This is a genomic window from Actinomyces mediterranea (genome assembly GCF_900155595.1).
Classification (GTDB): Bacteria; Actinomycetota; Actinomycetes; order Actinomycetales; family Actinomycetaceae; genus Pauljensenia; species Pauljensenia mediterranea.
On sequence record NZ_FTPB01000004.1, the window covers coordinates 402,545 to 633,230 of the forward strand.

The window sequence follows — 230,686 nt, forward strand, 5'->3', positions numbered from 1 at the left end:
CTGCTTGCCGGGGGTCGGCCAGCCGATGATGGTGCGCAGTGCGATGATCGACGGCTTGTCGGTCTCAGCCTTCGCAGCTTCGATCGCCGCGTCGAGAGCGGAAACGTCTTCGATGTAGGAGCCGTCGGACTTGAGCCAGTCGACGCGCTGAGTGTGCCAGCCGTAGGCCTCGTAGCGGGCGAGGACGTCCTCGGTGAAGGCGATATTCGTGTCGTCTTCGATGGAGATGTGGTTGTCATCCCAGATCAAGATGAGATTGCCGAGCTTCTGGGTGCCCGCCAGCGAGGACGCTTCCGCAGCGACGCCCTCCTGAAGGCAGCCGTCGCCTGCGATCGCGTAGACGAAATGATCGAAGACGGATTCGCCCAGCGGCGTGTTCGCGTCGAACATGCCATGGGTGCGACGTGCCGACATGGCGAAGCCGACTGCGGCGGCGACGCCGGTGCCCAAAGGTCCGGTGGTGATCTCAATGCCGGGGGTGTGCCCGAACTCGGGGTGCGCGGGGGTGAGGGAGTGCTGCGTGCGCAGCGCCTCAAGATCGGACTTCTCCAAGCCCATTCCGGCCAGGTACATCTGGCAGTACTGGGTAAGGGAGGAGTGTCCCGCGGAGAGTATGAAACGGTCGCGTCCGAGCCACCGGAGATCCTTCGGATCGATGTTCAGGTGGCGCTGGAACAGCAGATAGGCGGCCGGGGCGAGCGAGATCGCCGTTCCTGGGTGTCCCGAGCCCACGTTCTCCACTGCATCCGCGGCGAGGACCTTCGCAGTCGCCACTGCACGATCATCTAAGGAATCCCACTTCAATGTCACATCGGCCTCCAGCCGGTCAGGGCCCCGTCATCGGGGCGCATGGATTACTTTTCCAGTCTAACGAATTCGAGCTGCTACGCCCTGCGCACCCACTGCTCGATTGTGCAACAGCGGATGGGCATTGGCGCTGATCACCGGGACATACGGGGGGAGCAGGTACCTTCGGCCCACGTTCCGGCGACGCCTGGACCGTCGGTGGCGCTCGAGCCGATAGGCTGAGCCCATGAAGGAGAGTGACGAATACGCCGAGGAGTGGCTCAGCCACTTGCGCATCGAGCAGGGCGCCTCGGCTCATACGATCTCGAACTACCGTCGGGACATCAGGCGCTACCTCGACGACCTCGACGCCCACGAAATCCACTCCGTCAACGACGTCCACAGCTCCGATATCGAACGCCATCTCACTGATTTCGCCTCGGGGACGCTCACGGGTTCTGCAGCCGCCGCCTCGTCCGTCGCCCGCGCCTGTGCGGCCATCCGCGGCTTCCACCGATTCCTCCTCACCGACTCGATCACCACCGATGATCCTGCCGCTCGCGTGCGCGCCCCCAAACAGGGTCGCCACCTCCCCAAAGCGCTGAGCGTCGAACAGGTGACGAGTCTCCTCGACGCCGCGCACGCACTGTCCGATCCCGTATCCATGCGCGACGCCGCCCTCCTCGAACTCCTCTATGCGACGGGCGCCCGAGTCTCCGAAGCGGTGGGACTGTCCATTGATGATCTCGACCTGGACGAGGAGCTACCCGTCGTCCGCCTCTTCGGCAAGGGCCGCAAGGAGAGACTCGTCCCCCTCGGCCGCTACGCGAAAGAGGCCCTCGAGGCCTATATCGTCAGGGCCCGCCCCGGTTTTGCTGTCCAAGGGCGCGGGGCCTCCGCCGTCTTCCTCAATCAGCGCGGGCGCCCCCTGTCGCGCCAGAGTGCATGGGAGGCAATCCAACGCTGCGCCGACCGGGCCGACCTCGGCGTGGACGTGTCGCCCCACACTCTCCGCCACTCCTTCGCCACGCACCTGCTCGAAGGCGGTGCCTCGATCAGGGATGTCCAAGAACTCCTCGGGCACGCATCCGTCCAAACGACGCAGATCTACACGCGGGTCACGGCGACGACACTGCAGGAGGTCTACCGTTCCTCGCACCCACGGGCCGGGGTGGGGCAGTTGACGGAGAACATGTCCTAGACTTGCACTGTGACGAAAGACGTACAGCCCACATTGACCGGTGACATTGGATCCGAACTGGAAGACTTCCCGGTTCCCGCACCTTTGACGGGCCACGGGCCTGCACGCGTCATCGCCATGTGCAATCAGAAGGGCGGCGTCGGCAAAACGACGACGACCATCAACCTCGGCGCGTCACTGGCCGAATACGGCCGCAAGGTGCTCATCGTCGACTTCGACCCGCAGGGCGCCGCATCCGTCGGCCTCGGCATCAACACCCTCGACATGGAGCAGACGGTCTACACGCTGCTGATGAATCCGAAGGCGAATATCGCTTCCGCCATCTGCTCGACCCCGGTCGACGGCCTCGACATTATCCCTGCGAATATCGACTTGTCCGCAGCTGAAGTCCAACTCGTCAACGAGGTCGCCCGCGAATCCGCTTTGGCGAGGGTCCTGCGCCGCGTCGAAGAGGACTACGACGTCATTCTCATCGACTGTCAGCCCTCCCTCGGCCTTCTCGCCGTCAATGCGCTCACCGCCGCCCACGGTGTCATCGTGCCCGTCGAAGCGGAGTTCTTCGCGCTGCGCGGCGTCGCCCTGCTCGTCGAGACCATTGAAACAGTGCGTGACCGCATCAATCCGCGCCTGAAGATCGACGGCATTGTCGCGACGATGGTCGACCAGCGGACCCTGCATTCGCGCGAGGTGCTCGAGCGCCTCGACGAGGCATTCGGCGACCTCGTGTTCACGACCCGGATCTCCAGGACCGTGAAGTTCCCCGATGCGTCGGTCGCCACCGAGCCGATCACGACCTACGCGCCGAATCACCCGGGTGCGCGCCAGTACCGTCGCCTCGCCCGTGAGGTCATCGCCCGTGGTGACGCAGCCTGACGGGGGAGTCTCCCAGAGCGCGATCGACGACTTCCATGTTGCCCTCGAGGTCTTCGAGGGCCCGTTCGATTTGCTGTTGCAACTCATCACCCGCAAGAAGCTCGACATCACCGAGGTCTCGCTATCCGAAGTCACCGACGAGTTCATCGCGCATATGCGCCTCTTCCCGGACCTGTCGCAGACGACGGAGTTCCTCGTCGTCGCAGCGACCCTCCTCGACATCAAAGCGGCCAGGCTCCTGCCCGCACCGGAGTCGGACGCGGAGGCATCGACGCAGGATCTGGAGGCGCGCGATCTGCTCTTCTCCCGACTCTTACAGTACCGAGCCTTCAAAACGGTGTCCGCCGAATTCTCCCGACGATTGGACGCCACCTCCGGACTCTTCGCCAGGGATGTCCCGCTGGAGCCTCATTTCGCGGCCCTGTTGCCCGAACTCATGTGGTCGGCGAGCCCCGATGACCTGCTGCGCGCCGCAGTCCGCGCATTCAGCGACGCGGTGGAACACATTCAGGTCACCCACCTGCACGACCCGGTGGTGCCCGTCGCCGGACAGGCGGAAATCATTATTGAGAGGCTGCGGGCGTCTGGAACCCTCACATTCCACGATGTCGTCGCCGACGCCGCGTCGACTGCGGTCGTCGTGTCGAGGTTCCTCGCGATCCTCGAACTCTACCGGCGCCGCGTCCTCGAGTTCGCCCAGTCCGAGCCCCTCGCGCCGTTGACGCTGACGTGGGTCGGCGAGGACGAGTCCGACACTGCGATCGACGAGGGCGAATACGAGGCCGTCACACCCGACGAGGAGGAATAGCCAGTGGAAGATTCTGCACTGGAGGAGTTGTGGGCGCCCCTCGAGGCGATCCTCATGGTCGTGTCCGAACCGGTCAGCGCAGTTGAACTCGCAGACGCGATCGGCGCCGACGAGGAGACGACGGAGGCCGCCCTCGCCGCCCTCGCCGCTCATTACCGCGGAGAAAAGCGGGGACGAGTCCACGGCTACGAACTGCGCAACGTCGCTGGTGGCTGGCGCATTTATTCGGCGCGCACATGGGCCGGCGTCGTCGGGCGCTTCATCATCGGCTCTGCGTCGTCGCGCCTGTCGCAGGCGGCGTTGGAGACTCTCGCGGTCGTCGCCTACCGCCAGCCCGTCTCAAGGTCGCGAATCTCGCACATCCGCGGCGTGAACGTCGACGCCGTCATGCGTACTCTGGTATCCAGAGGACTGATTGAAGAGGTCGGAGAGTCGGAATCGGGCGCCCACCTGTATGGAACGACCCGTTTGTTCCTGGAGAAGATGGGATTCGGATCCCTCGACGACCTGGTGCCGCTTGCACCGTATCTGCCGACCAGCGACGAGTTGGATGAACTGGAGGAACAGCTGTGAGGAACGATCCCTACGTCGAGGGCGGCATCCGTCTGCAAAAGGCCCTGTCGCAGGCGGGCGTGGCGTCTCGTCGCGCGGCCGAGGAAATGATCGAGGACGGGCGAGTCCAGGTCGATGGGAAGGTGATCCGCTCGCAGGGGATGCGCATCGACCCGACGACCCAGGTCGTCCACGTCGACGGCGAACGCATCTTCTTCGACGAGGCGAAGCACATCGTCCTCGCCGTCAACAAGCCCGTGGGCGTCGTCTCCACCATGAGTGACCCCGAGGGCAGGCCCACCCTCTCCGACCTCATCGTCGACTACCCCGAACGCCTCTACCACGTGGGCAGGCTCGATATCGACACTTCCGGCCTGCTGCTTCTCACCAATGACGGCGAGCTGGCGAACCGTCTGACCCACCCCTCCTACGAGGTGTCAAAGGTCTATGTGGCCCGCCTGCACGGGGAGGTCAAGCCCTATGTGCGCCGTCGCCTCCTCGAGGGCATCACCCTCGACGACGGGCCGATCAAAGCGGACTCCTTCCGAGTCGTCGACACCTACGGCGATATCACGACGGTAGAGATCGTTGTGCACGAGGGCCGCAACCGCCTCGTGCGGCGCATGATGGACGCCGTCGGATACCCCGTGCGCGAACTGGTGCGCACCGGTTTCGGTCCGATCCGCCTCGACCATCTCCAACCGGGGACGACGCGCCGTGTCAAGGGCAATGCCCTCAAGGCCCTCTACACCAGCGTGGGGCTCTAACATGGCCTCGCCCCGCCCCATCGTCGCCACTCGGGGACCGGTCCTCATCATCGGATCCGGCCTCCTCGGCGCATCCTTGGGCCTGTGTCTGCGCGCAGCGGGAGTCGACGTTTACCTCGAGGACACGTCGCCGACGGCGCTGCGACTGGCCCAAGACATCGGCGCGGGCATCCCATTCGTCGACGTCCCCGACGTCGAACCGAATCTCGTCATTGTCGCAGCGCCCCCGGATGTCGCCGACGCCTGCGTCGTCGACGCGCTCACGCACTTCGAAAAGGCGATCGTCACTGATGTCGCCTCGGTGAAAGTCGCCGTCGGCAATGATGTTCTTCGGGCCGCTGAGAGTGCGCATGACCCGGCTCTCGCTTCACGATACGTCGGATCTCACCCCATGGCAGGCAGGGAGCGCAGCGGCGCTGGTGCGGCAGATGCCGACCTGTTCTACGGTCGCCCCTGGGTGGTCGTGCCCCATGGGTCCTCCGATCCGCGGGCCGTCCTTGCGGTGCGCACGCTGGCAACGGATGTCGGGGCCGTTCCCCTCGAACTCGATGCTCGCACGCACGACGCATCGGTCGCCCTCGTTTCTCATGTCCCCCAACTCGTCGCGTCCCTGCTCGCCGCCCGCCTCGCCGACGCCACGCCCGAGGTCTTGGGATTGGCCGGGCAAGGTCTGCGCGACACGACCCGCATCGCCGCATCCGACCCGCGCCTGTGGACTGCGATCCTTGCCGGCAATGCCGGGCCCGTCGTCGACATCCTCAAGGCGCTGAGCCTCGACCTGTCCGCCCTCATCGTTCATCTCGATGCAGCGGCGAAGAGGGGACCATTACGCGGGGGAAGCGTCGGAGCCGTCAATCGTGTCATGGAGGCCGGCAACCGCGGCGTCGCCCGCATCCCCGGCAAACACGGCGGAGCCCCCAGTCGCTACGCGGAGCTCGAAGTGCTCATCCCCGACACTCCCGGCGAACTCGGCAGGCTGTTCACAGAGTTCGGTGAAATCGGCATCAATATCGAGGATCTCGTCCTCGAACACTCCGCTGGGCAGGCGGTCGGCCTTGGCCGGATCTTCATCGACCCGGCGCGCCTCCTTGAGGCCGAGAAGGAACTTGAGAAGCGCGGATGGCGCCTCATTACCCACGCGATCACAGGAGACACGTACTGATGAACACGACCGACAGGCGCAGCGCCATCGAATCCGTCGGGATCACCATCGCCATTGACGGGCCCGCAGGTTCGGGCAAATCGACGGTCTCGAAGCTCTTGGCGACGCGTCTGGGCATCGGCTACCTCGACACGGGAGCCATGTATCGGGCGCTCACCTGGTACGTCCTCGAGAACGGCATCAACGTCGAGGACGAGGACGCGGTGGTCGCGGCTGCAGATTCGATGCGACTGGTCATGAGCTCCGACCCAACCAGCCCCACGTTTGTCATCGCGGATACGGATGTGAACGAAGCGATCAGGCATCCGCGCATCGCCCTCGCCATCCGGCATATTTCCACGAACCTCAAGGTTCGCGCATGGATGGCTGCCGAGCAACGCCGACGCATGATGGAGGCGCGTGCTGCAGGTTCGGGCATGATCGCCGAGGGGAGGGACATCACCACCGTCGTCTGTCCCGATGCGGACGTGAGGGTGCTGCTCCTCGCCGATCAGGAGGCCCGTCTGCGCAGGCGGACCCTCGAACTCTACGGCGATACGACGAAGGAACACCTCGACGAGGTGCGCGAACAGGTCATCGGGCGCGACGCCGCGGATGCGACGGTTTCGGAGTTCATGACTCCGGCGCCCGGAGTCGATGTCGTCGATTCCTCCGGTCTCGACATCGAGGGAGTGACGGAGGCGATTCTCGTCCTTGTCGACCGCAATCTCCAGTCGCGCATCTGAACCCCAGCCGGATTCCCCCCGGGCGCGGCGTCGTCTGCGCTAGCCGCGGGATACGGACGGGACGAGGGGGGCGAGGCGCTCGATCCCCTCACGGATCGCCTCGCTCGGCGCCGAGCAGGACAAACGCACATGAGTCGACGCTGTGAGCGGCCCGAAGTCCCTCCCCGGTGTCAATGCGACGCCGCACTCGTGAAGGGCACGGCGGCAAAACTCGTCGGCGCTCATGCCGGTCGAGGACACATCGAAGTACACGTAGAACGCGCCGTCGGGCACCACGGGCACGGGCAGGCCGAGGGCCGCGAGTCTATTGGTAGCGACCCTGCGGCGCTCGGCGAAGAGCAGTCGGCGCTGCTCGCACCAGGCGATGGATTCGGGTGTGAAACACTCGAGGGCAGCGATCTGCGCGGGGGTTGGCGCGCAGATGAGGAGGTTCTGCGAGAGGCGGTCCATGGACTCGACCATGTCCTCTGGAACAATGGTCCATCCCAGGCGCCATCCTGTCATCCCGAAGTACTTCGAGAAACTCGACACGATGACCGCATCGGGGGCGAAGCTCAGAGCCGTCGGGGGCATTGATCCGTCGGGCGACTCATCGGCCAAATCGAGGTAGATCTCATCAATGACGGACCAGCCACCGTGCGCCTTCACGAAGTCGCAGATGCGTGCGAGTTCGTCAGCGGGGATGCTCGTACCCGTCGGATTCGACGGCGAGGCGATGAGAACGCCGCGCGTATCCGGGGTCCAGTTGTCGACGACGAGCGCTTCGTCAAGCTGGTAGCGGGTAGCGGGGGTTGTCGGAATGAGAGCGACATCGGCTCCGAAAGTTGCGAGGAATTGCCGGTTACACGGGTAGGACGGATCGGAGAGCAGGACCCGGTCTCCCGGGTCGACGAGGGCTGCGGAAAGGAGAAGGAGCGCAGCCGAGGCTCCCGCGGTGACGCACACCCTGTGTGGAGCCACGCTCACGCCGTGAATCTCCTCGTACCTGCGGGCGATCGCCTCGCGCAGCGCGGGCAGCCCGAGCGCATCCGTGTAGGGAAGCGGACGCCCGTCGCCCGCCTCGCGCAGCGCGTCAAGGACTCGGGGAGGGGCGCCGGAATCCGGTTCTCCCAAGGAGAGACGGATGACATGGCGGCCCTCGCGAGCGAGACGCGCTGCATCCGCTGCGACCGCCATCGCGTAGAAGGGCTGGAACCGTTGTGCCCGGGTGGACAGTCGTGTCATGAGCGTGAGGTCCCTTCCTCGTGGTGGTGCGCGAAAGCGGTGAGGAGTTCTTCGTTGAGCGCCCGGACCGCGTCCGGTTTCATTTTTATTACGCGCCGATCGTAGGTCATCAAGCCGTTCGTCTCTGTTTCGACATCGCTTACCTGCGTGTACGTGGCCGCTGTGAGCCCGTAGTCGACGAGGCCGATCAACTGTGTGCGGTACAGGTCGGTGAATGCGGCCGCCAATTCGGATTCGGTGGAGTAGAAGGAGTAGCCGTAGTCCTCCGAGTGGGTGTTGATATGGCCTGTCACCGCCAGGTTGAGGCCGCCGAACTCAGACAGGTAGAAGGGACGCGGATCATGGGCGGGCGGTGGGATGAGGGAAAGGACGTAGCGGTGTCGGGAGCGCACATCGGAGCAGCGGACGCCCTGGTCGAACCAGCCGGAGGCGGCATCGACGAGTCGCGTCGGGTCGGTGCGGCGTGTGAGCTCGTCGACTCGTCGGGCGTCGAACTGGCCCCAGCCTTCGTTGAAGGGGACCCACATGACGATGGACGGGTGGATTTCGAGGTGGTGGATGGTATCCACCCAGTGGTTGAGGAATGCAGTGCACTCCGTCTGCCGGGTGCGACCGGTGAGGCGGCGGATGAGGGGCAGGCGGTCGGATGCGGTGAAGTCCGTCGCCTGGATGAGACCAGATACGCGGATGTTCGCGGGCGGTCTGCCGCCCGACACAGCATCTTGAACGATCACCATTCCGAGCCGGTCGGCAAGGTGGTAGAACCTGCGCGATGCGATGGTGATGTGGACTCTGACTCCGTTGAAGCCCATCGCCTTCATCGTTGACAGATCGTGGACGAGGGCGGCTTCGCTCGGCGCGGTAAGGCCGGATTCTGGCCAATAACCCTGGCTGAGCGGCGCATTGACGAAGAATGGGCGACCATTGAGTTCGATGTACCGCCGAGAGCCCCGCTTCGTCGCCTCCCAGTGCGCAGAATGCTCGGCGATGGCGATGGTGCGCATCCCGAACCAGGATTCGGCCTCGTCCTCGTCGACGCGGACGTGGAGCGGATAGAGGTGGGGGTCGTCGGGGCTCCACAGTCGAGGCCGGGGGATTGCGATGACGCAGGGCTCGCCCGTCGTGCATTCGTGTGTCAGCGTTCCCCCGTCAGGCAGGCCGATCATGACCTGTGCCGCCAGCCCAGCTTTTTCGGCGCTCACCATGAGGGTAATGCTCTCCAGGTCCTCGCGGGTGCGCACTCCGATCCGCGTGATGGCACAGCGGGGGAGGGGCTCCATCCAGACCGACTGCCAGATCCCCGATGTCGCCGTGTACCAGATGGTGGCGGGCGTCAGTGATTGCTTCCCATGGGGCTGCATCCCAGAGTCAGTCGGATCTGTGACACGCAGGCGGAGCCTCACCGACTGGGCGTGAGTGTTGGGAAGTTCGACGCTGAAGGGGAGGTAGCCGCCCTCGTGGTGCGCGAGGCGGACGGAGTCAGCCCAAATGTCGCAGGCGTGATCGACGGCCTCGAAGTGGATCTGGATGCGCGAGCCGCGCCACTGCTCGGGAATGACGACGTCGGCCTCGTAGTGGAGGGCCTCATGAGGCAGGAGCGGGCGACGGATGCCGGAGGCATCCGTCTCTACGGCGAAGGGCACCAGTATTCGACCGTCCCAGTGGTCGATGCGGGGCTCGGCGGGATCGTCGGTCGACGCTCCGGTGATGGCGTAGCGCCACCAGCCGTTGAGGCTGAGCCATTGGCTGCGCGCCAGCATGGGCCGGGGGTACTCGGGCAGGGGAGCGTCCCCGATTGAGTCGGCCCACGGCGTCGTGAGTGTGAGCGCATCGAACATGACATCGATCATATGCCGGGTGAGGTGTGGCGATTCGGCGCTCCTGCGGGTGGAATGCGATTGGCCAGATGGCCCAAGCGTGGGCTATCATCAACAGGTCGTCAACGACGGCGAAGTGAATACGGGCTGTGGCGCAGTTTGGTAGCGCACTTGACTGGGGGTCAAGGGGTCGTGGGTTCAAATCCCGCCAGCCCGACCATGTGATATCCCAGAACATTGTTCCGCAATGTTCTGGGATATCTTTGTATGGTTGGGGTGTTGATGTCCGGGTCATCGTTCCAGTTGTGTGGGTGTCTCACGGGGAGAGTGTGTGCATGTACTGTGAGTGAGACAGTAGATGAGGACGGGCGCTCGCGCCGCAGTATCACTCCACGGCCCGCTTCTCCAGGTCGAGGAGGAGGCGCTTCGCGGTGAGGCCGCCGAGGTAGCCTCCAAGGCCGCCGTCGCTGCGCACGACCCTGTGGCAGGGGGCGAGGAGGGGGAGGGGGTTACGAGCGCATGCGCTGGCGGCCGCACGATGAGCACGGGGCCGCCCGGCTCTGGCCGCCAGCTCGGAATAGGAAAGGGTCTGTCCGTAGGGGATCATGTCGAGCAGTTGCTCGACCGTCCGATAGAAGCCCGATGCGAGCGACCAGTCGAGGGGAACATCGAAGCGGCGCCTGTACCCCTGGAAATACTCCTCGAGTTCTTCGACGACGGGCATCAGCGCATGAGTATCCTCCACCGGGGTGTCGCCGAGCTGCGCGGCAACTCCATCGCGAACAGCCTCCATCCCCTCGGCGTCGAAAGCAACGCGAACGACTCCGATGTCGGTCGCCATGAGGACGAGCCGTCCGATCGGCGTTGGCATCTTCGTCCATACGAGCATGAGCATCCCCTCACCGCTGGCCCTTCCCCATCACAATAACCCGCCCGCGATGAGGGTGCATCATAGGCGACTTATAGGATCGTCATCGTTCATTGCGCAGTGGCCGCGCGTTCTCGCCGAGCCTATTCGAAACTGCGGGTGCGGCGGTACGTCTACCAGCTGATGGAGAGCATCGGCCCGAGGTAGAGGCCGACGGCGAGGATCTGGAACGCATGGTCGCTCACTGATCTATTTCCTTCTTCGTTCGCGGACTCGGACGGAGAGCTGGATCGGTGTGCCTTCGAAGCCGAACTCCTCACGGAGGCGTCGTTCAATGAAGCGCCTGTATCCGGGGTCGAGGAATCCGGTGGTGAAGAGGACGAACCTGGGCGGCTTGGCCGATGCCTGTGTGCCGAAGAGGATCCTCGGCTGTTTGCCGCCGCGAAGCGGATGCGGGTGGGCGGCGACCAGTTGGCCGAGGAAGGCGTTGAGGCGCCCCGTGGGGATGCGGGTCTCCCATCCTGCCAGAGCGGTGTCGAGTGCACGGGTGATGCGGTTCGTGTGCCACGTCGTCTTCGCTGACAGATTAATACGCGGAGCCCATTGGATTTGAACGAGTTCACGTTCGAGCTCGCTCTTGAGCGCCGCTTGGCGCTCCTCGTCGATCAGATCCCACTTGTTGTTGACGATGACGAGGGCGCGTCCCGAGTCGACCGCCTGTTGGACCACTCGAACATCCTGCTCCGTCAGGGGCTGTGAACCGTCGAAGAGGACGAGGGCGACCTCCGCCTTGTCAAGGGCGGCCCGCGTACGGATCGACGCGTAGTAGTCTGCGCCCGTCGTGCGGTGCATCTTACGGCGGATTCCTGCGGTATCGACGAACCACCACTGGCGCCCGTCGAGTTCGATGAGTTCGTCAACCGGGTCGCGGGTCGTTCCCGCGAGTTCGTTGACGACGACACGCTCAGCCCCGGCGAGGGCGTTGAGCAGTGAGGACTTTCCGACATTGGGGCGGCCAATGAGAGCGACCCTGCGCGGCTTTCCCGCGGGCAGTGCGGATGCGACAGCGGATTCATCCGGCAAAACCTCGATGATCGCGTCGAGAAGATCCCCGGTACCGCGCCCGTGCAGCGCTGAAATCGGGTAGGGCTCGCCCATACCGAGACTCCACAAGTAGGAGGCGTCTGACTCTTGCATCGGAGAATCGACTTTATTCGCGGCGAGAATCACCGGCTTGCCCTTAGAACGGAGCATGTGAACGATCCGCTCGTCCGAGGAGGTGACGCCCACGGTCACATCGAGGACGAGGACGACGACATCGGCGAAATCGACGGCGATCTCAGCCTGTTCGGCCACCGAATGATCGAGGCCCTTGACGTCGACCTCCCAACCGCCGGTGTCGACGACGGTGAAGTCGCGGCCCGCCCATTCTGCGGGGTAGGACACCCGATCGCGGGTGACGCCCGGCGTGTCTTGGACGACCGCTTCGCGACTGCCGATGATGCGGTTGACGAGCGTGGATTTGCCGACATTGGGGCGCCCGAGGATCGCGACGACCGGAAGTCCCGCGTCGATCTCCTCATCCTCGAAAAGGTCAGTCTTGCCGGAGAGGATCGCAAGATCCTCCTCGTCGAGTTCGAACTGATCGAGGCTCGCCCGCATGGAGCGGGCGCGGGCGTCGACGTCTGCCGACGCGGGGACGGGCATCATCTCGTCGTCATTCACCCCGCCATTCTACGCGGGACGGCGCCCCACTCATCTCCAGGAAGTCGTCCACGGCGGACTTCACACGTGCGAGCGCAGATCGTAGGCGAGGACCTCCCGGGCGACGGGCACATCGTTGTACTCGTGCTTGATGCCGTCGATGTCCTGATACCACTCGGCTCCCTTGCCTGTAATAATAACGGTGTCGCCCGGCTGGGCGGCAAGGATCGCCTTGCGAACGGCGTCGCGCCGGCAGGTCGTCACCTCGGTGACATCCTCCATCCGGGGGCGCACCGACGCGATGCCGCGCAGGAGGCAGTCGCGGATCGACTGGGGGTCCTCAGTCCGGGGATTCTCGTCGGTGACCCACAGGACGTCTGCCTCGCGGGCGGCGATCGCAGCAAGCTCCTCCCTCTTCGAGGCGTCCCTATCCCCGTCGGTGCCGAAAACGATGACTAGCCTGCCAGGAGTGAGGACACGGGTGGAGCGCAGCGTCCACTCGAGGGCCTCCGGAGTGTGCGCATAGTCGACGATGACGAGCGGCTGATTACCGGGCTCGGGGTTGATCTTCTCCATACGCGCGGGTACCTGATCGGCGCGCCTCACCGCCGCGATGACGTCGTCGACGTCGTATCCGAGTTGGACAGCACACACGATCGCGACAGCGGTATTTTGAACATTCACCTCGCCCAAGATCGGCATCTCCACACGATGCCCCTGCCTATCGGGATCGACGAGGGTGAAGACGAGCCGACCGATATGCAGATCGGGATGAGTGTCGCGCACCGTCCACTGTGCAGGAGCATCGGTGAGAGCGGAAACCGTCGTGACCGGGACCCCAGCCTCGCGCGACAGCCTCACACCCCATTCGTCGTCGACGCAGACGACGCCGCGCTTAGCGTGCTCAGGACTGAAGAGCTGCTTCTTCGCCTCGAAGTAGTGCTCCATATCGCCGTAGTAGTCGAGGTGGTCGTGCTGAAGGTTCGTGAATCCAACGACGTCGAATATGACGCCGTCGACGCGCCCGAAGCTCAGGGCGTGAGATGAGGTCTCCACGACTGCGGCGCCCAATCCCTTCTGTCTTGTCTGGGCGAGGAAGCGGTGGACGACGGGCGCCTCAGCGGTCGTCTGGTCGGATCGGTAGCGAAGGTCTGCGACGCGGGTCTCCACGGTTCCGCAGATCGATGGGTCGGGGAATGCGACTGCGAGGGCGGCGCGCATGAGGAATGACGTCGTCGTCTTCCCATTCGTCCCCGTGATCGCCATGGTGACGAGCCCCGACTCATCCGTGCGGTAGACGGTGCGAGCAATGGTGGCGGCATCCGAACGCGGGTCTTGGACCTCGATCATGGGGACGGCAATGCCCTCGCCCCTCGCATGAGCGATACCCGCTGCGTCGGTGACGAGGACGCTCGCCCCCGCATCGATGGCGGCGCCCGCGAAGTCCACACCGTGGCGGGTCAATCCGGGAATGGCGACGAAGATCCAGTTCGCGTCGCAGTCCGTCGACGCGACGGTGACTCCCGAGACCCTCACATCTGATAGTTCGGCGAGGGGCACTGGTGTCCCATCCTTGCGATAGCAGGCGAGAACGTTGACGCCCCCAAGGGCATCGGGCAGTGCGATGGGCGCGATCGCGGGGCGAAGATCAGTCACTGAGGTCATGGCGTCGAGTCTAGTCGCTCGGCATCGTCGACTTGCTGCGCACAACGGGATCTATGAGCAGATGTGGACCGTAGACTGCCGATGTGGATACTCTCGCCCCTGACTCATCCTCCTGCGGTGCTCGCGCCCTGCAGTCGGGTGACGTCCCGAGGCGGGTGCGCTCGGCACTGCGGCGGGAGGGCCTATGACGACGACGCCCGCACCCGATACCGACGACAAAGCACCACGCGATCCCGCTGCGTCGATGTCGCTGCTCACGCAGATCCTCTTCAACCCCCTTGATGCGGGCTACTCGTACTATTCGAAAGAGGACGACGCCCACCAGCCGTGGTGGCGGCGCCTCATCGTCTTCGTCATCGCCGTCGGCTTCGGGCTCGCCTCATTCGCAGCCGTTTCCTCGCTGAGGACGCCGGCCTCCGCGTCGATCACTGCGGAACTCCTCGAACAGGTCCAATCCCGACAAACAGTCGTCAACGCCCTCGACGCGGATATTCAGTCGCTCTCCGCCTACCTCACGTCGAGGGCGGAGTCGGGACAATCCAGTGCCCGCTTGTCGCCAGAGATCGCCCTCGTCAATTCCCTCACCCCCGTCACCGGTTCGGGACTGACCGTCACCCTCTCTGACTCCGACAATGCGAGGGCGCTGTCCCGGAGCGGCGGGGGAGTGGTGCGCGACCTCGACCTCAATGTCGTCGTCAATGCACTGTGGTCGGCTGGCGCGGAAGCGATCACGATCAATGGGATCCGCGTCGGCCCGTCGACGTTCATCCGCACCGCCGGATCGGTAATCCTCGTCAATATCACCCCCGTTCAGTCGCCCTACACGGTGTCAGCGATCGGCGATGCCAACGAATTGTCCGTCGCCCTCGTCCGCGGGGCGACCGGGGACTATCTGTCAAGTGCGAAGTCCCTCAATGGGATTTCCATATCGACGGCAGCACAGCGAGATATTGACATGCCGGGATTGGACTTGAGAACAACTCGTAGCATCGAGATACTCGACGTGAACGAAGGAGAATGACGTGCTCGCCATTATCGGACTCGCCATCGGGATCATTCTCGGGATCTTCTTCGACCCGACTGTCCCCCCGGCGCTACAACCATTTCTGCCGGTCGCCGTCGTCGCGGGACTCGACGCTCTTTTCGGCGCCGCGCGCGCCTGGTTGGAGGGCTCGTTCAGGGACCGCGTGTTCATAATGTCCTTCTTTTGGAATGTCGTCGTCGCCTGTCTCCTCGTGTTCCTCGGATCTCAGTTGGGGGTCGGCTCCGCTATGACGACCGCCGTCGTCGTCGTCCTTGGAATCCGCATCTTCTCGAATACGGCGTCGATCCGCCGCAATATCTTCAAGGCCTGATATGGGTAGGCACTCCTCGTCGCGCAAGCTTTCCCATCTGCCGACCGACCTGTGGTCTCGCGCGAAGTTGGCGATTTTCGCGGTCCCCCGCGGCATGCACCTGCTCCTGCTCATCATCTGTCTCGCGTTGGGATTCGCCCTCGCCACGCAGGTCCGCTCCCAGCGCTCCGACCCGCTCGACTCGCTGTCGCAACAAGACCTCGTCGTGCTTTTGAGCGAATTGGATTCGCAGGAGAATGCGCTGCGCCAAGAGCGCGCCGCCCTGCAGAACCAGGTGAGCGCCCTTAAATCCGCTGAGACGGAACAGGAGGCGGCTGCCGAAGCTGCGCGCAAAGCCGATGAGCAGGCTCAGATCAATGCGGGAACCGTCGCCGTTCATGGGCCGGGGATCCTCATGCGTGTCACTGATCCCAATGGGGGGCTCAATGCGACTGAGTTCGTCATGACGCTCGGCGAGTTGCGCAATGCTGGTGCCGAGTCGATCGATCTCAATGGGAATCGCCTGTCGACGCGCTCTGCCTTCGTTTCCACCCCCGAGGGCATCAGTGTCGATGGTTCGCCGATCGCGTCACCCTATGAGTGGCGAGTCATCGGGGCGCCGCAGACCATCGCCTCCGCTCTCGAGATACAGGCGGGCTCCGCGGCGCAGATGCGGGCCAGGGGTGCGGAGGTCACGATCAGTGAGAGGGACGACATCGTCATTCGGTCGTTGGCGATGCCGCTGATGCCGCAGTACGCGAGCGTTGAATGAGCATTTGTGTTCTCGAGTGCCCTTGACGGACCTCCACCGTTTACACTTGGCCTAGACATTCGCTGCACGTGAGACGAGGGGATACGTATGGAATCATCGAATGATTTCGATCCGACGACAACATCGGTGTTCGGCATGACCGCATCCGATGAGGCCTTCGAAGCCCCGGCGATGCTGTCTGCGCGTGATCGCGACGCAGTCGACGCCCTTCCCGCGGGTTCGGCGCTTCTCATCGTTCAGCGCGGCCCCAATACGGGTGCGCGTTTCCTTCTCGACCCCGAGGTCACCAATGCTGGCCGTTCGCCCAAATCGGATATTTTCCTCGACGATGTGACGGTGTCTCGCAAGCACTGCCAGTTCATCGCCCAGGATGGCGGGCATATCGTGCGTGACTCGGGTTCCCTCAATGGAACGTATGTGAATCGCGAGAGGGTCGATCAGGTTCGGTTGCAGGCGGGCGATGAGGTCCAAATCGGGAAGTATCGTCTGACATACCAACCTTCACCGCATACGGCATGAGTACCGCAGCACGGCGCGTCGCTCCGCTCGACTCCGAAGCGAAATCGGGCCCTTGGCCGCGCGGTATTTCGAGGACGCCCGAATTGTCCATCGGTCAGGTCGTCGGCGAGCTCAAGGCCGAGTTCCCCGCGATCACCCTGTCGAAGGTGCGCTTCCTTGAAGAGCAGCAGCTCGTGTGCCCGGCGCGCACAGGGGCGGGCTATCGGAAGTATTCGAGGGCGGATATCGAGCGGCTGCGCTACATTCTGACAGCGCAGAGGGACTCGTTCACGCCGCTCAAGGTCATCGGAGATCAGCTCCGCTCTCTCGATGCCGGTCACGAGGTCGAGCCCGTTCGGCGTGCGCGCGTCATCGCCTCCGAGGGCAGGGTGGTCGTCTCGTCCTCGCAGTCGATTCCGGCGCGCGAACTCATGGATCTGACGGGCCTTGACGCCGAAGCCCTCGACGCCTATGTCCGCATGGGGATCCTCACCCCTGACATGTCGGGCTATTTTCCCTCGCGCGGCGTTCAGATCGTGCAGCTGCTCCTTCAGCTCGAGGCTCTGGGCATCGACTCACGGATGTTGAGATCGGTCCGCATGGGTGCCGAGCGCAGTGCCGATATTGTCGATCAGACGATTTCGTCACAACATTCCCGCCAGCGCGCCGGTGATCAGGAGAGGGCGCGCGCCCGGTCGAGTGAGTGCGGGGAGTTGCTCGCCGATTTGCACCGTGAGATGCTGCGCGTGTCGATCTTTCAGTTGAATGGCGACAGCGCCTAGAAACCTTCATCCTATACTTGAGGGTGAGGCTCGCCGGTGCGGTCGTTGACCCGCCGGCTTCTACCGCCTAGCGTGAAGTCATCGTCATCTTTCATCTGCAGTATCAAGGAGCACGACGTGAGCGCCGAACCACACGAAGCCGCATCGCGGCAGGCCATGCTCTTCGGCGACCCCCTTGAGGGCATTGAGGGAGATGACCTCGGATATCGCGGCCCCGTCGCGTGCACCGCTGCCGGCATCACGTACCGCCAACTCGACTATTGGGCCCGCACCGGCTTGCTGCAGCCCTCGGTTCGCGCGGCCAGGGGATCGGGTTCTCAGCGCCTCTACTCCTTCAAGGATATCCTGGTTCTTAAAATTGTGAAAAAACTTTTGGATGCGGGCGTCTCGCTTCAGCAGGTCCGATCCGCCGTCGTCCAACTCCAGGACAGGGGAGTGGATGATCTCGCCTCCATCACCCTCATGAGCGACGGAGCCTCCGTATACGAATGCACATCGACCGATGAGGTCATCGACCTTCTTCAGGGCGGGCAGGGCGTCTTCGGCATCGCTGTGGGGCGAGTATGGCGCGAAGTCGAAGGATCTCTCGCAGACCTGCCAATCGAGAGAATCGACGAACACGTCGATGAACTCGCAGAGCGGCGCAGGCGCAAACGCTCCGCTTCCTGAGCGGCTGAGAGAATCGGCGGATCGCGTAGAGGCGATCCGCCGATTCTCTCAGCGTCGTCCGAGCCGGATCCTCGTGGAATAACCGGAGTCGAGATCGGCAATCTCCACATCCACGATGCCGTTCTCGTCGACGAAGTAGCGCTCCTCGATGAGGGGACCGCTCTCGGTGCGGACGATCTCCACCTGTGCGAGATTCTCATCATGGATCTGCAGGAGGCGATCGAAGGGCATGAGGACCTCTCCGCAGGGGGAGACTTCACCGCGGGGCACGCCCTCAGCGTCCGTCGACAGATATTCGACGAAGCGATAGTAGCCGACATTGTGGGCCGCGCGGTAGCGCCTCGTGACGACCGTGGACTGTCCGGGCGTCCACCTCGCATCCGGGTCAAGCAGGGGATCGAAGGACAGGGTTCGGCCCGACTCTTTCTCCCTGAAGACTCCAACGCCTCTGGACAGTCGCTCTGTGAGGGAGTAACCGGCGGTCTCGTCGGCCGCGAGTGCCAGGCCGATCGCCGTTGATCCGCCCGTGTGGGGGGAACGGTGGACCCTGCGCCCGAAGCGGGCGCGAAGGATTCGGGAGACGAGGGGCAGCCGCGAGGCGCCGCCGACGACGTAGAGGCCGGCGACATGGTCGGGCAGGACCCTTGTGCCGTCCTCATCGGTGTCGAGCAGCGGGTCGAGTATGACGAGAGTGTGGTCGACGAGGTCTTGAGCGTCATCGTAGAAGTCGGTGACGGGCGCTGAAGTTGCGACTCCACCAACAGGGGCGGAGATGTAGCGGCTCTGAGGAGTCAGAGTTTCCTTCGCAATGCGGGCATCGTCGATGAGTCGCGCCCACTCGGCCTCGCCAAGCTCGGCGGGGGTGATATTCGCGGCTTTCGCGAGGATCGTGGCGAGGACCATGTCGAAGTCGTCACCGCCGAGCAGGTTATCGCCGCGCGAGTCGAGGACTACGTGCGAGGTCCCCGTTGCGGCGACCAGTGACGCATCGAAGGTGCCGCCGCCCAAGTCGTAGACGAGGACGGAGGTGCGCCGGGAATTGAGGGTGCCGCCGTGACGGTGTGTGTATTCGAAACCGGCAGCAGAGGGTTCGTTGAGCATCTCAATGACGGACCATCCGGCGTTCTTGAAGGCCTCGAGTGTGAGGAAGCGCTGTGCCGACCATGCGCGGGCGGGAATGCCGATAACTGCTTCGAGGGGCTCGCCGGGGGCGACCTCGGAGACGGAGGAGTTGGAGCGCACCTGGTCTGCGACATAGGCGAGGAAGCGGGTGAGCAGTTCGATAACTTCGATATCGCGATTACCCAGGCGCAGTGTGGACGTCGGGGTGATAGTCGCATCCGCCAGCGCTCGTTTGAAGGAGCGAATGAAGGGGCGGCCCTGAGAGGCGGCCCTTTCGGCCTCGAATCCGAAGACGCAGTGCGCATCCTCATCGAGGGCGACGATCGATGGGATGAAGTCCCGATCGTCTCCAGCGGCGTCTATGAATGACACGAGCGGATAGTTGCCTCGATCGACGACTGCGACGGTCGTGCGGGTGGTACCGAAATCTACGCCAAACTTCATGGGGTCAGCGTATCGCCGACTTGTCGACAATCCGTGGATACCCCTGTCCGTTCGGGGTGTCGGGAGTGAGAATGGTGTTCTGAACCACAACGGCGAGGACGAAGCCGACCGCGCAGTACGAGGCTCCGGCGATCGCGTCGAGGACATAGTGGTTCGCCGTCGCAATGATCACCCAGATGGTGAATAGCGGATGAATCGCGAGGAGGAGGCGCTGCCAGGTGGCCTTCCATACGAAGAGCCCGAGGAAGAGCGCGCACCACACGGCCCATCCCGTGTGCATCGAGGGCATGGCTGCGTACTGATTCGCCAGGGAGCCCGCTGCTTCGGAGTATCCCGAACCGACCGTCGACTGGGTGGCGACCGAGTCCACGAAGCCGTATGTCGCCAAGAATCTGGGGGGTGCGAGGGGGAATGCCCAATAGGTGATCATCGCGCCCGCCGTCATGATGAACAGCGAGTTGCGCGAGAGAATGTACCGGTCGGGCCGACGGGTCCATATGAGCACGAGCGCGCCGACGGTGAATGCGAAGAACGACACGGAGTAGAAGGTCGACGAAACCGATGCGATGACCGGGTGGTCGGCGAGCCACTGGTTGAGCCCCAATTCGATGTCGACGCCCAGAGCGCGTTCGACTGCGAGGATCTCGCGCGCGTGACGGTACGCGACGGAGGGGACAACGGGTGCGAGAAAGCACAGGACCGAGTAGAGGACGACGGAACTGGCGACGAGGCCGACTTCAGCGACGGCGGAGCGTCGGCGAACCTCGGGGCGCACGAGGGCGACCGACTCAACTACTGGACTCACGCAGATTCCTGTTCTTGATAGCCTATCCGCGTTTTATCCTAAGCGCCCGTGTTCGTGAGCGGCAGAGCGGGGAGTGTGATTTCAGGGGACGAAGAGGGTGATTCTGGATACCTTCCCCTAGAAATGACATAATGCGCATTATCGGATCGGGTATGAGGGGAGAGATTCCGATAAGATCGTCACCGTTCCTAAAAATTCGTCAAGGAGGCTGCTATGGCGGATCGTGCGCTTCGAGGCATGCAGATCGGCGCGAAGTCGATGGAATCCGAAGATGGCGTGGTCTTCGCCGACAGGTTCACCGTCCGCTACATGTGTCCGAACGGTCATGAATTCGGCGTTCCTCTGTCCACCGAGGCGACGCCCCCTGCGACGTGGGAGTGCCGCTGCGGAGCACAGGCGGAACTGATCGGCGATCCTGTCGAGGATGAAGAGGCCAAGCCCGCCAAGCCGGTCCGCACTCACTGGGATATGCTCCGCGAGCGGCGTTCCCTCGAAGAACTCGATGTCGTCCTCCAAGAACAGCTGACGCTGTTGCGCGAAGGGCGTCTACGCCCCGAGGGCCACTACCGCAAAGGCTGATTTCCTGCCTATGCGACGCAGGGCGCGACACCGACGGCACTGACATAATCATTTGTGCGACGAGGAGCGCACACGACCCCTCACCATTGCCGCAAGACATGCGAACACCCACAGACCAGTCATTACCATGATCGTCTGAGCGGGAATGTCTCCCATTGTCGCCGCTGGCGTCATCGATGTTCGCAGCGGCACCGATTCCACCAGAAGGTCTGCCGTTTGTGGTTCAGTCGATGCTTGAATCGTTCCATCGTGTCGGATCACCACCGACGACCCTGTCGTCGACGCCTGGATCGCTGAACGGGAGAATTCCATCGCCCTGAATCGCAGGAGTTGCGCCTGCTGGGCGGATTCGGCGCTGGTGCGGAAGTGGTAGTTGTTCGACGGCGCAATGATGACCTGCCCGCCCAGTCTCACCCCTTCTCCGATGACCGACGAATACGCCGACTCGAAGCAAATGCCGACCGCTGTGGGAATCGTACGACCGTCTAACAGGACGATGCTCATAATAGCGGGTTCGCTGCCCGCCCCCATATCCTTGTTGACCTGGGCCGATTGCGTCGCCAGGCGGGAAATGAGGGATCTGAGCGGGATGAATTCGCCGAAGGGCACGGGCTTTTGCTTCGCATAGAGGGTCGACTCGTCCAGCCCCACTCCCCCATTCCATATTCCCAGCCAATTCCACCGCAGCTCATCAGCCACATTGGCGAACCCGAAAAGGATCGGCGCGTTGACGCTGCGCGCAGCAGAATCGAGAATGGTTGTCACTAAACGGGATTCTCGCGGATCGCGGTCCGCCCCGGTCTCCCCCCAGATGACGAGGTCGACTTCCTCACCGGATTCGGCGAGTTCACGAGTCACTCTGGCATTGTTCGCCGTTACCTTGCCCTCTTCGGAAAAGGTGAGTGCACCGGGCAATTCGACATCGCCCTGGATGACTCCGACTCTCAAGGCCCCCGATTCCCCACCGGAATCGAGGGGTATAAGGGCGGTAGCGCCGACAACGGATACGGCCGCAATGGCAAGTGCAGCCCGTAGCCTCACTGGCACGGACCTGCTCGTGCCGCGGCGTCCGCGAGACGCCACGAGGCGGCATGCGACAGCGAGGGCGACAGTAACGACGGAGACGAGGACCTCTCCCCCCCACGGGGCGAGGCGCCCGAGAGGGGAATCGACCTGCGGCATTGCGACATTGCCCCACGGGAACCCCGTCCACGGGTAATGGCTGCGTAGCTGCTCAACGCCCGCCCAGGTCAGCGAATAGACGAGGATTTGAGCGAGGGCGCGCGACGTCCACACCCATGCGCGGCTCAAACGCACAATGACCACCCACACCACCAAAGCGATGATCTGCGTGGCCGCCAGAGCGATCCACGGCAGGACTCCCCCAGTCGCCAGGGGCACCCATGAGACGAGGGGGATCCACCAGCACCCGGCGAAGACGATCGTATTGAGGACCATCCGCCCGAGTCCGCGGCCCTCCAAACGGGAGAAGTACACGGCCAGAGCGGGAATCGTCATCCACCACCACGACAGGGAGGGGAAGGCGGACCACAGTGCGACGCCCGCGCATCCGCTCACTGCCAAATCGACGAACAGTACGAGCATCGCACGGGTTGTCACAGCGCGGACCATGCCACCACCCCGTGCGCGAGCGCGTTCTTCGCATCCCTCGCCGTCTTCTCAAGATCACGATGGTCGACATGGCGCAACTGATCAAGAAGATCCATCACTTGTCGGATCCACCTCACAAAGTCGCCGCCCTGCATTTCGTCCTGCGACAGGGCCGTCGACAGTGCAGCGCCATGCGCCCACGCCAGGCACGGTCCCATGAGGCCCGGATCGGGCAGGGCCGACTGGGCGACGCCCGCGCGCTTCTCCGCACCCGTGACCCGCGCTGCCGCATCGAGCGTCGCATCCCACGCGCGGGCCAGGGAAAGGGACATTCCGGCGGGGGGCAGCGTCTGGCCGTCCTCGTCACGGCGCGACTCATAGACGCAGGTCGAGGCGATGGCCGCGAGTTCCGGGGCTGGGAGGCCATCCCACGCCCCCGAGGAGATCGCCTCCATGACGATGAGGTCCCGCTCCCCGTAGACTCTGCGCAGCTGCTGTCCCCTGTGAGTCACTTCGTCACCGCTGAGGAACCCCAGTCGTTCAAGGACGGCGCAGACCCGGTCGAATTCTTTGGCAACTGAGTTCGTCCGCGTCTCGATAGACCTCATCACCTGGGCGTGCTCGCGGTTGAGTCGCGCCCAGTGGTGGCCCGCACCGGCGTGTTCCTCGCGCCTGGGGCACTGATGGACCGGATGGCGCCTGAGGCGCCGCTCGAGCTCGTCAATGTCCCCGTCCTCGTAGACGACGCGGGAGGAGGCGGGGCGCAGAGCACCGGAACGAACGAGGCGGCGCAGTTCGTCGCCGATGCGGACTCGCTCCTTGTTCCTGCGCAATGCGGATCCGCCTGCGATGGGGATCCGCCCGACCTTCGCAATGCCCGTGCGCGCCTCATCAGTCGGCAGGGCATGCCACTTCGCGTCGGTCCCGATGAGCGTCGTCACGACGCGCCCGGTGGCGTTGTGTTCCTGGAATGCGACGACCCCGAAGAGGATCCGCCGCCCCCTCCCATAGGACACGACATCCCCGGGGAGCAGGTCGACGACGGACTCCCGGTTCGCCTGACGCTGCATATCGGCCCTCTGCTTCGCCCGGGTTTTCTGTCGCTGAGCGATCTCGTCGCGCAGTGTGAAGTACTCCGAGGCGTCGCCCCTCGAACACGACATCGCCTCTGACAGATGCGACAGGCGCGCCGTCAGTTCGCGCGAGCGAGTCGCCAGGTGCACCACCGACTGGTCGGCTTGGAACTGGGCGAAGGAGGTTTCGAGGACGGAGCGCGTCGCCGCCCGGGTCGAATGGTCAAGCAGATTGACAACCATGTTGTATCTCGGCGTAAAAGCGCTGATCAGCGGATACGTCCTTTTCGACGCAAGTGCGGCCACCTCTTCGGGTGCGACACTCCCCCGGTGGAGGACAACGGCGTGCCCCTCGGTGTCGATACCCCGTCGGCCTGCGCGTCCCGACAATTGGGTGAACTCCCCGGGGGTCAGTCGCACGTGTTCGGCGCCATTCCACTTGCGAAGAGACTCGATGACGACGCACCGGGCGGGCATATTGATGCCGAGTGCGAGAGTCTCCGTCGCGTACACCATCTTGATGAGGCCGCGCGTGAATAGGTGTTCCACCGCTTCCTTCATAAGGGGCAGCATCCCCGCGTGGTGGGCCGCCACTCCCCTCTCGAGTGCGCTCGCCCACTGCGATACCCCAAGGACCGCGTAATCCTCGGGCGCGATCATCTGGCACACTTCGTCGACATAGCGGCGGATCTCTTCGGCCTCGTCGCGCGTCGTCAGAACGATCCTCGTCGTGAGGATCTGCGCGACCGCGTCCTGGCAACCCGCGCGCGAGAAAATGAAGGTGATTGCGGGCAACAGCCCTGCATGATCCAATGTGAGGAGCGTCGATGGCCTCGACTCCCGTGTGCGCGGAACCTCCGGGAGATTCCAATTGCGCGAGCCTCGACCATCGCGCGCCCGAGGTCTCGGCACCACCGCATTGAGGAGTTCCGGATTGATGCGGCCCGACACCCCCCGCCCGTCCTTCGAGGGGGCATACAGGTCGTAGAGGGTGGAGCCCACCATCATGTGCTGGTACAGGGGGACCGGCCTCGTCTCGGAGACGATGACGCGACAGCCGGAGCGCACTTCGGACACCCATTGGCCGAATTCCTCGGCATTCGAGACGGTCGCAGATAGTGCGACGATCTGTTTGCCTGCGGGCAGGTGGATGATCACTTCTTCCCAGACGGGGCCTCGGAAACGATCGGCGAGATAATGGACTTCGTCGAGGACCACGGACTCCAAGTCGCTCAGATCGGCGCCCGCGTAGATCATATTGCGCAGCACCTCCGTCGTCATGACGACGACCGGCGCATGAGGATTGATCGACACGTCCCCGGTGAGCAGACCGACTGTGTCCTCACCGAAGCGGCGCCGAAGGTCGACGAACTTCTGATTAGACAGCGCCTTGATGGGTGTCGTGTAGAAGGAGCGGCGTGACTTCGACAGCGCCAGGTGTGTCGCGAATTCTCCGATGACGGTCTTTCCTGCGCCGGTGGGCGCGGCGACCAGCACGGATTCGCCCCGCTCTACGGCGTCCATCGCATCGATTTGGAAGGCGTCAGGGGTGAAGCCGAGGGAATCGGTCCACACGGCGCGCTGGGTGGCTCGAACGCGCATCTCCTCCTTGAATGCGGCCATCTTCTCGGCCGCCGACATCTCTTCGGATTCGGGCGGCTCGTCGGCGGCCGCTGACGCTCGCCTGCGTCGCCTCGGACTCATGAATGCTCCTCGAAATAGGTGTTCCATGCGCTGAGGATCCGCCGAGCCTGCTCCCCCGCGCGTGCCCGGGCTCCCTCATCAACGTCGATGAGGGTGGGCGCGACGTCAATGAGGAGGCACGCGAGCCACTCCTCATTCCACACGGGCAGTATCGCGGAGACGGTACCGTCATCATGGTGGACCGCCTCTCGTGCATCGTACTCGTCGATCGCCCACTGCCCTCCGGGGCCGAGGACGATCCGCGTCCATGTCTTCTCTTCATCTGCTTGCGCAGGGCGAGGAGTCGTTGTCGGCTTATCCTCAATGGCCAGCGAGTTCATGCGATCAACCCTGAAGGTCCTTTGCTGTGATGCCGTTCGGCACCAGCCGGTGAGGATCCACCCCGAGGAGGCCAGTGCGACGTTCCACGGCTCGACGACTCTGGCGGATGACGTGCCGCTTGGCGACGTGTAGGTGAATGAGACGCAGCGCTTCGAACCGATGGCGGTGCGAAGCGCGTCGAGCCGTTCGTCGGGGTGCACCGCACCGGAGTGGACCACGACGGGGGCATCGGGAGTCCTCGAAGCCAGGGAGCGCACCGCCATGGCGGTGTGAGGCAGGTGCGCCCGCAGATCGTCGTCGAGGACGTCGGAAAGTGCCTGTAGGCCCACGAGGATGGCAGTCGCCTCTGAGGCGCTGAAACTCGGGGGAAAGTCAGCTCCAAGTGTCGAGCGGATCGACAGGCGCTTCTGCATCTCATACAGCTCCCAGTCGATCTCGAAGGAACTGCCGGGAAGGGAGTCTCCGACCGTCCCCAGCGCTTCAATATCGCGCATGATCTGTCGCTTTGATCGACCAAAGTGCTCGGCCACATCGTCGACAGTGACTCCGGGATGTTCGCCGATCCAAGAGACGAGGGACAGGTATCGGGCGATCGCGATGGGCACGAGTTCAGGCACGATCATCCCCCCACGTCGCAGCCGTTTCAACCTTCTCCATGATGATGCTCCTGAGACCCTCCGGCTCGAGCACCACCACGTCTTCGGCTTCTTGGAGGATCCTCGTCACCCACTCCCCCTCGAGTCCGCTCTCCCCCACGGCCTCTTCCCAATCGCCCTCCTCCGAGTCGAGGACAGTCACCCAGGAGCGGATCATAGGGGCGCGGCCGCGCCGCAGGGCGAGCACGGGCGACACGATAAGCTCGTCGAAGGGGTCGCGTTCATCCGGGCAGGCGGAGGCATCGCCGTCTTCGCCGAGGAGGCTCACCTCTCCCCTCATCCGGGAGAGACGGAAGAGGCGGTCGTCCTCCCGGTCGAGGTCATACCCCCACAGGTACAGGGCCCTCCCCCTCACGATGAGTTTCCAGGGCTCCACGGCACGGGAGAAGGCGGCAGATGCCGAGGAATAGTCGAAGGAGACGACCCTCCTGTGGGCGATCGCCTCGGCGATCGCAGTGACGCGCTCGGCGCCCTCGAGGCCGATTCCGAGCGGTGCCGACTCGTCGGAGCCGCCCACAGCCGATGCCCTCACTTTCGAATCGACGATTCCGCCGTTGACGTCGGGACGCTTCCACGCTTGCACTGCGAGGTGGATAAGTGCGGCATCCGATTCGTCCAGTTCAACCCTGCTCGGTGCGAAGGATGCGGACGATATGCGATACGCCTCAGGGTCTCCCTCCACGAGTTCGATGATGATCCCGGCCTCTTTGAGTGCCGTCTTGTCGCGCTGGAATTGCGACTCGAAGGTCACATCGACGAGGTCGGCGTAGCCGGGCAGGCGTCTCAACTGGTGTTTGGTACGCGGACGCTCCGCGTTGAGCAGTTCGAAGAACAGTCCCAGAACGCGCGTACTCGTCGTCACCCGGCTTTTCACGGGATAAGCCTACTTCGGGGCGGGGCGCTCAGCAGGTGTCACAGACGGGACGCCGTCAACTCCGTGACGATGATGCCACGCGCCCCCGCTTCATGGAGGCGATCCATGACGAGGTTGACTCCGTCTGCGCGGGTCATGACTCTCACGGCCCGCCATTCGGAGTTGAGCAGTGAACTGATCGTCGGTGAATCGAAGCCAGGGGCGAGTGCGATCGTCGCCTCCAGATCCTCTTCGCGGACGTTGTAGTCGACGAGGACGTAGGAGCGGGCTACCTGGACACCTTCAAGACGACGGTTGAGGGTGGCGAGACCGGGATGATCCTCGACATCGCGGCGTGTGATGAGGACCGCCTCGGATGTGAGAATCGGATCTCCGAATACTTCCAGGCCTGCGGCCTTGAGGGTCGAGCCCGTTTCAACGACATCTGCGATAAGGTCGGCGACGCCGAGCCTGACGGAGGATTCGACTGCGCCGTCGAGGTGAACGACCTCTGCCTCGATTCCATGATCGGCGAGGTAGTTGCGAACGAGGCGATCGTATGAGGCGCCGACACGCTTGCCGCGAATGTCCTCAACGGTGGAGACCGTGCCGATCGGGGCGGCGAAGCGGAAGGTTGATCGAGCGAATCCGAGGGGACGGTACTCGATGGCGTCCGTACCCGAATCGAGGAGGAGATCGCGACCGGTGATGCCCGCCTCGATGGATCCGCGGCCCACATACACCGCGATGTCACGGGGGCGCAGGAAGAACAACTCGACGTCATTGTCCTTGTCTGTGAGCACGAGCTCGCGCCCCCTGCGCCGCGTCTTATAGCCGGCCTCGGACAGGAGGGAGATTGCGGGTTCGGACAGTGAGCCCTTATTGGGAACAGCGATGCGCAGCATTATTGCCTCACAGGTGACGGTAGACGTCGTCGAGAGTCAGGCCCTTGGCGATCATCATGACCTGGGCGTGGTAGAGGAGCTGTGAGATCTCCAGGGCGCAGTCGTCGAGGGACTCGTACTCGGCCGCCATCCACACTTCGGCGGCCTCTTCCACGATCTTCTTCCCGATCATATGGATGCCCTTGTCCAGTTCGACAACAGTGCCGGACCCCTCGGGGCGGGTCTTGGCCTTGTCAGACAGTTCGGCAAAGAGATTGTCAAAAGTAGTCACCCGTGCACTGTAGCCCTGACATGAGGGGCCCGGGTAGTGCGCTCACCACCCGGACCCTCTCATTGACCTGCGATCAGGATCGACGCATGGTCATCATCCCTCGGTGTAGTCGTTCGTCATTGCATGAGCGCCATCGGGCGCTTGTGCGACAAGGCCGGGGATGGTCGCGAGGAAATCACCCATGCGAGTCCACTTGTCAATGTCCTGGACGGCGCTCACCCCTCCCTCGGAATTGAGGAAGAGCGTCGAAGTCGCGGCGAGGACCTTACGGGCCCGATCGAGTTGAGCTTCGTCGGTCAAAGTGTCGTCCCATGTCTTGGCGATCGCCAGGGCGTGCTCATTGTCGTCAACGACCGACTGGATGCCCGCGGTGGTCGCGGCGACTACTGCCCGTGCCTGTTCGGGATTGGCCTGGGCCCACTGGCGCGTCGTGATGATGGATCCTGCGACGAGAGGCGTCGACGCGTCGAGTGAAATCGCGCGGACGGGGACACCCGCGAGTTGCATCTGGACGAGATCGTTGTTCGTAAACCCGACGACCGCGTCAACGTGGCCCTGAGCGAGCGCCGCCTGCTGCGTGTACCCGATAGATGAGATGGTCACATCCTCTGCGTTGAGCCCGCCCTGGTCGAGGGCGGCAAGTATCGTGTACCAAGTGGAGCCGTATTCCCCGGGAATCCCGATATTCGCGCCCTTGAGGTCCTCGAGGGAGTTGATCTGTGAATCGGCGGGAACGATGACGACGCCGGGAAATGACTGGTAGTAGGCGCCGATCGAAATGAGGTCATGCCCGGAATCGCGGGCGATGAGGGCCTCGTCTCCTGAGGCGATGACGACATTCTCCTCACCGGAGATGAGGGCGGTGAAGAGTCCCTCATCTGAGCCGTGATGCCGCACCGTTACGTCGAGGCCTTCAGAGGAATAAAGGCCGTCGTCGTGTGCGACGTAGACGGGTGAGAATTGGACATTGGGGATGTAGGTCAATCCGATGGTGATCGACGAGTCGGTTGCTGACGCGGGAGCGTCTGAGGAAACCGTGGTGGATGGGGCGTCACTCGAGCAGCCTGTGAGGCCTGCGAGGGCGAGGCTCGCGCCGATCGCGGTGAATGCGCGTGCGAGGGAGTTCATGAGGAGCCTTTCAGTGTGAGATGGCATACCGATGGGAGCGCTCGATGCGATAAATGAGGATGTAGATGACAGTCGCCATCGTGCACAGCACGATGATCGTCACGAACATTCCCGACGTATCGACATTCGTCCGCGCCTGAGTAAGCAGCTGTCCGAGTCCTGTTCCTCCCATGACCATCTCGCCGACGACAGCTCCGGTGACTGAGAGGGTGAACCCATTGCGTACTCCGCCGAGGATGGAGGGCGCAGCAAGGGGGAGTTCGATACTCGTCGCCATTGTCAGACCCGATGCCCCGTCGAGTTCCGCCGCTTCGAGGACTTCTGAGTCGAGATGACGAAGCCCTACCACGGAGGAGACGAGGATCGGGAAGAAGACGAGGAGTGCACACAAGGCGGTGATCGACCACAGTCCGTAGCCGATCCACAGGACGAGCAGAGGTGCCAATGCGATCGCCGGGATCGCCTGCGTCGCTCCGAGGAATGGTTCCACCGCCGCTTGAATGAGGGGCGAACGGTAGATGAGGTACGCCAATGGCAGGGCAATGATCGCGCCGAGCACCGAGCCGAAAATCGCTTCGGATGCCGTCGTGAAGACTCTGACCCAGAATGATGATTGCGATGCCAATGCCTGAGCGCGTTCCCAGGTGTCCGCCGGTGAGGGCAGACGCCATGATTCGATGCCGGTGAATGCGCTCGTTGTCCACCATCCGGCGCAGCAGATGATGAAGAACGCAATCGGCGCAATGATGCTCATGCGCCTAGTGGGTCGTAGCCGACGTGCCACGTCCGCTCCTTCTGGCATCCGGGTACGCGCGGCGATTCGCACAGGAATACCCCTGCGCGTCACGCTCCTCCCATCCGGACTTTCACCGTCGGTATCGGAATCCCACCGATTCAGCCGCCCGACGACGGGCGGGTCGCGGACTTTCACCGCCGGCTCGGACTTTCACCGACCCCGGAGCATGCCCTCATCATGCCATTGACTCGGCCTTAATGCGAAGCCGAGTCGTGCATGGCGCTTCGGCGAGGGACTCAGTGGCAATGATCGGCCGCCAATTCGCGCAGGACCTCGACCTCCGCGTATGCGTCCTCTGCGCGGAATACCGCCGATCCTGCGACGAAGTTATCCGCCCCGGCCTCAGCCGCGAGTTCGATTGTGTCGCGTGACACGCCGCCATCGACTTGGATCGAGACCTCCAGACCCGCGGCATTGATCGCCTGGCGGGTACGCCGGATCTTGGGCAGCATCGAGTCGATGAACTTCTGTCCCCCGAATCCGGGTTCGACCGTCATGATGAGGATCATGTCGAATTCGGAGAGGATATCGACGAAGGGCGCGATATCGGTTGTGGGCCTCAGGCCCAATCCGACCCTCGAGCCGATGCGGTGCAATTCTCGGGCCAGACGCAGTGGCGCGGCAGCCGCCTCGGCGTGGAAGGTCACAGAATGGCAGCCCGCTTCGGCATAGGACGGCGCCCAGCGGTCGGGGTCCTCGATCATGAGATGCGCGTCGACTGGCAGAACATCCTGTTTGATAACGGCTTCGACAACCGGCAGCCCCCACGACAGGTTCGGCACGAAGTGATTGTCCATGACGTCGACATGCGCGACATCGGCACCGGAGATCTTCGCGAGTTCTCCGCGCAGATCGGCAATATCACAGTTGAGGATGGATGGGGAGATGATTGCGCTCATGGCCACCATCCTAGTCGCATCACCCGAGGTGGTGACGCGGGGATCACAGGCGACGCATCGCGGCGATGAACATGAGGTCCGTGCCGTTCCTATGCTCCCACAGCTGCAGAGTGCGCCCACCATGTCCACCGATTCGTCCCGCCCCGGCGGGGACGTCGAGCGGATCGGGGGTAAGTGTGTCCGCGATGCCGACGGTGTCGAAGAGTTCGACTCCCCCGCCGTCGAGGAGGCGGCGCACTTGGTCGATGGTCTCGGCCACATGCGGCGAGCAGGTGATGTAGGTGAGGATGCCGCCAGGGCGCACGAGGTCGAGCGCCCGATCGAGCAGGCCGCGCTGGAGACCGGTCAGTTCGTCAAGATCTTCGGTGCTGCGCCGCCACCGGGACTCCGGGCGTCGTCTCAGTGATCCCATACCAGAGCAGGGCGCGTCGACGATGATCCTGTCGAAGGAGCCCAGCGGCCACGGGGTGTTCGATCCTCCGAAGGAGCGACCATCGGCTGATACGACGTCGACATTGTCGAGTGCGGAACATGCCTTCTCGACGAGCCGGGCGCGGTGTGGGTGCAGCTCATTGGCGATAAGCCTTGCCCCCCGCTGTATACCTGAAGCGGCCAGGAGAGACGCCTTGCCGCCGGGGCCGGCGCACAGGTCGAGCCATAGTCCGTCTGGGCCGTCAATGGGCGCGTGGGCGGCGATGAGTGCCGCAAGTTGGGAGCCCTCGTCTTGGACTCCTGCTCTCGTTTCGCGGATGGACACCAACTTCGACGGATCACCCGATTCGATGAGTACAGCGTATTCGCTGACAATGCCCGGTGCGACACGGGTGCGGAGAATGTCTTCCGCCTCGTCGGCGAGCTCTGCGGGGTCGACGAGGCCGGGACGCGCTACGAGAGTCACCACGGGCGGTTCATTGTCCCCCCTGAGCAGATCGTCGATCTCAGATGTCGGGTAGCCGTGGGCTGCGAGGGCGTCCATGAAGGCATCGACCATCCATTCGGGATGCGATGTCTCCACCGCGCGTCGGAGTGACTCCGGCTCCAGCTGGGCGATCGCCATGTTGATCGCTCCGGCTCCTTCGCGGATGATCGCGCGCAGCACAGCGTTCACCATGCGGGTCGGGCCGTCGGTGAGGTGGTGGTGGGCGAGGTCGACGCTGGTCGCCACGGCCGCATGGTCGGGCACCCGCATGTCGAGAAGCTGATGCGCGCCCATTCTCAGCAGAACCTTCACAAGGGGATCGACCTCTGCCAGCGGGCGCGTGAGGTGGCGGGCGATCACCCAGTCGAGGCGCCCTTGGCTGCGCAGAGTCCCATTGACGAGTTCGGACACGAATGCAGCGTCGCGCGCATCGACATGGGAGGAGGTACGGGCGGCGCGCAGTGCCTTCGCCAGAGCAATATTCGCGAACGCGCCGTCGACCTCCACCTGGGAGAGCACGTCGAAGGCGATGACGCGGGCGGTGTCGACATCGGTGCGAGCCCGATACCCGTCCGAATACCGATGAGTCGCCATTACTCCCCCGCCTTCCCGAATCGCGCCGCGTCATCGAGTCGGGCGCCGCGCGCCCACGCGGCGGCGTCCATCCACCCGCGCCCCGCGGGGGCCACCCTGCCCAAGGTGACGGCCCCCTGGGAGCATCCAACATCGACACTGCGCTTCGAGATGCGCAGGCTCCCCGCTTCAAGGGTTTGCGAATCGTCGCACACCTCGACGGTGCTGAGTCTCATCCGCTTACCATCGGGCAGCATCGTCCACGCCCCGGGGTTGGGGGTGACGGCGCGGATACGCCGATCGACCTCGTCTGCGCTGAGCGTGAAATCGATGAATCCGTCCTCGTGGGAGAGCCTGCGCGCGTGAGATGCACGAGGATCGGCCTCGTCTTGCGCGATTGCGCGGGCTGTGCCCGCCTCGATCTCATCCACCACGCCGATGACCTGACCCGCCCCGAGCTCAGCCATCTTCTCAAGTAGTTCGCCGGCTGTTTCGTGACCGATGGTGACGGGGATTCTTGAGAAGACGGGACCGGTGTCAAGCCCCGCTTCGAGTTGGAAGACCGATGAGGCGGTCTGTTCATCGCCCGACAGGATGGACCATTGGACGGGAGCCGCGCCCCTCCAGCGCGGCAGATCCGAGAAGTGGAGGTTCACCCACCCATGAGGCGGAGCATCGAGAAGCGCCTGCGGGATGAGGGCACCATATGCGACGACGACTCCCAGATCCGCGTTCAGCTCCGTGACCCTCCTGATCGTGTCCTCCCCCTTCAGACTCGATGCTTCAATGAGGGGAATCTCAGCGTCTCGGGCGGCGATCGCCACCGGCGATGACACGAGGGAGCGTCCCCGTCCGCCCCTCGCCGGGGGTCTCGTGATCACGGCGACGACATCGTGAGACGATTCGATGAGCCTCATGAGGGTCGGGACGGCGGGGGCGGGGGTTCCAGCGAAGACGATGCGCACCCAGCCAGTCTAAGTGAGAGCGGCAGCGTTCAGAAAAGCTCGGGAGGATTAACTGTGATCTTCACCGGGCGCATCTTGCGCGAGGATCTGATCGCCTGCGCCCGGGCGAGGTTCTTGAGCACGTCGCCCGATTGCTCCCTCGGCGCGCGGATGAGGGTACGCACGCCGAGCTCCCCCTCTGCGGCCTCGCGCTCCACGGTGCCGATTTCTTCCGCCTTCGCGGCCTCGGCGACGGCGCGAACATCCTCGCGGCACCCATCGAGGGCGATGATCATCGCCGCAGGGAAGAAGCCGAGGGCTGCGCGTTCGTCGTACAGCCGCTGCGCCATATCCGCAGGATCCCAACGGATGAGGCACTGCGCCATCACCGCCTCAACGCCGCCAGCGAATAGTGCCCGTCCCTCGGGTCTGACGAGGGCTAGCGCGTTGAACCAGCGCCGCATCGCCTCTTCGGGCGCCCACAATTCGGGTCGGCCGCCGATCGCACGGGTATCGAGGATGATGGCAGCGACATATCCTCCCGTGGCGATGGGCTCCGCTCCGGCCGTCGACACGACGATCTGCGGGCGCGCATCAATGAATCGCGTGATCCTATGCGTCGATGAGGAGACGAGTACGGAGTTCGATTTCAATGTGCGGGCGATCTCCTCGCCCGTGCGGTCGCTGCCGATTCGCGTCCGATGGATCCGCGTCGCCGAACAGGTGCGGCATCGCCATTGGCTGACTTCACGCCCGCACCACTCACAGGACACAACCGAATCCGGTCCCACCGACAGGGTTCCCGAACAGGTGGAGCAGCGTGCGATGGAATGGCACCTGTCGCAGGAGATGACGGGAATGTATCCGGCGGAGGCAACCTGGATGAGGACGGGGCCGTCGGCCATGGAGCCGCGTGCGAATTCGACGACCTGGGGAGGGATCCTCATACGTCCGCTGGGACCCGCGGCCTCGGCGTCGGATTCGTCGAGGACGCGGATGGAGGGGGTGAGGCTGCGGCGTATGGGATGGTCGTCCGTGAGGGAAACCGCCCACCCGGTGGCGACGAGCGACTGGGCTTTGACCGAGCGCGAATAGCCTGCGGCAACGAGGCCGCATCCTTCCAGGTGAGCGCGGGTGACCGCCACGTCGAGGGCGTCGCAGCGCGGGGCACGCAATTCGTGGAGGTGATCGTCTCCGTCATCCCACACGATGATGAGGCCGAGGTCCTTAGCGGGCGTCCACACCGCGGACCTCGTGCCGACGATGATGCGGACCGAGCCAGCTAATGCGTCGAGGTGGAGGCGGTAGCGCTCTGACGCGGGGGTGTCGGACGAGGACAGTCCCACGGGTTCGCTCATGGTCTTTTCGATGAGGGAATGCATGAGTTGCGCGTGGTGGGATGTGGGGACGACGACGATGACGCTGCGCCCGGATGCCCTGGTGGCGAGGACGAGCTCCATGAGGCGGGCGTCGCGGGTGGGGCCGAGCGCGCTCCACACGCTGCGGGGACCGTCCCCGTGTGCGAGGTGAGACAACAGCAGCGCCCCATTGCGGTGATCCGCCCAGGCGGTGCCCTCGGGCGGCGCGGGGGGGGCCTGCGTGGCGGGCGGGGATCGCCAGGGACAGGGTCTGGGGAAGGGTGGCGACATGCCGATCCGCGATGGACCTCGCGATGGTGAGCAGCATCGGTGTCGTCACGGGGACACGGGACACGACGGATGCGATCGGTTGGAGCCTGTGCTCGGGAACCATCTGGCTCACTGACTCGATCCACCCGTTGTGGATCTTGCCCGCCAGGGGTACCCGGACGATGACTCCGACGAGGGCGCGCTCGACGAGGGATTCGGGGATGAGGTAGTCGAGTGGGCGGTCGAGGTGGGCGAAGTCGACGTCGACGATGACGCGAGCGACGGGGACGGGCTGGAGTCCAGGGGGTTCCAACCCGTCTAAGGCCGTCTGTTCATCCATGCCTCTATTGGACCACGGCGCGCGGTCGTTTGCGCGGATGGACTCAGGTGAACAGCTCGACGCCGTAGCGCGCCGCGATCATCGCAAGGATGATGAAGACCGCCAAACCGGTGATTGACCAGTCGAAGCCCTTCGACACGAAGTGGCGCACCGACTGCGACACGGGGAACACGTCTTCACGGATATTGATGCGTGTGATTCCCGCGAAGAGGATGAGGGTCGTGATGAGTACGAGCAGGCACCATGGGCACAGCACGTGGATCACGAAGTAGGACTGCGAGAACAGCCACAGTGCAAAACCCAGCGCGATCGTATACAGCGCATTCGCCCCGATCATGTACCAGCGGGGGAATCGCACGCCTGTGATCAGCGCGAAGGAGATGGTGAGGACGACGGCCCCGAAGAAGATCCCAAGGAATGCATTGGGGAAGCCGAGCACGTGAGCCTGGGGGGTGAGCGCCACCGCTGAACATGACAACAGCGACGACACGTCGCAGCCGAAGCTCATGGAAGAGTCTTTTGCGAGTTGCCATGCTTCAATGGACAAGATGAGTGATGCAACGAGGCCTGCGAAGCCTGAGAGGATCATCGCCGATGCCGTCCTTGCCCGCCAGGGCTGATCGACGGGCTCTAACGGGGTGTCGGTGAGGAAACTCATGACACCGCTCCGATCAGCTGATCAACCCGGTTGAGCTGCTCCCACGGAAGCCCCCCGCGTCCGAAGTGTCCATAGGCCGCCGTCTGGCGGTAAATCGGGCGCAGCAGGTCGAGTTCTTCAATCATGCCCGCGGGTCGGAGGTCGAAGACCTCGCGAATCGCGTCGGCGATCGTCGTGTCGGGGACGGTGCCCGTGCCGAAGGTGTCGACGTAGAGGCCCACGGGGCGCGCACGACCGATTGCGTAGGCCAGCTGCAGTTCGCATATGCGAGCGAGTCCGGCGGCGACGACGTTCTTGGCGGCCCAGCGTGCGGCATATGCCGCAGAGCGGTCCACTTTCGAGGGATCCTTGCCGGAGAAAGCTCCTCCTCCGTGTCTGGCCATGCCGCCGTATGTGTCGACGATGATCTTACGCCCCGTGACTCCTGCATCCGCTGCGGGGCCGCCCAGGACGAAGCGCCCGGAGGGGTTGACGAGGACCGTCATGTCCGCCGTGGACAGTTCCAATCCGCACGAGTCGAGGACCGGCGCGATGACGTGATCCCTCACGAGTGAGGCGAGCGCCCTCTGTGAAAGGTCTTCGTCGTGCTGGGTCGACACGAGGACAGTGTCGATTGCGACGGGGCGTCCGTCCTCGTAGGCGAGGGTCACCTGAGTCTTGCCGTCGGGCCTGAGGCCTTCGACCTCGCCTCGGTGGCGGACGGAGGCGAGTTTGCGGGCAAGGCGATGCGCAAGCCAGATCGGCGCAGGCATGAGATCGGGGGTGTCGTCGCAGGCGAAACCGAACATGATGCCCTGGTCGCCGGCCCCTTGAGAGTCCCTCGCATCGTGGGCGGTTCCCTCGCGCGCCTCAAGGGCACGATCCACACCTCCGGCGATATCGGGGCTCTGCTGATCGATCGACAGGGATACCCCGCATGATGCGCCGTCGAAGCCGATGCGAGACGAGTTGTATCCGATGTCGAGGATCTCCTGGCGGACGATCGTCGGGATCTCCACATAGGCGTCGGTCGTCACCTCGCCGGCGACGTGGACGAGGCCCGTTGTCACCATTGTCTCAACGGCGACCCTGGCACGGGGGTCGACCGCGAGGAGGGCGTCGAGGATCGCATCGGAGATCCGATCGCATACCTTGTCCGGATGGCCTTCGGTTACTGATTCAGAGGTGAAGAGCTGTCGAGAAGAAGTCACTCAGCAATACTACTCAGTCGCGCTGCAATTGCATCCAGCAGAGCGCGCGCGACCTCCCGCTTCGAGCCCGATGCGTGTGCGACCTGAGCGCCAGTGGCATCGAGGAGGTGAATCTCATTGGCGACATCCCCGAATCCGAGTCCGCCGCCGACACGGTTCACGGCGAGAAGATCCGCTCCCTTTCGGCGCGCCTTGTCCGCCCCGAGTTCGAGGACGCGCGCGTCCTCCCCCGTTTCGGCCGCGAAGCCGACGACCACTGGGGGTCGATACGGATGTCGACACGCCTCGAAGAGGACGTCAGCCGTCCTCTCTAGAGCGATGACGGGGGCGTCGTTCGTTTCAGGATCTTTCTTGATCTTCTCCCCCGCTACGACCGCGGGACGGAAGTCCGCGATTGCGGCCGCCATGACGAGGGCGTCGGCGGATGCGAGGCGGCTCATCACTTCGCGCTCCACATCCGAGGCGCTCGGCGCATCGACGACTGTGACGGTATCGCCCAGCCCCGCTAGGAGCGAGGATTCAACATTCGAGGCGAGGAGGGTGACCTCGGCTCCCCGCTCCGCAGCCGCTCGCGCAATCTCAATCCCCTGGCGTCCAGACGACACGTTGCCGATGAAGCGCACCGGGTCGAGGGGCTCATGGGTACCCCCCGCGCTGACGAGAATGCGTCGTCCCATAAGATCGCGCGGGGCATTGAGAATGGACAGTACCCGTGCGGCGATCTCCTCGGGCTCAATGAGTCGTCCGATTCCGAAATCCCCGGACCCCAGGGCGCCGCTCGCGGGTCCGACGATCGTCGCGCCCCGGGAGGAAAGAACTGAAATATTGTCCTGCGTCGCGGCACTGAGCCACATCTGCGAATGCATCGCGGGCGCGATGACGAGCGGGCAGCGGGAGGCGAGAACAGTCGCCGTCAGGAGATCATCGGCCAGTCCGGCGCGCACGCGGGCAATGACATCAGCTGTGGCGGGCACGATCACGATGAGATCTGCGATGCGCGCGAGTTCCACGTGGTCGCCTCCGGGTTGGTCCGCGGGCGTCGCATGGACGGGACGACCGGTTAGGCCCTCCCATGTTGCGGCGCCGACGAAGTCGAGGGACCTGGGGGTGGGGACTACACGCACATCGTGACCGGCGCGGATGAGTTCGCGTACAAGAATCGCCGCCTTATAGGCGGCGATTCCGGCGCTGACCCCGACGATGATCGTCCGGGACATATTACTCAGGCCTTCTCATCTGCTTCGAGGGTGAGCATCCCCTCATTGATCTCGCGCAGGGCAATGGCCAAAGGCTTCTCGTCGGGCTGGGTGTCCACCACCGGTCCGACGAACTGGATCATGTTCTGTTCGAGTTGGAGGTTGTAGGAGTTGATCTGGCGGGCGCGACGCGCAGCGAAGATCACCAGAGCGTATTTCGAGTCGACGTGCTCAAGCAGGTCATCGATCGGTGGTGATGTGATGCCCTCAGGCTGTGCGACGATTCCGGACATGCGGTTCCTCCTGAACTATCTCGACCGAACGGCCACCGGAGGCAGTCTACTCCAGGCCGATGATGCGAGCCAGCTGCGCCACCGCGACATCGAGGTCGTCATTGATCACAGTGACGTCGAACTCGTCTTCCGCGGCCATCTCGATCCGCGCTGTCGCCAATCTGCGCGAACGCTCTTCCTCATCCTCCGTTCCCCGCGTCGCGAGCCTCTCGACGAGGGCGTCCCACGAAGGCGGCGCGAGGAAGATGAAGCGGGCGTCGGGGAATGTCCGCTTCACCTGTCGGGCGCCGACCAGATCGATCTCGAGGAGCACATGGCGCCCCTGCGCGAGAGCACGATCCACGGGACCCCGGGGGGTGCCATAACGGTGCGTCCCGTGAACAGTCGCCCATTCGAGCATCTGATCCGTGGCGATAAGCCGGTCGAACTCCTCATCGGAGAGGAAGAGGTAGTGGGTGCCGTCGACCTCCCCGGGGCGTGGCGCCCGCGTCGTCGCCGACACGGACACCACCAGTTCAGGGTGACGGGTGCGCAGCGCATGAACGACGGTGCCCTTCCCCACTGCCGTGGGGCCGACTAGAACTGTCAGTCGAGGAGTCTCCATGGAGACATCCTGCCACTACGGCACGATTCAACCGAATCTGGCGACGAGGGCCTCACATTGGACGTGGCCCAATCCGCGGATCCGGCGCGTCGACGCGATATTGTACTCCTCCATGAGAGCGGCGGCGGTGGTCACGCCGACGCGGGGCAAAGACTCGAGAAGCGACTGCACTCGCATTTTTGCAATCGCTTCATCGGATTCGGCGAGGTCGAGGACCTCGGAGAGCCTCAACTCGCGGTTCTTCACCTGCGTCTTGACCTCGGCGCGGCGCCTGCGCGCACGCGTCGCCTTCTCAAGGGCCTCTGCTCGTTGTTCAGGCGTCAGATGGGGTAGCGCCATAGCTGTACTCTCCTTCACATCGGATGTGTTCCCGCTCGCAGTGTATCGTCGAGATCGCACGCGTGAAGGGAAAACGGGCACTCGTCTCGCCTAGTCGATCAGCCCCTTGACGGCCTCGTCATAGGCCATTAGAAGGCCCTTCTTCTCAGGCCCTGCAGCGAGGATCGCCCTCGACGAGGAGGCGAGCACGCTAGAGCGCGCACCTGCGAAAACAGTGGCGATATCCGCAGGTCCCGCGCCCTGAGCGCCGACTCCCGGAGCGAGGATCGGCCCGTGGAGCGACCCCACATCCACTCCGAGATCGCGCACCGCGCCCCCAACGGTCGCCCCGATGACGACACCGGCGGGGCCGAGGCGATCGAAAGGGCACGAGGCGTTGAAGGCCCCGAGGCTGCGGACCACTCCGGCGGCGACGGACTCTCCCCCAGCGTCACGCGAATGCTGGACCTCCGCCCCCTCGGGATTCGACGTGAGTGCGAGGACGAAGACTCCCCTGCCCGTCGCAGCCGCCATGTCGAGCGCGGGACGCAACGAACCGACCCCCAGGTAAGGCGACAGGGTAACGGCGTCTCCGGCCAGAGGCGAGTCATCGGCGAGGAAGGCCTGCGCGTAGCCGGTCATCGTCGACCCGATATCGCCGCGCTTGGCGTCGACGATGCACAGGCTCCCCGCCTCGCGGCATGCGACGATCACCTCTTCGAGGATCGCTATTCCGGCGGACCCGAAGCGCTCGAAGAATGCCACCTGCGGCTTGAAAGCGCCGACCCGCCCGCCGAGTGCGTCGACCACGGTGAGGCTGAACGACCTCAAGCCGTCCACCGAATCGTGGAGGCCCCAGGCGTCGAGGAGCCCCGGATGCGGGTCGATACCCACGCAGATCGCCCCGTGGTCGTCCATAGATGCGGCGAGGCGGTCGCCGAAGCCCCGTGTCGTCATCTGGCCACCGCCCGCTTCGCATCCCACTCTTGGAGGGGGCGAACCCTGTACGGGCCGCGCAGGAGGACGTCGATCGCCTGGACCGCCGCGTTGAAGGCCTGCAGGGTCGTGATGATAGTCTTGTCCTGCGAGGTCGCCGCCGTGCGGATCTGATACCCGTCGTGGCGATTCGACGACTTCTGCGGAGTATTGACAATGATGTCGATGAGCCCGTCGTTGATGAGGTCCACGACGGTGGGCTCCCCATCAGGGCCCCGACCCTCGGAGGACTTGCGCACGACCTGCGCCTCGATACCGTTGCGGCGCAGCACCGACGCGGTACCCGCAGTCGCCATGATGTGGAAGCCGAGTTCCGCCATGCGCGCCGCCGGGAAGACGATCGCCCTCTTATCGGAGTCCGCAATGGAGATGAAAACATTCCCCTCGGTCGGCAGATCGCCGAAAGCGGCGGACTGGGACTTGGCGAAGGCGGTCGGGAAATCACGATCGATGCCCATGACCTCGCCAGTCGAGCGCATCTCGGGTCCCAGAATCGTATCGATAATGGAGCCGTCGGCACGCCTGAACCTGCGGAAGGGCAGGACCGCCTCCTTCACGGAGATCGCTCCACCGTCGGAGATGACGCGCGCGTCGTGCGCGGGCAGCACGTGGGCGGCGCGCAGGGACTCGATACTCTCCCCCACCTGGATGAGCGCCGCGGCCTTCGCAAGCGCCACCCCTGTCGCCTTCGAGGCGAAGGGCACGGTGCGCGATGCCCTCGGATTCGCCTCGATGACGTAGAGGGTGTCGGACAGGAGCGCGAATTGGATATTGATGAGGCCCCGGACCCCGATGCCCTTGGCAATCGCCTCGGTCGAAGCGGTAATCCGCTCGACTTCGCGGACCGACAGCGTCATCGGGGGCAGCACACACGCCGAATCCCCGGAGTGGATGCCCGCCTCTTCAATGTGCTCCATGATGGCGCCCATGAACAGTTCGGTGCCGTCGTAGAGGGCGTCGACGTCGATTTCAATGGCGGCGTCAAGGAAGCGATCGATGAGGAGCGGGCCTCGCTCGAAGAGCGCGTCGAGATCGTCCCTATCGAGGTAGGAGGCGAGACCCTCGGAATCGTTGATAATCTCCATTCCGCGGCCGCCGAGCACGAAGCTCGGGCGGACGAGGACGGGGAAGCCGACGGCGGCCGCCACCTCGTGGACCTGTGTCGGTGAATGCGCGACATCATGAGCCGGTGAGGGACAATCCGCGTCGGCGAGTACCTTCCCGAATTCTTCGCGGTCCTCCGCCAACTCGATTGACTTCGGGCCGGTGCCCAGGATCGGGACGCCCGCGGCTTGGAGCTCATCCGCGAGTGACAGCGGCGTCTGGCCTCCGAGTTGGACGATGACGCCCTTGACGGGGCCCGCAGCGCATTCGGCGCGGTAGATCTCGAGTGCGTCCTCCAGTGTCAGCGGCTCGAAGTACAGTCGATCCGAGATGTCGTAGTCGGTGGACACTGTCTCGGGGTTGCAGTTGATCATGATCGTTTCGAAATGATCGCGCAGCGCCATCGTCGCATGGACGCACGAGTAGTCGAATTCGATTCCCTGACCGATGCGGTTGGGACCGGCGCCCAGGATGATGACCGCTTCGCGTTCGCGCGGGGCGACCTCGTTCTCGACGTCGTAGGTTGAGTAAAGGTAGGGCGTCTTCGCAGCGAATTCCGCCGAACAGGTGTCGACGGTCTTGAAGACCGGATGGATTTCGAAAGCACCGCGCACCTCGCGCACCGTCGTCTCCGACAGGTAGCGGATGTCGGCGATCTGCCGGTCGGAGAAGCCGTGACGCTTGGCCTCCATGAGGACATCGCGCCCCAGTGCCGGAGCCTCGGCGATACGGGTCGCGACCTCGTCGAGGAGGAGCATCTGGTCGAGGAACCACGGGTCGATACTCGTCGCCTCAAAGAGTTCCTCGAGTGATGCGCCGCCGCGGATCGCCTGCTGCACTTGGACGAATCGTCCCTCGGAGGGCGTCTTCGCGGCCTCGATGAGGTCGCGCGTCTCCTCGGGAGTGGGAACGGGACCGGTCCAGTGGAATTGCACTCCGCCCTTGTCGATGGAGCGCAGCGCCTTTTGGAGGGCCTCCGTGTAGTTGCGTCCGATCGCCATTGCCTCGCCGACGGCCTTCATCGAAGTCGTCAGTGTCGGGTCCGCCTGCGGGAACTTCTCGAAGGTGAAGCGCGGAACTTTCACCACGACATAGTCGAGGGTTGGCTCGAAGGATGCGGGTGTCGAACCCGTGATGTCGTTGGGGATCTCGTCGAGGGTGTATCCGGTGGCGAGGCGCGCCGCGATCTTCGCGATCGGGAAGCCCGTCGCCTTCGACGCGAGGGCCGAGGAGCGTGAGACGCGGGGATTCATCTCAATGACGATGACCCGTCCGGTCTCGGGGTGGACGGCGAATTGGATATTGCAGCCGCCCGTGTCCACGCCAACTTCGCGGATGACGGCGATGCCGATGTCGCGCAGGCGTTGAAGCTCCCGATCGGTCAGGGTGAGCGCCGGGGCGACGGTCACCGAGTCGCCGGTGTGGACACCCACCGGGTCGACATTCTCGATCGAGCACACGACGACGACGTTATCGGCCTTGTCGCGCATGAGTTCGAGCTCGTATTCCTTCCATCCGAGGATCGACTCCTCGAGGAGGACCTCATTCGTGATGGAAGCGGCCAGGCCCTGACTCGCGATCCTCTCGAGGTCTTCGGGGGTGTAGGCAAAACCGGAGCCCAGCCCGCCCATGGTGAAGGAGGGGCGTACGACGAGGGGGTAGCCGAGCTCGGCGGCCGCAGTGTGGCACTCCTCAATGCTGTGGGCGATGAAGGAGCGCGCGACCTGCGCGCCACAGCGCTCAACGACCTCTTTGAATTCGTCGCGGTCCTCACCCGCACGAATCGCATCGATCGATGCTCCGATGAGTTCGACGCCGTATTCGTCGAGGATGCCGCGCTCAGCCAGGGCGACCGCCGTATTGAGCGCGGTCTGGCCGCCCAGCGTCGGCAGGATCGCGTCGGGGCGCTCCTTGGCGATGATGGAGGCAACGACATCGGGGGTAATCGGCTCGACGTATGTGGCGTCGGCGAACTCCGGGTCGGTCATGATCGTCGCGGGGTTCGAGTTGACGAGGATGACCCTCAGACCCTCCTCTTTGAGGACGCGGCAGGCCTGGGTGCCGGAATAGTCGAATTCGCATGCCTGTCCGATGACAATCGGACCGGATCCAATGACGAGGACCGATGACAGGTCGTTCCGTCTCGGCATCAGTTCTCCTTCTTCACAGCGAGCATCATGGCGAGGAAACGGTCGAAGATGTGTTCGCCGTCATGAGGGCCCGCTGCTGCTTCGGGGTGGTATTGGACGGAGAATGCGGGGATGTCGAGAGCCTGCAGCCCTTCGACAACGCCGTCATTGAGTCCGATATGACTGACGGCGATCCGCCCGTAACGACCAGAGTCGTAGGGGGCGATCGACGGCTCCCCGATGGGGGCGTCGACCGCAAAGCCATGATTATGCGAGGTGATCTCGACGTGTCCCGTCGCCAGGTCCTTAACCGGTTGGTTGACGCCGCGATGACCGAAATCGAGTTTGTAGGTGCCGTATCCCAGCGCCCGCCCGAAGAGCTGATGCCCGAAGCAGATCCCGAAATAGGGGATGCCCGCATCGAGGACTGCGCGCAGCACAGCGATCTCGTGCTCAGCGGCGGCAGGATCGCCGGGTCCGTTGGAGAAGAACACCCCATCGGGTTCAAGTGCCTGGATATCGGCGAAGGTTACGTTTTGCGGCACCACGTGGACGTCAATTCCCCGGGCGGCGAGCTGTTCGGGCGTGCGGGATTTAATGCCCAAGTCGACTGCGACAATGCGTGCGATTGGCTCTGCGCCCTCATCGAGCCCCTCGGCGGGAATCACATAGGAGTGCGGGGTGGACACCTCCCGGGCGAGGGCGGCTCCACTCATCGACGGTTGATCGACGACTATCCGAATGAGGGCGTCGCGGACTTGCTCGCCGAGGTGCTCCGCACCTGCCGGAAGAGCATCTCCGGAGAAGATACCGGCGCGCATCGCCCCGAAGGAACGGATGTGGCGAGTGATGGCGCGGGTATCAACATCGCAGATACCGATAATGCCCTGGTCGATGAGTTCGTCCTCGAGTTCACGCCGGGCTCTCCAATTGGAGGCCCGCCTGGCGGGGTCTCGGACCGCGAAGCCCGCGACCCAGATCTTCGAGGACTCGGTATCCTCGTCGTTGACGCCGGTGTTGCCGACGTGGGGCGCCGTCATGACGACGATCTGGCGGTGGTACGACGGGTCGGTGAGGGTCTCCTGATAGCCCGTCATGGCGGTCGAGAAGACGATCTCGCCGAGGGTGCGCCCCCTTGTGCCCCAGGCGCGCCCTTGGAATACTGTGCCGTCCTCGAGAACGAGTAGAGCAACATCTGACATGTCAGCGGTCTTCCTTCGCAATCGGCAGGCCATCGCGGACGGTCGTCTCGCCCCGGTAGAAGGTGAAGAGGACCTGCCCGGGCAGTTCCATGCCCTTATAAGGTGAATTCGTTGAGCGGGTCCATTGGACGGCTGGGTCGATGACGCGGCGCACGCTCGGGTCGACGAGTGCGATGTTGGCGGGCGCCCCGACCGTCAGCCCCTGCCCCTGTGCGGCGACGCGCCCGATCCTCGCGGGTGTGGTGGACAATACGCGCGCAATATCCGCCCACGTCATCCTGCCGGTGTTGACCATCGTCTCAATGAGGATGGGAAGTGATGTCTCCAGCCCCGTCATACCGAATGCGCCGGCCTGCCATTCGCAGTCCTTGTCCTCGAGGGGGTGCGGGGCGTGGTCCGTGCCGACGGCGTCGATCGTTCCATCGGCGAGTCCCTCACGGACGGCATCCACATCCTCGCGGGTCCTCAGCGGAGGGTTGACTTTGAACAGCGGATCATAGGAGGAGGCGAGGTCCTCCGTGAGGAAAAGGTGGTGCGGTGTTGCCTCCGCGGTCACGTCCACGCCCATGCGCTTGCCCCAGCGGATGAGCTCTACGGAGCCCGCAGTGGACAGGTGGCAGACGTGCAGGCGCGATCCGACATGCTTGGCCAGGAGGATGTCGCGCGCGATGATTGCCTCTTCGGCCACTGCCGGCCACCCCGCCAGGCCGAGTTCGCCCGACAGTGGGGACTCGTTCATCTGGGCGCCCTCGGTGAGCAGCGGGTCCTGGGAGTGCTGTGCGACCACTCCCCCGAAGGTCTTGACGTATTCGAGGGCGCGGCGCATGAGGACCGGGTCGGAGACGCACATGCCGTCGTCGGAGAAGACCCGCACTTGGGAGCGGGCATTCGCCATCGCGCTCATGGCGGATAGGTGTGTGCCCTTGAGCCCATCGGTGACGGCGCCGACGGGGCGGACCTCCACCCATCCGCATTCGCGTCCGATCTCCCACACCTGGTCGACGACCGATGCGGTGTCGGCGACTGGGGTGGTGTTCGCCATCGCGTGGACTGCGGTGTATCCGCCGACGGCGGCCGCGCGCGTACCCGTTTCAATGGTCTCCGCGTCCTCGCGTCCCGGTTCGCGCAGGTGAGTGTGGATATCGACGAGGCCGGGCAGTGCGATAAGCCCGTCGGCATCGATGACATCGGCGCCTGTTGCGCCTGATCGCGCCTCGTCGCCGATGGCGACGATCGTGGACCCTTTGATGAGGATATCGGCGCGGCCCTCACCGAGGATGTCTGCGGATGCGATGAGCGTGGTGCGCTCGGTTGTTTCAGTCACGGGGGCTTCCTTCCGGTGCGAGCAGGAGGTAGAGGGCTGCCATTCGAACGCAGACGCCGTTGGACACCTGTTCAACGACGACGGAGTGCGGCGAGTCTGCGGCTTCGGCACTGATCTCGAGGCCGCGGTTCATCGGCCCGGGATGCATGACGAGGCAGTCGTCAGGCAGGGATTCAAAGCGCTGGCGGTGCAATCCGTATGCCGTGTGGTACTCGCCGGGCGAGGGGAAGAATCCGCCTCCGGCGGCGCTCATGCGCTCGCGCTGGACGCGCAGCATCATCACCGCGTCGGGCTCTTGGGCGATCGCGCGGTCGAGGTCGTAGTCGATGTCGCACGTCCAGTTCTCGATCCCCACCGGTAAGAGGGTCGGCGGTGCGACGAGGGTGACCTTCGCGCCCAAAAGGGTAAGCAGATCAACATTGGAGCGCGCGACCCGCGAATGCAGGACGTCTCCGACGATGACGACCCTCGCGCCGCTCAGGTCGGTTCCCGGTGCGAGCGGTTCGACGCCCGGGTCGGCAGGGTTGCGCTTGAAGTGTCGCCGAAGGGTCATCGCATCGAGGAGGGCCTGGGTGGGGTGCTGGTGGGTGCCGTCGCCCGCATTGAGGACGGGCAGGTTCATCCATCCGGCGTGAGCGAGCCTGTGGGCGGCGCCCGATGAGGAGTGGCGCACGACGACGGCGTCCGCCCCCATCGCCTGCAGGGTGAGGGCGGTGTCCTTGAGGGACTCCCCCTTGGAAACGGATGAGCCCCTCGCGGAGAAGTTGATGACATCGGCGCTCAGGCGCTTGGCCGCTGCCTCGAAGGAGAGCCTGGTGCGCGTTGAATCCTCGAAGAAGAGGTTGACGACGGTCCGCCCGTGCAATGTGGGAAGCTTCTTCACCCTGCGGGATTGGGTGGCCGCCATCTGCTCGGCGGTGTCGAGTAGTTGAATCGCCTCGCGGTATTCGAGGTCGCGGATGGAGATGAGGTGGTCGAGGCTCATGTCAGTCATTCCTTCCCAGCAGGACGCCGTCGCGGCCGTCGGTCTCTTCGAGCAAGATCGTCACAGTCTCGCTGCGCGACGTCGGAAGGTTCTTGCCGACGTAGTCGGGGCGGATCGGCAATTCCCGGTGGCCGCGGTCGACGAGGACGGCGAGCTGGACGGCCTGCGGGCGCCCGATTCTGGATAAGGCGTCGAGAGCGGCTTTAATGGTGCGCCCGGTGTAGAGGACATCGTCGACGAGGACGATCGTGCGCGAGTCGACTCCAGCCGGGGGAATCACCGTCTCGTGCGGGGTTCGCAGAGGATGTCTGCCCAGATCATCGCGGAACATCGTCGTGTCGATGATGGCGAGGTCCGAGTCGGGGCCGCCCACTTGCCTGATCTTGTCGACGAGTCTGCGCGCCAGGATCGCGCCGCGCGTCGGGATGCCCGCAATGACGAGGTCTTCTCCACCCGAATTGCGTTCGATGATCTCGAAGGCTATTCGCGTGAGGGAGCGGGCGATATCGTCGCCACCTAGGACCTCTCTGCCCCGTCGGGCCCGTTCGATGGCTGAATGCACTGATCCCATGAGGATCTCCTTCCCCGCCTCTCCGGACGGTCATTAAAGGAATGCTTCCGCGCTCAAGGGTACACGTGCCCGAGACCCCGTCCGACCATTCATCCACACGACGGAATAGTGCGCCTCATCACCCCGATGCGGCGCGTTGACGCGAACCGGCCCGGCTCCGCTCTCGCCTCCCGCCGGGCTGGAGAAACAGCTGGAGGGAAGGAGCGGAACCGGGCTGGAGGCTCGATTTCTTGTCAGGCGAACAGTTCGCGCGAGGCAGCGACGATGCCGTCGACGGTGATGCCGTTCATCTCGAGGAGATCCTGGTAGGGGGCGGACTGGCCGAACTGGTCCCGGATGCCGATCTGGCGCACGAGGGCGCCGCCCTTGGCGGCCACCTCCTGCGACACCGCGGCGCCCAGGCCGGTCAGGATGGTGTGATCCTCGACAGTGACGATGCGGCCGATCGTAATGCAGGTGTCGACCTCGTCGACGTCGAGCGGCTTGATCGTGTGCATGTCGACGACGCGCACCGACATGCCTTCGTTTTCGAGGATCTGAGCGGCTTCGAGCGCGAGGCGCACGGTGTCGCCGTTGGCGATGATCGCGACGTCGCCGCCCTCGTTGAGGACCTTCGCCTTGCCGATCTCGAACTCCTCGTCGGGACCGTAGATCGCGGGCATCGCATCGCGGGTAAAGCGCAGGAACATCGGTCCGACCCAGTCGGCTGCGGCGCGGACGAGCTTCTTCGTCGCATTCGCGTCCGCGGGCATGACGACGGTCATTCCCGGCAGGCCGCGCATCGTGCCCATGTCCTCGATGGCCTGGTGGGATCCGCCGTCGTTGCCGGGGGTGAGTCCGCCGTGGGAGCAGGCGATCTTCACATTGAGTTTGGGGTAGCAGATCGATTGGCGGATCTGCTCGCCCATACGCAGGGATCCGAAGACCGCGTAGGTGACGACGAAGGGGATCTTGCCGGTGGTGGCGAGGCCCGCTGCGACGCCCGCACCGTTCTGCTCGGCGATGCCGACGTTGACGTGCTGGTCGGGAAGCTCCTTGGAGAACCTCGTGGTACCGCACGACTTCGCGATATCGCAGTCGACGACGAAGATCTCGGGGCGTTCCTTGCCCAGCTCGACCATCTCTTCGCCGAAGGCCGCGCGGGTGGGGGTCTTGTCGTCGTAGTTGGGGAAGTACTTCATCGGTCGAGTCCCTTCTCGAGTTCTTCCATCGCCTGCTCGTACTGTTCGGTATTGGGAGCAGCCCCGTGCCATCCGGCGACGTCCTCCATGTAGGAGACGCCCTTGCCCTTGATGGTTTTGAGAACGAGGCCCTTGGGCTTGCCGTTCTTCATCTCGCGGAAGCGATCGAAGGCGTCGGAGATCGCCTGCATGTCGTGGCCGTCGATCTCGACCGCGTCGTAGCCGAATGCTTCGAGCTTCTCAACGAAGTCGAGGTTCGGGCTCACCTCGTCGCAGTGGCCGTCGATCTGGAGGTTGTTGTCATCAATGATGACGGTGAAGTTGTCGAGCTTGTAGGTGTGGGCGCACTGGATGGCCTCCCAGACCTGACCCTCTTGGGTCTCGCCATCGCCGACGAGGGTGTAGACCCGCGAATCGCGTCCGTCGCGCTTGACGCCGATGGCCATGCCGACGGCGGTCGAAATGCCCTGTCCGAGGGATCCGGTGGAGATCTCAATGCCCGGGCACTTCTTCGAATCGGGGTGCCCCTGGAAGGGCGACCCCTTCTTGCGCAGCGTGTGGATCGTGTCCATCGGGACGAAACCGGTGATGGCGAGGGCGGCATAAACGATCGGGGCGACGTGTCCCTTCGACAGGACGAAGCGATCGCGATCCTCCCACTTGGGGTTCGACGGGTCGAATCGCATTTCGCGGAAGTAGAGGTTGGCCACGACGTCCGCCGCGGAGAGTGAACCGCCGGGGTGGCCGGACTGTGCCTCGTAGATCATTTGGACCGCTGTCTTGCGGAGCTGCTTGGCGCGCTCCTTGAGTTCTTCAGTGGTAACGCTTTGCACCATGGTGGGTTTCGCTTCTTCCGTATAGTGTGTGAGTCGGGATAGTGAGGTGGGTCGGGGTGCGAGTCAGCCCCCGGACGGGATCATGAGAAGAGAGGGAAGATAGGCGACGGTAAGGACGAATGCGATGATGAGGGCGTAGAACAAGAGCAGTTCCCTCGTTACCTTGTTGATTCCCACGCGTCCGATACCGGCTGAGATGTAGAGCGTTGTCCCGACCGGCGGGGTGTATAGGCCCATGGCGAGGGTGCAGACCATGAGGATGCCAAGGTGGATGGTATTCATGCCGATCGCCGATGCCAGGGGCATGAGAACCGGAGTGAGCAGCAGGATGGCGGGCGCCATATCGAGGAACATGCCTGTGATGATCAGGATGAACACGATGAACAACACGATGAGGTAGTAGTTCTCCGTCGTGGACAGCAGTGCAGTGGCGAGTTTCTGCGGGGCCTCTTGGATGGTGAGCAGCCAGGACAGTGCTGCGGAGAACATGATGAGCACCATGACGACTGCAGTCGATGCTGCCGACTCCGCCATCGACCTCTTAAAGGACTTCCACGTCAAATCGCGGTACATGGTGACGCGAATGAGGATCGCGTACACCGCGGCGAGCACCGACACCTCGGTAACCGTCGCCGTTCCCGTGAAGAGGAAGACTCGGATGAGGACGACGGGAATGAGGATAGCTGGTGTTGCGATGAGCAAGTCGATGAGGAGCTTCTTAAGGGTCAGTTTGGCGCGGACCCGGGGATAGTTGTGTTTCCAGGCGATGAACCAGCAAGCGAACATGAGACAGACCGCCATGACGATGCCGGGAACGAGGCCCGCGTTGAAGACTGCGGCGACTGATGCACCAGAGGCCGCCGAGAAGAGGATCATCGGAATCGACGGCGGGATAATGACGCCGAGCACCGAGGATGATGCGTTAACCGCTGCCGCGTACTGCGCGGGGTAGCCGAGCTTCTTCGTCCACGGGATCATGACCTTGCCCAGGCCGGTTGCGTCGGCGACGGCTGAACCGGAGACGCCTGCGAACACCGCGTTGGTGAGGACCGACGTCATGCCGACGCCTCCGCGGAAGCGCCCGACGAGTCGTGTCGCCAGACCGATCACCTGTGCGCCGAGTTTGCCCGAGAAGAGCAGGTCGGCGGTCAGAATGAAGAAGGGGATGGCGAGCATCGAGTAGTCGGTTGCGCCTGCGAAAGACTGCTGGGCGAGGGCTTCCATCGGCAGCGAGCCGATGGCGAAGAGACCGACGATGGTACCTGCAATGACCGAGAAGGCGACCGGGACTCCGAGGAGGAGGAGTCCGACGAAGACAATGATGGCGAGTGCGACCTCAAACACCGTGAACCTCCTGAACTGCCTGCTCCGGAGTCATATCGGAGCCTGCATCAATGCTGTGGATGGCGCCGTTCTTGTAGAAGAACCATGCGCGTGCAGCAGCCTGAATGGACAGGCATGCCGTCATGACGACGAAAGCGGCGAAACTCCCGAGTTGAGGCCATTCCATGATCGGCGTGATCTGCTGCGACATGGGGCCGATCATGTAGGCGGCCAGGTAGGTCATGTAGGCCATGAGGATCGTGATGAAGATCCAAATGCCGACGGACATCCGTTGGAATGCCTTCCCCGAGAGTTTTTCGAGGAAGAAGTTCACGCCGACATGCGCCATCTGGGCCTGAGCGACGACTGCCCCGGCACAGATGAGCCACGGGAGGAAGTAGCTCGGCCCTTCGGAGGCCAGGTCGAGGCTCGCGTTGAAGACGTAACGCATGATGACCGAGAGGGTCACGAGGACGACCATGACGATCGTCAGCGCGGACGCCGCCCACGCGGCGACTTTCAAGAAGACGGCGTTGACAGGGTCGGTCGCCTCAAGGGGTTCGTCGAGAACTGATTGGGTATCAAGGGCGGCAATGTCCTCTTCGGTGATGATGGCGCCCTGTGCGGGCGCATCCGGGTTGCGAGGGTCAGTCATTGCTCACTCCTTCTGAGCGTAGTCGACGCGCTCGGCGTCGGCGGCTTGGGTGATGAGTGCGAAGAACTCAGGGAACTTCGCCTCCCACTGGTCGTAGACGGGGGCGGTCGCTTCGCGGAACGCTTCCTTGGCAGGGTGGGTCACGGTGAGTGCGTCCTCGAACTCCGCGTAGATCTCAGCGGTCTGGTCACTCATGAGTTGACGCTGGTAATCACGCGCTTCATCTGCTGCCTCTTGGATGATCGACTGCTGCTCATCGGTGAGTCTGGCCCAGCGCTGGGTGGAGATCACGAAGGGGTTCGACTCGTACTTGTGTCCGGTGACCGCAAGATAGGGCTGAACCTCGTTGAGTTTGGAGCTCTTGATGTTGACAACCGGGTTCTCCTGCCCGTCAACGGCACCGGTCTTGAGCGCGAGGTAGAGTTCGCCGAAGGCCAGCGGTGTCGGATTCGCATTGAGCTGGTTGAAGATCGAAATCGTCATCGTGTCGTCGGGGGTGCGGATCTTGAGACCCGACAGGTCCTCCGGCGAGTTGATCTCGCGCTTCGAGTTCGATAGGTCTCGCATGCCGTTGTCCCAAAGCCCCAGGACATGGAACCCGCTCTTCTCCGCCTCTGTCGCGAGGAAGCCCTCGATCTCGTCGGAGTCGACGACGGAGTAGGCGTGCTGGGAGTTCTCGAAGAGGAAGGGCAATCCGATGAGCGCCGCTTCGGGGACGTAAGTCGCGAAGGGGCCTTGGGAGTTGATCGTCATATCGAGGGTACCGGCGGCGACAGAGACCATCATCTCGGTGTCGGAGCCGACAGTCTCCTGGCCAAGGATCTGGATGTCAATCGTGTTATTAGACTTCTCCTCGACGAGTTCTTCGAACTTCAATGCTGCTTCTGAGCGCGGGTTGCCGGGGGCGGCGCCGTGCCCCAAAATGATGCGGATGCTGTCGGTGTGCCGAGGGCCAGAGCCCCCCGCACATCCGGTGAGCAGCGCAATGACGGCGATGCTTGCGGTCATGCCGCGGACGATGTTTCTACGGTGAAACATGCATCGTCTCCTTTTGCTGTGTGTCGGGGTTGTGGGGAATCGATCAGCAGATGTAGGCGCCACCGTTGATGGAGTGGGTGATGCCGGTGATGTAAGCCGAGTCTTCAGAGCTCAGCCAGCAGATCAGTGCGGCGATCTCCCAGGGTTCAGCCTGGCGCTTGAGCGGGACGGCCTCGGCGAGGGCCTTCTCCGTCTCTTCGGTCGTACCGGTGCGGATATCCGTATTGACGACGCCCGGTGCGACTGCGTTGACGGTAATGCCGTATTCGGCGAGTTCGCGCGCCATACCGCGCGTGAGGCCGAGGACGCCGGCCTTGGCGGCCGCGTAGGACGTCTTCGAGAAGACGCCCCCGCCGTGCTGGGCGGTGACGGAGGATGTGTTGACGACACGCCCGTAGCCGCCCTCGATCATGAGGGGAACGAGCGCCTGTGCGAGCAAAAAGGACCCAGTGAGATTGATGGCGAGGACGCGGTTCCACTCTTCGAGTGAGATTTCGAGGAAGCCCTTCGGCGAGGGGATGCCTGCGATATTGGCAAGAGCGCCCACCGTCGGCAGGTCGGATGCCGTGATCGCTTCCACGACCGCCGCAACCGACTCGGGGTCGGCGACATTGACGGTGAATGCTTCGGCGGGAGCATCGGGCACCTCGGCCTTTACCGTGGCGGCAGCCTCTTTCGCCCCCTCTTCATTAATGTCGAGCATCGCGACTGCCCAACCTTCGCGAGCGAATCGCAGGGCGGTCTGATACCCGATCCCCTTCAGTGATGATGTCCCTGTAACAACAGCCGTGCGCTGTCCAACACCAGTGCCGTAGCTCATGGTAATTCTCCACCTTGTTGTGAAATCAGGCGCCGTCGCCTGTAATTGTTAACAGTAGGTAGTCATCACCTGACTGTCAATACAATAGTATCTACACAACAGCACAGTTCTCACGCCTCTTCACAGCGAAAGCCGAAAAAGGTCCAAGGTCCCGGTGCGCTCAACCTCGCTCACAGGGGATGCGGGGTGCGAGGCATGGCCCCGCACCCCGCATCACACAATTCGAATCACTCCTGACGAGTCTGAGCATCCGGGCTCTTCGCCGCCCAGATCTCCCCCGCATGACGCATATGCTCAACGAGAGTCGCTTTCACTTCGTCGGGGTCGCCTTTGCGCAGTCCCTCAACGATCGGCATGTGATAACTCGAGTCCATGAGCCCAGTGTCAGTGCCCGCCGACCGCGACAGCACTGCGACGCGCATGCGGTCCTGCAACTCGCGCCAGATGGCGAGCAGCATCGCATTACCCGAGGCCTCGCACATCGCCTCATGGAAGCCGAGGTCGACATCGAGGCGCTCCCTCACGGACACGCCCTCGGGGAACGCGGGGAGCCTCTTCTCCAGCATGTCGGCAGCCTCGCCCCCACGGCCGGAGCGCACGATCGTCTCGGCGGCGAGCGCCTCCAATGCGGCGCGGACATCGAAGAGTTCTCGTAGCTGAGCGGAGGAGAATTCCGCAACGCGCAATCCGACGCGATCCTCGCCCTCGACGAGTCCGCTCTGTTGGAGACGGCGCAGCGCCTCGCGCACCGTCCCCCTGGAGACATTGAGTTGCTCGGCGAGGTCGACCTCGCCGAGGCGAGTCCCGGCGGCGAGGCGCCCCCCGAGGATCTCGGAGCGCAGGGTCATGTACACCTGTTCGCGCAGAGTCAATCGGTTCACTCCCGGCAACGGCATGATCGTTCAACACCTCGTTCTTCGCAGCGCGCAGCACACCTGTTTGCGCTAGTCAACACCCAACATCTAATGTCAACGACATTAGTCGTCGTGTGCCCGTCGGTTCAAGACACAGTGAGGGATATCAAGAGGCGGTCCACGGGGACTCCCGTGGACCGCCTCTGCGCACCTCAGTACTCGTCGAGGAGTTCGTCGAGCTCCTCCATCTCCTCAGTCGTCATCTCATCCGCATCGGATTCGTCGTCGGCCTCCTCAAGAGGCTCCTCATCGAGGGGCTCTCCTCCCGGATCGTCCACCTCGTCGGCCTCGTCAGAGGTTCTGCGCGACCACGCAGGCGATTCGAGATCACGACGGATCGCATCAAGAACGGCATTGACGAAGTTCGGCGACGCGTCGGTCGAAATCGACTTGACGATCGAAATGGCCTCATCGATCGCGATGATCGGCGCGACCTCATCGGAATTGACAAGCATCTCCCATACGGCGACCCGCATGACGGCGAAGTCCACTGCGGCAATCCGATCAAGGCCCGACACCTTCGCATGCGCGGCGATGAGGTCGTCGATCCGACGCAGATGATCCGCAACGCCCTCGATGATCTGAACCGAGTAATCCGGCAGGGGCGTTTGCGCGGCGGTGACGACCTTGCGCTGACGAAGCAGATCGCGCAGAACATCAGGGTTGCGGCCCATTCCACGCTGATCCGCCTCGAAGACGACATCTGCCGCCCGTTTGCGCGCCTTGGTGCGCGACGTAAAGCGGTATTTGCGTGACATCAGTCAGTGACGCGACCGGAGTAGGAGCCATCACGAGTGTCGACCTTGACGCGGGTGCCCTGCTCCATGAACAGCGGTACCTGGATCTCGTAACCGGTCTCGAGAGTCGCCGGCTTGGTACCCGCAGAAGAGCGGTCACCCTGAAGGCCGGGCTCGGTATGAGTGATCTCGAGGACGACCGTCGCGGGCAGTTCGATGAACAGCACAGAACCATCGTGTTGGGAGACGATGACGTCCTGGTTCTCAACCATGAAGTTCTTGGCATCGCCGACTATCTCCGAAGGGACATTGATCTGCTCGTAGGTCGACTGATCCATGAAGACGTAGTCGGTGCCGTCCTGGTAGAGGTAGGTCATGTCCCGGCGGTCGACGGTCGCGGTCTCGATCTTCAGACCCGCGTTGAACGTACGATCGACGATCTTGCCGGACAGGATGTTCTTGATCTTGGTGCGCACGAATGCCGGACCCTTGCCGGGCTTGACGTGCTGGAACTCGACGACCTGCCAGAGTTGGCCGTCGATGACCATGACAAGGCCGTTCTTCAGATCATTCGTCGTTGCCACAGATATACCTCACTCTTGTTGTATAGAATCGCCCGCCAGTCTACACTCACGCGCCAGCTCAATGGCGACGTCAACGGGGGTCCTCCCCCGCGTATCGGCTGATGAATCCGCCACAGCCCCATAGAGCTCGTGAAGCTGGGCGATCATATGCGACAGCATCGCGCGTGGCGCCCCCAGTCCGACAGAGCGGGGACGGTTGAGTCCCTCGCGCCTGGCGACCTCAGCCGTATCGGCATACAGCTCGACGACTCGCGCGCCGAGGAGTCTCGCCCGTTCCAGCGCATCGCGGGTGTCCTCATCGCTCGGCTGCGATGCCCCGAGTGTCACAATCGCACCCGGAGTTGCAAGCGCAGTGCGCGCGGCCCGGCGCCGCAGATCCTCCAGCCGCGGATCAGCCCCGATGATGAGCTCCCCGATCGGTACGCCTGCGGTCTCGCCGACGAGGTCATCCGCCTCGATGAGCTGCAGGCCGTAGCGGTCGGCGAGAATCCGCCCCACCGTCGTCTTGCCCGCGCCCGCCACTCCGATGAGGATGAGGAGCGGGGCCTCATTCACCACTTACTCCGATCCGGCGCGCCGGATCGGACAACTCCGCCGGATCCACGGGCACAACGATCGGATGCTGGAGCCCGTCAAGCAGTACAAAGCGCAATATTCCTGCCCGCACCTTCTTATCGGAGAGCATGATGGAGACGAGGTCGTCGAGTCGGGCCCTCGAATAGGAGATCGGCAGTCCGACTTTGGCGAAGAGCTCCCGATGCAGCGCACACTCGTCATCGCCAAGAAGACCGCGATCACGAGCAAGCTCCGAGGCGAAGACACAGCCCACTGCGACAGCCTCCCCGTGGCGCAGCGTATAGTCCTCATGCCGTTCGATGGCGTGGGCGAAGGTGTGGCCGTAGTTGAGGATCTCGCGCAACCCCGATTCCGTGAGATCTTCCCCCACGACCTTCGCCTTCACTGCGATCGCACGGGTAATGATGTCGAGGAGGGCATCGGACGACGGGTCTGCGAGTTCGTCCCGCGATGCGCCCGACACTCGCGTGAGGATCTCCCCGTCCTCGATGAAACCGCATTTGACGACTTCCGCGAGGCCTGCCGACAGGTCCTTCGGGTCGAGGGTCGCAAGCAGATTGAGATCGCACAGCACCCGTACAGGCGGGTGGAAGGAGCCGATGAGGTTCTTGCCCGACCGGGAGTTGATGCCCGTCTTCCCCCCGACGGCGGCATCGACCATTGCGAGCAGCGTCGTCGGGATGTTGACGAGGTCGACCCCGCGCAGCCATGTCGCGGCGACGAATCCGGCCATATCGGTCGTGGCGCCGCCGCCGATGGCGATCACCGCATCGGCGCGCCCAAGGCGCATCTCGCCCGCAGCATCCCAGAGGCGCTCAACGACATTGAGGCTCTTCGCCGCCTCAGCATCCGGATGGGATTCGACGCGGACCTCAAGGCCTGACGCGCTCAGCTGTTCGGCGAGGCGGCGGGCGTACTCCGTCACGGGGCGGGCGTGGATGATGAGCGCCTTGGTCGTATCGGCGCGCAGGGCCGGGAGCACGGACGCGGCGCCGAAACCACGCCCCACGAGGACCTCATAGGGCCGATCACCGGAAACGGTGATGGAGTGGCGTTCGGGTGCAACCATCTGAGAGATCCTTTCTGCAACGTCCTGCGCCGGACCGTCATCGGAGGACACGATGACGCTCGCGACCCGCCTGTACAGGGGATCGCGTTCGCGGCGCAGTCGGGCGAGCACATCCGCGGGATCGTCCTTCAGCAGCGGACGGTGGTTCTTGCGAGAGACCCGGCGCACGAGTTCATCGTGGTCGACGTCGATATAGACGACGCAGGCGTCCTTGAGAATGTCCCTGACCCCCTCAGAGACGACCGCTCCCCCGCCGAGGGAAACGACTGCGCGCCTGCGGGCCGCCTCCGCGGCCGCGCGAGCCTCCCTGGCGCGGAAGGAGACTTCGCCCTCGTCGGCGAAGATCTGCGTGATCGGCATCCCCGTGTCGGCCTCGATGAGGCTATCCGTATCGACGTGAGGGACCCCCAGGAGCTGAGCGAGGATTCTACCGACCTTCGTTTTGCCCGCACCTGGAAGACCGATGAGGAACACCGGGAGGGCAAGATCGGCGCTCATATGCGCTCTCCCACGCGCTCGAGGTATCCGAGCAGGTTGCGACGCATCTCCCCCACAGAGTTGCCGCCTGCATGCGCGAAGAGTGCATCGGCGAGGACGAGGGCGCACTCCGCCTGCGCGATGAGCGCACCGGGCACGACCTGGCAGGTGTCGGATCGCTGGTGAAGTCCCACCGATTCCTCGCCCGTCGCCAGATCAATCGAACGCAGCGCCTTGGGGACGGTGGAGATCGGTTTGAAAGCTGCACGCACAACGATCGGCTGACCATTGGAGGTACCGCCCTCGATGCCGCCCGCACGATTCGATGAGCGAGTCAGATGACCATCGTCGCCGCGGATGATCTCATCGTGGGCGCGAGAACCTGGCAGGGCTGCCTGTGCGAAACCGTCGCCGATTTCGACGCCCTTAACGGATTGGATCGACATGATCGCCTGCGCGAGACGCGCATCGAGGCGACGATCGGCCTGCACATGGCTCCCCAGCCCGATGGGGACATTCCATGCAACGACCTCTCCGACGCCGCCGATCGTGTCCCCGGCCTTCTTCGTCTCATCGACGAGTTCGACGAAACGGTTGGAGAGTTCGGCGTCGAGTGTGCGCATGGGTGAAGCATCGAGGGCATCCTCGTCGTCGGGGACGGGAAGAAGTGCAGTGTCAGCGCGGAGGGCGCCCACCTGGACGACGTGGCTGACGAGCCGGATGCCGGCGACCTGGTCGACGATGGCCTCTGCGATTGCTCCGAGTGCTACCCTGGCGGCGCTTTCACGGGCACTCGCCCTCTCGAGGACTGGCCGCGCCTCCGCAAGGTCGTAGGACATCATCCCCGCAAGGTCGGCGTGACCGGGCCGCGGACGCGTCAAAGGCTTGTTCCGGGCGATTTCCCTCTCGTCACCGGTGCCCGCATCGATGAGAAGATCGGCGGGGTCCACGGGGTCCGCCGACATGACGGTCTGCCATTGGGGCCATTCGGAGTTCGCGATTTCAACGGCGATGGGCGCGCCGGTGGAGAATCCATGCCTGATACCGCCGAGCATGCGTACGCGGTCCTTCTCGAAGGACTGGCGACCCCCTCTGCCGTGGCCGAGTCGGCGGCGGGCCAGTGCCTTCTCGATCGTCGCCGTTTGAATCGCCACTCCCGCGGGAACGCCGTCAATCGTCGCGATGAGGGACGGGCCGTGGGATTCACCTGCAGTAAGCCATCTCAGCATGTTTCCCAGTGTCCCACAGGGTCAGGCGTCGGCGCGGGATCGTTCAGATGCGGACCTGGTATCCGGCGGCGTCGAGGGCGGATTTCACTTCTGCGATCGTGACCTCGCCGAAGTGGAAGACCGAGGCCGCGAGGATCGCATCCGCGCCGGCCGCGGCGGCGGCGGCGAAGTGGGCGGCGGCGCCCGCCCCGCCCGAGGCGATGAGCGGTACGGAGACCGCTGCTCGGACCATGGTGAGCATGTCGATGTCGAAACCGGTTCGCACGCCGTCGGCGTCCATGGAGTTCAACAGGATCTCGCCGATGCCGAGGCTCTCGGCGCGAGTCGCCCATTCGAGGGCATCGATCCCGGTGAAGCGCTTTCCACCGTGGGTGGTCACCTCGAAGCCCGATTCGGTGTGCCTATCCCCCGTGCAGCGGCGCGCATCGACGGAGAGGACGAGGACCTGGTCGCCGAATCGGTCGGCGACCCGCGAGATGAGGGAGGGATCCGCGATCGCAGCGGTATTGATGCCGACCTTATCAGCACCGCGTGCGAGCAGGCGCGCCACGTCGTCGACGCTGCGCACGCCCCCGCCCACTGTCAGGGGAACGAACACCTGTTCCGCGGTCGCTGACACCACGTCGAGCATCGTCGCCCTGCCCTGAGCGGAAGCCGACACGTCGAGGAAGGTGATCTCATCGGCTCCCTCGGCGCCGTAGCGGCGCGCCAATTCCACGGGGTCCCCAGCATCGCGGAGATTCTCAAAATTGACGCCTTTGACGACGCGCCCCGCATCGACGTCGAGGCAGGGGATGATGCGCAGTGCGACAGCCATAGCGGAATCCTACTGCGAGTGCGGACACGGGGTCATTTGACGCCGGATTGCGGCAATGCGCCTCAGGACGACTGCTCGGCCGCAGAGCCCCCGGATGCTCCCTGGCGCGAACCCGGTTCGGTTCCGAGCAGGTCGATGACGACGCACAGCGTGTCGTCCCCCGTTGCCAGATCAGGGGGGATGGAGATCGCCAGGCGAGATCCCACCCGCTGGTCGACCAGTGCCTCTTGCAGGCCCACCATTGCATCAGACAAGACGATGAGTTCGGGCATACCGGTCTGCCACGTCGATGACCTGACGACGCCGTCGGTCCATCCGACGACGGTGAATTGGGCGACGATCTGATCGCCGTCGCGCAATTGCACGCCATCTCCCTTGATGAGGGTCTGAGTCGTCAAACCTCCGGGGACTTCCTGCGCGTGAGTGATGACCGGACCCTCGTCTCGCATCGCCACATGGAGTGCGCCCGAATCGGCATCGGCTTCCTCGGCTCCGTAGGCGATCGTCCCGAGGATGTCGACCACATTGACTTCGATCCGTGTCTTCGCCGACGCCGTGTCGACAGGATGGAGGGCCAGCAGCCGGGTCCCCTCGGTGTGTCCGATGACGATCTGGGCGAGGCCAGAGCCGAGGCGCTCCTCAGTCGCAGTCCCCACAACCAGGTCGGGCCTTCCATCGGGCGACAGATTCTCCCCCGTCGTCCCATCGAAGGTCGTGATGGACAACAGCACCGGGGAGCCCTCGGTGATCGTGCGGCCCTCGCCGACCTCGACGGCCCTGGCCTTGAGGGAGTTGACCTCCAAGTCGCGCTCAATATCAACGACGGGGGTCGCCCCGACGCGCCCGGAAACCGCGACCGAATCGAGGGCCCCCGTGACCTGCCCGGGGGTGGCGTCTGGAGTGTCGGCGGACCACGGGGACCAGATGAGGATCCCCGCGATGAGGGCGATCAGCACCACGGCCGCGCCGATCCAGGCGGCAATCCGCTGACCGCCGATCCTCCGCACCGTGCGGGCGCGCGCGTGGTGGCTCATGCGGGAAGGACCGGGGACTGGCGCTGGATTCTCTCAATGAGCTCATCGACCCGGGGGTCCTCGAAGGCGAGGGGGTCGTTGAGGGACAAGGGCGCGGTGGATTGGTCGTCGAGGCGGACGTGGACCCAGTCGACAGTGAGATCCGCGCGGGCGTCCTCGGCGGCCGCAATGATGCGGCCCCTCAGATGCGCGCGCGTTGACGCGGGAGCGCGGGTGAGTGCACGCTCCACATCCCCGAGTGAGGTCAGGCGCTTCATGATGCCCGCCTCCTCCAGGCGCGGAGCCAATCCGGCGGCAGTGATGTCGTGATAGGACAATTCGAGCCTGGCGGTCCTGGGGTCCGCCAATGAAGCGCCGGTCTTCGCCATATAGCGTTCGAACAGCGTTTTCTTGATGGCGATGTCGAGTTCGGTCTCGATCGACGACCAGTCACCCGATTCGATCGCATCAAGCCCGCGCTCCCACAAGTCTGCGACGTAGCGGTGGATGTCGTCGAGTTCGGACTCGTCGATGGCGGCGAGTACGCGGGATCTGATCTCCCTTTGGATCGCCACCGGGGTCATCGTCCTCCCATCGGCCAAATCGACCTCCACCGTCCCCGTCAGGTCCTTGTTGATCTCGCGGATAGCGCTCATCGGGTCGACGAGAGTGAGATCACCGATATGGATGCCGTCCTCGAGGGCCTGCAGGAGCATCTGCGTCATGCCGATTTTCAACGCGGTAGTCGGCTCTGCGACATTCGTATCGCCGACGATGACGTGCATGCGCCGGTAGGAAGCCGAATCCGCGAGGGGTTCGTCACGGGTATTGATAATGGGGCGCGTCCTCGTGGTCGCAGATGAGATCCCGTCCCACATTTGTTCGGCGCGCTGAGAGAAGCACAGCGCCGCTCCCCCCGCTCCCTTGCGGATCCACCCATTGCCGACGAGGATCTGCCGCGTGATGAAGAAGGACAGCAGAGCGTCGGCAACTTGCCTAAAGTCGCGGCGCCGGTGGAGCAGGTAATTCTCGTGGCACCCACAGGAGTTGCCCCGCGAGTCGAGGTTATTGCGGAAGAGGTGGAGGCGGTCGGGAGCACCGATCTGGGCGAAGGAACGATCCGCTTCGACCGCCAACTCGGCGAGGATCACCGATCCGGCGCGGTCCTGCGCGAGGAGGTCTTCGAGGCGGTCGCATTCAGCGGTCGCGTATTCGGGGTGCGCGCCGACATCGAGATAGAGGCGACCGCCGTTTCTCAGGAACAGGTTCGAGGATCTGCCCCGCCGCACGAGGGGGTCGAAGAGTTGACGCGCGGCGTGTTCGGCATCCATCGAGGAGGCGGAACCCGAATCGGTCGCCGCCATCAGCCCGTATTCGGTTTCAATTCCGACGACGCGGCGCCTCACCTCACTGGCCGCCCTTCTGGACGAAGCCCCGGACGAAGGACTCGGCGTTCGTTTCGAGGACCGTGTCGATCTCGTCGAGCAGATCGTCGAGGGACTGCGCCCTGGCCTGTACCTGTCCCGCCTCGTCGCGCGATTCGACGTCGTCATCGTCGCCCGACGGGGCGAAGAGCTGTGTGATATCCATGAGTTCCTCCTGATGCGTCGGCCCGTAGGCTTTCACGAAACGGGGCGCGTGTCGAGTGCGTCGGCAATGGGATAGCGGATGAGATCGCCGTGACCGGGGTCGATGACGATCGACGTCCACGAGGCTTTGACGAGGTCCGGGCGCTGGGCGACGGCCATGCCTCTCGCGTGGGCGCGCGTATTCGTCGGCGCTTTATCCGCTGCCTCCTCCACCTGCTCGTCGGTGAAGAGCCGTCTGATCCTCCCAGCCCCACCCAATGCGAGGGCGAGTGAATGATCGGGGCGCAGATCCGCCCACTGCAGGTCCATCGCAACCAGACGCGGATCGGACCATTCAAGGCCCGCGCGTTCTTTTTGGCGCGACAGCAGCTGGTACTTCGCGACCCATTCGACCTCGGCTGCGACGGAGAAGAGGTCGGCGCGCATGCGGTCGAGGACGTCTTGCCACATGTCGAGAACGAGCCGGTCGACCTCATCGGGCTCTAGTCCCGAACGCTCGTAGGCGGCGAGCACGAGATCGAGGTAGACCTGTTGGAATTCCGCGGCCGTGTAGGAGCCTCCCCCGTCGGTCTGGATCTTGTGGTCGAGGTCGGGGTGGTGGCTGACATTCCAGGTCTCCTGCACGGGGTCGTCCATGCGCAGCGCATCCCACTCGAGCCCGATCCCCTGTTCGATCGCCCACAGCACCAGCGAGGTCGCGCCGATCTTGAGCAGGATCGAGCAGTCGAACATATTGCCGTCACCGCCGATGACGTGGAGGCGGCGGAACCTGGCGGGGTTCGCGTGGGGCTCGTCGCGGGTATTAATAATGGGACGGTTGAAGGTCGTTTCCAAACCGACCTCGTTCTCGACGAAGTCGGCGCGCTGGGACATCTGGAAGCCGGGGATCTGCGATTTCTGCCCGATGCCGACGCGTCCGGCGCCACAGATGACGGGACGGGTCACGAGGAAGGGCGTGAGTCCGCGGATGATGTCGTCGAGGTCGACGTCGCGGCGCATCTGGTAGTTCTCGTGCGTGCCATAGGCCGCGCCCTTACCGTCGGTGTTGTTCTTGACGAGGACGATGCCGCCCTCCCCGCTGCTCGCCGCAGCCTCCATGATCCGCCGGGCGATGACTTCGCCCGCCCTGTCCCACAGCGTCGCGTCGAGGGCGCCGAGGGTCTCCGGGGCCGAATACTCCGGGTGCGCGTGGTCGACGTAGAGGCGCGCCCCATTCGTCAGCACCGCGGCCGTCGCCGCCGGGAGGGCGAGTTCTTCAGGGGTGGGTCGCGATATGCGCTCCGATCCTCCCGATGGGGCAAGGTGGTAGGGATCATCGGTGAGGAGGGAGGGGTCGGCGGCGGCACGCGCCATGCGCATGCCCCGCAGATCATTGAGCGGATCCTCCGCCGTGTAGTCCCACCTGACAGGCAGCTGGTCGCGGGTCGGGGTCGCAGCCCTCGACATGTCGGCGTAGTGGCGCACCGCCTGCGTCGACAGGGCGACCGGATTCGCCCAGGGGTCGCCCGGGCGGTAGATACCGTATTCGGTTTCGGTTCCGATGACTCTCATGCGCTATGCCTCCAGCGGCTTGATCGCCACGATTTCTTCGCGCAATCCGATGGTGCGCGCCCAGTCGTCGGGCGAGGAGGTCGCCGCCAATTCGATCGACTCACGCATCTCCTCGTCGACTCCTTCAAGGACATGGTCGAGAGTGAGGCCGTATTCGCCGGTCGTCAAAGAGGCTTTGATCGCCTGCTTCTTCGCCCTCTCGACAATGCCCGCAATCATCGCGCCCGACACGATATCGGCGAGGTGGATGCGGCGGGTCTTGCCCGATGCGAAGGTCGCGTCGAAGAGGGCCGTTGACTCGTTCTCGGTGAAGAGCCGGTCCACGGCGGCATCGATCATGGCATCGATCGCTCCTGCAGAGCCCACCGATTCGCGTTCCGTCTGCTCATGGACGGGCACATCCACCGTCAGGTACTTCGTGAAAATGTCACGGGCCCCCTCACGATCGGGGCGCTCGACGCGGATGCGCACGTCGAGGCGCCCGGGACGCAGAACGGCGGGATCGATCATGTCGGCGCGGTTGGATGCGCCGATGATGACCACATTGTCGAGGGTTTCCACGCCGTCCATTTCGGCGAGGAGTTGGGGGACGATCATCGTCTCGACATCGCTGGACACGCCGGTACCGCGGGTGCGAAACAGGGCTTCCATCTCGTCGAAGAAGATGACGACCGGGACATCCCCCGCGGCCAGCGAGCGAGCGCGGGCGAAGATCGCGCGGATCTGGCGCTCGGTCTCGCCGACGAACTTGTTAAGCAGCTCGGGGCCCTTGATCGACAGGAAGTACGTTTTCGTGCCACTCCCCTTGCGAGACAGGGAGTTCGCAACCGCCTTGGCGATGAGTGTCTTGCCCGATCCGGGAGGACCGTACAAGAGGATCCCCTTGGGCGGGCGCAGCCCGTAGGCGCGGTAGAGCTCGGGATGCTTGAAGGGCAACTCGATGGTGTCGCGGACCTGCTGGATCTGCGAGTCGAGGCCGCCGATATCGGCGTAGGTCGTGTCGGGCGTCTGGGGGGTCAAGAGCTGTTCGACATCGGAGCGGACGATCCTCTCGATGGCGACTCCGGAACGCAGGTCCACCATGAGTGAGTCCCCGGGGCGCAGGTTCCCGTGACGCAGGGGGCCCGCAAGCGTGAGGAGGTGCTCTTGTCCAGCCTCGCCCGTGATGAGGACCCGGTCGTCTCCAACAAGTTCAAGAATCGATGCGATGGAGCCCGTTCTGGGGAACCTGTCGGGGGCGACGGCCACGAATGAGTCGTCGATGCGGACCCACTGCCCATAGGACAGGGCATTGAGGTTGAGGTCGGGTGAGACGGCGAGGCGCATGCGCCGACCGTTGACGACGGCTTCGATCTGGCGCATGGAGACGTCGGCGCGGATGAACATGGCGAGCGTCTGCGGAGGACGAGTGACCTCGTGCAACTGCGCCTGCATCTTCACAACCTGGCCGCGCACCTGCGTCAACGCCTTCGACAGCCTCTCATTCTTCTCCTCGAGTGAGATGACGAGGCGCTGCATCTCTTCAAGGCGCGGCTGTTGCGTCTCATCATTCATCGCCGTCTCCTCTGCCTTCTACCCAAGTGTCGGCTGTCGTCGTCGCATCGCGGCGAACCTTGCGAAGCTTCTTTTCGGAGGCCGTGCGCACCCCGACGGCGCGCTCGTTCCAGTCGTCCTCGTCATCCCACTGTCCGCCGAGCCCCTCCGATGACTTCGCGGGTCTCGTCGATCGTTCTTGGGAGGCGATGCCGGGGGCGAGTCTGCGCGCCATCACGAGGAAACCCGTGTGGGCGACCATGCGGTGCTCGGGCCTGACGGCGAGCCCATCAACGTGCCACTCGCGGCGCATGTCCTCCCAGGCGATGGGGTCGGTAAAGCAGTCGGCTCCGCGCAGGTCCTCGATGAGGCGGGACAGCTGGGTGACTGTTGCGACATAGCAGACGAGGACTCCGCCGGGGACGAGGGAGTGGCACACCCCATCAATGTTCTCCCAGGGGGCGAGCATATCGAGGATGATGCGGTCAACGCTGCCCTCTTCGAGGGAGGCGAGCACGTCGTCGAGGTCTCCGACGCGCAGATCCCAGGCGGGATGGGGGGCGCCGAACCACAGCTCGACATTCGCGCGCGCGATATCGGCGAATTCTTCGCGCCTTTCAACGGAGATGAGGCGCCCATTGGGTCCGACCGCATTGAGCAGCGCCATCGACAGCGCACCGGATCCGGCACCCGCTTCGACGACGGTCGCTCCGGGGAAGACATCGCCCATATGTGTGATGACGCCCGCATCCTTGGGATAGACGACGGCGGCGCCGCGCGGCATCGACATGACGTAGTCGACCATGAGGGGGCGCAGGATCTGGAACTGGCGCCCCTCGTCGGTCGTAATGATCTGACCATCGGGCTTGCCGATGATGTCGTCGTGTTCGAACTGGCCCCGATTCGACTGGAAGCGGCCTCCACGGACCAGAATGATCTGGTGGAAGCGGCCCTTCGGATCCCGGACCTGGACTCGATCGCCCTCGGCGAATGGCCCCCGCCTATTCTGTTGGCCGATCGGGGCGGGAGGAGACGCGGAGTTATCACTAGTGCTCATCGTCTCCGCATTCTATCGCGCCCGGCTCGCCGGCCTATGGATGATCCGCAGACGACACAGGTGCGCGCTAGCGTTGACCCATGAACCCCCAACCGACCGATGCCCCAATCTCGGCCAGCAGCGCCCGCGGGCGCAAGGCGCCCGCCCTATCCGCCTCGCGTGCAAAGGAATACGAGCGCTGCCCCCTGCAATACCGGCTTCACGTCGTCGATCGCATTCGAGAACCGCCCACGCGGGCGACCGCGCTGGGCACCCTCGTCCACTCCGTCCTCGAGCACCTCTTCGACCTCGACGCTGCCCAACGCACACCGCAGGCCGCATTCGCCCTCCTCGACGACCATTGGACGCGCACCCTCCGGGACAATCCACAGGTTCTCGACCTGTTCTCCGATCGCGCTGACACTGACTCGTGGCTGTCCTCCGCGCGAAACGTCGTCACCTCGTACTTCGCCATTGAGGACCCCCAATGGCTCTCCCCCGCCGCACGCGAGGAACTCATCGACGCCATCACCCCCGACGGCATCCGGCTGCGCGGTTTCATCGACCGCATCGATGCAGCCCCTTCAGGAGCGTTGCGGGTCGTCGACTATAAGACGGGCAAGGCCCCGTCGCCGCGATTCCAGGACGAGGCGCTTTTCCAGATGCGCTTCTACGCCCTTTTGCTGTCCTTGACATCAAGGCTGCCCGCGCGCACGCAGCTGCTCTACCTCAAAGCGGGACGGGTCCTCACCTTCGATCCTACCCCCGATGACATCGACCGTTTCTCCGATCAAATCACTGGGCTGTGGGAGCGCATCGAGGCCGACGCCCGTCGCGGTTCATTCGAACCCCGGCGCAACCCCCTGTGCAATTGGTGCGGCGTCCAATCGATGTGCCCGCTCTTCGACGGGCAGACCCCCGCCCCGCCCGAAGGCGGCTTCGAGTGGCTGTTATCGACGCGGGTCGGCTGAGCGGGCTGATCAGACTGAGACGGTGGAGGTCGCGGTGAGGACGCCTGTTGCGAGAAGAGCGGCAACGACCACGGCCAAGGCGATCCGGTACCACACGAAGGGCCTGTAGGACTTCGTGGACACGAGCTTGAGGAACCAGATGATGACCGCCCAGCCGACGAGGAATGCGATGATGGTCGCCGCAATCGTCGGGCCGACGTAGATGTGGTCGCCGCCCGAGAACACCTTGTACACCTTGTAGAAGCCGGACGCGAACACTGCGGGCATCGCGAGGAGGAAGGAATAGCGGGCGGCCGCCTCGCGCGTATAGCCGAGCGCGCGCCCCATGGTGATGGTCCCGCCAGAGCGCGACACCCCGGGGATCAGCGCGGCGGCCTGAGCGAAACCGTAGAGGATCGCATCCTTCCACGTCATCCGGTCAAGGGTGCGTTCTTGGCGCGCATAGTGATCTGCAATTCCAAGGAGGATGGCGAACACTGCGAGCATCACGACAGTCACCCACAGGTTCCTGAATGTCGTATCGATCCAGTCTTCAAGCGCGAGTCCGAGGATTGCGATCGGCAGTGAGCCGACGATGATCATCCACCCCATGCGCGCATCAGGATCCGAGGACTCTACCCGTGCGGGGCCCGTGATGAAAGGAAGGGATCTCGCCCAGCGGCTGATGATCCTCACAATATCCCGCCAGAACACGATGACAACTGCGGACTCGGTGCCGATCTGGGTGATAGCGGTGAAAGCCGCACCCGGGTCGGATGTTCCGAAGAGTTCGCCGAAGATCCTCAGGTGTGCGGAGGAAGAGATCGGGAGGAACTCCGTGAGCCCCTGGAGCAGACCGAGAAGAATCGCATCAAACCACGTCATGCCTGCCACTGTACGGGCAAGCACGCCCGAGTCACCATCGGAGTGCCATATGTCATGCGCGACGGCACGGGGCTAGGCTGTGGGCATGCAGCAGCGCCAATGCGGTTCCAGTGGATTGCGGGTCTCCGATCTGGGCCTGGGAACCCTGACATGGGGCAGGGACACAGATCCAGTTGAAGCGAGCGACATGCTCACCGCATTCGTCGATGTCGGCGGCACACTCGTCGAGGGCTCTCCGCTTCACGGCGACGGCAGGGCCCCCGATGTCATCGGCTCCGCCCTCGAACGCATCGGACGCCATCGGGTCGTCCTCGCCTGGCGGGGCGCCTCCCGCCGAGAGCCGACCGGATCGTGGACTTCGACGGGCGCGCGCGGAGACATGCTCCGCTCTCTCGATGACTCCCTCGCCCGCCTCGGCACCGACTACGTCGACCTGTGGCTCGCCGAATACGACCCCTCGGTGCCCCTTGAAGAGACCCTCAATACCCTTGAAGCGGCTCACCGGTCCGGCCGGGCCCTGTACATCGGACTATCACATTGGCCGATGTGGGAGAGTGCCGTCGCCCTGACGCGAGAGTTCCTCACAGGCGGGCCGACGCCTGCAGCCGCCGAAATCGAGATGTCACTCTTATCTGCGGCCCAGTCCGCCACTTACCGGGAGAAGTTGCATGAACGGGGCGTCGGGATCCTCGCTCATTCACCGCTGGCGGGTGGGGTTCTCACGGGGAAGTACAGGCATTCGACTCCCCCGGATTCACGTGCCGCATCGCCGCACATGGTGGCGACGGTGTTGCCCTTTTTCACCGACGACTACGCGGGGATTCTCGAAGCAGTCGTCCGAGCGGCGCAGGGCCTCGACCGCACGCCGATGGATATCGCCCTGTCCTGGGTGCGCGACCACGCGGACGTCTCCGCGACGATCATCGGTCCGCGCTCGCTGCGTCAGTTGGAGCAGCTCCTCGACACGGGTGCGCCGCTGCCCGATCCGATCCGCCAGGTGCTCGACGAGGTCGCAGTCCGTTGATCGGGGCGCCCGATCGGCTTTCGCATCGTTGACACAGTGCGGGGGCCGACTGAGTCGGCCCCCGCACACGGTCTCACAGTCGACGATCAATCATCAACGTCAATGAAATCGTCATCATCGCCGTCGTCGTCATCCTCATCAAACTCGTCCTCGTCGTCGTCCATGTCATCGACAAACATGTCGAAAGGGAGCTCGACGCCGAACTGGGTGAACAGCTCGTCGTCGTAGGTGAAGAAGGCGTCTCGCAGACGCTCTTCAGCGTGCTCCAGCGACTCCTCATCGGCGTCCTCCCCCTGCCGGGCGATGACATAGTGCTCTTCGAAGGCTGAGATGAGACGCTCAAGGGCGTGACGCGGGTCGTGTGTCATGACAGTGATCTTAGCGTGATGCGAGCGACACCATCACGGCAGATTGAGTTGCGACCGGATAACAGAGACCATCAGGTCGGCGCCCTTGATCTCCCGGGTCTGGTCCGCGCCGACGATGCGGGTGACACCCTCAGAGTCGACGAGTTGTGAGGCTCCCATATTCGGCCCCAGCGGGAGGACCACCCATTCCTTGGTCGGCTCGTACACAGCACTCGGGGCCTGTCCCGCGATCTGGGCGGAGATATTCGCAATGACGACGCGCGCCTGCTGGCGGGCGGCGTCGGCGCGCTTCGATTCGCGCACATCCGTTACATCGCCGACCGCGTAGGTCGTTTCGAAGCCCGTCACCTGTTGGGTGGAGTCGACTCGGATCGTCCCATCCGGATGCAGCATCGGCTCATATTCGGTACCGGCGAGATAGCCCGAATTGGCGCGGGTGCCGTAGCACTGGAACCAGATGTCGCCTTCGATCTCCTCGCCGTTCATCGTCGTGACCTGGAAGTGGCCGAGTTCGCCGACGTTCTGCGGCGGCAGGAAGGCGAGCTCCGAACCGGTGACGACGCGAATGCCGAGTTCGTCGAGCTGCGAAGCGATCTCCTCGCGCAATTCCTCCGCATAGGACGGCGACGCCAACAGCGTGTCGCCCTTCTCAACGATCGTGATATCGAGGTCGGGGAAGGCATGAGCGAGCTCGCCTGTCAATTCGAGACCAACTGTCCCGCCTCCGACGATCATCGCCGAGCGGGCGCCGCGCAGATTCTCGTGGAGCTGTTCGAGGCGCGCCTTGGAGACGAGGGACTTCGAGGAGGAGTATTTGGCCGGGAAGGGGTACGTCGATCCGGTCGCCAGGACCACGTAATCCGCGTCAATGGGGTCGCGCCCGTACACGTGGACGGTGGTCCCATCGACTCGTGCGACGGTACCTTGAACGTGTTGCCCCCGGGTGAGGAGGTTGGAGTAGGGCATGAAGATTGCCTGCTCCCACACTTCGTCAACGGCCGCGCGAAGCGCCGCAGCATGGTGGACGAATTGGTCCTTCTGCTCCACGAGAACAACATCGGCAATGGGGTCGAGCCCCTTGGCGACAGTCACACCGCCGTAACCGCCGCCAATGACAACAACACGAGTCACATTCTTCTCCTTCGAGGTGATGCGCCTATTGTGTCAAAGACGCGCCCGTCGCGCGCGGCACACTCGTCAAGCTTCAGGTGTCGGATCCCATACCGAGTGCGCGCCGGACATTCGGCGCGAAGAAGTCCGGTCCCTTGAGCACCTTGCCGTCCTCGCGGAGCCTGACGGTGCCGTCAGGCATGAGCTTGGACAGATTCGACGCCTGAACCTCCGCCAGGACCCGATCCAGGTCGATCCCGGACTCGATCGCCATGCCGTAGATCACATAGACGAGATCGGCGAGAGCGTCGGCGGTCTCCACGATGTCGCGCGTCCGATCGTCCTGAGCGACCGCCTGCACAATCGCGCTTTCAATGATGTGGCGGGCGTGAGCACCGTAGACGGCACCCATCAGCTCGGAGAACTCTTCGCCGATGAGCGACATCCTCATATCGAGCCGCTCATAGTCGATCGTCGGAGCGGCGGCCCCACCCAGGCGGATCGGCATCGAGTAGGTCCGGTGGAATTGCTCGACAAGGGCCTGCGGCTTCGAGGGGTCGAGGGCGGGGCCGTGTCCGGCACACGGCCCGTCCCACGGGGTCGCGGGTTCCATGGGGTCGCTCTTGACGAGTCCCGCCTTCCACATATCGCCCTCGTCGAAACGCCTTTCGATGCCCTCGCGCCTGAATCCGCAACGCCACACAGGCTTCCACGACCCCCAATTGCCCACGTGGGCGTACCATTCGATCCGCGTTGCGCCGAGACGCTCGAAGGCGGTTGAGGCGGCGAGGCGGACGGCCTCGCTCATCAGCCCCTCACCCCAGCGCTTCGTAGCCGTCCAATAGCCGATCTCGAAGCACCCGGCCTTGCGATTGAGCGCAGTGAGGCTGATCGCAGCGACCATTCTCCCGTCCTGTCGGTCGATGATGGCCCAGTCGGGGCTCCCCGAGCGCCAATTACCCTCAGAGGCTCCGGTCCACTGTTGCGCCATCTCCATCGAGTAGGGGAAGGGGATGGTCGTCGTCTTCGAAATCGCAGGATCTTGAAGGATCTCATAAACGTCGACGGCGTGCTCGGGGCCGACGGGAATGAGGGCGATGCGCTCGCCCTCGACTGTGAAGGGTTCGGTGCTCATGAGGGCTCCTTCGCGGTGGCGCTCCAGGCTCCTGCGAGGATGTTCCCCATCGCAGTGAGGCTCTGATGGTTCTGGACGACGAGTCGGCGGTCGAAGAGATAGGTGGGGACGAGGTCGATGCCCATCTGGATGCCGATCTGATAATCGGAGAAGACCTGGGCCGCCCATCGCTCATCGGCAAGAGCGGCGACTGCCTGTTCGACAGGCATCCCGATGTTCTGCGCACAGCCGATGCACACATCCGGGTCTGACACGTCGAACCCCGTTTCGAAGTAGGCGCGCCCGAGGGCCTCGGCGACCCTGAGCTGAGTCGTATCGGCTCCGGTGACCGTGTCGCATTCGAGGTCGAATTCGTGGGCGGCGGCGATGACGCGGTGGGCGTTCGATGTTGGCGCGACGATTGCGTGATCGAAGTCGAAGGCGACTCCTTCTTGGCTCCCCAGAGCAATGAGCCTTTCATCGGCGGTCACCGCCTCGTCGAGGGTCATCCCCGCTTCTTCGATGAGGTAGACGCGCCGTGGCGCGTCGTCGAGCACCTCGTCGAGTTCGGGGTCAAGGAAGTAAGCGTGCAGGCTCACCTCGATTTCGTCGCGGTGGTCGAAGGCTGCGAGGGCGGAGCGCAGATGCCGCAGGCCGAGGTAGCACCACGGGCAGGCGACATCGCTCCACACGTCGATATGCATGACCCGGCCCTTCCTCTATGACAAAACCCCGGAGCCGACAAGCTCCGGGGTTTCCCTTGTGCGCGGAGGGGGACTTGAACCCCCACCCTCTGAAGCGAGGACTAGCACCTCAAGCTAGCGCGTCTGCCTATTCCGCCACCCGCGCAGGTGACTCGTTCCCGTCGAACGATTCCGCTCGCGTCGAACGAGGAAGACTGTAGCACGAGTGCACTGGTGCGCACCAAATCGAATGCCCTCGACCAGATGCGCCCACGGACTCGGCGTTTGAGGGCGCGCGAATCCGCGTGTGGGTCACAAGAAGGAGGAGTCGACGAGGGCCTCAGTATTCACCCGCGTGCGGGACTCGAGGGTGGCGAAGACGGAGACGAGCTGGTCGATCTCCTCATCTGACATGTCGTCGAGGAGGTACTGGCGGATGATCGTCTGATGGAGTTGCGTCGCCGCCTGGATCGCCTTCTCCCCCTGTGGTGTCAGGCATGCTTCGAAGCCTCTGCGGTCGAATTGAGAGGGGACTTTTTCAACGAGTCCATCCCGCACGAGATTCGTGATGAGGTATGTCACCCGCGATGGCGAGAATACGACGCGCTCAGCGATCTCCCCCATGCGCTGGGTATGACTGGGAGCCTCCCACAGCGACAGGAGGATGTTGTAGTCGGACAAGGACAGCCCGAAGTTGTGCTTGAGCTGTTTTTCGAGGATTCCGTTGACTCTTCCCGAGGTATCGAAGAACCCTTTCCAGGCGCGCGCAATCATCTGTTCACGATTGACGGGAGCCACAGTTTCTGCCTGGTTCGCATTATCGGACGCCATTATGTCTCACAGCCGTCGTCGGTTGATTCTTAAAAAGGAAGAATACACAGTAATCATCATACGATAGTTATCGAATCATCTATCAGACAGTTTTGTACGAATGTCGAATGGAAGGTGGAGGATGTGCACCTCATCTCCATTGCCTGCCCGGCTTCGACCGCTGACAGGGGGATGAGATCATGACATCAATTCCAGATATATGCGAGAGGCGGCATGACACGTGTCTTCCACCGGTGAATGGACCTGCATTCTTTTCGATGTCGACGGGACGCTGGTCGATTCTGCACCCCAGGTGACGAGGGCGTTCAAAGAGGCCCTCGTCTCCATCGGCGAACCCTGCCCGACAGATGATCGCCTGCGCCGCTACGTCGGCCCGCCGCTGTGGTGGTCCTTTTCAGACCTGGGGTACGAGGGCGATCTCCTGACCGAACTCGTCGAGACCTACCGGCGGATCTACCACCGCTCTTTCCTCGAGCCCCTCCCCTTTCCCGGTATCGGCGAGCTTCTCCACGGCCTGCACGCCAACTCGGTGCCCTTGGCGACTGCAACATCGAAACAGCTGTACATGGCGCGCGAGCAGCTCGACCATCTGGGGCTCCTCCCCTGCTTCGATGTCGTCGCCGGGGCGACCCCCGGTCCGGGGTCGACGAAGGCGACGGTCATCGCTGATGCGCTCGCCCAGCTCGAAGCGCTCGGACACGATGTCTCCCGCCCCGTATTAGTCGGCGATTCGATCTGGGACGTCCAGGGCGGAGCAGAAGCCGGAATCGAGGTGATCGGCGTGACGTGGGGGTATTCATTCCCCGGAGACCTCGATTCCTGTGTCCGCGTCGTCGACGCCCCGCACGAGCTCCGCCGTCTCGTCGCAGGCTGAAACACCTGCAGACGCAGCATTCAGCGAAAGTCTCGCGAGCTCACACCGACGGGGAGGCGCAGCGGCCTCATCCAATAGCCGACGATATTGACGGCCCCGTCGCAGTACTCGACTCTTCCGCGCATCTCCACCGCCTGCGATTCGAGGGCGACTCTCCCATTGGCATCCCACATCCCGCGCGAGCAGCTGACATTGATGAGTCCGGTCTCGTCCTCGAGGGAGAGGAATGTCGTCCCCCCGGCGGCGGGAGGGCGCTGACGATGGGTAATGATCCCGGCGACTGAAACGATCCGCCCGGCCTCCTCCCCGCCGATCTCCCCCACAGCCCTAACCCCCCGAGTGCGAAGATTCGCGCGGAGGAACTCCATGGGGTGAGCAGATACCGACGCCCCCGATGCCTCGTAGTCCGCCTTCAGAATGTCGATATCCGTCATCACCGGCAATTGCGGCGTCTCGGGAGCGAGTTGCAGCCCCGGCAGAAAAGGCTGGCCCCAGTCCTCTTGCCCGATCGCGCCCGCCGCCCACAGGCCCTGTCTGCGCCCGATGCGAAGGGAGGCCAGAGCACCGGATTTGGCCAATCTTTCAAGCTGCGATGCGGACAGCTCCGCCCTCACGGCCAAATCGTCAAGGGATCGAAAAGGGCCATCGGCTCGGGCTGCGACGATGCGCGGGACCGCCTCCCCGAGGCCGCGAATCTGCTTCAATCCGAGGCGCACCCTCAAGCGGGGATTCACATCGAGTGAGACACCGCTCGCGCGAGGGGCCTCCTCCGAGCCCTCAGCCTCTTCCACTGAGGCGTCGGCTAATGATGAAGACACATCCGGGCCCGCAACCGCGACTCCGTGGCGGCGCGCATCGTGGATCAGTGACGCTGGGGAACAGAAACCCATGGGCTGGGCCGCGAGGATCGCCGCATAGAAGTGCTCCGGGTGGTGGACTTTGAGCCAGGCGGAGGCATAGACGATATGCGCGAAGGAAAAGGCGTGGGACTCGGGGAATCCGAAGTCCGCAAACCCTCTGAGCTGCTCGAATATCTGTTGACGCTCCTTCGGGCCGACGCCGCGTTCCTCCATTCCGGCCATGAACGCCGGGCGCAGCTCCTCCATTCGATCGATGGACCTCTTCGATCCCATGGCCCGGCGCAGCTGATCGGCCTGAGCAGGGGTAAAGCCCGCGACGTCAATCGCGATCTGCATGAGCTGCTCCTGGAAGAGGGGGACCCCGAGAGTCTTCTCCAGGGCCGGTTTCATCAGCGGATGCAGATAGGTCACCTCTTCTCGGCCCCGTCGGCGTCGCAGGTAAGGGTTGACCGCATGTCCTTGAATGGGACCCGGCCTGATAAGGGCCACCTCGACGACGATGTCGTAGAAGCATCGCGGGGCCATGCGCGGGAGGGTATTCATCTGCGCGCGGGATTCGACTTGGAAGACTCCGACGGTGTCCGCTGCACTGAGGAGATCGTAGACGCGCGGATCCTCTTGTGGGAGGTTGTGCAACCCGAGGGGCTTCGAGTTGCGTCCCCGTTCCCCCTCGAGCACGAGTTCGTCGAAAGCGATGCGCAGAGCGGTCAGCATCCCCAATCCGAGGAGATCGAATTTCACAAGCCCCGCATCCGCGCAATCGTCTTTGTCCCATTGCACAACAGAGCGCCCCTCCTTCGCCGCCCACACGACGGGGCAGATCCTGGAGACGGGGCGGCGGGTCAGCACCATCCCCCCTGAGTGGATCCCCATATGCCGGGGAAGACGGACCAGCGAGTTCGCAACGCTCCCCACGAGCGCGGGGATCTCATCGCGCTGATTCCCCCCTCTCCCCTTCGTCCATGCCGCAGCAGTGGCGGAGTCGTATCCGAGTGCGCGGGCGGCGTCCCGGATCGCCGAGCGGGGGCGGTAGGTGATGACGGTGGCAACCTGGGCCGCGCACTCGCGCCCATAGCGCTCGTAGACATGTTGGATGACTTCTTCCCGGCGCCCCGCCTCGATGTCGATATCGATATCGGGCGGGCCTGATCTGTTCGTCGATAAGAAGCGTTCGAAGAGAAGACGGTGTCTGACCGCGTCGACGGCGGTGATGCCCAGGCTGAAGCAAACGGCAGAGTTCGCCGCAGATCCACGACCCTGGCAGAGTATCCCCCGCTCCTGGCAGAAATCGACGATCTCCTTGACGATGAGGAAGTATCCGGGGAAATCGAGGGTGCAGATGATGTCGAGCTCGCGGTCGATGGTCTCCCAGGCGCGCGGATGCTCCTCTCGGCTCCCGTAGCGCTCTCGAGCGCCCCGGTGAGCGAGTTCTGTGAGCCATGAGCCGGGGGTGTGCCCATCGGGAACGCGTGTTGTGGGCAACCCGGGCGCTAAGAGTCTGAGGTCGAATGCGGTCTCGCGGGCGATTTCGGCGCTCGCGGCGACGGCGCGGGGGTGGCGCGAATGGATCTGGAGCATTTCAGCGCCGGCGCGTAAGAAGCTGCGCAGCGCGGATGAATGGGGTTCCGCCTCGGTGAGGCTCACTCCCAGGCGGGTCGCTGCGAGGACGTCCCCGACGGCGTGGGAGCGTGGTGTTGCACATCGCACCGCTCCAGTGGCGATGAGCGGCAAGCTCCTCTCATCTGCGAGGAGGCAGAGGGCATCGGCGAGTTCTGGGGGATCCGCAGGGCCGAGGGCGCTTTCAATGACGAGGTGGTCCTCCCCGAAGGCATCAATGAGCCCGTCGCGGGCCCTCCTAGCGAGGTCGATCCCCCCTGCGTCAAGCGCTCTGCGCACGATTCCGCGGGCGGTTCCCGTCATGACGAGCCAGTCCCCGCATTCATCGGCGAGGGCCTCGAGGGTGTGGGCGGCGCTGCGCCGCCCCGGTCTCGACAGGGCGTGGGAGCTCATCGCGTGGCAAAGGGCCTCATATCCGGCCGGGGATGCGGCGAGGATCGGGAGGCGGATCCCGGGGTCCTCCGCGCCCTGCGCGAGCCCCCAGCCCGGGCGGGTCGTGTCATCTGCGAGGAAGAGGAGGGCGTGTCTCGAGAGGGTGAGTTCTGCGCCGTGCACGATAGGCATGCCCCGCGATCGTCCCGCGACGGTCGTCTGCACCGTCGAGTGCATGCCGTCGACGTCGAGGACGGCAAGGGCGTCGAGCCCGAGGTCTGCGGCGGCGACGACGAGGTCGGCGGGCTGATCCGCCCCATCGAGGAGGGTGAAGGCGGAGTGGGCGTGCAATTCTGCGTAGGCGGTCGCTCCGGCGATGGGTGTCACCACCTCATAATAATCGAACATTTGTTCGATTATTATGTGCCTCACCCGCTATCCCGTCCAGTGCGGCGGGCGATCACCCAGTCATTCAGTCGAGCAGCGCTCGCAGGTCATCGAGATCGAGGGCGCGACCCGCGCCGCCCTCGATCACCGTAGTGACCAATTGCCGTTTCTTCTCCTGCAGGGCCACGACCTTCTCCTCGACCGTCCCATTGGCGACGAGGCGATAGACATTCACCTTCTTCGTCTGCCCGATGCGGTGCGCGCGGTCCACGGCCTGCGCCTCCGCAGCAGGATTCCACCACGGATCCATGAGGTACACGTAATCCGCCTCTGTCAGCGTCAGACCGACACCTCCGGCCTTGAGCGAAATGAGGAAGATCGGGCACTCCCCCGATGTGAAGCTGTCGATGACGCCGTCCCTATTCGTCGTCGATCCGTCGAGTTGAACGATCCCCTTCAATCCGCGGCGCTCGAGGGCCTCGCGGATCCTCGCGAGGAAGGAGGTGAATTGGCTGAAGACGAGGACTCTGTGCCCACGGGGGATGATCTCGGCGAGTTGATCGGCCAGGTACTCCGTCTTCGCAGAGCCCACATGAGCGTGGGCCTCTTCGACGAGGGCGGGATCGAGGGCCAATTGGCGCAGGCGCGTGATCGACGCGAGGATGTCGATCCGATGGTTCGGGTAGTCGTCCATGAGGGTGAGGATCGCGGCCCTCTCGCGCATGAGGAATTGGTCGTAAATCCACCGGTGCTCCTCCCCCAGATCGATGCCGACGAGCGACTCCACCTTGTCGGGAAGATCGCGGGCGACCTCTTCCTTCGAACGGCGCAGCATGAAGGGGGCGACAAGCCTTCGCAGGCGGGCGAGAGCCTCCTCATCACCGTCGTTCTCGATGGGGCGGCGGATCGCCTCGTTGAAAACCCTCCACGTCGGCAGCAGACCGGGCGTCGTCAATGCGAGGATCGCCCACAGGTCGGATAGGGAGTTCTCCACCGGGGTGCCGGTCACTGCGAATGCCCAGGGGGTGTTCACCGATCGCAGGGCCCGGTGCGTCGCAGTATTCGGATTCTTCGCGGCCTGCGCTTCGTCGATGATGAGTCCCGAGAAGGGGGTCGCCGCCCATTCCTCGGCGTCATTACGCAGAATCGTGTACGACGTGACGACGATATCTGCTCCGAGTGCGAGCTGAGAGACATCGTGATCGCGCCGCCTGCGCGTCTGCGGTATTACGACGATTCCGAGGTCGGGGAAGAACCTGTCGGCTTCCCGCTTCCATGTGCTGAGCACTGATGTCGGGGCGACGACGAGGACAGGGGCGCCGCTCGTCTGCGAATCCGGATCACCGGGCGGATTCTCTTTGAGGGCGGCGACGGCGGAGAGGATCTGCAGCGTCTTGCCCAGGCCCATATCGTCGGCGAGGATGCCGCCCAGTCCGGCCCGGGCGCGCTCGGTGAGCCACCGATGCCCCAGTTCCTGGTAGGGGCGCAGGACCGCCCGGCAGGCATTGGAGACCCCGAGGCCGCCCATGTCTGCGTCGGTCAGCGCACGGATGCGGTCGCGCCACATGCGCGGCGCCTCGATATCGTCGGCAATGTCCTCGATCTGTTCCCACAATCCCGCATGAACGGGCGCTAGGCGCGGTGTCGTCCCGCCCGTCAGGAGGCGCACCTCGTCCAGGAGTTCTTTCAGGCGGCGGACCGCGTCCCCACGAAGATGCACCCACCGTCCATCGATCTCGAGGTACTCCTCGCCGCGCGAGAGCGCCTCAAGGACATCCGCGATCGCCACTTCGACCCCCGCCAGCTCGATGCGCGCCTCGAGATCAAACCAGTCGCACTCAGCGGAACTCATGCGTATGCCGATCCTCATCCCATCGGGGTCAACGCTGATCGACGCGACGTCCTCCGACACATCCCAGACGAGGTCGGGGTCTTCGACGCGGGCCACGACCTCGTTAAGGAATCGGGGGGCCTTCCACGTCGGCATCCGCTGATCGGAGGGGCCCGGAGACCACAGGCCAGCGGGGGCGCGTGATACGCCGAGGGCGTTGATGCGCGCCACGATTGCCGCAATGCCCGGGGTGTTGAGCGCCCGGGCCAGCGGGATCCTCGACACGGTCCCCGAGTAGTCGTATTCGGCCCACCACCTGACGACGACGCCTCCTCGCGCCTCGGGGCGCACCGTCGCGATGAGTCGCGCCGGCGGCTCTTCCTCGAAGTCGACCGATTGATCAGAGGAGACGACGATGAACTGGCGGCGCAGCCGCGGCAGGAAGGAGGCGGTGAATTCAGCGATGTCCTCCCCCGGGATGACGAGGCCCTTCGAGGGAATCGCGTCGATGAGGGAGGAGCCGGATAGCGCGGCGATGCGCGTCCCGCCGTCGGCGATGAGCAGGCGCGTAGGCGCATTGATGCGCGGAAGGGTGATGAGGTCAGAGCCGTTGCGCGCAATCGGTGCGAGTGTGAGTTCCCCGCCGTCGTAGCGCGCATCGAGGTCGAGATCCCAGGTCGACGAGTCGAGGATCAGCGGCGTATACGGGTTGAGTGAGGCGATGAGGGTGACGCCTGCATGGTTGAGGCGCGTCAGCCATGCCCAGGCCTCGCGTCCCAGGGAGTCGAGGGATACCTCGTTGCGCGATTGCCATGTCGATGTGTCGCGGGAGAGGCGGTAGCCTTCGCGAATGAGTGCGACGTGCGTGGGATTGAGCCCGTCAGTGACGGACTCCCATTGCGTGGAGACGAGGTCGGGCCAGCTCGCCCGCTTCGCAGTCCAGGCCACTGTGACTCCACGGCGCAGCGGCGTCATCCACAGGGGCGCTGCAACGTCGTGCGCGTCGATGAGGAGGGCGAGGGGCTCCCCATGTCCATCGGATTCTCCAATGAGGCGGACGAGGTCGCAGCGCCACTGAGCGGGCGAGTCCGCCTGGGAGTCGCGGGTGCGCTCCCTGGCTGCGAGGAGGGTCGCAATGCAGTGGAAGCAATCACGTCCGACGGTGCAGGCGCAGGTCATGTCCCATGCGCCCCCGGTGAGCTTCACGCGGGTCCTATAGGTCAGACCCGAGTCCCTGACGCGCCCGATGAGCACGGAGTCGGAGTCGTATTCGAGATCGAGGACTCTCCCGTTGTTCCAGGCGCTCACCCCTTTCGCCCAGGCCGCCGGTCCGACGCGGGTCATCAGGTCATGGTCGTCGATGCGCGCGAGGAGGAGTACAAGGGCCTGAGGAATACGCATCCCTTCAGTCTATTCCGGTCGGCCATCTGCGCGCGGCGGTCGAGTCACAGGAGTAGACTCCCTCGATCCACCAGGATCCAGCCCTCCACACGAGGAGGATCTCACCTCCCCCGTCGATTCTCGCCGTGAGGTAGGCCCGGCTTGCGCTCCCTTCTTCCCACCACCTGCCGATGATCGCCCAGGGGCCCGCCGTCATCTCGATATCTGCCCGACGCCCCCTATCCGCTGAAGAGGAGAAGAGCCCTTGGAGTATGCCGACGTGCGCGGGTGGCTCCTCGCGGATGCGGATAGACCGGGGCAGCGCGTCGATCGATCCCCTGTCGGTCACCGTGACGGGGCGCACGAGGCCACCGCCGCTCAGCACATCGACGCGAATCGGATGATCAAGGAGGACGGCGGGCGCGCGCCTAAGTGAGCCCTCCCATTCCCCGCCGATCGGCACGAGGGGGGCGCCCTCATCATTCCAGGGCAGGCGACATATCCGCGAGCGGGGATCGAATCCCCCTTGAAGATGTGGAATCGTCACGGCCTCGTAACCGAGGATGGCGTCAATGCGGTGGACTGTGCGCTCAACGCGCTCGCGCGAATCGCTGGGGCCCCATAGGACTGCGGCCCCTGGGCGGCGATAGGGCTGGAGGGCTGTGATGATGATGCGGCAAACGGCTCTGTCGGCGCTCACTCGTGCATCGAGCCAGCCCGAAAACTGCCATCTCACGCGATCAACGATCTCGTCGACGGCCTCGTCACTGATCCCGTTCCATGTCCGCTGCCTCACGTCTGAGTTCGTCAATTCGATGACGACCCTCACGGAATCGGAATGCAGTCCCTTGGCGGCGAGCACTTCGGCGAGCTCGATCACCCGTCTTCTCACGGGCAGAAGGATCTGGTCGAGTGAGAAGGCGCCCTCGTCAAAAAGAACCTCCACCGATTGATCCTCATGCGCGCGCTCACGTGCGGGCACGTAGACATCAAGCCCATTACACAGGTCCCACAGTGGTTGAGCGACGGCTCCGAACCGGGCATAGAAGGGGGCATACCCCAGATGCGTGAGGTCTGCGCAGGTTGTGATTCCCAGTGTTGCGAGGATCTCGATGACCCTCCCCGCTTCTTCTTGCAAGCGCGAGGGAAGTAGGGGTCGAGCGCTGCCGATGGGGAGATCGGCGAGGAAGAGGGCGGTGTCCTTAGCGGGGATGACGAGTCCGCGGCGCGCGGCCTCGACGCCGACGAGAGGGCCCGACGCGATGCCTGTGAAGCATTCGACTCCGATAGTGTCGGTGATCGCTTCGACGACGGTGCGGGCGGCGGCCTCCTCTCCACCGTTCCATCGCGAGACCGGTGCTGCGGGGGCCCAGGCGAGTCCCGGACGCAGGCAACTCACCTTGGCGGCGACGGACTCGAATGCGTCGAGGACGGTGTTGAAGGCCCTCCCCTCGCGGTCGGGGTCGTAGGGGAGGCAGATGAGTTCTGGGCAGAGGTATCGGGCCACCGCCTCTTTCATTCCCGATCGCACCCCGGCTCTACGGGCACGCACAGTCGCATACTCGATGCGGTCGCGACCGACGACGGCTCCCGCGCTTCCGGGTGGAAGGTCGACGGCGTGACAGGTCACCGGCCAATCGGGGATCCACAGAACGAGGAGTCTCATCAGACTGCCCGGATGAGTCGCGCGCTGCGCCAGGGATGCGAGATACCGGGCCAAGGAACAGTGGTGATCAGGGTGTGGCGGTGCATATGGGCCCTGACGCTTAATCGGCGCTGTTGGGTGGGGGTGATGAGCGTCGATTCGACGCAGACGAGGTCGAGGGTTTCGAGGAGTAGGGCGCAGATCTGAGCGGCGTGACTTCCGGGCTCTTCCACGATCAAGGTGTGCGACAGGTCGAGGCCGCGCTCGTGGGCCGCCTCCCAGCCGATATCGCGCAGACCGACGAATCCCGCCCACCCGCACGCGGGCAGGCCCTCAATCGCGGCCGCCATGAGCTCTGCCCTGTCGGGGGAGATGTGGAAGGCGCCCCCTGATGCACCGGTACGCCCGTCACCGATGAGGGTGCGACTCGCCAGGCCGACATTCTCCTCTGCCGCGGCGAGTACGAGGCGAGCGTGCGCGAGTCGCTGCGCGGCGGGATCTTTCTCCACCATTCCCTCTCCTTCGAACACCTGTTCGATAGTGTAGAGGGTTCGACAGGCAGATGCGTCCGCACCCGAGATCCGCCCGAGAAGAGCACACTGGAGGGGAGAACCCACAAAGGAGGACCGCCATGAACCTGAACGCCCGCCCAATCGCCCCCGACCCCTACGACTCTCTGCCCCCTCTCCCCTCATTCACCCTCACATCCGCCGACATGACGGACGGCGGACGGATGCCCGAAACGGCGACCGCTGTCGGCGGATCGACCTCGCCCCACCTCCATTGGGAGGACTTTCCCCCTTTGACCCGCAGTTTCGTCGTCACCTGCTTCGATCCAGATGCCCCTACCCCTTCCGGATGGTGGCATTGGGCGGTCGTCGACCTTGCACCCCATCAGACGGCCCTCCCCCGAGGAGCGGGCCGTTCCGATCTCGAACTCGACGGGGCGGCATTCCACCTGCGCGTTGATCACGGGGAGGCCTCATATCTCGGCGCCGCCCCTCCCGTCGGCGACCGCCCCCACCGCTACATCTTCGTCGTGCACGCCCTCGACATCGACACGATCGGCCTCGACGATGACGCAACTCCCGCGGAGTGTTCGATGAGGATGCTCGACCACACGATCGCACGCGCCCGCCTGACGGTGACTCACGAGATCCCCGGCCGCTGACACGATTGTCCATCGGGGCATTCGCAGTGGCAGGATGGGCCCGTGCTTCACATCATCTTCTTCGAGCCCGAGATTCCGGGGAACTCCGGAGCCGCCATCCGTCTGTCCGCATGCACCGGCTCCATGCTCCACCTCGTCGAGCCGCTCGGATTCGATATGGAGGACGCGAAGCTGCGGCGCGCGGGCCTCGACTATCACGATCTTGCGCATGTGAAGATCCATCCCGATCTCGACGACGCCCTGAATGATGTGCCAGGAAGGATCTGGGCGTTCACGGGGCGCGCATCGACGATGTACACGCAGGTCTCCTACGCCGACGGTGACGGACTGCTCTTCGGGCGCGAATCCGTGGGACTATCCGAGGAGGCGATGACTCATCCGAGGGTCTCCTCACTCGTGCGCATCCACATGCTCAATTCCGTCCGCTCGCTCAACCTCGCCAACTCCGCATCGATTGCGCTCTACGAGGCGTGGAGGCAGCTCGGCTTCCCCCGCGGAGTGTGACGGGCACGCTCCCCGGAGCACGTCACCGCTTCTTGGGCCGCTCCACCTGCTCGGCGAGTTCGACGATCCTCCTCGGGTTCGACACCCACATCCAAACAAGGCCGATCATCGACACGATGAGGGGGATGCAGTAGAAGTCGACCCCAAGTCCGGTCCAGGCCGAACGGGCCCGACTCAATTCGGGGATTCCTAGCCCCGCGATCCACAAGACGATGGGCACAACGATGCTGAGCCCGATGCACGCCCACCCGAGTATGCGCATCCGCCGACCATTGTGAGTAAGGCCGAGTGCCGCCGCGAGGTAGACGATTCCCGCGACGAGGGCGACGATCTGGGGTCCCCAGGGCGAGTCGTTGTGATGGTGGAAGAGATCGACGATGGCGGTGGCGGTGGCCCAGATGCCGACCGCCCAGAAGAACACCATGACGATGCGCCCGAGGCCGAGTGCGGGGGGACGCGTGTCCTCCACCTGCTCGACGAGTCCGGATGGGTCCGTAGGCGCATTCGCCCTCGCGCGATCTGACATATGAGCGATCCTAGCGGTCTCACCCCGTCATGCGCGTTCACGCCCGTCCAGCGCTCTCTTCTTGCCTTGTGTGTGCGGTTGCACCTCTCGGATCGGGACCGATAGGGCGACACGCACCCACGCACATGGGACAATAGGCCTAGATGATCTACCCGATCACCATTCTTCCACTTTCGCAAGGAGTGAATACGTGAGCGAACGTACCTACGACATCGTCGTCCTGGGAGCAGGATCCGGTGGATACGCCACCGCACTGCGCGCGTCTCAATTGGGTATGACCGTCGCCCTCATCGAGGGGGACAAGGTCGGCGGGACCTGCCTCCACCGCGGCTGCATCCCGACCAAGGCCTACCTCCACGCCGCGGAAACCGCCGATGCGGTGCGCGAATCGGAGTCCTTCGGCATCTTGTCGACCCTCAACGGCATCGACATGACGAGGGTCGGCGCCTACCGCGATTCAGTCGTCGCCAAGCTCTATAAGGGGCTCCAAGGCCTCCTCTCATCGCGCAATGTCGATGTCATTACCGGTTGGGGGCGCCTCGTCGATACCGAGACCGTCGAGGTGGGGGGCGAGCGCATCCGCGGGCGCCATATCGTCCTCGCCACCGGTTCGTATTCGCGATCCCTTCCAGGACTCGAGATCTCCGGGCGCATCATGACCTCGGACCAGGCCCTCCAGATGGACTGGATCCCCTCATCCGCCGTCATCCTCGGCGGTGGCGTCATCGGCCTCGAATTCGCATCGGTGTGGCGCAGCTTCGGCGCAGAGGTGACGATCATCGAGGCCCTGCCGCATCTGGCGAATAACGAGGACGCATCCGTGTCCAAGCAGCTCGAGCGCGCCTACCGCAAGCGGGGCATCTCATTCCACACGAATACCCGCTTCGCGGGCGCGACCCAGGACGAGTCCGGCGCCCATGTCACTACTGAGAACGGCTTGAGCTTCGATGCGGATCTCCTGCTCGTGGCAGTCGGACGCGGCCCCGCCACTTCCGGACTCGGATATGAGCAGGTCGACATCCGCATGGACCGCGGTTTCGTCCTCACCGATGAGCGCCTCCACACGGGAGTCGGCAATATCCACGCCGTCGGCGATATCGTTCCCGGGCTCCAGCTCGCCCACCGCGGATTCCTCCAGGGGATCTTCGTCGCCGAGGAGATCGCGGGCCTCAACCCGGTCGCCATCAATGAGTCCGGCATCCCGCGCGTTACCTTCTGCGAACCGGAGATCGCCTCAGTCGGCCTGACTGAAGCCCAGGCCCGCGAGAAGTACGGCGACGGAGTGCGCACAGTCGAGTACAACCTCGCAGGCAATGGCAAGTCCACCATCCTCGCCACTTCGGGGTTCATCAAGCTCATCAGCGTCGAAGGGGGTCCGATCGTCGGATTCCACGGCATCGGCGCCCGCGTCGGCGAGCAGATCGGCGAAGGGGAGCTTATGGTGAATTGGGAGGCGCATCCCGACGACATCGCCTCCCTCATCCACGCCCACCCCAGCCAGAATGAATCCATCGGCGAAGCGGCGATGGCACTGGCCGGTAAGCCCCTGCACGCGCATAACTGACCACCCTCCCACCTTCCAAGGAGAAACACCATGGCAACCGCAGTGTTGATGCCCGCTCTGGGCGAGTCGGTGACGGAGGGAACCGTCACCACTTGGCTGAAGAATGTCGGCGACACCGTCGCTCACGACGAGCCGATCGTCGAAGTGTCGACGGACAAGGTCGATTCCGAGGTCCCCTCCCCCGCCTCGGGCGTCCTGCTCAAGATCCTCGTCGCCGAAGACGAGACGGTGTCAGTCGGCACCCAGATCGCCCTCATCGGGGATTCCTCCGAAGCGCCCGCGCCTCCCGCTGCAGAAGCCGCGCCTGAGCCCGCCACCCCCTCGGGCGGAGTCGGCACCGAGGTCCTCATGCCCGCATTGGGCGAGTCGGTGACGGAGGGGACCGTCACAACCTGGCTCAAGTCGGTCGGCGACCCGATCGAAGCCGACGAGCCGATCGTCGAAGTGTCGACGGACAAGGTCGATTCCGAGGTCCCCTCCCCCACCTCGGGCTTCCTCGCGGAGATCCGCGTCGCCGAGGATGAGACGGTGTCAGTCGGCACCGTTGTCGCTGTGATTTCGTCGTCCGCTCCCGCAGCACAGCCGACCCCCGCCCCGTCCGCGCCCGCCCACGCGGCCGATCCATTCCCAACAGCGGACACCCTCGCCCCGAAGGCGACCGAGGGCGCCCCCGCACAGTTGACACCCGCCGTCGTCACCAATGCGGGTTATGTGACGCCGATCGTCCGCAAGCTCGCCCGCGAGGCTGATGTCGATCTTGCGACGATCGTGGGTACAGGCGTCGGCGGGCGCATCCGCCGCGAGGACATTGAAGCCGTCGTCACGGCTCGCGAGGAAGCCGCTCGAGCCGAGGCTGCGGCGAAGGCTGCGGCTGACGCCGCCGCCCATGCGGCGCCCGCCGTCGCAGCGGCCGCAACCCGCGAGCCCTCTGCGCTGCGCGGCACGACTGAGAAGATGTCGCGCCTGCGCCAGACCATTGCGACCCGCATGGTAGATTCCCTTCAGACTGCCGCACAGCTCACGACGATCATTGAAGTCGATGTCACGAAGGTGGCGGCGCTGCGCGCACGCTCGAAAGACGCTTTCGCCGCCAAGCACGGTACTAAGCTCACCTTCCTACCCTTCTTCGTCAAGGCGGCCACCGAGGCCCTCCTCTACCATCCGAAGATCAACGCGACGATCAATGACAAGCAGGTCACCTACTTCGATCACGAGAACATCGGGATTGCCGTCGATACGCCGCGCGGTCTCCTCGTCCCCGTCATCGTGAACGCCGGGCAGAAGGATCTGGCGGGCATCGCCGCGTCGATCAATGATCTTGCGGCGCGCACCCGTGACGCGAAGGTGGATCCCTCGGAGCTGTCCGGTTCAACCTTCACCATCACGAATACCGGTTCGGGCGGAGCCCTCTTCGACACGCCGGTCCTCAACATGCCCGAGACGGCGATCATGGGCGTGGGCGCCATTGTGAAACGCCCGATGGTCATTAAGGCTGCGGACGGACAGGAGGCTATCGCCATCCGCTCGATGGTCTACCTGTCCTTGTCCTACGATCACAGGCTCGTTGACGGTGCGGATGCCTCCCGCTACCTCATGGACGTCAAAAAGCGCCTCGAAGAGGGCGCATTCGAGACGGATCTCGATCTCTGATCCTCTTCACTGGTGTGGGGCGCGGACATGTCCGCGCCCCACAGTCGTGTTCTCTGCGCCCCGCTTCGCGCTCTCAGTCGACGCCCCGCGCGTCGAGTGCGATCCAGGAGCCGGAGGCGAAGACGATATCGAGGATCACCGCCTCACCCGGGCTCTGGACACTGCAGCCCGCCGCCGAACACGTGACGAGTTCATCCACTTCGAGGCGCGATCGGACAACCGTGGTCTGGGCGGAGCATGCGGGCTCATCGACTCCGACCACTCGGGTCGACAGGGAGGAGATGGTGATCCCCGTATCGGCGAGGTCCTTCATCCTCGCCCGATCCTGATCCGCCAGTGCTTCGCCCACATATCCGTCGAGTACCTCCGGATCTGCTGCGAGGAATGCCCGATCGCGGGTCGCCATAATCTCTTCGAGCCTCGACTGTGCTTCTTCGACGCTCGGGCACTCCCCGCTTACTGAGGGGGATCCTCCGCCCGCGGATTCGGCATTCGACGCATCCGACATCGACAGGAGCACTGCCGCCCCTGCCGTGCATATCACGAGTGCGAGGACTGCGACGCCCCACATGCTCGCACGCTGGCGGCGATGGTGTGTCACCGGGACGGTGGTGGTCGCGCGGTGGGCGACTCTTCGCATCACTGCGATCACCTCGTCATCCCCATCGTCGTCGGCGACGGGTGCGAGCGCATTGGGCTCCGCGGTCGAATCGATGGCCCGACAGATGCGCTCGCAGGCCTCGCGGTCACTGTGCTGGTTCTTCTCGTCGCTCAGCGACCATTGCGCAGTTCCGGCCCCCGGGGGCGCCTCATCGATGAGATCAATGATGACCGGCCGCCCCTGGGGTGTCACGATGATATTCGCGGGCGAGAGGTCGCCGTGCACCATGCCTGCGCCGTGGATGGAGTCAAGGCCCGCGCGGATCCCTCGGGCTACGCGCTCCCTGGTCTCTCTCATGCGTAGGAAGTCCGTGCCGAGGAGCACATCGAGGGGGCGTCCTTCGATGCGCTCCATAACGATCGCCCAGCGCCCATCCCTGTGGCGCACGACATCAATGAGTCCGACGACATTGCTCGAATCGATAGCCGCCCATGTTCGCCATCTGTCCACGCACCTCTCGCCCTCGTCAGATGAGCGCAGGGCGAGAAGCGCGCGCTGCCCCGCGGGTGCGGTGGTCGACCAGAGGGGCCCGCCCGAGGTCATATGAGCGATTGATCCCAATTCGTAGCCGTTGATATCCATAGATATCAGTGTGTATGATTTTCCGTCCTCTGGGAAGACTTCCGCGTATCCTGTGGATACAGACGAACACGCGGACCGGTCCGGCGAACCGGCCCTCTTACAGGTAGAATTGGCGCGCTATGAGTGAGAATAACGCCCCCGCAAAGAAGCGTCGCTGGTACCACAACCTTGCTGACGCCTACCGCATCACCGCGCGCACCTACCCGTGGATCGGGTGGCTACTCGCGGCCTCTGCCGTCGTCACCATCTGTCTTGCACTGGTCGTCGCGTGGGCGACGAACGGCAATTGGATCGTCTGGTCCATCCTCGGGGTGCTCCTCGGCGCAACAGTTGCAATGTCCATTCTCTCCCTGCTCGTGCGCCGCGCGATGTATGCGCAGATCGATGGGACCACCGGCGCGGTCTACGCGGTACTGTCACAGATCCGCTCGGGGTGGATCATCTCCGAACAGCCCCTGACCGTGACCCGGGAGCAGGACGTCGTATGGCGGATCATCGGGCGCCCCGGCATCGTCCTCATCTCCGAGGGCCCCTCATCGCGCGTCAAGCAGATTCTCGGCCACGAGCGCTCTCGCGTGTCGAAGGTCATGAAAAATGTCCCAGTGCACGTCATCCAGGTCGGCAATGATGATGGCCAGGTCTCACTCTCCGCACTCCAGTCCCGACTGCGCAAGCTCAAGAAGGTTCTCACCAAGGAAGAGGTTCCCTCCGTCGCGGCCCGCATCAATGCGCTGCAATCGAGCGCGCCACCGATCCCCAAGGGCATCGATCCGACGAAGGTGCGCCCCAACCGCAGGGCGATGCGCGGACGCTGATCGGCGACACATATTGAGACACCTCTCTGCATATTATGCAGAGAGGTGCATACTGTTGGGCGTATTCGACAATCCTCTGGAAGGTCCATCATGCGCGCCCTGCCCGCCTCCATGGCACTCATCGCACTTGCGTCCCTGTCTCTGGCCGCCTGTTCCGATCCTGAAGCGACCCCGTCCCCATCGGCGTCGGGCGCGAGCGACTCTATGGCGTCGACCGAGGTCACCGCATTCGACACCTCGACGCTGTCCGCCGTTGACGAGATCGCGGCACTCGTCCCCGCAGTGGTGAAGGAGCGCGGCGTGCTGCGCAACGGCGCCTCCACCGACTACGCCCCCGGCGAGTACCGCGCGGCTGATGGCCAGACTCCCGTCGGCTACGACATCGATATCGTCAAGGCGCTCGCCGCCGTCATGGGCCTAGGCGAGGGCATAACCACTCACGCGGAGTTCCCGACGATCATCCCCGCCCTCGGAACGAAGTTCGACGTGGGCGCCTCCTCGTTCACCATCACGCCCGAACGCGAGGCCGAGTCCAATATGATCTCCTACGTCGAGGTCGGCTCCGCATACGCGGTCGCAGCGGGCAACCCGAAGGGCTTCGACCCCCTCAATGTTTGCGGCACCACAATCGGCGTCCAGAACGGCACTTTCCAGCAGAAATACGCCCAGACCCTGTCGGATGAGTGCGTGGCCGACGGCAAGGACGCTGTGAAGATCATGCCCCTCGATCTTCAGTCCGATGTGGCCACGAAGGTCATCGGCGGCCAATACGACGCGACCCTCGCCGATTCCACCGTCATCGGTTTCACCGTCGAGGTGGCCGGCGGTCAGCTCGAACAGGTCGGCGACGTCATCGAATCCGCCCCTCAGGGCATCGTCGTCGCCAAGGACGATGCCGAGCTCGCGGAGGCCGTTCGCGCCGCGATGCAGTATCTCATGGACGAGGGGATCCTCACTGAGATCCTCGCAGCCTACGGCGCTGAGAATGCTGCTCTGACCACTGCGGAGATCAATCCCGCTCTGTGATACTCCGCGTGGGCCGTTCTCTACAATGGGGGCGGCCCACAACCTATGAGGATTCCATGGCACATATCAAAGACGGCATCGAACTGATCGACGCCACACCCGTACCCAGGCCCGGCAGGTGGGCGAGCGCCGTCGTCGTCGCTCTCATCGCCGCCATGATGGGCCACTACCTGGTGACGAACCCGAACTTCAGATGGGGCGTCGTCGCTCAATGGCTCTTCTCGAAGACGATCATGTCGGGCGTCGCCTATACGCTGCTGCTCACCGTGCTCGCCATGGCGATCGGCACCGTCCTCGCCATCATCATGGCGGTGATGCGCCAGTCGATCAATCCGGTCCTGCGGTGGGTGGCCACCGCCTATATCTGGTTCTTCCGCGGTACGCCGATCTACACCCAGCTCATCTTCTGGTCGCTGTTGCCGACCCTGTCCCCCCAGATCGGGATCGGGATACCGTTCCTGCCGCCCTTCGTCTCCATTGACACGGCCACGTATTTCACGCCGTTCTGGATGGCGTTCATCGGCCTGGGACTCAATGAGGGCGCCTACCTCGCCGAGATCATGAGGGCGGGCCTCCTCTCCGTCGACTCCGGCCAGTGGGAGGCCGCGACCGCCCTGGGCATGCCGAGATCGCTGATCTTCCGCCGCATCATCCTCCCCCAGGCGATGCGCGTCATCGTGCCGCCGATCGGCAATGAAACGATCTCCATGCTCAAGACGACGTCGCTCGTCTCCGCGATCCCCTTTACCCTCGAATTGACATTCGTCGCGTCGACGAAGGGCCAGTCGTTGTTCCAACCCGTGCCTCTGCTCATCGCGGCGGCCTTGTGGTATCTGTTCATCACGACGATCCTCATGTGGATCCAGGCCCATATCGAACGTTATTTCGGCAAGGGTTTCGATCGGCGCGACTCCGCTGCCCCCGCTCAGTCCTCCTCCGCTCAATTCCTGGATGTGACACCGTGACCGATACTCAACCCATGGTGAGCGTACGTGGAGTCCACAAGTTCTTCGGCGATCTCCACGTGCTCAAGGGCATCGACCTCACGATCGAGTCTGGCGAGGTGTGCGTGATCCTCGGCCCCTCCGGATCGGGCAAGTCGACCCTGTTGCGCTGCCTCAATCAGCTCGAGGAGATCAGCGCCGGACGCGTGCGCGTCGAGGGCGAACTCCTCGGCTACCGCGAGGACGAGGCGGGCCGACTCCACGAACTCCCGGACAAGGTCATCGCCTCCCAGCGCTCCCGAATCGGCATGGTCTTCCAGCGCTTCAACCTCTTCCCCCACAAGACGGCCCTCGAGAACGTCATGGAGGCGCCGGTCCACGTCGCCAAGCTCCCGAAGGACCGGGCGCGCCAACGCGCACTCGCCTTGCTCGAGCGCGTCGGCCTAGCCGACCGTGCCGACCACTACCCCTCAGAGCTCTCCGGCGGCCAGCAGCAGCGCGTCGCCATCGCCCGCGCACTCGCCATGGACCCCGAGATCATGCTCTTCGACGAGCCGACCAGTGCCCTCGACCCCGAACTCGTCGGCGAGGTCCTCCAGGTGATGAAGGATCTGGCGGCGGAGGGAATGACAATGGCCGTCGTCACCCATGAGATCGGTTTCGCCCGCGAGGTCGCCGACACGGTCGTCTTCATGGATGAGGGCGTCATCGTCGAGGCGGGCGCCCCGGCTGAGGTCATCGACAATCCTCGCGAGGCCCGCACGAAGGAGTTCTTCTCGAAGGTCTTGTGACCCTGTCGCCATCGCCCCTCGGGGCTACTCTTCGAGAACACGATCCGGGTCGAGGACCGGCGCACTCATCTCGATGAGTTCCTTGCCGCCCTCACAGCGCAGCTGGATGGAATAGTTCTCGGCGAGCGCCGGGATCTGTGAGACGGATTCCCCCATCTCTTCAAGGACCTGCCGGTCGGCAAGGAGCTTCGAGTTTCGAACCTCCATCCTGCGGCCCCCGCCCTCGCTGTCTTCAGATCCTTCGGGAACAACGAGGAAGCCCTTCGGATCATCAGGAATGACAACACCCGAGGCCAGGTAGGGATCGAGGGCGGGGTCTGGGACCGAGAGAGCGTGAAACGCCTCGAAAGTCTGATCGGAAACGTTCTCCACGGTGAAGTACCACGAGATCCTCTGCTCGCCGCACAGATCCGACACCGTCGTCGGGTAGACCTCCACCCGGAAGTAGCCTTCCCGGTCGGCCACCTCGGATGCTGCAACCCATCACTACTGAAACGAAGACCGACGCTGATCAGCTCTTCACAGATCTCATCTATTCCTTCGGCGATGTGTCTAGACTCGCATCCCAAGGGTATGACGGGCCCATCGAGGCCATGAGCCTCACTCGCACCAGCCCCTGCGACTGTAGCAGCTGCGCATCAATCGCGCCAACGTCATGCGGTCAAACGTATGGCGCAGCCGCTCAGTGTCCGTATTGCTGACCCTTTACACAACTTCCAAGGCAAACCCCAGCAGCGGTCTGCTTCCTGATACGAGCCAAGAAACCAAGCGATGGTCAACTCCATTGTGCGCAAACCTTTGTCTGGAATCTATGCACGTCGATTCAGCGCGTTGTCCCACTCCGAAGCTTGGCGCTTATGCCTTGAACTAGCTTCCATTATCGACGCTCATGATCAGACGGCGTTTAACGAGGCTCGAAAGAACAATCAGCTGCTACTTATAATTCAATTCGCCAGTCCAGATCTTTACGCTTCGATCGAACGCCAGTTTTCTCCAAGTTTTTCAGTCAACACAGCGTCGACTCCCAGAACAAACGGTATCCGGCGATCGTGCAGCTATGGCGCTCTTCCTGGGCGGAGTTCGTGCTGTTCATTGGCCTACGACGTCGAAATCCGCAAAGTGATCTGCACGACCAACGCGACCGAGTCGATCAACGCCCGCCACCGCCGAGCCGTCCGGGCGCGCAGGCACTTCCCGAACGAGGCCGCGGCGATCAAGTGCTTGTACTTGGTGACACGCTCGCTTGACCCCACCGGCGGCGGGAGGGCACGCTCGATGATCAGGTGGAAGCCCGCGCTGAACGCGTTCGCGGTCACCCTTGCTGGACGGGTTCGAGAGAACCACTTACTGAAAACCGCCGGGCCTCACACACCGATCATCGGACAGACCCCCTCCTGCCCTGTTGGGCGATGGAGCCACTTACACCGTTTCCTAGGACAGTCCCGTGCTACTAGGCCACGTAAGCCCTTTCCATACGAGGTAACGGTATGAGATACTGAAGCATGGCTGTTGTTGAATGGATTGTGCTCGCGATTCTTGCGGTGGTTGGGATTGCCATTTGGTGGCATTTTTCTTTGCGAAGGAGAATTGACAAACGAATGCATGAAGCTCTGCCTGAAGAGCGTGAAGCATTGATGAGTATCCAACGGGACATTGATCGTGGCAAGGCGGCGCGCCAGGGGTTCTTTTTCTAAATGCCGCGGACTGCGACTCTTCTAATAGGAAATGCCCTCCAACTGGAATGTTCAGGGTCCCGACGGGCCTCCAACACCATCCGAGTCGCACGCTCACGCAGTTCATCGGGATACTTCCTCGAAGCCGGGGCGCTCGACAGCGCATCCTCCACCCCGCCGGTGTTCGGGAGCTCAGGGCCGAGCCCCGAACACCGGCCCGAGTCAGTCGGTCCGCGCCTCAGAATCGAGCCCGTCACCACGGCGCGTCTCACCTCCGGATCGTCGCAGATCAATGAATTCGGGGAGCATCAGTGCGGTGCTCACGATGATCGCGACCCACCAGTACGAAAACCCCTGGGTGATCTTCGTAATGAGCAGGAAGATGACCGCGGTAACCATGAGATAGTCGCGAACAACGCGCATCATCCTCATCATGCGAAACACCCCCAGCAGCATCACCGACTCGTGCTGAGTCGGCTTTTCCGGTCAAGTTTTTTTACAAGTTTTCCACTGGGGATCAAAGTCCCATCGTCTCAATGCGGTCGAGGTCCGCCTCATCGTCCAGTCCTGCCGGTCTCCGCGCGCCGATGAACTGAAAGGGCCCCGGATCATCGATCCGGGGCCCTCATCGCGCTTCAGGTCAGCGTCACGAGGTCGAGGTAGGAGTCGTCCCACAAGTCCTCATCCGCATCGGGCAGAAGGAGCACGCGGTCCGGGTGCAGCGCCGTCACCGCCCCCGGGTCGTGGGTGACGAGGACGACTGCGCCCTCGTAAGAGTCGAGCGCATTGAGTACCTCCTGCCTCGACGCCGGGTCGAGGTTATTCGTCGGCTCGTCCAAGAGGAGCACATTCGCCCCCGATACGACGAGCGTCGCGAGGGCGAGCCTCGTCTTCTCCCCGCCTGAGAGAACCGAAGTCGGCTTGTCGACATCATCCCCGGAGAAGAGGAACTGCCCGAGGATGGAGCGCACATGCGTGTCATCAAGCTCCGGCGCGGCGGCCGCCATGTTCTCGCACACCGTCGCATGAACGTCGAGAGTCTCATGCTCCTGCGCGTAGTAGCCGAGCTTGAGGCCGTGCCCGGGCTCGACGCTCCCCAGGTCCGGCTCCTCAATGCCCGACAGGAGCCGCAGGAGCGTTGTCTTACCCGCGCCGTTGAGACCGAGGACGACGACCTTCGCGCCCCGGTCAATCGCCAGATCCACGCCCGTGAAGACCTCCAAGGAGCCGTAAGACTTCGTCAGGCCCGACGCCGTGAGGGGGACGCGCCCACAGGGCGCGGGCTCGGGGAAGCGCAGGCGAGCCACCTTCTCCTGGGCGATCTCGGCCCCCGCTTGGGCGAGAAGTTCGTCCGCCCTGCGCAGCATCTGTTGTGCGGCGACGGCCTTCGTCGCCTTGGCCCGCATCTTTTCGCCCTGGGCGCGCAACTGCTCCGCCTTCTTGAGCGCATTCGCCCGCTCTTTGCGTCGGCGTCTCTCGTCTTCTTCGCGCTGTTTGAGGTACGCATCCCACCCGAGGTGGTAGATGTCGACCTCGGCGCGCGCCGCATCGAGGTAAAAAACCTGGTTGACGGTATCCCCCAGCAGCTTCACATCGTGGGAGATGATCATGACGCCGCCGCCGAAGGTTTTGATCCAGTCCCGCAGCCACATAATCGAGTCGTGGTCGAGGTGGTTCGTCGGCTCGTCAAGGAGGAGCACATCCGCATCAGAGAAGAGGACACGAGCCAATTCGACGCGCCTGCGCTGGCCGCCGGACAATGTGGACAGCTCCTGTTCGAGGACGCGATCCTCGAGGCCGAGAGAGTGGGCGATCTGTGCGGCCTGCGCGTTCGCGGCCCATCCCCCCTGGTTCGTGAAGTCCTGATCGAGGCGCACGTAGCGCTCCATCGCCTTGACTTGGCGCGCCCCCTCGGTCGTCGCCATCTCGTGCTCCGCCTTGCGGATCCTCGCAATGATCTGATCGATGCCCCGCACTGAGACGATCCTCTGGCGCGCCGTCTGCGTCTGGTCACCGATATGCGTGTCCTGGGCGAGGTATCCGATCGTCCCATTCGACGTGATGGTGCCGGAGTACTCCGCCGCTCCGTGGTCCTTCTCCCCCGCCAGCAGGCGCATGGTCGTCGTCTTACCCGCACCATTGCGGCCGACCAGTCCGATCCTCATACCCGTGTCGATGCGGAAGGAGACATTGCGAACGAGTTCGCGCGCGCCGATTCGAAGCGAGAAGTCCTGAACGTTGATCACTCCACGATCCTAGTGTCTGTGCCGAGGTCCACCCCGATCCAATGGCGTGATACCGGCTACGGCTTGGCACAATGGAGGCACTAGCCCATCAGGAAGGACACCATGACCGTCCCAGGCGCATCCAGTGCACGCACCCCGAGGATCTTCGACATCATCGCCGTGATGTTCGTCGCCTTCCTCCTCATCTCGAATATCGCGGGGACGAAGGTGACCGCCCTTGACTGGGGTCCCGTCCACCTGGTATTCGACGGCGGCGCCATCCTCTTCCCGCTCACCTACGTCCTCGGGGACGTCCTGTCCGAGGTCTACGGCTTCAAGAGGGCGCGACGCGTCATCGTATTGGGCTTCATCTCCTCCATCATCGCCTCACTCACCTTCTGGATCGTCCAAATGGCTCCGGTGGGGCCCGGGTATGAGAATCAAGCAGCCTTCGAAGCGGTCCTCGGGTTCGTCCCCCGTATCGTCACGGCCTCCGTCATCGGCTACCTCGTCGGCCAGCTCGTCAATGCCCTCGTCCTGGTGAAGATCCGCCAGCGGTGGGGAGCTGATCATCTGTGGGCGCGACTCATCGGTTCGACTCTCGTCGGCGAACTCATCGACACGGTGCTGTTCTGCACGATCGCTTTCGCCGGGGTTATCCCCGGTTCTGAGTTCGCCAACTACATCATCACCGGGTACGTCTACAAGGTGGGAGTCGAAGTCGTTCTCCTGCCCATCACCTACCGCGTCATCGCATTCGTCCGCGCCCGTGAGGGCCTCGACGCGCAGGAGGTGCTCGTATCGTGACGAATTGGCTCTCAGCCCCCGTCTCCGCCCCGACCCCCGCCCGTCTGGCTGATGGGCCCGATCGCGGTTTCGACCTCGTCACCCGACTCGACGCGGGGCCGGGACTCGGGCGCACCGGCGTCATCCACACCGCTCACGGCGACATCCGCACCCCCGCCTTCATCCCGGTGGGCACGAAGGCGACCGTGAAGGCGGTCCTGCCCGAGATGGTGTCCGGGCTCGGCGCGCAGGCCGTCCTCGCCAACGCCTACCACCTCTACCTCCAGCCGGGTTCCGACATCGTTGATGAGGCGGGCGGCCTCGGCTCCTTCATGAATTGGCCGGGGCCGACCTACACGGATTCCGGGGGTTTCCAGGTCCTTTCCCTCGGCGCAGGATTCAAGAAGGTCTTGTCACAGGAGTTCTCGGGCGGAGTCGATCCTTCGGATCCCGCGCTCCACATGCAGGCCGTGAAAGCGTCGACAGCGGTCGTCAACGATGACGGTGTCATCTTCCGCTCTCATATCGACGGCACCCGGCACCGCTTCACAGCGGAGGTCTCCATGAGGATTCAGCACGAGCTGGGCTCTGACATCATGTTCGCCTTCGACGAGTTGACTTCACTCCTGCACCCGCGCTCATACCAGGAGGCCTCCCTGGAGCGCACTCACGAGTGGGCGAGGCGGTGCCTTCGCGAGCACGCCCGGCTCACCACAGAGCGCGCGCACAAACCCTACCAGCAGTTGTGGGGCGTCATCCAGGGCGCTCAGTACGAGGACCTGAGGCGTCGCGCCGCCCGCACGATGGCGGCGATGGACGAGGACGGCACCCGTTTCGACGGGTTCGGCGTGGGCGGCGCCTTGGAGAAGGAGAATCTCGGCGCCATCGTCTCGTGGGTGTGCGAGGAGCTCGGCGAAGATCGTCCCCGCCACCTCCTCGGGATCTCCGAGCCCGATGATTTCTTCCGAGCCGTCGAGGCCGGGGCCGACACTTTCGACTGCGTGAACCCGTCCAGGGTCGCTCGCAACGCCGCGATCTACTCGCCCGATGGGCGCTTCAACATCACGAATGCGCGTTTCAAACGGCATTTCGAACCCTTGGTCGACGGATGCGGCTGCTACACCTGCACCCGCTACACCGCCGCGTACGTCCACCACCTCTTCAAGGCGAAGGAGATCCTCGCCTCGACGCTCGCCACCATCCACAACGAGTGGTTCACCGTGCGCCTAGTCGACGCGATCCGCGATTCCATTGACAATGGAGACTACGAAGCGTTCAAGAACGAGATGCTGCCTCGCTTCATCCCTTCCACGCGAAAGGATACGTGGTCATGAGCTTCAACGAATCGGTGCGCTCTGATTCCTCCCGAGTACGGACCTCACGGGGACGCCGGACCGTCGGCATCGGCGGCGGTTCAATCCTCACGCTCATTGCGATCGTCCTCATCGCACAATTTACGGGAGTCGACGTCTCCAGCTTGCTTCAGGGCGCCCCCGAGCCCCCGACACAGACTTCTGCCGCTGTTGATCTGTCGCATTGCACCACCGGTTCCTCTGCGAATGAGTACACGGAGTGCCGCATGGTGGTGACTGCTGATTCCCTCGACTCTGTGTGGACTGAACAGCTCGACCCCCAGCGCGCCTCCACCTCCTACCGGATGCCGGAATTCCAGATCTTCCAGAATTCCGTGAGCACGGGCTGCGGATCGGCGACCTCGGCCACGGGTCCCTTCTACTGCCCCGCCGATACGACGGTGTACCTCGATCTTGACTTCTTCGAGCAGATGGAACGGGATTTCGGCGCTGCCAACGCGCCGCTCGCCCAGGAGTATGTCGTCGCCCACGAGTGGGGGCATCATATTCAGAATCTCCAGGGGGTCTTCAGCGCGCATGACACGCAAGAGGCCGGGGATCAGGGGGCCGGAGTCCGCTCGGAGCTGCAGGCCGACTGCTATGCGGGCGTGTGGATGTACTGGGCGTCGCGTACCATCGACCCCGATTCGGGCGTCGCATTCTTGAAGGAGCCGACATCGGATCAGATTTCGGATGCGCTGACGACGGCGGAATCCATCGGCGATGACCGCTTGCAGACGAAATACCAGGGGGCCTCGAACACCGATACGTGGACGCACGGCTCCGCGGAGCAGCGCAAGACCTGGCTCATGAAGGGCCTGCAATCGGGTTCTATTGAAACTTGCGATACGTGGTCGGCGCCGACGGTATAACCTGGCGGGGTGCCGTTCCGGGCGCATCATCCGCATATGAACGAGATGGAACATGACGAGCATCACCGAGCAGGCCCACGAGCAGTACCACGCCACCCCATGGGAGGTCCCCGTGTGGGAGGGCTCCCTCTTCACACTGCTCGATGATGCCGCCCGGTTCTATCCCGATCGGGACGCCCTCGACTTCTTCGGCAATGCGCTCACCTACTCGCAGATCCACCGTCAGGTTCTCAAAGCAGCGAGGGTCCTCGTCGACGCCGGAGTGGGTGCGGGTGATGTCGTGGCGATCGCCCTGCCGAATTGTCCGCAGGCACTGGTCGCCTTCTATGCCTGCATGAGAATCGGCGCGGTGGCCGCCCAGCATAATCCGCTCGCCCCCGCCTCTCAGATCCACGACCAGCTCGTGCGCCATGGCGGCCGGGTCGCCATCGTCTGGGAGAAGTGCGCCGATGCTTACCCCCTCGATTCCTCCACCCGGCTCAGCACTGTTTTCACTGTCGATCTGTCGGCGCACATGCCCGTCTCCCAGCGGGCGCTTCTCGCCCTGCCGATCAAGCGCGCGAAGAAGACCCGCGATCAATTGCGAGCCGATGTTCCCGATTCCGCCCGCTCGTGGGATCGGGCCGTGGCCCGCTCTGCCCCGATTGACGAGTTTTATCCTCATCCCATGGGCTCCGACCGCGCCGTAATCCTCCACACATCGGGTACGAACGGCGTACCGAAGTCCGCTCCCCTGACCCACAGCAATATCGGCACGAATGTGCACCAATGCGTGTTCTGGGTGTGGATGCTCCACGAGGGCGCCGAGACCTTTTACAGCCTCTTGCCCTACTTCCACGCCTTCGGACTCACCTTCTTCCTGTGCGCGGCCATTCGCCTCGCCGCCACCCAGGTGGTCCTGCCCAAATTCGATGCCGCTCTGGCCCTCGATGCGCACCGCAGGCGTCCCATCTCCTTCTTCGTCGGCGTCCCCCCGATGTTCGAGAGGATCTTGAAGGAGGCCGTGCGCACGCATACGGACATCTCATCGATCCGCTATTCCGTCGCCGGGGCGATGCCCCTGTCGCCCGAGCTCGCCGAGCGCTGGGAGGAGACCACCGGGGGCATCATCGTCGAGGGCTATGGGCTGTCGGAGACCTCACCCGTCCTCATGGGCGCTCCCCTGTCTGAGAAGCGACGCCACGGCGTCCTCGGAGTCCCCTTCTCCTCGACACAGGTGCGCCTCGTCGACCTCGATGATCCGACGCGGGATGTGGAGGACGGGATGCCCGGAGAGATCATTGTCAAGGGCCCCCAGGTCTTCGAGGGGTATCTCGACGCGCCCGAAGAGACGGCGTCCGTCTTCACCGAGGAGGGATGGCTGCGCACCGGTGACATCGGCGTCAACTCCGATGGCTTCATCACGATGGTGGATCGGCGCAAGGAGCTCATCCTCTCCGGCGGCTTCAACGTCTACCCGAGCCAGGTCGAAGATGCGATCCGTTCAATGCCGACCGTCAGGGACGTCGCCGTCGTCGGAATACCCCGGGCCGACCAGTCCGAGGAGATCACTGCGGCGATCCTCCTCGAAGAGGGCGTTGACCCGCTCACCCTCGCCCAGGTGCGCGAGTGGGCCGAGAAATCCATCGCCCACTACGCCCTGCCCCGCCAAATCGTTTTCATCGCGGAGATGCCGCGCAACCAGATGGGGAAGATCCTTCGGCGCAGGGTCCGAGAAGACATCATGTCCGTGGCCGCCGACACCCTGTCGGATGCCGCCCGCCAGGTCGGCGCCCGCGTACAGGCCGCGCAGGATGCCGTCACCCGGGTCTTCCGTTCACCCGATGATGCGGATGGGGCCGAGCGATCCTGACGGCCATTGCGCCTCGGCGGCACGCGGCTATCGGATCAGACGTTGAATCCGATGGCGCGGAGTTGCTCGCGTCCATCGGGGGTGATCCTGTCGGGTCCCCACGGCGGCATCCACACCCAGTTGATCGTCACTTCGTCCGTCACGGTCGCCAGGACCATCTGCGCTTGGCGTTCGATGACATCGGTCAGCGGGCATGCGGCGGATGTCAGGGTCATATCGAGCAGCACGGAATCGTCGTCATTGATGACGATCCCGTAGAGGAGCCCGAGGTCGACGATATTGATGCCGAGCTCGGGATCGATGACGTCCTTGAGAGCCTCGAGGACATCGTCTCCGTTGAGGGAGCCATTCTCCACAATGTCGGTGCCGTCGACGGTGCGACTGGTCGCGCGGGTCGTCTCCTCGACCGGGACGAATCGTTGTTCGACCGGGTCGGATTGTGCCATCGGATTACTCATGAGTGTCTCCTGCAATATCCGTTCCGAGTTGGGCAAGCGCATCACGCAGGGCGTACCAGCCCAGAAGCGCGCACTTGACGCGGTTCGCGAACTGCGAAGTCCCCTCGAGTGCTGCAGCGTCTGCGAGAAGGTCGAGGACATCGTCTCCGACCCCCTGGTTTCGCGAGTGCATCATTTCTTCCATCGCCGCATACATCGCTGTGATCTCGTCGATGCTCGCCGATTCGACGAGATCGGTGAGCATCGACAGGGATGCCTGCGAGATGGAGCATCCGTCGCCATCCCACACGATGCGCTCGAGAACGCCGTCGGGGGTCAAGCACACGCCGAGAGTGACTTCGTCACCGCATGTGGGATTGACCTGATGCGATGAAGCGTCGACTCCATCAACGGCTCCGCTGCCGTGGCGGGCGCGCGCATGATCGAGGATCACTTGCTGATACAACTGGTCCAGGCTCGACATCACAATCCTTTGAAGTAGTGGCGGACACGATCCAGCGACAGGATGAGGCGCTCGATCTCCTCGGGCGATGTCATCGGTGAGATGCTCGCGCGAGCACTCGATTTCACGTTGAAGAAGGAGTGCAGGGGGATGGCGCAGTGGTGTCCGACTCTGATCGCAATATCATCAGCGTCGAGGACCTGTCCCACGTCGTGCGGATGAACCCCATCGACTGCGAATGCGACGACGCCGATGCGGTCTGCGCCAGTCACCGGTCCGAGGATGCGGACGCCGTCGAGTGAGGCGACCCCGTCGAGTAAGCGACGCGTGAGATCGCACTCCTGGGCGTGGATCCGATCCATCCCCAGGTCGCTGAGATACTCCAACGCGGCCGTCCATCCGACGATCTGCGCGACAGGCTGAGAACCCGCTTCGAAGCGCTCCGGCGGCGGCATGTACGAGCTCTGCTCCATTGAGACGCCGGTGATCATGGAACCGCCGGTGAGGACGGGCGGCATCACTTCGAGGATACTGCGCCTGCCCCACAGGGCGCCCACCCCCGTCGGCCCGAGCATCTTGTGCGAGGACATGATCGCGAAATCGACGCCGAGCTCGGAGACATTGATCGGCATGTGGGCACTCGACTGACAGGTATCGAGAAGCACCACGGCGCCAACGCCCCTAGCGGCGCGGACGATCTGTTCAACGGGCGATACCGCGCCCGTCACATTCGACACGTGCGTGAAGGCGACGAGCCTCGTGGCGGGGGTGATAACGCCGAGAGTCTCGAGGTCGATGCACCCATCGTCGGTCAGATCGAGCCAGGCGAGTTCAGCACCGGTCCTGGCGCACAGCTCCTGCCACGGCACGAGGTTGGCGTGGTGCTCCGCCCTCGTCACGACAATACGGTCGCCAGGGCCGATCCGCAGGGACTCGGCCTCGTGCCCTCCCCTGCCGACGCTGGCGTGCCCCATTGATAAGGCGACGAGGTTGATGGCCTCCGTTGCGTTCTTCGTCCAGACGATCTCGTCGGGACGTCCGCCGATGAAATCGGCGAGCGCTGCGCGACCGTCCTCGTAAACGGCAGTCGACTCGTCGGAAAGCAGATGCGTTCCCCGGTGCACTGCCGCATTCGAGTGACGGTAAAAGTCGGCCTCGGCCGCAATGACCCGATTCGGCTTCTGAGAGGTGGCCGACGCGTCGAGATACGCGATCGGACCGCCTCCCCTGCCGATTCGATTGAGTATCGGGAAATCAGCGCGGATCCTGGTTAATTCGGGGGCGCTGAAGCCTTGGGATACCGACTCCATGACGGTCACAGACCCAGGTACTTGTCGTAGCCCTCATCCTCGAGCTGGTCGGCAAGTTCGGGCCCGCCCTCGGCGGCGACGCAGCCGTCGACGAACACGTGGACGTGGCTGGGCACGATGTAGCGCAGGATCCGCGTGTAGTGGGTGATCAGCATGACGCCGCAACCGGTGGCGTCATGAACCCGGTTCACGCCCTCGGAGACGATGCGCAGAGCATCGACGTCGAGCCCGGAGTCCGTTTCGTCGAGAACCGCAAAGGAGGGCTTGAGCAGCTCCATCTGAAGGATTTCGAGGCGCTTCTTCTCGCCGCCCGAGAAGCCCACATTGACGTCGCGCTCGGCGAAGTCGGGATCCATGCGCAGATCGTCGATCGACTGCTTGACGTCCTTGATCCACTGCCGGATTTTCGGCGCCTCGCCGTCAATCGCGGTCTTCGCGGTGCGCAGGAAGTTGGACACGGACACGCCCGCGACCTCGACGGGGTACTGCATGGCAAGGAACAGGCCAGCCTTGGCGCGCTCGTCAACGCTCATCTCAGTGATGAGTTGGTCATCGAGCCAGGCCTCCCCCTGAGTGACCGTGTAGTCGGGGTGTCCGGCGAGCGCGTAGGCGAGGGTGGACTTGCCCGAGCCGTTGGGCCCCATGATCGCATGGATCTCACCGGAGTTGATCGTCAGATTCACTCCCTTGAGGATCTCCTTGGGCCCGTCTGCGGTTTCCACGCTGACGCGCAGATCCTTGATGGTTAAAGTCGACATTCTTTATCTCCTCATCGGTGCGTTGCGGCGCACATGTGTCGATGCGCTGACGCGCGAATCAGTTGTTTCGTGACGTGGATAATTCGGTTTCGACGGACTCCATGAGGTGTTCGTGCACCTCGGGGACCCCGATCTGGTTGATGAGTTCCGCGAAGAATCCGCGCACGACGAGGCGGCGCGCATCTGTTTCGCTGATGCCCCTGCTCATGAGATAAAACAGTTGCTCGTCATCGAACCGTCCCGTGGCGGATGCGTGTCCGGCTCCCTTGATCTCGCCGTTCTCGATCTCAAGGTTCGGCACGGAATCAGCGGTCGCGCCCTCGGTGAGCACAAGATTGCGATTGAGCTCGTAGGTATCCGTGTCATCCGCATTCTCACGGATGAGACAGTCCCCGATCCACACGGAATGGGCATCGGCTCCTTGCAGCGCCCCCTTGTAGGTGACGCGCGAGAAGCAGTGGGGCTGGGAATGGTCGACGAAGACGCGGTGCTCGAGATGCTGGCCGCCGTCCACGAAGTAGAGTCCGAGCATGTTGAGCTCACCCCCGGGTGCGCGAAAGTCCGTGTCGGAGCAGATGCGCACGAGGTCGCCGCCGAAAGTGACGACGATATGGGTGAGCCGAGTATCTTTGCCGAGGGCGAGGCGGTGGTTCGACGCGTGGAGCATCGTGTCATCCCATTCCTGGATGGATACGACCGTCACCGTGGAAGAGTCGCCGACATTGACCTCGACCGTCTGGTTAAGGGCCGCAGCGGCGCCCCCCTGGTGGGTGAGGATGATCGTCGCCTCCGCGAGCTCGCCGACCTCGATCGACAGGTGCTGGGGGCGCGTGCCGTCAACGGAGTCGATCGCCACACGAATCGGCTCGTCGAGGACAGCACCGCGCGGCACCTCGATTCGGGTAGCCCTGCTGAAGAGGTTCCATGCGACGACGGAGGTGCGATCGCCGGGAGCGAGGACGGTGCCCAGTCGATCGTCCTCGCGGTCGAGCGTCTCGACGAGGACGCCCGTCGGCGCCGCGACTGTCATCGGAGCATCGCCCTCGTCATAGTTCTCGACCCCGAAGAGCCGTTCAATGCGGCGCATCGGCGTGAATCGCCAATCCTCTTCGCGCCCGCGCGGGGTGGGGATGTCATCGAGGGAGAACGAGGCCGGGCGGTCGCCCCGCGATGAGTGGGCACCAGGGGCGCCCGCCCCGTGGGAGTGCCCTATGGCACGTGTGTTGTCAGTCGTCATATCAGCCGACGGATCCTTCCATCTGCAGTTCGATGAGGCGGTTGAGTTCGAGTGCATACTCCATGGGGAGTTCCTTCGCGATGGGCTCGACGAAGCCCCTCACGATCATCGCCATCGCCTCGTTCTCGTCGAGCCCGCGGCTCATGAGGTAGAACAGCTGATCGGCGGAAACCTTCGAGACCGTTGCCTCATGCCCCATTTCCACATCGTCCGTGCGCACGTCGACATAGGGGTAGGTATCGGTGCGCGAGATCTTGTCGACGAGGAGGGCGTCGCACAGCACATTCGATTTGGAGTGCCTGGCCCTGGCATTGACCTGCACGAGGCCGCGATACGATGTCCGGCCGCCTCCGCGAGACACCGACTTCGACACGATTGACGAGGAGGTGCGCGGAGCCATGTGGACCATCTTCGCTCCCGTGTCCTGATGCTGGCCCGGGCCCGCGAAGCCGATGGACAGGGTTTCGCCGCGGGCGTGATCGCCCATGAGGAAGCAGGCGGGGTACTTCATGGTGATCGCCGCACCCATATTCCCGTCAACCCATTCCATGGTCCCGCCCTCGTCGACGATGGCGCGCTGGGTGACGAGGTTGAGCACATTCGTCGACCAGTTCTGAATGGTCGTGTAGCGCACGCGCGCACCCTTCTTCACGAAGATCTCGATGACGCCAGAGTGCAACGAGTTCTCATCGTAGATCGGGGCTGTGCATCCCTCGACGTAGTGGACGTAGGAGTCCTCGTCGGCGATGATGAGCGTGCGCTCGAACTGGCCCAGAGCCGCCGTGTTGATGCGGAAGTAGGCCTGAAGGGGGATCGTCACGTGAACGCCCTTGGGGACGTAGACGAAGGAGCCGCCCGACCACGCCGCTGTGTTGAGGGCGGAGAACTTGTTGTCACCGGAGGGGACGGCCCTGCCGAAGTACTGCTGAAAGATCTCCGGGTATTCGCGCAGTCCCGTATCCGTGTCCAGGAAGATGACTCCCTGACGCTCGAGGTCCTCTTGGATCTGCTGGTAGACGACCTCGGATTCGTATTGCGCGGCAACGCCGCCGACGAGGCGTTTTTTCTCCGCTTCGGGAATACCGAGACGGTCGTAGGTGTTGCGTATCTCCTCGGGCAGATCCCTCCAGTCGTTCACCTGACGGTCGGTCGGGTTCACGTAGTACTTGAAGGCGTCGAAGTCGATGCCCGACAGGTCGGGGCCCCAGATCGGCATCGGCTTGCGATCGAACATCTCGAGCGCTTTGAGACGGCGTTCGAGCATCCATTCGGGCTCGTCCTTGTGAGCGGAGATGTCGCGCACGACGTCCTCGTTGATGCCGTAGACGGCATTCTTCGAATAGTCGTCGTTGTCGCGCCAGCCGTATTCATATGCGCCGATGGATTTGATGATCTCGTCATCGGTCATCGGACGGTCATCGAGGTCAGCGACCTGCGGTGACTGGGTCATAGTGTGTCAACCTCTCAATTTATTGAAAACGCATGCTACTTGCGCAGCGCTGCTCGTACCCCGGGCCGGATCACCGGCATCCCCACTGGGATATGCGTGGTACACACGTGTTCTCCACCGGCAAGTGTGGCAAGACGCTGGACGTGAACGTCGAGGAGTCTCGAAAAGGCCTGTGTCTCGGCGTCGCACAACTGCGGAAAATCCCCGGCGACGTGTTGGATCGGACAGTGGCCCTGGCACAGTTGGATGGCGATGATGCCTCCGCCGATTTCGCGCACAGTCGCCGCATACCCGTCCTGGGTGAGCGCATCGGCGAGAGCCTGAGCCCTCACCCGCGGATCCGAGCCCGCAGCTCTCACGATGGGGGCGTAACGTCTTTCGATTTCACGTGAGCGCGCAGCAGCGAAGGAGTCGATGGCCTCTCCCCCGCCGACTTGACCGAGATACCCGAGGGCTTTGACGGCGAGGTCGGAGTATCCATCGGCGAGCTTCGAGTGCGCCCTCTGCGTTGCGACGTAGTGCCGGGCAGGTCTGCCGCGCCCCCTCTTGCCAACGAGGCCGGGCTCGTGTTCGACGATCTCGTGGGAGTCGATGAGAATCGTGATGTGCCGACGAACGGCGGCGGTCGTCAAACCGAGGATCTTCGCAATGACTGAAGCGGTTACCGGACCCTTCTCAACGATGAGATCGAGGACCTGTTCACGCGTGCACGGCTCTTGTTGCTCCGCCACTGCTCCTCCGTTCTCCTCGCAGTCACCCAACACACCAGAGTCTACGTCCTTTTTCGCTCAACCACCTTCACGAAATTCAATTGGTGTTCGAAGTCCCACATCGTGATCAGCGGAGCCATGAGGCGTCGACTGCGCGCAGCCCCTCCCAGCCTTTCGCGCGGGCCGCGTGGGCCGCGAGGATACCAGTGACGGCTGAGGGATTGTGAAGTCGGCCATCGAGAATCATAGCGACGGCCTCGTCGAGTCCAACCCAGGCACAGACCATATCCGCCTCTTCCTCGAGACGCTCGAAGGAGACCCCCGCTTCTACGAGATCGCGGGCGAGGAAGATCCTCAGTGATTCGGTCGTTCCCCCCGGTGAGCAGAAGAAATCGACGAGCAGGTCCCACCTGTGGGCAACCAGGTCGGCCTCTTCGGCGAGTTCCCTGATTGCGGCGTCTCGGGGGTCTTCACCGTCGATGTCAAGCAGGCCCGCGGGGATCTCCCACAGTTCTGCGCTAACCGGATGACGGTATTGGCGCAGGAGGAGGATCTCTTCACTACCTGCTTGGCCACGCATGACAACGACGGCGACCGCACCCGGATGTGATGTGTATTGGCGCACGACCGGTTCGCAGCCGTCGACGACGCGGACGAGATCCTCCTCGAGGCCCATGACTCGCCCCTGCCAGAGGTGGCGGTGCTCGACAAGTTCGCGCTCAGCCTTGCGGTCGGCCAGGCAGCGCCGTTCATCAGCGGGTACTTCGGTCAGACTCATGATCCATCATCCTTCAGGTTATGGGACGTCGTCGCGGCGACGATGAATGGTCCGGCGGGCGCAGCCCTTCGACCAGGGGTCAGGAAGGATCCGCCAATACGGAGTCCGCTCCCCCGCCGACGCCGTAGGCGCGTTCCACGCTCGACGCATCCGGCAGCGCCCGAGCGACATTAAGTGCGCCCAGCGTCGTTCCGGGACTGTCAACAGTGGTCACTGCGACGTGGGAGGAGCGGATGACGCTCGCCATGGAACCGTCTTGAGAGGCGTCGGCGAGAATGACCCCGGCGCGCGGGGCGGATGTGATGGCGCGCGCCAAGCCCAACCACGCCTCATTCGCTGTCAGGCGGGTATCCGATTGCGCGCCGTTGGCTCCGCTCGATGCTTGGCCACTGCGGGCTCCGATGACGACGATCGCCTGCGTCGCCCCGGCGGGATCCTCATCGATCGTCATAATCGGAGTGGATTCGTCGGTGAGAATCTCTTTGACGAGGTCGGCCTGCGAACCCGTCGTCGTCAACACCTCGACAATGGCGTAGCCGATGACCGCGTCATCCGTCGCATCGGTCGGCAGCTGACTCATGTGGGTCGCAAGCGGAGTCGCAAGTGTCTGCCTGTACTGGGACATGGACATCATCTCCCAGTTGTCGGTCAATGACGCGGAGCCCACGAGCGTCGCATCTGCAAGGGTCAGCATGTCCCTCACGGCCTTCACATCGTCGGCGGAAACGCCCGGAAGCGCAATGGTCGTTACGGCGACTCCGGAGAGCGTCCCCGGAAGGACCGACTGTGCGAGGGCCCTCAGGCCCGCTGCCTCAACGTCGGCAGCCTTACGGACGTCAGTGAGGTCCTGTGCGGACACGGTCGCAGAAGGAGTCTGGGGCGCCAATGACGAGGCAAGCCTCGTCTGCAGGGGGCCCGCTCCGAGCACCACGCCGATGGCGAGCGCCGCAAAAACTGCGATGAGGGAGACGAGGTGGTAGCGGAAGTTCATCATGTGCAGTGTCTCCTTATGCAGATTCGGATTCAGCGACGGACGGATCGGTGACGAGGCCGACGACCCACGATCCCCATGACGACAGCAGGTCGTTGCCCCACGGCGTCGCCCACAGCCCCGCGATCATCGAACAGACGACGACGAGCGCGAAGAGGATCATCCACAGGGAGGAGATTCGCGGGCGATGCGTCGACCAGACGGCGGGCGCCGCAATGAGCCTCTCCCCCGCAACGAGCCGGGAGAAGAATGACGGCGACATCGAGGAGCGTCCCCTGTCGACGAATTCATTGAGTCCCTCACGAGCACCGACGGTGACGATCGCTGTGGCGTCGGAATGGGTCGCGACGACGATCGCGGCGTCCTGGGCGGTTCCGCTCATCTCAATGACTTCGCAGCCGAGGCCCATCCGATCGAGGCGCTCTTTTCCGGGGGCAATGCCGTCGTGGCCCTGGCACACGACTCGCTGTTTCGCGCGCCGCAGCACCGACTCGCTCATCTGGTCCATATCACCGACGACGAGGGCGGGCGTGAGTCTCGCCTTCAATGCGATATCCGCCCCGCCGTCGACGCCGATGATGACGGGTGCCGCATCATTGATCCACGATCGCAGGCGTTTGATCTGATCGCGCGAGGCATTGTCGTCGAGGACGAGGAGAGCCGTCTTATTCGCGAGGAGGCGCTCGAATGACGGGGCTCCAACGCCGTCGAGGACGAGGGGTCCGTCCTGGGCGAGGTAGTCGTCAATGGAGGCGGCGAACGAGCCGATTCGGGTGGATATCGCCCGGCGCTCCTCTTCCTCACTCCTGTCGAGGTCTGTGAGGGCGAGCCTGTGGCCTTGTGCGGCCACGATGCCGTCCCGGCTCACCGAGTCGGCGTCGATGGTGACGTCATCTCCCTCGCGGAGCGACATGATGTCCTGTCCGAGATCGTCGATAACGGCGATCCCCGCTTCGAGGAGGAGCTTCGGGCCGAGCGCGCGATGCCGTCCTGTCGTTGACGGCTGCGCGTTGAGCACAGCGAGGGGATGCTTCGCGGCGAGCGCGTGAGCATCGTGGCGGTTGAGATCCGCTTCGTCGATGACGGCGATCTCGCCCTCTTCGAGTCGGGTCGTCAGATGCCGCAGGCGCCCGTCGACGCGGATCCGCCCTGTCAGGGGCATCGTACCGGCCTCGTGTCGTGTGCTGGTGTCGTCACTCATCCCTGTGATTGTGGCACGTATGACGACAGCACTTCCATTGCGTGACGGCGTGCCGCAGCTAAGTGAGAATCTCCACCCATCATTCGGGTGAGTTCCGCCTCCCTGTCCTGTCCTACCGCGAGCACCACAGTTGTTGCGCCATCTGCTTTCGAGACGACGAAATGCCGGGTGGCGAAGGAAGCGACTTGAGCGAGGTGGGTGACCACTATGACCTGTCTGGTTTGCGCGAGGCGAGCGAGACGGGCGCCGACCTCGACTGCGGCGCGCCCCCCGATGCCCGCATCCACCTCATCGAATACGAAGGTCTGTGCGCTGTCAGAACCGGAGAGGACGACCTCAATGGCGAGCATGATGCGCGACAGTTCACCGCCCGAAGCCCCCTGCCCCAGTGGCCTCGGCGCCGCCGAGGGGTGCGGCTTGAGGAGGACGGACACTTCATCGCAGCCCGATGATGAGGGCTTCGACGCTTCGACGGCGATTTCAACATGTGCATCGGGCATCGACAGGGCGCCGAGTTCGACATCAATGGCGGATGACAGGCCCGCTGCGAGGCGTCGTCGGCTCGCGGTCAGCCGCTCCCCCGCCGCCAGGACGCCCTCTTGGGCCTGTGTCAGGCGGGCCCGCATGGTGTCCGGATCCGCACCCGGCTCTGTAAGCGCGTCGCGCCTGGCGACAGCGGCGTCGTACCACCTCAAGAGTCCTTGAGCGTCCGTCGCGCGCCCGTCAAGGAGTCTCTTGAGCTCGGCTCGGCGCACATGCACCTCTGCAAGGCGCTCGGTGTCAGCGTTGAGGCTCCGTCCGTAGGAGCGCACATCATCTATGAGCGTATCGGCGTCGATGGCGAGAGAGTGCAGGCGGTCGGCGAATTCACTCAGTTCCTCATCAATGCCCTTCCCTGAACTCACGAGTTCCGCCGCGTGGCGGATGAGGGCGCTCGCCCCCGTCTCGTCGTCGTCCCCCTCAAGGAGGCGGACTGCCGTATCCGCGATGCGCCTGAGGTCTTCCACATTCATGAGGCGCCGCGCCTCGAGCCTCAGATCCTCGTCCTCGCCCTCATACGTCCCCAAGCGGTCAATCTGTTCGATCGCCTCAGTGAGTTCGTCGATCTCATTGTCCCGTTCATCCGCAGTGCGCAGCGCTTCGTCGAGCCGCTTCTTGATGTCGACTGCTTCACGCCAGGCATCCCGGTATTCTCCGAGGAGTCGGGCATGCTCGTCGCCCCCATAGGAGTCCAGCAGGTCGCGCTGAGCCTTCGTTGAGGTGAGTCGGAACTGATCCGCCTGCCCGTGGATGGTGACGAAGGGCGACACGATCTCGTTAAGTGTCCCCGCAGGAACGGTTCGCCCACCCAGGTGCGCTCGGGAACGCCCTTGAGCGGATACGGTTCTCGACACGATGAGTTCATCGTCCTCAACGAGGGCGCCCGCCTCCTCAGCAGCATGCCGGTGGGAATCCGGGACGGTGAAGACGCCGTCGACTTCTGCGCGCTCATACCCCTGGCGCACGAGTGCGGGGTCCGCCCGTCCTCCCAGGAGCAGGCCGAGGGAAGTGAGAACCATCGTTTTTCCCGCTCCGGTCTCTCCTGTGAAAACGGTGAGGCCAGGGCCGAGGTCGATCGACGCCCGATCAATGACCCCGAGTCCGCGGATCTCGATGGAGGAGATCATTGGAGCCGCCAATTGCGCTGGCCCTGCCTCCATCCGCGGACCGGCAGATTGAATTTCTGTACGAGTCTCGCGGAGAAGGGCGTATCGTCGAGGCGCACCAATTGCACCGGGCGCATACCGACGCGGACGGACACCACCGATCCCTCGACGAGAGTCGTCTGGCGCGCACCATCGCACCACATCCGTGGGTCTTCTCGCGCTTCCTCCAATACGACGACGTCGAGCCTAGATGAGGGGCCGACAACGAGCGGGCGGGTGAAGAGTCCGTGCGCGGCCAGGGGAGCCACGACGATCGCCTCCGTATCTGGCCACACGACGGGGCCCCCGGCGGAAAAGCTGTAGGCGGTGGAGCCCGTGGGGGTTGCAAGGATGATCCCATCGGCACCGTAGGTGGATACGTCCTGTCCGTCGACGGTGAAGGCGAGGTGGATCGGGTGGGCGACATCCGTGTGCATGACGACGGCCTCATTGAGGGCCCAGTCGTCCGTGGTTCGACCATCCGGGAATGCGACCGTGATATCGAGCGTCATGCGGTGATCGACGGTGAAGTCGCATTCCGCGATGCGCTGTGCGAGACTCTGGAATCCCTGCGCGTTCACTTCTGCGAGGAAGCCCATGTGGCCGACGTTGACCCCGAGGAGGGGGACGTCGTGGTGGCGCGCGTGTGCCGCCGCTGCGAGGATCGTGCCGTCGCCGCCAGTGGCAAGCACGAAGTCGACGCCTCCCTCGCACGCCTCTCCGACGACGTCGATACCGAGGGCGGTGAGCTCATCATGGGCGACCGACGCGGCTGTGATGGCGTCCGGGCGATGAGCGTGCCGCACCAGCATCACACGTTGAATCATGTCCGCACTCTACTTCCCGGCAGGTCCTCGCTGTACTGCCTCGACGATACGCGAATGCAGTGCATCTCGTGCAATGCCGTGCGGATGCCCCGCCCTCATGTGCAGGAAGTATTCGACATTCCCGGACGGGCCTGGCAGGGGCGACGCCTCGACGGCTGCGATTGCCAGCCCGCAGTCGAGCGCGCAGTGGGCAACCGTCTCAATGGTCTCGACGTGGTGATCGGGATTGCGCACGACTCCGCCGTGCCCAAGGCGGTCTTTGCCTATCTCGAACTGGGGCTTGACCATGAGGAGGAAGTCGGCGCCGGGTTCGGCGACAGCAACGAGGGCGGGGATGACGAGGGTGAGGGAGATGAAGGACATATCCCCGACGACCAGCTGCGGCGCCGGAAGTACACCCCCCGCCTTCATCGTGCGCACATTAGTCCGATCCATCACTTCGACCCTAGGGTCGGCTTGGAGCCTCCACGCGAGCTGCCCGTAGCCGACGTCGACTGCGACGACGGATGCTGCGCCGCGGCGCAGGAGCACATCCGTGAATCCACCCGTCGAAGCCCCGGCGTCGAGGCAACGACGTCCCTCGATGATCGGCCCGTCGGCGCCGAGCGCATCGAGGGCCCCTGCGAGCTTATGGGCTCCACGCGACACGTAGTCGTCGGCGGGCACGTCCGAAATGACGATCGCCTGTGCGGGATTCATCTGGCGGGCGGGCTTAGTAACCACCTGGCCGTCGAGGGCGACGCGCCCGGCGGTGATCATCTCTTGGGCGTGCGTACGCGAACGCGCGAGCCCGCGGCGCACCAGTTCAGAGTCAATTCGTCGCAGCTTCATTCGTGCACCGACAGTGCGAGGCCCTCGCGCAGCGCCTCATCGATATCGCGGAGGATCTCGATCTTGGCGTCGATGGGCGCCTTCTCGAAGTCGACAAGGCGAGCATCGACGTCGATGAGGGGCGCCCGACTCCCCTGCTCGCAGGGAAGGGGGCCGGGGAGAATGTCACTCATCGTCGTCGGATTCGAGTCCAGCCGTCTCGTCGAGCAGCCTCTCGAGTTCCTCTTCGCCGGGCAGGAATGCCGGAGTGTCGAGCGCCTCATCGAGTTCGTCGGCCTGCGCGCCGAGTTCGGCGTCGTCCTCGTTGAATGCCCCCTCTTCGGGTTCGAAAACGATCCCGGCCTCGTTCTCGTTGTCAACAACGGTGATGACCGGGCACTTCGGCGCGGCTCCCTTGTCATCGGCGTATTCCCACGCCGCCGCCGCGAGAGCGCGATAGGAGTCGAGCGTCACGGTGACATCCTCGGTGAGTTCGACCCCGTCGAGGCTCAGGACTCCGAATCGGGTCACCTTCGCAACCTGTGATGTGCCGCAGGTCCATGTGCCGTCGCGGTGATGCTTCGCATAGGGGTGGGCCTCGAGGAGTCCACGCATGTCGAGGGCGAGGAAGCTCGGGCGCTGGCCGCGCGGCGCGATGATGATGTCGCGGGCCCCGTGGACTCCGGTGAGGACGTGCATTGAGGGGATTCCAGCGGCGACTGCGCCCATGATGTCAGTCTCAAGCCGGTCGCCAATAGCGATGGGGTTCTCAGAGCCGACGAGTTGCGCGCCCCGCAAGTAGATCCCCGGCTCGGGTTTGCCCGCCGCGACTGGGCGCTTGTGCGTCGCGTGCTGTATCGCGCGGACAAGCGCGCCATTGCCGAGTGCGAAACCGCGTTCCTGCGGAAGCGTCGCATCCAGGTTCGTCGCGAAGAACTGTGCGCCGCGTTGGATCGCATATGCACCCTCGGTCAGCAGCGTCCAGTTGACGTCCTTATCCAGGCCTTGGACCACTGCGACGGGCTCATCGTCCGCAGAACCGACGATGGTGTATCCGGCGTCGGTGAGCGCCTCATGAAGGCCTGCGCCGCCGATCACGAAGACTTTCGAGCCGTCGTCAATGTTCTCCTTCATGATGGCGATGACGTCCATCGCCGAGGTCATGATCATCGACGCATCCGCTTCGAATCCCATGGTGTTGAGCTTGTCCGCCACCATCTGCGGGGTTCGCATCGCATTGTTGGTGACGAATGCGGTTGTCAGGCCCTGTGCCCGCGCTTCGAGGACGGTCGCTGAGGCGTATTCGAGGGGCTCATCGCCCGCCCAGGCCGTACCATCGAGATCGAGGAGCAGCCCGTCGAAGGCTTCGACGAGCGGAGTGTCCATTCCGCGCAGCGCCGTGCGCTTGTTATCGACGTCGGCATCGGCGAAGAGCGACACGTCGACGATGTCGGGATCGTCGATTTCGTCGGGGATCTGTGCGTCGACCTCGTCAGCCTCCTCGGTGCGTCCGAGTTCGCGTAGGCGGTCGACTTTGACGAACATGAGTCGGCGGATCAGTTCGACGTCGGTGTCGGCGGGCAGTTGCGCGAGTGCATCGTCGACGATGAGGAGCCCGACTTCGTTCTGACCGAGGTCGGCCCGTGCCCCCGATGACACGAGGACGAGCTCGACCTGCTCGGCAAGATCCATGCCCTGAGTCTGGGTCTGGTCGATGATATCGACGGCCTTGTCGGGGTGTCCGAGGCCGCGCTCGCAATCCGCTTCAACGGCGCGCAGTGAATCGTCCCCGCGCATACGGCGCACCGCGCGCACTTCCCTGAGAGCTTCTTCATAGCGTCCGGAGGCGTAGGCGGTCAGGGCTGTGGCCTCGCGGACGACATCAACGCGGCCGGCACGCGCAGAGGCTGCGGCAGCGTGCTTGTATGCCTCTTCCGGGTCGAGGTCGATGAGTTGACCGGCCATCACCAAGTGCCGGGCGACGATGTCCTTGTTCGGGCCGGACAGGGTGGCCAGGGCTCGCGTCGCCTGCGCATCGAGTTCATCGGCGGATACGCCCGCCGGGATCGTCGGTTCATTGGAGTTCGGAGACACGTATTCATCGGTCGACGAGAAGTTCTGGTATTCGCGGTCGTCGGATCGCTGCTGTCCGCGGCGTTCATCCCGGCGTCCCGAGAAACGATCATTGCCCCCTTGACGGCGGTCGTCCCGACCCCGGCCTCCGCTGCGATCGAATCGCTGGCCACGGCCCTGGGAGCGGTCATCCCGGTCCGAGCGTCGCCGGTCGCTGTCCCGGTTCCAGTCGCCATCACGCCGATTTCTGCGATCGTCGTCGCGCCAATTCGAACGCTGGCGGTCGCGATTGAAACCTCCGTCATTACGTTGACCGCGATCGTATCCGCGCCTGCCCTCCGAGCGGCTGTAGCGCTGCTCCCGACGATATCCCCCGTCGAAACGATCATCGCGCGAATTCGACCGATCTGAACGATCGTAGGAGCGTTGCCCTCGATCCGTATACGAGCGCCTATCGGACTGCGATCGAGAGGCGTCATATCCACCCGAGCGATCAGATCGGTGGCCGCCAGACCTGTCGGAGCGTCCGCGGTCATCACGCCCGCGCCATGAACGATCGCCCGAATCGCGCCAATTGTTGCGCCGCTGGAATCCGCCACGACCCTCGTGGGATCGGCCCCTGTGTTCTTCTGCCATGACGTTTTCCTCTATTCCGGCACCGATGTGCATCTTGTTCCGCGCTATTCTCGTAGCGCGATTGAATCAACCAGGTTCAATCCTACTGATGACAGCGTCTTTGCTGCATCATCTTGGGCGTGAGTTGTCACGCGATACCTCCACCATGCGATGCACCTGTCGTGTGATACGTGTATTGCTGGGCGTACTCGGCAGGTGGTGTGGGGGTGGTGGTGATGGTGGGGGCCCCGTGCCGTGTGGCATGGGGCCCCTGTGTGTTTGGTGTTGGTGCGGCGGTGTCCTACTCTCCCACACCCCCTGGGGTGCAGTACCATCGGCGTTGTCGGGCTTAGCTTCCAGGTTCGAAAAGGTGTGCTGGGCGTTTCCCCGACGCTATGACCACCGCAAGTCTCTAATTGTGTCCATACCGCCCCCCCCTTTTCCCTTTTTCTTGTCCTTGTTTGTGCCGGACAAAGGGTGGGGGGTGGGTTGGGTGTTTTTCGTATAGTGGTTGCAAGCAGTGTGTATTGATCCCACTCCCGCGCGGCCGCGTGCGGCCGAAGCTTGGGGTGAGAGTGGTGTTTAGTGTCGGCCTATTAGTACCAGTCGGCTCACACACACGTTACCGCGCGTCCACCTCTGGCCTATCAACCCAGTGGTCTACTGGGGGCCTTCACACCCCCCGGAGGGGGTGGTGGAAACCTCATCTTGGAGCAGGCTTCCCGCTTAGATGCTTTCAGCGGTTATCCCTTCCGAACATAGCCAACCAGCCATGCACCTGGCGGTACAACTGGCACACCAGAGGTTCGTCCATCCCGGTCCTCTCGTACTAGGGACGGGCCTCCTTCAAGTTTCCTACGCGCACAGAGGATAGGGACCGAACTGTCTCACGACGTTCTGAACCCAGCTCGCGTACCGCTTTAATGGGCGAACAGCCCAACCCTTGGGACCAACTCCAGCCCCAGGATGCGACGAGCCGACATCGAGGTGCCAAACCATGCCGTCGATATGGACTCTTGGGCAAGATCAGCCTGTTATCCCCGGGGTACCTTTTATCCGTTGAGCGACCACGCACCCACGTGCCATGGCCGGATCACTAGTTCCTGCTTTCGCACCTGCTCGACCCGTCGGTCTCACAGTCAAGCTCCCTTGTACACTTGCACTCGCCACCTGATTGCCAACCAGGCTGAGGGAACCTTTGAGCGCCTCCGTTACATTTTAGGAGGCAACCGCCCCAGTTAAACTACCCACCAGGCACTGTCCCCAACCCGGATCACGGGCCACGGTTAAGGTGACCGCTCCAACCAGAATGGTATTTCAACTTTCGACTCCACCACAGCTAGCGCCGCAGTTTCACAGTCTCCCACCTATCCTACACAAGCTGAAGCGAACACCAATACCAAGCTATAGTAAAGGTCCCGGGGTCTTTCCGTCCTTCTGCGCGAAACGAGCATCTTTACTCGTACTGCAATTTCACCGAGTTCACGGTCGAGACAGCGGAGAAGTCGTTACGCCATTCGTGCAGGTCGGAACTTACCCGACAAGGAATTTCGCTACCTTAGGATGGTTATAGTTACCACCGCCGTTTACTGGGGCTTCAATTCACACCGTCACCACACACACACGCGCGTGGTTAAGCATTCCTCTTAACCTTCCAGCACCGGGCAGGCGTCAGTGCGTATACATCGTCTTACGACTTCGCACGCACCTATGTTTTTGATAAACAGTCGCTTCTCCCTCTTCTCTGCGACCCCCCACCGCTACCACACGACACGGCGCTTGACAGCAGGAGGCCCTCCTTATCCCGAAGTTACGGAGGAATTTTGCCGAGTTCCTTAACCATGATTCACTCGAACGCCTCGGTATACTCTACCTGACCACCTGAGTCGGTTTAGGGTACGGGCGCCTTCCACCCTCACGTCGAGGCTTTTCTTGACAGCATAGGATCACCACCAGACACCCCATCACACAGGGCACCCCCATCAGGCCTCACCCACAACGCCCCCCGGATTTACCAAAAGAGCGGGCCACACCCTTAGACACACACAACCACCGGTGCGCGGCAGCTACCTTCCTGCGTCACCCCTGAACACGCTTACCTACACACCACCAGGACCCCACAACCCCCGCCCCTCACAGGCCCGAAAGCCCACAAGGAAACGACGGCAAGCGGTTAGCATAACGGCTTCAGTATCTGTCGGTTAAAAGGCGGTACCAGAATATCAACTGGTTGTCCATCGACTACGCCTGTCGGCCTCGCCTTAGGACCCGACTAACCCAGAGCGGATAAACCTAGCCCTGGAACCCTTAGTCAATCGGCGCTGCGGATTCCCACCGCAGAATTCGTTACTCATGCCTGCATTCTCACTCCCACACAATCCACCCACCATCACCAGCAGGCTTCACCTCATGCAGGACGCTCCCCTACCCACCCACACCACCACACGGCAACTACGCTGCCCAGGCGTTTCATGTGTGAGTGCCACAGCTTCGGCGGCACGCTTAAGCCCCGCTACATTATCGGCGCGAAACCACTTGACCAGTGAGCTATTACGCACTCTTTCAAGGATGGCTGCTTCTAAGCCAACCTCCTGGTTGTCACCGCGACTCCACATCCTTTCCCACTTAGCGCACACTTAGGGGCCTTAGCTGATGATCTGGGCTGTTTCCCTCTCGACGACGAAGCTTATCCCCCGCCGTCTCACTGCCATGCTCCACCCTGACGGCATTCGGAGTTTGGCTGACGTCAGTAACCCACACGGCCCATCAGCCATCCAGTAGCTCTACCTCCACCAGGAACCACACAACGCTGCACCTAAATGCATTTCGGGGAGAACCAGCTATCACGGAGTTTGATTGGCCTTTCACCCCTACCCACAATTCATCCCCCAGGTTTTCAACCCTGGTGAGTTCGGTCCTCCACAACGTCTTACCACTGCTTCAACCTGACCATGGGTAGATCACCCCGCTTCGGGTCCAGAACACGCGACCAACGCCATAATTTCAGACTCGCTTTCGCTACGCATACCCCACACAGGTTAAGCACGCCACGCATCACTGACTCGCAGGCTCATTCTTCAAAAGGCACGCCATCACCCACATAAGGCTCTGACGGCTTACAAGCATCCGGTTTCAGGTACTATTTCACTCCCCTCCCGGGGTACTTTTCACCATTCCCTCACGGTACTCTGCACTATCGGTCATCAAGAAGTATTCAGGCTTACCAGGTGGTCCTGGCAGATTCACACGAGATTCCACGAGCCCCGCACTACTCGGGCACCCAACCCACCAGCATATGCCACAGTCCATCTACGCGACTCTCACGCACTACGGTCCACCATCCCAAATGGTTCAACTCCCACAACACACACCAGCCACCCCCCGGCAGAAGAGAAACGATCGAGCCCCACAACACCGCACATGCAACCCCTGCCGAGTATCACACACACACGGTTTAGCCACCATCCGCTTTCGCTCGCCACTACTCACAGAATATCTTTTCCTACGGGTACTAAGATGTTTCACTTCCCCGCGTTCCCCCTACCACCCTATACACGTTCAGATGATAGTAACCAAGCACAACCCTGGCTAGGTTCCCCCATTCGGACACCCTCGGATCACCGCTCGCTCGCCAACTCCCCGAGGCATATCGCAGGCCACAACGTCCTTCATCAGCTCTTGATACCAAGGCATCCACCGAATGCCCACCACAACTAAACAAAACCACAAACAAAAAAGATGCTCACAACCACTATACAAAAAACAAACAACCCACCACACCACCACACACCCCACCAAGGAGCCCACAGCAGCCAGCCACACCACACACACAACCACAACCAACCACAGCCACCAACGACCACAGCCAACCACAGCCACGCGCACAGCCACGCCCACACGGTGTTGAACGTGAACCCGACAGCATGCCACCCGCTCGCCCTTGCCCTACCCAACCCCACACGATGCCCACCCGCAACCCACAACAGGCCACACCACAGCAGACACCCACCACCCACACCACACACACCACACGCGCGCATAATGCAAAGCAGCACACAAACAGGAGCTCCCTAGAAAGGAGGTGATCCAGCCGCACCTTCCGGTACGGCTACCTTGTTACGACTTCGTCCCAATCGCCAATCCCACCGTCACCCACTCCCCCCACACGGTTAGGCCATGAGCTTCGGGCGTTACCAACTTTCGTGACGTGACGGGCGGTGTGTACAAGGCCCGAGAACGTATTCACCGCAGCACTGCTGATCTGCGATTACTAGCGACTCCACCTTCACGAAGTCGAGTTGCAGACTCCGATCCGAACTGAGACCAGCTTTAAGGGATTCGCTCCACCTCACAGTATCGCAACCCTCTGTACCAGCCATTGTAGCATGCGTGAAGCCCAAGACATAAGGGGCATGATGATTTGACGTCATCCCCACCTTCCTCCGAGTTAACCCCGGCAGTCCCCCACGAGTCCCCACCACAACGCGCTGGCAACATAGGGCAAGGGTTGCGCTCGTTGCGGGACTTAACCCAACATCTCACGACACGAGCTGACGACAACCATGCACCACCTGCACACCCCCAACCAAAAGCACCCCCATCTCTGAAGGCTCTGGGCGCATGTCAAGCCTTGGTAAGGTTCTTCGCGTTGCATCGAATTAATCCGCATGCTCCGCCGCTTGTGCGGGCCCCCGTCAATTCCTTTGAGTTTTAGCCTTGCGGCCGTACTCCCCAGGCGGGGCACTTAAAGCGTTAGCTACGGCGCAGAAACCACGGGTGGCCCCCACACCTAGTGCCCAACGTTTACAGCATGGACTACCAGGGTATCTAATCCTGTTCGCTCCCCACGCTTTCGCTCCTCAGCGTCAGTAACGGCCCAGAGACCCGCCTTCGCCACCGGTGTTCCTCCTGATATCTGCGCATTCCACCGCTACACCAGGAATTCCAGCCTCCCCTACCGCACTCAAGCCAACCCGTACCCACCGCACGCCCCCAGTTAAGCCAGAGGATTTCACGGCAGACGCAATCAACCGCCTACAAGCCCTTTACGCCCAATAATTCCGGACAACGCTCGCGCCCTACGTATTACCGCGGCTGCTGGCACGTAGTTAGCCGGCGCTTCCTCACCCCCTACCCTCAACAATACCCACGTATCACCTTGGTCAAGGGCAACAAAGGTTTACAACCCGAAGGCCTCCATCCCTCACGCGGCGTCGCTGCATCAGACTTCCGTCCATTGTGCAAAATTCCCCACTGCTGCCTCCCGCAGGAGTCTGGGCCGTATCTCAGTCCCAATGTGACCGGTCACCCTCTCAGGCCGGCTACCCGTCAAAGCCTTGGTAAGCCATCACCCCACCAACAAGCTGATAAGCCGCGAGCCCATCCCCCACCAAAACACCACAACAGTGCCTCTTTCCACCACCCACCATGCGACAGACAGTGAACATCCGGTATTAGCAGCCCTTTCAGACCGTTATCCCCAAGAAGAGGGCAGGTTACTCACGTGTTACTCACCCGTTCGCCACTCACCCACCCCAGAAAAACCAGAGCAGGCCCGTTCGACTTGCATGTGTTAAGCACGCCGCCAGCGTTCGTCCTGAGCCAGGATCAAACTCTCCGAACAAAAACAATCCAGAAACACCCAACCACCACAACCACCACCCACACACACGCAAGCAGCAGCCACAACAACCAGGCAATCCCAACCAAAAAACAACTCAAAAACAAAAAACAGGCAAAACAAAAACAAACAAACAACACACTATCGAGTTCACAAACAACACCCCACACCCCCAGCCACCACCCACAACAAGCAGCAACCACAAGAGCCAGGCACACCACCACAACCACAACAGGCCACAGCGACAAACCAAAACAATACCCACCACCCCCCACACCGTCAAACCCACACCACGTAACCTCCACCACACACATGCCCGTCGAACATCGTCTATCACACATTCATAGGAAGAATCTGATGTGACGTATGAACAATGCATCCGGAGGAAAACTGACGGCGAATCCGCAGCAGTTGATAGCAAAAGTGGTGCTGGACACCCCCGCATTAAGGGGTGTCCAGCACCACATCGCAAACCGGGTCAGGGACTCGTCATGGAGCCGCCGAGTAAGGTTCAGCTCGTTTACTTCGACATCCAGCCAAAGAGCTTTCCGAAACCGCTTCCGCCGCTCTTCGCCCTCGCTTGGGCGATCTCCTCGGCAGTGTGCTTACCGGGACACCACTGGGAGGCGGGCACTTGGGCCTTGACCAAGTCGATGTGTTGGCCGCATCCGGCCCAGGTGGTCTTTCCGCAGACAGAGCAGGTGACTGGACGGCACATAAGTGTTCTTCTTTCGTCGGGGTGGTGTGGATGATAGGGAAGAGCTGTCAGGAGTCGATGAGTCCGGGATGGCGAATCGCCCACGCCTCAAGGGTGAGCATTCCGCCTGACAGTGAGATGGCGGTGTAACCGGCGTCTTCAAGCATCCGAGCCGCCAGGTAGGAGCGGACTCCGGAGCGGCAGTGGACCGCGATGGGACGTCCGTCGGCGGCGTCGCGAACCTCATCCATACGGACGCGCAACTGTGTATGGGGAATCGCGAGAGCTCCGGGGATAGTGGGATCCTGGGCGACTTCACGGGGCTGGCGCACATCGAGGATGAGGTGAGTAGCGCGGATGGCTTCCAGATCCCATGGATACCAAAGGACCACCTGAGAATCGCGCACATTCTCGCCGACCATGCCGAGCATATTGACAGGATCCTTCGGGGCGCCGAATGGAGGCGCATAGGCGAGGTCGAGGTCCACGAGCTGTTCCACCGTCATCCCCGCACGGATGGCTGTGGCGAGAACGTCAATGCGCCTGGCGACCCCTTCCTCGCCGACTGCTTGAGCGCCGAGGAGGCGTCCGTCGGAGTCGATATGGGCGAGCAGTGCGATTGTCGATGCCCCGGGGAAGTAGCCGACGTGCTGCGCATGATGGACGTGCAAGGTGGTGAAGTCCTTGTCTGCCGCTCGGAGCTCACGGGCGTTGACGCCCGTCATTGCGACCTCGAGGTCGCCGACCCTCACAATGGATGTGCCGAGAGGAGAGGCGATCGGACGGGGGAAGGCGCGCGCGGAATCGGGCGTTGAAACCCCGGATTCTGACAAGACGCGGATAATGTCATCGGCAATGCGGCGGCCCGCTCGGCTCGCCGGGCCCGCGAGGGCGACGGGACGGCGCGCCCCGGTGGCGAAGATCGTCGAAGCGACGGCGTCTCCTGCGGCCCAGATCCGCGGTGCGGAGGTACGACCGAATTCGTTGACGCCAATGGCGCCATTGACGAGGTCAAGCCCCGCGGATTCGGCGAGCTCGGTACGTGCACGGGCACCGATGGCAACGAGGACGAGATCTGCATCGAGCGGCTCTATGCCCTCGACGACGACTCGCGCTCCGGCTTCGCCCTCGTCGATCGCCTTGACTCGCGCGCTCTCGATGACAGTGATCCCCAGGCGCTCCAATTCGATCCGGACGAGAGAGGAGAGTTCTTCCTCCACCGGGGGGAGGACATGGTCACTGCCCTCGACGAGCGCGACGTCCATGCCCGCGAGGTGGAGGTTCTCCGCGGCCTCGATACCGATGAAGCCGGCGCCGATGACAACAGCCCGCCCGCCCCGCTGCGCAATGGACCTCACTGCGATCGCATCGTCAATGGTACGCAGGCTGCGCACTGCGGGGTTGTCGATGCCGGGAATGGGAAGCCTTGCGGCGCGCGCGCCGGGGGCGAGGAGGAGCGCATCGTAGGAGAGCGTCTGATCACCGTCGGGAGTGCGCACAGCAACCGTCCGATTGACGGCGTCAACGCTGAGCGCTTCATGGTCGACTCGGATGTCGAGGTTGAGGGAGGCGGAAATTGAAGCCGGGGTCTGGACGCGCAGGGCTGCCTCGTCAGCGATTTCTCCGCCAACGTAGTAGGGAAGGCCGCAGGACGCCACAGAGATGTCCCGCCCCTTCTCAAGGACGATGATGTTCGCCTGTTCGTTGAGCCTGCGCAGACGCGCCGCGCAGCTCATTCCGGCGGCGACACCTCCGACGATGATGATGTTCATACGTATTCTCCATACGAGGGATGTTCAATTGATCCGATCATACCCCCAGGGGTATGATTAAGACGAACCTAGGACTATAAGAAAAGACGTGACCTGGTGAACGATTTCATCCCCGCCCCCGCTGTCCCTGTCGAACCTCTCAGCACGAAGACGAAAGAGGAAGCGCACAAGAAGACCCTGAATCGTCTGCGCCGCGCACGCGGACAGCTCGACGCAGTCATCCGAGCCGTTGAAGCGGGAGCGGACTGCCGAGACATCGTCACTCAACTCTCCGCTGCAAACTCAGCTATTCAGCGCGCAGGGTTTACCATCATCTCGACCGCCATGCGTGAATGCCTCACTGACCACGATTCAGAGACGCAGATCAAGGAACTGGAGAAGCTTTTCCTCTCTCTGTCCTAAGCAAGAACTGTGATTAAGACGGGCGTGACTATTCCTTGACCCTTCCCATAGGCTACACCTATCAGCAGCTGCACGACACGCAGGACTCCCATGATCAGGCAAGGCTTCGTTTATGTCCCCTGAACCTCAGACCGTGACTCAGACCGTCAATGAGTGGCTCCGGATCCTCAACGAGGCTCTCTACGGCTACATCCTCATCGCCCTCCTCATCGGAACCGGACTTTACTTCTTCATCCGCACGAAGGCACTGCCCCTGCGGATGTTCACTGAGGCCGTTCGCGTCGTCGTCGAACCCCCGGACAAGGAGGGGGAGATTTCCTCCTTCCGCGCACTCATGGTATCGACCGCCTCGCGAGTGGGCGTGGGCAATATTGCGGGCGTCGGCACCGCAATCGCGTTGGGAGGAGCGGGGTCGGTCTTCTGGATGTGGGTCATTGCAACGCTGGGCGGCGCATCCGCATTCATCGAATCGACGCTCGCCCAGATCTACAAGAGGCGCGGTCACGGCACGGACGACCACTCCATCGGTGGTCCCGCCTACTACATTCAGTTCGCCCTCAAGCGGCGCTGGCTGGCGGTCATCTTCTCCGTGACCCTCATCGTCACGTACATGGTCGGTTTCAATCTGCTCGCCGCCTTCAACGTCTCGGACGCATTCACCGTCTACTCCTGGTATTCGGATTCCTGGACGCCCCATGTCATCGGCGCCATTCTCGCCATCGCGATGGCCGTCTCCATTTTCGGTGGCACCCGCCGTCTCACGGCCGTCGCGGGCCTCCTCGTTCCGATCATGGCGACGATCTACCTCGCCATCAGCCTCGTCATCATCGCAGTCAACTGGCGGAACATCCCCGCCATCTTCGCCGCCGTCTTCAACGGCGCCTTCGACTTCGAAGCGATCTTCGGCGGATTCGCCGGTTCGGCGATGATGTACGGGATCAGGCGCGGCCTCTACTCCAACGAGGCCGGCGTCGGTTCGGCGCCGAACGCCGCTGCGACAGCGTCCGTCTCCCATCCCGCCAAACAGGGCCTCGTGCAGATGCTGTCGGTGTTCATCGACACGATGATCATCTGTACCATTACGGCCTTCACGATTCTCGCCTCCGGCGTCAACGGCGGCGAGGACCTCAAGGGCGCCCCACTCGTCACTCAGGCGATGGCGAGTACTCTGGGCGGCTTCGCCGTGCCGTTCACGACGTTCGCGCTCATGCTCTTCGCATTCACGACCCTCATCGGCAACTTCTACTACGCCGAGGTGAATCTGCGCTTCCTTGTCGGGCAGGATCGTCTCACGCCGATCTGGGCGCTGCAGATATTCCGCTCGGCGGCCGCACTCATCGTATTCTTCGGGGCGCTCATGGAGTTCTCGCTCGCGTGGAATCTCGGTGACCTCCTCATGGGCCTCATGGCGCTCATCAACCTGCCCGTCATCCTGATCCTCGGCAAGAAGGCCCTCGACTGCATGAAGGACTACCAGGCGCAGCGTGCCGCTGGGAAGAACCCCGTGTTCAAGGCGTCAACGATTGGAATCACCGACACACTCGACTACTGGCGGTGAAGCTCTGACTCGCTATAGGCCATCACCTACGCGGCCCCGCTCTCGCTGATACGCGAGGGCGGGGCCGTCTCATGTCATCGGGGGGTACACACGAGGACGCCTTGACGCGATACTGGTACCGAACCCATGACGACGAAGGAATTCTTATGCGTATCGAACATGTCGCCCTCTATGTCACCGATCTTGAAGCCGCACGCGACTTTTTCGTCGACTACTTCGGGGGATGCGCGAACGACGGTTATCACAATCCCCGCACAGACTTCCGCAGCTACTTCATCACCTTCGACGACGGAGCACGGGTGGAAGTGATGACGAAGCCTTCAATGGTCGACGATCCTAAAGCACTCGACCGCTCCGGTTGGGCTCATATCGCCTTCTCACTGGGCTCGGCCGAAGCCGTTGACGCGTTGACTGAGCGACTGCGCCACGACGGGTACACGGTCGTCTCCGGTCCTCGGACAACGGGTGACGGCTACTACGAATCGTGCATCGTGGGGATCGAAGACAACCAGGTCGAGATCACCATCTGACCGCGCGCCGTCCGGTTACGCATCCCCCGCACGAGGGGAAACGGCTAATCCAAGTTCTCTTCCACGATTCCGGGAGGCAGGTTCGATGATCGCTTGTAGCTTGATGACCGCGTGGCTCGCAGCGAGTTGAAGGACTCGCGCTTCGTGCGTGGGCGCAAGGGAAGCAACACGTCCACGTCGAACGATCCACTCGACTCGCGCTCTCAATTCGGAAAACGCTGCGATATATCTGCCGGATTGAGCTTATGAAAGTCCCTCATTGTTCCTTCCCTTGGATCCTGCGTGGGGCCCAGTCGTTGACGGCGGGGTGCTAATCCCGAGGACATTGACACTAGTCAGGTTCCGGGTCTGGTGACTTTCGAGTCGCCTCTCTCGATCATCTGAACGAGGGCGGGAGCACCCCCGACGGAGAAGCCCCGGAGCGGTTCAACACCGCTCCGGGGCTTCTCATTGCCGTCGCGTGGATTCACTCGGCAGTGGCCAGAAGAGCTTCCTCCGCCTCCTTGGTCCACAGGCCCTCACTGAGCCTGGCTGCAACCTCGGGGTACTTATCTGCAAGCTCGTTCACCGGGGTGAGGCCGAGGTCGTGGAGGGTCGGGAAGACCATGATCTTACCCCCCGATGTCCGGTTGATGACGGAGTTGATGGCGTCGCCGAAGCCCGCCATTCCGGTCACCGCCCATAGGGAGATCGTCGTGTCGATGACCCCCTCCTCGATCTTGCGCAGCACCGTGCGCATATCCGACACATCGGAACCCGAGGTGCCGAGCATGAAGATCTTCCGCTCGATAATGCCCTGCAGGTCGAAGTCGCCGAAGGTTCCGGCGGGGATCCCAGCGAATGCGTTGAGGATCGCGCCCTCGGCGCACATGTCGACGGCTTGCGATACGAGGGCGGGCACCGGCACCAGGCACGTGACGTAGGTGTAGCCGTACTCCAGCGGCGTCGTGGACGTGTTGATGATGTCGAGGGGCACGCCGTTCTTCTGCGCGGTCGGGCCGACGACAGCTGTGAGGTTCTCCAGGCGTTCATCCGACAGGTCGGTGCCGACGACCGACAGTCCGGGGACTCCCGAAGTGACGGCGCGCATCGTATGCATGACACCCATCGGGCCCGCTGCACCGATGAACGCACACTTGTCGCCCTCGCGTAGATCCCCATTGGCGGGGATCCACTCATAACCCTCAGCCGGATCAGAGCCAGTGGTGCCGCAGAAGCGGATGAAGTCGTAGTGGACGCGGCCGATGTCAAGGCTGACCTTGCGCCCGATGGTCCCGCCTCCCAGGGCGACGCACATGACGGCGCGGGTGCCCAGCAACAGGGAGGCCTTCTCGATCGTGTCGGGATCCGAGCCGAAGTAGATGATGTCGTCGAAGACCCCGCCGACGTCGGCGAGGCCCTCCGCGTCGACGCGGACGATCTCTGCGGGGGCGTGCGCCGCGGTCATTGCATCGACATCGCCCTCGCCGATGACGAGGAGTCGCCCGTCGTCCGCGAGATGATCGCGCTCCGCCCACGCGTAGGAGCCCTCAACAGTCGCCCACGGCTCAATGAGGCCGACCGCTGCGGCCGACGGTCCTTCTGAGACGTGGATGAGGAATTCCTCGCCACCAGGAGACACGACGCAGCGCTCGTCGACGACCGTGTACTCCTGCAGCGCGCCCTCGAAGTTGTAGCCGAATGCCCCATTCGACTTGGCGGTGCGCAGGTGCTTCCAGTCCGCTTGAACGAGCAGACGGTCCCCGACCTTGAAGCGGGTGACCTTGTCGCCGACCTCGACCACGCGGACGACCGGCTCGTGTCCGGGGACCGTCGGCTGCGTGCCGGGCCGATAGTTCGGGATGTCGGCGAGGGCATCGGGGCTGATTCCTGCGATGACCTCGGACTTGCGCGGATGGGTGTCGAATTGGTGGAGGAGTTTCGTGTCGGAGAAGCAGATCCCGCAGGCCTCCACTTTGAGCATCATCTGATGCGGGCCGACCGCGTCGATCGGCTTGTCGGTGTTGACGACGAACTCGTCGGCGCCAACGATCTGAATGGCGTACTGGGTGTCGGGGTAGGTGGTCATTGATCTTCCTTTACGAATGGTGCCAATAAGAACCGGTGCGGCGTCGGGCAGGGGCCACGGTTTCAGTTCATCATGACTTGGCCGCCGGTAACGGGCACCGCCTGACCGGTTTCATAGGCCTGTTCGACGATGTAGTAGATCGCGCGAAGGACGTCGATTCCAGAGGCGCCACGGCGCATCGGCACTTTCGACTCGTAGAATTCCTTGACATCGGCGACACTCGTCGCTCCGGGGACCTTCCCGGAGTTGAGGTACTGGACGAACAGTCCCTTCTCCGGGTCGGACCACAGGGGCCCGTCGTAGAAGTTCCCGGGGCAGATCGCATTGACTTTGACGCCGTGCTCGACCATTTCCAATGCGAAGGATTGGACGAGGCCGATGCCGCCGAACTTGGAGCCCGCGTAGGCTGCGTTCTTATTCGACCCGACCAGTCCCGACTTGGAGTTGATCTGGATGATATCGGTCAGCCATGCGCCCGCGGTCTGATGCTGGCGTGCCAGCAGTCCGCCGAGGTGCTTGGTCACCAGGAAGAAGGCGACATAGTTGATGTCTGTGGAGAGGCGGAAAGCGGAAGCGTCCTGTTCGAGGACGGAGCCCGCACGAACGATCCCCGCATTCGACACGACAAGGTCGATGCCGCCGGTCGTGCGTTCGATCTCCTCAGTCATTGCGGCGACCGAATCTTCGTCGGCGACATTCACGGTGATCGGATGGGTGACGGATTCTCCGAGTTCTTCGCACTTCTTCGCAGCGCCCTCAGCGTTGAGGTCCGCGATGTAGACGAAGCAGCCCTGGTCGACGAGGCCCTTGGCGATCTCAGCACCGAAGCCCTGGGCACCGCCGGTGACGAGGGCGACTCGCCCGGAGATCTCGCGCTCACCGCGCGGCGTGCCCGTCACTTCGAAGGTCTCCTCTCCTGCGGAGACGACGACCGGCAGTTCGGTTCCTGCCAGCGTCGACGCATCGAAGGAGACGAGGTCGTCGCCTGCGGGGAGGGTGAGTGCGGCGGGCTTGTCGGTGGCCCGCACGATGACCGGGCGTGCGAGGGCGGCCAGGAACAGTCCCCTCAGCAGCGGTGCAGTGCTCATGTTGATGTCCTTCGTTTTGTGTGGTCGCAGCGGCGACCGATGTTCTTCTGATGGGCGCCTGTCGGATGCTCGGCCCTGCGAGCGGCTCCGGGGTCAGACGCGCGGGGCGGAGGCGGCGAGTGTTGCCGGGTCCTCCCCGTCCGCGATCGCGCGTCCCAGCGGCGCATAGGATGCGATGCGCACGGCGAGTTGTTCGGGTGAGAGCCTCGAGTCGCCGAGCAGGTGGAGAGACGGGTCGATATCGGTGAGCGCCTCGTGCGCCACCATCGCCCAAGTCGCCTCGTTGAGGTCCTCGAACTGCGGGCTGCGCAGTTCGGGACAATTGAATGCCTGGCGCGGCTGGTTGATGTCGACGCCGGAGATCTCCAGCATCCCGTGCTTCATGGCGAGCGCATGGATGCGCTCGAGCTGGGCGCTTGTATTGCGCGGCGGCATGTAGGTGACGGCGCGCAACCCCTTGGCCTCCATCGCCTCGAAGAGTTCATCGAGGAACTCGTCTTCGAACTTCTCTGCCTTCTTGTCACCGGTCGGCGAGGCCGAGACATCGCCCAGGTAGGCGTAGGTGGCGATCGCTCCTACCGAGTCCGCGAAGGCGACCACCTGTTCAGCGGTCGGGCACTCATCGGTCGGCTGGATGTAGATCTGCGCGAGGTACTCGGACTTGAGGACGCCGAGCAGGTCGTACATGAGGTGCGGATTGTCTGGATCTGCGAGGGCGCCCTCAAGGGCGGGCGGGATCGACACACCCATGCGCTGAAGCCCCTCGACGAGGGAGGCGCCGCGACCGAAACCCCTGATGAGTGCCGTCGCCATCGCTGCGAGGAGGTGGCGCTCGGTGATGCCTCCCCCATTGGCGTACTGGGAGATTCCTACCATATCCGCCTCGGGGTCGAAGGGTTCGAGGCCGAGGCCGGTGAGAATCTCATTGGCGGCCCTCGCCATGGCGAGGGTGCGCTCCAGGCGCGCAGCGCGCTTTGGCGCGAGCCACTGGGCAACTGTTTCGCGTGAGGAAGCGGGGACTCCCTGAACGGTCATATAGGCGATGCCCTCGGAGTCCGGGTTGTTGAGCTTGCGGGTCGCGAAGGGACCGTCAGGGTCGAAGAATGCGCGGATCTCGAACCCCGTGACCGAGCCCATGGACAGCAGACGGCAGGCGGCGGTCATCTCGGGTGCTGCGACAATGGAGTCGTGGTCAACGGAACCGACGACCCTCAGACCTGCCCGGCGCGCGCCGAGTGCTGCGGCGGTCGGCGTGTAGGGGCTGAAGGAGTAGCACGTGTGGATGTGGTTATTCGATTCGGCGACCCACTCGGGGAAGGCCTCCGTCTCAAGGGTCTGTGCCAGGGCGTCGAGCCGCTCCTCCTGGCTCAGGCTGACATCGTTGGTAGCGTCCATCGGGTCCTCGCATCTGGGGGTGGAAAGCGGGTGAGTGGAGTGCCTCCTGTGGCGCTCCGGGGTCCGCACTGGGGCGGCGCTCCTTCATCGGAGCATGCGCGTTATCGGCGCCGACTCTGGCGGGCCGAAGAACCGGCCCGCCAGAGCCATGTCATCACAGTCCGAGACGGTTGAGGCGAGCGATCTCGCCCTCGGTCTGGTTCGTCGACGGCACGTGGCCCGGGAGGGGGACGATGCGCTCATGGATCGCATCGATGATCCACTCGACCTGCGGGAAGAAGTAGGACTCCAACTCGGGACCGGGGGTGATGCCATTGCGAGAACCGACCACTGCGATCGGCGCGTCGAGGGCGTCGAAGGCGAGGGTCTGGACGTTGGTGGCGACGGTGTTGAGGAAGTTGCCGCGCTCGACGGCGTCGGAGGTGAGCAGCAGGCGGCCCGTCTTCTTCACCGATGCGATAAGCGTGTCGTAGTTGAGGGGTGCGACGAAACGCAGGTCGATGACCTCGGCGCTCATGCCGTACTTCTCTTCGAGCACCTTCGCTGCATCGAGGGCACGGTAGATGGTTGCGCCGTAGCCCGCGATCGTGATGTCGGAGCCTTCGCGGCGGATCGCCGGCTCGCCCTCGGGGGTCTCGTAGTAGCCCTCGGGAACACCGCCGGGCTCGAATTCCTCGCCCTTGTCGTACAGGAGCTGGGACTCGAAGAAAACCACCGGATCGGTGCCGCGCAGCGCCAGGTTGAGCATGCCCTTCGCATCGGTCGGGGTCGTCGGGAAGTAGACCTTGAGGCCGGGGATGTGGGCGGTGAGGGCCGACCAGTCCTGGGAGTGCTGGGCGCCGTACTTGTTGCCGACGGAGACGCGCAGGACGAGGGGCATCTTGAGGAGCCCGGCGGACATCGACTGCCACTTGGCCATCTGGTTGAAGACCTCATCGCCGCTTCGGCCGAGGAAGTCGCAGTACATGAGCTCGACGACCGCGCGGCCGCCGGCCATCGCGTAACCCACGCCGGCGCCCACGATCGAGGCCTCGGCGATCGGCGAGTTGAAGAGGCGGCGGTATGGCAGGGCCTCGGTGAGGCCGCGGTAGACGGCGAAGGCTCCGCCCCAGTCGCGGTTCTCCTCGCCCCAGGCCGCCATCGTCGGGTCCTCCTTGAAGCGGTGGAGCATCGCTTCGAAGAGGCCATCGCGGAACTGGTACATGCGCATCTTCGAGACCGGCTTACCGTTCTCGTCGAAGGCGGTGCGGACCTTGCGGGCGATTGCGGCGACGCGCGGGTTGCCCTCGAGGTCGATCTCGGCTTCGCCCTCTTCCATCTTCTCCGTGGGGGTGTTGGAGAACATGACGGTGTCGATGTAGCCGTCGGCGACGCGGGGGCAATTCTCCTCGTCGATCGCCAGGCGCAGGACCTTCGTGAGCTTCTCGGTCAGGCCCGCGGTGTAGTCGTCGATGTCGGACTGAGTGGTCAGACCGTTGGAGATGAGCAGGTCGGAGTAAGTCTTGATGCAGTCGACGTCCTCCCACAGCTCGACCTCGTCCTTAGTGCGGTACGAGGAGGCGTCCGAGGGCGAGTGGCCGGAGAAGCGGTAGGTGATGGTGTCCATGAGGACGGGACCGCGACCCTCTTCGAGGATCTTCTTCTTGCGGGAGACCGCGTCTGCGACGGCGAGCGGGTTGATGCCGTCGACACGTTCAGCGTGCATCGCTTCGGGGTTGAGGGCGGCGCCGACGCGGGCGAGGACGTCGTAGCCCATGGTCTCGCCGAAGGTCTGACCGCCCATGCCGTAGAAGTTGTTGAAGAAGTTGAACAGGATAGGCGGGTTGCCGCCGTCCTCTTCGCGCCACAGGGTACGGAACTGGTCCATGGCCGCGAAGTTCATGGCCTCCCAGACGGGACCGCAGGCGAGGGCCGCGTCACCGACATTGGAGACGACGATGCCGGGCTTGCGGTTGATCCGCTTGAACAGGGCGGCGCCATTGGCGACCGGGGCGGATCCGCCGACGATCGCGTTATTCGGGTAGGAGCCGAAGGGGAGGAAGAAAGTGTGCATCGAGCCGCCGAGGCCGCGGTTGAAGCCCGCCTTGCGGGCGAAGATCTCAGCGAGGGCGCCGAAGAGGATGAAGTTCTCAGTGAGGTCGAGCGTGTCCGTGTAGTCGATCTTCTCCGCAAAAGAGAGCGTCTCGCCGCCGAGGAATCCCTTCATGATCTCTTCGAGCTGGTCGGCGGGGATCTGTCGCATCGCCGAGTAGCACTTGGCGAGGATCTCGCCGTGGGAGCGGTGAGATCCGAAGACCTGATCGTCTGGGGTGAGGACCGCTGCCTGGCCGACGTATGCGGACTCCTGGCCGACGCCGAGGTGGGCGGGGCCCCTGTGGTTGTAGGCGATGCCCTCCCATTCGCCGGTCTTCTTAATCGAGTCGAGCATGGATTCGAAGGTGCGCACGACGATCATATCGTGGAGCATGTTCACCATGCCGTCCTCGCCGTGGCGGCCGACCTCGGTCGCCAGGTTGAAGGTGTACTGGTTGATCGGAATTTCAGGGAACTCGACTCGTCCTGCGGCGCGTACCTTCGCCGGGTCAACGATGAGTGACTTCGTCATGAGTTTTTCTTCTCTCAGTTAGAGCGTGTGAAGCAGGGGAGGGTGTCCGAGGGGATGGTCCGGGTCAGAGCTTGACTGCCCATGCTGCCTCGCGGATCACTTCGGAAACGGTCGGGTGGGGGAAGACGACCTGGCGGAGGTCTTCGACGGTGAGTTCCATTTCGAGGACGGCCTGCGCGCCCCAGATCATCTCTGCCGCGTAGGCGCCCAGGACATGGATGCCGAGGATCTGGTGGGTTGCGGGGTCTACGAGGATCTTCGCCTCGCCCGGGGCTTTGAAACCGTTTTCCGCGATGAAGCGGCCCGACATTTGAGCGGGCACTTTGCCAACGAGGACCTCGCGGCCCTCCTTCTTCGCAGCGGATTCGGTGAGGCCGACACCCGCCGCCTCGGGGATGGAGTAGACGGCCCAGGGGACGGTGTTCCAGCGCATGACCTCGCCGTGCGTGGAGGCCTCGGGGTCGCAGATATTCGCGGCAGCGATCTCACCCATGCGGTAGGCGGCGTGCGCGAGGAGGGAACGCCCGGTGACATCACCGATCGCCCACACATTCGGCAGGTTGGTCCGCATGGTGTCGTCAACGACGATGCCCCGGTTGATATCGAGTCCAGCCTCCTCGGCTCCCCATCCCTGGGTCGCGGAGCGGCGCCCGACAGCCATGAGCACGATATCGGCCTCGATGGACTTCTTCTCATCGCCCTTGGAGTAGTGGACCGTCGCACCGTCGAGGGATTCGACGCGGCATCCGAGTTCGAAGGTGATGCCCTTCATTGCCTGGCGCATTTTGACGGCCATGTCATCATCCATGAAGGGGAGGATCTCGGGCGTCATCTCGATGACGGTGACTTCAGAGCCGAGGGTGGAGTACAGGGAGGCGAACTCCACGCCGATGACTCCGCCTCCGATGACGGCGAGACGCTTGGGGATCTCCGGCAGGGAGAGGATGCCCGTGGAGTCGACGACGGCCGGGTTGTCCGCCACGCCGGGGATCGGCGGGACGGCGGGCACGGAACCAGTGGCGATGATGACGTGGTCCGCTGTGTAGGTAACGCCGTCGGCGCTCACCCTGCCGGGTCCCTCGAAGCGGCCCCGAGCGGAGACGACAGTGACTCCGGCGCGCTTCTCCGTTGCGGCGACGCCGGAGACGAGACCGGAGACGACCTTGTTCTTCCAGTCCTGCAGGCGCGCCCAGTCGAGGGTGACGCCGGTAGCTTCGACGCCGAATTGTCCGGCCTCTTGGGCGTGCAGGTAGTTCTTCGCGCCCGCCAGGAGGGTCTTGGTGGGGATGCAGCCGACGTTGAGGCAGGTGCCCCCGAGGTGCTGCTCCTCGATGAGGAGGACCCTCTTGCCGGCATGTCCGAGGCGCTCAGCCGCGAGGTAGCCGCCGGGGCCCGCACCGAGGATGATGACGTCAAAGTTCGTTTCAGCCATAGTTGTCTCCTTGTCTCAGGCAAGAACGGTGATGTCGATGTTCTCGATCGCGGCGACGAGGTCTGTGAGGAAGCGAGCGCCGTCCGCACCATCGATGACCTGGTGGTCGATCGTCAGCGAGAGGTTGAGTCGCTGTTCGACCCCGATCGTCCCGTCCGCGTTGACTGTTGGACGTGCGATGATCGTGCCGACCCCGAGGATCGCCGTCTGGGGGCGGTTGATGACGGGGGTGAAGGTCTCGATGCCGAAGGATCCGATGTTGGACACAGTGAAGGTTCCGCCGGACAGGTAGTCGGGACTGATGGTTCCCGCGATCGCCTCGGATGCGAGGCGCTTGGCCTCAGCCGAGAACTGCTTGAGCGAGAGGACCTGTGCCGAGCGGATCACGGGGACGAGGAGTCCGCGCGGGGTATCGGCCGCGAATCCGAGGTGGACCTGCTCGAACTTCGTGAGCGTTCCGTTCTCGAGGTGGGCGTTGAAGGCGGGATACTTCACGAGGGTGCGCGACGCCGCGAAGCAGACGAGGTCGTTGAGGGTGATTGTCGTGAGTCCGAGGGTTTCGTCGGAGTTCTTCACCTTCTTGCGTAGTGCGAGGATTCCCGCGGCATTCGCCGTCGTATTGAGTGTGAGCTGTGCGGACTCGGCGAGAGAGGCCATCATGCGCTGGGCGACGACTTTGCGCACGCCCTTGAGCTGCTCGGCGGTGGATGCGCCCGGGAAGTCCGCGGGTGAAGCTGCGGTGGCTGCTGCGACGACAGCGGCGGGGGTGCCCTCGTGGGGCGCTGCGAGATCCGCAGTGGTGACGCGTCCGCCGATTCCGGTTCCCTGCGAGGCGCTTCCGCCCATGGTCTGGGCTGCGGAGGTGTACGCGGGTCCGGAGGCGATCGCGGCCTTGACGTCGCGCTCGATGACGCGCCCGTGCGGACCCGAGCCTTCGGTGATAGCCGCGGTGTCGATCCCCTTCGCCCCTGCCAGTGCGCGTGCGCGCGGGGAGACGGCGCCCGATGCGGTAGTGGTCGCGAATGACGGCGCGGCGGGGGCCTGGACCGCGGGCTCATCGGTAGCAAGCTGCTCTGCGGCGGCGTCATCGGCGCCGGGGATGAGGGAGGAGATGTCCTCCCCGGCCTCGCCGATGATGACGAGAGGATCCTTGACGGGGACCTCGTCGCCCTCGTCCCACAGAAGCTTCAGGACGGTGCCGGCTTCAGTCGAGGGCACCTCCATCGTCGACTTGTCAGTTTCGATCGAGCACAGCGTCTGGTCGACTGCGACGGTGTCGCCGACAGCGACCTGCCATTCGACGACGATACAGGACTCGACGGAGTTGCCCAGCTGGGGCATCACCACGATTGTGGCCATGTGTTTCCTCCTAGACGACGCGCAGTTGGGTGCGCTCGGTCAATTCTTTGATGGATTCTTCAGGCAGACCGTCATCGGTGATGATCCCGGTGACGTCCTCCATTCCCATGAAGCTGACGAAACCGGCTCGCCCGTATTTGGACGAGTCGACCAGCAACCAGGTCTCTTCTGCGCGCTCGTGCATGATGGTGCCGACGTGGCCGCCCTCGGCAAGCTGGGTGGTGAGCCCGCGCTCGACGGTGAAGCCATCGGTACCGAGGAAGACGAGACGCGCATTGAAATCTTTGATGGATTTCTCGGTAACGGGTCCGACGAGGGACTCGGTCTCCGCGTGGAAGCGCCCGCCCGTCAACGTCACATTGATGTTGGGGTTCGAGCGGGCGTTTTGGAAGACGAGGAGGGAGTTCGTCACGACTTGGATCCCCCTGCGGCCAGTGAGATGCTTGACGACGAGTGAGCACGTGGTGCCAGCCTCGATCATGATCCGGTCGTCGTCGCGGATCATGTCGGCGGCGGCGCGCGCGATGCGCTCCTTCTCCTCGACTCGGTCGTTGAGCCGCAGTCGGACGTTGCGGTAGGCGGTCGGACGCGCACCCCCGTGGGTCCGCACCAGGTAGCCCTCATCTTCGAGTTCTTTGAGGGTCGTGCGAATGGTAACGGGAGAGACTTCGAGGGACTCCGCGAGCGCGGTGACACTCACCTCGCCCTCAACGGCGAGACGGTCGAGGATGTAGCTTGTACGCTCAGCGCGACCCATACTCATCACCTCTTCGCAAACACCGACAAACTGTCGATTTCTTTTCTCTTGCTTTCATTTTAGTCACTGAATCGAAAGTATGCAATAGGATTCACGAGGACGGACGCCGGCAGCGCCCTCTATGCGCCCTCTCCTGCAGTACCCTGCAAAATCAGCGTAATATCAGAGAAACTAATAAAAACGGCTCCCGGTGCGCGCCCGGGGGAGCCGGGTGGGCACCGGGAGCGCCAAAGCGAAAGAAAAACGAAAATGATCGTGTCTGTGCTTCAGATCCCCGATGTCATTCGCTGGGCTGACGCACTCCGACCGTCAGCAGGAGGTTTCCATACAGGCGCTGCTCCCCCGTTGCGACAATGATCCCCACGTCATCGCTGCGGGCCGCGTCGTAGAAGTCGAATCGCGATAGCTCGCCGAATTCGGTGGTGGGCAGCTGTGCTTTGAACTCGTCGTGGATCGGGATCTCGGTCTGCTCGGCATCGGGAGCGGGGACCATGATCTCCGCCCTCTCGATCGGGCAGACCCGCTTGAGGACTTCAAGGATCTGAATGACGTCGAGCATGCCCGGGGCGAAGTTGAGGGAGATGAGTTCGCAGCGCTCAGACACTCCCGTCGTGTGCGGGTAGTTCGCGTCGGCGAGCAGTATCTTCGAGCCGTGGCCCGCTGCGGCAAGCGCACGAAGGAACTGCGGATGCGTCATCGGTCCATAAATCATGATGTCTTGGTATCCTTTCACAGAGTCGAGCTGGATCTGATGATCAGCTCCGGATCAATAGTGACGTCCTGGGGTGCTCCGCCGTCCATCATCGAACGCACGATGCGGACAGCCGTCTTGCCCAGTCGATCAAAAGGTTGACGGATCGTCGTCAAGGGCGGGGAATAGCAATCCGCCCCGTCGATGTCGTCGAATCCAACAACCCTCACGTCACGGGGCACGGCGAGGCCGCGCTCGTGGATGAGGCGCATGGCGCCGAGCGCCAATTGGTCATTGGCGGTCTGAATGCCTTCGGGCAGGTTGGGCAGTGCACTCATCGCGTCGTATCCGTCCTGGGAGTTCCACGAGTACGACGTGATGATGCGCCCGTCGACGCCGTAGTCCTCGCAGGCCTGTACGAATCCCTGTCGGCGCATCACAGCGTCGGACCATCCTGCGGGCCCGGCGACGTGGAGGATATCTGTAATTCCTTGGGACAGGAGGTGTTCTGCCGCCAGTCGCGCGCCCCGGACATTGTCGATGGAGACTGTGGAGATCCCGTCGAGGTCGTGCTCACTGGTGAGGACGAGAACGGTGGGCACCCGCTTGCCGATTTCGACTGCCATGTCCACCGACGGATCCTGTCCGGCGAGGATCACGACTCCATCGACGTCGAAGGGGGCCACTTCGTGCCCGAGTCTGCCGTCGGGACGGTACGCATTCGACAGGGATACGTGATATCCGGCCTCCGACCCCGCGTTGAGGACCGACAGCAGGACGCGGCCGTGTCCATGGAACATCGGTGCCGCAAGGAGCACGTGGAGCACGCCCGTTCGATGTGCGGCGAGCGCCCTCGCCGCGTAGTTCGGGCGGTATCCGACTTCGGTGAGCAGCTCCGAGATCCTCTTGCGCGTCGTATTGGCGACCTCGGGATCGCCGCGCACGACGCGCGAGACCGTATTGGTGGAGACGCCGGCGAGTCGGGCGACATCCGCCAGCGATACTTTCCTAGTCGACAGTCGGCGTGTGGACATGAGTCTTCGCTGCTGCCGCGATCACCGCAGGACGATCTGCAGGATCAAGATGTCCGAGGATCTCCAGTTGCGCGAGCAGCGATCCCAGGGTCGAGGCCTCAATCGGGCCTCGCACGACCGTCACACCGGAGATCATTGCCGTCAGATCGCACAGGAGGCGGTTGCGCGCACCGCCGCCCACGAGGTTGAGCTGGTCCGGACGCTCACCAGTGACCTCCGTCAGCTCGTCGATCGCACGCGCATAGCGCCGGGCGAAAGACTCGATGATGAGGCGAACGTACTCGGGCATGGACCTCGGTCGGGGGGCGCCCTGCTCGTCCATTGCCGCATCGATCTTGCCCTGCATATCGCCGGGCTCGGCGAAGCGCGGATCGTCCGGATTGAACACGGCCGGACTGGGAGCGCACTCGCGGGCCTGGGCAACGAGTTCGTCAGTGTCCGTCGGGGTTCCCTCACGCTCCCACTGGCGCTGAATCTCTTGGAGAATCCACATACCGGTGATGTTGAACAAGGGGCGCACTCCCCCATCGGTGCGCGCCTCATTGGTCAACCCGATCTCATAGGCGGCATCGGACAGGAGCGGATGGTCTTCGATCGCGCCGAGGACGGACCAGGATCCGCACGACAGGAAGTAGGCGCGCACACCCTCGTTGATGGGAAGGCCGTGGACGGCGCACGCACTATCGTGCGCACCCGCGCGTACGACGGTGAGCCTCTCGAGACCTTCGATAATGCATGGTCCGACGACGGTGAGATCGTCGTTGAGAGGGCCGACCCAGGAGCGGTTGATCCCCAGCCTCTCGAAGACTTCATCCGACCAGTCGGTCGCGCCCGGCTCCAACAATCCGGAGGTCGATGCGATGGTCCGCGACCAGGAGCGCACGCCGGACAGCCGGTAGGCGAACCAGTCGGGCAGGAAGAGGAAGGAGTCAATCCGCGCTGCCAGTTCAGGCTGCTCGGTGACAAGGGCGAAGAGCTGATTCGCCGTATTAATGGTCGCGGGCTGGTTGCCGGTGAGGCTGAAGAACTCACGATCCTCGATCCTCGAGCGGAATGCGTCGAGTGTGCGCTCGGTACGCTCATCGCGGTAGGCGCGCACGGGGCCGACGATGTCCCCATTCGCATCAAGCGGGACGAAGTCGACTCCCCAGGTATCGATGGAGACGCTCACTGCATCGGGGAATCGCTCCACCGCAGCGTGCAGGCCCGCCACGACCTCGCCAAGCATCGTGTCGACATCCCACACGAGTTCCCCGTCGACCCGATTCGCCTGGTGCGTGAACCGGTGTACTTCGACGATGTCGACGCGACCGTCGACCAGAGTTCCCGCGATGACGCGACCCGAGGCGGATCCCAGATCGACTGCGAGTGCGGTGGTCATCTGTTGTCCCTTCTGAGAGTCGGTGGAGGGGGCTGTGCGAGCGCAGGGCGGCACGACCGAGCGCGTGTGGATGGGGCGCCACGGAGTGACATGGGGGACATCCTCTCCTTCGAGTGCGCCCCCCTGTGGGCGGGCCCGTGGCGGACCCGCCCACAGGCTGATGAATCAGCGGTACATCGGACCGAACTTCTCGCAGGCGCGGTAGTCCGCGGCCTCGAGGGACTCGGTGCCGAAGAGCGACCATGCCTTCGGGCGGAAGATCTGGTCAGCGGGCACATTATGCATGTTCACGGGGATGCGCAGCATCGACGCGAGCGTGATGAGCTTGGCGCCGATGTGCCCGTAGGAGATCGCGCCATGGTTGGCGCCCCAATTGTTCATCACGTCGTAGACACTCGTAAAAGCGCCCTCGCCGGTGAGGTTCGGGACGAACCACGTGGTCGGCCATGCGCGATCGGTGCGAACCTCGATGGTGGTGGCGACCTCGTCGGGCAACTCGATCGTCCATCCCTCAGCGATCTGGATGACCGGTTGCCCGGCGACCAGGTTGATGCGGCACATGGTGACGGGCATCTCCCCGGCGGTGCGGAAGTGCGTGGAGAAGCCGCCGCCGCGGAAGTAGCCGGTCGAGGCGGCGTGGAAGGTCGTCGCCGACAGCGCGGCCTTCTGATCCTCCTCGGTGATCTCCCAGAACGGCTTGATGCAGTTCTCGCCGTCGCGCAACGACTGGCCCGCGCCGTCGAGGGTGGTCGAGCCGGAGTTGCGCAGGTCGAGGAAGCCCACAGCCGCGCGGCCCTCGGGCTTCCAACCGGTGACGCGCTCAACAGCCTCAGGGCTCCAGTAAGTGCGCACGTCCGAGAAGATCTGCGGCGTGTTCGTCAACAGGTAGTTGAAAAGCATCGACGCGCCGTTGAGCGAATCGTTCTCCGTCGCCACGACATTCGGCTGGCGCGGCCCATTCCAGTCGAAGTTCGTGTTGAGGAGGGTCTCCATGACATCGCCGTTGGGAAAATGGTCGGTCCACTGGCGCTGTCCCTGGAAGCCCGCAGCGATGGCGCCGTGCCCGCCCGCTTCTTCCTCGAAGCCCATTTCGGCGAGCTTCGGGTTTCCGTTCATGAGGTCGCGGCCGATGAGCGTCATCTTGGTGGTGAACTCCCACCATTGCTCGTACAACTCGGGTTTCTTCCACTCCTCGGGGTTGAAGTCCTCTCCCTGCTGGAGGTTCTCACGGATCCAGGCGTAGGCCTTCTCGTATTCCTCGGGGTCGTAAATGCCCTCGTCAATGCGGCGGGTGAACTCGGACATGTCGATGTACTCGTTGCGCATGCCGAGATAGGCGCCGAAGAAGTCCGGGTTGACGACTGAGCCCGCGATGCCCATGGACACCGAGCCCATCGACAGGTAGGCCTTGCCGCGCATCTGCGCCACTGCCAGGCCCGCAGTCGCGTAGTCGAGGAGGCGTCCACGAACGTCCTCGGGGATGGAGTCGTCGTCGCCGTCCTGCACGTCCTTGCCGTAGATGCCGAAGGCGGGGATGCCGATCTGCGCGTGACCCGCGAGGGCGGCGGCGAGGTAGACGGCGCCGGGGCGCTCCGTCCCGTTGAAACCCCAGATGGCGTGCGGCATGGTGGCGTCCATGTCGGTGGTCTCGGTGCCGTAGCACCAGCACGGGGTGACTGTCAGAGTCAGTCCAACGTTATTCGCGCGGAATTTCTCGGCGCAGGCCTGCGCCTCTGAGACGCGGCCGATCGTCGTGTCGGCGATCACGCATTCGACGGGGGCACCGTCCGTGTAGCGCAGGTTCTCGGAGTAGAGCGCGGCGACGGCTTTCGCCATGCCCATCGTCTGATCCTCGAGGCTCTCGCGCACGCCGCGGCGGCGACCGTCAATGGTGGGGCGGATTCCGATGCGGGGGTGGTCAGTCATAGTCCCTCTTCCTTGAGTTCTCGTTCTGAAATATGGGGGGCGTCATCACACCCCTCGGATCCTCGGGTCCGGTTCGAGGCGGACCGATGCGGTCCGCCTCAAACCGCGGTGCATCACTCGTAGAGGTTCGGTGCGATCTCGTCGGAGTCGATGTTGGAGGCGTCGTACCAGTAGAAGCCGGAGTCGATGGTCTTCGGCAGTGCGATGCCGTTGATCGCCTGGATCGCAGCGGTCACGGTCTTGTAGCCCATGAGCTTGGGGGCCTGGGTGATGGCGCCCGCCTGAGTACCGTCCTTGATGGCCTTGATCTGGGTCTTGCCGGAGTCGAAGCCGACGACGGTGATGGTCTTACCCGACTCGGTTGCGCCCTGGATCGCGCCGGAGGCCGCGGCCTCATTGGAGCCGTACATGCCGACGATGTCGGAGTTGGCCTGGATGATGGCCTTGGAGGTGTCAGCGGCCTTGCCGACCTCACCCGCGATCTGCTCGTCGAGGAGCTTGAGGCCCGCCGGAGCGTTCTTGGTGAAATACTCCTTGAAGCCGTCGCAGCGCTGCTTGCCGGTGGTGGAGGTCGCGTCGTGGCAGATGACGCCGACGGAGCCGGTCTTGTCCTTGAGCAGTTCGATCATGTGCTTGGCGGCATCAGCGGCAGCGGCCTTGTTATCCGTCGACACAGTGGTGAGCGGCAGATCGGAATCGACGCCAGAGTCGAAGGCGACCATCGGGATGCCCGCCGCATCGATCGCGGTGAGGATGGAGGCTGCGGCGCCCGAGTCGAGGGCGGCCAGGCCGATGGCGGCCGGGTTGGTGTCGAGGGCGGCCTGAAGCTGGTCGAGCTGCTGGGTCACCTTGGTCTCGTCGTCGGGTCCGACGAACTGGATCTTGTAGTTGTACTCGGCGCCGGCCTGCTCGGCGCCCTCCTTCACGGCCTGCCAGAAGCGATGCTGGAAGCCCTTGGAGACGAGGTAGATGGTCTTGGTGCCATCGCCTTTTGGCACGTCGTCCGACTGCTCGGTTACGGCGGTAGAGGTGTCGGTCGCCGCGGGCTTGTCGCCCGATGCGGCGGGCTCAGAGGTGGTGGAGGTCGAGGTCGAGCATGCGGTGAGGCCGAGGGCCATGGTGCCGGCGGCGGCGACGGCGACGATACGTCCGATGGGGCGCATATGTGTTCCTTTCATGGGGGGTGAAAAGACTGTTGTCTCTTCTGTTAATGGGAGCGGACAGCTGTGTCCGGGTGAGTGCGGTCAGGGGTCAGGCTGCGTTCTCGCGAGCGCGGCGGATGTTGTCGATGAAGACGGCGAGGAGGACGACGATGCCGGTGACGACCAGCTGCCATTCGGAGGCGACGCCCATCATCGTCAGGCCCTTCTTGAGGGTCTCCATGATGAGTGCGCCGAGAAGGGCGCCGGGGATTGATGCGCGGCCGCCCGACAGGGATGTGCCGCCGATGACGGTTGCGGCGATGACATTGAGTTCGAAGCCGACGCCCTCGGCGGGCTGGACGAAGCCGAAGCGCGCGGAGTAGAGGATCGCGCCGACGGCCATGAAGATGCCGGCCGTCATGTAGATGACGATCTTCCACATGCGGACATTGACGCCGGACAGCCGGGTCGCCTCTTCATTCGAACCGATGGCGAGGGCATAGCGCCCGAGGAGCGTCTTGTTGAGCAGGAATGCCGCCAGGATCGTCAAGGCGACGAAGATGAGGGCAGCGTTCGAAATGCCCGGGATGATCGAGCCGGTGGACAGTGCGATGTAGTCGGCGTTGGCGATAGAGATCGTCGCCTTGTCGGAGATGATGAGGGCGAGTCCGCGTGCGACCATCATCATTGCCAGCGTCGCGATGAACGGCGGCAGGTTGAGGAGGGAGACATTGACGCCGTTGATGAGGCCGATGAGCGCCCCGACGAGGAGGACGAGGATGAGGCCCGCGCCGAGTGGAAGGTCGAGCCAGTCTCCGGAGAGGAACACGCCCGCCATGACGGCGGTGAGGGTCATGCCCGTGCCGACGGACAGGTCGATGCCACCGGTGGCGATGACGAAGGTGGCGCCCAGGGCCATGACGCCGGTGTAGGCGGATTGCAGGAGGATATCGGTGAAGATCTTCGGCTGAGCGAAGTTGGGGGCTGCGAACATGAAGTACGCATAGATGATGATCAGGGCAACAAGCACGAGGACGAGCTGCATATTGGACTTGATGAAGGCGGCCACCGGGGAAGTGGACTTCGCCGTCTTGGCTTCGACGGTGCTCACGCAACGACTCCATTCGCTTCTTCCTGACCAACGGTGGCCAGTTCCATAATGTTTTCCTGGGTGGCGTCCTCGTTATCGAGGGTGCCGATAATGCGGCCGTGCGCCATGACGGCGATCCTGTTGGCCAGTCGCAGAACCTCCGGCAGTTCGGAGGAGATGACGATGATCGCCTTGCCCTGGGAGGCGAGTTCTTCGAGAAGGGTGTAGATCTCATCCTTGGCGCCGACGTCGATGCCGCGGGTCGGCTCGTCGAAGATGAGGATGTCGGAGTCGCGGATCAGCCACTTGGCGACGACGACCTTCTGCTGGTTGCCGCCTGATAGGGAGCGGACCTCGGAGGATACGCCGGGGGTGCGGGTGCGCAGCTTGGCGACGAATTCTTCCGCTGCCTGGACGATCTTCCTTCCCCGGATGATGGTCGCCTTCGAGAACTGGTCCATCGAGGCGAGCGCCGAGTTGAAGGAGATGTCCTTGTCGAGGAGGAGACCGTATTGCTTGCGGTCCTCGGACAGGTAGCCGATCCCGTGCTTGACGCCGTCGGAGGCATTGCGGATCGTCACCTTCTTGCCGTGGATATAGACATCGCCACTGGTGTGGGGATCGGCGCCCGACAGGGCGCGCGCCACCTCGGTGCGGCCGGCTCCGACAAGCCCGGCGAATCCGAGGATCTCCCCCTTCTTCACCTCGAAGGACACGTCGTGGACCGCCTTCTTCGTCGACAGGTGCTCAACCTTCAGAACGGCTTCGTCGGACAGCGGCTTCGTCGTGGGGCGGGCGTCGGCGGGGACTTCGCGCCCGACCATCATCTTGATGACTTCGCTCATCGGCGTGGTCTTCGTTTCGACGGTACCGACGTAGTGCCCGTCGCGCAGGACCGAGATGCGGTCGGTCAGCTCGGTGAGCTCGGGCATGCGATGGGTGATGAAGATGAGTCCGGTCTTGGGTGTGATGAAGTTGCGGACGAGGTCGAAGAGTGATTCGGTTTCCGTAGTGGTGAGCGGCGCGGTGGGCTCGTCCATCACGAGGATCTTGGTCGACTCGTAGGACAGGGCGCGCGCGATCTCAAGCATCTGGAGCCTGGCGACGGGCAGATCGCGGCACACATCCGTCGGATTGAGGTTCATATTGAGGCGCTCGAAGAGTTCGGCCGCATCCTTGATCATCTTGCGGTCGTTGATATACGAGCCGACGTGGGATCCCAGGCGCCCGATGTAGAGGTTCTGGGCGACTGTCAGGTCGGGAATGATGTTGAGTTCCTGATGGATGATCGATAGGCCGAGGTCGCGGGCATGGTTCGGACCGCGAAGGTCGACCCTCTCCCCCTGCAGCCAGATCTCACCGCCCGGATCCGCCTTGTGGATGCCGGTGAGAACCTTCATCAGCGTCGATTTGCCGGCGCCGTTCTCACCGCAGAGCCCCAGGATTTCACCGGCGCACAGGTCGAGGTCCACATCGGACAGAGCCTTGACGCCGGGGAATGTCTTGGAGATCCCCTTCAACTCAAGTAAGTTCGTCACTTCTCACCCCTTGGGTACCAGCCACTTCAATGTGCCTGGAATTCTGTTACCCTCACCACGTTAGCGTTAACGAAACGAGGCATATAAATCGCCCTCATCGGCGTGAGATAACGATACGACACGTGGAGGCGCAATGCGAATCGAAACGCGCTTACCGTTACAGATTCGTTATCGCTAACGAAAAGTGTGAGTCGCTCTGCTCCGCTGTGCAGCGGCTCACTCGAGCGTCCTATCCTCTGCGGCGTCCAATTCGGCGCTGATGCACTCCCACTGGGCGTCGAGCCACTCATCGGATACTCGTGCCCCGCGAAAGTCGACTGTTCCCCCTCCACCCCTCAACGCCACTCCCTCGTCCTGCCAATGGGCAACTGCCGTCTCTCCCAGGCGCACGGGGAGACGACCGGCGGCACTGACGACCCGCCACCACGGAACCGTCGCGCCCCATTCGGCCATGATCCGTCCGACGATCCTCGGGCCGATCCCAGCGATGCGGCCGATCTGCCCGTAGGTGCTCACACTCCCCGGCGGCACGGACTCCACGAGTCGGAGCACGGCCTCCACCCGGCAGTCGTCCATTGGCGCCCACTCCCCTCTCTTCTCTGTACGCAGGGGCCCTGCACTCGACCAGTGCAGGGCCCCTGTCCCGACGTTCACACAGTGAACGCCGGGCGGATGATCAATCGCGGAACGTCATACCGAAGTCGATCGATCCGAGAGCATCGAGGAAGTCCTCGGACACGATACCGTCCTGGAAGTCCATCTCCGTGTAGTTGGAGTTGGCCAGCGCATCCGCGGTGGGCTCGACGCGCACTCGGTTGTAGCGGGACAAGCCGGTTCCGGCGGGGATGAGCTTACCGAGGATGACGTTCTCCTTCAGGCCGACCAGAGCATCGGACTTTCCGTTCATCGCTGCCTCAGTGAGAACCTTCGTCGTCTCCTGGAAGGAGGCGGCGCTCAACCACGAGTCCGTCGCCAAGGACGCCTTCGTGATGCCCATGAGCATCTGGCGGCCCGACGCGGGTTGTCCGCCCTCGGCGGCGACCCGACGGTTCTGCGCAAGGTACGCCATCCGGTCGACGAGCTCGCCCGGCATGAAAGACGTGTCGCCCGGCTCGAGGATGGTGACGCGGCGCATCATCTGGCGCACGATGACCTCGATGTGCTTGGAGTGGATGCCCACGCCCTGATCACGGTACACCTTCTGGACCTCGTCGACGAGCTGCTTCTGGGCGACGGATCGACCCATGATGCGCACGACCTCCTTCGGGTCGAGCTGTCCCTCGGTGAGCGGTGTGCCCGCCTCGATATGCTCGCCCTCGGCGACCAACGGCTTCTGGCGACGCGACACCTCGATGACGTCGTCCTCCTTCGCGTCATCACGGGTAATGACGATGCGACGCACCGCAGGATCCTCGTCGTCAATGTGGACGCGTCCTGCGGCCTCGCTCATCTTCGCCTCGGCCTTCGGAGTGCGGGCCTCGAAGAGCTCCTGAACGCGGGGAAGACCCTGCGTGATATCCGCAGCCGAGGCCGCACCGCCCGTATGGAAAGTACGCATCGTCAACTGGGTTCCGGGCTCGCCGATCGACTGAGCGGCGATGATGCCGACGGCTTCGCCGATGTCGACCTGCTTGCCGGTGGCCAAGGAGCGCCCGTAGCACGCGGCGCAGGTGCCGACCTGCGACTCACAGGTGAGCACCGAACGGCACACGATCTCTACGACGCCCGCCCGTGCAAGTGCCGCAAGCTCGTCATCGCCCAGATCCGTCCCCGCGGGGAAGACAACCTCACCGTCCTCGCCCACCGCATCGCGGGCGAGGTTACGCGCGTAGGCGGTCGTGTCAACCGTCTCCAACGCCTCCCACTCGCCTGCGTCGTTCTTCTGCGCGATCGCGATCTTGACGCCCTGGCGGGTGCCGCAATCTGCCTCGCGCACGATGACATCCTGGGAGACGTCAACGAGGCGACGAGTGAGGTAACCGGACTCGGCAGTTCGCAGCGCCGTATCGGCAAGACCCTTGCGGGCGCCGTGGGTCGCGATGAAGTACTCGAGAACGGTCAGGCCCTCACGGTAGTTCGCCTTGATCGGGCGCTCGATGAGCTTCTGCCTTGGGTCGGACACCAAACCGCGCATGCCCGCGATCTGCTGCACCTGGCTCCAGTTACCTCGCGCCCCGGAGGAGACCATGCGGTACACGGTGTTGCGCTCGTCGAAGTTCGAGCGCATATCGTTCGCGACCTCTTCGGTGCACTGCAGCCACAGTTTGACGAGTTCCTCGTAACGGGTCTCCTCGAGGATGATGCCCGTTTCGAACTGCTCCTGGATCGCAGCGGCCTGCGCCTCATAGCGGGCCAGGATCTCCTCCTTGCGTGGGGAGGCCTGGATGTCGGAGAAGGCGATCGTGATACCGGACCAAGTCGACCAGTGGAAGCCCGCGGACTTGAGCGCATCGAGGCACTCGGCGACGAGGACGTTCGGGTAGTGCTGGGTAAGGGCATTGACGATGTCGCCCAGCTGTTTCTTGCCGACGACCTCGTTGACGAAGGGGTAGTCGACCGGGAGCAGTTCGTTGAACAGCGCGCGGCCGAGCGACGTCACCAGGGTCACGTCATCGCCGGGCTCCCATCCCTCCGGCGCCCGCCAGTCGGAGGGCGGCACGATGCCCTCAAAGCGAATGAGAGCCGCCTCATTGAGGTCGAGATCGCCATTATCGAAGGCCATGCGCGCCTCGGCGGCACTCGAGAAGGACGGGATGATCGGGTTACCGCCCGTATCCGTGGTGACCTCCACGGACGGATCCGGATCGGAGGTCAGGTGGAACAGGCCGATGATCATGTCTTGCGACGGCATCGCCACGGGGCGCCCGTCGGAAGGCTTGAGGATGTTGTTCGTCGAGAGCATGAGAATGCGGGCCTCGGCTTGCGCCTCGGCGCCCAGCGGCAGGTGGACCGCCATCTGGTCGCCGTCGAAGTCGGCGTTGAAGGCGCCGCACGCCAGGGGGTGCAACTGGATGGCCTTGCCCTCGATGAGCTGGGGCTCGAACGCCTGGATGCCCAGACGGTGCAGCGTGGGCGCGCGGTTGAGCAGCACCGGGTGCTCGCGGATGACGTCGTCGAGGACGTCCCACACCTCGGGCCGCTGGCGCTCGACCTTGCGCTTAGCCGATTTGACGTTCTGCGCGTAGTTCTTCTCGACGAGGCGCTTCATGACGAAGGGCTTGAACAGCTCGAGCGCCATCTGCTTGGGCAGGCCGCACTGGTGGAGCTTGAGCTGGGGGCCGACGACGATGACACTTCGACCCGAGTAGTCGACGCGCTTGCCGAGCAAGTTCTGACGGAACCGGCCCTGCTTGCCCTTGAGCATATCCGATATGGACTTAAGGGGACGGTTGCCGGGACCCGCCACGGGGCGCCCACGGCGGCCATTGTCGAAGAGGGCGTCAACGGACTCCTGAAGCATGCGCTTCTCGTTGTTCACGATGATCTCGGGGGCCCCGAGTTCGAGGAGACGCTTGAGTCGCGTATTGCGGTTGATGACGCGACGGTACAGGTCGTTGAGGTCCGAGGTCGCGAAGCGGCCGCCGTCGAGCTGAACCATCGGGCGAAGATCCGGCGGGATGACGGGAATCTTTGTGAGCACCATCGACGCCGGGGAGTTGCCTGTGACGACGAAGGCGTTGATGACCTTGAGGCGTTTGATGGCGCGGGCCTTGCGGGGCCCGGAATCGGAGGCGATGGTCTGGCGCAGGGCCTCCACCTCGGCAGCGAGATCAAAGGTCTCGAGGCGCTTCTGAATGGCGGCCGCGCCCATATCGCCTTTGAAGTAGGTGCCGTAGCGGGCGACCATCGAACGGTAGAGGCGCTCATCGCCCTCAAGGTCACCGACCTTGAGATTCTTGAAACGCTCCCAGACGGCTTCGAGGCCGTCGATGTCGCCGTCGAAGCGCCTGCGGATCTTCGCCATTTCCTTCTCGGCGTTCTTGCGCACCTTCTCGCGCTCGGCGGCGGAAGCGCCTTCAGCTTCGAGGGCGGCGAGGTCTGCCTCGGTCTTCTCGGCGAACTCGTTGGTGGCCGAATCGCGGTGATTCTCCATCTGCTTCTTCTGAACCTCGAGTTCGGAGCGCAGATCGACGAGATCCTCGTCGCGCCCCTTCTCATCGACCTCGGTGATCATGTATGCGGCGAAATAGATGACCTTTTCGAGGTCCTTCGGCGCAAGATTCAGCACGTAGCCCAGGCGCGAGGGAACGCCCTTGAAATACCAGATGTGGGTGACGGGGGCGGCGAGGTCGATGTGACCCATTCGCTCGCGGCGCACCTTGGACCGAGTGACCTCGACACCGCACTTCTCACAAATGATGCCCTTGTAGCGCACGCGCTTGTACTTGCCGCACGCGCACTCCCAGTCGCGCGTGGGACCGAAGATCTGCTCACCGAACAGGCCGTCGCGTTCGGGCTTGAGCGTGCGGTAGTTGATGGTCTCCGGCTTCTTCACCTCACCGTGGGACCACGATGCGATGTCATCGCTCGTGGCCAGGGTGATCTTCAGGCTGTCGAACGTTTTGGCGTCCAGCAAAGTCATTACTCCCTATCAGATCGCATCGATGGTCGCCGCGGCGTTCGGACGGGCATCAAGGGTGATGCCGAGATCCTCGCGCGCATTGAAGTCCTCGTCCTGGTCGCGCAGGTCGATGGCATTGCCGGCTGCGTCGAGGGCTTCGACGTTGAGACACAGCGAGCGCATCTCCTGAATGAGAACGCGGAAGGACTCGGGGATACCGGGCTCGGGAATGTCCTCGCCCTTGACGATCGCCTCATACACTTTGACGCGGCCGGTCGTGTCGTCCGACTTAATGGTCAAGAGCTCCTGGAGGGCGTAGGCGGCGCCATAGGCCTCCAGCGCCCACACCTCCATCTCTCCGAAGCGCTGGCCGCCGAACTGGGCCTTACCGCCCAACGGCTGCTGCGTGATCATCGAGTACGGACCCGTCGAACGGGCGTGGATCTTGTCGTCGACAAGGTGGTGGAGCTTCAGCATGTACGTGTAGCCGACCGCAATCGGGTACGGGAATGGCTCGCCGGAGCGCCCGTCGAAGAGTCGAGCCTTGCCCTGCTCGTTCGTGAGGCGCTCGCCGTCGCGGTTCGGGTTGACATTGCGCAACAGTCCCGCGAGCTCGTCGGCCTCGAGGCCGTCGAAGACGGGTGTGGCGACGAGCGAATCGGGCGCCGCAGTGATGCCATCGGCGGGCAGGTGGCGCGTCCATTCTTCACCGGACTCGACGGCCTTCGAAGCATCCCAGCCCTGGTGAGCGAGCCAGCCGAGGTGGTATTCGAGCACTTGGCCGACGTTCATACGACCGGGGACGCCCAGCGGATTGAGGATGATGTCGACCGGGGTCCCATCCTCGAGGAACGGCATGTCCTCGACGGGCAGGATCTTCGAGACGACGCCCTTGTTCCCATGACGGCCAGCCATCTTGTCACCGATGGTGATCTTGCGGCGCTGCGCGACGTAGACGCGTACGGTCTGGCGTACTCCCGGATTGAGGTCGTCCTCCTCATCGTTGAACTCGCGAACGCCGATGACGATTCCCTCCTCGCCGTGGGGAACGCGCAGCGACGTGTCGCGGACCTCGCGGGCCTTCTCGCCGAAAATGGCGCGCAGGAGGCGCTCTTCGGAAGTCAACTCGGTCTCGCCCTTCGGGGTGACCTTGCCGACCAGGATGTCGCCCGCGGTCACTTCGGCGCCGATGCGGATGATGCCGCGCTCGTCGAGATCTGCGAGGGAGTCCTCGGAGACATTCGGGATGTCGCGGGTGATCTCTTCCTCGCCGAGCTTCGTCTCGCGGGCGTCGACCTCGTACTCCTCGATGTGAATCGAGGTGAGAACGTCCTCCTCGACGACGCGGCGCGACAAGATGATCGCATCCTCGTAGTTGAGGCCCTCCCACGACATATAGGCGACGAGGAGATTCTTGCCGAGCGCCACTTCGCCGTTGTCGGTGGCGGGGCCGTCGGCGAGGACCATTCCGGCCTCGACGCGGTCGCCCTCGTTGACGAGCACACGCTGGTTCGTGCAGTTGCCCTGATTCGATCGCTCGAACTTCTCCAGGCGGTAGGTGTCGCGCCCGCCCTCGTCGGTGGAGACCACAATGAGGTCGGCGGATATCTCGGTCACGACGCCGGAGTTCGCGGCGAGGATCATCTCGCCGGAGTCCTCGGCCGCGCGACGCTCCATGCCGGTGCCGACCAGCGGCGCCTCCGTGGTGAGCAGCGGAACGGCCTGGCGCTGCATGTTCGCGCCCATGAGTGCTCGGTTCGCGTCATCGTGTTCGAGGAAGGGGATGAATGCGGCCGCGACGGAGACCATCTGGCGAGCGGACACGTCCATGTAGTCGACGCGATCGCGGGCGATCAGCGTCGGATCCTCGCCAGCGACACGGCACAAGACGTGTTCCTCTTCGAAGATGCCGTCATCGGTGAGCGGGGACGAGGCCTGCGCGATGTAGTGCGAGAACTCGTCGTCCGCGGTGAGATACTCGACCTCGTCGGTCACCGTGCCGTCGCGCACCACGCGGTACGGCGTCTCGATGAAACCGAAGGGGTTGATGCGGGCGAAGGTCGCCAGCGAGCCGATGAGGCCAATGTTCGGGCCTTCAGGGGACTCGATCGGACACATGCGGCCGTAGTGCGACGGGTGCACGTCACGGACCTCCATGCCGGCGCGGTCACGCGACAAGCCTCCCGGGCCCAGCGCCGACAGGCGGCGCTTGTGGGTCAAACCCGCCAGCGGATTGTTCTGATCCATGAACTGGGAAAGCTGGGAAGTCCCGAAGAACTCCTTGATCGCGGCGACGACCGGACGGATATTGATGAGCGACTGAGGAGTGATCGAATCGGCCTCCTGCGTCGTCATGCGCTCGCGCACCGTGCGCTCCATGCGGGCCAAGCCCGTGCGGACCTGAGCCTGAATGAGTTCGCCGACGGCGCGGATGCGGCGGTTGCCGAAGTGATCGATGTCGTCGGCCTCGACGCGGACCTCGACCGACTCGCCCGCGCGCAGGCCTGAGAAGGTTGTGTCTCCCTTGTGCAAGGCGAGGAGGTACTTGACGGTCGCGATGATGTCCTCAAGGGTGAGGACTGATTCCTTCGGATCGGCATCAACGGCGAGCTTCTTGTTGATCTTGTAGCGGCCGACCTTCGCTAGGTCGTAACGCTTCGAATCGAAGTAGAAGTTGTTGAGGAGGGCCTGCGCGGAGTCGACGTTCGCGGGCTCGCCGGGGCGGAGCTTGCGGTAGATGTCGAGCAGGGCCTCTTCCTGGGTCTTCACCGTGTCTTTCTCGAGGGTTTCGAGCAGGACCGGATAGTCGGCGAAGGTATCGCGGATCTCCGACTCGGTCATGCCGATCGCCTTGAGGAAGTGGGTGACCGGCTGTTTGCGCTTGCGGTCGATGCGCACGCCCACGGAGTCGCGCTTGTCGATCTCGAATTCGAGCCATGCGCCGCGGCCGGGGATGATCTTCGCGCCGAAGGTCTCACGGTCGGAGGAACGATCGGAAGTGCGCTCGAAGTAGACGCCCGGGGAACGGACGAGCTGGGAGACGACAACGCGTTCGGTGCCATTGATGATGAAGGTGCCGCGGGGGGTCATCAGGGGGAAGTCCCCCATGAATACCGTCTGGCCCTTGATCTCGCCGGTCTCATAGTTCATGAACTCGGCGGTCACGTACATCGGAGCGGAGTACGTGTAGTCCTTGGTCTTCGCCTCTTCGATGGAATACTTCGGACGTTCCAAACGGTGATCCCGGAACGAGAGGGACATGGTCTGGCCGATGTCTTCGATCGGTGAGAGCTCTGCGAAGATCTCTTCAAGTCCGGATACGTCGGGGACGTCGGTACGCCCCTGCGCCTTCGCGGCGTCGACGCGTGCCTTCCACGCGTCATTGCCCAGCAGCCAATCGAAGCTCTCCACCTGAAGGCCGAGAAGGCTCGGCGCCTGGAGGGGTTCGCGGAGTTTGGCGAATGAGATACGGTTCCTGGACTGGTTGGCAGTGCTACTGGCAGCCAAAGGGGATCCTTCCCTGCATTTTCGGTGCGCGCGCACGCCTTCGACCCATTATCTGACACCGCCCTTCCCGCTCAGCGCCTGATACAGCGGGTGGGTACGGCTCACCTCGGGCACAATAAGGCGCAAAAAATCATCGTAGGCAAATACACCAGCCCTCTCAACACTGTCAGTCATATGTGTTGAGTTTCACGCCGAGTCGTGATAATACCATCTGGCGCCCCAAGTCGGGCTTGAACCGACACCCGACGGATTCGAAGCCGCATGCGACTTCCTCGCCTTGTCTTTCCAGTTTTCAACTTTTTACCTATTTGCCAGCATTGCCACGTATGCCAGCGGTGCCAGCATTGCCAGCAACGGACGCTGGTTCCCGCCGTTTTCACGTAGACGGAAACGTTGAGGACCATGAGTACTCAACGTCATCATGTTCCGATCGAGATCGAGGCGATCCATGAGTTCGGCCGTCGCGGGATTCGACTCATCTCGCTGACTGAGCCTTTTCTTAATGTTGATGCGACCACGCCGATGGGTGAGGCGATCATTGGGATTATGGCTGTGCTGGCCCAGCTTCGGGTTTCCACGATTCGGGAGAATACGCGCAGGGGTCTGGTGCGCGCTCGAGCGCAGGGGCGGGTTGTGCTGGGGTCGGCCCGTGAGTGGGCATCGGGGGCGGGGTGGAGCGTGTTGGAAGCCTGGAGTGTGGGATTACTCGTAGGACTTCACGCATTCCAGGGGACATGTCACCGCGCTGATCATCAATATTGTCGGCCCATGCGACGAAGCGACGTTGGATCTCTCTTAGTTGTGTGGCATCGATTCCGTAGTCGGCAACTTCGCGTACTGTCAGGCGCCTTGCGCAGCGTAGGCATTGAGTGAAGTATTCGCGGTCGTAGCCCTTGTCGCGTTGTTGGAGGAGTTCGATGAGCTGAGTGTCGGTGAATATGCCCGTGGAACGGATTGCGTCGACGTCGAGATAGTCGCGCGAGTATCCCCGTGAGTAGAGGGCTGCGAGTTTGTTGCCGACAGCGTCCTCGAGGTCGAGAACGGGTCCGATCTCGAGGTGCGCGGGGGCGTGGGCTCGCCAATCGATGCCTAAGTCGACTTGAAGATCCGTTCCAGCGGGGGTTGTGACGGCAAGTTCGCTAAACGTTGGGTTTTGACGCCGGATCATCACGTGGTAGCCACGGTTGCTAAGGTGATCGACGAGGGTTGAGACAGCGCGGGGAAACCTGTCGATCGCTTCGGCGACGGTGAACAGGTCAACGTCTTGGGTGCCGCGAGTAATGAGTCCATGCTCGCGGATGGCTCCCGAGCCAGCTAGGGCGAAGTGAGCGTCTCCGATCGCATCAAGGGCGTGGGCGATGAGGAGGCGTTGTTCGCTGTACGGATTCGTCCCCATTCGTTCTTTCCTCGTAACGATTCGAATGCGTGTTCCCAGGCAGCGATGATCATGACGTCAAGGTGCAGGTATGGCCACAGTTTGGTGAGCAGGGAGTGGTTGAGGAACTCCCGCTGGTCTTGCACAGTTCCCTCTGCGATAACGCATTGATAGACGATGAGTGCATCCCCATATTCTGCGAGGTTGAAGATGCGGTCACCTGGCGTCCAGCACAAATGGATAGGTAAGTGGATTGTTCCTGTCGTTGGCCCCTGGAGTTCGTCGAGGGATGTGGGGAGGCAGAAGGGTTTTGTCCCACGATACGTGATGCGTCCGCTCATGGGTGTGCCCCTTCCTTCTCGTGGTCTCTTGGTGTGTTCAGTGTAGCGTGATGGGGTAGCGGCTGGCGGCAGCCGGTGGTCATCGGCCCGTACTTGAGTGTGGGCGCGGTCACCGGGCGGTTCTTCGAGGAATCTCCGACAACCCACTGAAAGGACATCTTCACGATGGCCACCCCTCATATTGTCGACCCTGCTGCTGTGCTGAGCCAGGCTTTGGGGCAGGCCTCCGTGGATCTGATGCGCTCGTTGCTGCAGACGGTGATCAACGCCCTCCTGTCGGCCGAGTGTTGCACCCCGCATCGGACTTCCTCGAAACCAGGTCCAGTTCGAAACCGGACGCTCGCGCATATTCAGCAAGGTCCGAGATTAGGAAAAACCGGCGTGCTCCCGCCCCGTACTGAATGGATGGAATCTCCCCCAGTTTCGCGAGACGCATCAACCGGGCGTACGTCATCCTCCAACCGCCTCTACGACCGCGCAAAGTGGAGCGCCGAAGAACTGGCCGTCCTCGCAGCACGCTCCGGCGTCTCCATTGACGACCTCATGCCCACCCCAGACGGGAACGGGGGATGGGTCCCAGCCCCATTCAAGCCAGGTTGGCATGCGCCTGCCCTGTCCGCCGTGCGGGTGGGGGCGTTGGTGCCCCAAGTCGGGCTTGAACCGACGACCGACGGATTATGAGTCCGCTGCTCTGACCGACTGAGCTATTGGGGCCCTCATAGGGTAACGGGTTCACGGCGCCTTTTCATCTTCGACTCTTGGGACGAGCCGGTCGCTCCCGCCGGGAACGATTAGGAGGTGTGCAGGGGCCGCCGCCCCGAATGGGGGCGGCGGCCCCTGCGGTCCGCTAGGACACGAGTGTCATCCGGCTCCGATGCCCCGCATCAGCGACGGCATCGAAGCGGAAGGGATCACTTCGCGATGGCGGTCACACGACCTGAACCGACCGTGCGGCCACCCTCACGGATGGCGAAACCGAGACCCGGCTCCATGGCGATGGGCTGGATCAGTTCAACGGTGATCTCAGTGGTATCGCCGGGCATGACCATGTCGGTGCCCTCGGGGAGGGTGATGACGCCGGTCACGTCCGTGGTACGGAAGTAGAACTGGGGACGGTAGTTGGAGAAGAACGGGTTGTGGCGACCGCCCTCTTCCTTCTTGAGGATGTACACCTGGCCGGTGAAGTTGGTGTGCGGGGTGATCGAGCCGGGGATGGCGACGACCTGGCCGCGCTCAACCTCGTCACGCTTAGTGCCGCGCAGGAGCAGGCCGCAGTTCTCGCCCGCCCACGCCTCGTCCATCGACTTGTGGAACATCTCGATGCCGGTGACCGTGGTCTTCTGCGGCTCGCGGATGCCGAGGATCTCGACCTCGGAGTTGATCGGCAGCTTGCCGCGCTCGACACGACCGGTGACAACGGTGCCACGACCGGTGATGGTGAAGACGTCCTCGATCGGCATGAGGAACGGCTTGTCCATGTCGCGCTCGGGGGTCGGAATGAAGGTGTCGACCGCCTCCATGAGCTCCTCGATCTTGGCAATCCACTGAGGATCGCCCTCGAGGGCCTTGAGAGCGGACACCTGGATGATCGGGGCGTCACGATCGAAGTCCTGAGACTCCAGAAGATCGCGACACTCCTCCTCAACCAGTTCCATCATTTCCTCGTCGTCAACCATGTCAGCCTTGTTGAGGGCGACGAGGATGGTGGGGACGCCGACCTGACGGGCGAGCAGGACGTGCTCGCGGGTCTGGGCCATCGGGCCGTCGGTGGCGGCGACAACGAGGATCGCGCCATCCATCTGAGCGGCACCGGTAATCATATTCTTGACGTAGTCGGCGTGGCCGGGGGCGTCAACGTGCGCGTAGTGACGCGCCTCGGTCTGGTACTCAACGTGGGAAACGTTGATGGTGATGCCGCGCTCGCGCTCCTCGGGAGCGTTGTCGACCTGGTCGAACGGGGTGAAATCGTTCAGTTCGGGGTACTTGTCGTGCAGAACCTTGGTGATCGCTGCGGTGAGCGTGGTCTTGCCGTGGTCAACGTGACCAATGGTGCCGATGTTGACGTGCGGCTTGCTGCGCTCGAACTTGGCCTTCGCCACTTGTGTCCTCCTGGACTCGGGTAGTGTTTTTCAGCCTAGGGCTAGGTGTCACTCTAACACCCAGAGGGCATGAAACCTACAGGGTTTTCTATTGGTGTGAGGTCGCTCGCTCACCGCCGCCCCGCCCCGGGGGCCGCCCTCGTCAGCCGGATCAGCCGGCGAACGGGGACGACACCTTCGAGTGCGGAGAGAAGTGGGCTAACGGACCCCGTGGGACTCACGCGCCCCGAGATTTGCCGATGATCTCTTCCGCGACATTGCGCGGGACCTCGGCGTAGCTGTCGAACTCCATCGAGTACACCGCGCGCCCCTGCGTCTTGGAACGCAGATCGCCGACATATCCGAACATCTCCGACAGCGGAACCTGCGCCTTGACGACGCGAACGCCGTGCTGCTCGTCCATGGACGAGATCGCACCGCGGCGGGAGTTGAGGTCGCCGATGACGTCGCCCATGTACTCCTCCGGAGTACGGACCTCGACGGCCATGATCGGTTCGAGGATCACCGGATTGGCCTTCTTCGCGGCCTCCTTCAGTGCCATGGACCCAGCGATCTTGAACGCCATTTCAGAGGAGTCGACCTCGTGGTACGCACCGTCGAGGAGCGTCGCCTTGATGCCGACCATCGGGTATCCGGCGAGAATACCGGAGCCCATGGCATCCTGGATGCCCGCGCTGACCGAGGGGATGTACTCGCGCGGGACGCGGCCGCCGGTGACCTTGTCCTCGAACTCGTATTCTTCCTCGGCATCTGCGGGGAGCGGCTCGAGAGCGATGATGACACGCGCGAACTGACCGGAGCCGCCGGTCTGCTTCTTGTGCGTGTACTCATACTTCTCAACCGTCTTGCGGATCGTCTCGCGGTAGGCGACCATCGGGGCGCCGACGTTGGCCTCGACCTTGAACTCGCGACGCATGCGGTCGACGATGATGTCGAGGTGGAGTTCGCCCATGCCACCGATAATGGTCTGCCCGGTCTCCGGGTCGAGTTCAACCGTGAAGGTCGGGTCCTCTTCTGCGAGCTTCTGGATCGCCACACCCATCTTCTCCTGGTCGGCCTTCGACTTCGGCTCAACGGCGACCTGGATAACGGGCTTGGGGAAGGTCATCGACTCGAGGACGATCGGCTTGTCGATCGCGCAGAGCGTATCGCCGGTCGTGGTGTCCTTGAGGCCGATGACGGCGTAGATGTGCCCGGCGTGTGCCTGATCGACCGGGTTCTCCTTGTTGGAGTGCATCTGGAAGATCTTGCCGACGCGCTCCTTCTTACCCTTAGTCGCATTGAGGACCTGGGAGCCCGCTTCAACCTTGCCGGAGTAGACGCGCACGAAGGTGAGCTTGCCGTAGAACGGGTGAGCCGCAACCTTGAATGCGAGAGCTGAGAAGGGCTCCTTCTCGTCGGGAAGGCGCGACTCAGTCTTCTCCTCGTCGTCCGAATTCGGCTTGAAGCCCTTGACCGACTCGATGTCGAGGGGGGAGGGCAGGAAGTCGACGACCGCGTCGAGCACGGGCTGGACGCCCATGTTGCGCAGAGCGGTGCCGCAGTAAACCGGGAACGCCTTGCCGGCTACCGTGAGGGCGCGGATGCCCTCCTTGATCTGCTCGATGGTCAGTTCACCGTTCTCGAGGTAGGCCTCGGTGAGCTCGTCGGAACCCTCGGCGGCCGCTTCCATCATGGCCTCGCGGTACTCTTCGGCGCGCTTTTGCAGATCCTCGGGAATCGGGCCGCGAACGATGACGGATCCGAAGGTGGGATCGCCCTTGTCGTCCTTAGCCGGGTAGCGCAGCGACTCCATGGTGAGCAGGTCGATCTGCCCCTCGAAGTCGTTTTCAGCGCCGATGGGCAGCTGCATGACGATCGGGGTCGCGTGGAGGCGGTCCTTGATGGTGGAGACGGAAAAGTAGAAGTCGGCGCCCATCTTGTCCATCTTGTTGATGAAGCAGATGCGGGGGACCTCGTACTTGTCGGCTTGGCGCCACACGGTCTCGGACTGGGGCTCAACGCCCTCCTTGCCGTCGAAGACTGCGACGGCGCCGTCGAGCACGCGCAGGGAGCGCTCGACCTCGACCGTGAAGTCCACGTGGCCGGGGGTGTCGATGATATTGATCTGGTTGTCATTCCAGAAGGAGGTGACAGCAGCGGACGTGATCGTAATGCCGCGCTCCTTCTCCTGTTCCATCCAGTCGGTGGTGGAGGCGCCGTCGTGCGTCTCACCGAGCTTGTAGTTGATACCCGTGTAGAACAGGATGCGTTCCGTCACGGTGGTCTTGCCGGCATCGATGTGAGCCATGATGCCGATGTTGCGAACCTTATTGAGGTCCGTAAGCACCTCTAGTGCCACGAGTGCGATTCCTTCGCTCGAAGTGATTGTGAAGTTCGCTGGTCGGATTCACAGCGACGAGGACGACTACGGCCGCCCTCGTCACATGCGATCACCAGCGGTAGTGGGCGAACGCGCGGTTCGACTCGGCCATCTTGTGCATGTCCTCGCGACGCTTGACAGCGGCGCCGAGACCGTTGGACGCATCCAGGATCTCATTCGCAAGACGCTCGGTCATCGTCTTCTCGCGACGCTGGCGCGAGAAGTCGACCAGCCAGCGCAGGGCGAGCGTCGTGGCGCGCGCAGGGCGGACCTCGACCGGAACCTGGTAGGTGGCGCCGCCGACTCGGCGGGAGCGCACCTCGAGGGCGGGGCGAATGTTGTCAAGAGCGCGCTTGAGCACGGACACCGGGTCCTGCTCGGTGCGCGCACGCACGGTCTCCAGAGCGCCGTAAACGATGCGCTCGGCGACGGTCTTCTTGCCGTCCAGGAGGACGCGGTTGACCAGCTGGGTGACGACCTTCGAGCCGTAGACCGGATCGTCGACGAGGGGACGCTTAGGAGCGGGGCCCTTACGAGGCATTACTTCTTCTCCTTCTTCGCGCCGTAACGGGAACGCGCCTGCTTGCGGTTACGAACGCCCTGGGTGTCGAGCGACCCGCGGACAATGCGGTAGCGGACGCCCGGGAGGTCCTTGACACGACCACCGCGGACGAGCACGATCGAGTGCTCCTGCAGGTTATGGCCCTCACCGGGGATGTACGCCGTCACTTCGATGCCGGAGGACAGACGTACACGGGCGACCTTACGAAGGGCGGAGTTCGGCTTCTTCGGGGTCGTGGTGTACACGCGGGTGCACACGCCGCGACGCTGGGGCGAGCCCTTGAGCGCCGGGGTCTTCACCTTCGAGCGCTTCGAGCTGCGGCCCTTGCGGACGAGCTGCTGAATGGTAGGCACTGGGTCTCCAGTTTCTTTCCGTCGGCGGCCCCTCGCCTATGGCGCTGGGCCCTTGTTGTCAGTCATCCATGGCTGACGGATCCCCTCTCGCGGACGCACAGATATCCGCCTGGGGCCGGTGCGCCATGATGACGGGACGTGTCCGCACTGCCGGAGCCGGTGCGGGGCCGGGTCAGAGAATGACGCCCGGAGCTCCGACGGACGGAGCCCGCTGTCGGCCGGAGCCGACGACATCGGCCGATGGCCGATCCACCGGAATGTACCCGGTGAAGGAGACCCGTGAAGCCACGGGAACCGCCCTCAAGTTTAGGGGGTCGGCGCGAGTAAGGTCAAAGGGCGCACACGTGACCTTAAGCGCACAAAATCCGGGTATTACGGCCGCCTCCGGCTCCCCGGGTCGGCATGCGGAATCGGTCCTGGCGCGCGGAGCCGGAATCAGGGCAGAATATCGACTGCAATCAGCACGATCGACTCCGCAACAGGACCAGCCCGTTTGATCGGCAGCGTCACACGAAGAGAAGAGCCCGAGCGGCTCATGCCGTTCGGGCTACGGATTGTGGAGCTAAGGGGATTCGAACCCCTGACCTTCTCATTGCGAACGAGACGCGCTACCAACTGCGCCATAGCCCCAGGTACCCGGAAAGCATAGCACCACTCTCCCATCGAGCGCTAAACCGTATCCGGGCCGAGGAGATTGAGAAGCGTCACGTCACTGCGACAGCGCTCACCCGTACAAACGCACACAGTTTTCATCGCATCATATACTCCGCAACACCCTCTACCCTCCATGACCTGCGAATACGCAGTTCGAACAGAGCGAAGCGCAATGACAATCAGAGAAACTGTGTGCGATTCTGCGGGTTCACCGTGGGATCAACGCCGAGATCTGGGGCCGGTGCTACTGTGCGCGGCGCGCCTCCAAGACGGCGTTGAGATCGAGGGCAATGCCCTGTTCGACGACCTCTTCGGTGGACATCAAACCGGTCGGCGGCACGGAGGCCTCGAGGGGGCGGGCGGGAACGCGCGCTGCAACCTTCGGAATGCCGCGAAGGTCCGTGTCGGCGTGAACGGCGCGCCCCGCAACCCTGCCGCGCATCGCGTAGCTCGGAGCCGGGACGTAGGACACGCTCCACGTCTTGCGCTCGACGGAGGCGGTGTCCGGGAGAAGATCCTCGTCTTCGGCAGTCTCGACGACCGGCTCCGCTTCAACCAAGAGTGGCTCCGGGGCTGTCTCAGGGATCACGGGGGCGGCGAGCATCGGCGCCGGTTCGCTCGCTGGCACGGGTTCGGGGGCGCTCGCTGGCACGGGTTCGGGGGCGCTCGCTGGCGTCGTCGCCTCTTCAAGGACGCTGGTGCGCCCCGCCCCGGAGCGCTGCGAAACGCCCTTGAGTTCGTTGAGCAATTGGATCTCCGCCTCGTTCATCTTCTGGGATCGGATCGCGGCGACGCGCGAGGCGACCATAGAGGCGACGAAGAGGGCGCCCGGCACTGCGAACCAGTACCACGACAGACTCGTCAACGCGGCGACGAGGGCGAGGACCAGCGTGGCCACCGCCAGCAATCCGGAAATGACAAGGCGCCTGCGAACTGCAGCGGCCTCACTGGACAACCTCGCCGCTCGGCGCGCACGGAGCTTCGCAATCTCGCGGACGTTGACATTGGTCCGATGGCTGACGCGGAGTCGGGGGCGCTGCGCTGATCCCTGGTCCATGTCGTCTCCGTTTCCCACTGACAGTGCCCGGGGCTGGGCCAGCAGCGGGGTCGAAGCGCTGTGGCAGGTGTCGGGCACGGGTTCTTCACGTGTGTCGAGCAGACGCAGTCGAGAGGAGTACCGGTCCCCTTCTCGGGTCTGCGTGATCGCCGTTTGACGGGCGACGAGCAGGGGAATCATGGATGCGAGCGTAATGGCCGCCGCAATGATGACGATTCCCCCGATGAGCACGCTCCTACCGTATGCGGTGGCTTCATCAATCTCGCTCTACGAGGCCCTCGTGTTGGCCATCTATCACTTGGACGTCACACACAATCGTCACAGTAGTCACATGTGCAACACCAGTCACAGGCGGAGTGGAAAACCTGCAGCTCCTGTCATCAAAGGAGCGTCGCGTCCCCTCCCCACACGGCGCGCACCAGGCCGCCCTCGGGCAGGGACTCGGCGTCGATCGAGAAGCAGTGATGATCCGCCCACTTGCCTGCGATGTGCATGAACCGCGGGCGGAGCCCCTCTAAGTGGAGCCCCAGCTTTCGGCACAGGCCCATCGACGGGCCATTCTCGGGCCGCACGTCGATCTCAATACGATGCAGCCCGAGTTCACCGATGACGAGGTCGATCATGAGAGCCGTGCACAGGGAGCCCACTCCCCATCCGGCCCATCTCTCGCACATCCAATAGCCGAGCATTCCCTGTGACATCGCACCGTGCACGACATTCGACAGTGAGAACTGTCCCGCGATCTCCCCGTCGATCTCCGCCAACATGACAAGAGCCCGCTTCTTGGACTGGTCGCGGTCGGTTCTCCTGGCGTAGGCGCCGATATCGGATAGTTCATCATCCGTCCCCGGTGGAAGGGTCGCATCCCATGGGGCGAGCCAGTCGTGATTCACCCGTCGGACGTCGTCGACCCGCCAGTGATCGCGCCCCCACACGGGACGCAGCCGCACCAGTGCCGGTTGCGCCGAGGAGGGCGCAACCACCGGCTCCGCGTCGGCGCTGACGAATCCGCGACCCGCAATCGGCCGATGGAGGAAGCCCCTGCCGATGGGATCGGGGACCTCGAGGGTCAACTCCGCGAGGCTTCGCCCCCACACCCGTGCGAAGGGGCGCAGCAATCCGCTCACCGGCCGTTCACACCCCGGTCATTCCAGCACCATGCACTGCAAAACATCCCCCGCCCGAACATTCGTCGTCCCCTCCGGGACGACCGCGAGCGCATTGGACTCCGCAAGTGCGCTGAGCAGCAGGGAGGCTGGCGCGCCCATGACCTTCGCCTGATACCCCGACTTGGGGTCACCGACGAGGCGGACCCTCACGAATTCGCGGCGCCCCCTAGGCGAGTACCAGGATCGGTCGACGACTGCGCGCACCGACGGCCGCGTCAGTTGCGTCCACCCCTGCATATGGCGCAACGCCGGGCGGACGAACACCTCGAAGCACACTTGCGCGGACACGGGGTCGCCGGGGAGGCAGAAGATCGGGATCGCGCCCCCGCCGTCCTGATCGCCGCCGACGGTTCCGACGCCGAGGATATGGCCCGGCCAGGCGGCAACATTGTCGAAACGGACGGTGCCGACCGCTCCGAGTACCTCGCGGACGGTGTCCCCCGACCCGTAGGAAATACCTCCCGTCGTGAGGACCAGGTCGGCGCGGACCAACTGATCTTCGATGGTGTCACGTAAGATATGACGCTCGTCGGGCACAGCTGCGACGCGGAAAGTCTGTGCGCCCGCGTCCGCAATCGCCGTTGACAGGGCGTGCCCATTCGCATCGAAGACGGTCCCGGGCCTCGCCTTTCGCCCCGGTTCGACGATCTCGTCGCCGATGGACAAGATGACAACGCGCGGCCTGGGATGGACGAGGACGCGCGAGCGCCCCACTCCGGCGAGGAGTGCGACTTGGCGCGCTCCGACTCTAGTCCCCCTGCGCAGAACGATCGTCCCCTCGGCGACGTCCTCGGCCTTGCGGCGGATGTTCTCACCGATCGCGGGTTGGGTCCGCACCCGCACGTGGGCGACGCCGCGGTCCGTGAAATCGAGGGAGATGACGCAGTCGGCGCCCGCGGGGACGGGAGCGCCCGACGCGATACGGATCGCCGTCCCCGGGACGAGGGCCGCGGGGTTGATATCGCCTGCGCGGATCTCCTCGGTCACCGGCAACTCGACGAGGGCGTCGGGGCGCGCACCATCCAGGTCTTCGGAACGCACCGCGTAGCCATCGCATGCCGCGAGGTCGGCGACAGGAAGGTCGAAGGCCGCTTCCACGTCTTCTGCGAGCACGCAGGACACGGCGTCGGCGAGCTGGACCTCCAGCGGGGGCTGCTGTGCGACGGCGCCCAGGCAGTCCTGGTAGAAATCAGCGACTGAGCGCATCAGCCCTTATCCACTTCGGTCCGAATGTACTCGCGCAGCGCCGGGCCCAGCTCGGGGTCGGCGAGGGCGAGGGCGATATTCGCTTCGAGGTACCCGAGTTTGTCGCCCGTGTCGAAACGTCGCTCGTTGACGACGACGCCGTAAAGTCCGCCGCCCTGGTCGGGATCCAGGTCGATCATCTTCGCATAGGCGTCGGTGAGCTGGTATTCGCCTCCGGCTCCGGGTTCGATCTGCTCGAGAGCATTGAAGACGGCAGGGTCGAGCAGGTAGCGGCCGATGACGGCGTACTCGGACTTAACCTCGTCGAGCGGCGGCTTCTCCACGACCTCGTCGATGCGCATGAGGTCGCCCTCGTCAAGGTTGACGCCCTCGGGGATCGGCAGCGGCGTGACAGCGGTGGAGGCGTAGGCGGTCGCCTGCTCCGGGGTGACCCTCATGAGGGCGACGACACTGCCGCCGAGGGCCTGACGCACCTCGATCATGCGGCGCAGGAGCTTGGCACCGGGCTCCATGAGGTCATCGGGCAGAAGCACTGCGAAGGGGGCGTCGCCGATGTGGTGGCGCGCCTGAAGGACCGCGTGGCCGAGGCCGAGGGGGCGGCCTTGGCGGACCGAGTGGATGCGCGCGAACCTCTTATACTCGTTGACGACGTCGAGTGCGGCGGTCTTCCCGGCTTTAGCGAGATCCGCCTCCAATCCCGGCTCCGCATCGAAGTAGTCCTCAATGGACTGCTTATTGGCGCGCGTCACGAAGAGCATGTCGGTAATGCCTGACTCGGTCGCCTCTTCGACTATGTACTCGATGGAGGGGCGGTCCACGATGGGGAGCATCTCCTTGGGGACCGACTTGGTGATGGGCAGGAAGCGGGTTCCACGCCCTGCTGCAGGGACAACGGCGTGCACGACTGGCTGCTTACGATCTGTCATGATGACCACATTAGCCATTGATGAGGAGGTCGTGGGCTATGAACGCGGAAAAGGCTCGCATTCGTACCACGATTCGAGCGTCGCGCTTCGCGCGGGTGCACCGCGACGCCCACGCGCAAGACGAGCAAAGGGGCTCCGGATCGATCAACTCTCTACCGTTGAGGCCACCATCGATGCTGCTCGCGCACTGGTTGACGACTGTGGAGGCGCTCGGCGCCGCCACCCCCGCTCTGCCCGCCCTCTTCGTTCCCACGCGAACGGAACCGGATGTGCGTCCCATCCTCGCAGCCTATGACGAGTGCCTGCTCCCCGTGGTCGCCGACAATGTCGGGCGTCCCCTGCCCGAGCCTGCATGGGCGCTGTGGCATCGGGGAGAGGAACTCGTGGACCCATCCGGTCGGGGCCCCTCCCAGCCCGGGGGTCTCAGGCTCACAGCGAGCGGGCTCGCGCGGGCCGACATCATCCTCGTACCCGCCCTCGCAGTGGATCTGAGGGGGAATCGCCTGGGTCAAGGAGGCGGCTGGTACGACCGGGCGCTCCGTCATGCCCGCCCACGCGCCCCACTCATCGCCGTCGTCTTCGACGACGAAGTGAGTTCCCAGACGCTGCCGACGCAGGCCCATGACCGCAGTGTCGACGCCGTCATCACGCCCTCCGGCTATCACGTGTTCCGCTGAATGCACAGCGCCCGCCCTCCACAGGATGCAGTGGGGTCGAAGGGTCATCCACAGGGCGGGGCCGACGCCATGGAAGCGGAAGGGAAGGGGCATCACACTATGTCCCATGACCTTTGTGAAGTCGTGGCGTTTGTGGCGCACGGTGCTACTCGTCCTCGCCGCCGCGCTGGCGGCGAGCTGCCTCACCCTCATCGCGTGCTCGCGCGGAACCGACGTCCTCGTTCTCACCCGCGCTCTCTCCCACGGGGACGTCCTCTCCCCCGATGTCATCGCCCGTGTGCGAGTCCCCGATCGGGCCCGGCCCGTCGATGCTCTCACCCCAGATGATCCGCTGCCCCAGTCGTGGCCCGGCGGACAGGTGGAGGCGGGCACCATCCTGTCCGAGTCCGTTATATCGGGGTCGGTGCTCGGACGCAGTCTGAATCCTGGGAAAACCATTGTCTCCGTCGTGTTGGATCAGACACAGCTCCCCCCGGTGGAGGGCGGTGATCACGTCGATCTATGGGGGCTGCCGCAGAACTGTGATGAACTTGTCTGTTCGGCTGCTTTATTGGCGCAGGACGCCTGTATATCGTCTCTGTCAGTCAGCGACGCCCCCGCGTGGGAGTCGTCTACAACTGCCCGACTCGACATCATCGTGAACGAGGCAGATGTACGACTGGTCCTCGGGCACGCCGGGACCGGAACACTAAGCCTCGCACTACGACCATCCCATGAGGATTAGCGGGGCAGAACACAGGAGATCTTCATGATCCAAGGTTTCAAGGAATTCATTTCCAAGGGAAACGTCATCGACCTCGCTGTCGCCGTCATCATCGGCGGCGCCTTCACCCCTATCGTCACAGCCGTCACCAACGTCATCATGGGCATCATCGGTGCCGTCGTCGGCTCCCCGAACTTCGATTCGGTCCTCGCCTTCTCAATCAACGGCTCCGACCCGATCCAACCGGGCACCATCCTCACCGCGCTCGTCAACTTCCTCCTCGTTGCGGCCGCCGTCTACTTCGCGGTTGTCGTTCCGATGAAGAAGGTTCAGGACCTGCGTCCGACCGAGGATGAAGAGGACGACGAGCCCTCGGAGGAGACCAAACTCCTCACCGAGATCCGCGACCTCCTCGCGAACAAGAACTGATCATCATCTGATCGCATGGCGGCCCCGCACCACATGGTGCGGGGCCGCCATCAGGTTCAGGCGCGCACCTGCCAATGCGGGGGGACGTCGTTGAGCAGTCGACGGTCATTCGCACTATCACCACGATCGGGTGAATCGGCCATGGAGCCGGGCCGCAGGTCTGCCTCGTTGACGGTGTCCTCCCACGAGGGCGCAATCCCCCGGTCGATGAGCCGCTGATCCACCTCGGAAATGTGGACGGCGACGCGGCGGGGCTTCTTCCCCCCTGACGGGCTCAACGTTCATCATCCCCAACGGGGAAGTCCTGCTTAGCGGACCCGCCCCCGGTTCCGTCGTCGCTGCTCGACTCCGTCCTTTTCACGACATTGCCGAGCACCGCATCCGATTGGAAGCCCCGTCGTGTGATCCCCAGGGATTCGCGCAGCTCCTCCACCAGTTGCTCATGCGTGCGCTCCACGCCGTCGGATCGGACCCACATCGCCATCTCGTCGAGCTGGTCATCCGAATACGCAGCCAGGGGCAGGCCTGTCGCGATCATTGGCCGCTCTCCCCTGGCGGGCGAAGGCTGCGTCTCCACGACCACGTTGAGCACTCCCGTTTCGAGTTCGTCGACGCGCTCACGGGCCTCACTGGTCTGAGCGACAAGCTCGTCGAGGCGCGCGGACTCCTCTACGATGACCTCCGGCTCCGGTTCGATCTCGACGCGCTCGGGGACGACGACGGCATCCTCGGCGCTCCCATTGATCTCATCAACCGCGTCAAGGACCAGTTGGACGATCGTATCGGTCTCCTTCGCGGGGTCGATGAACACCGCCATCGACAACGCGGTATGCACCTTCCACCCCTGTGCTTCCAGCATCATCGGCCACATACGGTCGCGCACGCGCAGCGATGGCTCGGCGACATACGCGTCATCATCGGTAAGGACGGCGACGAGGAGCCTGCCGGGCGCCTCGGGGTGCCCGATGGCCAGCGGGATGCGCATCCCGCCGGGGATCCCCACATTGGCCACGACCTCCAGGCCCATGCCGTAGAGCCGATCCGCGAGATCGACGAGAAGGCGGTCCGGCTCGGCCTCGAGGATCGGCCATGCCCCAGCGCCCTCGCCCGACTGGCCCTCCGCAATTTCAAGGAGATCGAGGAGCATGTGGCAGGCCTGCATCGTCAGACGCGAACGGTCGATGTCGGAAGCTCTCAGCGAGGAGACGATGGTGAGGTCGCCCCTGACGGCCCGTAACGCATCCGCCATGATCGCACTGCCCTGCGGGCGTGAGAACTCCCCGAAGTCGTGGATGACGCGCCCATGCGGGGTTTTCGCAAAACCGACGGAGATGATGATGTGGTCACGTTCGAAGCCGCGCGTTTCACCCGGTCCGACCACTCCGAAGGGCTCTGCGCTCCCCTGGTCGAAGAAGGCGGCGAGGCCGGGTTCGCTCGCCCTGATGCGCGCGATCGCCTGACGAATTCTCTCGGCGTGCCTCTCATTGAGAGCGATGACTCCGAGGGAGAGTTCCGGCTGCTCGACCGCGTGGGCGACGACCTCGTTGACCACTGCGTCGACTTCGGCCAGCGTCGATTCAACGGCACGCGCCCCCGGAGCGGGCATGCCCGTCCCTTCGCACCACAGTGCCGTCACGGGTGCTGCAGCGGATGTCCACGGGACGGGGACACCCGTGTGGTCGACGCCGTAGCGCGCCATCAGCAGCGCGACCTGGTCGTTGAGCCTGGTCGGGGTGACATCCATGCGCACCGATTCGAGGATCGATGCCAGTGCGGCGCTCGCACCGTCCTCGTCAATGGTCGACATATCGGCGAGGACGACCACCTGATTCGCGCGGGCGATAATCGGGATGAGCTCGGCGAGCGGCAGCTCATCGACCGAATCGAGGACGAGGAGATCGACGTGGTGGCCCGGGCCGACGATCAACGGCACGAGCGTCGGGACCGTGAACACGATGGGAATGAGGTGGCGCGCGAGCGGCACCGAGTTGAAGACCTCGACGGCACCTCCCCCATGCTTGATGACACGCTCAAGGGTATTCACCTGATCGGGGCGGGTCGCCATCGCCTGGAGGCGCAGTCTGCGCAGCTGACCGATCGCCTGCGGCGCAAGTGTGAGCACCTGCTCAGCGTCGAGGGCGCGCCCAGATGCGAGCATCTCTTCGAGTCGGGCGGGGTCGAATCCGCCGAGCTCTGGCTCGGCGGCGAGCATGATGCCGAGGACCGACGCCCACCATGCGAGGTCGAGTTCCGCGTCGATGAGTCCCTCGCTGACGAAGCGCTCGCGCAGGTCGTTCGCCAGCGGCGCCAAGCCGATCTCGCCGAGTTTCTTGAGGACCGACACGCGCCGGGGCAGCTCACGGGCGCCCTCAGGGTCATGGGCGAGTGCATCGAAGAGTTCGGCCACGTCCACGACGCTCATCTCCGTGAAGTTCTTGTGGGCCGTCGAGAACTGGGGTTCGAGGGAAGCGAGGTCATCGCTGATGCGCTTGGTGAGTTCGCGCGCGTCGTCGAGACGCTGGGGCAACGTCGGCCAACCGTCGGCATTGCACTGACTACGCCACGCTTCGCGGTGCTCTTGAACGAGCAGGAGCCTGCGATGCAGGTCGTCAACGTAGACGCCCGGACGGACGAGATCCTCAGCCTGTTTGACGAGCCGGACCCTCTCCGAGCGCTTCATCGTAATGCCGTGGGCGGCGCGCCACTGCTTAGACGCGGTCGCGATCACCATGTCCGCGGCAGATCGTTCGAAGATCTGCGGCTGGAACATGTCGAGAACGTCACGCACGCCCTCGAACATGGAGAGCTGGTCGTACCACTCATTGAGCGTCGTGGCAGGCTCGATATCAGCTTCTGCGGCGATGACTCCCATACGGACCCGCAGTTCGGGTAGAAGTTCGTCAGATAGGCGGGTCACCTTCTGAAGGACTTCGGAAACCTGTTCCTCAGAGTTGATGACGACGCCCTTCCACGCGGTGTGCGCTGTGGCGCGCGAGAAGATCCCCAGACTCGACGCCTCGTGCAGAAGGGCGCGGGCGTGTGCGCCCTGGTCCTGCGCGATCGCCAAGAGCACGTCTTCCCGCAGGCGAACATGGGTCGCCGGACTCGGGTGTGCGCCGGTGAGGTCGGTGAGGACTTGCAGAGCGTTGAAGGCGCTCACTCCGAAAGCGCGGAAGGGACGGTGCAGGTGGGAAGTGTAGGAGGACAGTTTCTCGCGCACATCGCGTAGTTGCGTGCGCAACGCATCCACCTCCGTGAGGTCGGCGACTTGGGAGGTGTCCGCCATGGCGTCGCGTAAGCGGGCGCGCAACTCCTCCCCCGATGCGGTCGTCGCATCGATGCGGGTCGCCATTTCGCCGATGCCCAATTCGCGGAGCCGGTCTTCGGCGCGGGTCGTGCGCGACGGGGATCCGGTGATGTGCAGGGTGGAGCGTCCGCTCGCCCCGGCGTCGGCGAGGATCGCGCCAACGAGGGCGGTGCCGTCGGCGCCGTGGGGAACATCGACGAGGAAGGAAGCGCCCTGGGCAACCGCTTCGACAACGTCGAGCTGGCGGGGGGTGAGGTCGCCCGCGCCCCGTTCCTTCCAGGGGTCGCGATCGGTGGGGTCCGGAGCGGGCAGGGGCGCACGCACACTCGCCCTCGCCTCGTCGTCGCCGGCGAGGGCTCGCACGATCGGCGAGGCGAGGATGTGGTCCGCGTGGTCAAATTCGCGCTGCAGCCTGGATGCGGGGTGCTCGAAGATCCCGAGGATGAGTTCGTCTCGCAACTCGAAGCGGTCGAGGACGCTTCCAGCGCTGCGCAGCTGGGACATGGCGTGCGATGACGAGAAGCCGTGGGGCGAGGTCGCATTCGCGATGAGCCCGTCAATGTCGATGACGACTCCTCGCGCTTCGAGTGCTGCCCCCAGGAGCGGGTCGAGTTCGTATCCGGGCAGGAGGGTGATGGTGACATCGCCACCGTTCTCGGTGAGCCTCGCGTGCCGCAGGAGTGCGGCGGAGGTGCATACGCGGCCGCCCTCGAACCAGCGCGTTTGGCCGATCGACATGTGGATGTGACCGAGGCCGTGGCGGGCGGTCAGCTCTCTCGAACGCGCCATAATGGTTCGGACGCGCTCCACCGCTCTGAGGTGTGAGGCGGGTTCGCGGATAAGCAGTGAAAGCCTGGTCGGGTGGTCGGTGTAGAGCTGGGCGAGGCCACCGGGGTGCGGCTGGTTCATGGTGAGCCTGGGGGCGTCCTCACCCTCGATGCGGGTGACGCGCTGAAGGTCCTCCTTCCACACCGCCAGGGCAGCATCAAGGCGTTCACCTACGCCTTGGGAGGCGCTCTCCTGGGACGCCACATCGGAATGCTCATCCGAAGTGCGGGGGTGTCGAGTGAAGAAACTAGAAGCCACGGTTCCACGGTACCGGTCGGTGCCCCGCCCGCCCGTATGACGTGCCCGCAGAGAGCATCTTTTAGCTTTCGAGCACGGCCCACCATATCAGTGCCCCCGAGACGATTCGAACGTCCGACACCCGCTTTAGGAGAGCGGTGCTCTATCCCCTGAGCTACGAGGGCGTGCGCGGCCCGTTGTCGAGCCGTTCGCGGCCACCACTGTACCAGGCCAACGCCCCAATGAGCCATGCGGGTTTGCCGCACACTAGTGCGCGGCAAACCCGCATGGCTGTCAGCGCTGAAGAGCCCCTGGGCGTCAGCGGCGCTCCCAGTCGGGGGCCTTCGCGGATTCAGCCTTTCCGAGGTGGTCGGAGGGCACGATCATGACCGGGCAGGTCGAGTGGGCGAGAACGGTCTGCGAGGTCGATCCCAGCAGGACTCCGGCGAGGCCTCCGCGTGCCCTCGTGCCCACAACAACGAGGTCGACGGCGGTGGAGAACTCGATGAGCAACGACGCCGGGGAACCGTCGAGGGCGTGACGTGCAACATCGAGTTCACGCCCTTCGAGTGCCTTATCAATGGCGATCCCGATGCCCTTGCGCACGTCGCGCAACAGCGTCGAATGATCGACACCCGTCGGCGCCCAGGTCATCATCGAGGTCCCCGTCGCGATCGGAACGGCGGAGACCGCTGTGAGGCGGGCGCCCCACAATAGGGCCTCGTCGACTGAGCGGCGCAGCGCGGAGGAGGGGATGTCGGAGCCGTCGACACCGACAACGATGCGTTCGATCGGCATGAATTTCTTACCGGATGTGTGGCGCGGGACGACGACAACGGGACACTTCGCATGTGCGGGCAGTGCGGAGGAGACGGTCCCCAGGAGCCGGTCGGCGAAAGTGCCCCCGCCTCTGGAGCCGACGACAATCATGTCGACTTCGCGGGACATCTCGACGAGCACTCCGGCAGGGTCGCCTGGTTCAATGGATGAGGAGACGTTCTTCGCGCCCCTCTTCTTCGCGACTTCGGCCGCTTCATTGACGACCTGCTGTGCGCCCCTCTTGAGCGCTTCGTCATCGAGGACAGCGTATCCGCCGTCGAGGGCAGCAGCTGAATAGGATGCGAGTGCGTAGGTGCACAAAACGTGCAGTCGCCCGCCTGTTCGCGCCGTACGGCCTGCTGCCCATTTGACGGCGGCGAGGCTCTCCGTTGAGCCGTCTACGCCAACCAAGATGACTTCGGTGGAACCCATGGTGTCCTCCTCGTGATGTGTGTCACGTATATTGTGCCTCATCCGCGACACTTTCGGGGAGTAGAAACGATCAGAGAAGGACAAGTTCGCGCATGCGGTCCACAAGTGCCAAGAATGCGCCGATAAACAGAAGGGCCGGTCGAACCCGAGGGTGCAACCGGCCGATCAGATCCGAATGTGATCAGTAGCGGACGAAGTATCCGCCGGAACGCACGGACGAGATTCGTGAGAGCTCACCGGGAACAGTGGCCTCAACCATTTGTCCATTGCCGATATAGACGGCGACGTGGCCGGGATAGGCGACGATGTCACCGGGCTGGGCCTCAGCGGCCGACACGATCGTGCCACCTGCTGCCTGCGCCGAGGAGGAGTGCGGCAGGCTAATGCCCGCAGCCTGGTAGGCGAGCATCACGAGGCCGGAGCAGTCGGCTCCGGCGAAAGAGGAGCCGCCGTAGACATAGGGGATGCCGGTGAGCGAAAGAGCAGCCGATGCGATGGAGCCGCCGGAGGCGTTGTAGGCGGCGATCTGGCTCGCACTCGCGCCGGAGATCTCGCCGCGGGCCTCGGAACGATTGGCGGCAACGGGTGTGGGCTCAACGACTTCCTCGGCGGCGGGCGCGGGGGCCTCGGCGGAGGCGGTGACCTCATCGGCGGTCCATGCGATGTCTGCGACGACGACGGTCGTCACCTTGTCGTCTGCGGTGGCGGTGGTCGGAGGGGCGATGGTCTCACCGCTCTGAGCGCCGGATGCGGGGGCCGCCTGTGCGGCGCCGCCGACGACTGCAGTGAGGGCCAGACCCGTCACCGAGGCGATTGCAGCCGGGCGAACCGGGCTGATGGAAGTGATTGTGTCGGCCAGATCGGTGATCGGAGCCATGGGGCGACGGACCATGCGATGTCGTGGCGCGGGCTTGGCAGTAGTCACGTTCGAATTTTCTCCTAATTGAACCTTCGAGGTCAGCTGTCGGATTCGGGCAGGAGAGCCCGGCTCGGTTCCCCGAGCTTCACCCCAAGACCCGCAAGGGTCGTATGTGGTTCCCCCGATTCGGGCCTATGTTTCCGGCTCCTCCACGGCCCGAACTCGGTTGATGAAGGACGGTCGGCTTCTTCAGCCGGGACCTACTTTAGAACGGAGTCGACCCAAATGTCACGCGAAGGTAACGAAGTTGCGACAGATCACAGCATCCGTTCACCGAAGTCACCGAACGCTAGACATTCTCCACGAATAGGTGGGGCGTCATCGACAGCGGAATCTGGAACTCCGCCGTCACAGCGCCCGCGTCATCGCATGCGCTCACCCGCACGTAGTCGCCCGCAGCGTGGACGATGAGGGTCGACCCCGGGCGAAGAGCCGCGTCATCGAATGCGGCGATGAGGTCGGATTGTGCCTGGATCGGTTCTCCGATGCGGACGAGGGTGAGGACCTCCCCCTCGCGCGAGCGCACCGCGAGTTCCACAGACTCGCCCCGGCTTGCCTCCCCGGCGCCGGGGATCGCATTACCATAAGGATCAGTCATCGGCTCGTTGAGTAGGGCGACCAGCCTTTCCTCTACCTTCTGCGACATCACGTGCTCCCACCGGCACGCCTCCTCGTGCGCAGCCTCCCACTCGAGGCCGATGACATCGATGAGGAGCCGCTCGGCGAGCCGGTGCTTGCGCACCACCGCGAGCGCGTGTCGGCGCCCCAATTCGGTCAGTTCGAGTCGACGATCCCCGAGGACGTGGAGGAGTCCATCGCGCTCCATTCGCGCGACAGTCTGGGACACCGTAGGGCCGGAATGGTCGAGGCGCTCGACGATTCGCGCACGCAAGGGGGTCACTCCATCCTCTTCCATTTCGAAGATGGTCTTGAGGTACATCTCGGTGGTGTCGATGAGGTCGCTCATAGAAGCATCTCCTCCTCCTGCGGTGGCGCACTGTGTGCGATCAGAATAGGACTTTCACCCCTGGTGCGATGCTTACTGGCGGTATCGTGCCTGAAATGAGACCCCGACGCCCCGCCGACCCGGGGTAATTGGAATCACTCGCGTCATGGAATTGACCGGGGTCATGTGCGTGAAGGGATTAGGTTATGGGCATGGACACTATCCCGCCGCTGCCCGCCGAGATTCTCCCCGCTGACGGGCGATTCGGCTCAGGCCCGTCGCGCATCCGCACTGCGCAGATCGACGCCCTATCAGCTCCGCTTCTCATGGGGACCTCTCACCGCAAGGAGCCTGTCAAGAGGATCGTCGCGTCGTTTCGATCAGGGCTGCGCGAACTCTTCGCCCTGCCCGACGACTATGAAGTCGTCCTCGGCAATGGCGGCGCCACGGCGTTCTGGGACGTCGCCGCAGCTTCTCTCATCCGCAGGCGCGCCGCATTCGCGACCTTCGGCGCATTCGGCGAGAAGTTCGCCGCCGAGGTTGATAAGGCCCCCCACCTCGACGCTGCGCTGCGCACCACGGCCCCTTGGGGGCGGCTCGCGACGCTGACGGGAACGGAGGCCGACGAGTCCGGTGCCGCACCCGATGTCTTCGCCCACCCCCACCATGAGACTTCAACGGGGGTGCTCTCCCCCGTCAGGCGCCTCGGCGACGATGAGGCGCTGACCCTCGTCGATGCGACCTCGATCGCCGGAGCCGTCGGAGTCGACGTCACCGCGACCGACGCCTACTATTTCTCCCCTCAGAAGGCCTTCGCCTCCGACGGCGGACTATGGGTCGCGTTCCTCTCCCCTGCAGCGATCGACCGCGCGCGCGAGCTCCACGGCGCTCCAGACCGCTGGATGCCGACCTTCCTCGATCTGTCGGTCGCGATCTCGAACTCCGTCAAGGACCAGACCCTCAACACTCCTGCGATTGCGACGCTCATCATGCTCGAGCAACAGGTGTCGTGGATGAGGGGCGAGGGCGGATTGGAGGCGATGGAGGCGCGTTCCCGGGCCGCATCGTCGCTGATCTACGACTGGGCAGAGGCCTCGTCCATCGCCCGCCCCTTCGTCTGTGATCCCGAGGTGCGCTCCCCCGTCGTTGCGACCATCGAGTTCGACGACGCGGTGGACACGGCCGCCCTGTCCTCACGCCTCCGCTCCCAGGGGATCGTCGATATCGACGCTTATCGGGGCGTGGGGGCGAATCAGTTGCGCATTGCGACCTGGCCATCGACGCCGACCGAGGATGTGGAGGCACTGCTCTCCTGCATCGATTGGGTGCTTGAGCACAGCCTTTGAGCCCGCCTCAGTCGTCGGGCGGAGTATTCTTCTCGCTTGGTTGGCCGCTTACCTCTTCGGATTGGACATTCTCGTCCTCCGCTCGGACCTCGTCCTCGTCGGGATGTTCGAGGGCGCTCGCCCGCTCGACCGGACCCTCGACATTGATGAGATGCGCCGATGTATGCAGGCGCACCCGGATATCCCAGTGGCTCATCGCCCAGGCGCCGCAGATGACGGCGATGGCCAGTGATGCTCCGCCGCCGACGAGGATCGACCAGCGGGCGCCAAGGGTCTCGCCCACCCAGCCGATAAAGGGCGAGCCGATGGGGGTCGCCCCCATGAAGATCATCGAATAGAGCGCCATGACGCGGCCGCGCATCGTCTCGTGAGTCGTGATCTGAATCGCCGCATTCGCGGCCGTCACCATGGTGAGCATCGCGTAACCCGTCGGGATGGACAGTGCGGCGAAGGCGGCATAGGTCGGGGACAGTCCGAGGAGAATCTCGAGGGCGCCGTAGGACGCGGCTCCGACGACGATGTACCGCAGTCGCGGGACCCTCCTGCGCGCAGCCATCAACGATCCGGCAAGGGAGCCGATCGCCATGAAGGAGGCGAGGATGCCGTACTGCCCCGCGGCCTTGCCGTACACCTCGGTCGCCATGAGGGCGCTCGTGAGTTGGAAGTTCATGCCGAGCGCGGAGACGACCGCGACGATGCACAAGACGAGGACGATATCGGGACGCGACTTCACATAGGAGATGCCCTCGCGGATCTGCCCGGGAGAGCGTTTGACGACGCGGCGCTCGATGAGGTCCGCCGTGCGCATAAGGGCCAGGGCCGTCACGGGCGCGAGGAACAGTACCGTGTTGATGACGAAGACCCAGCCGATGCCGACGGCCTCGATGAGTAGGCCCGACACCGCAGGGCCGATGAGGCGCGCAGTGTTGAAGGCGGTGGAATTGAGGGCGACGGCATTGGACAGGGAATGAGCGGGCACCAATTCGGAGACGAAGGCCTGCCGAGCGGGAGAATCGATCGCGGAGGCGACGCCGCCGACGAGGGCGAGGACATAGACCTGCCACAGCGATGCGATTCCTGTAAGGATGAGGACGCCGAGGAGGAGTCCGAGCAGGGCATTCGTCGCCTGCGTCGCTTGAAGGAGGCGGCGCCTGTTGAGGCGGTCGGCGAGTAGGCCCGCCCACGGGGACAGCAGGAGGATTGGAAGGAACTGCAGCGCGGTGACGATGCCGACCTGGGTTCCTGAATTCGCGCTCAGGACGGTGAGGACCAGCCAGTCCTGGGCGACTCGCTGCATCCAGACGCCGATTGAGGCGACCATGGATCCGAAGAACCACAGGCGGAAGTTCGGGTAGTGCAGGGAATGGAAGGTGCGCGACACGGGGGTGCGCCTCCTCTTGACGGGGTGGTGTGCGGGTGGCGTCATGTCCGGCAGCGACGAGTGCCGTTGCTTCGAGGATACGCGACGCCCCGCGGCATCACTGCCGCGGGGCGTCCTATTCGTTTCCGATTCTCAGGGATCAGGCGAGCATCGCCTGGATCGGTCCGAGCAGGAAGTAGATGACGAAGAGGGTCGATGATAGCCACATGAGCGGATGGATCTTCGCGGCCTTGCCTTTGGCGATCTGAATGATCACGAAGGTGATGAAGCCGACGCCAATACCGACGGACACGGAGTAGCCGAAGGGCATGAAGGCGATCGTCATGAACGCGGGGATCGCGATATCGGCGGACTTCCAGTCAACGTCAGCGACCTGCGTCATCATGAGGAACCCGACGAACACGAGAGCGGTGGAGGCCGCCTCGGTCGGAACCAGCTGGACGAGGGGCGACAGGAAGGTCGACAGGAGGAAGGCGATGCCGGTGACCACGGAGGCGAGACCGGTGCGGGCGCCCTCGCCGACACCGGCAGCGGATTCGATGTAGGAGGTGTTGGAGGAGACTCCGCCGACACCGCCCGCAGCCGCCGCGAGGGAGTCGATGAGGAGGATCTGGCGGGACTTCTCCGGGTTGCCATTCTCATCGAGGAGGTTGCCCTCGGCGCCGACGGCGACCATAGTGCCCATCGTATCGAAGAAGTCGGCGAGCATGAGGGAGAAGATCAGCAAGATGACGGCGATGACGCCGACCTTGCCGAAGGCTCCGAAGAAGTCGACCTTGCCGAGGGTGTCGAAGGTCGGCAGTGCCACCGGGGAGGAGGTCAATTCGGGGACCGACTGGCCCCAACCGGTGGGGTTGTCTTCAGACCTCATGCCGAGCTTGGTCACCGCCTGAATGATGACGGCGACGACGGTCGAGGTGAGGATCGAGATGAGGATCGCGCCCTTGACCTTGTGGATGTACAAGATGATGGTGAGGAACAGGCCGATGAAGAACACGAGCGCCGGCCACCCCTGCAACGAGCCGGAGATGCCGAGTTGGACGACGGTCGCACCGGCGCGGATGATGCCCGCGTCGACGAGGCCGATGAGTGCGATGAACAGGCCGAGGCCGACGGTGATCGCAGTCTTGAGTTGCTGCGGGACGGCGCGGAACACCGCTTCGCGGAAGCCTGTGAGGACGAGGAGGGTGATGAGGATGCCCTCCCATGCGACGAGGCCCATTGCCTCCTGGTAGCTCAGGCCCATGCCGATCACCATGGTGAAGGCGACGATTGCGTTGAGGCCGAGGCCCGCGGCGAGGGCGAGCGGGAAGTTCGCGACGACACCCATGAGGATCGTCATGATGCCCGCGACGAGGGCGGTGCCCGCAGCGATCCCCTGGACGGTAATGGAACCATCCTCGGGAAGAGCATTCCCGAGGATGGCGGGGTTGACGACGAGGATGTACGCCATGGCGAAGAATGTGACAAGGCCGCCACGAAGCTCCTGGCCGATGGATGATCCGCGTTCAGAGATCTTGAAGTACTTGTCAATGGACTGTGCGACCGCAGATTGGGATGAGGCGGTCATATTTTGAGTGCTCACGGGGTTAATCGTGCCGAAAAGCGGCACGCGCGCGCAAACCGGGTGATCACGGCCACGTTCGTTTCGCGCCCCGGGTGTTCATTGAGCACACGGCGATCATCAGCGCACTTCCCCGGCGGGGCGAGTCGGCGTCAATCCGCAGTAGAGGCGGGCATCGGCTCCGAATCAAGGGCGGCGTCGTTGACCTTCGAGGGGCGTACCGGCCAGGCCGTCCCATTCTTGGGAGTATCCGACTCCGAGTGGGCACCGCAGGTATGGTCGAGGCTGACGACACGACCGTCATCCGGGGCCCACTCATTCGCGCACACGCCGAACATCGTGCGCATGGACCCGGGCATCTTGATGAGGAAGCCGCAGGTCGAGCAGCTATTGCGCGGGGGGCGTCCCCGGGCGGGCCCCTGGTCCGACTTGTACCAGCGGGTCATAGCGGCTTGTCGTCCCTCCTGCGAGAGGACTCTTTTCCGGCCCAGCCCCACCTCGCGGACTTCGGGCAGGTCGAGTTCATCGCTGACATCGTGGATCGCCTCTTCGAGGCGGGAGTCGTCCGCGCGATACGGAAGGGCGTCGTCGCGGCTGAGGTCGCCGGGGCGCAGTCGATCCTCCCAGGGGATCCATTCGGGGGCCAAGAGGGCGCCCTCGCGGGGCACCATGTCAACCTCGCAGACAGTGGCGCGCTTGGAGCGCGGGACCCGGACGACGGTGACCGCCCATGCCCATCCAACGTAGCCGGGGTCGACGACGGCGAAGAAATGGGTGCCCAGGCGTTCGGAATCCATGACGAATCCGAGGTGTTCGCCCACGTCGCGCGGGTACGCGACCGCTTCAGCACTGTCGCGCGCAATATCGAGGGCGGACTCGAGGAGGGCGTCGGGTTTGGGGGTGCGGGTGCGCGCAGACTTCTCAGGCATCGAAATCCTCAGCAACAGCGCGCAGGACCTTCGCGATTTTAGCCGAACTGTCGGGGTACTTCCCGCGGCGCAGCGACACGGATGAGGCGTCGAGCAACTTGATGAGATCCTCGACCACGGGGATCATCGTCTCGGGCTTGCGCCTGCGACCATGGGCGACCGACTGAAGCTTTGGGAGGATACGAACAGACAGGGCCTGTGGGCCCTTTCGCCCGTCGGCTACACCGTATTCGACGCGGGTCCCCGGCCGGGGAGCCGGAGCGTCCTCGGGAAGCGCGGAGGCGTGCAGGAACACCTCGACTCCGTCATCACCGCCGATGAATCCGAAGCCTTTGTCGGCGTCGAAGAACTTCACCTTGCCAGTGGGCACAGCCTTCTCCCTTCTCGTTGAGAACCACGGCCGCTCTGGCCGATTGCGTCATGAACTGCCACCAGTCTACTTGTCCGCGCCCGAGCATGCCGCCCACAGTGCGTCTGTGCAGGTCAGAGTCGTGGGCCAACGAGGACGGGGTCGTAGGAGCGCGCTCCTACGACCCCGGGGGCATCCGGGCTCGGGCCTCGTCAGTTCTTATTCTTGAGGGCCTGGAATCCTACCTCGACCTGAGAGACGATGATCGGCTCGGCCGCCTTCAACTCGTCCTCGTAGGAGATCTGCTGACCGAGAGAGACCTCGGCAAGGCCGTCCCACTTGTCTGGGCAACGGCGTTCTCGGCATCGACGATGGAGTTCGTGTAGTCGCGGATGAACTGGTCACGCATTCTCTGCGGTCTTCCGCCTGATTGATGAGGGCGTTGATATCGGCTTTCGCGGGCCGGGGGAGTGCTCAGAGGAAGTCGAAGGGGTTGAAGTCGTCAACGTCGATGATGCGCAGGCGCGGCAGGGTCACCTGGAAGGCGTGGACGTCGTATTCGAGGTCTACGATCTCAAGACCCTTGTCCTCAAGATCGTGCAGCGCCGAGGCGAGGAACTCCTTGAAGCACATGATCGCGACGCGTCGACCCATGTCGAGGAGACGCTCGATATGCGGGGCGAAGTCCGCGTCGTGGCTGGCGAGGATGACCGCACCGGAGTCGAGTTCAGCGATCGCGTCCATGGTCCGTTGCAGGCCGACATCGACGACCTTGACGTCTTCGGGGCCCGACAGCGGGATCACCGAGTAGTTCATCGCGGTGAGCGCTTGGACGAAGCCCATCGGCAGGACGCCCGAGGAGCCGTTGAGGAAGAAAAGCCCCTTGGCAGGAGGCCCCCACAGTTTCTCCGCTCCTTCGAGGACCCTGTCCCAGCGGGGGCGCTCCTCCGGGTTGGGGCGCCGATCCAGGACTGACAGGCCGAGGGTCGCATCGATATTCTCGCCGTCGATGATCACATAGGTTTTTTCATTAGAGGAATAGTTGCTCATGCGTCCACTGTACGGCGCAGTGGGGCAAATGGGGAGTGCCTCCTCGGAATAGTTTCCGAGGAGGCACTCGCCTGGCTCACATGTGGTGGGCAGGCATCACTTGACGTCCTCGTCGACCCAGTCGAAGGTGCGGGTCACTGCCTTCTTCCACAACCGGTAGGTGCGGTCGCGCTCGGCCTTGTCCATCGACGGCGTCCAGCGCTTGCCCTCCTGCCAGTTGGCGATGACATCGTCGGTGCCGTTCCAGAAGCCGACGGCGATGCCGGCGGCGTAAGCGACGCCGAGCGCGGTCGTCTCGGCGACGACGGGGCGGACCACGTCACAGCTGGAGATGTCGGCCTGGAACTGCATGAGCAGTTCGTCGTGCGTCATACCGCCGTCAACCTTGAGTTCCTTGAGCGGGACGCCGGCGTCGGCGTTCATCGCCTCGATGAGTTCGGCGGACTGGAAGGCCGTCGACTCCTCGACCGCGCGAGCGATATGGGCCTTAGTGACGTAGCGCGTCAGGCCGACGATCGCGCCGCGGGCGTCGTCGCGCCAGTAGGGCGCGAAGAGGCCGGAGAAGGCGGGAACGAAGTAGACGCCGCCATTGTCCTCGACGGTCTCGGCGAGGGCGCCGATGTCCGAGGACTTGACGATCATGCCGAGGTTGTCGCGCAGCCACTGGACCAGCGAGCCGGCCACTGCCACGGAACCCTCGAGGGCGTAAACCGGAGCGTCATCGCCGAGCTGGTAGAGGACCGTGGTGAGCAGGCCGTTCTTGGAGAAGACGGGCTCGGTGCCAGTGTTCATGAGGGTGAAGCAACCGGTGCCGTAGGTGTTCTTCGCCATGCCGGGCTCGAAGCAGGCCTGGCCGAAGGTCGCGGCCTGCTGGTCGCCGAGGATGCCGGAGATCGGCACACCTGCGAGGAGGCCGTTCGGGCGCCCCACGCCGTAGACGGTGGAGGAGGACTTGATCTCCGGGAGCATCGACATCGGAATGCCGAAGTCCGCGCAGATGTCGTCGCGCCATTTGAGCTCGCGAACGTCCATGAGGAGCGTGCGGGAGGCGTTGGTCACGTCGGTCGCGTGGACACCGCCGTTAATGCCTCCGGTGAGGTTCCACAGGACCCAGGTGTCCGGAGTGCCGAAGAGGAGGTCGCCCGCCTCTGCGCGCTCACGGGCGCCCTCGACATTGTCGAGTATCCATTTGACTTTGGTAGCCGAGGGGTAGGTCGAGATGTTTTCGCCGGTGATCTGACGGTAGCGTTCGGTTCCGAGCGGGTCGCCGGAAGCGATCTCGCGGGCGATGTCGCCGGTGCGGACATCCTGCCAGACGAGGGCGTTATACACGGGTTCGCCCGTGTTCTTATCCCAGACGATCGTCGTCTCGCGCTGGTTGGTGATGCCGACGGCGGCGAGCTGCGTGGCGTTGATCTCGGCCTTCTGGAGGGCGGAGGCAACGACGGAGCGGACGGATTCCCAGATTTCAATCGGGTCGTGCTCGACCCAACCCGGATTCGGGAAGATCTGGGTGAATTCCTTCTGGCCGACGGCCACGATCTCACCGGAGTGGTTGAAGATGATCGCGCGGCTGGAGGTCGTGCCCTGGTCGATTGCCAGTACGAACTTCTCTTGAGACATATGTTTCAGTTCCCTTCTGTCTGTTCTCACTTCTTTGTGGTTCTAGGCAACGTGGGGTCCCGGGCGAGTCCGCCCGGGACCCCACATGCCTCAATCGGGTATTGACTATCAGGCGAGTCCGCTGACGAAGACGATCACGGTCGCTGCGATGGCGCCGAGGATCGGGCCGACGATCGGGACCCACGAGTAGGCCCAGTCAGAGCCGCCCTTGCCTTTGATCGGCAGGATCGCGTGGGCGACACGCGGACCGAAGTCACGGGCCGGGTTGATGGCGTATCCGGTCGGGCCACCGAGCGAATTACCGATGACGACGATGATGAGAGCAACGCCGAGCGGGCCGACTGCGGTCTCGGTGTAGCCCGATACGTAGACCCACAGGATGAGGACGGCAGTGCCGATGGCCTCAGTGAGGGTGTTCCATCCGTAGGAGCGGATTTCCGGACCCGTGGAGAAGACGCCGAGCTTGAGGGCCGGATCGCAGTCCTCGTCGAAGTGCTTCTTAAAGGTCAGCCAGCACAGGACGGCGCCGAGGAATGCGCCGAGGAATTGAGCGACGATGTAAATGCAGACATTCGCTGCGGTGACGGCTACACCGGGTGCGAGCTCGACTGCAGAGTCGAACATGTGGCCGACAACCTTGGCGATGGTGACAGCGGGGTTGAGGTGGCCGCCGGTGTCGTAGGCAACGTAGACGCCTGCGAGGACTGCGAGACCCCACCCCCAGTTGATCATAAGCCAGCCGCCTCCCTTGCCCTTGGACTTAGGCAGGAGGTTCGTCGCGACGACGCCGCCGCCCAGCAGCAAGAGGACTGTTGTGCCAAGGAATTCCGACATGAACAAGTGACCGGCGGTCAATTCATGCGGTGCCATGGGAAGAAGAGTTGCGAGCATTTTTCCCTATCTTTCTCCAGCGCTTCGTTGCGCCAAATCTTCGATGGTTTCCCACCATGTGGTGTTCCGCAGTCAGAGCGAACCCCGCCGTGCAGAACGAGACGACTCTATCGCACCAAACAATCTTTGATCTGTTATAACACCCGATGAACCGTTCATCTGGGTTCTATGCCGATGCGAGAGTCCTCCGCCGTGTACGACGAATCGATCCCTGACTGGACGTCATTCAGTATGCCAGCACTTGCACATCGACCCGGAACACTTGAACGTTCGTGCACGCAGGATCTGTGGCACCGGTCATATGCTTACTCAATTACCCTTATTCACCTGCACTTTCACTCCCTCCGTCTCCACGGCTTCCTCACTGTCACACAAGTGAACGCCTGTGCATGGCACACTAGAGATTGTGACGATTCGTGACGAACAGGCTCATGAAGCCGCATCGATGTATTACCTGCAGGGCCAGACGATGGAAACCATCGCCCGACATCTCGGCGTATCGCGCTCCTCCGTCTCCCGACTCCTGTCCTACGCGCGCGAAACGGGGCTCGTCCGCATCTCGGTGAGTGCCGCCCCTGGACTCAAGGGAACCCTCGCCGGTCAGATCTCAGAGATCTTCGGCGTACAGACCTCCGTCGTCCCCGTTCACGACGTTCACACCGAAGTCAACCGCCTCCACAACGTCGCCCTCGTCGCCGCCGAACGGCTCATCGATATGCTCAAACCCGGCGTTACGCTCGGCATCGCCTGGGGCAATACGACATCGGAGATCACCCGGTGCATGCCCCGCGTCTCCTTCCCCGGGTCCACAATCGTCCAACTCAATGGCGCAGCCACTGCCACCGAGTCGGGCATGCCCTATGCGGATGCGATCATTTCGCGCGCCGCCCGTGCGATCGGCGGGCGCATGGTCCACTTCCCCGTCCCCACATTCTTCGACTACGCCGAAACCAAGGACGCCCTGTGGCGCGAACGCTCTGTTCGCACCGTCCTCAAGACCATCGACAACTGCGATATCGCACTCTTCGGCGTCGGTTCGCTTTCTGCCCGCCTGCCCTCCCACGTGTACTCAGGAGGATTCCTCGACTCCGAGGAGATCGCCGCAGCCCAGCGCGACGGCGTCGTCGGCGATGTGTGCACCGTCCTCATCCGCGAGGACGGATCCACCGATATGGAGCTCAACGCCCGCGCCTCGGGCCCCTCTCCTGAGACCCTGCGCTCGATCCCCCGCCGCCTGTGCGTGGTCGCGGGAGCCTCGAAAGCGCTTCCCCTGCTCGGCGCACTGCGCGCCCGCGTCGTCACGGACCTCGTCCTCGATGACGGCGCCGCCCGCGAGTTGCTCGACCTGGTGCGCACCCGCGCCTCCCAGGCGAGGATCCGCCAGCGATGACCTTCCACATCCGCAACGCGCGCCCGATGGACGTGCGCGCCATCGCCGAACTCGTTCGCCCCTACACGATGCGGCGCATCCTCGTGATCAAAGAACTCATCGACTACTTCGAGGACATCCAGGAGTTCATGGTCGCAATCGATGACGAGTCCTTGCAGATCATCGGTTGCGGCGCCCTCCACGTCATGTGGGACGACATCGCAGAGATCCGGACCCTCGCCGTTTCACCCGAGTACCTCCATTGCGGGGTCGGCGCGCTGCTGCTGCGCGGCCTCGTCGATCGCGCAACAATCCTCGGCCTCACAAGGGTCTTCTGCCTCACCTTCGAGGTCGACTTCTTCGCGCGCCACGGCTTCTACGAGATCGAGGGGACGCCCGTCGGCGAGGACGTCTTCCTGGAGATGATCCGAAGCCATGATGACGGCGTCAAAGAGTTCCTCGACCTCGCCTCGTACAAGCCGAACACCCTGGGCAATACGCGCATGATGCGCGATCTTGAGCCTATGCGCCCCGGAGGGACTAGTCCGCCCGCACGCCGCCCTCCAGGAGGCGTTCCATCCCCGCGATGAGGACATCGAGGTCGAAATCGAATTGCTCCTCGGTGCCTCCGGCGCGGTCGGGCACGAGGTCGGGGTGGTCGCCGAGGACAACCTCGCGCAGCAGCGGCAGCGAATGGGCCTCATCGGACTCGAAGAAGCGTATCCTCTCCTCCGTGTGAGATGCCAGCACCCCGTTGCGCCGGTCTTTCCTCTTCGCGTCGAGTCTGCCATTGAGCGCGGCGACGTGCGAGACGAGGGCGATGGAGCGCACCGCGGTCTCAATGTCGAACCCGGCATCGACGAGCACCCGGAGGACGTGCTCGACGGGGCTAAGGAAGTGGGCGGTAAGCGATGGGATCGACTCGATGTAGTGGGAGAGGGGGCCGATCGATGTCACCGCACGCCTCATGGCGTGAGCGAAGACGACGAGAGTCTCCTGCCAGGGGGTGGAGGGGTCGGGCAGTTCGAAGTCGTCAACGGCGGCGCGCGCACGGTCCTCGGCGATGAGGCGCATGAATCCGTCCCTGCCGCCGACGTGGTAGTTGAGCGCTGTCGGGTCGACACTGAGGACTTCTGCGACCGCCTGCATGGTGAGTCGTTCCGCAGGAATATGCCGGGAGGCGTCAACGATTTTCTTCCGGTCGATGCGCGCGGGGCGCCCCTTCAACCGATGTGTCGAAGCCGCCCGAGTGGCTTCATTGTCAGCGGGCAAAGTCATCGAATCCCCTCTCCTCTCCTGCCCGCCCACACTAGTCATTTTTCTCCTGATCCTGAAAATCAGAGGATCCTGCCTAGTGGAAGGAGAAGACCGGCGGGAATACGAGCGCGACGACGGCCGCCCACGCGGCGAAGACCGGAAGCGCGGCGCTTTGCCACTGCTGCAGCGCCGAGGGGCCCGCCCCGCATGGTCCGCCCATAACCCCACAGCGCCCACAGTGACAGGGCGTCGACGATGAGCACGCCCGCGCGAACACCGTGAAAAGCACGATCGCCTTGACCAGGATGAGGTCGCCGTCGAAGGTGATGAGCACGCCCCGGTCGGCATTGACGGGATTGGAGGTGAGGGACGCGACGACGAGGATGCTCAGCAACACGGCGGTCACGACTGGTGTGAAGATCGCGGAGAGACCCGGGCCGTCCGTCCTCCTCGGACAGCATCAGGCGAGTTGTAACGCCCGCTAGGAGGCCGAGGAACAGGGCGAGCGGCAGATGCCGCCACAGCGGCGAGCCAATGGCGGGCAACCATGAGCGCCTCATCGGAGTTGAGGCCGACTCATTGCGCCAGGCTGCGACGAAGAGTTCGAGCTCCTCCTAGTCATCCATCGCTCGTGCCCACCTCGCGGCACGCTCGGCTCAGAGCTTCTTGACGAGCGGGAAGGTGATGGTCTCACGGATGCCCTGGCCGGTGAGGGCCATGAGCAGGCGGTCGAGCCCCATGCCCATACCGCCCGCCGGGGGCATGCCGTACTCCATCGCCATGAGGAAGTCCTCGTCGAGGACCATCGCCTCCGGGTCGCCCTCGGCGGCCGCGAGCGCCTGAGCCTCGAAACGCTCCCGCTGGATGACCGGATCGACGAGTTCCGAGTAGGCGGTCGCCAACTCGAAGCCGCGCACGTACAAGTCCCACTTCTCGACGATACCCGGCTTGGAGCGGTGCCCGCGGGTCAGGGGCGAAGAGTCCTCCGGGTAGTCGCGCACGAAGGTCGGCTCCCACAGGTCATCGCCGACGGCGGCCTCGAAGATCACTTCCGCGATCTTACCCGGCCCCCAATGGTCGGCAACATCCTCGCCGAGCTCCTCGGCGATGCGGACGAGTTCATCGCGCGGGGTATCCACGCTGAATTCGCGGCCGAGCTTCTCGGCAGTCGCCTCGAACATGGAGATCTGCTTCCACGAGCCCGACAGGTCGTAGGCGGATCCATCGGCGAGGGTGACAACCTCTGTACCCAAGGCCTCGCGCGCGGCCTGTTGAATGAACTCGCGGGTGCGGATCGCCATCGTGTCATAGGACCCGTAGGCCTCGTAGGCCTCGAGCATGGTGAACTCGGGGCTGTGCGAGGAGTCGGCGCCCTCGTTGCGGAAGTTGCGGTTGATCTCGAAGACCTTGTCGACGCCGCCGACAACCGCCCTTTTGAGGAACAGCTCCGGAGCGATGCGCAAGAACAGGTCCGTATCGTAGGCGTTCATGTGGGTGGAGAAGGGACGTGCGGCGGCACCTCCGTGGAGGTTCTGCAGCATCGGCGTCTCGATCTCGACGAATCCCGCGGCGTCGAAGTAGGAGCGCAGAGACTTGACGACGGTGGCGCGCAGACGAACCATGTCGCGCGCTGAGGGCCGGACGATCATGTCGAGGTAGCGGCGACGCACGCGCATATCCTCCGACAGGCTCATCTCGGTGCCGTCCTCAGCGGTGTAGGCCTTAGGCAGAGGGCGCAGCGACTTCGCGGCGAGCCGCCAGGCGGGAACGGGGTCGCCCTCGTCGATACCGGGGGTGAACAGACCCGCCGGGGCGACGCCAGGGCGCGCCATGACAGATAGTTCGCCGCGGCGTGAGGAGATGACGCGCCCGTGGACGAAGAGGTGGTCGCCGAGGTCGACATCCGCCTTGTACGCGGCGAGGGAGTCGGCACCGACTTCCGCGGCGGAGAGCATCACCTGGATGCGATTGCCTTCGCCGTCCATGAGGGTCGCGAAGCAGAGCTTTCCGCCGTTGCGGGCGAGCATGACCCGCCCGGCGATCCCGACCTCGTCCTCGGTCTCCTCACCGGTCTCGAGGTGCGAGTAGGCCTCGCGAACCTCTTTGATGGACGAGGTGATGGCGAGGACGACAGGGTATGCCTCTGAGCCGTCGGCGAGGAGGCGGGCACGCTTTTGGGCGCGGACGCGGACCTGCTCCGGGGCGTCATCGACGTCGTGGGCACTGTCTCGGTTCTTCTGCTCTTCAGTCACACTCCCATGGTACCGGCTCGGCGAGGACGATCTCCTCGCGCGCATCCCTGATCCTCCATACTCCACGAGCGCCTCCGTGGTCGAGGCGTTGCAGTCCCCACACCTGCGAATATACAGAACCTATCGGTAGGCGCGAGAAGCCTCATGGGTACACTGTGCGCGTTTCAGCAGGTTGAGGGTTCAAGTCCCCTCGCCTATGAGCGCCGCCATGCGGTTCATCTTCCACTGTAGGGTCTTCCCCTTCGATGTAGGGTGAGGACCAGTGCCGCCGCGTTTAACGACCATGCGCGGTTCTCCGACGAGGATCCGCCGGTCGCACGAATTCAACGGCTCCGAATACATGAGGTGATGAGTGACTACCGTCAGTACTTTCAAGATGCATGCCACCCTGTCGCTGCTGCGGCGCACGCTGCGACGAGCGACGCAGCAGTTGCGCCGTACCCCCGCGTCCACTGCTGCGGCGGTGTCCATCCTCCTCGCCTCCATCGCGGCCTCATACGGCGCTTTCTTCGGCGAAGGGCTCGGAGCCACCGCCGGTCACCCGGATCGCCTGTGGGCCCTCGTCACCTCTTTCTGGTCGGCGCCCACATGGTACGTCGGCCTTGCACTCGCACTCGCCTTCGTCGTCATCGGTGGAATCATCGAGGCTGCGATCGGCGCGCGACGATGGATCACAGCGGTCGTCCTGTCGGGCATCGGAGGAATCCTCATCACCCAGGCAACCGATATCGTCTTCCGCTACATCAATGCGGAGTGGGCGCAGTCGGGGACAGAATCGACTCCTCTCAATTCTGCAGCATTCGGACTCATGGGCCTCATCTTCACGGGCTCCGCATGGATGCAGGTCCTCGGGCGCAGACGCCTGCGGGCCTTCCTCCTCGCCGCTCTCGGGGTCCTCGTCGCCTTCGGCGGAGCGCCTCAATCGACAGGGGCTCTTGGCAGCGCACTCATCGGATTGATCTTAGGGATTGCGCTCGCGCCCCGTGGGGAGAACACCCGCTCCTTCATCGGGACCCGCCACCGCGGCCGCTCAATCGTCGCCCTCGTCATCGTGACCCTGTCAGCGGGGAGCGTCCTCACCATCGTGTCTGCCCAGGCCGTCGGCCCCCTCTCCTTCGCCGCCCTGGGCATCATCCCGACCGACTTCACCGTAGACGCGCTCATGCAGTTGTGTTCAGAAGGCGACGTCTCTCAATGCGCCCGTGCCACCAATGCGCTGCGCACCGAGGGCGTGGCACCGCTCATCATCATGATGATGCCGTTCCTGCTGCAATGCGTCCTCGCCTGGGGCGTTGCACGGGGGCGCCGGGTCGCGGCGATCGCCACCCTCGCCCTCCAGACGTTCTTCGCCCTGCTCGCGCTCGCCCGCCTGTTCCTCTTCACCGAACCCGTCTTCATCTCTGAAGTCGCGCTTACTGAGGTGGAGATCGCCCTCCCTGAGACGACATTGTCGCAGGTCCTGTCGGCCGTCATCATCCCCCTGTCGCTCATCGCCCTCATCGTCTGGAATCGCAAGTGGTTCGCCGTGCGCACGCCCAGATCCGTGCTCGTGCGCAGCGGATCGATCATCCTCGTCACCGCTGTGGTCATCGGCGGAGTCGTCATTCTGCTGGGGCTCAATGCACCGCAATCGACGATGCCTGAAGCGACCACATGGCTATTGGCCTCGAACTACGCTGCCCGGATTCTGCCGCCCACAGCTTTGTCGCTCCTCACCCCCACCCTTCTCCCCGTCACGTGGATCGGACGCCTCCTCATCGAATGGGCCCCCATTCTCACGTGGATGACGACGATCGTCGCGGCCCTCGCCACTGTCATGGCGTCTCCGAAAGTGCCGAACGCACCGACGGCGGAGCGCTCGCCGCGAGACTTCGTCGCAACAGCGCGGTCCGGCTCCCTCGGCTGGATGAATACCTGGCCGGGTAATGAGCAGTGGATCTCAGCCGATGGCAGCGCCCTCATCGCCTACCGGAGGGTGGCAGGCGTCGCGCTGACCATCACCGACCCCGCCGCGCGTCCCGAGAACTTGCATCGAGTCGTCGCCGAGTTCGCGACCTACGCGACGTCTCATTCGATGATTCCCGCACTGTATTCCGTGCACGCCAACACGGCTCGCGTCGCTCATCAACTCGGCTGGACGACGATGAAGGTCGCCGAGGAGGCCGTCATGGACCTGCCCGCTTTGGCCTTCACCGGCAAGAAGTGGCAGGACGTGCGAACCGCCATCAACCGTGCCGCGAAAGAGGGGATCACCGCCGAGTGGACGACGCTGGCCACCTGCCCCGAGGGCGTACTGGACCAGATTCGGGCCATCTCATCGGCGTGGGTCGATGAGAAGGCCCTGCCGGAGATGGGTTTCACACTCGGCGGCATGAACGAGATGGCAGTCGAGGAGACGCGGCTCTTACTCGCGAGGGACGAGGAGGGGACGGTTCACGCCGTCACGTCCTGGCTTCCCGTCTATAACGAGGGCGAACTCATCGGCCTGACCCTCGATGTCATGCGCAAGCGCGACGGAGGATTCCGCCCCTCGATCGAGTTCCTCCTCGGGAGGGCCGCTCTGGATGCCAAGGAGGAGGGGTTGCAGATCCTCTCCCTGTCGGGCGCCCCACTCGCGCATTCGGGTCTCGCCGCGCGCGAACCGGACCTTGAGGAGTCGGGAGCCGAGCGTTTCGCCCCCGTCCTCGATTATGTCGGGTCCCTGCTTGAACCGGTGTACGGGTTCCGATCTTTGCTGTTCTTCAAGAAGAAGTTCCAGCCCCGGTTCGAGCCGCTCTACCTCGCCGTCCCGGATATGCTCGACATCCCCACCGTGGGGATCGCGATTTCGCGATCCTACCTGCCCGATATGAGCCCCGCTGATGCCGCGCGGTTCGCGCGCACGCTCCTCGCGGAGGAGTAACCGCATTCTCAGCGCGACACCTGAATCCGTCCGCACGACCATGATGGGGAGCACACGCCGACCGGGCGCCCCGGTGGTAGCGCCACAGGCACGCCCCCCGATGAGACGCGCGCCTCGATCCACAACAACACGGCTTCCCGATTCACAGGAAGGTCTGCAGATCCTGCTGCAGATGCTCCAGGTTCGTGTAGAACGACTCCGCCCGATTGACTGACAGCAGAATCGCCACCGACCCGACGAGGACGGGCAGGAGCACCATCATGTATCGAACGAGGAACATGGCGACGGTGCGGGGAATCGACGTCGGGATCGCGACATGACGCATTCCGCTCAGTTTCGCAACAGCTCCGGTCTTCGGCCCCACCCATAGGGCGGCGATGACGAGGAGCAGGCCGCCGACCCACCAAACTGTCAGTGTACCCCAGCCCTGCAGGGAGAAAGGGCTCGGCGGTCGATAATCCAAGGATCCGCCGTGAGCGTCCGACTGCGCCGCATCCCCGGACTGCGGTCCGGACTGCGGACCCGATTGCGGCCCCGACTGCGCGGAGGTTTCGGCGGCCTCGCCCCGCCTCGCGGACTCCGCCTTGGTCGCGCCCTGCGCCCACCATTCGAGCGCGGTCTTCAACTGATCGGCCCACACCGTCCAGGAGTGCCCCCCTACTTCGTCAACATGAGTGACGACCTCGTCCTCGGGTCGCCCCTTGCCGGTCACATTGGCGATGAGTTGCAATGAGAGTTCCTCCTCCTTCGTACCGGCGAAGTACAGGTGCTGAGGCTCGCCCTGGAGGGAGGAGAGCATATTCGACACCGTGAAGTCCCGTGCCGTGGTTCCCCCGGCCCAGGCGAGCGCCCCGAGACCAGGAGTATCGAAACCGCCCATTGAGATCGCCCCGTAGAACAGGCCCGTGTGGCGCATTGCGAGTACGGGTGCACAGTAGCCGCCGGCCGACGCGCCGGCCATTATCCACCCTTCGCGGTGAGTGTTGAGGTTCGGGAACGTCGAACGCAGGACTCGCACGAGATCGTGGGTAACAAACGTTTCGATCCTCGGATACCCCTCGACATCGACGCAGTTCGGTTGGGCCCCTTCCATGGACACGTCCGGGACGACCAGGATCATCGGACGGATTTTCCCAGAAGCGCGCAGTTCGCTGTAGGTATTCGCAAGGTCGAGGGCGGTGATCGGCCCCTTGTCCGTCCCGGGATATCCATGGTTGAACATCACGACATCGTGAATCTGCGACGAGGCGGGATCATAATCCGGCGGCGTCCAGATCGTCACTGACCGTGTCAAGCCGGATTCGCTTCCGGAGACCATCGCGGTGAGTTCGCCAGTCCCCGGGTCCGTTTCGAAGTCCACCGCCAGCGAGGGGTCCGGAGCGAGCGAGCTCGGCAGCATGTCCGTGTCGTCCTCGGCGGTGCGCGTTGCTCCATCCGGGCGGGTGTGTGCGGGCGCGTCGGCACCGGTTTCCCCTCCGGATTCTTGATCCTGCGACCCGGACTGGGATACCGAATCAATCGGGGGAAGAACCTGTGAAGCCCCGTTGTTGGGCTTCGCGCCGGTGAGGAGCCCGACGACGTCACTCGTCGTGCGCACCCAGGATCCTCCCCGATTCACAATGAGCGCCATTGATGTCGTCGCCATCGCGGCCGACACGACGAGGGCGAGTAGTGCCCCGATGGTGGAGCGCACGGTTCGGCGACGCCCGATGGCCCATGCCGTGACGGCGATGAGGACCATGGTGGCGAGGATGACCGAGCCGATAAAAGACAGGGACTGGATGTTCACAACGAGACGCTTCCCTTCATCCGACGGATCCGTTGCTACGAGTGCAACAGTCTATCCGAATGTACGACCGCGCCCGCGGGGCGGCCGATGCGAGCCTCAGCGCCCCGCGGATTTCAGGTTGAGTTCGCGGGCCCGTTCCGAGTCCTCGGGCACGGCGCCGATGCTGCCGCCCCGTTCGACGAGGCGATTCTCCGCATCGACGAAGACGACCGCCGGAGTCCACGACGACACCCGCGACTCGGGCACCTGACAATACGCCATGATGATGACACGATCACCGACACTGACCAGGTGCGCGGCCGCGCCATTGAGCTGGACCACCCCCGAGCCGCGCTCCCCCGCAATCGTATACGTCGTCAACCGGTTGCCATTGTCAACGTCGGCGATATCGACCTGCTGCCCCTCAACGATATCCGCGGCATCAAGGAGATCCGCATCAATCGTCACCGACCCGACATAATGCAGGTCCGCACCGGTGACGGTCGCGCGGTGGATCTTCCCCTGAACCATCGGGCGCATGACTTCCATCCGCATCGTCTCAGCCACGGTATGCCTCCATAAGGAGGGGCAGGTTGTCGATGAGCCTGGTCGTCCCGACCTTTGCGGCGACGAGGAGGCGGCATGCTCGCGCGCCTGCGACCATGGTGGCGGGACGGGCGTCCTCGGGACTCACGAGGTCGACGCCGGGCGTTCCGGCGAGGATGTCGACGGTCCCCTCGTCAACGAGGGCAACGTAGTCGATGTCGATCCCCCCGGCGGCGTCGAGGACAGCAACGACTGCTGCGACGACCTGCCGGGCACTCGCGCCTCTGGACGCGGCGCCGCGACCGGCTTCGAGGCCGCGCGAGAGGTCTCGGGCGCGAACGCGCTCTTCCTCCGACAGATAGCGGTTGCGACTCGACAGCGCGACCCCGTCCTCGTCGCGCACGATCGGCACGCCCTCGACGCGGACCGGGATATCGAGCTGGCGGAACACGGTGCGCAGCACTGCGAGCTGTTGAAAGTCCTTCTCGCCGTAGACGGCAACGTCGGGGCGTACGAGTCCGACGACCTTCGTGCACACGAGGGCGACACCTGCGAAGTGCGTGGGCCGCGTGACCCCCTCGAGGACCTTCGCGACAGGGCCCGGGTCGATGGAAACGGCAACGGGCTCGGGGTAGACCTCATCGGGAGCGGGAGCCCACACGAGGTCGCAGCCGACATCTGCGAGCGCCGCCATATCGGCGTCGAGGGTGCGCGGGTAGATGTCGTAGTCCTCACCGGGGGCGAATTGTGTCGGATTGACGAAGATCGACACGATGACATGGTCGGCGAGTTCCTGCGCGCGCCTGACCAACTGCAGGTGACCCTCGTGGAGGGCGCCCATCGTCATGACGAGGGCGCGCGGCCCCGGAAGGGCGTCAAGGGCCACGGCGAGTTCGTCGCGAGTACGGGCAAGCACAGGTGTCATATCCCTATTGTGCTGCGTTCAGGGGGCCGAATACACCCCGACATGGTCGATGTCACCCTCGGGTGAGCGTCTTCACCCCGGGCATAGTCGCGCCCGTCACGTCGCCGAGTTCTCGCCGTCGAGAAGCGCCACTTCGATTGCATCCGCGCCGCGCTCTGCGAGCCGCCCCTGAGCCGCCAGAATGTGCACGAGATCTCGGGTGGCGCGCGCATAGGCCCGCGCCGCTTCCTCCTCGCCCGCATCAACGAGGGCGGACATGTGCGTCTTCACCGCCGCCGCATCAATACCCGCGACAGGGGGCTCGATCGCGCGGACCCCCTCGTCGAGCACCCGGTCGAGAGTCATGTGCAGCAGTGCCGCCATGATCGTGCCCGGAGAGTCGATGCCCGCGACTTCGAGGGCACCCGCGGCGGTGACTACGCCCGCCATCATGGTGTTGGCGCCGAGTGTGAGCGCCGCGTGACAGACGGCTCGCTGTTCTTCGCCGACGACGACGGGTTCTCCGCCCATTTCGACCACGAGGGCCTGGGCGATCGGCAGGAAAGGGGCGGGCGCGGTGATGACGAAGGGCGCTCCCGTGAGGCGGTGAACATCGAGGGACCAGCCGGTGAACGCCATTGACGGGTGAATCGCCAAGGGGATCGCGCCTGCCGCCTGGGCGCGCGCAAGAATCGACGTTCCATACGGCCCCGCCAGGTGGATGACGATCTGGCCCATCTGCCAGCGCCCCAGGTCGGCGAGTCCGGCGACGAGCGGCTCAATCTGCTCGTCGGGGATGGCGAGGATGATGACTTCGCAGCGCTCGAGGACTTCGTCGACGCTCGCCAGCGGAACGCCCGGCAGGACCGCTTCTGCGCGCTCGCGGGCATCGTCGCTGTGGGCATTCACGGCGACGATCGTATGCCCAGCGGCGCGCAGGGCAGCGCCGATGACGGGGCCGACGCGGCCCATGCCGATGATCCCGACGCCGAGGCGCCCCTGGACGGACGTCATAGCCCCGGCTGCCCTTCCCCGACCGGTTGGGCGCCCGTTGCCCGTAACACCGCCTCGACAGCAGACTGTGCGCCCAGCCGCGCTTCCACCCGCTGCATCCACCGTTCCGGCGGCTCAGCGGCGCGCTTGACCCGCGACTTGATGCGGAGTTCTTCGACAAGGCGAGCGCCTTGGACGGCATCGAGGTGGCGCGCCGTTGATGGGGTGGTCCCCCGGACGATCTGGGCGTGCACATTGACGAGGTCGAGTAGCCGTTCCAGAGGACCCTGCGTCACCCCGATCGATTGGAGGCGCTCGACGGGGATGAAGGAAGCGTCCCTGTTCAGCCACCCATCGCGGATGACCACACATGTGTCTGTGAGTGCCACGGCACGTCGGTCGCGAACCAGACAGTCGAGGAGTGTGCGGGCGCGCTCGGAGATCGGGACGAACCCGAAGCCGTCGCCACGCCCGTGCAGGGCGGCTGTGAGGAAATCCTGAGGCTCGGCGACTCCGAGGTCGCGCACGACGAGCCACAGCGCGAGCTCGGCATCCTCCCGGCTGCCGACGGGCAGAAGGACCTGTGCGGACTGGGAACTGTTCGCATCAGCCCCCTCCTGCCCTACGTATCCGGCCTGGGTGATCGTCACCCGGTACCAACCGAATGCGCGCCACAACCAGGACTGGTGGATGCGAACCGCGTGGACGCGGCGCGGCAGGATGGTCTGTGAACGCGTGTCCGTCAATCCCGAACGCGTGCGGATCCCGTCAGGGGAGACCGCCGCAGTGAAGCTGAACTCTCCTGCGAAGCGCGCCCATATGAAGGAGACGAATGCAAGAGGAGCCGCACTGAGCGGCAACAGGATCACCAATCCCCCGATGCCTCGCATGATGATGAAGACGACGCCGCTGATGACCGCTGCCAGGACGATGAACAGTCCGATGATCATGCCGAGCGAGGTGACAATCGAGCCGAGGAGTCGTCCGACGGACAGCGTGTAGAGGACGCGTTCGGGCGCCTCCGCCGCTCTAGGTTCGACAACGGACACCGCAGCTGCGGTACGCAAACCGTCCGCGCTCGCAGTGCCAAGAGCGGGCATGGATGCCGCGGGATCGACATAGACGCCTGCAGCGCGGGCGAGGATCTCGGCGCGAAGGGTCTCCAAGTGCGCAGTCTTGAGGTACCCGAGGCTGAGATTCGACCTCGGGCCGCCCGCGACCTCGATATTGAGGCGTCCCAGTCCAGCAATCCGCCCGAGCAGCGGATGGACGATATCGACCGCCTGAATCCGTTCGAGGCGCGCTTGCTTGAGAGTCCGCTTGAGGATTCCGGAGCGGTAGTAGACGCCCACGTCGGTCACAGCGAAACTCGTCGCCCGCCACGACAGCCACGAGAAGACGGCGACGATGAGAAGGAAGCCGAGCACGGAGCCCGCGACGAGTAGGACAAGAGTCGTAATGCCGAGGGAGTGGGAAAAATCGGAGTCGAGGAATCGGATGAGGTACTGCGCGTTCTGCACCGCGACGATGGTGACGAGGAGGACCAGCGCCTTCCACGCATTGACGACCGGAGAGATCGGGTGGAGCTTGCGCCACTGGGAATCGGGGATGCTCCCCTCCGCGGCGCGGACCTTCGCGGCGGATGCCTCCCCATAGTCGCGTGATCGGGTGTCGGCGCGATTCATAGGCCCGCCAATTCCGCACTGCCTCGCTCTACGAGCATGTCCCTCAGCCGCGCCGCCTCGCCGGAGGGGACGCCGTTGAGGATCGCATTGGTCACCGGTGATGCCGTGTGGAGGCGCAATTCGGCGACATTGAACATGCGGGCGATCGGCCCTTCAGAGACCTCCACGTATTGGATGCGCCCGTAGGGGATGAGGGTGAGATGCTTGAACATGATGCCCTTGCGGATGAGGAACTCGTCCTCGTTCAGTGCGAAGCCCATGGCGCGTACCTGTCTCACAACGATCCACACAGACCAGATCAGGAGCGCTGTCAGCGCGGCTGTTGCGATCCACAGCCACTTCGTGAGCATGATCACGCCAATGAGTGACGCGGTGATGAAAGGGATGAACACAATGAGCTCGGAGATGACCCGGACGGTCGCCAGTTTCGGGGAGACCGGGCGGAATACAACGCCTTGAGGAGCCAGTGGGTCTGTCATGTCCTCACCTTTCAGATGTCATTGTGCCGATCATCTTCTCATACACCGGCAGTCGACACGAGAATGCTCCATTACCATCGAACATTCAGCAAACGTCCAGTTTCAGCTGGCAGGATTAACGTATGGTACGCACTGCAACCGAAGGAGAGGCGACTCTTCTCGTCGTTGATGATGAGCCCAATATCCGGGATCTTCTCGCATCCTCACTGCGATTTGCAGGCTTCGACGTCCACACGGCCGAGGACGGGCAATCCGCCTATCGACAAGCCATCGAGAGGGCCCCCGACCTCATCGTCCTCGACGTCATGCTGCCCGATATGGACGGATTCACCGTGACGCGGCGCCTGCGTGAAACCGGGGTGACGACACCCGTCCTCTTCCTCACCGCACGCGATGATATGCGCGACAAGATCCAGGGCCTGACCGTCGGCGGTGACGACTATGTCACCAAACCATTCGGCCTCGAAGAGGTCGTCGCCCGCATCCGCGCGATCCTGCGCCGCACCATCGGCTCCGAAGAGGACGATGGAAAGCTCCGCGTGGGGGACCTCGTCATTGACGAGGACGCCCACGAGGTGACGCGCGCCGGGGTCGACATCGACTTGTCCCCCACCGAGTTCAAACTCCTGCGCTACCTCGTCATCAACGAGGGGCGGGTCGTGTCGAAAATACAGATCCTCGATCACGTGTGGGAGTACGACTGGGATGGGGAAGTCGCGATCGTCGAGTCATACATCTCCTACTTGCGGCGCAAACTCGCCGTCGAGGGCGCTTCGGGGGAGCTCATCCACACCAAGCGCGGCGTGGGCTACATCCTGCGCGCAGAGGACTGAGCCGTGAGGGCCGGCTTTTTCGGCCGCCTCCTCGTCATCTGGGAGAGGCGCCCCCTGTCGACGCAGCTCGTGACACTCATCACCGCTCTCCTTGCGCTCGGCCTCGTCATGGCGGGCACCGTGATGGTCGGCCTGCTCCAGCGACATCTCGTCTCCCAAGTGGACGAACAACTCGTCAGCGCCGCCGAGTCGATGATCTACGCGAACAAGGCGACGATAGAGCCGGGCGAGACGGGCTTGCCGACGCTGTACTTCATCCGCCAGACCTTCGTCGGTTCCAATCCTCCCATCTACTACTACTATCCGGAGACCCTCGCGGTCTCCGGCACCCCCGACATCCCGGATCTGCTCACTATCAATGATGTGCCGCAGGAGGGACTCGGGATCACCGCAGCGGTGACGGTGTCGTCGAATCTGCCCGGGTCGACGTGGAGGGCAGTGTCCCTGCCTTTGAGATCATCGGCCACTCACAAGGTCATCGGCATCACCACGATCGCCCTGCCTCTCACCGACGTCCAGCGAACCCTGCGCACTACCGCCGTGTACTTCTCGATCGCCGCCCTCGTCATCGTGGCCGTCGGCGGATACCTCGGGCACTGGCTCGTCAAGCGCTCGCTCAGCCCACTGCGCTCCATTGAGTCTACTGCGGGCAAGATCGCGGCTGGGGACCTCACGCAGCGCATCGATTCTCCCCCGGCGACGACCGAAGTCGGCTCACTCGCTCTGTCGCTCAACGCGATGCTCACCCAGGTCGAACAGTCCTTCGAAGCGCGGCAGAACTCCGAGCGGCGCATCCGGCGCTTCGTCTCCGACGCCTCGCACGAGCTGCGGACCCCCCTAGCGGCGATCTCCGGGTACTGCGAGCTCTACTCGATGGGAGGCGTCCCTCAAGACCGAGTCGAGGAGGTGATGGGGCGCATCCGATCCGAGTCGACGCGCATGTCGGCCCTCGTTGAGGACCTCCTCACCCTTGCGCGCATCGACGAGGGGCGCCCATTGGAATTCACAGACGTCGACCTCGTCCAGATGGCGGATAACGCCGCCTTCGACCTCCAGGCGCTCGACTCGACGCGGGGTGTCGCCGTGCGCTCCCTGTCGGGCCACAATCCGCCGATGACCCTCGTGGCGAGGGCGGACCGCGACCGCATTCAGCAGGTGTTCACAAACCTCATCGGCAATATCGTGCGCTACACGCCGGAGGGATCCCCCGTCGAGATCGCCCTGGGACGGGACTCGGATAGGGCGGTCGTCGAGTTCCGCGATCACGGGCCCGGGATCGCCGACGCCGACCGGAGCAGGGTTTTCGAGCGCTTCTATCGCGCCGATTCATCGCGCGCGCGCTCGCACGGCGGCTCGGGCCTCGGCCTCGCCATCGTTTCCGGTATCCTCACCGCCCACCACGGAAGCGCGAAGCTGTCGAAGACGAAGGGCGGTGGCTTGACGGTCCGCATCGAGCTGCCCCTCAGCGATGAACTATCCGCGAGATCGTCGTGGAATCCCGATTCGGAGCAGGCCATCACGAAAAAGGGGGCTGAGTTGCGCGAGCCGTGAGCGATTCCTACGCATCGCCTCCGTGGCGCACATTGAGCGGGGCTACTCGGGGGTGATACGCACCACCAGAAGTGCTAGTTTCAAACCAAGTGACTAGCATTGCGCGGGTATTCCCTACACCAGGAGAGTCAGCATGGGTGCACAAGCACCTCAATGGTTGTTCAGTTCCTTCACCGACTCCATGCAGGAGATCGGTGCGACGGCCTCTGCCGCGCAGCTCGACGCTGAAGGACGGGACCTCGTTGCACGCTGGTCCGATCCGGAGCGGCGTCTTCACAACACGCGGCACCTCATCAATGTGCTCGCTCATATCGACGAGCTCGCCGCGACGGCGCACGACCCGGATGTTCTGCGGATCGCCACCTGGTACCACGGTGCCTCCCTCAATCGATGCCTCTCCGTCAAACTCGCCGGAGCGGACCCCGTGTCCTCGGCGGGCGCCTGCATCGAGATCACACGCGAGCACCTCACATCGCTCGGAGTATCAGAGGACGTGACGAACCGCGTCTGTGAACTCCTGTCCTTCCTCGCGCGCCATCGCGCACCGCGCTCCGACCTCGATGCGCAGGTCCTCGTCGATGCGGATCTTGCGATGCTGGCCGTGTCCCCCCAGGAGTACAAGAAGTATCGTGAGAGTCTGCGCAATGAGCTCTCCGACGTGTCCGATGTGGACTTCACGCAGGCCAGGCGCCTCGTCGTCAAGAAGCTCCTTGCTTTCGACTCGATCTACCAGTCGCCCTTGGGCGAGACCTGGGAGTCGGCTGCGCGCTCGAACCTCGAAGTGGAACTCACTCGACTCGACGCCGCCCTGAGCGCTTCCGGTGCGGCGCCGAGCGACGATGAGGAGACCGTCGAGGACGATCCCGCCGATTCGGTGTCGGATGAGGATGTCACCGCGACGGGGACCCTTATCATCAAGCGCCGCCAGCTCAAGAAGAATGTGTGCGCTGACCGAGAAAACGACGAGTTGACGTCGACCGGCGTTCTGCCGGTTCTCGCCCCCCTCGATGAGGATGCCGTCCCAGCGAAGGAAGAGGACTCCTCATCCTCCCTGGAGATGGCGATCGAAGCGCTCGACCTGCCGTCGACTCCCGCGAAGTAGCGGGTTGTGGACGGCTGCTCCGTCCACAAGGTTGCGGCATCCCTTCTCTCCATCCACAGGCGACGGGTTCGCCTATGGCTTCCCGTCCCGCGCTTTTCTAGCGTCGAAATCAGTTATCCGACCGGATGACGATGATGACGAAGGAGACGGTCATGGCGACCTACATGGTGGATTCCGCTCAGGTGAGCGCAGCAGCTGCGCGGGTCGGAGCGACCAGCGAGACGATTCGACAGCAGGTCCAGGCGATGCTAGCAGAGCTCATTGCCCTCGAGTCGTCATGGAGCGGCGCGGCGCAGCAGAACTTCCAGGCGTGCGTCGCAGGATGGCAGGCGACCCAGGTTCAAGTGGAGGCCTCACTCGATGCGATCGGAGCACAGATGAACACCGCTGCGAGTGTCTACGCCGACGCGGAGGCCCAATCGACGGCGCTCTTCGCCTCCTGAGTGGCGGCGCCCGAGTAGACCAACCTGATAGCCGCATCGGTCATACGCCGACGGGGCCGGCACCCGAAGGTGTCGGCCCCGCCTGATCGCACTAGACGGTTGCCCCGCCGAGAGCGTCGTATCAGTACATGCCGCCCATGCCGGCATCCTCACCTCCGGCGGGTGCCGGGGGCTCGGGCTTGTCGGCGACGACTGCCTCGGTGGTGAGGAACATGCCAGCGATCGACGCGGCATTCTGCAGGGCGGAGCGGGTCACCTTGACAGGATCCGAGATGCCCTGGGCCATGAGATCACCGTATTCGCCGGTCGCGGCGTTGAGGCCGTAGCCGGGCTCCATGCCGGAGACGCGGTCGGCGACGACGCCGCCCTCGAGGCCGGCGTTCTCAGCGATCTGCTTGAGCGGGGACAGGACTGCGATGCGAACGATATTGACACCGGTCGCCTCGTCGCCGGTCAGATCGTCGAGAGCAACGAGGGCGCGGTTCGCAGCCTGGATGAGAGCGACACCGCCACCGGCGACGAGCCCCTCTTCGGAAGCGGCGCGCGCGTTGCGCACGGCATCCTCGATACGGTGCTTGCGCTCCTTGAGCTCGACCTCGGTGGCCGCACCGGACTTGATGACGGCGACGCCGCCAGCGAGCTTTGCGAGGCGCTCCTGGAGCTTCTCACGGTCGTAGTCGGAGTCGGTGTTGTCGATCTCCTGGCGGATCTGGCGGACGCGTGCATCGAGCATGTCCTTGTCGCCCGCGCCGTCGACGATGGTCGTCTCGTCCTTGGAGACGACGATCTTGCGTGCGCGTCCGAGCAACTCGAGGTCGGCGTTCTCCAGGGAGAGGCCCACGGTCTCGGAAATGACCTGGCCGCCGGTGAGGATCGCCATGTCCTGCAGCATCGCCTTGCGGCGATCGCCGAATCCGGGAGCTTTGACGGCGACGGACTTGAAGGTGCCGCGGATCTTGTTCACGACGAGGGTCGCCAGGGCTTCGCCCTCGACGTCCTCGGCGATGATCACGAGGGGCTTGCTGGTCTGCATGACCTTCTCGAGGACGGGGACAATGTCCTTGACGTTCGAGATCTTGGAGTCCATGAGCAGGACGTAGGCGTCCTCGAGGACGGCTTCCTGGCGCTCGGTGTCGGTGACGAAGTAGGCCGACAGGTAGCCCTTGTCGAAGCGCATGCCCTCGGTGGTCTCAAGGGTCGTGTCGAAGGAATTGGTCTCTTCGACGGTCACGACGCCCTCGGCGCCGACCTTCTCGAAGGCCTGGGCGATGAGTTCGCCGATCTCGGGGTCGTTCGCCGAGATGGATGCGGTTGCTGCGATCTGCTCGGTCGTCTCGACCGGCTTGGCGTCGACGTGGAGCTGCGCGACGATAGCCGAGACGGCCTGGTCGATGCCGCGCTTGAGGGCGATCGGGTTGGAGCCCGCAGCCACGTTGCGCAGGCCCTCGTGGACGAGGGCCTGGGCGAGAACGGTCGCCGTGGTGGTGCCATCGCCTGCGACGTCGTCAGTCTTCTTGGCGACCTCCTTGACGAGTTCGGCGCCGATGCGCTCGAAGGGATCCTCGAGCTCGATCTCCTTGGCGACGGAGACACCGTCCTTGGTGATGGTGGGGGCGCCCCACTTCTTGTCGAGGACGACGTTACGTCCCCTAGGGCCGAGCGTCACCTTGACGGTGTCGGCGAGGAGATTGAGGCCGTGCTCCATGCCGCGGCGCGCGTCCTCGTCGAAGTGAATGATCTTAGGCATGTCGTCTATTTCCTTCCGCGATGCGGATCGGGGTCGGTGCCCGCGACGGACGACGCGCGTCCCGCGTTCATGTCCCGCGGTGTGCGCGCCTCACCGGACCCGGTGGTTTTGTCACTCTGCCTTGGCGAGTGCCAACGCCAAGTTTGGCACTCTCGGCATGCGAGTGCAAGACGAAACAGACGGCGTCCCCCTGCCGCCGGGGAGATGAGCGCAGGTATGCGATTGATACAGCGGCGGCGGCAACCGGAAGTTGCCGCCGCAGGGCGCCCTCGTTCGCTACGAGCGCAGCCGGGGTCGCCTCAGCGCAGGATCACCACGATGTCGGGGTCGCCCAGACCCGTTGTCTGCTGCACATTGGAGATCCCCAGGGACGTCCCAACCGCTTGAGCAGTTGCCACCATCGCGGGATCCTCGTAGTAGACGGTCGAGACCTGAGTGATCCATCCCTCTGCATTCGCCGCTGTAGCGCCCGGGAAGCCACTGGTGGCGAGAGTCGCTACATTCTGGGCGGCCAGACCAGCGGTGCCCGTTCCATTGAGGACGGAGATCTTCGCGTTATAGTTGACGACCTGGGCCGCACTGGGCTGCGGATCGGATTGGGGCGTCTCTTGTCGCGCGGCGGACATGGGGCTCTCAGCCGCCGACTGGGCATCCGACTGCGCATTATCTCGGGCGGAGGACTGGGCGCTGGACTGTGGCTGCGATGCCGACTGCGGAGTCGGCGGCTGGTCGGCGGTGTTCGTCGATCGCTGCATCAGCAGGGTGCTCGCCCCCCAAGCGAGCAACGGCACAATGACGAGGATGGCAAGGAATGGCCACACGGCCTTCCACTTCGACGGCTGCGGTCGGTGCATCCCGACCGGCATGTCTTCGCCTGCAACGTCGAATTCATCTCTTGGGTACTGTGAGCTCACGTCTCAAGCCTAACGGGCAAACCCCCATCGTCGGCGCATCGTGTCGGGCGCGCCACACCCGCCCTCACCGCGAATCCGCCGTGATCGAAGTCTCTGGGCGCCCCGATTGAGCGTTGGGCGCTAGTCTGGGCTCGTGACTGATCATGCTCCCAAGCCCCTGTCCGCTCTCGTTGACGACGGGTGGGCCGCAGCCCTCGCGCCCGTGGAGGGCCGCATCCACGAACTCGGCGCCATGCTCCGTGACGAGATCGCCGCAGGGCACGGCTACCTCCCGGCGGGCACGGATGTGCTGCGCGCCTTCACCTATCCCTTCGACGAGGTGAAGATCCTCATCGTCGGGCAAGACCCCTACCCCACTCCCGGACATGCCATGGGCTTGAGCTTCTCCGTCGCCCCCGGGGTCGCAATCCCCCGCTCATTGCACAATATCTTCACGGAGATGGAATCCGACCTCTCACTCCCCCGCCCCACCTCGGGTGATCTGTCCCCGTGGTCTCGCGAGGGCGTGTGCCTGCTCAACAGGGTGCTGACGGTGCGACCCGGTGCTCCCGGCTCGCATCGGCGGCGCGGGTGGGAAGAGGTGACGGAGTGCGCGATCACGGCGCTCGTGCGCAGGCGCGATGAAGAGGGACGACCTCGTCCGCTTGTGGCGATCCTGTGGGGCAAGGACGCCCAGACCCTCGAGCCCCTGCTCGACGGGGTGCCGATCGTGAAGTCCCCTCACCCTTCCCCGATGTCCGCACGCTACGGCTTCTTCGGCTCTCGCCCCTTCTCAAGGGCGAATGCCCTGCTCGCCGAGCAGGGCGCCGCGCCCGTGAAGTGGCAATTGCCCTGAGAGTGTGCGAGGCCCCGCAATAGTGCACACAGTTTTCGCACCGACTGTCGATCACCTTTCAAGCGACATTGCATAACCGCAGTTCACAGGGGTGCGCACCCGCGCGACCCGTGACAGTCTCCAGAAACTGTGTGCGTGTGAGCGGGTTCTCCGTCATAACGGGGACAGTCTTCGATACAGCCGGGAGGCGAACCGGGACAACGCATGATAGAACGAGCACTGACCACTGGTTCGACCATTGGAACGGCCTGCGACTGCACCTGCCGCCATAGGGGCACCCGGTGTTCTTCATTCTACGGACTGGAGCCGCCTATCGGACTCGAACCGATGACCTGCTGTTTACAAGACAGCTGCTCTACCAACTGAGCTAAGGCGGCGCGCCCCCATAGTGTGCCATGGAGGTCGACTACTCTGCGAATCAATCGAATCCGCCGCAACCGAAGAATCGGATTATTCGACGCCGATACCCGCCCGGATGATGCTAACGAGCGTCTGCGCATCAGCTCCGGACAGGTCGATGCGAGTCGAGTGGTCCTTGACGAACTCGGGGGTCCCCAGCTTATCGCCGCGATTCTCAATCGCCGCATTCCTCCACGCGGTCGTCGAGGCCTCGAGATAGTCGGTCGTGACATTCTGCGGAATGGACTCAATGACCTTATCGGGCACGCCGACTTCCTTCGCGAGGACCTTCACCTGCTTCCAGGATGCCTCCCGATTCTGAATGACCTGCCCCTTCCCGGCGTTGTACTGCGTGGAGAAGTAGGAGAGCAGCGAATGGTGGAAGGCCTCCCAGTGCTCCGGATCCTTCTGCGCAACGACGAGGGACGCCGTCGTCGCGGGGTGCATGTACCCCATGTCGACGGTCGTCACCGGTTGGTACTCGATGTTGTATTTGCCGTCCGCGACGTCCCGTGACAGCTCGCTGCCTGCGAGCACATCGATGTCGGCGCAGGCGTGGCACGAGTAATCGAAGTATTCGGTGAGCGTCGGCAGTGATTCGTCCTTCTGCCCCACGCCCAGGTGGGAGACGACGATCGGCGCGCCCGACGCGTAGTCGCCGAGGACCGCCGCAGGATCAGCATTCGCTACCGCTCTTTGTTTGGCGACCTGTTGCCAGATGACGATGCCGACTGCCGCAACGACCGCAATGACAACGACGACGACGAGCGCGATGATGATCGTTCGAGTGCGTTTATCCGCCTTGTCCTGTTCGAGCCGCATCTGCTGCGCCTTTTCGCGCACCGACAGAGCATCGCCCTTCTTATCAGCCATGGTTATCCCTTCACGAATGTCCTGCGAACACCCTACCGACTATGGGGACGCGATGAGCAGTCAGAACCCGGCTCCTGTGAGGATGAACCATGTGGCTCCTACCACGCCGACAGCGAAGACGCAGGCGAGGACGCGGATCCATCTTGGCCCGAGCGCGACAGCGGCGCCGCGTGACAGGCCGTCTCGCAGGTCCGCAGATGTCGGCATCAGCCAGTTGAGAGCGAGAGTCGTCCAGACGACGAACCACAGTGCGACGGACCCGATCCGATCGGTGATGAGAGGGTCGACGCCGATGGTGACGGTCGACGAGGTGAGGATCGACCAGATGCGCCGCCAGTCCGCCCATCCAGTGGTGTTAAAGGTGTAGATGATCCACGCGGCGTAGGGGATGATCGCCCCGACTGCGATGCCCCAGACGAGTGCGGCCGCCGATCTGATTGCGAACAGCGGGGATAGGGCGATCATCCACGCCGTGTCCGAGGTGCGCTGTCCCTGGGCGCGCAAGCGCCTCATCTCCCGGTATCTCAAGCAGCCACCGACGATGGAGATGAGCAGCAGAATCGCGAGGACGAGGACGCTGCCCGCCATGCCCATGGTGAGCGGGAGCATCGCGAGCGGCATCATGAAGAACAATCCGACCAACCAGGCGGTTGCAGGAAGCCGGGGCGGGTACGCCGGTTGCCCGATGGGCGCCCACACCGATTCCGGCGAGGCGGGGGCCGCAGCGGGGGCGAGTGATTCCCAGCCGTTGAACGGGGCGGACGTCTGGGGTACGGGAATCTGGGGAACGGGTTGCGCAAGGGGCGCTGCCGCGTGGGACGGCGCGAATCCGGCGTCGACGCGGGGCTCGACTGCCGCCAGATCGGAGCCCCCCTGCCAGGCGGGCTCCGAGATCGTACCGGGGGTCGACAGGGCGGCGGTCGCATCCGAAGAGGGCAGCGCCCGTGTCCGCGCGAGGGGTGTCGCATCGACGCGGATGACCGCGGCGGGAAGAACATCGGTTGCGGGCAGGGTGTCGTAGAGCCCCTCCCATGCGACGTCGTCGATGGAGTCGACTCCGCCGGGCAGACCGTAGGCGGCGTAGAGCTTCCCGACGAGGTCGGCCGGGTCCGGCCGGGCAGCCGGGTCGGGGGACAGCGCTGCTTCGAGCGCCCCGGCCACGGCGGGGGCGAGTCCGCGCACATCCGGTTGCCCATCGAGGACGCGCATGATGATGCCTTGGATGTCCCCCGTCCCATAGGGCGGGCGCCCCGTCGCCGCGGTGAGGAGGGTGGCGCACCACGCCCACCAGTCCGTCGCATTCGAGGCGTCCTGCGCCCGCAGTAATTCGGGGGCTGTGTACCCGGCCGTCCCCGAGACGAGGCCGGTCTGGGTGAGGCGCTCGTCCCCGTCGCCCTGCGCGATGCCGAAGTCGATGAGGATGGGCCCCTCATTCGAACAGATGATGTTCGAGGGTTTGATGTCGCGGTGAATGATGTGCGCGTCGTGCACGGCGTTGATGGTCTGCGCCATATGCGTCGCGAGCGCAGTGACGACCGGGAGCGGGAGGGGACCGCACTGAAGGATGGACGTGAGGGTGGGGCCCTCAATGTATTGGGAGACAACAAAGGGCTGTGTCGCGTCGGTTTCAATGTCGAGGACGTGGGCGACGGCGTTAGAACGGACGGAGTTGACGGTGCGAGCCTCTCGGGCGAGGCGGGCCCTGGCGGCTTCAGAGGCGGCGAGGGCGGGGTGGACGAGTTTGAGCGCCACACGGGTGCCACCCCCGTCCTCGGCGAGCCACACGGTTCCCGCGCCGCCCGCACCAAGGCGGTGAAGCAGCTTATAGCCGCCGATGTCGTCGCCCTCGTTCACACCCTCAGATTACAGGTGCAGGCAGGCGTTTCGAGTTCTCACCGACCCGGGCCGGGTCAGTGGGCACCTGATCGGTGCCGAGGGGTGTTACGCGCCTCACTTTGTCTGAGTCGTTTTCAGTGCTAGGTTTAAGGAGGTTTCGCGGCGCCACAGCGATTCCCTCGTCAGTGAAGACGCTGATCGAGTACAACGACCCACTCGGATCGTCCGGCACGTACCTGCCGGTGGGAGGAATACAGAAAATGGCAACAGTAACTTTTGACAAGGCCACCCGTATCTACCCGGGTAATGACAAGCCCTCGGTTGATCAGCTCGATCTGAAGATTGAAGACGGTGAGTTCCTCGTCCTCGTCGGCCCCTCCGGCTGCGGAAAGTCCACGTCGCTGCGCATGCTCGCAGGTCTTGAGGACGTCAATGAGGGTCGCATCTTTATCGGCGATAAGGATGTCACCGACGTTCCCCCGAAGAACCGCGACATCGCGATGGTCTTCCAAAACTACGCCCTCTACCCGCACATGACCGTGCGTGAGAACATGGGTTTCGCTCTGAAGATCGCGGGCACCCCGAAGGAAGAGATCGCCAAGCGCGTCGACGAGGCGGCTCGTATTCTCGACCTCGAGCCCTACCTCGACCGCAAGCCGAAGGCCCTGTCCGGCGGTCAGCGTCAGCGCGTCGCGATGGGTCGCGCCATCGTCCGCAAGCCACAGGTCTTCCTCATGGATGAGCCGCTGTCGAACCTCGATGCGAAGCTGCGCGTCCAGACCCGCACCCAGATCGCGTCCCTGCAGCGTCAGCTCGGCGTCACCACCGTCTACGTCACCCACGACCAGACGGAGGCCCTTACCATGGGCGACCGCATCGCGGTCCTCAAGGACGGCCTGCTCCAGCAGGTCGGCACCCCGCAGGAGATGTACGACCGGCCCGCCAATGAGTTCGTCGCAGGCTTCATCGGCTCGCCTGCCATGAATCTCGGCAAGTTCAACGTCGAAGGCAATGTGGCCAAGCTCGGCCCGGCGCGCATCCCGCTGTCGGCTGAGACGGTGGCGGCAGTAACCCCCGAGGACGGCGGCAAGATCACCATCGGCTTCCGCCCCGAGAGCATGGACCTCGTCACCGACGACGACCCGCTCACCATCCCGATCGAGGTCGACTTCGTCGAGGAACTCGGCTCGGATGCCTACGTCTACGGACACCTTGCGGGCGTCGAGACCGGCACCGGAATCGGCTCCGCTGACGAGGACGCCGCGAAGCAGTTGATCGTTCGTGTGCCTCCGCGCACCGCGCCGGCCCGCGGAGGCACAATCCGCGTCCGCATCCGCCCCGGACAGCAGCACAACTTCTCCGCTGCCACCGGAATGCGCCTGCCCGACTGATCAGTCCTCTCGGTTGACCCCGCCCAGTGAGGCGGGGTCAACCCGTTTTCGCCACTCCGCCAGATCGAATGAGACGCTGATTCCATGGCTGACGCATTTGAGATCATGGCTGCGAAGGTCGACCCCGCCCTCCTCGACCTGCCATGGGACACTCCCTTAGAAGAGTGGCCTGATTCACTGCTCGCAGCGCTGCCCCGCGGCATTTCCCGCCATGTTGTCCGATTCGTCGAGTTGTCCGACCGAGTCATCGCAGTCAAAGAGATTGGATCGACGGTCGCCCATCACGAGTATGAGATGCTGCGCGACCTCGCCCGCCTCGATGCGCCCTCGGTCATTCCGACGGCGGTCATCACGGGCAGGCGGTCCCCCTCGGGCGAAGAGCTCAACGCCGCCCTCGTCACCGATCACCTGCAGTTCTCCCTGCCCTACCGGGCGTTGTTTCGCCGCCATATGGGGGCGGAGAACGCGACCCGCCTCATTGATGCACTCGCCGTTCTTCTCGTGCGACTGCACCTGCTTGGCTTCTACTGGGGCGATGTCTCCTTGTCTAATACCCTGTTCCGCCGCGACGCCGACGCCTTTTCGGCCTATCTGGTGGATGCCGAGACCGGGGAGCTGCACCCGAAATTGACACCCGGCCAGCGCGAGTACGACGTCGACTTGGCACGCGTCAATATCATCGGCGAACTCATGGATCTCCAAGCCGGCGGTTTCTTCCCCGAGGAGGCCGACCCGATTGAGGTCGGCGACCGCATCCGTTCGCGCTACTACGACTTGTGGAATGAGCTGACGAGCAGCGAGACCATTGAGGCCGACCAGAAGTGGAAGGTCGCCCAGCGGATCAGTCGCCTCAATGAGCTCGGCTTCGATGTGGGCGAGTTGCGGATGTCGTCGGTGGCGGGCACCGCTCAGCTCGACATTCAGCCGAAAGTCGTTGATGCGGGCCACCACCACCGCAAACTCATGCGCCTGACGGGCATGGACGTGGGCGAGAAGCAGGCCCAGCGCCTCCTCAACGACATCGACACCTATCGCATGGTGTCCGGCAAGGAGAATCTGTCCCTTGAGATGGTCGCCCACGACTGGGTGAACGCGATGTTCGAGCCGCTTATTGAGGCGATTCCCCCGCAGCTCGCGTCGAAACTCGAGCAGGCGCAGATCTACCACGAGTTCCTCGAGCACCGCTGGTTCCTCGGCGAGCAGTCGGGCCACGATATCCCCTATGACGAGGCCGTTCGCTCGTATATCGACACTGTTCTGTCCACGAAGCGCGATGAAGCGGTCTTCATCGAACCGGATTCGGATGTGCCGACCCCGTCGTCGAATCCCGACCTGTGGTAAAACACTGTCATCACATCGAAGGACCCGTATGTCTGAATTCCCCCGCATCTACGGCCACCGCGGAGCGCCCTCGTTGGCGCCCGAGAACACGATCGCGTCTTTTTCGAAGGCGATGGAGGCGGGTGCGCGCTGGTTCGAGTTCGATGTCGACATCATCGGCGATGGCTCGCTCATTGTGATCCACGATGACACCCTCGACCGGACGACGAATGGTTCGGGGCGCTACTACTCGCTGTCGTATTCCGATATCCGCAGACTCGACGCCGGGAAGTGGTTCTCCGACGTGTACCGCTTCGAGCGGATCCCGGAGGCCGCTGATGTCATCGAATTCGCGAATACTGCGAATATGGGCATGAATCTGGAGATCAAGCCCTGCTTCGGCGGACCCGCCCTGCGTGAGCGCCTCATTGAGAACATCACGGTGGCACTCGAGAAGGTCAAGCGCCCGGACCGGCTCATCGTGTCCTCCTTCGATCACGAGGCCCTTGCCCGTTTTCATACGCTCAACCCGGATGTCGCCCTCGGCTGGCTCTTCGAGCGAGAGAATCAACTCGGACCGACGTGGCAGGAGGGCGCGGCCGAGATCGGGTGCGCGGCGATCCACCCCGACCTCGATGGGCTCACGCAGGCCGAGGTCGCCCAGATGCGCGAGGCCGGATTCGATGTCAATGTATGGACGGTGAACGACGTCGATCAGGCTCTCGAACTCGCCTCATGGGGCGTTACCGGGATCTTCACGGATCGCCCGCAGGACTTCCCGCCCGAGGCGCACGTCCTGTAACGGGTTCGTCCACATGGAGGGGTCATCCACAAGGATGGCCCCTTTGCGCATGTCTGTGACCTTTGTTCCTTGCTATCGCGCATCGATTCTCTCGAAACGACATCGAATCCCTCACACCCAATTATTCAATGTCCCGTAATTGAAACTACGACGTACCGTAGTTAGGCTGTGTTTCAAGAGGGCACGAGTAGCGTGCCACCGATCAGGAAGAGAACCCATGAACGTCGCAACAATTCACCGCTATCTTGACGAGGGCGGAGTCGCCAACTCCGCCATTCGCTCATTCGTCGAAGAGTGGGCACTGCTCACCGAACCGGATCGCATCGAGGTCATCAGCGCCGAGGACGACGCACGCCTCATCGCCGAAGCCCTCGATGCAGGGGAGATCCTCCCCGCAGGCAAGGGACGCTACTACACGCGCTCCCACCCCAAGGACACCGCCCGATCCGAGGGCCGCACCGTCGTCGCTACCGCCGACCCCGCAGATAAGGGCGTCTACAACAACTGGCGCCCCTCCGCGGAGATCCTCGCCGCTCAGCGCGCACACGTTGCAGGAGCCCTCGCGGGCAAGACGATGTACGTCATCCCGTATCTCATGGCAGTCCCGGGCTCCGCCCTCGCCCCTTTCGCCGCGGGAGTCCAGCTCACCGATAACCGCGTCGTCGTCCTGCAGATGATCCGAATGGCCCGTGTCGGCCTGCACCTCTTCGAGGAGCTCGCAGATCCGTCCTTCTTCGTTCGCTCCGTTCACGTGACCGGCGACCTCGACGCCCTCGGCCAAGGAACGGACGATGACCAGCGCCTCTTCGCGACCATCGCCGATCAGCGCCTCATCATCCACTACGGCTCCTCCTATGGGGGCAACGCCCTCCTCGGGAAGATCGCCCACAGCCTGCGCCAGTCCGCCTACGACGGCTGGAAGTCCGGGAAATTCCTCGCCGAGCAGTTCATGCTCCTCGGCATCGTCGACACGCAGACTGGCCGGACCTACCACGTCTGCGGCGGCTTCCCCTCGGCCTCCGGCAAGACGAACCTCGCAATGACCCTGCCGCCCGACGCCCTCGGGGACCGTTATCGTGTCGAGTTCTACGGCGACGACATCACCTGGCTGTGGGCGGGTGAGGACGGACGCCTCTACGGAATGAACTCCGAGAACGGCGTCTTCGGAGTCGCCAAGGACACGAATGAGGCGACGAACCCGGCGGCCCTATCGGCGATTCAGGAGGACAGCGGCGTCCTCTTCACGAATGTTGCCTACAACGAACGCACCCAGGAGGTCTGGTGGGAGGGACGCACGCCCGAGCCGCCGAGCGACCTCGACGGATGGCTCGATTGGACGGGCGCGCCGATCAGTGAGCGTGCTGAAGAGGACAAGGACCTGCCCTGGGCCCACCCGAACAGCCGTTTCGCGACCGGCCTCGGCAATGTCGCGACTGTCGCCGCGGACGCCTCCTCTCCGGCGGGCGTCCCGATCGACGCAGTCATCTTCGGCGGGCGCACCCGGGATCGCGAACCCCTCATCCGCGCCATGAGGGACATCGCCGAGGGCGTCTACGACGGCCTCACACTCGGCGCGGAGGCGACTTTCGCCGCCGAGGGCGTCGAAGGACAGCTGCGCTACGACCCCATGTCGATGCGCCCCTTCATGTCCTATCCGGAGGGAGACTACGCTGCTCACTGGTTGAAGATCCTCGGAGGCCTCAGCAAGCCCCCGGTCTTCGCTCACGTCAACTGGTTCCAACGCGATCCCGACGACGGGCATTTCCTCTGGCCCGGATACCGCGACAATCTGCGTGCACTCTTGTGGCTCATGGACTACCAGGACGGTCGCGCCCGGGGGACGGCAACTCCCGTCGGCGTCATCCCGACCGCAGATGAGCTCAATCGCGAGGGCCTCACCATTTCGGATGGGGACCTCGCTCGCCTGCTGACGATTGACGTCGACAGGTGGAGGCAGGAGATGGGCTTCCGGGGCGAGCACCTCGATCGATTCGCGAATCTGCCCGAGGAAATCCGTTCCGTGCACGCTCGAATCGAGTCGGAGCTTACCCGCTGATACTCGGGGTGGGCGGTCACATCATGGGGAGACCGCCCACCCCGCTCCACGCTTGTGGAAGCGAGCGCCGATGCGCCGGTCGCACCGGCGGGGAGGCTCAGCGAGCCCGGGACACCCACACGGCGGCTGCGGCGATGCCACCCAGGTTGATGGGCTCGTGATCAACGATGCTCACGCGCACGCCATCAGAGAATGGTTCGGGCTCGAGGACGGTGAGTTGAGTGCCGTAGACGATTCCCCTGTCGGCTAGGAATCGCAAGAGTTCCGGATCATCATCTGAAATGCGTTCGACGCGGACCCGCTCAGCCGCTGCCGCATTGGAGGCGATGTCGGCGAGAGAGTGCGACGAATAGGCAGGAAGGGCGCCATTCTCATCGGGGATGGGATCGCCGTGAGGGTCTCTCAACGGGTGCCCCAGATGGGCGTCGATGCGGTCGATCATGAAATCGGAGACCGCGTGTTCAAGCACTTCGGCTTCGTCATGGACTTGATCGGAGCGATAGTCGAGCACCTCGACGAGGAAAGCCTCGATGAGGCGGTGCCTGCGCACCATGGCGAGGGCGATCGCGAGCCCCTCCTGCGTCAGCGCGACCGCCCCGTAGGGGGCGTGGGTGAGGTATCCCAAGTCGGCGAGTTTGCGGATCGCATCCGATGCCGTCGATAGTTTGACGCCCGTTTTGGCCGCGATGGTCGATGCCGTGACCGGTTGGTCCGACCACTCCCCCAGCGTCCACACCGCTTTGAGATAGTTCTGGCTGCTCGCCGACAGTTGAGATGTCGTCATATCCGTAGAGTATCAATGCGGTCGGTCAGAACTCCCATGTCCTCATCGCAGCATCCTTCGGCCGCGCCGGTAACGCGAAGGGAAGCGGAGAAGAAGTCGGCGTAGTAGCGAGGCGGCCCAGCGGACGACCCCTCCATTACTGTTACTGTGCGACGACCACGGTCTCGGATAGCGTCACGCACCCCTGTTGTGGCGCTCGTGGCGGTTGCGCACATAGCGCGACAGGGATAATTCAGCGATCGAGTCGATGAGGGCGAGGACGCCGAAAACGCCGCCGAGCTTGACCCACCCGGAGCGCGGCTTATCGGCCGATACGGCGAGTGCGATGAGGGAGGCTCCGATCATCGCTTCGGCAGTGGCGAAGGCCTGAATCATCCAGGGCTTCTCGATGGCGATCGACTGGTAGGAGTTCCACAGGGGCTGCGCCGGGGAATCGGGTTCGCTCAGCATGATGTCGACGCTGCGGCCGATCGCATTGGAGATGCCCCGCGCGGCGTGGGTCTGCGCGCCCTCGACCTCGTCGGCGTCGAGCGATCCGAGGAGGAATCCGGCGACGCCGGAGGGTAGTCCGAGCGCAGTGACGACCTTCCACACGGCGTCGTCCCCGCGGGCGGAGGCGGAGGCGATGAGGGCATCCGCATTGGCGCCCGGCACGCCTGCGGCGATCGCCCGCAGTTCGGGCCGGTCCCCCACGAGGTCGATGATCTCATCGGCTAGGTCGGCGGCGTCGTCGTGGGCGCCGGGGACGAGCAGGGACTCCATCCCCCAGTTGTGGGTGACGATGTGTTCGAGGTGGTCGTCGGTGACCAGGAGGGCTTGGAATTCTCCCTCGGAGCGCGACAGGGTGACGAGCGGCAGTTCGCCGAAGTTCCATCCCGCCTTCTCCGGGGGAAGTTGGGCGAGGAGGGCGCGGTGCTCGTCCGCGAGTTCGATGTCGGCAAGGTCGATGCCCTCAAGCGCTGCGAGGAGGGGCACCGACGAGGCGGGGGTGCGCCCGATCTCCACGATCCGCGACCCCTCGTCAGCGCTGAGGTCGTCGTCATCCTCCCAGGAGTCCACGAGAGGGGATTCGCCCTCGGGCAAGTGGTCGGCGCTGGAACTGCCGACGCGGACCTCCGCGTCAAAGAGGAGAGCGAGTTCTTCGGCGAGGTCTGCGAGCGCGGGGCCCGTTTCCACTGCTCCGTCACGAACGAGGGCGACGTTGTCGTCGTGCACGGCGACGTTCATGCCGAGGAGTTGCGGAGAGGCGGGGAACCATTCGAGTTGGGCGAGGATCGCCCGTTCGCGCAGTTCTTCTGCGACGGTGGCGGGGTCGAGTTCACGCCCGATGATCATGCCTTCGACGCGAGTCCAGTCCTGCTCCATGTCGATTCACCCTTCTTCGTTGAGGTGCTTCAATCTCACCACGTTTAGAGCCGTTTGTCCGCACACTGGCCCGGAATGCGCGCCGACGTCGACAAATCTCCCCGCGCGGCGGACAAAAGTGCGGGCGGGAGGGGGATGTGCAGCGTGTATGCTGCCCGAGGTGCTCGAGTGATCGGACATCGGCCCTTCCACATGCGAAGATCGTCGGGTAGACGCGGGGAGGCTCCCGCTCGGAAAGATGAGATCGCCGATGCCCAGTTCAGTGTTCGTCCGATTCGATGCCCCATCGCCTGTGCCTGCGAATCCTCGTCGTCTTCATGCCGCTGTCTCTTCTGTGTTCGACCTTCCGCAGGGGCTTTCGACGGCCAGGGCCGCTTCTCTTCCCTCGTTCGCGCACCGGCCGCGTCACGAGTTCAAGGGTCCGAAACCGTATTGTTTGGGCGAGATGACGTATGTGGACGGGTTGTTCGGCGTCGAGATCCGGTTCTTGGATGATCGTCTGGTCGACACTTTGGATGCGTGGCTGGCGTGGGGCGGCGTCCTGCCGATCGGAAGCGGCGGGGAGGACACGGTTCTGCTCGCCGCAGTCGATGGTCAAGTGATCGAGCACCAGTCTTGGGGGGAGCTCGCCGAGTGCACTGAGGACACGACCTGGGAGATACACCTGGTGACCCCGACTGTGTTCAGTTCGAGGGGGCAGCATGTTTGGGGAGCCAGCCCGGTTTCCCTGGCGAAGAGTCTGCAGGAGCGCTGGTGGCATGCGGATCGGGCGAGCGCTCCGGGCAGAGTTGATCGCGAGGCGATGGCACGTGTCCTCACCACCTACGATGAGACCCGGCAAGTTCCAGTCTCTTTGGGGATGCCGAGGTCGGATCGTCGAGGACGATTAGCCTCGCGCACGATCATCGCCTGTGAGGGCCGCATGCGAGTCAGTGGTCCGGCGGCTTCGCCTCTAACGCGCGTGTTTTCACAGTTGATGGCATTGTCGAGATTCACGAATGTCGGTTCACATGCCAATTTCGGGATGGGTGTCATCGACGCTGTGGCCGTTTCGCACGACGCCGCGACCTCTTCTTGAGTCGTTTTCGTTCTTCCTTTGCTTGTTATCGACGTTTCTTGATATCAGCGCTCGGTATCGGCGGCACGAGGCCGACGTTGAACAACCGTGCGAGCAGAACGCCGACTACGACGGCTCCCCCGATGACGAGGACGAGCCAGATGAGCCAGTGGGGCCTGGACCTCGCGGTGAAGTCGATGGTGGGAGGGACTACTCGAGTGATGAGCTCATCCAGTTGCGTGTCCTCCGTCTGCGCGTCGGATACGCTCAGCTTGTTCGTCGTACTCTCCAAATCATGCGCCAGTTGTCGACATGACCCCTACTGCCATCCGGGGAAACTTCTACCCCGAGTCCGTGCGCCTCCTCTACGGTGGAAACGTTGTGCCATACGGTGGCTGCCGCCTGTGGAACCAGGTGAGAGTGGTGATGAGGGCGGCAGATTCGTCTGTTGTCGATCGACCGGGGAATGACAGGGTTCCGGCCTCGCAACTCCCTCGTCCGTCAGGATTCGTAGGAGTGTGTTCCGCAAACGGTGGAAGGTCCGACGAATATGGATCGCTTCGAAACAGTTGAGTAGTCGTCGCAGGGGACTTCTGTGTGAACCACAAGAAGCGCCCTAAGATCACCAAGTCCCTTGACTCGTAGCAATTCAAGCGCGCCGATGGCCAACAGGGGGATCCGTCCTCGTCGACGTGCTGCCACAGCCTGTTCAGGCTGAGGGAGTGTCGAACGGCGAGGCTGAGAATGCTGTCGGCGACGTGCAGTGCAGTTCCGACTGGTCTTTGCTCGGTTGAGAGAAGGATCGAGGTATCCAGAAGTAGACTCCCCCGCTCTTCCACCAGGCCGCCGATTATGTCGGAGTAATCGCTTGTCCCCCTACGGGCGGGCGCAGCGGGAAGCCGTCGTCCCACGACAGAATGCTCTTCATCTCCAGTATGAGGATCATGCGCATGCGCGAACTGCCCCTGATGTTGATGAAACCCGGACCTTGGATAACCGCGGCGTCGCTGCTCATGACGGTGTCCTCATACTCGTGCGCTCATGTGGGTCTGCTGAGGTCACGGCACCTCCCTCTCTGCTGCAGGGGCAGCAGAGGCGCGCCCGAGTTTTCGGGCACCGATGACTGTTCCGTTACAGTCGCGGACTTGATCTTCCGGCCACACGAGATCGCGCCGCTCGGGAACGTGCTCTGCAAGCGCCCGACTGGTGATGTAGAGGACCCCCGGTTGGGGTTCCGGCAGCGGTGGTTCGATTCCTATCGCTCGGGTTTGATTGACCATGGGGACCACAATCTCGTCGTGGTCTTCTTCTCCACCGCGAACAAGGACGACGTCGCTTTGTCCCGCGGTGATGACGAGGCGCGGCACTGCATCGGCTGGGGGCAGAACGAGGCGCTCGACCCCGCCATCCTCCGTCGGAACTTCAAGGGCTACGCGATGAGGCGTGAGATTGACGAGGCGAACGTGTTCCAGCTGCTCACGTTCTCCCCTGGCTTCTGAAAGTTTCGCAGTGTCGTCACGCTTTGAGGGCATCTTGGATCCATTTGTAGAGTTCGTCGAAGTTCGCCTTCCAGGTTGAGGGTTCCAGCTGATCGGCCGATATTGCGTCCTCAATCTCTCCTGCCGTTGTTTCGAGCAGATCGGAGTATGTCATTCCCACTGGAAGTGAGGCAGAATTAATTCTTTTCTCCAGTACTTTCTCAAGCGCTTGGTCTACGGTGCCTTCGCCGTGATTGAGCGGCGTCTCGTTCCGCACCTGATAGATCATGGTCAATCGATGACAAAGCTCTGCGCTCTCAATATTGGGCAACTCGAAATCGCCTTTTTCGAGGCGCTTCAGAAGCCGCGATTCCTCTTTATCTTCTTGGCCCTTCCCTCCCCGATCTTTTCCTTTGATGAGCTCTCCGGCAATGGTCGCGAGTCGCGCACGCGGGGTCTCCTCGTGCGAAGGTTGGCAAAGATCAGCAACAACGCGGAACACATCTATGACGAGTGTCGCATAGTCGTCAATCTGCGACGCCTTGACGGCCGTCGCGAGATGCTCCGCCAGGATCTTCGCACCTTCAGCGCGCTCGCGCATCTTCCGATCACCGAGAGTCAGCAGACGATGGGCGGACAGCAGATCGAGGCGCTCCATGCAATAGAGCGCCGCGGTGAGCAGAGCTTTTCGCGCATCTGCGCCGAGGCCGAAACGGTGGAATTGGAGCTCTTCTGTCCTTCTTTCTTCCTCTCCGCGGACCGTTGAGGCGAGGAAGACGGGGATCCCCCATTGTGCGCCGTAGTCCTGAGTGGCGGATAGGGCAGCGAGGAGTGTTTCCTTCTCGCCGAGCGCGGCGACGACAATGGCACGCGGGCGCGGGCTACAGTCTTCGAGACTCTTCTTGACAGTGTCCGACACAAAGGCGATGAGTTCTTTGAGTTCTTCCGCTGTCTTCCGGTGAGTCGCAGAAATCCCGTAATCAATCACTTCTGCGGTTCCGCACGCCCAGGACGATGCGCGCTTGCTGTCTGCGGGAGAAGCTTCGATCCCTCCTTTGACGTCATGAGCACGACCAACGGAGTCCTGCGACGCAAGAAGGACGGTATGAAGCCGGAGCGGGCGATCAACACTGCACGCCAGGCGAATCTCCTCCGGAGGCTCCTGTTTCATAAGGTTGCTCGCAAATTCACCACGAGCACTCTGTTGAGCATTCGTCCCGACTGAGCAAATGAGACACGCATACTCATTGGGCCACGAGAGGAACTCTGGGACCTTCTCTTCCCCCACGCCTCGGCGCACTTCGTCCCGTGTCTTTTGAGCATCGTCGCTATTCAGAAGTGAGGCGAATTCATGGGTCGCTTTTTCCCCAGCGTCGAGGAGATCTTTCCGATCGAGGAGCCAGCGTTCTGATTCATTAGGATCAGAATCCTTCTCAATCACACGAATCACTTTCGACAGGATACCTTTATTCAGCGGCTTTTTATACTCGCGCCTCCAGGAGTTCCGATCATCCTGGTCACTGCGTTCACCAGCTAGCCTGCTGCGGAACTCGGAAAGAAGCCATGCTCGGATCGACATGCCTGCGGCTAGATCTCCTCGGGCGACGTCCATGAGGAGGAGTTGCCCGAGCGAATCCGCACGCTGTTCGAGAGAAGCGCCATCGAATGCTCGTTTCACACTGTCAGCAGCCTGTTGCACCTGCTCATCAGCTCGGTAGTCCCGTTCCAACAAGGTCGGCAGGCCCAGACTGAGCAACCAGCCTCGAATCGGATCAGCACCGATTGTCAGAGAATGAAATTGTGCCGTCTCGCTCTTCGCAAGAAGCATCTTGAGGTCACGGCCCGATGCGATGGCGGCACCAGCGACTCCCGCTACGATAGAAGTGGCTCCCCCTGCGACGGGAAGAATGATATTCCCCTTCGGCTCGACCTTGTTCATTACTTCTTCAAGAAGAACCCAATCCTTTTCAAAGAGGCTCGGAAGAATAACTGAATCCACATCTCTCACTGTGAGTCCGTAACGCTCTTCGATAGTTGGAGCAAGTCGCTTAAGATGCTGCACAAGGGCCAGAGCTATCTGCTCTGTGGCCCCATCATCACCAGTGGTTCCGATGACTAGAATGTGCAGCTGACCCGTTTCTTTAAGGTCATTTAGGGATTTGAGCGAGTTGGCGAGAGGCGTACTGGTGAACCCCTTGGGGGTGACATCGCGACCCCGACTCTCTTCCTCGGCTTTCACGTCGTACTGCATGTCGAGCAGGCGACGGCCAAGCTCCTTCGAATCATCGATTCCCGACAGTTCGTTCAGGCGTCCTTGTCGAATAGCATAAAGATCGTGCGAACAGGTCTCGTTTCGCGCAATCCCCAGATCAGAGTCACCAGCAACATGGATCAGCACAGTCATCGCGACTCTCTCCTAACATTTTCGTGTGGCAACACGTCATGGTGCACCTTACAGATCAACGCACTCACAATTTTCCCTACCTGTGCACCTCCAACAGGCTCACAGTATGCAATACTGCACATATATCATCATCCAATCCACCGGAGCGGCCATGCACCTCGTCATGTTCGAGACCCACGGGAACCAACACTATGTCTTCGCCTCCCCAAGGCTCAAGGAGAACATCGGCGCCTCCTATCTGCTCACCCAACTCGAGCCCTGGGTGCGCAGTGCATCGCAACAGGAGGGGATCACCCTCATTGACGTCTCCGTCTCTTCCGGGAAAGTGATCGTCGCCGTCGATTCCGAGGACACTGCCCGCACTCTCGTCGGCGCCGTGACGAGGACGGCTCTCGAGACCGCTCCCGGTGTTGATGTCACTGGTGTCTTCATCCCCATGACCTCAGCACATGTAATGAAGGAGGACCTTGAAAAGGTCCACGCCGAATCCGCCAGTTATGCGCTGACGCGCCCGCCTGCGTCGGCTCGCTTCTGTTCAATGTCCTTCCTCGAGCCTGGACGCGACACCCTTGTGCCTGCTGTCCCTTCTCAGGCGTCCGACGCTTCAAGGGAGGTCTATTCTCTCCCGAGTGCTGTCGCTCGAGCTGAGGCGTCGACAGCGCGAGAGCACCTCATCAGCCTCGCGTCTAGCCATCCGAAGCTCATGGATCGTTCTGAACAGCTCCTCCCGAACCTTGATGCCCTTGAGAAGGCACTCGACTCCTTATCAAAGGTCGCGATCATCCACCTTGACGGCAATGGCGTGGGGGCGATGGTCCGCAGCCTTGCGGATCGCCTGACATTAATTCCCTCCACCGTCTTCCAGGAGCAGATCAAGTGTGACGCCGCTGATCCGGATGCGCTGCGTCTCACCCTTCTCGCGCTCAACAAGAGTCTCGATGACGTGATGAAGGGCGCCTTCGGCGACGCATGGGCTGCCGTGGCCGACCTGGCGGCTCGAGAAGGCGTGGATGTCGTCCCCGTCGTCCCTGTGATCCTCGGCGGTGACGACGCGACCGTCATCACCGACGGCGCCTTCGCGCTCCCCTTCGCGGAGGCCTTCCTCGAAGCATTCGAAGAACGCACTGATGCTGATCCGGTCATCAGTTCCCTATCGGATGATGGAAAGATGACCGCGGGTGCCGGCGTGGCCGTTGTGCGCCACAACTTCCCCTTCCACCTCGCCTACGACCTCGCCGAGCGCCTCGCATCATGGGCAAAGGCAACGGGCAAGCGCATGGATGAGCCCTGTTCGACCCTCTCCTATCACATCCTTTACGACTCAACGGTCCTTCATCCGGAGGAACTCATCGCCTCCTACGCTCCCTTCGCCTGCGAAGCCGAGACAGCGCAGGGCGTGCCCGCGATGACGGCCCGCCCCTACAGGGTACTTCCCGGGAAGGAGCCGACGCTCCCCCTCTCGCCACCGTCCGCGAATGAGTCGTGGAATGCGATGCGACTGCGTGCAGCGTGGTTCGCGGGCGTGTGCAGTGCACCGGGGGCCCTGGCACCGATGAGATTTCCGAAGAGTCGTGCCGCACGAATCCGTAAGATTCTCTCCGATGCGGCACACCTGTCAGGTCGAGAGCAGCGTGCTCACTTGGCCCAGGCGAGCAGCGAATGGAATACCGCCCAATCGCAGCGCGACCTCAGGGTGCTTGCCGACGCGATCGGATCGGAACGTCTCATGCTCGACCTCATCGACTTGGCGGAGCTCCTCCCACGGACCTATCTCGCCAAGTCAGTACGCCTCGCCGCATCCGCTTCAGAGGAATTGTCATGACCCATTCCTTCCCGATCGACATCGCCATCGACTCCGACTGGGGAGTTGCAACAGGCGTCGGCGTCGTCGGCGGTATCGACTCCGTCATCGAACGCGACGCACAGGGATGCCCAGTGCTGCGCGGCACGGCTCTCACAGGGATTCTGCGTGAGAACGCCCAGATTGCTGCGCTCGCCCTCGACGAGGGCGATCCGAGCGGACCATGGTCGAGCCTATGCGCGAGAATCTTCGGCTCTGCTGAGGCAGCGCGCCTCATCACCTTCACCGACGCCGTCGCCACTGATCCTGTGGAAACGAGTGAACTCGTCTCTGTCAGCATCGATTCACAAACTCAGACTGCGAAAGACGATCACCTGCGTTTCTTCGAGCGAGCAGGAGCCGCCCACCTGCACGCGGAGGTCGTCTGTTGCACGTTCACGACCGGTGGGGCGCGCGTGGCGTGGACTGATGCTCAGCTCGCTGCTGTGGAGCTGTTGCTCGCTGTGGCCTGCGACATTGTTGAAGCGGTCGGTTCCGATAAGAGCGTCGGCGATGGCTCTTGTCGAATGCGTCTGAGAACAATCGGACACCCACAGGGCTGGCCGTGGAACGTTCTCGAGTCAGCATCTCGCACTCCGACGATCCCCACGATCGACGCCATTCCGGCAGCGAAGATCACCGATTCTCCCAATACCGATGAAACGGGCTTTTTCACGGCGCCCCTCAATATTAATCTGCTCTCTCCTGTCATCTCCTACGAGGCGCCTTTCTCCAACGAAGTCCGTTCCCTCGATTTCCTTCGCGGCACAACGCTGCTCGCGTGGGTCCATCGGCAGATGCGAGCAGCCCATCCGGACGACGACATCGTTTCCAATGCGGTGACCTCCGGTGATCTGCGCGTCTCCGACGCCATCGCAGTGTTTGACGAAGTCCCCGGTCTGCCCGTTCCCTTCAGCTTGTCACGGTCGAAAGATTCTTCAGGCTCCGATCACTTTTCCACGTGGAATCATCTGCGCGGCGAAAGCGGACTTGAATCACAGGTGCCGATACGACGAGGCTTCCTCTACGCGACGGATGAGGCGTGGAGAATCGCTTCCACTCCGATGACTGCCCGCCAGGCGACCGCCCACGATCCTACGACGGGCACCGCCAAGAGCGGCCAACTCTTCCTCGTCCACGCCCTCGCCCCCGGGCTTCACCTACAGGCAGATGTCGTCGTGTCGGAAAGACTACGAGAGAGGCTCCCCGACCTCGAAGAGCTTCTCAGCGTCGATGCACTGCTCGGAGCACGCCGTTTGTCCGGTACTTTCGGCCGTGCACATTGTTCTCTCGGCTCCCTCTCCCCTCTTGAGACTCCGTCCGCGTCATGGGACGAAGACGGGACGACAACACTGTGGCTCGCATCGGACCTTGTGCTCCGCTCTTCCTCCCTGGGACCGACACGCGGAATTCAGGACTTCCTTGATGCTCTTGCCGCTGTCGGAGCACAGGTCATGGTTCATCACACTGAGGACGGCGCACAGGCTATCGCGCTGCGCTATAGGAGGATCGATTCTCGCGCCTCTGACGGCACCGTTCGCTCGACCCGCATCGCCATGCAGGCAGGCTCAGTACTACGAATCACCCCTGCTAAAGAAGCCGACCCGTCAGTTGCACTCACGGCGCTGCAGAGGATCGCACGCGATGGGCTCGGCGAGTTGCGCGCCCAGGGTTATGGTCGACTCCTCATCGCCCACCCTCTTCTCTCCCTTTCAAGCATCCCCTTGTCGACGTGCGATCGCGAGGCGTTCCTCAACCGGAAGGACTCCTGACGATGAGCCTCATCCGCTACTGGTTCTCCGCACCACTCGTGACGGCCTCCCCTCTTCACTCTTCCGGGCTCAATGAGCAGGTGAATCGCACCCCCGATCCCGACCAGGAACGAATCGCAGTCGCGCGTCGTTTCTCCCGCACTGTCGATGGCATCCCCTCTTTGTCGGGACGCTCGGTCAAAGGCGCCCTGCGGTCGGCAATGACGCGTTGCTTCCCCTCAGAAGAGGAGCGCTTCAAACCGTTGTGGGGGTCTCTCGATGCGGCTTCTCTGCTGACGATCCACCCCATCGCATTATCCGATGTGTGCACCGGCGAAAACCTGCTGTTGCGTGACGGCATTGCCGTTGACCGTTACTGGGGAACTGCGGGACACGGCGCCCTTTTCCAGCATGAAGTGGTCCCTGCAGGAGTCCCTCTTCTCGTGAGTATCTCCGCCCAAGCGTCGTCTCGTCCCGACATAGAAGGGGGAGTCTCCCCCCGACTCGTCGAGGATTTCTTCGCGCATCTCAGTGCCCTTCTCGATACGGGCCGTCTTGCTTTTGGCGGCAGACGCTCAGTCGGCTGGGGGCGTGTGAAGCTCAAGGATGACGCCCAAGTATCGTGCCGACGCGCTGATTTGGGGAGCAGGAAGGGTCTTATCGCCCTCCACAGGGGAGGAGATGATGTTGAGCTCGACTTCGTGCCCCGCCCACCGGCATCGGATCGAATCTCTATCGATATCGCTTGGACTTCCCCTTCTGGAATCCTCATCGCTAGTGGAGCCTTACGTGATGAAGGTGATCCCGATGCACCCGAGATCACCCGGCCCCTTCATATGAACGGTGCAGATTCTCCCTTCGTCATTCCGGGCAGCTCCATTCGGGGGGCCTTGCGAGCCCGTTGCTCGAGGATCGCTCGCACTATCATCGCCGATGGAGATGAACTCCAGATTGACGACTGGGCTGATCTCGAGGTACACGAACAGTTGCGCCGCGACCCCGTCCTCGTTCGTATTCTTTTCGGAGATTCCGGAGTCAAGGGCGCTTTGAGTGTGCTCGATACTCTCTCACAGGGGTGTTCGTCAAAGCGTCAGACTCACAATGCCGGTGACCGTTTCAGCGGAGGGGTCGTTGACGGTTTGCTTTACACGGAGGAGATCCCTGATGACGGATGGAATGAAATCCGCCTGGAGATCGACACTGACTTGTTGACGCGACTCGACTCTCCTGACCAGGATCCGGACTATGCGCGCGCAGCTTTGTGCCTCCTCGGTTTGGCCCTGGCGGAACTTGCTTCGGGAGCTCTTCCCATCGGCAGTCGAGGAACCCGCGGTCTGGGTGAAGTGCGGATGAAGGCTCTGACTGTCGACGGCCCTGAAGAACTCATCGGCCAGCCCTGGCGGATTAGCAGCACGGGAGATCCGCGTGGAACTGCCGAAGAGATCCTCGCCCGACTGCGGGGAATCAATGAGCTGTTGCCCTCAGGTGGCTGGTCTCTTTACCTTCATGAGGGGAGCGGACAATGAGTACATATTCGAATAGTCCGACGCTGTCACAGAAGAGGCTGACGCGAGCGTCCTGGCAGTGCGATCCCCTTAATGGCGACGCGCGTCTGGTGCTTGAGCGCGTTGAATCTGGCCCGGATACGAGATGGTACGGGATTGCTTCAACGACTGTCGGCGCTCTCAGTGTCGTCGCGGATAAGAGCGGTCTGCGCGCATGCGGAGGACAGTCCATTGATCTTGCCACCGTGTACGAGTTGCGCCTATGGGTCCTCTCCTTCGCTCTTGAGGCTCATGGACACGGATTGTGGGCTCGTGAGCTGCGTTGGTTGAACGGCAGTCACGTCGCGGATCTGCGAGTCTTCTCAGATCCGTCGAAGGGTGAGGCGTGTTGGTGCCGTGCAGGTGAATACGTTCAGCACTCGCCGGGCGATGTTCCCGTAAGTGCGACGATGCCGACGGTTGAGGTCTTCTGCGAGGAGCAGTCGTATTCGAATGTCGTGTTCGTCGATGAGTTGATGACCGGGAAGTGGGCCTGACATGAGTGATTTCAAGCCTTTCCATTCGGCGGTGAATCGTGTTCCGATTCCCCGCGCAAGCGTCCTCGACTATGTCGAGAGAGGCGTTCTCCCCAGCGATGTCTTCGGCGACGAGACGCCGACGGGACATGATCGTCTGCGGCCGGATCGTTGGTCGGGGTCCCTCGATGTGGAGATGACAGTGCGCACCCCGCTCGTCTTCGGAGAACAGACTGAGGATGATGAGGGCCGCCCCACGGTAGAGGTGCCTATTGACGCGGTTGGTCACCCGATCGTTCCGGGGACGATGGTGAAGGGCATGATCTCGCGCGCCTATGAGCTGTTCACGGCCTCGCGCTTCCGCGTGTTCGGCGATCACGACGAGGTGCTCACCTATCGCGCGGATCCTGCAGGAGCCCTCGGATTGTTGCCCGGGCGCATCTGCGAGTACGAGGGCGGTCTGGGGGTGGAGATCCTCGATGGCTTCGGGAGAACCGGTCCTGTGAGTGCTCAAATCAAAGACGATTGCGGGTCTGGCAATGATGTGTCGGTGGTATGCGAAGGGCACCCGAGGATCATGACGATGAAAGGAATTCGCCCTCAGCCGGAGCAGGTGCTCGCCCGATTCCGGAGCCTCACTCGTCACGGCGTTGAGGCAGAAGTCCAATTGTCCCGTTGGCGCGAGGACAAAGGTCCGGAGCATCTCGAGGACAAAGGTCCGGAGCATCTCGAGGACAAAGGTCCGGAGCATCTCATGGTGACGGGCGTGTGGGTCGACGATCAGATGGAGGAGTTCTTCCGGGTCCCTCCTCAGCTCAATCCGACAACACTCAATGTCTGGGGATACCCCTGTCGAACGAGCCCAGAAAAGAAACATGCGAGCGATCTCTTCTCTGATAAGAAATACGAGAGGTTCTTCTTCAAGACGGATCACATGAGCGAGTCCCTCGATGGGGTCGTCCTCTCTCTGTCGCAAGATCACATCGACCGTTACGACGCAGTCATCCGTTCCTACCGGGAACAGCATGATCTTCCCGGAGGCGACGCCCATCTCCTCAATCGAGCAGCCTTAGAGGATTCGAAGCTCGTTCCCGGTACGCTTGTTTTCGTCCATCTAGACCGGGATTCGTCGCAGCACGGGACTCCTTCTCGCACTGACCAGATCGTAGACGTGTACCCGACGATGGTGGGGCGCCGCTCGTACCGGATGAGCCCTCGCGCACTCGCCAAGGCTCAAAGAGTCCTCCCCGTGTCGCACGCTGATGAGGCCTCACCGGCCGACAGGCTCTTCGGCTACGTCGTAGGAGATGCCCCCAGCGGAGCACGCGGAGGGGATGTTTCCTCGAAAGGACGCCTGCTCTTCGGTACAGTCGACACCGATGAGGTGAAGCTCTCAACAGAGCCCCGTCGTCTCGCCCCCCTGCTCTCCCCGAAACTCAGTTCGGCG

The 230,686-nt window shown here is 63.6% G+C and carries 196 protein-coding genes, 6 tRNA genes, 3 rRNA genes, 3 pseudogenes and 2 riboswitches (2 of these 210 cut by a window edge); of the genes and pseudogenes, 62 read left to right on the forward strand and 146 right to left on the reverse strand.

What is annotated here, in order from left to right:
- Positions 1-810 carry the beginning of a transketolase gene (tkt, locus tag BQ7471_RS05845; protein WP_076464902.1) on the reverse strand. It extends 1,275 nt beyond the left edge of the window, so 810 of the gene's 2,085 nt are visible here — the first part of the coding sequence; the start codon lies at positions 808-810; its stop codon lies off the left edge, out of view.
- A 223-nt stretch (positions 811-1,033) separates the two neighbouring features.
- On the opposite strand from tkt, the gene xerD reads away from it, so the two are divergent.
- The 7 genes from xerD to cmk are packed head-to-tail and all read left to right on the forward strand — an operon-like array spanning position 1,034 to position 6,874.
- Entirely contained in the window at positions 1,034-1,987 is a 954-nt protein-coding gene (xerD, locus tag BQ7471_RS05850; protein WP_076464904.1) for a site-specific tyrosine recombinase XerD, read from the forward strand.
- A gap of 9 nt (positions 1,988-1,996) precedes the next feature.
- A complete protein-coding gene (locus BQ7471_RS05855) occupies positions 1,997-2,860 on the forward strand; it encodes a ParA family protein (RefSeq protein WP_076464905.1) in 864 nt (287 codons plus the stop codon).
- Positions 2,844-3,668: a segregation and condensation protein A gene (locus BQ7471_RS05860; protein ID WP_076464907.1), complete on the forward strand. Its 825-nt coding sequence runs from the start codon at positions 2,844-2,846 to the stop codon at positions 3,666-3,668. Before BQ7471_RS05855 ends, BQ7471_RS05860 begins: the two co-directional genes overlap by 17 nt.
- Before the next feature lie 3 nt (positions 3,669-3,671).
- A complete protein-coding gene (scpB, locus tag BQ7471_RS05865; RefSeq protein ID WP_076464908.1) occupies positions 3,672-4,241 on the forward strand; it encodes an SMC-Scp complex subunit ScpB in 570 nt (189 codons plus the stop codon).
- Entirely contained in the window at positions 4,238-4,987 is a 750-nt protein-coding gene (locus BQ7471_RS05870) for a pseudouridine synthase (protein ID WP_076464910.1), read from the forward strand. The genes scpB and BQ7471_RS05870 overlap by 4 nt, the downstream gene beginning before the upstream one ends.
- Position 4,988: 1 nt before the next feature.
- On the forward strand, positions 4,989-6,149 hold the full coding sequence (locus BQ7471_RS05875) for a prephenate dehydrogenase (protein WP_076464911.1): 1,161 nt from the start codon (positions 4,989-4,991) through the stop codon (positions 6,147-6,149).
- Positions 6,149-6,874, forward strand: coding sequence for a (d)CMP kinase (cmk, locus tag BQ7471_RS05880; RefSeq protein WP_076464913.1), 726 nt, complete (start codon positions 6,149-6,151; stop codon positions 6,872-6,874). The genes BQ7471_RS05875 and cmk overlap by 1 nt, the downstream gene beginning before the upstream one ends.
- Before the next feature lie 39 nt (positions 6,875-6,913).
- Here the strand turns inward: cmk and BQ7471_RS05885 are convergent, their stop codons facing one another.
- Positions 6,914-8,098, reverse strand: coding sequence for an aminotransferase class I/II-fold pyridoxal phosphate-dependent enzyme (locus tag BQ7471_RS05885; RefSeq protein ID WP_076464914.1), 1,185 nt, complete (start codon positions 8,096-8,098; stop codon positions 6,914-6,916).
- Positions 8,095-9,936: a glycoside hydrolase family 2 protein gene (locus BQ7471_RS05890; RefSeq protein ID WP_076466201.1), complete on the reverse strand. Its 1,842-nt coding sequence runs from the start codon at positions 9,934-9,936 to the stop codon at positions 8,095-8,097. Before BQ7471_RS05890 ends, BQ7471_RS05885 begins: the two co-directional genes overlap by 4 nt.
- A 122-nt stretch (positions 9,937-10,058) precedes the next feature.
- Between BQ7471_RS05890 and BQ7471_RS05895 the strand changes: the two genes are divergently transcribed.
- Positions 10,059-10,135, forward strand: a tRNA-Pro gene (locus BQ7471_RS05895).
- Between the two features lie 165 nt (positions 10,136-10,300).
- Here the strand turns inward: BQ7471_RS05895 and BQ7471_RS05900 are convergent.
- The 3 genes from BQ7471_RS05900 to BQ7471_RS05910 form a co-directional block, all read right to left on the reverse strand.
- Positions 10,301-10,804 (reverse strand): methylated-DNA--[protein]-cysteine S-methyltransferase, encoded by a 504-nt coding sequence (locus BQ7471_RS05900; RefSeq protein WP_083663392.1) that lies wholly within the window; start codon positions 10,802-10,804, stop codon positions 10,301-10,303.
- A 228-nt stretch (positions 10,805-11,032) separates the two neighbouring features.
- The gene (gene der / locus BQ7471_RS05905; RefSeq protein WP_076466203.1) at positions 11,033-12,493 is read right to left on the reverse strand and encodes a ribosome biogenesis GTPase Der; all 1,461 of its coding nucleotides are present in this window, start codon (positions 12,491-12,493) and stop codon (positions 11,033-11,035) included.
- Positions 12,494-12,568: 75 nt separating this feature from the next.
- Positions 12,569-14,152 (reverse strand): Mur ligase family protein, encoded by a 1,584-nt coding sequence (locus BQ7471_RS05910; RefSeq protein WP_076464916.1) that lies wholly within the window; start codon positions 14,150-14,152, stop codon positions 12,569-12,571.
- A gap of 184 nt (positions 14,153-14,336) precedes the next feature.
- On the opposite strand from BQ7471_RS05910, the gene BQ7471_RS05915 reads away from it, so the two are divergent.
- The 6 genes from BQ7471_RS05915 to BQ7471_RS05940 all read left to right on the forward strand — a co-directional run bounded on the left by BQ7471_RS05915 (position 14,337) and on the right by BQ7471_RS05940 (position 18,207).
- Positions 14,337-15,173 carry a DUF881 domain-containing protein gene (locus BQ7471_RS05915; RefSeq protein ID WP_076464917.1) on the forward strand — a complete coding sequence of 279 codons (837 nt, stop codon included), beginning with the start codon at positions 14,337-14,339 and terminating at the stop codon, positions 15,171-15,173.
- A gap of 1 nt (position 15,174) precedes the next feature.
- Complete coding sequence (locus tag BQ7471_RS05920; protein WP_076464919.1) at positions 15,175-15,507, forward strand: small basic family protein; 333 nt, start codon at positions 15,175-15,177, stop codon at positions 15,505-15,507.
- Between the two features lies 1 nt (position 15,508).
- Positions 15,509-16,258 (forward strand): DUF881 domain-containing protein, encoded by a 750-nt coding sequence (locus tag BQ7471_RS05925; protein ID WP_076464920.1) that lies wholly within the window; start codon positions 15,509-15,511, stop codon positions 16,256-16,258.
- An 87-nt stretch (positions 16,259-16,345) separates the two neighbouring features.
- Complete coding sequence (locus tag BQ7471_RS05930; RefSeq protein ID WP_076464922.1) at positions 16,346-16,777, forward strand: FHA domain-containing protein; 432 nt, start codon at positions 16,346-16,348, stop codon at positions 16,775-16,777.
- Entirely contained in the window at positions 16,774-17,538 is a 765-nt protein-coding gene (ftsR, locus tag BQ7471_RS05935) for a transcriptional regulator FtsR (protein ID WP_076464923.1), read from the forward strand. The genes BQ7471_RS05930 and ftsR overlap by 4 nt, the downstream gene beginning before the upstream one ends.
- 117 nt (positions 17,539-17,655) lie before the next feature.
- On the forward strand, positions 17,656-18,207 hold the full coding sequence (locus BQ7471_RS05940; RefSeq protein ID WP_076464925.1) for a MerR family transcriptional regulator: 552 nt from the start codon (positions 17,656-17,658) through the stop codon (positions 18,205-18,207).
- A gap of 48 nt (positions 18,208-18,255) precedes the next feature.
- On the opposite strand, the gene BQ7471_RS05945 is transcribed toward BQ7471_RS05940, so the two are convergent.
- Entirely contained in the window at positions 18,256-19,773 is a 1,518-nt protein-coding gene (locus tag BQ7471_RS05945) for an Hsp70 family protein (protein ID WP_076464926.1), read from the reverse strand.
- Between the two features lie 4 nt (positions 19,774-19,777).
- Positions 19,778-20,578 carry a phosphatase PAP2 family protein gene (locus BQ7471_RS05950; protein ID WP_076464928.1) on the reverse strand — a complete coding sequence of 267 codons (801 nt, stop codon included), beginning with the start codon at positions 20,576-20,578 and terminating at the stop codon, positions 19,778-19,780.
- Positions 20,579-20,791: 213 nt separating this feature from the next.
- Here BQ7471_RS05950 and BQ7471_RS05955 point away from each other — a divergent pair, with 213 nt between their 5' ends.
- Entirely contained in the window at positions 20,792-21,157 is a 366-nt protein-coding gene (locus BQ7471_RS05955; RefSeq protein WP_076464929.1) for an RNA polymerase-binding protein RbpA, read from the forward strand.
- Between the two features lie 48 nt (positions 21,158-21,205).
- On the opposite strand, the gene lnt is transcribed toward BQ7471_RS05955, so the two are convergent.
- From lnt to BQ7471_RS11645, 13 genes and pseudogenes are all read right to left on the reverse strand, one after another.
- Positions 21,206-22,762: an apolipoprotein N-acyltransferase gene (lnt, locus tag BQ7471_RS05960; RefSeq protein ID WP_083663393.1), complete on the reverse strand. Its 1,557-nt coding sequence runs from the start codon at positions 22,760-22,762 to the stop codon at positions 21,206-21,208.
- Positions 22,763-22,773: 11 nt separating this feature from the next.
- Entirely contained in the window at positions 22,774-25,545 is a 2,772-nt protein-coding gene (locus BQ7471_RS05965; protein ID WP_076464932.1) for a DEAD/DEAH box helicase, read from the reverse strand.
- The gene (locus BQ7471_RS05970) at positions 25,542-26,483 is read right to left on the reverse strand and encodes a helix-turn-helix transcriptional regulator (RefSeq protein WP_076466204.1); all 942 of its coding nucleotides are present in this window, start codon (positions 26,481-26,483) and stop codon (positions 25,542-25,544) included. The genes BQ7471_RS05965 and BQ7471_RS05970 overlap by 4 nt, the downstream gene beginning before the upstream one ends.
- Complete coding sequence (locus tag BQ7471_RS05975; protein WP_076464934.1) at positions 26,476-27,396, reverse strand: helix-turn-helix transcriptional regulator; 921 nt, start codon at positions 27,394-27,396, stop codon at positions 26,476-26,478. Before BQ7471_RS05975 ends, BQ7471_RS05970 begins: the two co-directional genes overlap by 8 nt.
- 38 nt (positions 27,397-27,434) lie before the next feature.
- On the reverse strand, positions 27,435-28,280 hold the full coding sequence (gene hisG / locus BQ7471_RS05980) for an ATP phosphoribosyltransferase (protein WP_076464935.1): 846 nt from the start codon (positions 28,278-28,280) through the stop codon (positions 27,435-27,437).
- 7 nt (positions 28,281-28,287) lie between these two features.
- The gene (locus tag BQ7471_RS05985) at positions 28,288-28,551 is read right to left on the reverse strand and encodes a phosphoribosyl-ATP diphosphatase (protein WP_076464937.1); all 264 of its coding nucleotides are present in this window, start codon (positions 28,549-28,551) and stop codon (positions 28,288-28,290) included.
- A gap of 93 nt (positions 28,552-28,644) precedes the next feature.
- Positions 28,645-29,679, reverse strand: a complete 1,035-nt coding sequence (locus BQ7471_RS05990) for an ABC transporter substrate-binding protein (protein ID WP_129583368.1) — start codon at positions 29,677-29,679, stop codon at positions 28,645-28,647.
- A gap of 10 nt (positions 29,680-29,689) precedes the next feature.
- A complete protein-coding gene (locus BQ7471_RS05995; RefSeq protein ID WP_076464940.1) occupies positions 29,690-30,463 on the reverse strand; it encodes an ABC transporter permease in 774 nt (257 codons plus the stop codon).
- A 58-nt stretch (positions 30,464-30,521) separates the two neighbouring features.
- A riboswitch (FMN riboswitch) is annotated at positions 30,522-30,646 on the reverse strand.
- Between the two features lie 65 nt (positions 30,647-30,711).
- On the reverse strand, positions 30,712-31,374 hold the full coding sequence (gene rpe / locus BQ7471_RS06000; RefSeq protein ID WP_076464941.1) for a ribulose-phosphate 3-epimerase: 663 nt from the start codon (positions 31,372-31,374) through the stop codon (positions 30,712-30,714).
- A 43-nt stretch (positions 31,375-31,417) separates the two neighbouring features.
- Entirely contained in the window at positions 31,418-32,887 is a 1,470-nt protein-coding gene (locus BQ7471_RS06005; protein WP_076464943.1) for a transcription antitermination factor NusB, read from the reverse strand.
- A complete protein-coding gene (fmt, locus tag BQ7471_RS06010) occupies positions 32,887-33,831 on the reverse strand; it encodes a methionyl-tRNA formyltransferase (RefSeq protein WP_076464945.1) in 945 nt (314 codons plus the stop codon). The genes BQ7471_RS06005 and fmt overlap by 1 nt, the downstream gene beginning before the upstream one ends.
- A 29-nt stretch (positions 33,832-33,860) precedes the next feature.
- Complete coding sequence (locus tag BQ7471_RS06015; protein ID WP_235821322.1) at positions 33,861-35,345, reverse strand: primosomal protein N'; 1,485 nt, start codon at positions 35,343-35,345, stop codon at positions 33,861-33,863.
- A 133-nt stretch (positions 35,346-35,478) separates the two neighbouring features.
- Positions 35,479-35,661: pseudogene (locus BQ7471_RS11645) on the reverse strand (primosomal protein N' family DNA-binding protein); the annotation flags it as partial.
- On the opposite strand from BQ7471_RS11645, the gene BQ7471_RS11650 reads away from it, so the two are divergent.
- Positions 35,590-35,760: a hypothetical protein gene (locus BQ7471_RS11650; RefSeq protein ID WP_235821323.1), complete on the forward strand. Its 171-nt coding sequence runs from the start codon at positions 35,590-35,592 to the stop codon at positions 35,758-35,760. The pseudogene BQ7471_RS11645 and the gene BQ7471_RS11650 overlap by 72 nt on opposite strands.
- 61 nt (positions 35,761-35,821) lie before the next feature.
- Here the strand turns inward: BQ7471_RS11650 and BQ7471_RS06020 are convergent, their stop codons facing one another.
- The 31 genes from BQ7471_RS06020 to BQ7471_RS06170 form a co-directional block, all read right to left on the reverse strand.
- Entirely contained in the window at positions 35,822-36,436 is a 615-nt protein-coding gene (locus BQ7471_RS06020) for a vitamin K epoxide reductase family protein (RefSeq protein ID WP_076464946.1), read from the reverse strand.
- Positions 36,433-37,626 (reverse strand): methionine adenosyltransferase, encoded by a 1,194-nt coding sequence (metK, locus tag BQ7471_RS06025; RefSeq protein WP_076464948.1) that lies wholly within the window; start codon positions 37,624-37,626, stop codon positions 36,433-36,435. Before metK ends, BQ7471_RS06020 begins: the two co-directional genes overlap by 4 nt.
- Entirely contained in the window at positions 37,623-38,843 is a 1,221-nt protein-coding gene (gene coaBC, locus BQ7471_RS06030) for a bifunctional phosphopantothenoylcysteine decarboxylase/phosphopantothenate--cysteine ligase CoaBC (protein ID WP_076464949.1), read from the reverse strand. The genes metK and coaBC overlap by 4 nt, the downstream gene beginning before the upstream one ends.
- 5 nt (positions 38,844-38,848) lie before the next feature.
- Positions 38,849-39,115: a DNA-directed RNA polymerase subunit omega gene (rpoZ, locus tag BQ7471_RS06035; RefSeq protein WP_076464951.1), complete on the reverse strand. Its 267-nt coding sequence runs from the start codon at positions 39,113-39,115 to the stop codon at positions 38,849-38,851.
- A gap of 46 nt (positions 39,116-39,161) precedes the next feature.
- Positions 39,162-39,719, reverse strand: coding sequence for a guanylate kinase (gene gmk, locus BQ7471_RS06040; RefSeq protein ID WP_076464952.1), 558 nt, complete (start codon positions 39,717-39,719; stop codon positions 39,162-39,164).
- Between the two features lie 27 nt (positions 39,720-39,746).
- On the reverse strand, positions 39,747-40,058 hold the full coding sequence (gene mihF / locus BQ7471_RS06045; protein ID WP_076464954.1) for an integration host factor, actinobacterial type: 312 nt from the start codon (positions 40,056-40,058) through the stop codon (positions 39,747-39,749).
- 90 nt (positions 40,059-40,148) lie between these two features.
- The gene (pyrF, locus tag BQ7471_RS06050) at positions 40,149-40,994 is read right to left on the reverse strand and encodes an orotidine-5'-phosphate decarboxylase (protein ID WP_076464955.1); all 846 of its coding nucleotides are present in this window, start codon (positions 40,992-40,994) and stop codon (positions 40,149-40,151) included.
- A complete protein-coding gene (gene carB / locus BQ7471_RS06055; protein WP_076464957.1) occupies positions 40,991-44,287 on the reverse strand; it encodes a carbamoyl-phosphate synthase large subunit in 3,297 nt (1,098 codons plus the stop codon). Before carB ends, pyrF begins: the two co-directional genes overlap by 4 nt.
- Entirely contained in the window at positions 44,287-45,468 is a 1,182-nt protein-coding gene (gene carA / locus BQ7471_RS06060) for a glutamine-hydrolyzing carbamoyl-phosphate synthase small subunit (RefSeq protein WP_076464958.1), read from the reverse strand. Before carA ends, carB begins: the two co-directional genes overlap by 1 nt.
- 1 nt (position 45,469) lies before the next feature.
- Positions 45,470-46,792: a dihydroorotase gene (locus BQ7471_RS06065; protein ID WP_076464959.1), complete on the reverse strand. Its 1,323-nt coding sequence runs from the start codon at positions 46,790-46,792 to the stop codon at positions 45,470-45,472.
- On the reverse strand, positions 46,785-47,777 hold the full coding sequence (locus BQ7471_RS06070; protein ID WP_076464961.1) for an aspartate carbamoyltransferase catalytic subunit: 993 nt from the start codon (positions 47,775-47,777) through the stop codon (positions 46,785-46,787). The genes BQ7471_RS06065 and BQ7471_RS06070 overlap by 8 nt, the downstream gene beginning before the upstream one ends.
- Position 47,778: 1 nt before the next feature.
- Positions 47,779-48,348: a bifunctional pyr operon transcriptional regulator/uracil phosphoribosyltransferase PyrR gene (pyrR, locus tag BQ7471_RS06075; protein ID WP_076464963.1), complete on the reverse strand. Its 570-nt coding sequence runs from the start codon at positions 48,346-48,348 to the stop codon at positions 47,779-47,781.
- Between the two features lie 233 nt (positions 48,349-48,581).
- Positions 48,582-49,529: a transketolase family protein gene (locus tag BQ7471_RS06080; protein WP_076464964.1), complete on the reverse strand. Its 948-nt coding sequence runs from the start codon at positions 49,527-49,529 to the stop codon at positions 48,582-48,584.
- Positions 49,526-50,365, reverse strand: coding sequence for a transketolase (locus BQ7471_RS06085; protein ID WP_083663285.1), 840 nt, complete (start codon positions 50,363-50,365; stop codon positions 49,526-49,528). The genes BQ7471_RS06080 and BQ7471_RS06085 overlap by 4 nt, the downstream gene beginning before the upstream one ends.
- A gap of 63 nt (positions 50,366-50,428) precedes the next feature.
- Positions 50,429-51,709 carry a TRAP transporter large permease gene (locus tag BQ7471_RS06090; RefSeq protein WP_076464966.1) on the reverse strand — a complete coding sequence of 427 codons (1,281 nt, stop codon included), beginning with the start codon at positions 51,707-51,709 and terminating at the stop codon, positions 50,429-50,431.
- Positions 51,702-52,343 carry a TRAP transporter small permease gene (locus tag BQ7471_RS06095; protein WP_076464967.1) on the reverse strand — a complete coding sequence of 214 codons (642 nt, stop codon included), beginning with the start codon at positions 52,341-52,343 and terminating at the stop codon, positions 51,702-51,704. Before BQ7471_RS06095 ends, BQ7471_RS06090 begins: the two co-directional genes overlap by 8 nt.
- A 3-nt stretch (positions 52,344-52,346) precedes the next feature.
- Positions 52,347-53,351, reverse strand: coding sequence for a TRAP transporter substrate-binding protein (locus BQ7471_RS06100; RefSeq protein ID WP_076466207.1), 1,005 nt, complete (start codon positions 53,349-53,351; stop codon positions 52,347-52,349).
- Between the two features lie 73 nt (positions 53,352-53,424).
- Positions 53,425-54,201, reverse strand: a complete 777-nt coding sequence (locus BQ7471_RS06105; protein ID WP_076464969.1) for an SDR family NAD(P)-dependent oxidoreductase — start codon at positions 54,199-54,201, stop codon at positions 53,425-53,427.
- Positions 54,202-54,428: 227 nt separating this feature from the next.
- The gene (locus BQ7471_RS06110; protein WP_159438523.1) at positions 54,429-55,082 is read right to left on the reverse strand and encodes a GntR family transcriptional regulator; all 654 of its coding nucleotides are present in this window, start codon (positions 55,080-55,082) and stop codon (positions 54,429-54,431) included.
- 185 nt (positions 55,083-55,267) lie between these two features.
- Positions 55,268-55,873, reverse strand: a complete 606-nt coding sequence (nusB, locus tag BQ7471_RS06115; RefSeq protein ID WP_076464972.1) for a transcription antitermination factor NusB — start codon at positions 55,871-55,873, stop codon at positions 55,268-55,270.
- Positions 55,873-56,436 (reverse strand): elongation factor P, encoded by a 564-nt coding sequence (efp, locus tag BQ7471_RS06120; RefSeq protein ID WP_076464973.1) that lies wholly within the window; start codon positions 56,434-56,436, stop codon positions 55,873-55,875. The genes nusB and efp overlap by 1 nt, the downstream gene beginning before the upstream one ends.
- A 9-nt stretch (positions 56,437-56,445) precedes the next feature.
- Positions 56,446-56,991, reverse strand: a complete 546-nt coding sequence (locus BQ7471_RS06125; protein ID WP_076464975.1) for a shikimate kinase — start codon at positions 56,989-56,991, stop codon at positions 56,446-56,448.
- The gene (gene aroB, locus BQ7471_RS06130; protein WP_076464976.1) at positions 56,984-58,579 is read right to left on the reverse strand and encodes a 3-dehydroquinate synthase; all 1,596 of its coding nucleotides are present in this window, start codon (positions 58,577-58,579) and stop codon (positions 56,984-56,986) included. Before aroB ends, BQ7471_RS06125 begins: the two co-directional genes overlap by 8 nt.
- Positions 58,576-59,787: a chorismate synthase gene (gene aroC / locus BQ7471_RS06135; RefSeq protein ID WP_076464978.1), complete on the reverse strand. Its 1,212-nt coding sequence runs from the start codon at positions 59,785-59,787 to the stop codon at positions 58,576-58,578. Before aroC ends, aroB begins: the two co-directional genes overlap by 4 nt.
- A 43-nt stretch (positions 59,788-59,830) precedes the next feature.
- Positions 59,831-60,604 carry an imidazole glycerol phosphate synthase subunit HisF gene (gene hisF / locus BQ7471_RS06140; protein WP_076464979.1) on the reverse strand — a complete coding sequence of 258 codons (774 nt, stop codon included), beginning with the start codon at positions 60,602-60,604 and terminating at the stop codon, positions 59,831-59,833.
- Between the two features lie 62 nt (positions 60,605-60,666).
- Positions 60,667-61,638 carry an FKBP-type peptidyl-prolyl cis-trans isomerase gene (locus tag BQ7471_RS06145; RefSeq protein ID WP_076464981.1) on the reverse strand — a complete coding sequence of 324 codons (972 nt, stop codon included), beginning with the start codon at positions 61,636-61,638 and terminating at the stop codon, positions 60,667-60,669.
- On the reverse strand, positions 61,635-63,023 hold the full coding sequence (gene pafA, locus BQ7471_RS06150) for a Pup--protein ligase (RefSeq protein ID WP_076464983.1): 1,389 nt from the start codon (positions 63,021-63,023) through the stop codon (positions 61,635-61,637). Before pafA ends, BQ7471_RS06145 begins: the two co-directional genes overlap by 4 nt.
- Position 63,024: 1 nt before the next feature.
- Entirely contained in the window at positions 63,025-63,207 is a 183-nt protein-coding gene (locus BQ7471_RS06155) for a ubiquitin-like protein Pup (RefSeq protein WP_076464984.1), read from the reverse strand.
- Between the two features lie 32 nt (positions 63,208-63,239).
- Positions 63,240-64,757: a depupylase/deamidase Dop gene (gene dop, locus BQ7471_RS06160; RefSeq protein ID WP_076464986.1), complete on the reverse strand. Its 1,518-nt coding sequence runs from the start codon at positions 64,755-64,757 to the stop codon at positions 63,240-63,242.
- Between the two features lie 3 nt (positions 64,758-64,760).
- Entirely contained in the window at positions 64,761-66,311 is a 1,551-nt protein-coding gene (gene arc, locus BQ7471_RS06165; protein WP_076464987.1) for a proteasome ATPase, read from the reverse strand.
- On the reverse strand, positions 66,304-67,347 hold the full coding sequence (locus BQ7471_RS06170) for a tRNA (adenine-N1)-methyltransferase (RefSeq protein WP_076464989.1): 1,044 nt from the start codon (positions 67,345-67,347) through the stop codon (positions 66,304-66,306). The genes arc and BQ7471_RS06170 overlap by 8 nt, the downstream gene beginning before the upstream one ends.
- Positions 67,348-67,427: 80 nt before the next feature.
- Here BQ7471_RS06170 and BQ7471_RS06175 point away from each other — a divergent pair, with 80 nt between their 5' ends.
- Entirely contained in the window at positions 67,428-68,297 is an 870-nt protein-coding gene (locus BQ7471_RS06175; protein WP_076464990.1) for a RecB family exonuclease, read from the forward strand.
- 9 nt (positions 68,298-68,306) lie between these two features.
- Here BQ7471_RS06175 and BQ7471_RS06180 read toward each other — a convergent pair whose 3' ends face one another.
- Entirely contained in the window at positions 68,307-69,161 is an 855-nt protein-coding gene (locus BQ7471_RS06180; RefSeq protein WP_076464992.1) for an undecaprenyl-diphosphate phosphatase, read from the reverse strand.
- An 85-nt stretch (positions 69,162-69,246) separates the two neighbouring features.
- Here BQ7471_RS06180 and BQ7471_RS06185 point away from each other — a divergent pair, with 85 nt between their 5' ends.
- Complete coding sequence (locus BQ7471_RS06185) at positions 69,247-70,185, forward strand: aldo/keto reductase (protein ID WP_076464993.1); 939 nt, start codon at positions 69,247-69,249, stop codon at positions 70,183-70,185.
- A gap of 86 nt (positions 70,186-70,271) precedes the next feature.
- On the opposite strand, the gene BQ7471_RS06190 is transcribed toward BQ7471_RS06185, so the two are convergent.
- The 6 genes from BQ7471_RS06190 to BQ7471_RS06215 form a co-directional block, all read right to left on the reverse strand.
- On the reverse strand, positions 70,272-70,553 hold the full coding sequence (locus tag BQ7471_RS06190) for a DNA primase (protein WP_076464995.1): 282 nt from the start codon (positions 70,551-70,553) through the stop codon (positions 70,272-70,274).
- 33 nt (positions 70,554-70,586) lie between these two features.
- Positions 70,587-71,684 carry an FAD-dependent oxidoreductase gene (locus tag BQ7471_RS06195; protein WP_076464996.1) on the reverse strand — a complete coding sequence of 366 codons (1,098 nt, stop codon included), beginning with the start codon at positions 71,682-71,684 and terminating at the stop codon, positions 70,587-70,589.
- A gap of 73 nt (positions 71,685-71,757) precedes the next feature.
- Positions 71,758-72,798 carry a GNAT family N-acetyltransferase gene (locus BQ7471_RS06200; RefSeq protein ID WP_076464998.1) on the reverse strand — a complete coding sequence of 347 codons (1,041 nt, stop codon included), beginning with the start codon at positions 72,796-72,798 and terminating at the stop codon, positions 71,758-71,760.
- Positions 72,795-73,481 (reverse strand): DsbA family oxidoreductase, encoded by a 687-nt coding sequence (locus BQ7471_RS06205; RefSeq protein ID WP_076464999.1) that lies wholly within the window; start codon positions 73,479-73,481, stop codon positions 72,795-72,797. Before BQ7471_RS06205 ends, BQ7471_RS06200 begins: the two co-directional genes overlap by 4 nt.
- 59 nt (positions 73,482-73,540) lie before the next feature.
- Positions 73,541-73,626, reverse strand: a tRNA-Leu gene (locus BQ7471_RS06210).
- 146 nt (positions 73,627-73,772) lie between these two features.
- Positions 73,773-74,291 carry a MarR family winged helix-turn-helix transcriptional regulator gene (locus tag BQ7471_RS06215; protein ID WP_083663287.1) on the reverse strand — a complete coding sequence of 173 codons (519 nt, stop codon included), beginning with the start codon at positions 74,289-74,291 and terminating at the stop codon, positions 73,773-73,775.
- 220 nt (positions 74,292-74,511) lie between these two features.
- Between BQ7471_RS06215 and BQ7471_RS06220 the strand changes: the two genes are divergently transcribed.
- Positions 74,512-75,165, forward strand: a complete 654-nt coding sequence (locus BQ7471_RS06220; protein WP_076465001.1) for an HAD hydrolase-like protein — start codon at positions 74,512-74,514, stop codon at positions 75,163-75,165.
- A gap of 20 nt (positions 75,166-75,185) precedes the next feature.
- Here BQ7471_RS06220 and BQ7471_RS06225 read toward each other — a convergent pair whose 3' ends face one another.
- The 4 genes from BQ7471_RS06225 to BQ7471_RS06240 all read right to left on the reverse strand — a co-directional run bounded on the left by BQ7471_RS06225 (position 75,186) and on the right by BQ7471_RS06240 (position 83,769).
- Positions 75,186-78,422, reverse strand: coding sequence for an error-prone DNA polymerase (locus BQ7471_RS06225; protein WP_076465002.1), 3,237 nt, complete (start codon positions 78,420-78,422; stop codon positions 75,186-75,188).
- Positions 78,423-78,486: 64 nt separating this feature from the next.
- A complete protein-coding gene (locus BQ7471_RS06230; RefSeq protein ID WP_076465004.1) occupies positions 78,487-81,633 on the reverse strand; it encodes a DEAD/DEAH box helicase in 3,147 nt (1,048 codons plus the stop codon).
- A gap of 4 nt (positions 81,634-81,637) precedes the next feature.
- Complete coding sequence (locus BQ7471_RS06235; RefSeq protein ID WP_076465006.1) at positions 81,638-83,278, reverse strand: DNA polymerase Y family protein; 1,641 nt, start codon at positions 83,276-83,278, stop codon at positions 81,638-81,640.
- The gene (locus tag BQ7471_RS06240) at positions 83,278-83,769 is read right to left on the reverse strand and encodes a hypothetical protein (RefSeq protein WP_076465007.1); all 492 of its coding nucleotides are present in this window, start codon (positions 83,767-83,769) and stop codon (positions 83,278-83,280) included. Before BQ7471_RS06240 ends, BQ7471_RS06235 begins: the two co-directional genes overlap by 1 nt.
- A 119-nt stretch (positions 83,770-83,888) precedes the next feature.
- Between BQ7471_RS06240 and BQ7471_RS06245 the strand changes: the two genes are divergently transcribed.
- Both BQ7471_RS06245 and BQ7471_RS06250 read left to right on the forward strand, forming a co-directional pair.
- Positions 83,889-84,428, forward strand: a complete 540-nt coding sequence (locus BQ7471_RS06245) for a YbhB/YbcL family Raf kinase inhibitor-like protein (protein ID WP_076465009.1) — start codon at positions 83,889-83,891, stop codon at positions 84,426-84,428.
- 42 nt (positions 84,429-84,470) lie between these two features.
- Positions 84,471-84,932: a tRNA (cytidine(34)-2'-O)-methyltransferase gene (locus BQ7471_RS06250; RefSeq protein WP_076465010.1), complete on the forward strand. Its 462-nt coding sequence runs from the start codon at positions 84,471-84,473 to the stop codon at positions 84,930-84,932.
- Between the two features lie 22 nt (positions 84,933-84,954).
- On the opposite strand, the gene BQ7471_RS06255 is transcribed toward BQ7471_RS06250, so the two are convergent.
- The gene (locus BQ7471_RS06255; protein ID WP_235821246.1) at positions 84,955-85,458 is read right to left on the reverse strand and encodes a hypothetical protein; all 504 of its coding nucleotides are present in this window, start codon (positions 85,456-85,458) and stop codon (positions 84,955-84,957) included.
- 190 nt (positions 85,459-85,648) lie between these two features.
- Here BQ7471_RS06255 and lpdA (BQ7471_RS06260) point away from each other — a divergent pair, with 190 nt between their 5' ends.
- Together lpdA (BQ7471_RS06260) and sucB are read left to right on the forward strand one after the other, a co-directional pair.
- Positions 85,649-87,022 carry a dihydrolipoyl dehydrogenase gene (gene lpdA, locus BQ7471_RS06260; protein WP_076465012.1) on the forward strand — a complete coding sequence of 458 codons (1,374 nt, stop codon included), beginning with the start codon at positions 85,649-85,651 and terminating at the stop codon, positions 87,020-87,022.
- Positions 87,023-87,052: 30 nt separating this feature from the next.
- A complete protein-coding gene (gene sucB / locus BQ7471_RS06265) occupies positions 87,053-88,672 on the forward strand; it encodes a 2-oxoglutarate dehydrogenase, E2 component, dihydrolipoamide succinyltransferase (RefSeq protein WP_076465013.1) in 1,620 nt (539 codons plus the stop codon).
- A gap of 73 nt (positions 88,673-88,745) precedes the next feature.
- On the opposite strand, the gene BQ7471_RS06270 is transcribed toward sucB, so the two are convergent.
- Positions 88,746-89,915 (reverse strand): protein kinase domain-containing protein, encoded by a 1,170-nt coding sequence (locus BQ7471_RS06270; RefSeq protein ID WP_076465015.1) that lies wholly within the window; start codon positions 89,913-89,915, stop codon positions 88,746-88,748.
- Between the two features lie 119 nt (positions 89,916-90,034).
- Here BQ7471_RS06270 and BQ7471_RS06275 point away from each other — a divergent pair, with 119 nt between their 5' ends.
- From BQ7471_RS06275 to BQ7471_RS06290, 4 genes are all read left to right on the forward strand, one after another.
- Entirely contained in the window at positions 90,035-90,730 is a 696-nt protein-coding gene (locus BQ7471_RS06275; protein ID WP_076465016.1) for a DUF4191 domain-containing protein, read from the forward strand.
- Between the two features lie 90 nt (positions 90,731-90,820).
- A complete protein-coding gene (locus BQ7471_RS06280; RefSeq protein ID WP_076465018.1) occupies positions 90,821-91,756 on the forward strand; it encodes an ABC transporter substrate-binding protein in 936 nt (311 codons plus the stop codon).
- A gap of 56 nt (positions 91,757-91,812) precedes the next feature.
- Positions 91,813-92,721 (forward strand): amino acid ABC transporter permease, encoded by a 909-nt coding sequence (locus BQ7471_RS06285; RefSeq protein WP_076465019.1) that lies wholly within the window; start codon positions 91,813-91,815, stop codon positions 92,719-92,721.
- Positions 92,722-92,735: 14 nt separating this feature from the next.
- Positions 92,736-93,491: an amino acid ABC transporter ATP-binding protein gene (locus tag BQ7471_RS06290; protein ID WP_159438524.1), complete on the forward strand. Its 756-nt coding sequence runs from the start codon at positions 92,736-92,738 to the stop codon at positions 93,489-93,491.
- Between the two features lie 24 nt (positions 93,492-93,515).
- On the opposite strand, the gene BQ7471_RS06295 is transcribed toward BQ7471_RS06290, so the two are convergent.
- Positions 93,516-93,956 carry a hypothetical protein gene (locus tag BQ7471_RS06295; RefSeq protein ID WP_076465022.1) on the reverse strand — a complete coding sequence of 147 codons (441 nt, stop codon included), beginning with the start codon at positions 93,954-93,956 and terminating at the stop codon, positions 93,516-93,518.
- Positions 93,957-94,522: 566 nt separating this feature from the next.
- Between BQ7471_RS06295 and BQ7471_RS11115 the strand changes: the two are divergent.
- Together BQ7471_RS11115 and BQ7471_RS06305 are read left to right on the forward strand one after the other, a co-directional pair.
- A pseudogene (locus BQ7471_RS11115) lies at positions 94,523-94,820 on the forward strand (transposase); the annotation flags it as partial.
- Between the two features lie 173 nt (positions 94,821-94,993).
- Complete coding sequence (locus BQ7471_RS06305) at positions 94,994-95,185, forward strand: hypothetical protein (protein WP_076465024.1); 192 nt, start codon at positions 94,994-94,996, stop codon at positions 95,183-95,185.
- A 201-nt stretch (positions 95,186-95,386) separates the two neighbouring features.
- On the opposite strand, the gene BQ7471_RS06310 is transcribed toward BQ7471_RS06305, so the two are convergent.
- Together BQ7471_RS06310 and BQ7471_RS06315 are read right to left on the reverse strand one after the other, a co-directional pair.
- The gene (locus BQ7471_RS06310) at positions 95,387-95,590 is read right to left on the reverse strand and encodes a hypothetical protein (RefSeq protein ID WP_076465025.1); all 204 of its coding nucleotides are present in this window, start codon (positions 95,588-95,590) and stop codon (positions 95,387-95,389) included.
- Positions 95,591-95,799: 209 nt separating this feature from the next.
- Positions 95,800-97,410, reverse strand: a complete 1,611-nt coding sequence (locus tag BQ7471_RS06315; protein ID WP_076465027.1) for an ABC-F family ATP-binding cassette domain-containing protein — start codon at positions 97,408-97,410, stop codon at positions 95,800-95,802.
- 102 nt (positions 97,411-97,512) lie between these two features.
- On the opposite strand from BQ7471_RS06315, the gene BQ7471_RS06320 reads away from it, so the two are divergent.
- From BQ7471_RS06320 to BQ7471_RS06335, 4 genes are read left to right on the forward strand one after another with little or no spacing between them, the layout of a single operon-like run.
- Positions 97,513-98,196: a queuosine precursor transporter gene (locus BQ7471_RS06320; protein ID WP_076465028.1), complete on the forward strand. Its 684-nt coding sequence runs from the start codon at positions 97,513-97,515 to the stop codon at positions 98,194-98,196.
- Positions 98,190-99,509 carry a tRNA guanosine(34) transglycosylase Tgt gene (gene tgt / locus BQ7471_RS06325; protein ID WP_083663289.1) on the forward strand — a complete coding sequence of 440 codons (1,320 nt, stop codon included), beginning with the start codon at positions 98,190-98,192 and terminating at the stop codon, positions 99,507-99,509. The genes BQ7471_RS06320 and tgt overlap by 7 nt, the downstream gene beginning before the upstream one ends.
- Positions 99,506-100,399 carry a KPN_02809 family neutral zinc metallopeptidase gene (gene ypfJ / locus BQ7471_RS06330; RefSeq protein WP_076466212.1) on the forward strand — a complete coding sequence of 298 codons (894 nt, stop codon included), beginning with the start codon at positions 99,506-99,508 and terminating at the stop codon, positions 100,397-100,399. Before tgt ends, ypfJ begins: the two co-directional genes overlap by 4 nt.
- A 52-nt stretch (positions 100,400-100,451) precedes the next feature.
- Positions 100,452-102,251 carry an AMP-binding protein gene (locus BQ7471_RS06335; RefSeq protein ID WP_083663290.1) on the forward strand — a complete coding sequence of 600 codons (1,800 nt, stop codon included), beginning with the start codon at positions 100,452-100,454 and terminating at the stop codon, positions 102,249-102,251.
- A gap of 35 nt (positions 102,252-102,286) precedes the next feature.
- Here the strand turns inward: BQ7471_RS06335 and BQ7471_RS06340 are convergent, their stop codons facing one another.
- From BQ7471_RS06340 to BQ7471_RS06405, 15 genes are all read right to left on the reverse strand, one after another.
- Positions 102,287-102,709: a metal-sulfur cluster assembly factor gene (locus BQ7471_RS06340; RefSeq protein ID WP_076465031.1), complete on the reverse strand. Its 423-nt coding sequence runs from the start codon at positions 102,707-102,709 to the stop codon at positions 102,287-102,289.
- On the reverse strand, positions 102,702-103,172 hold the full coding sequence (gene sufU, locus BQ7471_RS06345) for a Fe-S cluster assembly sulfur transfer protein SufU (protein WP_076465033.1): 471 nt from the start codon (positions 103,170-103,172) through the stop codon (positions 102,702-102,704). The genes BQ7471_RS06340 and sufU overlap by 8 nt, the downstream gene beginning before the upstream one ends.
- The gene (locus tag BQ7471_RS06350) at positions 103,172-104,461 is read right to left on the reverse strand and encodes a SufS family cysteine desulfurase (RefSeq protein WP_076466214.1); all 1,290 of its coding nucleotides are present in this window, start codon (positions 104,459-104,461) and stop codon (positions 103,172-103,174) included. Before BQ7471_RS06350 ends, sufU begins: the two co-directional genes overlap by 1 nt.
- A gap of 5 nt (positions 104,462-104,466) precedes the next feature.
- Positions 104,467-105,219 carry a Fe-S cluster assembly ATPase SufC gene (sufC, locus tag BQ7471_RS06355; RefSeq protein ID WP_076465035.1) on the reverse strand — a complete coding sequence of 251 codons (753 nt, stop codon included), beginning with the start codon at positions 105,217-105,219 and terminating at the stop codon, positions 104,467-104,469.
- Positions 105,220-105,277: 58 nt separating this feature from the next.
- Entirely contained in the window at positions 105,278-106,456 is a 1,179-nt protein-coding gene (gene sufD / locus BQ7471_RS06360; protein ID WP_076465037.1) for a Fe-S cluster assembly protein SufD, read from the reverse strand.
- 1 nt (position 106,457) lies between these two features.
- Positions 106,458-107,906, reverse strand: a complete 1,449-nt coding sequence (gene sufB / locus BQ7471_RS06365; RefSeq protein WP_076465038.1) for a Fe-S cluster assembly protein SufB — start codon at positions 107,904-107,906, stop codon at positions 106,458-106,460.
- Positions 107,907-107,941: 35 nt separating this feature from the next.
- Positions 107,942-108,637 carry a helix-turn-helix transcriptional regulator gene (locus BQ7471_RS06370; RefSeq protein WP_076465040.1) on the reverse strand — a complete coding sequence of 232 codons (696 nt, stop codon included), beginning with the start codon at positions 108,635-108,637 and terminating at the stop codon, positions 107,942-107,944.
- Positions 108,638-108,743: 106 nt separating this feature from the next.
- On the reverse strand, positions 108,744-109,394 hold the full coding sequence (locus tag BQ7471_RS06375) for an NUDIX domain-containing protein (RefSeq protein ID WP_076465042.1): 651 nt from the start codon (positions 109,392-109,394) through the stop codon (positions 108,744-108,746).
- Between the two features lie 79 nt (positions 109,395-109,473).
- Positions 109,474-110,388, reverse strand: coding sequence for a copper transporter (locus BQ7471_RS06380; RefSeq protein WP_076465044.1), 915 nt, complete (start codon positions 110,386-110,388; stop codon positions 109,474-109,476).
- A gap of 13 nt (positions 110,389-110,401) precedes the next feature.
- Entirely contained in the window at positions 110,402-111,586 is a 1,185-nt protein-coding gene (steA, locus tag BQ7471_RS06385; protein WP_076465045.1) for a putative cytokinetic ring protein SteA, read from the reverse strand.
- Positions 111,583-113,253, reverse strand: coding sequence for a DNA repair protein RecN (gene recN, locus BQ7471_RS06390; RefSeq protein WP_076465047.1), 1,671 nt, complete (start codon positions 113,251-113,253; stop codon positions 111,583-111,585). The genes steA and recN overlap by 4 nt, the downstream gene beginning before the upstream one ends.
- Entirely contained in the window at positions 113,250-114,098 is an 849-nt protein-coding gene (locus BQ7471_RS06395) for an NAD kinase (protein WP_205408266.1), read from the reverse strand. Before BQ7471_RS06395 ends, recN begins: the two co-directional genes overlap by 4 nt.
- Before the next feature lie 9 nt (positions 114,099-114,107).
- Entirely contained in the window at positions 114,108-114,929 is an 822-nt protein-coding gene (locus BQ7471_RS06400) for a TlyA family RNA methyltransferase (protein WP_076465048.1), read from the reverse strand.
- Positions 114,926-115,102, reverse strand: coding sequence for a hypothetical protein (locus tag BQ7471_RS11350; protein ID WP_159438525.1), 177 nt, complete (start codon positions 115,100-115,102; stop codon positions 114,926-114,928). The genes BQ7471_RS06400 and BQ7471_RS11350 overlap by 4 nt, the downstream gene beginning before the upstream one ends.
- Positions 115,095-117,002: an HAD-IIA family hydrolase gene (locus tag BQ7471_RS06405; RefSeq protein WP_235821247.1), complete on the reverse strand. Its 1,908-nt coding sequence runs from the start codon at positions 117,000-117,002 to the stop codon at positions 115,095-115,097. The genes BQ7471_RS11350 and BQ7471_RS06405 overlap by 8 nt, the downstream gene beginning before the upstream one ends.
- Positions 117,003-117,101: 99 nt before the next feature.
- On the opposite strand from BQ7471_RS06405, the gene BQ7471_RS11655 reads away from it, so the two are divergent.
- On the forward strand, positions 117,102-117,392 hold the full coding sequence (locus BQ7471_RS11655; RefSeq protein ID WP_235821248.1) for a hypothetical protein: 291 nt from the start codon (positions 117,102-117,104) through the stop codon (positions 117,390-117,392).
- 492 nt (positions 117,393-117,884) lie between these two features.
- Here the strand turns inward: BQ7471_RS11655 and rrf are convergent.
- From rrf to BQ7471_RS06435, 4 genes are all read right to left on the reverse strand, one after another.
- Positions 117,885-118,003, reverse strand: a 5S ribosomal RNA gene (rrf, locus tag BQ7471_RS06415).
- Positions 118,004-118,173: 170 nt separating this feature from the next.
- Positions 118,174-121,316 (reverse strand): 23S ribosomal RNA (locus BQ7471_RS06420).
- Between the two features lie 354 nt (positions 121,317-121,670).
- A 16S ribosomal RNA gene (locus BQ7471_RS06425) occupies positions 121,671-123,219 on the reverse strand.
- The 16S, 23S and 5S rRNA genes sit together here, the layout of an rRNA operon.
- A 762-nt stretch (positions 123,220-123,981) precedes the next feature.
- Complete coding sequence (locus BQ7471_RS06435; RefSeq protein WP_076465054.1) at positions 123,982-125,685, reverse strand: FAD-dependent oxidoreductase; 1,704 nt, start codon at positions 125,683-125,685, stop codon at positions 123,982-123,984.
- 96 nt (positions 125,686-125,781) lie between these two features.
- Here BQ7471_RS06435 and BQ7471_RS06440 point away from each other — a divergent pair, with 96 nt between their 5' ends.
- From BQ7471_RS06440 to BQ7471_RS06450, 3 genes are all read left to right on the forward strand, one after another.
- The gene (locus BQ7471_RS06440; protein WP_235821249.1) at positions 125,782-126,087 is read left to right on the forward strand and encodes a metal-sensitive transcriptional regulator; all 306 of its coding nucleotides are present in this window, start codon (positions 125,782-125,784) and stop codon (positions 126,085-126,087) included.
- A 112-nt stretch (positions 126,088-126,199) separates the two neighbouring features.
- Entirely contained in the window at positions 126,200-127,645 is a 1,446-nt protein-coding gene (locus BQ7471_RS06445; protein ID WP_076465056.1) for an alanine/glycine:cation symporter family protein, read from the forward strand.
- A 146-nt stretch (positions 127,646-127,791) separates the two neighbouring features.
- Positions 127,792-128,175, forward strand: coding sequence for a VOC family protein (locus BQ7471_RS06450; protein ID WP_076465058.1), 384 nt, complete (start codon positions 127,792-127,794; stop codon positions 128,173-128,175).
- A 466-nt stretch (positions 128,176-128,641) separates the two neighbouring features.
- On the opposite strand, the gene BQ7471_RS06455 is transcribed toward BQ7471_RS06450, so the two are convergent.
- The 17 genes from BQ7471_RS06455 to rpoB all read right to left on the reverse strand — a co-directional run bounded on the left by BQ7471_RS06455 (position 128,642) and on the right by rpoB (position 155,749).
- Positions 128,642-130,243: an alcohol dehydrogenase catalytic domain-containing protein gene (locus BQ7471_RS06455; protein ID WP_076465060.1), complete on the reverse strand. Its 1,602-nt coding sequence runs from the start codon at positions 130,241-130,243 to the stop codon at positions 128,642-128,644.
- A 62-nt stretch (positions 130,244-130,305) separates the two neighbouring features.
- Positions 130,306-131,331 carry an SDR family NAD(P)-dependent oxidoreductase gene (locus BQ7471_RS06460; RefSeq protein WP_076465062.1) on the reverse strand — a complete coding sequence of 342 codons (1,026 nt, stop codon included), beginning with the start codon at positions 131,329-131,331 and terminating at the stop codon, positions 130,306-130,308.
- A gap of 93 nt (positions 131,332-131,424) precedes the next feature.
- The gene (locus BQ7471_RS06465; RefSeq protein WP_076465063.1) at positions 131,425-132,726 is read right to left on the reverse strand and encodes a histidinol-phosphatase; all 1,302 of its coding nucleotides are present in this window, start codon (positions 132,724-132,726) and stop codon (positions 131,425-131,427) included.
- Positions 132,727-132,880: 154 nt separating this feature from the next.
- On the reverse strand, positions 132,881-135,331 hold the full coding sequence (locus BQ7471_RS06470) for an alpha-ketoacid dehydrogenase subunit alpha/beta (RefSeq protein ID WP_076465065.1): 2,451 nt from the start codon (positions 135,329-135,331) through the stop codon (positions 132,881-132,883).
- A 64-nt stretch (positions 135,332-135,395) separates the two neighbouring features.
- Positions 135,396-136,763 carry a dihydrolipoyl dehydrogenase gene (lpdA, locus tag BQ7471_RS06475; protein WP_076465066.1) on the reverse strand — a complete coding sequence of 456 codons (1,368 nt, stop codon included), beginning with the start codon at positions 136,761-136,763 and terminating at the stop codon, positions 135,396-135,398.
- Positions 136,764-136,778: 15 nt separating this feature from the next.
- Positions 136,779-138,122, reverse strand: coding sequence for a dihydrolipoamide acetyltransferase family protein (locus tag BQ7471_RS06480; protein WP_076465068.1), 1,344 nt, complete (start codon positions 138,120-138,122; stop codon positions 136,779-136,781).
- Between the two features lie 10 nt (positions 138,123-138,132).
- The gene (locus BQ7471_RS06485; protein ID WP_076465070.1) at positions 138,133-138,879 is read right to left on the reverse strand and encodes a DeoR/GlpR family DNA-binding transcription regulator; all 747 of its coding nucleotides are present in this window, start codon (positions 138,877-138,879) and stop codon (positions 138,133-138,135) included.
- Between the two features lie 280 nt (positions 138,880-139,159).
- On the reverse strand, positions 139,160-139,591 hold the full coding sequence (locus BQ7471_RS06490) for an RbsD/FucU family protein (RefSeq protein WP_076466219.1): 432 nt from the start codon (positions 139,589-139,591) through the stop codon (positions 139,160-139,162).
- A 17-nt stretch (positions 139,592-139,608) separates the two neighbouring features.
- On the reverse strand, positions 139,609-140,604 hold the full coding sequence (locus BQ7471_RS06495; protein ID WP_076465072.1) for a LacI family DNA-binding transcriptional regulator: 996 nt from the start codon (positions 140,602-140,604) through the stop codon (positions 139,609-139,611).
- Positions 140,579-141,985: a rhamnulokinase gene (locus tag BQ7471_RS06500; RefSeq protein WP_076465074.1), complete on the reverse strand. Its 1,407-nt coding sequence runs from the start codon at positions 141,983-141,985 to the stop codon at positions 140,579-140,581. The genes BQ7471_RS06495 and BQ7471_RS06500 overlap by 26 nt, the downstream gene beginning before the upstream one ends.
- Positions 141,986-142,150: 165 nt before the next feature.
- Positions 142,151-143,911, reverse strand: coding sequence for an L-fucose isomerase (locus BQ7471_RS06505; RefSeq protein WP_076465076.1), 1,761 nt, complete (start codon positions 143,909-143,911; stop codon positions 142,151-142,153).
- Between the two features lie 113 nt (positions 143,912-144,024).
- Entirely contained in the window at positions 144,025-145,074 is a 1,050-nt protein-coding gene (locus tag BQ7471_RS06510) for an ABC transporter substrate-binding protein (RefSeq protein WP_076465078.1), read from the reverse strand.
- Positions 145,075-145,162: 88 nt separating this feature from the next.
- A complete protein-coding gene (locus tag BQ7471_RS06515; protein WP_076465080.1) occupies positions 145,163-146,164 on the reverse strand; it encodes an ABC transporter permease in 1,002 nt (333 codons plus the stop codon).
- Positions 146,161-147,681 (reverse strand): sugar ABC transporter ATP-binding protein, encoded by a 1,521-nt coding sequence (locus BQ7471_RS06520; protein WP_076465081.1) that lies wholly within the window; start codon positions 147,679-147,681, stop codon positions 146,161-146,163. Before BQ7471_RS06520 ends, BQ7471_RS06515 begins: the two co-directional genes overlap by 4 nt.
- A gap of 216 nt (positions 147,682-147,897) precedes the next feature.
- Positions 147,898-148,257: an MGMT family protein gene (locus tag BQ7471_RS06525; RefSeq protein WP_076465083.1), complete on the reverse strand. Its 360-nt coding sequence runs from the start codon at positions 148,255-148,257 to the stop codon at positions 147,898-147,900.
- 100 nt (positions 148,258-148,357) lie between these two features.
- Positions 148,358-152,257 carry a DNA-directed RNA polymerase subunit beta' gene (locus tag BQ7471_RS06530; protein WP_076466221.1) on the reverse strand — a complete coding sequence of 1,300 codons (3,900 nt, stop codon included), beginning with the start codon at positions 152,255-152,257 and terminating at the stop codon, positions 148,358-148,360.
- Between the two features lie 15 nt (positions 152,258-152,272).
- Entirely contained in the window at positions 152,273-155,749 is a 3,477-nt protein-coding gene (gene rpoB, locus BQ7471_RS06535; protein ID WP_076465085.1) for a DNA-directed RNA polymerase subunit beta, read from the reverse strand.
- 402 nt (positions 155,750-156,151) lie between these two features.
- On the opposite strand from rpoB, the gene BQ7471_RS11665 reads away from it, so the two are divergent.
- Complete coding sequence (locus BQ7471_RS11665) at positions 156,152-156,622, forward strand: recombinase family protein (RefSeq protein ID WP_083663394.1); 471 nt, start codon at positions 156,152-156,154, stop codon at positions 156,620-156,622.
- On the opposite strand, the pseudogene BQ7471_RS11670 reads toward BQ7471_RS11665, so the two are convergent.
- From BQ7471_RS11670 to BQ7471_RS06610, 11 genes and pseudogenes are all read right to left on the reverse strand, one after another.
- Positions 156,552-157,145 (reverse strand): annotated as a pseudogene (locus tag BQ7471_RS11670) (nucleotidyl transferase AbiEii/AbiGii toxin family protein); the annotation flags it as partial. The gene BQ7471_RS11665 and the pseudogene BQ7471_RS11670 sit on opposite strands and share 71 nt — an antisense overlap.
- A gap of 957 nt (positions 157,146-158,102) precedes the next feature.
- Positions 158,103-158,179: transfer RNA gene (locus tag BQ7471_RS06565), tRNA-Ile, on the reverse strand.
- A 197-nt stretch (positions 158,180-158,376) separates the two neighbouring features.
- Positions 158,377-159,564, reverse strand: a complete 1,188-nt coding sequence (gene tuf, locus BQ7471_RS06570) for an elongation factor Tu (protein WP_076465092.1) — start codon at positions 159,562-159,564, stop codon at positions 158,377-158,379.
- A gap of 217 nt (positions 159,565-159,781) precedes the next feature.
- Positions 159,782-161,905, reverse strand: coding sequence for an elongation factor G (gene fusA, locus BQ7471_RS06575; protein WP_076465093.1), 2,124 nt, complete (start codon positions 161,903-161,905; stop codon positions 159,782-159,784).
- 91 nt (positions 161,906-161,996) lie between these two features.
- Complete coding sequence (rpsG, locus tag BQ7471_RS06580; RefSeq protein ID WP_076465095.1) at positions 161,997-162,467, reverse strand: 30S ribosomal protein S7; 471 nt, start codon at positions 162,465-162,467, stop codon at positions 161,997-161,999.
- Positions 162,467-162,841 (reverse strand): 30S ribosomal protein S12, encoded by a 375-nt coding sequence (gene rpsL / locus BQ7471_RS06585; RefSeq protein WP_026460007.1) that lies wholly within the window; start codon positions 162,839-162,841, stop codon positions 162,467-162,469. Before rpsL ends, rpsG begins: the two co-directional genes overlap by 1 nt.
- Positions 162,842-163,398: 557 nt before the next feature.
- Positions 163,399-163,471, reverse strand: a tRNA-Ala gene (locus BQ7471_RS06590).
- Positions 163,472-163,739: 268 nt separating this feature from the next.
- A complete protein-coding gene (locus tag BQ7471_RS06595; protein ID WP_076465096.1) occupies positions 163,740-164,783 on the reverse strand; it encodes a hypothetical protein in 1,044 nt (347 codons plus the stop codon).
- Between the two features lie 149 nt (positions 164,784-164,932).
- Positions 164,933-165,679 carry a GNAT family N-acetyltransferase gene (locus BQ7471_RS06600; RefSeq protein ID WP_235821251.1) on the reverse strand — a complete coding sequence of 249 codons (747 nt, stop codon included), beginning with the start codon at positions 165,677-165,679 and terminating at the stop codon, positions 164,933-164,935.
- Between the two features lie 18 nt (positions 165,680-165,697).
- Positions 165,698-166,927, reverse strand: a complete 1,230-nt coding sequence (locus BQ7471_RS06605; protein WP_076465097.1) for a molybdopterin molybdotransferase MoeA — start codon at positions 166,925-166,927, stop codon at positions 165,698-165,700.
- Complete coding sequence (locus BQ7471_RS06610; RefSeq protein ID WP_205408267.1) at positions 166,927-167,853, reverse strand: UTP--glucose-1-phosphate uridylyltransferase; 927 nt, start codon at positions 167,851-167,853, stop codon at positions 166,927-166,929. The genes BQ7471_RS06605 and BQ7471_RS06610 overlap by 1 nt, the downstream gene beginning before the upstream one ends.
- Positions 167,854-167,891: 38 nt before the next feature.
- On the opposite strand from BQ7471_RS06610, the gene BQ7471_RS06615 reads away from it, so the two are divergent.
- The 3 genes from BQ7471_RS06615 to mscL all read left to right on the forward strand — a co-directional run bounded on the left by BQ7471_RS06615 (position 167,892) and on the right by mscL (position 169,662).
- Positions 167,892-168,530: a 5-formyltetrahydrofolate cyclo-ligase gene (locus BQ7471_RS06615; RefSeq protein ID WP_235821252.1), complete on the forward strand. Its 639-nt coding sequence runs from the start codon at positions 167,892-167,894 to the stop codon at positions 168,528-168,530.
- A 106-nt stretch (positions 168,531-168,636) separates the two neighbouring features.
- The gene (locus tag BQ7471_RS06620) at positions 168,637-169,254 is read left to right on the forward strand and encodes a CpaB family protein (RefSeq protein ID WP_076465100.1); all 618 of its coding nucleotides are present in this window, start codon (positions 168,637-168,639) and stop codon (positions 169,252-169,254) included.
- Between the two features lie 24 nt (positions 169,255-169,278).
- A complete protein-coding gene (mscL, locus tag BQ7471_RS06625; RefSeq protein WP_076465102.1) occupies positions 169,279-169,662 on the forward strand; it encodes a large conductance mechanosensitive channel protein MscL in 384 nt (127 codons plus the stop codon).
- 56 nt (positions 169,663-169,718) lie between these two features.
- On the opposite strand, the gene BQ7471_RS06630 is transcribed toward mscL, so the two are convergent.
- The 6 genes from BQ7471_RS06630 to BQ7471_RS06655 all read right to left on the reverse strand — a co-directional run bounded on the left by BQ7471_RS06630 (position 169,719) and on the right by BQ7471_RS06655 (position 177,171).
- A complete protein-coding gene (locus BQ7471_RS06630) occupies positions 169,719-169,940 on the reverse strand; it encodes a toxin (RefSeq protein WP_076465103.1) in 222 nt (73 codons plus the stop codon).
- Positions 169,937-174,055: a prevent-host-death family protein gene (locus BQ7471_RS06635; protein ID WP_076465105.1), complete on the reverse strand. Its 4,119-nt coding sequence runs from the start codon at positions 174,053-174,055 to the stop codon at positions 169,937-169,939. The genes BQ7471_RS06630 and BQ7471_RS06635 overlap by 4 nt, the downstream gene beginning before the upstream one ends.
- Positions 174,056-174,146: 91 nt before the next feature.
- A tRNA-Arg gene (locus BQ7471_RS06640) sits at positions 174,147-174,219 on the reverse strand.
- Positions 174,220-174,352: 133 nt separating this feature from the next.
- Complete coding sequence (locus tag BQ7471_RS06645) at positions 174,353-175,285, reverse strand: universal stress protein (RefSeq protein WP_076465107.1); 933 nt, start codon at positions 175,283-175,285, stop codon at positions 174,353-174,355.
- Positions 175,286-175,466: 181 nt separating this feature from the next.
- On the reverse strand, positions 175,467-176,210 hold the full coding sequence (locus BQ7471_RS06650) for a C40 family peptidase (RefSeq protein WP_235821253.1): 744 nt from the start codon (positions 176,208-176,210) through the stop codon (positions 175,467-175,469).
- 6 nt (positions 176,211-176,216) lie between these two features.
- Positions 176,217-176,360: riboswitch (cyclic di-AMP (ydaO/yuaA leader) on the reverse strand.
- A gap of 133 nt (positions 176,361-176,493) precedes the next feature.
- Positions 176,494-177,171 carry a metal-dependent transcriptional regulator gene (locus tag BQ7471_RS06655; protein WP_076465110.1) on the reverse strand — a complete coding sequence of 226 codons (678 nt, stop codon included), beginning with the start codon at positions 177,169-177,171 and terminating at the stop codon, positions 176,494-176,496.
- Between the two features lie 191 nt (positions 177,172-177,362).
- Between BQ7471_RS06655 and serC the strand changes: the two genes are divergently transcribed.
- A complete protein-coding gene (gene serC / locus BQ7471_RS06660) occupies positions 177,363-178,496 on the forward strand; it encodes a phosphoserine transaminase (RefSeq protein ID WP_076466225.1) in 1,134 nt (377 codons plus the stop codon).
- A gap of 7 nt (positions 178,497-178,503) precedes the next feature.
- Here the strand turns inward: serC and BQ7471_RS06665 are convergent, their stop codons facing one another.
- The 4 genes from BQ7471_RS06665 to BQ7471_RS06680 all read right to left on the reverse strand — a co-directional run bounded on the left by BQ7471_RS06665 (position 178,504) and on the right by BQ7471_RS06680 (position 182,740).
- Positions 178,504-179,877 (reverse strand): MFS transporter, encoded by a 1,374-nt coding sequence (locus tag BQ7471_RS06665; protein ID WP_083663291.1) that lies wholly within the window; start codon positions 179,875-179,877, stop codon positions 178,504-178,506.
- 139 nt (positions 179,878-180,016) lie between these two features.
- The gene (locus BQ7471_RS06670) at positions 180,017-181,462 is read right to left on the reverse strand and encodes an NCS2 family permease (RefSeq protein WP_076466227.1); all 1,446 of its coding nucleotides are present in this window, start codon (positions 181,460-181,462) and stop codon (positions 180,017-180,019) included.
- A 131-nt stretch (positions 181,463-181,593) separates the two neighbouring features.
- Positions 181,594-182,370 (reverse strand): DUF3027 domain-containing protein, encoded by a 777-nt coding sequence (locus BQ7471_RS06675; RefSeq protein ID WP_076465111.1) that lies wholly within the window; start codon positions 182,368-182,370, stop codon positions 181,594-181,596.
- On the reverse strand, positions 182,363-182,740 hold the full coding sequence (locus BQ7471_RS06680; protein ID WP_076465113.1) for a cold-shock protein: 378 nt from the start codon (positions 182,738-182,740) through the stop codon (positions 182,363-182,365). Before BQ7471_RS06680 ends, BQ7471_RS06675 begins: the two co-directional genes overlap by 8 nt.
- 98 nt (positions 182,741-182,838) lie before the next feature.
- On the opposite strand from BQ7471_RS06680, the gene BQ7471_RS06685 reads away from it, so the two are divergent.
- Complete coding sequence (locus tag BQ7471_RS06685; RefSeq protein ID WP_129583370.1) at positions 182,839-183,105, forward strand: hypothetical protein; 267 nt, start codon at positions 182,839-182,841, stop codon at positions 183,103-183,105.
- Between the two features lie 88 nt (positions 183,106-183,193).
- Here the strand turns inward: BQ7471_RS06685 and BQ7471_RS06690 are convergent, their stop codons facing one another.
- The 3 genes from BQ7471_RS06690 to BQ7471_RS06700 all read right to left on the reverse strand — a co-directional run bounded on the left by BQ7471_RS06690 (position 183,194) and on the right by BQ7471_RS06700 (position 186,283).
- Entirely contained in the window at positions 183,194-183,769 is a 576-nt protein-coding gene (locus BQ7471_RS06690) for an NYN domain-containing protein (RefSeq protein ID WP_076465116.1), read from the reverse strand.
- Between the two features lie 96 nt (positions 183,770-183,865).
- Positions 183,866-185,392 carry a glycerol kinase GlpK gene (gene glpK / locus BQ7471_RS06695; RefSeq protein WP_076465117.1) on the reverse strand — a complete coding sequence of 509 codons (1,527 nt, stop codon included), beginning with the start codon at positions 185,390-185,392 and terminating at the stop codon, positions 183,866-183,868.
- Between the two features lie 108 nt (positions 185,393-185,500).
- Positions 185,501-186,283 (reverse strand): MIP/aquaporin family protein, encoded by a 783-nt coding sequence (locus BQ7471_RS06700; protein ID WP_076465119.1) that lies wholly within the window; start codon positions 186,281-186,283, stop codon positions 185,501-185,503.
- Positions 186,284-186,728: 445 nt separating this feature from the next.
- Here BQ7471_RS06700 and BQ7471_RS06705 point away from each other — a divergent pair, with 445 nt between their 5' ends.
- On the forward strand, positions 186,729-187,673 hold the full coding sequence (locus BQ7471_RS06705; protein WP_076466228.1) for a sugar-binding transcriptional regulator: 945 nt from the start codon (positions 186,729-186,731) through the stop codon (positions 187,671-187,673).
- Positions 187,670-188,242, forward strand: coding sequence for an amino-acid N-acetyltransferase (locus BQ7471_RS06710; protein WP_083663292.1), 573 nt, complete (start codon positions 187,670-187,672; stop codon positions 188,240-188,242). The genes BQ7471_RS06705 and BQ7471_RS06710 overlap by 4 nt, the downstream gene beginning before the upstream one ends.
- On the opposite strand, the gene BQ7471_RS06715 is transcribed toward BQ7471_RS06710, so the two are convergent.
- The 3 genes from BQ7471_RS06715 to BQ7471_RS06725 form a co-directional block, all read right to left on the reverse strand.
- Entirely contained in the window at positions 188,193-188,930 is a 738-nt protein-coding gene (locus BQ7471_RS06715; protein ID WP_076465121.1) for a TetR/AcrR family transcriptional regulator C-terminal domain-containing protein, read from the reverse strand. The genes BQ7471_RS06710 and BQ7471_RS06715 overlap by 50 nt on opposite strands.
- Positions 188,931-189,003: 73 nt before the next feature.
- A complete protein-coding gene (locus tag BQ7471_RS11130; RefSeq protein WP_076465122.1) occupies positions 189,004-189,315 on the reverse strand; it encodes a hypothetical protein in 312 nt (103 codons plus the stop codon).
- A gap of 250 nt (positions 189,316-189,565) precedes the next feature.
- Complete coding sequence (locus BQ7471_RS06725) at positions 189,566-191,206, reverse strand: lysine--tRNA ligase (RefSeq protein ID WP_083663294.1); 1,641 nt, start codon at positions 191,204-191,206, stop codon at positions 189,566-189,568.
- Between the two features lie 307 nt (positions 191,207-191,513).
- Between BQ7471_RS06725 and BQ7471_RS06730 the strand changes: the two genes are divergently transcribed.
- On the forward strand, positions 191,514-194,063 hold the full coding sequence (locus BQ7471_RS06730) for a phosphatidylglycerol lysyltransferase domain-containing protein (RefSeq protein WP_129583372.1): 2,550 nt from the start codon (positions 191,514-191,516) through the stop codon (positions 194,061-194,063).
- A gap of 142 nt (positions 194,064-194,205) precedes the next feature.
- On the opposite strand, the gene BQ7471_RS06735 is transcribed toward BQ7471_RS06730, so the two are convergent.
- From BQ7471_RS06735 to BQ7471_RS06760, 6 genes are all read right to left on the reverse strand, one after another.
- Positions 194,206-195,852, reverse strand: a complete 1,647-nt coding sequence (locus tag BQ7471_RS06735) for an alpha/beta hydrolase (RefSeq protein ID WP_076465125.1) — start codon at positions 195,850-195,852, stop codon at positions 194,206-194,208.
- A 96-nt stretch (positions 195,853-195,948) separates the two neighbouring features.
- Positions 195,949-196,380 (reverse strand): aspartate 1-decarboxylase, encoded by a 432-nt coding sequence (gene panD, locus BQ7471_RS06740; RefSeq protein ID WP_076466231.1) that lies wholly within the window; start codon positions 196,378-196,380, stop codon positions 195,949-195,951.
- 10 nt (positions 196,381-196,390) lie between these two features.
- A complete protein-coding gene (panC, locus tag BQ7471_RS06745; protein ID WP_076465127.1) occupies positions 196,391-197,302 on the reverse strand; it encodes a pantoate--beta-alanine ligase in 912 nt (303 codons plus the stop codon).
- 96 nt (positions 197,303-197,398) lie between these two features.
- Positions 197,399-198,295 carry a Rossmann-like and DUF2520 domain-containing protein gene (locus BQ7471_RS06750; RefSeq protein WP_076465128.1) on the reverse strand — a complete coding sequence of 299 codons (897 nt, stop codon included), beginning with the start codon at positions 198,293-198,295 and terminating at the stop codon, positions 197,399-197,401.
- Entirely contained in the window at positions 198,292-199,959 is a 1,668-nt protein-coding gene (locus tag BQ7471_RS06755) for a PH domain-containing protein (protein ID WP_076465130.1), read from the reverse strand. Before BQ7471_RS06755 ends, BQ7471_RS06750 begins: the two co-directional genes overlap by 4 nt.
- The gene (locus BQ7471_RS06760) at positions 199,956-200,438 is read right to left on the reverse strand and encodes a PH domain-containing protein (protein ID WP_076465131.1); all 483 of its coding nucleotides are present in this window, start codon (positions 200,436-200,438) and stop codon (positions 199,956-199,958) included. The genes BQ7471_RS06755 and BQ7471_RS06760 overlap by 4 nt, the downstream gene beginning before the upstream one ends.
- A 122-nt stretch (positions 200,439-200,560) precedes the next feature.
- Here BQ7471_RS06760 and BQ7471_RS06765 point away from each other — a divergent pair, with 122 nt between their 5' ends.
- The 4 genes from BQ7471_RS06765 (at position 200,561) to BQ7471_RS06780 (ending at position 204,367) form a co-directional block, all read left to right on the forward strand.
- Entirely contained in the window at positions 200,561-201,271 is a 711-nt protein-coding gene (locus BQ7471_RS06765; RefSeq protein ID WP_076465133.1) for a response regulator transcription factor, read from the forward strand.
- A 3-nt stretch (positions 201,272-201,274) separates the two neighbouring features.
- On the forward strand, positions 201,275-202,822 hold the full coding sequence (locus BQ7471_RS06770) for a sensor histidine kinase (protein WP_076465134.1): 1,548 nt from the start codon (positions 201,275-201,277) through the stop codon (positions 202,820-202,822).
- Positions 202,823-202,955: 133 nt separating this feature from the next.
- A complete protein-coding gene (locus BQ7471_RS06775) occupies positions 202,956-203,924 on the forward strand; it encodes an HD domain-containing protein (protein WP_076465136.1) in 969 nt (322 codons plus the stop codon).
- Between the two features lie 152 nt (positions 203,925-204,076).
- On the forward strand, positions 204,077-204,367 hold the full coding sequence (locus BQ7471_RS06780; protein WP_076466233.1) for a WXG100 family type VII secretion target: 291 nt from the start codon (positions 204,077-204,079) through the stop codon (positions 204,365-204,367).
- A 121-nt stretch (positions 204,368-204,488) separates the two neighbouring features.
- On the opposite strand, the gene groL is transcribed toward BQ7471_RS06780, so the two are convergent.
- Positions 204,489-206,114: a chaperonin GroEL gene (gene groL / locus BQ7471_RS06785; RefSeq protein WP_076465137.1), complete on the reverse strand. Its 1,626-nt coding sequence runs from the start codon at positions 206,112-206,114 to the stop codon at positions 204,489-204,491.
- A gap of 299 nt (positions 206,115-206,413) precedes the next feature.
- Positions 206,414-207,028 carry a LytR C-terminal domain-containing protein gene (locus BQ7471_RS06790; RefSeq protein WP_235821254.1) on the reverse strand — a complete coding sequence of 205 codons (615 nt, stop codon included), beginning with the start codon at positions 207,026-207,028 and terminating at the stop codon, positions 206,414-206,416.
- Positions 207,029-207,161: 133 nt separating this feature from the next.
- Here BQ7471_RS06790 and BQ7471_RS06795 point away from each other — a divergent pair, with 133 nt between their 5' ends.
- Entirely contained in the window at positions 207,162-207,863 is a 702-nt protein-coding gene (locus BQ7471_RS06795; protein ID WP_076465140.1) for a uracil-DNA glycosylase, read from the forward strand.
- A 301-nt stretch (positions 207,864-208,164) separates the two neighbouring features.
- Here BQ7471_RS06795 and BQ7471_RS06800 read toward each other — a convergent pair.
- The 3 genes from BQ7471_RS06800 to BQ7471_RS06810 form a co-directional block, all read right to left on the reverse strand.
- Positions 208,165-208,240, reverse strand: a tRNA-Thr gene (locus BQ7471_RS06800).
- Between the two features lie 73 nt (positions 208,241-208,313).
- On the reverse strand, positions 208,314-209,135 hold the full coding sequence (locus tag BQ7471_RS06805; RefSeq protein ID WP_076465142.1) for a DsbA family protein: 822 nt from the start codon (positions 209,133-209,135) through the stop codon (positions 208,314-208,316).
- A gap of 60 nt (positions 209,136-209,195) precedes the next feature.
- Positions 209,196-210,989 carry a serine/threonine-protein kinase gene (locus tag BQ7471_RS06810; RefSeq protein ID WP_076465143.1) on the reverse strand — a complete coding sequence of 598 codons (1,794 nt, stop codon included), beginning with the start codon at positions 210,987-210,989 and terminating at the stop codon, positions 209,196-209,198.
- A 242-nt stretch (positions 210,990-211,231) separates the two neighbouring features.
- Between BQ7471_RS06810 and BQ7471_RS06815 the strand changes: the two genes are divergently transcribed.
- From BQ7471_RS06815 to BQ7471_RS06830, 4 genes are all read left to right on the forward strand, one after another.
- Positions 211,232-212,362: an ABC transporter ATP-binding protein gene (locus BQ7471_RS06815; protein ID WP_076466234.1), complete on the forward strand. Its 1,131-nt coding sequence runs from the start codon at positions 211,232-211,234 to the stop codon at positions 212,360-212,362.
- Between the two features lie 84 nt (positions 212,363-212,446).
- Positions 212,447-213,703, forward strand: coding sequence for a DUF4032 domain-containing protein (locus BQ7471_RS06820; RefSeq protein ID WP_076465145.1), 1,257 nt, complete (start codon positions 212,447-212,449; stop codon positions 213,701-213,703).
- A gap of 28 nt (positions 213,704-213,731) precedes the next feature.
- The gene (locus BQ7471_RS06825) at positions 213,732-214,484 is read left to right on the forward strand and encodes a glycerophosphoryl diester phosphodiesterase (RefSeq protein ID WP_076465146.1); all 753 of its coding nucleotides are present in this window, start codon (positions 213,732-213,734) and stop codon (positions 214,482-214,484) included.
- Positions 214,485-214,701: 217 nt separating this feature from the next.
- The gene (locus BQ7471_RS06830) at positions 214,702-216,540 is read left to right on the forward strand and encodes a phosphoenolpyruvate carboxykinase (GTP) (protein ID WP_076465148.1); all 1,839 of its coding nucleotides are present in this window, start codon (positions 214,702-214,704) and stop codon (positions 216,538-216,540) included.
- Between the two features lie 97 nt (positions 216,541-216,637).
- Here the strand turns inward: BQ7471_RS06830 and BQ7471_RS06835 are convergent, their stop codons facing one another.
- Positions 216,638-217,324 carry a metal-dependent transcriptional regulator gene (locus tag BQ7471_RS06835; protein WP_076465149.1) on the reverse strand — a complete coding sequence of 229 codons (687 nt, stop codon included), beginning with the start codon at positions 217,322-217,324 and terminating at the stop codon, positions 216,638-216,640.
- Between the two features lie 174 nt (positions 217,325-217,498).
- Positions 217,499-218,689 (reverse strand): hypothetical protein, encoded by a 1,191-nt coding sequence (locus BQ7471_RS06840; RefSeq protein ID WP_076465151.1) that lies wholly within the window; start codon positions 218,687-218,689, stop codon positions 217,499-217,501.
- 445 nt (positions 218,690-219,134) lie between these two features.
- Between BQ7471_RS06840 and cas6 the strand changes: the two genes are divergently transcribed.
- Positions 219,135-219,767, forward strand: coding sequence for a CRISPR system precrRNA processing endoribonuclease RAMP protein Cas6 (cas6, locus tag BQ7471_RS06845; RefSeq protein WP_235821255.1), 633 nt, complete (start codon positions 219,135-219,137; stop codon positions 219,765-219,767).
- Positions 219,768-219,792: 25 nt separating this feature from the next.
- On the opposite strand, the gene BQ7471_RS06850 is transcribed toward cas6, so the two are convergent.
- Positions 219,793-220,038: a hypothetical protein gene (locus BQ7471_RS06850; protein ID WP_076465154.1), complete on the reverse strand. Its 246-nt coding sequence runs from the start codon at positions 220,036-220,038 to the stop codon at positions 219,793-219,795.
- 658 nt (positions 220,039-220,696) lie between these two features.
- Here BQ7471_RS06850 and BQ7471_RS11355 point away from each other — a divergent pair.
- Positions 220,697-221,245, forward strand: coding sequence for a hypothetical protein (locus BQ7471_RS11355; RefSeq protein WP_159438526.1), 549 nt, complete (start codon positions 220,697-220,699; stop codon positions 221,243-221,245).
- Between the two features lie 16 nt (positions 221,246-221,261).
- On the opposite strand, the gene BQ7471_RS06860 is transcribed toward BQ7471_RS11355, so the two are convergent.
- Positions 221,262-223,628 carry a hypothetical protein gene (locus BQ7471_RS06860; protein ID WP_076465155.1) on the reverse strand — a complete coding sequence of 789 codons (2,367 nt, stop codon included), beginning with the start codon at positions 223,626-223,628 and terminating at the stop codon, positions 221,262-221,264.
- Positions 223,629-223,734: 106 nt separating this feature from the next.
- Between BQ7471_RS06860 and BQ7471_RS06865 the strand changes: the two genes are divergently transcribed.
- The 5 genes in view from BQ7471_RS06865 to BQ7471_RS06885 are tightly spaced (at most 2 nt apart) and all read left to right on the forward strand, a layout consistent with a single transcriptional unit that may run on beyond the window.
- Positions 223,735-225,450 carry a Cas10/Cmr2 second palm domain-containing protein gene (locus BQ7471_RS06865; protein ID WP_076465157.1) on the forward strand — a complete coding sequence of 572 codons (1,716 nt, stop codon included), beginning with the start codon at positions 223,735-223,737 and terminating at the stop codon, positions 225,448-225,450.
- Positions 225,447-227,240: an RAMP superfamily CRISPR-associated protein gene (locus tag BQ7471_RS06870; protein WP_076465158.1), complete on the forward strand. Its 1,794-nt coding sequence runs from the start codon at positions 225,447-225,449 to the stop codon at positions 227,238-227,240. The genes BQ7471_RS06865 and BQ7471_RS06870 overlap by 4 nt, the downstream gene beginning before the upstream one ends.
- Before the next feature lie 2 nt (positions 227,241-227,242).
- On the forward strand, positions 227,243-228,745 hold the full coding sequence (locus BQ7471_RS06875) for an RAMP superfamily CRISPR-associated protein (RefSeq protein WP_076465160.1): 1,503 nt from the start codon (positions 227,243-227,245) through the stop codon (positions 228,743-228,745).
- Positions 228,742-229,260, forward strand: a complete 519-nt coding sequence (locus BQ7471_RS06880; protein WP_076465161.1) for a hypothetical protein — start codon at positions 228,742-228,744, stop codon at positions 229,258-229,260. Before BQ7471_RS06875 ends, BQ7471_RS06880 begins: the two co-directional genes overlap by 4 nt.
- A gap of 1 nt (position 229,261) precedes the next feature.
- Positions 229,262-230,686: the 5' portion of a hypothetical protein gene (locus tag BQ7471_RS06885; protein WP_076465163.1), read on the forward strand. 780 nt of this gene lie beyond the right edge of the window; the window shows 1,425 of its 2,205 coding nt (coding positions 1-1,425); it begins with the start codon at positions 229,262-229,264; its stop codon lies off the right edge, out of view.

Excerpts from the sequence above, each read along its gene's own strand:
- BQ7471_RS06505 (WP_076465076.1), bottom strand. The coding sequence starts at position 143,911 with ATGACTGACCACCCCCGCATCGGAATCCGCCCCACCATTGACGGTCGC.
- BQ7471_RS06880 (WP_076465161.1), top strand. The coding sequence starts at position 228,742 with ATGAGTACATATTCGAATAGTCCGACGCTGTCACAGAAGAGGCTGACG.
- BQ7471_RS05990 (WP_129583368.1), bottom strand. The coding sequence starts at position 29,679 with ATGAACTCCCTCGCACGCGCATTCACCGCGATCGGCGCGAGCCTCGCC.
- BQ7471_RS06460 (WP_076465062.1), bottom strand. The coding sequence starts at position 131,331 with ATGAGCACTGCACCGCTGCTGAGGGGACTGTTCCTGGCCGCCCTCGCA.
- BQ7471_RS06070 (WP_076464961.1), bottom strand. The coding sequence starts at position 47,777 with ATGAGCCTCGACCACCTCATCTCCATCCGCGACCTCGAATACCGCGAG.
- sufB (WP_076465038.1), bottom strand. The coding sequence starts at position 107,906 with ATGACCCAGTCACCGCAGGTCGCTGACCTCGATGACCGTCCGATGACC.
- BQ7471_RS06170 (WP_076464989.1), bottom strand. The coding sequence starts at position 67,347 with ATGAGCACTAGTGATAACTCCGCGTCTCCTCCCGCCCCGATCGGCCAA.
- aroC (WP_076464978.1), bottom strand. The coding sequence starts at position 59,787 with ATGCTGAGATGGCTTACTGCAGGTGAATCCCACGGCCCGTCCCTCATC.
- BQ7471_RS06480 (WP_076465068.1), bottom strand. The coding sequence starts at position 138,122 with ATGGCCACAATCGTGGTGATGCCCCAGCTGGGCAACTCCGTCGAGTCC.
- BQ7471_RS06860 (WP_076465155.1), bottom strand. The coding sequence starts at position 223,628 with ATGACTGTGCTGATCCATGTTGCTGGTGACTCTGATCTGGGGATTGCG.
- ftsR (WP_076464923.1), top strand. The coding sequence starts at position 16,774 with ATGAGTACCGCAGCACGGCGCGTCGCTCCGCTCGACTCCGAAGCGAAA.
- BQ7471_RS06820 (WP_076465145.1), top strand. The coding sequence starts at position 212,447 with ATGGCTGACGCATTTGAGATCATGGCTGCGAAGGTCGACCCCGCCCTC.
- BQ7471_RS06350 (WP_076466214.1), bottom strand. The coding sequence starts at position 104,461 with ATGGAGTCGGTATCCCAAGGCTTCAGCGCCCCCGAATTAACCAGGATC.
- BQ7471_RS06655 (WP_076465110.1), bottom strand. The coding sequence starts at position 177,171 with ATGAGCGACCTCATCGACACCACCGAGATGTACCTCAAGACCATCTTC.
- BQ7471_RS06205 (WP_076464999.1), bottom strand. The coding sequence starts at position 73,481 with ATGCATATCGACGTGTGGAGCGATGTCGCCTGCCCGTGGTGCTACCTC.
- BQ7471_RS11355 (WP_159438526.1), top strand. The coding sequence starts at position 220,697 with ATGCGCGAACTGCCCCTGATGTTGATGAAACCCGGACCTTGGATAACC.
- BQ7471_RS06225 (WP_076465002.1), bottom strand. The coding sequence starts at position 78,422 with ATGTTCGATTATTATGAGGTGGTGACACCCATCGCCGGAGCGACCGCC.
- BQ7471_RS06715 (WP_076465121.1), bottom strand. The coding sequence starts at position 188,930 with ATGACTTTGCCCGCTGACAATGAAGCCACTCGGGCGGCTTCGACACAT.
- xerD (WP_076464904.1), top strand. The coding sequence starts at position 1,034 with ATGAAGGAGAGTGACGAATACGCCGAGGAGTGGCTCAGCCACTTGCGC.
- BQ7471_RS05875 (WP_076464911.1), top strand. The coding sequence starts at position 4,989 with ATGGCCTCGCCCCGCCCCATCGTCGCCACTCGGGGACCGGTCCTCATC.
- BQ7471_RS06200 (WP_076464998.1), bottom strand. The coding sequence starts at position 72,798 with ATGAGCACCGAACCCTTCACAGTCGAGGGCGAGCGCATCGCCCTCATT.
- arc (WP_076464987.1), bottom strand. The coding sequence starts at position 66,311 with ATGAATGATGAGACGCAACAGCCGCGCCTTGAAGAGATGCAGCGCCTC.
- BQ7471_RS06645 (WP_076465107.1), bottom strand. The coding sequence starts at position 175,285 with ATGGGTTCCACCGAAGTCATCTTGGTTGGCGTAGACGGCTCAACGGAG.
- BQ7471_RS06395 (WP_205408266.1), bottom strand. The coding sequence starts at position 114,098 with ATGATTCAACGTGTGATGCTGGTGCGGCACGCTCATCGCCCGGACGCC.
- BQ7471_RS06725 (WP_083663294.1), bottom strand. The coding sequence starts at position 191,206 with ATGCGCGCGAGGAGATCGTCCTCGCCGAGCCGGTACCATGGGAGTGTG.
- dop (WP_076464986.1), bottom strand. The coding sequence starts at position 64,757 with ATGAGAGTCATCGGAACCGAAACCGAATACGGTATCTACCGCCCGGGC.
- BQ7471_RS06830 (WP_076465148.1), top strand. The coding sequence starts at position 214,702 with ATGAACGTCGCAACAATTCACCGCTATCTTGACGAGGGCGGAGTCGCC.
- BQ7471_RS06310 (WP_076465025.1), bottom strand. The coding sequence starts at position 95,590 with ATGATGCGCGTTGTTCGCGACTATCTCATGGTTACCGCGGTCATCTTC.
- BQ7471_RS06185 (WP_076464993.1), top strand. The coding sequence starts at position 69,247 with ATGCAGCAGCGCCAATGCGGTTCCAGTGGATTGCGGGTCTCCGATCTG.
- BQ7471_RS06240 (WP_076465007.1), bottom strand. The coding sequence starts at position 83,769 with ATGGTGGAGAAAGATCCCGCCGCGCAGCGACTCGCGCACGCTCGCCTC.
- BQ7471_RS06620 (WP_076465100.1), top strand. The coding sequence starts at position 168,637 with ATGACCTTTGTGAAGTCGTGGCGTTTGTGGCGCACGGTGCTACTCGTC.
- rpoZ (WP_076464951.1), bottom strand. The coding sequence starts at position 39,115 with ATGTCCGGAATCGTCGCACAGCCTGAGGGCATCACATCACCACCGATC.
- rpsG (WP_076465095.1), bottom strand. The coding sequence starts at position 162,467 with ATGCCTCGTAAGGGCCCCGCTCCTAAGCGTCCCCTCGTCGACGATCCG.
- BQ7471_RS06155 (WP_076464984.1), bottom strand. The coding sequence starts at position 63,207 with ATGGATATCACACAGCTCTTCGCCCCGTCGGGCGACGATGACGACGTC.
- BQ7471_RS06235 (WP_076465006.1), bottom strand. The coding sequence starts at position 83,278 with ATGAGACTCCTCGTTCTGTGGATCCCCGATTGGCCGGTGACCTGTCAC.
- BQ7471_RS06145 (WP_076464981.1), bottom strand. The coding sequence starts at position 61,638 with ATGAGCCACCACGCGCGCGCCCGCACGGTGCGGAGGATCGGCGGTCAG.
- BQ7471_RS06455 (WP_076465060.1), bottom strand. The coding sequence starts at position 130,243 with ATGACCACCTACCCCGACACCCAGTACGCCATTCAGATCGTTGGCGCC.
- lpdA (WP_076465066.1), bottom strand. The coding sequence starts at position 136,763 with ATGGCTGAAACGAACTTTGACGTCATCATCCTCGGTGCGGGCCCCGGC.
- BQ7471_RS06005 (WP_076464943.1), bottom strand. The coding sequence starts at position 32,887 with ATGGCGACTCATCGGTATTCGGACGGGTATCGGGCTCGCACCGATGTC.
- lnt (WP_083663393.1), bottom strand. The coding sequence starts at position 22,762 with ATGCTCGTACTGTTCGTCGATTTGGCAGTGAGCGGATGCGCGGGCGTC.
- BQ7471_RS11665 (WP_083663394.1), top strand. The coding sequence starts at position 156,152 with ATGAGTACTCAACGTCATCATGTTCCGATCGAGATCGAGGCGATCCAT.
- BQ7471_RS06510 (WP_076465078.1), bottom strand. The coding sequence starts at position 145,074 with ATGCGCCCCATCGGACGTATCGTCGCCGTCGCCGCCGCCGGCACCATG.
- ypfJ (WP_076466212.1), top strand. The coding sequence starts at position 99,506 with ATGAGCTTCAACGAATCGGTGCGCTCTGATTCCTCCCGAGTACGGACC.
- coaBC (WP_076464949.1), bottom strand. The coding sequence starts at position 38,843 with ATGTCCCGGACGATCATCGTCGGGGTCAGCGCCGGAATCGCCGCCTAT.
- BQ7471_RS06465 (WP_076465063.1), bottom strand. The coding sequence starts at position 132,726 with ATGGACGCTACCAACGATGTCAGCCTGAGCCAGGAGGAGCGGCTCGAC.
- BQ7471_RS06280 (WP_076465018.1), top strand. The coding sequence starts at position 90,821 with ATGCGCGCCCTGCCCGCCTCCATGGCACTCATCGCACTTGCGTCCCTG.
- BQ7471_RS06450 (WP_076465058.1), top strand. The coding sequence starts at position 127,792 with ATGCGTATCGAACATGTCGCCCTCTATGTCACCGATCTTGAAGCCGCA.
- BQ7471_RS06230 (WP_076465004.1), bottom strand. The coding sequence starts at position 81,633 with ATGCGTATTCCTCAGGCCCTTGTACTCCTCCTCGCGCGCATCGACGAC.
- BQ7471_RS06690 (WP_076465116.1), bottom strand. The coding sequence starts at position 183,769 with ATGAGCAACTATTCCTCTAATGAAAAAACCTATGTGATCATCGACGGC.
- BQ7471_RS05890 (WP_076466201.1), bottom strand. The coding sequence starts at position 9,936 with ATGTTCGATGCGCTCACACTCACGACGCCGTGGGCCGACTCAATCGGG.
- BQ7471_RS06805 (WP_076465142.1), bottom strand. The coding sequence starts at position 209,135 with ATGGCTGATAAGAAGGGCGATGCTCTGTCGGTGCGCGAAAAGGCGCAG.
- BQ7471_RS06710 (WP_083663292.1), top strand. The coding sequence starts at position 187,670 with ATGACCTTCCACATCCGCAACGCGCGCCCGATGGACGTGCGCGCCATC.
- BQ7471_RS06080 (WP_076464964.1), bottom strand. The coding sequence starts at position 49,529 with ATGAAGTACTTCCCCAACTACGACGACAAGACCCCCACCCGCGCGGCC.
- carA (WP_076464958.1), bottom strand. The coding sequence starts at position 45,468 with ATGTCAGATGTTGCTCTACTCGTTCTCGAGGACGGCACAGTATTCCAA.
- BQ7471_RS06765 (WP_076465133.1), top strand. The coding sequence starts at position 200,561 with ATGGTACGCACTGCAACCGAAGGAGAGGCGACTCTTCTCGTCGTTGAT.
- BQ7471_RS06340 (WP_076465031.1), bottom strand. The coding sequence starts at position 102,709 with ATGAGTAATCCGATGGCACAATCCGACCCGGTCGAACAACGATTCGTC.
- BQ7471_RS06750 (WP_076465128.1), bottom strand. The coding sequence starts at position 198,295 with ATGACGTCCGTCCAGGGGCGCCTCGGCGTCGGGATCATCGGCATGGGC.
- BQ7471_RS06870 (WP_076465158.1), top strand. The coding sequence starts at position 225,447 with ATGACCCATTCCTTCCCGATCGACATCGCCATCGACTCCGACTGGGGA.
- BQ7471_RS06495 (WP_076465072.1), bottom strand. The coding sequence starts at position 140,604 with ATGTCCACACGCCGACTGTCGACTAGGAAAGTATCGCTGGCGGATGTC.
- sufD (WP_076465037.1), bottom strand. The coding sequence starts at position 106,456 with ATGACGACTGACAACACACGTGCCATAGGGCACTCCCACGGGGCGGGC.
- BQ7471_RS11350 (WP_159438525.1), bottom strand. The coding sequence starts at position 115,102 with ATGAGTGACATTCTCCCCGGCCCCCTTCCCTGCGAGCAGGGGAGTCGG.
- groL (WP_076465137.1), bottom strand. The coding sequence starts at position 206,114 with ATGCCTAAGATCATTCACTTCGACGAGGACGCGCGCCGCGGCATGGAG.
- BQ7471_RS06485 (WP_076465070.1), bottom strand. The coding sequence starts at position 138,879 with ATGGGTCGCGCTGAGCGTACAAGCTACATCCTCGACCGTCTCGCCGTT.
- mscL (WP_076465102.1), top strand. The coding sequence starts at position 169,279 with ATGATCCAAGGTTTCAAGGAATTCATTTCCAAGGGAAACGTCATCGAC.
- sufU (WP_076465033.1), bottom strand. The coding sequence starts at position 103,172 with ATGTCGAGCCTGGACCAGTTGTATCAGCAAGTGATCCTCGATCATGCG.
- BQ7471_RS06020 (WP_076464946.1), bottom strand. The coding sequence starts at position 36,436 with ATGAGTTTCCTCACCGACACCCCGTTAGAGCCCGTCGATCAGCCCTGG.
- BQ7471_RS06100 (WP_076466207.1), bottom strand. The coding sequence starts at position 53,351 with ATGACCGCAAGCATCGCCGTCATTGCGCTGCTCACCGGATGTGCGGGG.
- BQ7471_RS06700 (WP_076465119.1), bottom strand. The coding sequence starts at position 186,283 with ATGCTCGCAACTCTTCTTCCCATGGCACCGCATGAATTGACCGCCGGT.
- hisG (WP_076464935.1), bottom strand. The coding sequence starts at position 28,280 with ATGCTGCGCATCGCTGTTCCCAATAAGGGCTCACTGTCCGAACCCGCA.
- BQ7471_RS06605 (WP_076465097.1), bottom strand. The coding sequence starts at position 166,927 with ATGCGCTCAGTCGCTGATTTCTACCAGGACTGCCTGGGCGCCGTCGCA.
- BQ7471_RS05885 (WP_076464914.1), bottom strand. The coding sequence starts at position 8,098 with ATGACACGACTGTCCACCCGGGCACAACGGTTCCAGCCCTTCTACGCG.
- BQ7471_RS06500 (WP_076465074.1), bottom strand. The coding sequence starts at position 141,985 with ATGACCACCGCACTCGCAGTCGATCTGGGATCCGCCTCGGGTCGCGTC.
- BQ7471_RS06610 (WP_205408267.1), bottom strand. The coding sequence starts at position 167,853 with ATGACAGATCGTAAGCAGCCAGTCGTGCACGCCGTTGTCCCTGCAGCA.
- sufC (WP_076465035.1), bottom strand. The coding sequence starts at position 105,219 with ATGTCGACTTTAACCATCAAGGATCTGCGCGTCAGCGTGGAAACCGCA.
- BQ7471_RS05910 (WP_076464916.1), bottom strand. The coding sequence starts at position 14,152 with ATGACCTCAGTGACTGATCTTCGCCCCGCGATCGCGCCCATCGCACTG.
- BQ7471_RS06780 (WP_076466233.1), top strand. The coding sequence starts at position 204,077 with ATGGCGACCTACATGGTGGATTCCGCTCAGGTGAGCGCAGCAGCTGCG.
- BQ7471_RS05955 (WP_076464929.1), top strand. The coding sequence starts at position 20,792 with ATGGCGGATCGTGCGCTTCGAGGCATGCAGATCGGCGCGAAGTCGATG.
- BQ7471_RS06255 (WP_235821246.1), bottom strand. The coding sequence starts at position 85,458 with ATGTCAGATCGCGCGAGGGCGAATGCGCCTACGGACCCATCCGGACTC.
- pyrF (WP_076464955.1), bottom strand. The coding sequence starts at position 40,994 with ATGACGACACGGGGCTTCGGCGACCGCCTCGCCGCATCTATGGACGAC.
- BQ7471_RS06615 (WP_235821252.1), top strand. The coding sequence starts at position 167,892 with ATGAACGCGGAAAAGGCTCGCATTCGTACCACGATTCGAGCGTCGCGC.
- gmk (WP_076464952.1), bottom strand. The coding sequence starts at position 39,719 with ATGGAGACTCCTCGACTGACAGTTCTAGTCGGCCCCACGGCAGTGGGG.
- BQ7471_RS05945 (WP_076464926.1), bottom strand. The coding sequence starts at position 19,773 with ATGAAGTTTGGCGTAGATTTCGGTACCACCCGCACGACCGTCGCAGTC.
- BQ7471_RS06375 (WP_076465042.1), bottom strand. The coding sequence starts at position 109,394 with ATGAGTCTGACCGAAGTACCCGCTGATGAACGGCGCTGCCTGGCCGAC.
- BQ7471_RS06275 (WP_076465016.1), top strand. The coding sequence starts at position 90,035 with ATGAGTGAGAATAACGCCCCCGCAAAGAAGCGTCGCTGGTACCACAAC.
- steA (WP_076465045.1), bottom strand. The coding sequence starts at position 111,586 with ATGAGTGACGACACCAGCACACGACACGAGGCCGGTACGATGCCCCTG.
- BQ7471_RS05965 (WP_076464932.1), bottom strand. The coding sequence starts at position 25,545 with ATGAGTCCGAGGCGACGCAGGCGAGCGTCAGCGGCCGCCGACGAGCCG.
- BQ7471_RS06190 (WP_076464995.1), bottom strand. The coding sequence starts at position 70,553 with ATGACACACGACCCGCGTCACGCCCTTGAGCGTCTCATCTCAGCCTTC.
- hisF (WP_076464979.1), bottom strand. The coding sequence starts at position 60,604 with ATGGCTGTCGCACTGCGCATCATCCCCTGCCTCGACGTCGATGCGGGG.
- panC (WP_076465127.1), bottom strand. The coding sequence starts at position 197,302 with ATGACACCTGTGCTTGCCCGTACTCGCGACGAACTCGCCGTGGCCCTT.
- BQ7471_RS06270 (WP_076465015.1), bottom strand. The coding sequence starts at position 89,915 with ATGGATATCAACGGCTACGAATTGGGATCAATCGCTCATATGACCTCG.
- BQ7471_RS06435 (WP_076465054.1), bottom strand. The coding sequence starts at position 125,685 with ATGAACATCATCATCGTCGGAGGTGTCGCCGCCGGAATGAGCTGCGCG.
- BQ7471_RS06180 (WP_076464992.1), bottom strand. The coding sequence starts at position 69,161 with ATGACGTGGTTTGATGCGATTCTTCTCGGTCTGCTCCAGGGGCTCACG.
- BQ7471_RS06760 (WP_076465131.1), bottom strand. The coding sequence starts at position 200,438 with ATGACAGACCCACTGGCTCCTCAAGGCGTTGTATTCCGCCCGGTCTCC.
- BQ7471_RS06175 (WP_076464990.1), top strand. The coding sequence starts at position 67,428 with ATGAACCCCCAACCGACCGATGCCCCAATCTCGGCCAGCAGCGCCCGC.
- BQ7471_RS06380 (WP_076465044.1), bottom strand. The coding sequence starts at position 110,388 with ATGATGAACTTCCGCTACCACCTCGTCTCCCTCATCGCAGTTTTTGCG.
- BQ7471_RS06245 (WP_076465009.1), top strand. The coding sequence starts at position 83,889 with ATGAACCTGAACGCCCGCCCAATCGCCCCCGACCCCTACGACTCTCTG.
- BQ7471_RS06865 (WP_076465157.1), top strand. The coding sequence starts at position 223,735 with ATGCAATACTGCACATATATCATCATCCAATCCACCGGAGCGGCCATG.
- BQ7471_RS06095 (WP_076464967.1), bottom strand. The coding sequence starts at position 52,343 with ATGACTGACCCTCGCAACCCGGATGCGCCCGCACAGGGCGCCATCATC.
- nusB (WP_076464972.1), bottom strand. The coding sequence starts at position 55,873 with ATGTCACGCAAATACCGCTTTACGTCGCGCACCAAGGCGCGCAAACGG.
- BQ7471_RS05930 (WP_076464922.1), top strand. The coding sequence starts at position 16,346 with ATGGAATCATCGAATGATTTCGATCCGACGACAACATCGGTGTTCGGC.
- BQ7471_RS06875 (WP_076465160.1), top strand. The coding sequence starts at position 227,243 with ATGAGCCTCATCCGCTACTGGTTCTCCGCACCACTCGTGACGGCCTCC.
- BQ7471_RS06470 (WP_076465065.1), bottom strand. The coding sequence starts at position 135,331 with ATGACGAAGTCACTCATCGTTGACCCGGCGAAGGTACGCGCCGCAGGA.
- BQ7471_RS06215 (WP_083663287.1), bottom strand. The coding sequence starts at position 74,291 with ATGGCGTCCGATAATGCGAACCAGGCAGAAACTGTGGCTCCCGTCAAT.
- recN (WP_076465047.1), bottom strand. The coding sequence starts at position 113,253 with ATGATCTCCTCCATCGAGATCCGCGGACTCGGGGTCATTGATCGGGCG.
- glpK (WP_076465117.1), bottom strand. The coding sequence starts at position 185,392 with ATGTCTCAAGAGAAGTTCGTACTGGCAATCGACCAGGGCACGACCTCC.
- panD (WP_076466231.1), bottom strand. The coding sequence starts at position 196,380 with ATGGAAGTCATGCGCCCGATGGTTCAGGGGAAGATCCACCGCGCGACC.
- BQ7471_RS06705 (WP_076466228.1), top strand. The coding sequence starts at position 186,729 with ATGTATTACCTGCAGGGCCAGACGATGGAAACCATCGCCCGACATCTC.
- BQ7471_RS06320 (WP_076465028.1), top strand. The coding sequence starts at position 97,513 with ATGACCGTCCCAGGCGCATCCAGTGCACGCACCCCGAGGATCTTCGAC.
- aroB (WP_076464976.1), bottom strand. The coding sequence starts at position 58,579 with ATGAGCGCCGATCTTGCCCTCCCGGTGTTCCTCATCGGTCTTCCAGGT.
- pyrR (WP_076464963.1), bottom strand. The coding sequence starts at position 48,348 with ATGGGATCAGTGCATTCAGCCATCGAACGGGCCCGACGGGGCAGAGAG.
- BQ7471_RS06305 (WP_076465024.1), top strand. The coding sequence starts at position 94,994 with ATGGCTGTTGTTGAATGGATTGTGCTCGCGATTCTTGCGGTGGTTGGG.
- BQ7471_RS05925 (WP_076464920.1), top strand. The coding sequence starts at position 15,509 with ATGGGTAGGCACTCCTCGTCGCGCAAGCTTTCCCATCTGCCGACCGAC.
- BQ7471_RS06835 (WP_076465149.1), bottom strand. The coding sequence starts at position 217,324 with ATGACGACATCTCAACTGTCGGCGAGCAGCCAGAACTATCTCAAAGCG.
- BQ7471_RS05915 (WP_076464917.1), top strand. The coding sequence starts at position 14,337 with ATGACGACGACGCCCGCACCCGATACCGACGACAAAGCACCACGCGAT.
- cmk (WP_076464913.1), top strand. The coding sequence starts at position 6,149 with ATGAACACGACCGACAGGCGCAGCGCCATCGAATCCGTCGGGATCACC.
- BQ7471_RS06490 (WP_076466219.1), bottom strand. The coding sequence starts at position 139,591 with ATGATTTATGGACCGATGACGCATCCGCAGTTCCTTCGTGCGCTTGCC.
- BQ7471_RS06825 (WP_076465146.1), top strand. The coding sequence starts at position 213,732 with ATGTCTGAATTCCCCCGCATCTACGGCCACCGCGGAGCGCCCTCGTTG.
- BQ7471_RS06285 (WP_076465019.1), top strand. The coding sequence starts at position 91,813 with ATGGCACATATCAAAGACGGCATCGAACTGATCGACGCCACACCCGTA.
- BQ7471_RS06525 (WP_076465083.1), bottom strand. The coding sequence starts at position 148,257 with ATGGACGACTGCCGGGTGGAGGCCGTGCTCCGACTCGTGGAGTCCGTG.
- BQ7471_RS06335 (WP_083663290.1), top strand. The coding sequence starts at position 100,452 with ATGACGAGCATCACCGAGCAGGCCCACGAGCAGTACCACGCCACCCCA.
- BQ7471_RS06755 (WP_076465130.1), bottom strand. The coding sequence starts at position 199,959 with ATGAATCGCGCCGACACCCGATCACGCGACTATGGGGAGGCATCCGCC.
- sucB (WP_076465013.1), top strand. The coding sequence starts at position 87,053 with ATGGCAACCGCAGTGTTGATGCCCGCTCTGGGCGAGTCGGTGACGGAG.
- BQ7471_RS06840 (WP_076465151.1), bottom strand. The coding sequence starts at position 218,689 with ATGGAGCAGGACTGGACTCGCGTCGAAGGCATGATCATCGGGCGTGAA.
- rpe (WP_076464941.1), bottom strand. The coding sequence starts at position 31,374 with ATGAGCGCAATCATCTCCCCATCCATCCTCAACTGTGATATTGCCGAT.
- BQ7471_RS05900 (WP_083663392.1), bottom strand. The coding sequence starts at position 10,804 with ATGCTCGTATGGACGAAGATGCCAACGCCGATCGGACGGCTCGTCCTC.
- BQ7471_RS06105 (WP_076464969.1), bottom strand. The coding sequence starts at position 54,201 with ATGAGCTACGGCACTGGTGTTGGACAGCGCACGGCTGTTGTTACAGGG.
- serC (WP_076466225.1), top strand. The coding sequence starts at position 177,363 with ATGGACACTATCCCGCCGCTGCCCGCCGAGATTCTCCCCGCTGACGGG.
- mihF (WP_076464954.1), bottom strand. The coding sequence starts at position 40,058 with ATGGCGCTACCCCATCTGACGCCTGAACAACGAGCAGAGGCCCTTGAG.
- cas6 (WP_235821255.1), top strand. The coding sequence starts at position 219,135 with ATGACGTATGTGGACGGGTTGTTCGGCGTCGAGATCCGGTTCTTGGAT.
- carB (WP_076464957.1), bottom strand. The coding sequence starts at position 44,287 with ATGCCGAGACGGAACGACCTGTCATCGGTCCTCGTCATTGGATCCGGT.
- BQ7471_RS06445 (WP_076465056.1), top strand. The coding sequence starts at position 126,200 with ATGTCCCCTGAACCTCAGACCGTGACTCAGACCGTCAATGAGTGGCTC.
- BQ7471_RS06400 (WP_076465048.1), bottom strand. The coding sequence starts at position 114,929 with ATGAAGCTGCGACGAATTGACTCTGAACTGGTGCGCCGCGGGCTCGCG.
- BQ7471_RS06775 (WP_076465136.1), top strand. The coding sequence starts at position 202,956 with ATGGGTGCACAAGCACCTCAATGGTTGTTCAGTTCCTTCACCGACTCC.
- BQ7471_RS06085 (WP_083663285.1), bottom strand. The coding sequence starts at position 50,365 with ATGGTGCAAAGCGTTACCACTGAAGAACTCAAGGAGCGCGCCAAGCAG.
- BQ7471_RS06675 (WP_076465111.1), bottom strand. The coding sequence starts at position 182,370 with ATGCCTGAGAAGTCTGCGCGCACCCGCACCCCCAAACCCGACGCCCTC.
- BQ7471_RS06815 (WP_076466234.1), top strand. The coding sequence starts at position 211,232 with ATGGCAACAGTAACTTTTGACAAGGCCACCCGTATCTACCCGGGTAAT.
- BQ7471_RS06290 (WP_159438524.1), top strand. The coding sequence starts at position 92,736 with ATGGTGAGCGTACGTGGAGTCCACAAGTTCTTCGGCGATCTCCACGTG.
- der (WP_076466203.1), bottom strand. The coding sequence starts at position 12,493 with ATGATGCCCGTCCCCGCGTCGGCAGACGTCGACGCCCGCGCCCGCTCC.